Here is a 230686-nt window from a genome sequence, read left to right as displayed (position 1 = left end):
TCTGGTGCAGGGTGATCGCCTGGGTATCATTGGTAACATTGTACTTGGTATCATCGGTGGCGTGCTCGGTGGTGCCGTCCTTGGCTTGTTCGGTATTGGTGATAATGGCCTTTTCTGGACATTCATAACCTGTCTTGTTGGTGCAGTTATCATTCTGTTGATCGCGAAGGCTGTAATGGGTGGTATTGGTGGTCGCCCACGTCACCTCTAAACCTGGTGGCTTAACAAGCGCAAGGAATATGTTTCCAGCCTGCTTGAGCAGACATCTCAATTTGATTGCATAAAAACTGTGGCGGAGAGTCTCAGAAATGAGGCTCTCCGTTTTGCTGTAGCCAATAATTTTTTAGACCATATCTTCTTCTCAACCACGGCTTGATACTCAAGTACTTCCGATTGACCTCAATTTGCGGGTCCTTCCTGTTCTTAATTCCCACAATGCTTGACAACGAATCCTTCTTTCTCTATACTTCTACTATATTCATAGTTATTTAGTATATTAGTTATTTAGCACAAGATTCTCATGGTCGAGAGAGGCTAATGATGATTGAGTTTTACGTGGAGCAGCGCACGGGTGTATCCCCGTATATGCAACTGGTCCAGCAGGTCAAGCGCGCTTTGCGACTAGGCTTGCTTCAGCCAGGGGATCAGCTACCTACCGTGCGCGAAGTTGTCAGCAGGATCACAATCAACCCCAATACGGTCTTTAAAGCCTATCGGGAGCTTGAGCGTGATGGCTTGGTCGAGAGCCGTCCTGGATTGGGCACATTTGTGCGCGCCTCGGTCAGGGTTCCCGATATCGCGAACCTGGAGAAATTACGCGAAACACTTTCGCAATGGCTGGAACAGGCATATCAGGCAGGTCTGGATGACGATGGCATCGCTGACTTATTAGCCGACACCTTGCAAAAGCGAAAATCTCCTACAGCGTAAGCGAAACGCGCTGGATGCGCGTTTAAGAAAATCTCAAGAGGAGAAACGTATATGACATTGGCATTGGAAGCAAGTCAACTTGGCAAGAGGTATGGTAAGCGCTGGGCTCTTCGGAACTGTGATTTGGGCGTCCCCGAGGGGAGTGTAACTGGGCTTGTGGGCCTCAATGGAGCAGGCAAGACGACCCTGATGCACCTGGCGATGGGCCTGCTGAAACCCGACGAGGGCAGCATTCGCGTATTGGGAGAGATAACAGGGCCAAACGCGACGGCACTGATCTCGCGCCTGGGTTTTATCGCGCAAGAGCGACCGCTTTACAAGTCATTCTCTGTACAGGACATGTTAACGCTTGGGCGCAAATTGAATACACAGTGGGACCAGGATTTGGCTGTAAAGACTCTGGAGCGGCTACGCATCTCACTCAAAATGCGCGTCGGTAAGTTATCAGGTGGACAGCAAGCTTTACTGTCCCTGATGATGGCATTGGCGAAACGTCCACAGATGCTCCTGCTAGATGAACCGTTCGCCAGCATTGATCCCGCCGCGCGCCGTGATCTCACGCGCCTCTTAATGGAAACCGCCGCCAGTGAAGGTACCAGTATCCTGATCTCCTCTCACTATATCATGGACCTGGAGAACACCTGCGATCATCTGATCTTACTAGCACAAGGGCAGGTGAAGCTTGAAGACGACATGGATCACTTCATGTCTGAGCATAAGCTGCTGATTGGCCCACGCGACGACTTCGAGCAGATCGCAGCCCGGCATACTGTCCTACAGGCGGGGCATACTGGACGGCAAAGCAATATTGTTGTGCGCCTATCTGCGCCATTTGCCGACTCGCGCTGGACCATTCAAGATCTCTCGCTAGAGGATATTGTATTGGCCTACCTCGATCCGCAGAATGTTCAGCCAGAGCAGAGTAATAGTGAGCGCGAGGAGGTGAGACAATGATCTGGCTAACCTGGCGGCAGCATCGGACCGCTATCCTGTGTGCGGTCTGCCATCGAGTAAATGTGTGCCACTAATATAGAAGGGAATTTTAAGCTATGCTCTGGCTAACCTGGCGACAATATCGCGTTGCCTTACTGATAGGTGCCTTGTTGTTAGTGCTCTATGGCCTCTTGTTTCTGGCTGAGTTGTTCGCAAGCGTTCACTCTCTGTTCGATTTGTCCTTTTTTATGCCCCAGGTCGTCGCGGTCTTCGTGGGCGCTCCATTCGTGGCGCAAGAACGCGAACAGAAGACACATTATGTCGTATGGGGGCAGGGAACCTCGCGTGGGCGCTGGTTTCTGTCACGACTGGCATGGGTTACACTTGGCACCATTGCCATCGCGGGGCTCTTCTGCTGGTCAGCTAACGCAATGACGGGATGGCTCGAGGTCACATATAACTATACTAGCTACTGGGGGAGGCCGGGTATCGTTCTTGGAGGTCTCACGTTGTTCGGACTGATGCTTGGTGTCATGGTGGGAAGCTTTACGCGAAAGAGCATTGTTGCTATGGCACTCACATTTGTCCTGCTCCTGATCTGTTATGTCGTATATTCTCAAGTTGAACATAGGCTCATTCCACCGCATATACAGTACACAGAATACCAGGGGGACAAAGCGCTCTGGGGGACGAATGACCAATTTGGGATCTACGCGGGCTTTGCCGACCGCCAGGGCGATGAGACCGGGGATATTGATAGTTATTGTCGTGCGCATGACCCTGCCTTTACAACCAATGTCAACCAATGTGTGAAAGATCTTGATCTGCAATGGAAGCGCGTTTACCTGACGCCGGACCAGTTCTGGCCTACGCAATTCGCGGGCACTGCTCTCCTGTTGATTGTCTCATTTGTCCTGGCTCTAGTGGCTTTCTTACGTATCCGCTCAGCCGTTGACTAGTCTTCAGTAAGCACATTACCCATTTCCCTTCCATCATTGCCGCTCTCGTTAGGAATAGTAAGTTAATCGCGAGGAGTGACAAGGGTGGAAGGGGTCCTTATTTGTGAGAAGTTTTAGGTGAAAGAGAGGGAAATATGACGACGGTTGAGGTGAGTACACGTTTGATGCCTGGTGTGTACGCTGATGCAAGCATGCCAGTGGTGCATGTGCAGATAGGGAGTGAAGTGTTAGCGGTAAGTGAATTAATCGAGCGCACGGTAAAAGAGCAAGTACGTGTGCTTGCTGAACGCAAGCTTCAGGCTCAGGCTGCTAAACGTATGCTTAATAGATATTACTTGAGTGAGGAAAATGTTCGCGAGCAGACTCAGCAGGGAGCAATACATATGCCATCTGATCGGGCGGAACGTGAAGAGCAGGTGAACATAGAGGTGGCGGTGAAGACAGCACAGGAGGCATTCATACGGCGCTCGTATCTGCTGATTGTGGATGGGCAGCGAATGAATAAACTGGACGAAAAGCTGACGTTTCAGCCTGGAAGCAAGGTAACCTTCTTACGTCTGACTCCTCTTGTTGGAGGCTAATGCTTACTGGAAGAAGTAGTTTGCCAGAATGTCAGATATATTTTATTGGAAGGATATTTAAGTAAGGGTAGAGTGAGACCTTGTGTGGTTTCAATTGTTTGCGACGGGCGGCGCAACTCTTGACTGAGAATCCTATGTCCATAAGCGAGTTGCAGGCCGCACACCATCAGATAGATGCTATAAATGCCACAATCATCTGGGAACAATTGTCGAGAGATGACCTGGAGCCAACCAACCCAATTCAGTACGAGAGAAGTGTGCAGGAACTAAGTCAGTTTCCAGGGGAAACGCTCAAAGTGCTGTTTCCCCTGACACCACATGCCCACAGACTCATAGCCGATGCGCTTGGCTGGCATGAGGCGCAACCACTCCTCAATTATATTGAATCTCATACAAATTGTTTGCAGTCAGTCGGGCAGATGCTGGATGAGAGTAGTATGTTCGGGGTGGTGGATATTGAGGAGGTGAGAGCATTACTGGCGAGAGTGCCAAAGGAATCAGCGCGTATGATGCTGAGCCTCTTTGTGGAGGCTGGCATCCACAAAGAGATTTGTTATCAAGTGAGCGCCATTGCGGGCTGGAATCGAGAGCGCGTGGCAAAGGGGATCAAACATCATAGCCAGGTCGCGATAGCATGTCTAGGTCTACTGCCACTGGAACGAGGCGATGAGGAAGTGCTAGAACGGTACCTGCGCCTGCGAGAAATCGAAGGTATGGCACACAAATTTGGCCCGCAACGGCGAGTCACCCATAAGCAAGCTGCCTATGAAGGTATGAGGAATCTTGCCAGGCTAGCGGATTATGCTGACACGACATTAATGGAATGGGAGATGGAGGCGCGCGTAGCTCGGGATCGCTCTCCCGAAGGGAGGCGTTGGCAGGTTAGTGCGTATAGTATTACATTGCGGTTAGATGGCATCGACATCTCACTTGATATTGAGCGTGATGGGCGCTTACTCAAATCAGTACCAAAAGAGGTTCGTGCTAGTGCGGTATATCAGGAGGCGAAGGAGGCTGTACAGCTTTTGCGTGACCAGTTGAAGCGCCTGCGCACTAACCTGCTAGAGATGTTGGTTGCGAGCGAGAAGATACTCACCGTTGGCGAATTACAGAACCTTGTGAGGCTTCCTCTTGCGCGAAAATTATTAGAGCGTCTTGTGATGGTGAGTGGTGAGAATATGTTTGGGCTTTTCGATGGTGAGCGCTTCGTGCTACAAGACCTTGATGGCTCCTTGCATCCTATTACGCAACCAGTAAGAGTGGCGCACTCCTACTCACTTTTTCAGGCTGGCGTTCTGACCGCGTGGCAACGTGAGATCATTTGCCGGAAGATTGTGCAGCCCGTCAAACAAGTATTTCGTGAGCTGTATATTCTGACCCCTGCTGAACGAGAGGCGGTTGCATTCTCCAGGCGCTTTGCTGGACACTGGGTGCGTGGGAATATCGCTGGAAGCCTTCTTGGTTCTCGTCAATGGCGGCTGCAAGAATATGATGTTTGTTTCAAGACTTTTGGCACCATCCAGGCGTGCGTTGAATTATCACAAGCCAGTTACTATGAAGGCTTTATTGTTGGTCAGCCTATGTTGGTGGGAAATATCTATTTTCGGTCCACAGTGCGCTCATATGAGCGTATGTGGGAAGAGTCAAAAAAATACATACCACTCGGAGAGGTGCCTCCACTTGTCTTCTCGGAAGCTATGCGCAATATTGATCTCGTCGTATCTGTAGCGCAGATAGAGGATCAGCAAATGCTCTTTTGCTCAAGCGAAGTCTACGAGCGGCGCCGTGAATTGCTACAAGCGTTATTGGATGACCTGAGTCTGGCAGGTGTCACGCTGGATGGACATTTCGCGTATGTACAAGGAAAGCTCGCTCGTTATCGTGTTCACCTCAATAGTGGCGCGATCCATATAGAGCCAGGGCACTATCTGTGCATTGTCCCACAGAACTGGGGTGGGAGCCATCCTCAACTCTTTCTTCCCTTTGCTGATAAAGAGGACACCCGGCTTAGCGAGATTGTGAGTAAGATACTCCTACTCCTGGAAGATGATCGTATTAAGGACGAATCAATCTTGCGACAGATTAGAAGCCATATTTAGAAGGAGAACGGGGTCCGGAATTGGCGTGTGGGGCGTGGTGTCTGCCTGTCCGGAGTACTTTGTTCAACCGCCCAGGTGAACGCTTGAGCGAAATCATGCATGCTGGGGAAGCGTTTCTCAGGACTCTTGGCAAGTGCCTTCATGACGACCTGTTCAATAAGGGGCGAGAGCGCGGAATTTCTTGTTCGCAGAGGTGGCGGCATATGGTGAAGATGTTGTTCAACCAGTTCATCAAATGTGCCGCTAAAAGGCCATGTTCCGCTCAGCCATTCATAGATTGTAACCGCGAGAGAATACTGATCGCTCGCACGTCGTGGTGTGCCTAACAACTGCTCCGGTGCCGCATAAATGACTGTGCCCTCGAAGTCATGCTGTTGAGGTGCAAGAGGATCGAGACTGTGTGAGACAACGGAGATTCCAAAATCGCTTAAGAGAACATTGCCTTGAGCGTTGATAAGCATGTTATGAGGCTTGATATCGCGATGAATAAGTTGCTGTTCATGAAGATAGGTAATAGCATCGGCAACTTGCCTGACGTATCGGACAACAGTCGAGGATTCAACCACTTGCCCCTTGGGATGGCGCTCACGTAGGTTTCCGTTGGGAAGGTAGTCCATCACAAGATAAGTGAAGTCATCCTGTGTACCGAACGCACGAACGCGCACAATATAGGGATGCTCCAGGCGTTTGAGGCGAGTAGCATGGATGAAGAAACGAGTAAGGTTATCCCCTGCCCGGTGCCCAGGCAGGATCTTTACCGCTACTGGAGAGTGGCTGCTTGCATATTCGGCTAGGTAGATCTCGGAGCCATTACCGTGTCCTAGTAGACTCAGTAGGCGATAGCCCTCAATCTCACGGCTCAGGCTATGCTTGTCGATCATTAGTTCCACTGTCAATCCCGCAAAATGAACCCTACACCACTTACATTTCTCTCTTTCGATTTTATGTTATGCTCAGTTTTATGTCAAATGAACAGGACGTTTATACAGGAGGTCTGTACGAATGACCCGAATGACTCCGAACTATGAAGATAGCTAGACGCCTCATAACGTATATGCAGGGGTTGTAAGACTTTGCATTAGCGCGTATGGACGAGGATAGAGCCAGTTGTGTTCTCGATATGCAGACTAGCAGTGAAAGAGCTTGTCGAAGGCGCATCAAAGTCGTTTTGTACCTGCCCTAACATAGAGGAGATAGAGACATCAACGGGCGCGTTACTGGGCAATGTGGCATCGATACTTCCAGCCGTTGTTTTGAATATATTTTCGCTTTGAGGAGCGATGCTACCATCAAATGTTACCATGCCTGCGACCGTTTCCAGATGTGATGAACGCTCAAGAGTTGTGCACTGAAGATCAATGGAGCCTCCCTCGGTTGAAATGTCCTGTTGTCCCGAAAGATCAGCAATATCAACTGTGCCTGCGACATTTCTGATGTAAGTATCGGTCGCAAGTGGCGTTGTTATGTCGAAATTTATGTACGTAGAATCGCCGTTAGATGTTTCATTGGCATCAAAATCATTTGTCTTCTCAATGTGGTTAATTCGTGAGGTAATGTGAATGATCGAGCCTTGTTGAGCGTAATTGACAATGATAGTGTCATTGTATGCGGTATGTTTGCTGCCCTGGATATGGACTTGCTGTGTCGTGCCTCGGTGAATATGGATTCTAGCAGCATCGCTATCGATGTTCAATACCGTTCGTCCAATAATCGCGAACGTTTTTTGAAATGTGTCAGGCGTTTTGTCATAGGAAAAGGTTTGCGTGAATGTCTCACCACTACAAGAACTAAACATGAGTAATGTGAGTGCTAGCAAAAGTAAGTGCCAGCCAAAGGGGGCGATTCGACGCAAGCATTTAATGAAAATATTGTGTATAGAGATTGGCATAATGCTCTCTTCCCTTTCCTTCCTCTCCATTCCTAATATGGTAATACAAAGCATGCTAGCCTCCTATATAGTCTTCTAACATCTAAATTATACATTTATAATAAAAATCATCTAAGTCTTATAATAATATATAAGAAGCATTTGAGCGTCGAACTGCCTCATATCGTAGGTTGCCGTAGCTGGTAGGTTTGGTATGAATGGAGCATTACTGTCTGCGAGAAGTAGCCAGGTTGGCGTTGTGTTTCTGCCAGTCTTGGATATCAGAGCTATTTCTAGGATAGAATAAGAGTTGTCGAGCCCGGCTCGTCGAGAGCAAATAATTGTGACCCCTATATTTTTTGGTGTCTATGCTCTAAACTATGTAAGGTCGGATGGACCATACTACGAAATTATAAGTGAGAACTTTTAGATAGAGCGGAGAGCTTATTATGTTACTTGCGGGTGATATTGGTGGTACAAAGACACACCTTGCTATTTATTCATCACCACGCGAACTGCGAACGCCCGTGGTTGATAAAACCTTTCCGAGTGCACGTTATTCGAGCCTTGAGGTTATGGTTAAAGAATTCCTCATGCAAGTAGATGCGAATATTGACCGAGCCTGCTTTGGGGTCGCGGGACCCATTGTCCAGGGAAAGGCCAAGATCACGAATCTGCCCTGGCTTATGGATGAAGTCGAGCTCCAAAGGAACCTGGGCATTGAGAAGGTTCGTCTTCTCAATGACTTAGCCGCGATGGCATATGGCGTACCTCTCTTGAGTGAGGAGGAGACATATATCCTTAACAAGGGCGTGGTTAATCCTCAAGGGCCCATCGCAGTGGTCGCGCCTGGCACAGGCTTAGGGGAGGCATACCTGGTCCATAACGGCTCGCACTATGTGGCCTATGGAAGTGAAGGTGGACATGCTGATTTCGCGCCGCTAGATGAGAAAGAAATTGGCTTGCTCCGTTTCATGCTTGAGCGTACTTCGCACGTGAGTTATGAACATGTGTGTTCGGGTATTGGTCTCCCAAATATTTATGCCTACCTAGAGTCAACTGGTATTTATGAGGTTCCCAAGTGGTTAAGTGAGCAACTGGCTCAGGAGACAATGCAAACCCCAACCATTATTAAAGGCGCGAAAGAGTCGTCTATGCCGATTTGTGTAGAGGCTGTGAGGATGTTTGCTTCAATTCTTGGGGCTGAAGCGGGCAATGTGGCGCTTAAAGTGCTCGCAACGGGAGGTGTCTACATCGGCGGAGGCTTGCCACCGCGTATCCTGCCTTACCTTTCCGATGGCTCATTTATGAAGACATTTGTGGCGAAAGGGCGTATGGGTAAGATGCTGGCTGATTATCCAGTGTCTGTCATCCAGTATCCAAATACAGCCTTGGTTGGTGCTGCCTCGTTTGGCTTTACTTTGTAACAGGCAATCTATGCCCTAAACTTACAGTGTATGAGCTACGCTGGGTTGCGCGAGCTGAAGCCTGAGTTAAATAGAGAGCCAATGCTGAGTGTGCCGATAAAGTGAGATGTTCCGCATAAAGGTCAGGTGTTAGTGAGAAATAAGATCTCAGCCTAAATTCAGGAACATCTCAGTGTAGTCTCAGTACGACGGATTAGAATAAAAAGCAAGGTATCCCTGGCGGGTGTTCTGTTATGTGTCGATACGCTAAAGGGGCTGATCGATGTCTTTGCTCTTGAAGGGATGCCTTTTATGGAATTGCCCTCTTCAGGGCAATTTTTTTTGTATTAAAATCCATTTTTCCCATTAAAGGTGATAAGGGCCTCTGGTTTGAGAGAGAGCCAAAAAAGACCGAGGCCGCTGCTTGGTGCGGAGCAGCGGCCTCGATACGAGAGAAGGGTGAATGTGTATGTTGGGTATATATGTAGGAATCTTTAAACGTATGTAAAATCAGGAATCCGTTCTTATCGGCAGGGGTGATTCACCATTTCCTTACTGTCGATACTATAGCGCAAGAAGATGAAAGCACACTGTGAAGAAGCTGAACTCAAACTGAGAGGGGAAAATTGCTGTCGTAATCCTATATCAAAGTGCCAGAGTGAGCCAGCATAGCCAGATTTACGGGGAAGTTCTAATCGGAGAACATTAGGTACTTTTTCTCACATTGGCAAGCTTTGTATATTTTATATGCCTAATTGGGTACGTAACATTATCACATATGTATTTCAGCGAATATGGCATACCCTTATACTGGAAACAGAATGTATCATTGTAGATTGATACAACCGAGGAGTCTCAACTGATCTGAGCGTTGGCTACGTTAGCGATGCACTCAGGACGACTTCAGTTACTTTTAAGTGTCAGTTCATGCGATATCGCTATGCTATAAAGTGTCGGAGTAGTGTAACCGATATAAAAGGCATAGATGAATAAAGGTGCTACGAATTAAGTGTATGTACTACCTATCGGCAAACAGAGCGCTGAAGCGCCTGCTACGCTAGTGGCATGGATTTTATGTAAGGCGTTAGATAGAGTGTGCTATGAATAGTTGCACCGGCACTTACTATCTTGAGGGATATGCGCCTCGCGCGATATCTTTTTATACCAAATTTAGGAGGTATGTCAGTGAAAGCTACCATGCAAGAAGGAAAAGAGATGAATAAGACCGGTCAGAGTGATGAATTGTTGACGGTACATGAGGTTGCTCGTCATTTGCGTGTAGATGATACAACCGTGCGGCGCTGGATCAAGAGTGGCGCGCTAGAGGCCGTCACGCTGCCACATCGGGGCAAGCGTCGTGGGTATCGTGTGCGTAAGATGACTTTAGATACGTTGCTGAACAATTCAACGATGCCAGCATAAACCTGAGGCTATTGCGTAGTCTCTGCTTCTGGATTTATCCAGAAACAATTAGAGATGTGAATGTTGTTTGTGTTTGACTGCAACACTCGCATCTCTTTTTTATGAAAGGGATCAAAGCGATTGCAATTCCAATTATTTATGCTATAAAAAGAGGTACCTAAGTTTGATGGAAAGATAGAAGGTACATAACATGGATGCACTCCTGGCTGAATTGCAACGTACTCTCTGGACGAATATTCCTATTACTCGCAAGCTTGGCCTTAAAGGCGAGAGCTATGATGGTACTCACCTGTGCCTTAAGGCACCTCTGACCACGAATATCAATCATGCTGGTACCGCCTTCGCAGGTAGTCTGAATGCGCTGCTAACTCTTACTGGTTGGGGTATGCTCTGGTTAATTTTACGCGAACTAGAGCTTGATGGCGAGATTGTAATTCAGGATAGCAGTTGTCGCTACGTTGCCCCGGTCACTCACGATTTTATGTCATCCTGCGTGCGTCCTCGGGAGGATGACATCGAACGTTTCGCGAGCACATTGCGCAAGTATGGTAAGGCTCGCCTGACCTTACAGGTCAGTATTATCGAGGATGGGCAGACCATTGTTTCCTTCACTGGCCGATATGTAGTGCATCAGTATGGCGAGTCTACCAATTCCCGTGTATCCGCACGCGAGACATACTTATAAACTACCCACGGTCGAGACCCTTGAATGCGCTATATATTTCCTCTTGGGAAGGGCAAAGTCTCAGAGTCCGCTGCGAATACAGGATTAGCCCGATGTTGCTGTAAGTGTTGTGTGATCTCGTCTGCTATGTCAACCTGTGTGTTTCGTTTGGAGGCGTGGTAGATCGCGAAAGAATCAAATAGCAGGAACAAGAAGGGGAGGTCAATGAGGAAGAGCAAGAATAGCACGAGCATTGGGTGATTGGAGAAGGCGCTATCCGATCCCAGATAGCGGTCCAGGGAGAAGGCTGCACTATTACTTATAACCAACCCTATGAGGATGCCATAGAGCATTTTGTGAGGATGCACTGGGATTTGATACGAGTGAGTCTTTAGACGAAAGAGGTATCGATAGCTCAGAGCAAGTGGCGTAATTACTAGAAGCAAAAAGCAGGTAAGCACAGGTAGATTAACGAGCGCCTTCATGTTTTCGAGTATGTACATGGATATTAACCCCTCCAACCACTAGTCACCAAATACTCACTTTAAGCTACAGTATAAATGCTATCACAATCTGAAAATGCGAATGGGTACAGAGCACAAGATGTATACAGGGCTATGCGCCTCTGAAGGCTGGCACAAAGAGAGCCAAATTCCGAAAATCTGGACTCTGGCTCTCTTTATTTCTTTTACTAATGTGTTTCGGATGTGCTTGTCCCGGCACGCTCAATAAGAGCGTGGATGTTAGCAAGGGAAAGTTCTGTGAGCGAGGTCAGGCGTAGACTGGCTTCAGAGAAGTCGAAATGGCTGGTAAGGGGATTGGGGACAGCAACACAGAAAATACCAGCCGCGAGAGCGGCTCGCATACCGTTGAGAGAGTCTTCCAATGCGATAGCTTCATGAGGCTCTACCCCAAGTTGTGCTAATGCGGACTGGTAGACATCGGGTCTGGGCTTGGCATGCCGTACCTCGTCACCGCAGGCAATAGCATCAAAGTAGCTTAAAAGGTCACGCTCTTTGAGATGTCCCGCTACCCAGGAGCGGGGGGAACTTGAGGCGACAGCGAGCAGAAGCCCGTTTCTCTTAGCCTCATGTATCAGATCCTCCACCCCAGGCAGGATTGGCTGATTGGCTATAAGTTCCAGGTGGCGTTTAATGCGCTGCTGGCGTATGGCCTCACGGTCGAAGGTCTTCCCACTCTTCTCCTCAAAGTGATCAAAGATATTAAAAGGGCTAGTGCCTGGTCCAGTACCTACCAGTGGTAGCCAGTCTTCGAGGGCGAAGGGGGCATTATGTTCTTGATAAATCTCCTGCCATGAGAGGAAATCGGGCATCTCAGTATCAATGACAAGTCCATCAAAATCAAAAATAATGGCTTTAAGCATAAATTTATGGTTATTCCTTTATGAAAGACGCTGGTTGCATGTGCTAAATCCTCTCAATATCATATGACAACGCGCCCCAGAGGGCCAAATTACCTGGTACCCTTACCTTCTTACGCAGGAAGCCAGCGGGTCATAAAGTGACGCTTATGCTCTGCAAAACCAGCTTTGCGGTATAAGTGTTGTCCAACCTCGTTATCATACTCGACTTCAAGATGTAGAGCGCGAATACCCATTTCCTGGCAGGCCTTTTCGAGAAAGGCGAGCGTCTGAGTCCCTACCTTCTTTCCCCTCGCATCATCACTAATATATAGCTCATCAACCAGCGCGTCTCGCCCATAGAACTCAATGCTATAGCCAAAGGTAAGAATGACATAACCAACTGGCTGCTGGTTGTATTGGATCAACCATATACGACCGTACGCAGGTGTCCGAAGTAAGTGGTCAACTACTTCTCGTTTCCTCTCGCTTAGTTGATAGCTATACATTGCGTAGAATTGTTGCATAAAGAAAATAATGGTCTCAAGATCGGTAGGAGTGGCTAGTTGGAATGTTACACTAGACATTCTATGGCTCCATCTAGTTCATTGCTTGCGGCATACTCATTGAAAATGATTTCATTCTGCTTTTTGACAGAGGCGACCATGCCCTTTGGAGTGGGGTGGTTTCGCGAAAGACTGTACTTATGTTTATGGTATCACATCAGATCAGTAGCAAAATTGGCTGTTCGCGCTCGCTATGGGCCAATCGTATGATAATATATGTAAGATCGGAAAGTGCGTTCAATCAGTTTGTATGGGTAAAGGTGGATGGAGATTGCGATTTCTGGGTTAAGCTACAATGGGCAGATCAGACGTTTGCGAGAACTGGCGGAAGCGGCCCTCACCTACTTTGATATTGGTAATGCGCGTCTAAGCCTGCTCAACTCCGGCGCGGATACTTTGTTTCAAGTTATGGCTCAACGACGTATCGCCTCAGATGAGGATAGCTTGAATGTACATATTGAAAAGGGACGCTATACACTGCGGCTGTATGGGGATGAGGTAAGTACAGAATCTATCTTATCTGAAATGCGCTGGCTGCTCGCGTTGAGGCGCGATACCGAATTGGTAGTGCCGGAACCAGTTGCAACGCGAACTGGTTCCCTGTTAATACAGGTTGAGATTGAAGATATCCCCGAAACTCCTCGCTGTGGCCTTTTTCGCTGGGTCGAAGGGCGTTTCTCAGAATCTCTATTGAACGTGAGTCGCATGGAGCGTGCTGGAATGTTTATGGCGCGCTTACACCAGCACGCGGAAAACTACATGCTTCCATCTGATTTCACGCGCCCTCGCTGGGATTGGCAAGAGCTTATAAAGCCCGAGCTTACCGAGATTGCAGGAGATCTAGGACTTTCAGCGCGTGAGGCTGCGACCTTCACCACTCTCTTTGAGCAAATGGAGGAAATGTTTGCTCAATTGACAACCAATAAGGCGCACTATGGATTGATCCACAGCGATTTTCAACCCTCGAATTACCTTTTCTACAAAGACGAGGTGCGTGCCATCGACTTTGAAAAATGTCAGTTTGGGTATTATCTCTATGATATGGCTGTGGCATTATATTCACTGTGTGGACGTGCCAGTGAGGAGATATTACGCGAAGCCTTTTTTAGCGGTTATACTCAAATTCGTGTTCTCCCTGAACAGCATGAGAAGCGTCTAAGCCTCTTCACTGCTATCTATATACTAGAACCTCTCTTAAGAAATATGTGGTCGCACAGCGTACAGGCCCGAACTGTCCTTATACATGAACTCAAACTTGTAGCGGAACAGGTACGTGCTTATCTAGCCTTGTAGTCCTTCTTATCTAGCACAAGAATAGGTTAGTTGCTGTCTACATCCTCTGTCAGCAATATGTTCCCTTGTTTATCATAGCAAGCAAACGTCATGCTGCTTGTATCCACAGTCCATTTCTCTATACCGCTATCCGCCAGTCCTTTGGACATTTCCAGATAGCTTGTTTTTCCCTGGTTATGAAGGTCAAGGTGTTCTTGAGCTTTCTCTCTATCGCTGATATCGCTAATCTGAAGCATGTCGTGGACGGAAGGGGAGACAACCTTATATCCCTCCTTGCTGAAAAATTCCGAATGCCCATCAGCGAGATATGAGTCATATTTTTCAACACCTAACAATTGAAGTGCTCGCACGTATTGAGAGAAATCCTCTATGGTGCCGAGACGATCATGTATTTCGTTAAGTTGCTCGAGTGTAAACATAGGGAAATTTTACCACGATTATGAGGTTGAATGCTACAGATCGGGCTTCATCTTATTATATCTTCTAAAGTATTGACAAATCGCTTTTGGTAATGTTAATTACTGTATAGTAGTACAAAATATTTTATAGTAATATGATGTTACTTGAGAGTGAGGGAAGTCATGAAACCACTATTAACCTCTGATGAATTGGCGGAAATCTTAAAGGTTGATGTTGTCACGATTCGCCGATTAGTAAACCGGCAGGAGATCACGGCCTATCGTATTGGTAATGAATTTCGTTTCACGGAATCTGACCTGGAAGGTTATCTTCAGAGGCAGAGGCTCCCTGCCAGAGAGGAGGGAAATAACCTCCCCGGGCGCTTCTCTGGCTTCTTGCGAAAGATATTAGGTGGAGCAGGTCAGGGGGATCGTTTCAATTTCACAAAGCGTGCCCTCAAAGTCATCAGCCTTGCTTACGAGGAGTCCCTTGAATTAGAGCTCAATTATGTTGGTACTGAGCATCTCCTATTGGGCATGTTGAAAGAAGGAGAGGGAATTGCCGCGCTAGCCTTGCGTGAGCAGAGAGTTAGCTATGAACAGGTGTATGAGCTTGTGAAGGGCATTAATAGCGAGTCTCAAAGTGACTTGAACAAAGTTGGTTTGACCACCAGGGCAAAAAAGGTCATCAAATTGAGTGTCGATGAAGCGAAGCGTCTGGGGCATGCTTTTATTGGTACCGAACATCTCCTGCTGAGTATCTTGCGTGAAGGTGAAGGACTGGCATGTGGAATCCTTAAAGAGCTAATGAGTGAGGAGAAATATACGCAATTGTCAGAGGAGGTTATACAGAAGGCTAAATTACGTAGAGAGACTCAAGGCAAATATGCTGGAGTAGAAGAGGCACGTCAACTTCTCCTCAACGACGAGGGGAAAGGTCTGCCCTGCGTTAATTGTGGCGAGTTTTGTCCAGATCACTTTAAATACTGCTCTAACTGTGGCTCTCGCTTGCGCGAAGAGTGATGATCGCTTGCTTCCATTTTCGCTTATCGATTATACTCCAGAGAAGAAAATCAGAACTGGAGAGGTGTTTTAATGTCACAGATTCTATCTTTATTCGCGATTACTGGGCAGATTGCGATTGTGACTGGTGGAAGTGGGGTACTGGGTAGCGAAATGGCACGTACTCTGGCTCAAGCTGGCGCACGGGTTGTTGTCATTGGTCGACGCCTGGAGGCATGTGAAGAGGTTGTGAGCAGTATTCAATCCAGTGGCGGAGAGGCGATAGCGATCTCTTGCGACGTGACCAACAAAGCTGACCTTGAGCGTGCGCGCGATCAAATATTGCAGCGCTATGGCACTATCGATATCCTTGTCAATGGGGCTGGTGGTAATCAGGCAGCAGCCACCGTCTCTCAGGAACGAAGCTTTTTTGAACTGGATGAGCAGGCCGTGAATACCGTTTTTGGTCTTAATTTTCAGGGAACACTGCTCCCCTGCCAGGTTTTCGGTGGAGTAATGGCGAAACAGGGCCATGGAAGCATTGTGAATATCTCATCAATGGCTTCTTTGCGCCCTCTCACACGTGTTGTCTCCTATGGCGCGGCGAAGGCCGCCATCAACAACTTCACGCAATGGTTGGCCTCGCATATGGCACAGGAGTACAACACGCATATACGGGTCAATGCCATCGCGCCCGGCTTTTTCCTGACTGAGCAGAACCGTTTTCTGCTCACGGACGTCAATGGTGGGCAGACCGCGCGAGGTAAAGCTATTCTGGCTCATACTCCCGCCGGGCGCTACGGAACACCGGAGGATCTGGCGGGCACGCTTCTTTGGTTAGTAAGTCCCTCAGCGTCCTTTGTGACAGGGATCGTTGTGCCTGTCGATGGTGGCTTCGCGGCATTTAGTGGAGTGTAGCCCACGCAGCCACCACTCACATTTTATTCCGGTTTATGATCTTGATAGGTCTCCGCCTGAGAACTGAGAGATTCCTTGAGTGTGGGAAGATATGTCTTTAACCAGGCCGCGTATTGTGGTAGCACCACTTCAGGCTCGGCGATTTCTGGATGCCATTTCTTCTCCCACTCTACCGAAACCCAGCCATCATAGCCAAGTTGCGCAAGCTGCAAGAGCTGATTGTCAACTGGAATTTCTCCCTCACCAAGCAGGTTGAATTCCCACTTACCATCAGCCAGGTGTGTAGCATCCTTTACATGATAATGCATGATGCGCGAACCGAGAACGCGCGAGACCTCCTCATCTGGCTCACCTGCGCGGTAAGTATGCATGCCATCCCAAAGGGCACCTACTGCTGGTTTGTTGACCTTATCAAGAAGGCGCGCTACCCGGTAAGCCGAGGAAAAGGCATCATGTGTCTCTAAGGCAACAACCACCCCCGCCTGCTGCGCCTCTTCAGCGACAGCGTTAAGCTCGCCCGCCATCCAAATATGTACTTCTTCCTCTGAAGGCTCAGTCTCAGAACCTGATTGGTTTACACCACCGAATACGCGAATAACAGGAACCTGTAGCTCGCTTGCGAGCTGTATCCAGGAGCGCATAGATTCCACCTGCTCTTGTTGCCCCTGCTTGGTTGCCTGATTGAGAGTGCATGACGTATCAAACGCGCAGACTTCTAGCCCATTCTCGCGAATGAGATTGACCGCGTTCACGATCTTCTCACGATCTCGATGATATTCCATTACATCACCATCAAGCAGGCGCAGTTCAATGCCGTCATAACCGAACTGCTGGGCTGCTGCAATAATTTGCGCAAGGTTCCATGAAGGGCAGGCGAGTGTAGTGAAAGCTACTTTCATATTGTAGTACCTCTTTCTGTGGCTATCGCGGCGTATAGTCGCGTTTACATGAAGGTGATAAAGTGTTTATTAGCTCCCTTCTATTTATTGGGTGAGGAAAGTGAAGCTACCTGGAACCATATCTAATGTAAAGCAGCGAATACAGAGGCTAGAATCTCTCTGTACTATATACACATTAGAAAGGTTAATGAAAGGATGAACGGCAAGAATAAGCAGGTATTGCTAGCAAGTAGACCAGAAGGTTGGGTGCAAGAGAGTAATTTTAAGATTGTTGAGAGTGACATACCTCAAGTAAGCGATGGTGAAGTACTGGTCAAAAATCTGTATCTCTCACTTGATCCGTATATGCGTGGTCGTATGAATGAAGGAAAATCGTATGCTGAAGCGATGCGGATCAGTGATGTCATGGTTGGTGGGACAATCGGGGTTGTTGTTGAATCAAAGAGTCCCGACTTCAAAGTAGGCGATATTGTCTTGGGTTATTTTGGGTGGCAGCTATATGGCCTCTCACATGGTCGTGGCTTGCTCAAGATACCAACGTCTGATGTTTCTTTGTCCGCTTACCTGGGAGTACTGGGTATGCCAGGTACTACAGCCTGGGTAGGCTTGAATATGATAGGCGAGCCTAAAGCAGGAGAGACGGTTGTTGTATCCGCTGCCTCTGGAGCCGTTGGCAGCGTTGTTGGCCAACTAGCGAAGGAGAAGGGATGTCGCGCTGTAGGCATTGCTGGAGGCAAGGTTAAATGTGATTATGTGGTCGATGAGCTTGGCTTTGACGCCTGTGTAGATTATAAGGCTGGTAATCTTAAAGAGAACCTCCTTAAAGCGGCTCCAAATGGTATCGATATCGACTTCGAGAATGTAGGCGGCGAGATACTTGACACGGTTCTCCCGCAACTCAATCCCCATGCCCGTATTCCCCTCTGTGGATTTGTCTCGCAATATAATGTGGACCAACCATACGCTCTGCGCCACTTTGACGCTTTCCTGATCAGCCGTGTCAAGCTGCAAGGCTTTATTGTGGGCGAACATATGGATCTCTGGCCGCAAGCAAATAAGGAATTGGCACAGCTATACAAGTCCGGTCGCTTGAAATATCGTGAGAGTATCGCGGAAGGGCTGGAAAACGCGCCAAAGGCTTTCATTGGAATGCTGAAAGGTGAGAACTTTGGCAAGCAACTGGTCAAGCTCGCTGATTTGTAGCAGTAAGGTATAGCAGAAAGGCCTCTGTATATAGAGGCCTTTCTGCTATACCTTACTGCTATTCTAAAGGTAGAGGGAATGCGCGTGAGCGAGCGGTATTGTTATGAAACAGTACCGTGGTCCTACCAGGAATCCACATATTGACAGGGATAGGAGGCTGTGGGATAATGACCCTCGCTCCACAAGAGCTGCGGATCGAGCTCACCACCGTGAGCCTCAGGAGGAGCGATCTCTTCGCAAGAGTTCCGAAAAGAACTTTTCGAGAAACCGAAAAACTCCTGAGAAAAAGGCTTGACAAAGCGCAAAGCCTATGCGATAATGACACCTGTCACCGGCGAGGACGAACGAATCTCCCGGATGACACGCCAGACCCACAGCGGTCGGCGGGGGCGACGCTTCCGAGCGTCGAGGACTCACAAGACGTACCTGAACAACTCAAGAGTGGAATGCAGATGGACATTGGCCCTTCTTCCAGCGCTCTCGCAAGGGAGCCATGAGAGGAAGGCACACAATCCTGTCAATTCTGCGAACAAGCAAACAAAGAAGCCAAGCACTTCTTTCAGCCTGGACGCAAACTCATTTACACCTTCGCTCATCTCCGCGTGAGGTGAGTCGAGATACATTCACAACTTGAATGGCGAGTTTGATCCTGGCTCAGGATAAACGCTGGCGGCGTGCCTAACACATGCAAGTCGAACGCCCTTGGCAACAAGGGAGTGGCGGACGGGTGAGGAACACGTGGGTACCTACCCCCAGGTGAGGAATACCGGCGAGAAATCGCCGACAATACCGCATATCCTTCGCAAGAAGGAAAGTCCTTCGGGACGCCTGAGGATGGGCCTGCGCCTGATTAGCTGGTTGGTGAGGTAAAAGCTCACCAAGGCGACGATCAGTAGCTGGTCTGAGAGGATGGTCAGCCACACTGGGATTGAGAACGGCCCAGACTCCTACGGGGGGCAGCAGTGAGGAATTTTCGTCAATGGGGGCAACCCTGAACGAGCAACGCCGCGTGCAGGAAGACGCTTTTCGGAGTGTAAACTGCTTTTCTGAGGGACGAGAACGGACGGTACCTCAGGAAGAAGCCCCGGCTAACTACGTGCCAGCAGCCGCGGTAATACGTAGGGGGCGAGCGTTGTCCGGAGTTACTGGGCGTAAAGGGCACGCAGGCGGTCCTGTAAGTCTGTTCTGACAGCTCCTGGCTCAACCGGGAGAGGCGAACGGAAACTGTGGGACTTGAGGACTTCAGAGGGACACGGAATTCCGGGTGGAGTGGTGAAATGCGTAGAGATCCGGAGGAACACCAAAGGCGAAGGCAGTGTCCTGGGAAGTACCTGACGCTCAGGTGCGAAAGCCAGGGGAGCGAACGGGATTAGATACCCCGGTAGTCCTGGCCGTAAACGATGACCACTAGATGTGGGGGGTATCGACCCCCTCCGTGTCGAAGTAAACACAATAAGTGGTCCGCCTGGGGAGTACGGTCGCAAGATTAAAACTCAAAGGAATTGACGGGGACCCGCACAAGCAGCGGAGCGTGTGGTTTAATTCGATGCAACGCGAAGAACCTTACCAGGTCTTGACATGTGGACGAAGCAGTGGTAATGCACTGTGCTCTTCGGAGCGTTCACACAGGTGCTGCATGGCTGTCGTCAGCTCGTGTCGTGAGATGTTGGGTTAAGTCCCGCAACGAGCGCAACCCCTACTGCCTGTTATATGTTTCAGGTGGGACTGCCCGAAAGGGAGGAAGGCGGGGATGACGTCAAGTCAGCACGGCCCTTACGACCTGGGCGACACACACGCTACAATGGCCGGAGACAAAGGGAAGCGAACCCGCGAGGGGGAGCCAAGCTCAGAAAGCCGGTCTCAGTTCAGATTGCAGGCTGAAACTCGCCTGCATGAAGGAGGAGTTGCTAGTAACCGTAGGTCAGCACACTACGGTGAATACGTTCCCGGGTCTTGTACACACCGCCCGTCACACCACGAAAGTCGGCAACACCTGAAGCCGCCAGGCTAACCCTTTGGGAGGCAGGCGTCGAGGGTGGGGTCGGTGATTGGGGTGAAGTCGTAACAAGGTAGCTGTACCGGAAGGTGCGGCTGGATCACCTCCTTTCTAGGGAGAGTTGTTTCTCGCCACAGCGCGAGGAACCATCCCAGGTCGAACAGGAACCTGTGGTGCTGATGTTGAAAGCTGCTTCCACTCTTGAGCGGTTGAGCGCTTCGTCGTCCCTCTTCGTGAGGGATATGCGAGTCTCACCCGAGCACCTTGAACAACCGAACATGTTTCCTTCAATTTTGCTGAGCGAGCACGCTGTGCCTGCTGCTTTCTTCGAGCTCTTTCGGGAGCGAGAAGCGAGCGACCTGCGCGAGCGCTGATCGCTGACAGTGAACATGAAGACCGAATCCCAACAACAAAGGGTAGATACACACTAACAACAATTCTTCACATTCGGCGAAGAAAACGGCAAGGCAGAACAAGCGACAGAGAGTACGAGGTGGATGCCTTGGCGCTGAAGTCCGATGAAGGACGCGGAGACCGGCGAAACGTTCAGGGGGAGCTGCATCCAAGCTATGATCCCTGAGATTCCCAATGGGGCAACCCCTCCAGAGTTATGTCTGGAGACCCACCGTTGAACACATAGACGGTGTGGAGGATCGTGGGCGAACTGAAACATCTCAGTAGCCTGCGCAAGAGAAATCAACCGAGATTCCCGTAGTAGTGGCGAGCGAACCGGGACCTAGCCCAAACCATCACGTCCTCGGACGTGGCGGGGTTGTAGGACTTCCATCAACACCATACTGACCTTACTTGAAGGCATTGGAACGTGCCACCAGAGGGGGTGAGAGTCCCGTAGAGGTCGGGGGCAGTACGGTGGGAAGGATCCTGAGTACCACGAGACACGTGCAATCTTGTGGGAAGCTGGGGGGACCACCCTCCAAGGCTAAAGAGCTTCAGCGACCGATAGCGAACAAGTACCGTGAGGGAAAGGTGAAAAGGACCCCGAGAGGGGGATGAAAGAGACCCTGAAACCACGTACTCACCAGCAGTCAGAGGCCACTCTTCCATGAGGAAGTAAGGGCTGATGGCGTGCCTTTTGTAGAATGATCCGGCGAGTGCATCGCACGTTGCGGGTTAACCAGCGCTAAAGCTGGGGAGCCAGAGGGCAACCGAGTCTGAATAAGGCGTGCGTGTAGCGGCGATGCGACCCGAAACCGTGTGAGCTATCCATGAGCAGAGTGAAGCGGATGTAACAGTCCGTCGAGGCTCGAACCCACCAGTGTTGCAAAACTGGGGGATGACTTGTGGATAGGGGTGAAATGCTAATCGAACACGGAGATAGCTGGTTCTCCCCGAAATGTATTGAGGTACAGCCACCCGAGAGAACTATCCTGGAGGTAGAGCACTGAGTAGGCTAGGGGCCCTGTGCGGGTTACCAACCCTAACCAAACTCCGAATGCCAGGACAGGATGCGGGTGAGTGAGACGGCGGGGGCTAAGCTTCGTCGTCAAAAGGGAAACAGCCCAGACCATCGGCTAAGGGCTCAAAATCGATGCTCAGTGTCAAAGGGGGTCAATGCGCCCAAACAGCCAGGATGTTGGCTTAGAAGCAGCCATCATTTAAAGAGTGCGTAATAGCTCACTGGTCGAGTGCAATGGCACCGACAACGTACCGAGGCTCAAGCATCGTCCCGAAGCCATGGATCTCTAGCTCAGCTAGAGATGGTAGGGGAGCGTTCCTGTGGCAGAGAAGCCAGATCGCAAGGACTGGTGGAGCGGCAGGAAGTGAGAATGCCGGAATGAGTAGCGCAATATCTGCGAGAACCAGATACACCGAATGCCTGAGGGTTCCTGGGCAACGTCAATCGTCCCAGGGTGAGTCGGGACCTAAGCCGAGGGCGTTAAGCCGTAGGCGATGGAAAGCAGGTCAGAGATTCCTGCACCGCACAGCTTCGTGATGGAGCAATGGGGGGACGCGGTAGGGAAGGTGAGCCGGTCGAATGGACAGGACCGGTGCCCAGCCAGAAGCGCGTGACCGAGGCAAATCCCGGTTGCGAAAGCGTGACTGCTGGGCCGAGCGCCCGCGAGGGTGCGGAAGTCATCGGAGCCCAGGCCGCCAAGAAAAGCCTCTCGCCAGAAGACTGTGCGCCCGTACCGCAAACCGACACAGGTAGGCAGGGGGAACTCTCCCCAGGTGATCGAGCGACCCTCTGTTAAGGAACTCGGCAAATTGACCCCGTACCTTCGGAAGAAGGGGGGCCTGAGTAGCTGTCTCTTGGTAAGACAAGAGGTGGTGAGAAGGCTGCAAAAACGAGGCCCAAGCGACTGTTTACCAAAAACACAGGTCTCTGCGAACGCGAGAGCGGAAGTATAGGGGCTGACTCCTGCCCAGTGCCGGAAGGTTACGAGGAGTGGTGAGCGTAGCCACGAATCTAAGCCCCGGTGAACGGCGGCCGTAACTATAACGGTCCTAAGGTAGCGAAATTCCTTGTCGGGTAAGTTCCGACCCGCACGAAAGGAGAAACGACTTGGGCACTGTCTCGACAGAGGACTCGGCGAAATTGAAGTACCCGTGAAGATACGGGTTACCCACGACAGGACAAAAAGACCCCGTGGAGCTTTACTACAGTTTGGCCTGGAAACGAAGTATGGTGTGCGTAGGATAGGTGGGAGCCGAGGATTTCGCCCTTGTGGGGGCGGAGGAGGCAGCAGTGAAATACCACTCTCACCATGGTTTGTGTCTCACACGCATCCGTGAGCCGGAGCGTGAACAGGGCCAGATGGGTAGTTTGACTGGGGCGGTCGCCTCCCAAAGAGTAACGGAGGCGCCCAAAGGTTCCCTCAGGGTGGATGGACATCACCCTCTCAAGAGTGTAAAGGCACAAGGGAGCTTGACTGCGAGGCAGACGCGCCGAGCAGGGACGAAAGTCGGGCTTAGTGATCCCACATTCCCGAGTGGAAGGAGTGTGGCTCAACGGATAAAAGCTACCCCGGGGATAACAGGCTTATCTTGCCCAAGAGTTCACATCGACGGCAAGGTTTGGCACCTCGATGTCGGCTCGTCGCATCCTGGGGCTGGAGTAGGTCCCAAGGGTTGGGCTGTTCGCCCATGAAAGCGGCACGCGAGCTGGGTTCAGAACGTCGCGAGACAGTTCGGTCTCTATCCGTCGTGGGCGTAGGAGAAGTGAGGGGAGTCATCTTCAGTACGAGAGGACCGAGATGGCTTGACCGCTGGTGTGCCAGTTGGGGGCCTCCCCCAGAGCTGGGTAGCTACGTCAAGAAAGGAGAAGCGCTGAAAGCATCTAAGCGCGAAGCCGACCCCAAGACGACTTGTCCCACCTATTCTTCGGAGTAGGTCAAGATCCCAGGAAGAAGACCTGGTAGATAGGCTGCGCGTGGACGACTGGTAACAGGCGAAGCGGAGCAGTACTAATGATCGTACGGCTTGTTGCCACCAACGTGTGTATGTGTGTGTGATCCCTGTGTGGGAGTGGTTCTCATGGACTGCTGTGAAGGGAGAGGCGCACGTGTGGGAGGCAGGCAGGAGCGTGGCTCAGCAAAATTGAGGGAAACATGATTGAGTTGGTTCGAGGAGACAAGAGGGTTCCGAGGTCGCAGCGCGACATCGCGAACTCTTTTTTGTATTTTGGAAGATTTAAAAGATGTGTATGGCGTAGAGATAAAAGAATGCCACGGATGAGCCGGTAGGGGGCCGTGGCATTCCAAAGTGTCGGGAGAAGGGAATGTATAGATATTCTCCTTTAAGGACAAGATATTTTTGCACTATTATGAAGGCGCCTTAGTCGTCATCCTCATCTGATGAGAAGGTGCTGTGGCAGCCAGGGCAATAGTACTGAAGGTCACCGTCTTCATCGGTGGCAGGCATGTCTTCATCCAGATCAACGAGCAATATTCCATCTTCGTCATCATTCGGGCAGGTTCGATACTTGATCTGCTCTAGATTCATTTTGAGTCTCCTGTATTTTCAAACAATTAACAACATACTCCGCGACGAGATCCGTGCCCTCTCGCTGCTGCCGGCAGTGTTGCGGAAAGAGGACAATTCTGATCCGAGCTAACGAACAGGATGTATGCAATAGTTCGAACTTGCTTCTTTGAATGACTTTATATACTCTTTTTTATTTCCTCAACTCTTATGGGCTTTTTGGGCCTGAAGTACCATACCCTTTTACTCTTATATAAAGAGACGTCTGAAATTTTTGTATTCGAAGTATTGTTTATATCAGTGGAGGATATGTAGGAATTTTGGTGGGATGTAGGCAAAACTCCGCTCGGATTGTTTTGCTAATGCTGTTGGCAGTGGAATGCGTGTCACATCGATGCTTAAACTTCTCCTGAAACGTTTCAGAAGAACCCTCTTTAGTTACCTGATGCAATTTTACAAGAGTATCAATTACAATATGCTTGGTTTGTATACCTTGAAGTATTATTATATGTTTGAAAGAAGGCGTGTAAAGACACGAAGTATCATGATAAAGGAGAGTCTTTATGGGTAGCGATATGCGCAATCAGCCGGAGTCATTCTGGCGAGAGAAACTGACCCCTGAGCAATATCATGTGTTGCGTCAGAAGGGCACTGAGCGCCCCTTTAGCGGTTCCCTATACCACAATCATGAGAAGGGATTGTACGAATGTGCCGCCTGTGGAAATTCGCTGTTCTCTTCAGACGCCAAGTTTGATTCAGGTTGTGGTTGGCCGAGCTTTGATGATCCCATGAGCAAAGATACTGTTGAGTTTCATGAGGATAATTCGTTTGGTATGCATCGTATAGAAGTGCTGTGCAAGAACTGCGGTTCGCACCTGGGTCATGTTTTTGATGATGGCCCACGCGACACAACTGGTTTACGCTACTGTATCAACTCAGTTTCACTTAACTTCAACCCTGAAAAGAAGGTTGAGGAACAGAAATAACCTCTCCAGAAAAAGCGCATGGGCACTCTGCCCATGCGCTTTTTCTATTTCTTATTTACGTGTTACTCCCATATTACATTGAAGCCAGGTAAAAATGTCTGGTAGATTATAAAATGTTATGAAGTCTTGCTCCATGTTATTGTTGCTCAGCTTCTTAAAGAATTTCTTCTACACTTCGGATTGTTATCTATATTCGTCAACTAGCATGTTCAATGCGACATTACGTTACAACGGCACTCGGAGGATTTGGGCTCCTCGTACATATAGGCACAGAGTTTCAGCCTGCGCAGCGCCCCAATATGTAGGTATAGAGCTTCAGCCTGCACAGCGACCTGCTATGGTACAATAGTGCCTAATAATGGTTTCATACCTGGTAAGGGAGTGGAGGGTGTGTCAGTCAAGAGAGAAAGGGTCTTATAACAGATGTTGACCACGCAAGAATTACCTCGTTGGGATATGACTGTAATCTATCCTGACATGGAAGCGCCTGAGTTTGAGCAAGGATTCGCCGCGAATATTCGTGCGGTAGATTCACTGAGTGCGCTTTTTGATCAACACCATGTCGCAGAACACACTGCTCTGACGGTTGATGATGCGCTGGTAACCGCGTTTGAGGAGGTTATCGCACGCTATAACGAGGTGTTGGAGCATATCGAAACGCTCTACACTTATATTTCTTGCTTCGTAGATACCAACTCGGAAGACACACTTGCTCAGGCCAAATTGAGCGAGCTGATGAATGTGTATGTTTTGCTCACTCAACTTGGAACTCGCTTTACAGCCTGGGTAGGCTCTATGGATGTGGATGCTCTTCTTGCGCGTTCAGGACTGGCACGCCATCATGAACATATGCTGCGCCGGGCGCAATTTCGAGCCCGTCATTTGATGTCTTCCGCTGAAGAGATGTTGGCCTCGGAACTTAATATCAGCAGTGGTATGGCCTGGGGACGACTGCATGGTAATATGACCTCACAGTTGAAGGTCTCATTGGATGTGGATGGTGTTACAAAAGAGTATCCCATCAGTGCTGTGCGCAATATGGGATATTCACCTGATCGCAATATGCGTAAGTGTGCCTACGAGGCCGAGCTTGCGGCGTGGGAACGCGTGGCTGTTCCGTTGGCTGCCTCGCTGAATAGCATCAAAAATGAGACGAATGTTCTGGCGCGTAAGCGTGGTTGGTCGTCAGCGTTGGAGGCAACGTTATTTCTGAACAGCATTGATCAGCAGACATTAGAGGCAATGCTGGAGGCGGCGCGTGAGTCTTTTCCAGATATGCGGCGTTACCTCAAGGCAAAAGCGCGGGCGCTCGGTTTGCAAAAATTAGCCTGGTATGACCTCCAGGCCCCAATAGGCCAGAGTGAGAAGAGTTGGTCCTTTGAGGAGGCTCAACTCTTTATCATCGAGCAATTTGGTAGCTATTCTCCTCGGCTGGCGGGATTGGCTGAACAAGCATTTAACGAGCGCTGGATTGATGCTGAGCCTCGCCCAGGCAAGATTGATGGCGCGTACTGCGCAGGGCTTCGCCCTGGCGAGTCGCGTGTGTTGGCGAACTATTCGCCATCATATGATAGTGTGAGCACGCTGGCACATGAGCTTGGGCATGCCTACCATAACTTGAATATGCGTGATCGCACAACCTTACAGAGTGGCTCTCCAATGACACTGGCAGAGACCGCGAGCATCTTTTGTGAGACGATTATCCGTAATGCCGCTTTGAAGAATGCTAGCAAGCAAGAGCAGTTGGCTATTCTGGCTTCTTCGTTGCAGAACTCTTGCATGATCGTGGTTGATATCACCAGTCGCTTCCTCTTTGAGCAGGGGGTCTTCGAGAAGCGCCAGCAGCGTGAACTCTCAGTCGATGAGCTAAAGGAATTAATGCTTGATACGCAACGTCTGACTTATGGTGATGGTCTGGATGAGGCTGCGTTGCATCCCTACATGTGGGCGGTGAAGGGTCATTACTATAACAGTGACTACCCTTACTACAATTACCCCTATATGTTTGGTTTGCTCTTTGGCCTGGGCCTTTATACGCGTTATCAACAAGATCCAGAAGGCTTTAAGCAAGGATATGATGACTTGCTTTCCTTAACAGGTATGGTCGATGCTGCAACTCTGGCTGCTCGCTTTGGCATTGATATCCGTACCAAGGAGTTCTGGTGTTCCAGCCTGGACAACCTGCGCAAGGATATTGACCGCTTTGAGGAGTTGGTGAAGACGTTCTAGTTTTATTGTTTCCATGACGAAAGAGAGAGTTTCGTGTCAACGACTGCACGCTTGCCACATTGGGATATGTCCGTTGTTTTTCCAGGATTGGATTCCCCGGAGTTTGAGCAGGGGTTGAGCCAGATTCTAGGTGACATCAAAGAGCTTAGTGTGCTTTTTGATAAGGACCAGATAGGTGCGACGCCAACACCGCCCACGCTTGATAACGAATTCGTCCAAAACTTTGAGTGGCTGGTAGATCGTTATAACGCGGTCTTGAATCAGGTGCGAACCATGTCTGTGTACATTGGTTGCTTTGTGAATACTAACTCGCAAGATAATCTGGCGCAGGCGCGCTATAGCGAGTTCCAACGTGGCCTGATTCAATTATCGCAATTGGGTATTCGCTTCACGGCCTGGGTTGGTTCGCTGGATGTTGAAGCTCTGATAACCGCTTCCAGTGTGGCGCGAGAGCATGCTTATCCTCTACGGACTGCCCGCGAGCAGGCTCAGCACTTGATGTCGCCTACTGAGGAAAATCTGGCTTCCGAGTTGAACGCGAGTGGTGGCTCAGCGTGGAGTCGCTTGCATGGCAATATCTGTTCGCAGCTAAGTGTTGCTCTGGAAGTGGATGGTGAGACGCGCGATTATCCTATGAGCGCTATTCGTAATATGGCTTATAGCGAGGATCGTGATCTGCGCCGTCGCGCGTATGAGGCTGAGTTGGACGCCTGGAAGCGTAATGCGGTGCCTTTAGCTGCTGCCCTGAACAGCATCAAGAATGAAGTCAATGTGATCTCGCGTCGTCGCAACTGGGAGACGCCATTGGCAGCCTCGCTCTTCGATAACAGTATTGATCGCGAGACGCTGAACGCCATGTTCGCGGCTGCACACGCTTCCTTCCCTGATTTTCGCCGCTATCTGCGTACCAAGGCGCAGCTACTGGGTGTAGAGAAGCTAGCCTGGTATGACCTCTCCGCACCAGTTGCCAAAGAGAGTAAAGTATGGGAGTTCGATGAGGCTGCTAGCTTTATCGTCGAGCAATTTGGAAGTTATTCTCAACGTCTCTCAGATTATGCCGCGCGAGCCTTCCGCGAGAACTGGATCGATGCGGAGCCGCGATCGGGCAAGCGTGATGGCGCGTACTGCGCTGGTTTGCGTGCCGATGAATCGCGTATTCTTGCTAACTTTAAGCCCGCTTTTGGTGGAATGAGCACGCTCGCGCATGAGTTGGGTCATGGCTACCACAACATGAACATGGCGGGAAGAACGCCGCTACAGCGTATGCATCCGATGACGTTAGCGGAGACAGCAAGCATCTTCTGTGAGACGATTGTGCGTCATGCGGCTCTGAGTCAAGTGGAAGCCTCGGAGCAGATCGCGCTTCTCGAAGCCTCCCTTCAGAGTTCGTGCCAGGTCGTTGTGGATATTACCAGCCGCTTCCTCTTTGAGCAGGGGGTCTTCGAGAAGCGCCAGCAGCGTGAGCTCTCAGTTGATGAGCTAAATGAGCTGATGCTTGATTCACAGCGCCAGACCTATGGTGATGGCTTAGATGAAGCGACTCTGCATCCCTATATGTGGGCAGTCAAGGGGCATTACTATAGCACGGGTCGTTCGTACTATAATTATCCATATATGTTTGGCTTGCTCTTTGGCCTAGGACTCTACGCGCGTTATCAGCGACAGCCAGAAGAGTTCAAGCAGAGCTATGATGATCTGCTCTCTTCAACAGGCATGGCGAGCGCTGCGGAACTCGCCCAACGCTTTGGTATCAATATTCGCAGCGAGGATTTCTGGCGCTCTAGCCTGGATATCATACGCCAGGATATTGATCTCTTCGAGCACCTCGCTCGCTCATAGGGTTATGTGCTAAACATAGCGATAGATCGTAGACACTCAGGGCTGGAGATGGAATCGCTCACACTTTTCTATCTCCAACCCTATTCTATTTCTTATAGTTTATGATTGGGGTTAAGTGTTTTTCTTTTGAGCTTGCTCGTTGAGTGCTATTGCCGGTAAGCTGGTGATTTGAAGGTGCTAAGTATTGATCTGGTTAATGATTTCTTCAACAATCTCTGTTGGGCTCATTTCATCCGTGGCAATTTGCGTGGCGAAGGCTGGGGATGCGAAGGCCTCTATACAGCGGTCAAAGCGTTCTTCAATCCATTTCAGCGTTTCTTGTGTGTGCTCCTGTGAGCGTTTTGTTAAACGCTGGTGCAATATCTCTTTACGGGCGGTGAGACAGAAGTGATAGACACATGGATCAATTTCACGCAGACCTGAAATGATCTCCTCAAAATAGGGGCGATGCCAGAGAGTCATGGGAATGACTAGTGTACGTCCATAAACACGCTTGAGGATACGCGCGGTCTCTATGACAAGGGGTCTCCATGCGGTCAAATCTTGAAAATCGGTAAAGGTTTCGATTGGTTTGACGATGTATGCCAGACCTGTACCCACAATCTCAGGATCATAGAGCATGCTATGATAGAGTCGTTCAACGAGCAAGTTGGCGGTGGTGGTTTTACCTGACGCGAAAGAGCCATTAACCAGGATAATCATGAGTATAACCCCTTTTCTTTGATCCTTGTATGTTAATTATCGCTAATGTATCTAGCAAATGCTATTCCGTAGCCTGTTTTTCCTTAGAGCCTCGATGAGAAGTGTGATCAATTGAAGAAACGAAATGAGTCTAGGTGTGGTTAAGTGAGTGATTTGAAAAGGGTGTTTGTGTAACTTTGTCTACCTGAGAGGTGAGTATTGATGTCTCGTATGACGCCCAGAGTTGAGCAAGAGTTATTGCATATTCAGGATGTGCATGATGGTGCTCTAACAATAATGGTTGGCTCTCCAGAATGGTTTGTGTGGTTACAGGAACATCGCGTCTTCAGTTTTCGATCTCAGGACGGCAACTTTACCGCGCGCAAGGAACAGCGCGCGGCGGGCTGGTATTGGTATGCCTATCGGCGGCGGCATGGAGTTTTGCGGAGTGCCTACCTTGGTAAGACAGATGAATTGACATTTTTACGCCTTGCCGAGATTGCTATTCAGCTCCAGAGGACGTCAGCGACGGCACAACCTATTGTTAGCGCGCCTGATCAACATCTGCTCTTGGCGACGAAAATTATTCCTCCATTCCTTCCTTCCTCGATGATTGCTCGATCCCGTTTAATTGTCTCTCTGCATGCATCTACTGATCGTAAATTGATTCTGATTACAGGTCCGGCGGGCTCAGGAAAGACAACGTTGCTAAATGCATGGGTGCGTGAGCTGACATGCTCAGTGGCCTGGGTGACGCTAGATGAAAATGACAACGAGTTGGCGCGTTTCTGGAGTTATGTGCTTGCGGCGCTACAAAAGTGTTCTCCGGGCTTTGCCGATCACCTGCGCAACCAACTTCCTATTCTTCAGGTCGAGACAATAGAAGGGTTCTTGGTGCTCTTAATAAACGCTCTGGCGACTTTGCCTGGCAAGGTGGTGCTTGTGCTTGACGATTATCATGTACTGACCAGTCAACCAGTGTATGATAGCGTGACCTTTCTGTTGGCCCACGCGCCACAACAGTTATGTCTAGTTGTTTCCAGTCGCACCATTCCGTCATTGCCCTTGCCTGGATTGCGAGCGCGTGGAGCATTGGTTGAGCTGGACTTCAATGACCTGCGTTTTGCACCACAAGAAGCAGAGGCGTTACTTAAAACACTGGGATGTGGTTCGCTACATCCTGAAAATCTCTCGGAATTATTAGTACATACCGAAGGATGGGTGACGGGTCTTACCCTGGTTGCACTCGCCTTACGCGAGGCGCAAAATAACGAAACTGTCGCTTTGGGTTGGCGAAGCAACCATACAAGTTTTGAGTATCTTGCTAGTGAAGTTCTGGCCCGACAGCCTGAAGAAGTGCGCGATTTTCTCTTGCGTAGTTCTGTACTTGAGAGCTTACACGCAACTCTATGTGACACTGTCATAGAGCGTGAGAAGAGCCAAGAGCTCTTACAACAATTGGAGCGTGAGAACCTTTTTCTCATTCCGCTTGATGATCAACATAGCTGGTATCGCTATCACCAGCTTTTCTCGGTCTTCTTACGCGATCGTCTGGAGCAAACCTATCCAGGTCAATCCTCAATGTTGCATAGACGTGCTTCCAATTGGTACGAGGCGAATGGTATGCCGAGCGAGGCTATCGCGGCTGCTTTGCGAGCGTGTGATTATATCCTGGCAGTTCGTTTAATTGAGGCACAGGCTAAAGAGATGTTAATGAGGCATGAGGTAATTACTCTAGGAGCATGGGTAAGTGCTTTGCCTGCGGCGGTTGTCGATAGCCGACCCCACCTCTGTATCTATATTGCCTGGTCGCTCTTACACACGACGCATACCCTCTCTATTGAGCGCTATCTCAATGCTGCTGAGCGTGAATTGAGCAACGGTGTAATAGAAGAGGGCGAACAGAGGGCATTGTATGGTGAGATTGTCGCCATTAGAGCGCGTATGGCAATCTACCAGGATCAAATTGAACAGAGCGTAGTTCTTGCTCATCAGGCATTACAATGGCTTGATGAGGAGAATAGCTTGACACGTGGTGAAGTGCTTCTGGGCCTGGGTACGGCAAAAGAGGTGCTAGGAGAGACAAAGGTAGCAGAGCAGGCCTACCGCGCTGCTATTGATCTGAGCAAGGCTTGTAGCAACCTGCGTGCGACTATGCTAGCGACCCGTTCACTGGCAATACTCTTTAGCCATCAGGGGCGTTTACATCAGGCTCACAGGCTCTATCAAGATGGCCTTGAGTACGCACTACAGATAAAGCAGGAGGATTTGCCTCCTGTGGGCTTTATGTATCTGGGCCTGGGTGAGTTGTGTTATGAGCGAAATGATTTGGAGGCTGCTGAGCGCTATTTGCGTGAGGGAATAAGATTGGGTCAGCGTGGAGGTGATGTCAAGATCTGGCTTCTGGGGTATGTGGGCCTGATGTTTGTAGCGCAGGCGCACGCAGACCGTAATCAAGTCTGGACTCTCTTCGAGGAAGCGGAGCGCCTGGCACAACAGGTAACTTTTACACGTGGCCTTGCCTGGCTAGAACTTATCCGCCCACGCCTGAGCGCCTTGCTGGGCGATGAGGAGCCACTGCTAACCTGGTCTCAGGAATGCGGCCTGGATCCTGCCAGGGAGCCAGATGCGCTCTATGAGGAAGAATACCATCAATTGGCCAGGGCTTTCATTGTACGTGAGGAGCCTGAAGTCGCTCTACCTATCTTGCGCTGCCTTTTAGAGAGAGCCGAGCGAACAGAGCGATCAGGTTTTAAGATTGCCATCTGTTTGAGTCTAGCTTGTGCTTATGAAGCCCAGGGTGCTAAGAAGCAGGCCTTAGAGGCTATGGCAGAGGCCATAGCCCTGGCTGAACCACAGGCCTATATGCGCTCGTTTCTTGATGGAGGTATTCGTATCTTGCGCTTGCTCAAACAGTTGTGCAGGACTTATCAATCAGGGAAGCAGCAAGAGCGCTCTCGCTTACTTAAATACCTGAAAAGGCTTCTCTCTATCTCTGAGTGTGAGCAGCCTACATTATATAACTCTGCCCTCATTGTCGAAGAGTTGAGTGCGCGTGAAGTAGAGGTGCTATGCCTGCTTGCCGCTGGTAACTCCAATGCTGAGATCGCTAGTGCTCTTGTCATTGGAGTAAACACAGTGAAGACGCATCTAAAGAACATTTATGGGAAGCTAGAAGCTCACAATCGTACCCAGGCTATTGCTCAGGCCCGAGCCCAAGATTTATTGTAGTTATATCCTCCGACTACTGCAATCCTCCTTTCAGGTGATGTGTTTTAATGCTTCAGACCCTACACTTCGAACATAGTTCAAACAAGCACGTCAGAAATGAGGTTTATGCAATGTCCCTATCTTCAGAGGCTTTAAGCGAGCGCTATGCCAGTTCTCTACAGACAATAAGCGAGATTGCCAACGCTTACTACTTTCAGGGTCGGATTGATGAGGCATTACGTCTGTTCCAGGGAGGCGAGCAATGGCTTGCTGCCCCGGAGGCGGCATCGCGCGATAAGTTATACTTCCTGCTCAAATATGGGCAATTCCTGATACACTACTACTTCCTTACTAATAAGATGGAAGAGATTATGTCCTCAGTAGTGCGGCAGGCTCTGCAAGCGGCTGAAGCTAGTCAGGACAAAGCCGCGCTTGCGATAGCTCTCTATCTGCTAGGGCAAGTCCACTACTATCGCAATTTGTATGTGGGCGTAAGTGATTATGGAGAGGCTCGTGAATATTTAGAGCGTGCTTCAGCACTTAGCGAGCAGATTGGTGATCTGTTCAAACTTTCTGAATCACTCTTTTATACGGGCTTGACTTACGATAGAGAGAGTCACAGTGAGCAGGCCCAGAGTTATTATCAGCGCGCTCTGGAATTAGCAGAACAGCACGGAAATAAATGGGCGGCATCCGAGGCATTACGCCACCTGACAGATCATACAGAGGGGGAGCAGCGCTTACACTATGCTCTTCGCTCATTGGAATTGCGTGAAGAAATGGGCTTTAAACGTGGTCTTCCGCCAGCCCAATTGTTGGTGAGTGATGTCTATCTGGATCTTGGTGACCTGAAGCGTGCTCTGGAGTACTGCCAGCAAGCAGAACAATTAGCTACTGAAATGGGATTGCAGATCCATGCTATCTGGGGATTGCTCACCTATGGCGATATCGCCAGCAAGCGCGAGCAAGTCGACCAGGCTCGTGATTATTATCAGCAAGCTCTCACTATGGCAAATGAGTTTAATAACGCCTTCGGTATCGCTCTGGCGAACGAAAAGCTAAAGAAGTTGGCATCAGAAGTGTAGTAATGCGGAGAGTCCCTGGTTGGGAGAAGTGAGAGTGTGAGGTAAGTCACAGACTGAGAGATTGTGTAACCGCTACAATTGTGGCAGATGTAATATGCTCATTTATTTCATGGAAGGAGTTACTGCGTGTTAAGGACGGCACATGCCTCTCTCAGTCGTTTCTTACTGGCTCCCCTTCTAGCCACTTTTATGCTTCTTGTATTGACACCATTCAATGGAGTAGAGGCCCATTCAACACCTCAACAGGAGTTCTCATTTTCCTTTGGCAAACATTATCTTGCCCTGGGCGATTCGCTGGCATTTGGTTTTCAGCCAGACGGTGATTTCATAGATGGGTACGCGGACTATTTTGCGCGTGCTCATGCTGTGACGCGTCAGGGTATCATGAGTTATGCCAATGAGGGGTGTCCTGGTGAGACAACCAGCACGCTGATCAATGGAGAATGTCCACATCCTGAAATGCGCAAGTATCCCTATCAGGGGTCACAACTTGCAGCGGCTCTGGATTACATCAACAACTGGGGCCCAGTCTCCGTGGTGACGCTGAGCATTGGGGCTAATGATTTGCTTCCCAAGATCAATCCTGCTACATGTATGATTGATGAGGCAGGCTTTACAGCAAGCCTGAAGACGTTAGATACCAACTTGACAACGGTTATCTTGCCGCAACTCTCACGCGCCCTCAAGAAGTCACATGGCAAGCTTCTGGTAACTAACGCCTACAATCCCTTCCAGAATATTTGCCCTCAGTCGAATGCCTATATTAAGGTGTTCAATGAGCATCTCTCGCATGATGTTAGAGGGTATGGTAAGCTGGTTGATGTATACTCAGCCTTTGGTGGGGTCAGGACGCCCAATTCACACCTTTGTAATTTGACCTGGATGTGTGCCAGTTCTCCTGACATTCATCCCAATGACAAGGGCTACAAACTGATTGCTGATCTGTTAGCTAAAGAATATTGATTTGTATAAATGCTTTGTAAACTGTTGCCTCTAATAAAATAATACTTCATGCCAATGGTGTTCAATAGGAACAGGTGTGAGAGATGTGCGTGATCGCGTACATCTCTCATTTTTTGACCTGAAAATGAACGAGAGTGTGGCTCTAACGTATATGTTATATTGTGTGAAATCTATATATGGGAAGTGTCCAGAACAATATAATTTCTCTGGACACTTCCCTGAATTCTTTTCAGAGTAGATTCAGTTATGCTTCAGTGTCTTCTCATTTGCGCGGCTTATAATGGACTGCATAATGAAAGAGGATGAAAGTCATTCTTCATAAAGAGATACTTATGGGCTCGCACAAACGTGTAAGATTGGATTTACTACGCACGTTTAAGCTGAAGAAGTTGTGGGCAGTCTGCTCACGATGTAACGTAGGCTTAGAGCAACTCTGGCTAGTTCCGCCTTGAGCGAAGGGGCTGACTGGTCTTGATCTTTACAAGGAGCTTGTTATGTTCTTGGCTTTAGTGCTCCTATTCTTTGTCATTATGCTTGTGGTACTCTTCGCGCGCGCACTTTCGGAGCAAACGACACAGCGCATCCCAGATGGTTATCCCAACGCGCCCCAAATGCCACAGCAGATGCCTCCGCAGTCAACGTATACAGACCCATATAGTGATACAGGCTACTACCAATCTGGAGAATATGCTCAACAAGGTAGTGGGACGCCTCCACCCAAAGAGGCTAATGCGTTTGAGCGAGGATATGAGCAGGGCTACGCTGGTTACACCTCACGTTCTGATCCGGGTACCATGCCACGCGCGGATGAAGCAGCGGCGGCATATGAGGCGGAACGCGTGCGCTCGACGCGACCTGGCAACTATGATACCGATTACTATCAGCAAGGGGCGAGCAACAGAGAGCATGCTAACCCAGGTTCGGTACAGTATAATCAGCCTCAAAGTCAATATGAGGTACCAATGCAGCAGAGCCAGCCGCCCTATCAGCAACCTTATAGCCCATATTCTCAGCAGCAACAGAGTTATGGTCCAGGGTATCCTCCACCTCAACAGCCGCAGTACGGCCCGCAGGGTCAACCCTATCAGCCGCCCTATGGTCCTCAAGGTCCATACCCGCAGCAACCATTTCCCCAGCAGAGGAGTGGCATGAATCCATGGATCGCGGGTGGTCTAGGCGCGATTATGGGTTATGGATTGGGAAATCTCTTCTCGTCTCATGATTATGGGGCAGTACCGATGGATCATGGTGACGCTGGAGGTTTTGGGGGAGGTGACTTTGGAGGGGGAGATTTCGGAGGTGAGGGGGACTTTGGTGACTCCGGCGGAGGAGATTTCTAAAGCGTATGCTACAAAGTGTGATAGAGTGGTTGAAGCTCTTCTATAACCAGTATGGTTACCTGATCGTCTTCTTAAGCACGCTCTCTGAGAACACTGCTTTGTTGGGGCTGGTGATGCCGGGTAACTCGCTGGCACTGCTCGGAGCTTTCTACGCGCGTCTTGGTACGTTAAACCTTGGCCTGGTCATTTTCTGGGCGACCCTGGGAACAATCGTTGGCTATCATATTGATTACCTGTTGGGACGTTACGCGCTTGAACGTCCGTTGCAGCGCTTGAGCGCGAGCGCTTTAGGGCGGCGCTTGAGAATTGGTGGGCGTTTACGTCTCGCACGAATCTTGCTTTATAAGCATGGTGGTAAGGCTATTCTCTTTTCGCACGTAGTAGGTCATCTCCGCTCGTTTGTCGCCATCAGCGCAGGCCTGACGAGGATGCCCTATGCGCGCTTTCTTGTCTTTGAAGTGATAGCGGCTCTGACCTGGAATACCGTTTATAGTCTGGTGGGCTATTTTATTGCCGTCGAAGTGGAAGCGCTGGAAACAATCTTTCAGCGTATGGGTATTGTGATCGTCGCGGTGCTTATTATCCTCTTTGGCATCTGGCAACTTAGAAAGCGTCGTCAACAAGAGCGGCGTCATCAGCGACGTATGGCACGGCTGGCTCGCCTGCGGGCATGAGTTTGCAGCTTCCGAATATATCCCCATTCTCCTATAGCTATCTGATAGCTTCGCTTTTTCAGCGTATAATGAAGTTGCCAACATGAATTACATGGTGGTTGAAGCAAAAGGAGAGCAAAAACTATGGAGTTTGGTGTAATTGTGCCTCAAGGTTGGAAGATGGATTTAGTGGATATTCCCGATCCTGTTGAGGCGTATGAAGCGATGACGCGTGTGGCGCAAGAGGCTGAGGCGCTCGACTTTTCATCTATCTGGCTCTATGATCACTTTCACACGGTTCCCACGCCAACACAAGAGGTAACCTTCGAGTGTTGGACGAGCACAGCGGCGCTAGCACGTGATACCAAGCGGGTGCGTGTGGGACAAATTGTCACCTGCAATAGCTATCGTAATCCTGCCCTGCTAGCCAAGATGGCGAGCACGGTGGATGTGATGAGTCACGGTCGTTTGGTGCTCGGCATTGGCGCGGGTTGGTACGAGCATGAGTATAATGCGTATGGCTATCCCTATCCTTCAGCTCCAGATCGCTTGCGCCACCTGCGCGAGGCTCTCCAGGTAATCCATGCCATGTGGAGCCAGGAAGAGGCCTATTTCGAGGGCAAGTACTACCAGGTGCGCGGAGCGATTAACCAGCCTAAAGGTGTGCAGAAGCCACACATTCCTATTCTTATAGGTGGTAGTGGCGAAAAGGTCACCCTCAAGCTGGTTGCCCAATATGGTGATGCCTGCAACCTGGGTGGAACCATCGAGAATATCAAGCATAAGTTAGAGGTGCTCAAAGGGCATTGTGAGTCTCTGGGTCGCGATTACAATAGTATTAAGCGCACCGCAATTGTAGATGACTGTGCCATCGCGGCTACCGACGCCGAGGCTGTAGCGAAGCTACCGGAGCGCTTGCAGCAGAATGTTGATGAGGTGCGCCAGCGTGCTTTGATTGGCACACCAGACGCGATTCGGGCACGCATTGCCGAGTATGAGGAGGCGGGAATTCAAGAGCTGATCATTCGCTTTGAGGATGCTACAAAGCTTGAGTCTCTGCGCCTCTTTGCCGAGACATGTATGCGTTAACTTGATTTATCTCCAAAAAAGTATCATAGCAAAAGGGAATAATGCACATCTTGTGTGTGTTAATATGAGATGTGCATTATTCCCTTTTGCTTACTTCTAATAATAGATATAGGAGCAATGTAAAGATAGGGTGCATCATGTACACCTTTAATTTCAACAAAAGGAGAAATTCAGTATGGAAGATAAAGATTTTATTGAACGAAACATAAATGTAATTAAGGAGTTCCGTGCGAATGGGGGACAGGTTCCAGGCTGGGCACCCCTGATCCTAATCACAACGAAGGGCGCGAAATCGGGTCAGGAGCGTATCTTCCCATTGATGTCCGTTCCTTATGGGGAGAGTTATCTTGCCGTGGCTTCCAAGGGTGGCGCGCCCAAACATCCACTGTGGTATTACAACCTGAAGGCCAATCCTGATATAACGATTGAGGTTGGTAAAGAGAAGTTTGCGGCTACGGCCAGAGAGTTGTCAGGCGAGGAGCGCGCGAAGGCTTTTGAGGCGGCAAAGAAGATTTTTACTCCTTACGGCGATTACGAAGAGAAGACGAGTCGCGAGATTCCTGTCTTCATTCTTGAGCGAAAATAACGTTTTTGATTGGCTTTAGCCACTTCAAATATGAAAGGAAGAGCAATCGGCGCACGTCGATTGCTCTTCCTTTGTTTCTCTATTAATGGATACCTGGGAAGAAGAGCCCATGGAAGCCGAAGGGAATATGATGTGGGACTTCGGCGCGACCAATCTCATGGAAGGTGTGGGCGTCTAAAACGAGCAGAAATGAGTTGCCTTTCTTGCCGTTTAAAACGACAGAGAGTACGACACCATCATCTTCAGCCCGAGCCTCTGGCGCCTCAACGAAGATTGGTTCGCCCGGATAGCAGCCTTCCTCAGACCAGGTAAGCGCTTTTTTCTGACGAGCATCTATACGGACAAGCTGATTGGAGACGACCTCGGGATGCTCCCAATCAGTGCAAACTCCGTAAGCTATGCTATAGTCACGAGCATTGTAGCTTTGGTAATTGATCGTTGGAAGCTCAATCCTGGCATTTGTTATGTGCTCATAGCTAGCCACTTCAGTCTTACTACTCAGGGGTAAATGATAGCGTCTGAATTCACTGGGTTGCTGTGTTGGAATCTCTTGTGAGATACCGCGCAACTGATCTAGATAGAGACCCTTTACAATCGTGGCATCTGAATATGCCACAAGATCCACAAAGATGTCACCATCTTGCTCAAATGAGTTGATGTGATGGAAACAAAAGAAAGCGTCAGTGCTAAAAATACGCACTATACTCCCATCTTGCTTATCCATGACAACAAAGCGTGCTCCCTCCTCTGGCAACCATTGGAGGTTTTCGACATATGCCTTGCCTGACTGCAAGCTCAACGGATTTAGCCGATACGGATATTCGGCAATGATGATGTAATGCTCGCTAATACTAAAGCTATGGATGTAAGGTGGCATTGTGACTGGATAGGAGCCAATCGGGGTACGATGTGGCGCGCTATCATTCTCAATGGCGAAGACCTTAAACTCGCATTGAGGGCCAAACTCTGTCATAAAGCTCAGAATGCGCGCTGTGCCATCGTGATGAGGATGCGCGCAGCCATGATGTCCGGTAAGACGGTCGTCATACTCAACAACGCCTAAAGTATCCAGGGTATGAGGATCAAAGCGTACAGGAATGGGGGATTCAGTCATCGCTACAAATTGCCCTACCATCTGATCAACGCTCACATTGGTATTGATTAAGACGCTCTGTGTCTTCTTAAACACGGCCTTACAAGGATCGGTACCAAAGGATGATCCAACAATGCGCCCCTCTTCCATTGATTGGACATAGCTATCGCTGCGTAGAAATTTGTTCGCGTATGAGATCTGACCCTGTTGAAAGGTAAAGCGATGTAGCATACCGAAGCCGTCGAACCAGTGGCGAAAGTTTTGTTGGCCCATCTCGAACTTAGCGGGACCATTGCGGAGTAGTGAGCCCTCCAACCAATGTGGAATGGTGCCGCTTACTGGCAGGCGATCCAGAACCACCTCTTGTTCCAGAGAAGAGTATCCAGGGGCAAAAAATGAAGAGGCTTGTGATAGCGTCTGAGACATAATTGGAAATCTCCTTAGCCTGAATGAAACTATATATTACTTTGTTTCAGTTGCTGCTAGCTTACGGCGCATTCGAGCAATGTAGACAAAGGTCCAAAAGAATGTAGCAGCCAGTGTGATGGTAAGGATAGTGCTACCGAGTGAGAATGCTATGGTTGTAGGAAGCGTCAGGGCCAACACAATGCGAACCAGAAATTCACCTATGAGTGCTACTCCCCAAACAGAGGTCACAAGACGATGACTAGCGCGCATTGTAGGATTTTGCCAATTCTCATTAAAGCGCTGAAGGCGTACGGGATCATTGCCCGTAAGCATTTGCCGACCAACATAGAACATCAGTGGGCGCGGGAAAACAATCAGCGAGAGGAGGCAGATCAATCCGAGCGCACCAGAGAAGAATGATTCGCGGATGATTAACAACTGAATAGGCCCGCCCAGCACAAGGGCCAGAATACTGGTTGAGGTCCCCAGTAGAAAAAAGACAGCAATCAAGTCCAGGCGACGATGCCGTAGAATCTCCACTACACTATCCACAATTGGCACCAGCGAGGCGAGGCTCAGCGCGATAAACTCGCTGGTATGCATATACGTGGTCAATATATAGATGAGCAAGAGCGGAAAGCCTACATTAATGAGCAGGCTCAAAATCAGGCTTCTGAGAGCCCCTTTAAGGGTTGGGCTCGTGGGGGCTGTGGATTGTTTAGAAAACGCGCTGTCATTCATTTTTAGAACCTTCTTCTCTGTAAAATCCAGCTATAGGTTAAGATTTTTGTAACTTGTCAAGGATCTCTAACGTCTCATCGCACCATGCGAGCAAAGCTCTGGAAATATGGCGACCATAGCTCAGAGTAATCAACCAGTAGGAGAAATGTGAGCTCTCGCTATCATTAGCTCGAAGCTCATCCTCGATGCTCTGATAATGAGCCAGTAATTGCTCCTGCATAGCGCGGTGACGTCGTACATGTTCCAAGCTGATAGCTGTAGGATTGAGATAGCCAAAGAAGAGCTTGAGTAGCAATTCATTTCGTTCGCGTTGATATTCGAAGGGCTCACTTAACCAGGCTTTGAGAGCCTCCCAACCCGCTTCTGTTAGTGTATAGATATGCTTATCAGGGCGACCTTCCTGCTTCTCAACAGAACTATGCGTCAGGCCTTCCTGCTCCAATTGCTTAAGCATGGGATAAATCTGCGGATAATTCTCGCTCCAGAAGTTGCCCACACTATATTCAACGGTCTTCTTTATGTCATAGCCAGAAGCTGGTGCGAGGCTTAGAATGCCTAACAATGCAAAGCGGCTCTTATTTTCTTTTCCCATTTCTTTCACCTATATATATGGAATATATATTATACTCATATATATAGCAGCGAAAAGCGTGATTGTCAAGAGCTTAGATATGCTCTTAACAACCCTCAGCTCCCAAGCGAACTTTCGCGTCTTCGGCACACCGATTTCAGTGTCAGCGAGAATTGGAAAGTTAAGAGGGTATCTAATAAAAAGGATTGACAAATCGCAACATCTAGGTTACGCTAGCTATACTAAGAGTAATACATGTTTAATATCAACCTGAATGCGCTCAGGTTTTCCAAGAAGGAAAAGGTCAAGAACGAGGAAAGTAGGGCACATAGCGATTTCAGAGAGCTGGCGGCAGCTGTGAGCCAGCATCAGAGTGTTGTCTGAAGCTCCCTCGCAAGCCGCAGGAGTGAAACGTTCATGCGAACGCTGGTAGTTCCTGCCGGGATGCTCCCGTTACTGAGCATGGGTAATATCCATACCCTTTAAGGCCATTATCGCAAGATAATGGTGAAGCATGGTGGTACCGCGAAGGTGGGCCTGTCCGCACTTTTCGCCCTGCATAGGCGGAGGTGCTTTTTTATGCCCTCCGCGCCTATTCTCTGTTCCGTTCTACAGTTTGCTTAGTCAGTAGGAGGACCTTATGTCACAGGCGCGGTTCCCAGAAGGCGTCTCGGGTAAAGCCATACCCCAGTCAGTAGAGCCTGGAACAAATTTTGAGTCTGAAGAAATTAAATCAGGTACTATTCCCTCAGTATTCACGCATGTGCGCCAGCCAGGCTATGACTTCGCGCGCTTTGAGGCAAAGTGGCGTGAGCGCTGGGAGATGAGCAAACTTTATCAGGTCGATCTGCGCAACGCACGCAAGCCATTCTATAACCTGATGATGTTTCCCTACCCCTCCGCCGAGGGATTGCACGTAGGCAATATGTATTCCTATATCGGCGCGGATATTCAGGGGCGCTATAAGGCGATGCAGGGCTACGATGTTTTTGAGCCGATAGGTTTCGATGCCTTTGGCATCCATAGCGAGAATTTTGCGATTAAGCAAGGTGTACACCCAAAAGCTTTGACTCGGCGCAACATCGAGCACTTCCGTGAGCAGCAATTGAAGCGTATCGGTAACCGTTTCGACTGGTCAAGCGAAATCCACACCACTGAACCGAGCTACTATCACTGGACGCAATGGATCTTTACGCAACTCTTCAAAGCAGGGCTGGCCGAGCGCAAGGCCGCAAGCGTAAACTGGTGCCCCAGGGATAAAACAGTTTTGGCAGATGAGCAGGTAATCAATGGGCACTGTGAGCGCTGCGACACTATCGTAGAGAAACGCTGGTTGGAGCAGTGGTTCTTCAAAATCACCAAGTACGCGCAGAAGCTGCTGGATGATCTGGATACTCTGGATTGGTCCGAGCGAGTAAAGAGCCTGCAACGTCACTGGATTGGTCGCTCCGAAGGATTGGAATTTGAGATGGAGGTCGTGAATATACCGGGCACGCGCATTCAGGCATATACGACACGGCCTGATACCATCTATGGTGTTACCTTTGTCGCGCTTGCCGCACGTCACCCATTAGTGGATGTGATTACGAGCGAAAAGCAGCGCACAGAAGTGCATGTCTACCAGGAACAGGTGAGCAAACTGCCAGTCGATGCAGAACGAGGAGCGACGGGAGTCTTCACTGGTGCCTATGCGAGGCATCCTCTGACAGGCGAGTCGCTGCCCATCTGGATCACAGACTATGTATTGGAAGGGTATGGAACGGGTGCGATTATGGGAGTTCCCGCGCATGACCAGACCGATATGGTCTTCGCGCGCGCTCAAGGTCTGCCTGTACGCTTTGTTATTCGCTCAGGTGATGGAACCCCCGCTTCCAACACGGCACAGGCAGAAGCCAACGAAGAGGACGGCATTCTCTATGACTCAGGCGAGTTCACGGGCTTGACCAGCGCGCAAGCCCGCGAGGCTATAATTAGCTGGTCCTCTGTACAGGGTTTGGGGAGACATCGCGTCTCATATCGCTTGCGCGACTGGTTGATTAGTCGCCAGCGTTATTGGGGACCACCTATTCCGATAATTTATTGCCCTGAGCATGGGGCTGTGCCGGTGCCAGATGAGCAGCTACCAGTCTTGTTGCCCGATGTAGAAGACTGGATGCCGACAGGAAGTGGTGCCTCGCCGCTAGCGAATATCGAGTCGTTCGTGAATACAACCTGCCCCATCTGTGGGAAGCCCGCGCGTCGAGAAACGGATGTTAATGATAACTTTCTGGATTCGGCCTGGTATTACCTGCGCTACCTCTCAAAGCATGACGATATCCAAGCATGGGATCCCGAACTGGCGCGCAAATGGCTACCCGTAGATATGTATATAGGCGGCGCGGAACACAGCGTGTTACACCTGATGTATACACGCTTTATTACCCTGGCCCTCCATGACCTGGGCTTGCTGGACTTCGAAGAGCCATTCAAGCAGTTTCGTGCTAACGGCCTGATCACGCGAGATGGAGCGAAGATCTCTAAATCGCGAGGTAATATCATCGTTCCTGATGATTATATAGACCACTTTGGCGCGGACGCCTTTCGTGTCTACCTGCTGTTTATGGGTCCATATGAGGCTGGTGGTGATTTTAGCGACCGGGGCATTGGTGGTGTTGTCCGTTTTCTGGACCGGGTCTGGCGATTGGTCACACAACAGCGTCAGAGCACAAAGGCAAATCCAGCTTCTTCGGAAGCCACACGCGCGATGCATCTGGCTATTAAGCGCGTGGGAGAGGACACTGCGAATCTCAAGTATAATACCGCTATTGCCGCCACCATGGAGTACTTGAATGGTCTGGTGGAGCGTGGCGACGCCTCACGGGCAGAACTGGAGACGTTGCTGCTGTTACTGGCACCCTATGCGCCCTATATCACGGAAGAGTTATGGGAGCAATTGGGGCACACGGAATCAGTGCATATCACTCCCTGGCCTGTGTATGATGCCGAGGTGATTCAGACGAACCGCGTGACCATTGTTATACAGGTAAATGGTCGAGTGCGTGCCAGCATTGAGGTCGCCACGTCGAATAGCGCTGAGGAGATTCAGTGTCAGGCTCAGGCGAACGAACGCGTTCAACACTTTATCGCGGGTCAGCCTGTTCAGCGCGTCATTTATGTGCCTAACCGTCTGATAAATATTGTCACAGGCTAGCGAAGCCAAACCATGACTACATACGATGCGTTAAGGGAATTAGTATTCCTTTGACGCATCAAGATTCGCGCGCCAAAGCTGCTCTAACGTTTGCAAATCGTCCATAAATTCTGCCTGAGTTTGCTCTGACTTTTGCTCAAGCACCTCAAGAATCTCAAGCGCGAATGCCTCTGAACCTAGCTCGCGGCACTCTTTTTTCAGTCTGGGATGGATAGCCGAGCCCGTAGTGAGCGCGAACTGAAAGTGATTTTGTACACTCTCAAGATTCGCGGCATGGCCTAGCAGATATTGCCCACTCTGCCTGTTGATGATCCGATAGATTCCCCGCTGAGTTTTCGCTCTTTGAAGGCGTTGATAATTTCCTTGCGTTTACCTTTTGCCATGTCTGCTTTGCTTCATTGTGAGTTGCCAGGCCAGAAAGAGGTACTTCTGACATGGATAGAACGGTAATTAGTTATAGGTTTAAGATAACGTAACTATCGTTAGTTGTCAAGAAGGCGATAGCGGCACTTCCAAAAACACTTCACTTTTTCATCAGTTGCACGTATTCCATTGACGCTGCCATTCCGGCATGGTATGCCATAATTAGCCTGTTTTGCTGAGAGAGGCATATCACTATTGATTAGGTGCTTTCATGGGGAAGGGCGAGGAGCCATAAATTAGGGAGCCCCATATGGCGTGGATCGGCTTAAAGTGTGGCCTTACCCTGCATGTTATCTTGCGGGTAAGCTTACCCTAATCTGCTTGATGGCCTCACAATGATAGGTGTATAACGCATGAAAGGAGAGCAAATTAGCGGTCAACGAAGATCTCAACCAATATTGTATCTCATCGTGTGTGCCTGAGCAAAAGGCACATTTTGACAGCAATGTACGAGGAGAAGCTGATGAAAAGCAAAGGACGCTTTCGTCTGTTTACAATCCCTATCACCACGCTGCTACTGTGTGGACTCGCGGTTGGCAGCCTATTCTTCAGTGCAAAACTTACGTATGCTGCCTCATATTGCCAGGTGAGTTATACCATCACCAATCAGTGGCAGGGGGATTTGGCGCAAACATTACAATTCAGAATACCAGTTCCACAGCATGGACTAGCTGGAGACTGGCGTTTACCTTTCCTGCCAGTGGTCAGGCTGTCACGCAAGGCTGGAATGGCTCGTTTAGCCAATCAGGTCAAAATGTCACAGTGGTGAACATGGATTATAACGGGAATGTAGCGGCAAACGCGACGGTCAACCCCGGTTTCAATGGTTCCTGGACAACCAGTAACCCCATACCCACAAGCTTTAGCGTGAATGGTAATGCCTGCAACGGATCAACATCACCAACACCAACGCCAACCACGCCTTCCTCCACTCCTACTGCTACCTCGACGCCTAGCACACCAACACCAACCCCCACGCAGCCCCCGGCAGGCTCCCATGTGGACAATGTGTTCGCAGGCGCCGATGGCTACATTAACCCTGACTACAAGGCGGAGGTTACTGATGCTGCGAGTGCCAAAGGTGGAACCCTTGGGGCGCAAATGGCGAAGGTTGCCAACTATCCAACTGCTGTCTGGCTGGATCGTATCGCGGCCGTTACGGGCGGACCAGGTGTGACACGTACGCTCGCAGGACATCTGGACGCTGCGGTACAGCAAGACGCTGCGAATGGAAGCACTCCAGTGGTTATCACCATCGTTGTCTACGACCTTCCAAACCGAGACTGTGCGGCCCTGGCATCAAACGGTGAATTGCTCGTCGCACAGGACGGCTTAAATAAGTACAAGACCCAGTATATCGATCCACTTGTCGCAGTCCTGAGCCAGGCGAAGTACAAAAATCTGCGGATTGCTGCCATTATTGAGCCAGATTCACTTCCTAACCTGGTGACGAATCTCTCAATGTCGCTGTGCTCCGAGGCCAATTCCAGCGGTGCCTATGTTCAGGGAGTGCAGTACGCGTTAAGCAAGTTGCACGCGTTGAGTAATGTCTACAATTACGTTGACATCGCTCACTCTGGCTGGCTCGGATGGAGCAGCAACTTTGGACCCGCAGCCGATCTGATCGCGAACACTATCAAGGGCGCTACCGGGGGCGTCAACAGCGTGGATGGTTTTATCAGCAATACCGCGAACTATACGCCAACCACCGAGCCCTTCATGACTGCGAATCAGACGGTTGGTGGTCAACCTGTACGTTCGGCCAATTTCTATCAATATAACGACTATATTGACGAGGCAAGCTATGCGTCAGCGATGCGGAGCGCGTTCATCAGTCGTGGCTTTCCCACGACCATTGGTATGTTGATTGATACCTCGCGCAATGGCTGGGGAGGGTCCGGTCCTCAGGGGTCACGCCCAACCAGCGCGAGCACATCGACGGACCTGAACACATTTGTGAAGGAGTCGAAGATTGATCGGCGCGTACATCGAGGCAACTGGTGTAACCAGTATGGAGGCATTGGTGTGCGCCCAACAGCCAGCCCCGCCTCTGGCTTCGATGCCTATGTATGGGTCAAGCCTCCAGGCGAGTCCGATGGCGCGAGTCAGGCTGAGTCAAATGATGAGGGTAAAGGCTTTGATCGCATGTGCGATCCTACCTTCCATGGTAGTCAGCAGGCCAATGGTGGCAATCTAACAGAGGCCATTCCTAATGCACCTTTGGCTGGTCATTGGTTTGAAGCCGAGTTTGAAATCCTGGTTCAGAACGCTTATCCAGCATTCTAGCATACCTGGATAGCACGAAAAGTCATTTTATGCGCCTATAAAACAAACGAGCTCCAGTAGTGATGATCTCTGCAATAATCATCACTACTGGAGCTCAACTTGCACGTTGGCTACCTACTCTCTTCTAAGAGACGTTCGACTATATCAAGCACATGTATCACATCGAAGGGTTTACCCAGATGTTCATTGCACCCAATGGCGCGGGTTCGTTTTTGATCCGCTGGTGAGACGTGTGCAGTGACAGCCACGATAGGCGTTTCTTTAAAGTCGTCCAGTTTGCGTAACTGGCTTACGGCCTCCCAACCAGTCATACCCGGTAGGGACATGTCCATCAGAATGAGATCTGGTTTCACACGTAATGCCTGCGCAAGGGCTTCGACTCCACTCTCTGCCAGATATAAGTCGTATAGCTCTTCTTCTTCAAGAATCTGGGTCAGGAGTTGGCGCATATCTTCGCTATCATCGACAATCAAAATACGCTTTCTCATGGCCGCGGTGCTACCCATAGTATGTCTGTGTCTCAATCTAGGTCCTTGAAAGTTGACCAATGTCGCGCTTCAGCATCGAATATTGCATACCCTACCATCATCCCAGCCTTGCATTTCTGAGTCTGCTACCCTCTGCTCTCACTCTCTGAATCGTCTCTGAGAGTGCTTTCAGTTACCTTTCCCTCTAGAAGGGGATGTGGTGTGTTAGGGACATTTGCATTGATGGCTATATTCCTATGCTCGCCGCTTTCATTGTTTTTTCCTACTTTGACGAAGAGCATGAGCATTTCAGGATGGGCCTTCTCGATGATCGCCATCATATCTTGCCCATTTTTGGTATTCAGAAGTTCAAGATCCCTATTATGAACGATCTTTTCTATCAATTTATGGATATCACGTTCATCATGTACCAGCATTATGGGGCGCAACGCATCGTGTATAGCGGACCCCTGTTGATTCTTATTGATTTCGTCTGTGGGAAGTTCTCTGGGCGCGTCTGAGCGGTTAGTAAGTTGGTGCAGTACGCGCAAAAGAGCATCACGTGCGACAGGCTTCACTAGATATTCGTCGGCGCCGAGCACGTAGCCTGCCGAACGATCTTCAAGCACTGTTAGTAGGATGACGGGGATGGTAGAAGTCGCTGGATTTGATTTCAACTGATGTAGGATCTGCCAGCCGTTGATCTGCGGCATCATGATATCCAATGTGATCGCGTTTGGCTTGAGCTCTTGAATTACAGCAACAGCCTGCGCCGGGTCTTGTACTCCAACTACGCGGTATGGTGTCTGTTCAAGAGATGCTGTGATTAGTTCCAGTACATCGGGATTGTCGTCAACAGCAACGACCAGATAGGGGTCTTCCACCCCATCAGATGCTGGATCGAGCGTAGTCAGTTCACCTGAGCTAGGGACTCCTATTATATCCGGTTTGTAGAAGATTTCCGTCGTGGGGGCTGGATACTATTCAAGCGCATGTTCTGTGCAAAACGCTGGTCGCGTAGATGGACAGGCAAGATAATGCTGAAGGTTGAACCTGTGCCCGGTACACTTTGAAACTCCAGCTTGCCACCTATCAAGGTGGTCAACTCGTGTACTATCGAGAGGCCCAGACCCGTGCCACCATAGTTGCGGCTATTACTGTTATCGGCCTGATAGAAGGCCTCAAAGATATGCTCCTGTTTCTCTAATGGGATGCCGATACCTGTGTCCCTGATAGTGATGATAATCTGCTCAATCTCATCAAGCTCTTCTGTTGCTTGTGAATAGTGTTTAGCACTAACCTCGACCGCGCCCTTTTCCGTAAACTTTAGCGCGTTTGAGATCAAGTTAAGTAAGATTTGCCTCAGCTTGCGTGGATCGGTTTCAATGCCACCCAGCCCTTCTTCAAACTGGCTAGTCAGGTTGAGCCTCTTCTCTATTGCCATTGACCTTGTCTCTTCGACGACACTTGAGATCAGGTTCTGCAAGATGATCTCATCGGCGTTGATATCCATACGCCCTGCTTCGATCTTCGCCAGATCGAGTACGTCGTTGATGAGACTTAGCAGATGTTGTGAGTTCTTCAGGATGCGATCTATATTGCTGGTCTGGCGCTCATTCAATGGATTCTTATTTGCGGAGCGAAGGACCATCTGAGCAAAACCGATGATTGAGGTTAATGGTGTGCGTAGCTCATGGGACATGGTTGAGAGGAACTGACTACGCACCCGGTTCGCTTCCACCAGCGCGGCGTTCAGGACGGTCATTTCCTCATGTTTTTGCACAAGTGCTTTATTGCTCTGCTCTTGCTGATGCGCGTATTCCGCCAGTTCAAGGGCTTGATTCTGTATACGCTCATAAGAGGCAGCGTTATGCACTGCCGCCGCCAGATTGCTACTGATGACATTGAGTACGTTGCGTGCTTGCTCGCTCATAGGATAGATTGAGCCAAGGACAAAGACACCTAGTAGCTCTTTGCCCTGGAGTAATGGGAGGTGATAGAGGCTTGAAGGGAGTACCGTCCCCATTATCGTCTGCACCTGGAATGTTTGGTCTTCCTGGTCGTGATTGCTAATCATGAGAGGTTTGCGCCCTTTGGCCGCGCGTCCGATCAAACCTTCGCCTAGGGCGATGCTTGTTAGCAATTCAGCGTTGTTACTGCCTACCGCTGAGAAGAGGTTTAATGTCTGCGTTTGGGCATCGAAGCGATAGAAAGCCGACACTTGCACGTCCAGCAGATTTAGAAGATGTTGTTGCGTGTTCTGTATCAGGGTTTGTAAATCCAGGCTCTCAGTCATCAGCGAATTTAACTGCAACACATTTTCAAGAATATCGCGATCTTTCAACGCTCGCTGCTGTGTTCTGAGGCGTGCTACCATCGTGTTGAAGGTTCTCCCAAGTTCGTTAAACTCGGTATCCGCGCCCTCTGAGACTCGTACTGTGAGGTCCCCTTCACCAAAGGCAGCCGAAGCGGCTTTAAGACTATCCATTTGCTCGCGCTGTACACGTGTGAAGAGGCTGAAGGTAAATGCTAACCAGGTTACGACCAGCACTGTCAATATCAACGCGAACACAATAATGCTCAAATTGAGGGTATTTGTATTGCTCTGCGCAGTTAATAGATCTCTGTCGGCGCTTAACTGTAGGCGGTTGATGTTATTGCGAACCGCATCAAATAGACGTTTTCCCTGGTTGTTAATCGTTTCGGCTCGAGCAGCATCTAGACGATCAGCATGCATATTCGCGATCTGCGGTTCTCTGTAGGTAGTTGCCCACTCGTTGACGCTATTCTCTAGTTGCGAGAGTGCTGTAGAGGTTACGCTATATCCATTCGTGGCTAGATCTACTTTGAGCTTCTGAATGTAATTTGTATATTGCTGCTCACCAGTGTTCAGGGGGTCCAGGAAGGTTGCGTCTCCTGTCGCGATATAACCACGCAAGCCTGTCTCCTGATCAACAAGTGCTTGCAGAATACCATTGGTATCATCATGTACATTGACTTTGTGTTCGCCAAGTTGTTGTTGATTAGTGGAAACAAATAAGCCTGCGGAGACACTGAACAGTAAACAGAATACCAGGCAGCTAATGCAGATGATTAAGCGACCCCTTAATTGTCTCAGCAAACTCTGCTTTAGTTGCTGTATTGATTTTGATGTTGATCTAAGTTTAGGTCGCGCCACGATGCAAACTCCATCTACAAATACACGCTTTCCACAGAAGAAATCCTGCATGAATGCATATTGATGATAGCATATCTATTGTTCTACTGTCGAGATATGCTAACTTAGAAGTTTAAATACTAAGCAATTTCTAAGCTTCTAGCTTTTCTGGAGATATGCACTAAATTTTCTTTCACTCAAGCATGAAGGCTTTTCTACGATAGTTGCTACCTCTAAGCACACAATACGCCCATACTACTGTCACTGCTTAAGTGTATGATGTGGACTCAGACCTTACCCCGTTTAGGACTTCTAGGGGGAACAGTTGTTGGGGTTGGGACATGACCAGATAACAAGAGAGCGGAGGTGCGCTCATAAAGCACATCTCCGCTCTCTTGCTAGCTACAGACCTAGGGATGAGTCAGTACAAACTTCTCAATCTCCTGGAGTTCACTCTCACTCAGGCGGTATTCTGCGGCCATGACCATGTCTTCGATCTGTTTTGGTTGGCGTGAGCCGACAATCGCGGCGGTAACCCCTGGATTACGCAACGTCCAGGCGACGGCGACGACGCCTGCTGTGACGTTGTGCATTTGTCCAATCTCTTGTAGGGTATGCGCCAGTTCCAGGTTGCGCTTCAGGCGTGTGCCCTGGTACTCGGCATCATGCTTGCGCCAGTCATCCTCGGGCATCTGCTGAATGCGCTCCTCGGTCATCTGGCCTGTTAATAGACCTGATGCCATAGGTGAGTAGACTATGACACCGATATCGTGCTTCTCACAATAGGGCAGGATATCCTTCTCTGCCTCGGGATGGATTAATGAGTAGGGGGGCTGAAGTGTCTCGACGGGCGCGATACGCTCGGCGCGCTCCATCTGGTCAATGCTGAAATTTGAGACGCCAATATGGCGCACTTTGCCTTCTTTCTTCAGTTCCGCTAGTGTACTCCAACCCTCTTCAATATCCGGGTCGGGGTTGGGCCAGTGGATCTGGTAGAGGTCAATGTAATCGATGCCCAGGCGCTTGAGACTGGATTCTACCTCGCGCTTGAGGGAGTCTTTCTTCAGGCTGTTTCCTACCTTGCGGTTATCGTCCCAGACCAGAGAGCATTTTGTGAAGATCAGCGGGCGTTCGCGCCCCTTGATAGCTTTTCCAACAACTTCTTCCGAGCGTCCAAGGCCGTAGACAGCCGCCGTATCAATCCAGTTGATGCCTAGATCTAGACCACGTTTGATGGTTGCTATAGATTCTTGATCGTCCTGCGATCCCCAGCCTCCGGCCCACTCGCCTCCGCCAATTGCCCATGCGCCAATTCCAATGGGTGTAATTTGTAAGTCGCTTTTACCAAAACGACGAGTATGCATATCTTTTCCCCTTTGCTTGTATCCTCCTAATGCGAAAACCTGAGCGCGTCAGCGCTAGCAGCGAATAGCGGCGCCGTGCCCTCGTATGAGGGTCGGTTTTCGTATAAGATCATCACGAGAAGATGTGCTATATCCTTAGCGTAACTGTATGTAGCCTTGTACTCAGCTTGCTCAGCGAATTGCTTGGAAAGATAACCACCAAGATTCACCTATCCACCGACCCGTTCAGACAAATGCAAAGCAGAACCAAAGTGAGCAAGCCATTAATGTGACTATAGTCAGTATACGTAGCATCCCCGCGTGATAGATACACAGCTATCGCATGTCGCGCCCGTAGACATAATATTTAATAGAGGAAATAGTGTATCTTAATCGGGTATTTTATTAGTAGTACAAGTAGTGGAAAATACCAATCGTTTATAGCCATGTGCCTGAGAGGTGAACAACTCTATACAGAGGTGCTAAGTTTCGATTCTCACAGCTTGATCCATTGGCGCATCGTTTTAGTTCATTGGCTCTGAGCCAGGGAGGTAAACAACTTGAAGATATATCTTGCTATGGAGAGAGAGCTACTTGTCGCTGAACAACATGGTGATCAATGGCAGGCGCATTCCCACCTGGAAGGATTGCAAACCACCTGTCTCGCAGTAGACCTTTTTCATCCTGAACGGGTGTATTGTGGAACGTTTGGGCGTGGTCTCTGGCGTAGTGAAGATGCTGGTCATTCATGGCAGCCGATAGGGGACATTGGGGAGGCTATGAAGCCATATAAGGGTGACGGCATCTATCAGCCGTATATTACGGCGCTCGCGGTTAGCTCAACTGAACAAAGCAATGGATATGGTGTCGTCTATGCTGGAACCGAGCCGAGTACTCTATTTCGTTCAGAGGATGGAGGGAGTACCTGGCAGGAACTCGAAAAACTTCGTGCGCTTCCATCTTCCTCCTCCTGGAGCTTTCCTCCACGTCCTCATACCAGCCATGTGCGTTGGATAACACCCGACCCTAATATGCCCGGTCGACTCTTTGTTGCCATTGAGGCTGGAGCGCTCGTTCGCAGCCTCGATGGTGGTCAAACCTGGGAGGATCGTGTGTCCGATGCTCCCTTCGATACACATACCCTTATTATGCATCCTCAGGCTCCTGAGCGCTTGTATTCATCGGCTGGCGATGGCTTCTCTATTCATGGTAGAGGCTATAGCGAGAGCTTTGATGGTGGTCAAACCTGGCAGCGACCCGACGAGGGGCTTGAGCACCATTACCTGTGGGGTCTGGCTGTTGATCCTGTAAATCCCGATATCATCGTTGCTTCTGCTTCCCCCAGCCCCTATGCCGCTCATCATCATCGTGAAGATGCTCAATCCGCCATCTATCTCAAACAGGCTGGTAAGCCCTGGCAGCGCGTTACTGCTGGTCTACCTGATTTTCAAGGGACAGTGATACCAGTTCTTGGGAGCCATGCCGAGGAGCCTGGCGTCTTTTACGCGCTCTGCAATCATGGTGTATATCGTTCATCTGACGCGGGATTGCATTGGAGACTTCTGCCTCTTCCCTGGAAAACAGCCTTCCTTGGGCAGCACCATCAGGCACTCGCGTTAAGCACAATCTAAGCATTGAGAGGCGTGGCTATAGAGCGCTATGCGTTGCTTGAAGCAACATAGGTACGTGACTCTATATCCACGCCTCTATCTTTCTTAATGCGGTCCAGCTACCTCGACGCCGCAGGGGCCACCCCCTTCGTTTATGTCGATCTCTACCTCTTCTCCCTGCGTAGTCAGGATGGGGCGATACCATGTTGACATGCGTTCGGATGAGCGACCGATATAGTGGCAGATAAAGGAGCGTCGAAAGCGATCCTTTGTCGTATTCGGTTGAGATCCATGCACTAAACTGCCATTGAAGAAAAGCACACTCCCAGGCGCGATATCAATTGGAATTGCCGCGAGCCCTTCTGGCACTGGCACAAAGTCGCGCGTGAAAGAAACCGAACTATCAGCCTCTTCAGGGCAGAAGATATCCATCTTATGCGTTCCTGGTACGACTTCTAGACCCCCGTTCTCGCGATTAGTCGGGTCAAGTGGTACCCAGGCCGCTATGCAGGTTCCAGGCTCTACGCGCAGATAGAAGTTATCCTGATGTAAGGCCTGACCGCGCGCGCCAGCGGGTTTGAAGTAGAGCATGCTTTGCGCCGCGAGTGGCTCTTCGTCAAAGAGGTCCCATAATATACCAGCTAGTCGCTGATCCAGTAAATAGCGGCGTGCTAGCTCATCGAAACGGTGAGGGTGCATGATACGTGGATATTGCTTAAGAATATCACCTTTGGCTTCATCGGACGAGACAGGCTCAAAGTAGCCCGGTACAGGACCGTGCGCGTGAATCTGCATAAAGCGTTCACGTAGCTTTTCTATCTCTTCTTGCTTGAAAACATCATCTACGACCAGAAACCCCTGTTTATGGAAGGCCACCAGTTGCTCAGGAGCAAGATGCATTGTCCCTGTCGTCATAGTTCGCATCCTTTCGCTGACTGAAACTCACGACAATGTGTGTATGCTTCAATGCTAACCCGAAAATTGGCGTAGGAGAATGGACAGAACAGTTATAAACCTATATAATCCTGCTATGGTTAACTTTGAGACGCCCGCGCCACCACCCGACATTTTTGTAAGCGGCTACCTGCAGGAGCACTATGGCTATGCGGTCCAGCGCTCACGCGGCTCTGGCAACTGGCTTATTACCTATACCATCGCTGGACAAGGATTGTATCGTCTCCACAAAGAACGAATCCTTGCCGAACCTGGGGATCTTGTAATCCTCAAGACCGGTGCATCCCACGACTATTCGGTTCCGCGCGATGGTACATGGGAATTCCTCTGGGCTCACTTTCTCCCGCTTGCTGACTGGACTAACTGGTTACATCTCCCTGAACTGTGCCCTGGCCTCTGTAAGATTTCGCTACACGCCACAGCGACTAGAGATCGGGTGCAGCAAGCCTTTCTCCAACTGAACGCGGACCTCAACTCATTCTTCGTCTCTCACAACCCACCAACTTCCCCCTCTGACTCACTCGCCATATTACAGCGGAAGCTTGCTCTGAATCGCCTGGAAGAGATTCTACTACTTGCGATAATGGAAAATCGGTTTGAGGAGCGCCGAAGCTATGATCCACGTATTCAGCAAGTGCTTGAGAGAATTACCGACGACCTACGCGAATGGCATACAGTCGAAGCGCTGGCGCAGATGGTTGCTCTCTCTCCCTCGCGCCTGGCTCACCTCTTCAAACAAGAGGTTGGAAGCCCCCTCATCCAGACAATCTTAGAACTACGCCTCAAGCAAGCCGCACGTTTGCTGGCTTTCACAAATCACAACATTGAGCAAATAGCCACCGAAGTAGGCTTTCGTTCTCCTTTTTATTTCAGCCGCCAATTTAGCAACCACTATGGCCTCAGCCCCACTGCTTACCGCTATTTCCATACTACTCACCCTTAATTCTACCTGGCTTGTCTTATCTATTGCTAAGCTATGTTGGGCTTCACATTCTTGTTGGTGTATGAGGTGTGTCAGGTGGCACAATTGCTCCGCATTAAACGTGTCTACCCTGAGTTGAGGAAAATACCAGAAGGAGAGAACGTCACGATGGATCTTCCCATTACTCTACGCATCAATGGTAAGGCTCATCAGCTAACTATTGATACCCGTACGACGCTACTGGATGTTTTGCGTGAGCACCTTGGTATGACAGGTGCGAAGAAAGGGTGTGATCATGGGCAGTGTGGAGCCTGTACCGTCCTGCTAGATGGCAGACGCGTTAATAGTTGCCTCGCTCTGGCGGTAGCTCAGCAGGGACGTGAGATTGTGATGATTGAGGGGCTTGTCAGCAATGGACAGATGCATCCTTTACAGCAGTCCTTCATTGAACATGATGCCTTCCAGTGTGGTTATTGCACACCGGGTCAAATCTGTTCGGCGGCTGGGATGTTTAATGAGGTTGAAGCTGGCTGGCCCAGCGTGGTGAGCGCGGACCTCAATGCCCCACGAATAACGCTTGACGAGAATGAGATTCGAGAGCGCATGAGTGGCAATTTATGTCGCTGTGCTGCCTATGCGAATATTGTGCCTGCTATTGCGGAGGTGCGACGATGAAGCCATTCCGGTATGAACGTGCGAGCGATGCCCCTCTGCCATTGCGTTGCTCACAAAAGAGCCAGAGGCGACCTTCCTGGCGGGAGGAACAAATCTCGTCGATCTTATGAAGCTAGGGGTAGCACAGCCAGAGGCCCTTATAGATATCTCGCATCTACCATATGACCGGGTTGAAGCGCTTCCTGATGGTGGCGTTCGCATTGGATTTGCTGTGCGTAACAGCGAGCTAGCGGGTAATCGTGTCATTCGTGAGCGCTACCCGATGCTAGCACAAGCATTGCTGGCGGGTGCCTCTGGTCAATTACGAAATATGGCGACAACTGGTGGTAACCTTTTGCAGCGCACCCGCTGCGTCTACTTTCAAGATACCTCCAAGCCGTGTAACAAACGAGTGCCGGGTAGTGGCTGCCCAGCGCGTGAGGGGTATCACCGTAACCTGGCGATCCTGGGTGCCTCCGAATCCTGTATTGCTACCCACCCCTCAGATATGGCAGTAGCATTGGTCGCTCTAGACGCTGTTGTACGGGTGCAGGGACCAGACGGGGAGCGAGCTATTCCGCTTACTAGCTTTTATCGCCTGCCTGGTGATGATCCCACCCGTGATACAGTGATAAAGCATGGGGAATTGATTACTAGTGTTGATCTGCCACCACTGAGATTCGCGAAGTACTCTTTGTATCGCAAGGCCCGCGACCGTGCTTCATATGCTTTCGCGCTTGTCTCGGTTGCCGCAGCGCTTGATATGGCTGATGGTGTCATAAGTGATGCGCGCCTGGGTCTGGGTGGAGTGGCACATATGCCCTGGCGCGCGACGAAAGCCGAGAATGCTCTCCGAGGCAAACCCATGACGGAAGAGGTATTGAGGAGCGCCGCTGAGGCCGAACTGGCTGATGCGCGTCCCCTGCGCGATAACGCCTTTAAGGTGTCACTGGCCCGGAACATGATTGTGCGTGCCCTGCTCGATCTGGCACAGGGGGAGGCTCACTAATGGTAGTACAAACAACTCGTAAAACATTAATTGGCGCACCGGTAAGCCGGATAGATGGCCCCAAGAAGGTCACAGGTAGCGCGCCTTATGCCTATGAGCATGAGGTCAAGGGAGTAGTTTACGGTTTCCCTGTTCAGAGTACCATTGCGAAGGGTCGCGTCACATCCATTGATACCAGTAAGGCGAGCGCCCTGCGAGGGGTACTTGGTATCATCACACATGAGAATGCGCCGCATTTGGTAAAGCCTCCCCAGCCTGAACTCGCGGTCTTACAGTCCGACAAAGTGGCATATCGAGGGCAATTTGTGGCGATGGTTATCGCGGAAACGCAAGAGCTAGCGCGCGAGGCAGCTGAGGCTATTGTTATTCAGTATGAAGAGAGTGAGCATGATGTCGTTCTGAGCGCGGATAGCGAGAACCTGTACAAGCCAGATCGAGTCAATCCCGATTTTGCGACAGATACCGCGACAGGTGATGTTGAGGCCGCCCTGGCCTCGGCTACCTTTCGAGTTGATCAGACCTACACTACGCCAGCATACCATAACAACCCACTTGAGCCGCATGCAACTATCGCTATCTGGGAAGATGGAGGCATCACTCTATATGATTCATGTCAGGGGGCGCACTCCGTTCAGGATGCAATTGCACAGACGTTTGGGCTCGATCTAGAACGCGTTCATGTCATCTCACCGTATGTAGGTGGAGGCTTTGGTTCCAAAGGTCAGATTCACCCTAATGTTATTCTTACGGTCATGGGTGCTCAGGTTGTCAAGCGCCCTGTGAAGTACGCGCTCACCCGTCAGCAAATGTTTGCTCTAGCAGGATATCGCACACCAACCCTTCAGCGTATTCGTCTGGGGGCGGATAAAGATGGGCACCTGACTGCTATTGCCCACAATGCGATCTCGCAGACCTCAACGCTTCATGAGTTTGCTGAGCAGACTGCCGTTGCTACCCGTTCGATGTATGCGGCCCCTAATCGTTTGACATCGCACCGCCTGGCAAAGCTCGATGTTCCCACACCATCCTGGATGAGAGCGCCTGGTGAATGCCCTGGAATGTTTGCGTTAGAATCCGCGATGGATGAACTGGCCTATGCTTGTGGACTCGACCCAATAGAGCTTCGAGTGCGTAATGAGCCTAAGAAAGACCCGGAGACTGGCAACCCCTTCAGTAGCCGTGGACTCGTCACCTGCCTGCGCGAAGGCGCGAAGCGCTTTGGCTGGCAGCCACGCGAACAAACACCGAGAAAGCGCATGAAAGATCGCTGGCTCGTTGGCACTGGCGTCGCAGCCGCGACGTATCCATCCAATCTCATTCCTGCCAACGCACTCATTCGCGCGGAACAGAATGGATACTATACCGTGCTTATCGACGCTACGGATATTGGGACGGGAGCCTGGACAATCCTGACGCAGATAGCTGCTGACGCATTGGACGCTCCACTGGAGCGAGTTCACCTTGAGATCGGCGATTCTCGTCTTCCGCGCGCCTATGTCGCGGGTGGCTCAACCGGAACCGCTTCATGGGGCACGGCTATTGTGGAGGCTGCTCGCAAGCTTCGTGCTCGCCTCAGTGAGGAGCATAATGTAATACCTGTTGAGGGGCTTGAGGCTACCAGCACTACAAAGGAGAATCCCCAGGCAAAACGCTTTGCTATGCATGCCTATGGCGCTCATTTCGCTGAGGTGCATGTTAATCAAGACACATGTGAGTTGCGCGTACCGCGCTTGCTAGGAGTCTTCGCTGCAGGGCGTATCATGAATGCTAAAACGGCACGCTCACAGTTCATGGGTGGTATGACCATGGGCCTCTCAATGGCGCTCCATGAGGAGAGCATATTAGATCCTCGCTTCGGAGATTACGTCAATCATGATTTCGCTGAGTATCATATCGCGACCAATGCCGATGTGAGGGAGATAGATATAAGCTGGATTGATGAGGAAGATCCGCATGTGAATCCGCTAGGAGCCAAGGGTATTGGCGAAATTGGCATTGTTGGTACCGCCGCCGCCATCGCCAATGCTGTCTACCATGCGACTGGTATTAGGGTCCGTGATCTCCCCATCACGCTTGATAAGCTACTCGCATGATGTGTTAAGAGTAAAGAGAAGGGTAGTGAGCAAGAAGAAATGCTCACTACCCTTTATGTATTACCCGATCAACAATGTGCGAGGATTATGTTTGACCAGGTATTCTCATCATTTGACACTTTATAGGCCAGTGGGGACACTAGGATAGGCAAGCTGCCAGGGAGAGTTGTCGGCCTCCATCGCGTTATAATCGCCGGGTACCTTATCGTTGACGTTGGTATAAAGAGGGTAACCCTGATAGAAGACCATTGTACGGCCCAGGTAGTCGGTACCAAGGCTTAACTTACCAGGAAGTTTGGTGTTAGCTTTAGGCGCTCCATGCCCATTATAGAGAAATGGCTTCCAGGTAAGTGCGCATGCTCCATCACAGGAGAAGCCGCTTGTACCATGCCACTCATGGATATAGAGCGTCATGCCTTGTATGGTAGTCAGAGTGGGATTCATGACTCCCACCGCCTGATGCGAAGGAACCAGCCCGACTGAGACGACCACATTGCTGTTGCCAGATTTATGACTTTGTGAAGCATTTACAGCTTTTAGGCTCGTCGCGGAAACTTCTTTGGCCGAAGCTGTAGTACCAAACGCCGCCAGGATGCCAGCCAGCAAGAGCGCGAACAAAGTGTTGAGCGCGATAGTTTTTAAACGCATTGATTATATTCTCCTCTTTTATTTAGGGGGTTTTAATTTATAAAAGTATCTATTCTATCATTATACTGGCCATGAAGCATAACCTATTTTTTCTTGTTATCACCTCCAATTTATTTACTGTTCTATTTACTTTGTCGTAAGGCTTAGCTGTTTCGTCACGCTATTTTGGAAGCAAATTTTGAAATTCATGAAATGTTTTATTAAGAGATACAATTGCTTATTGTCTTAGGTGAACACATATGCATTATCGCTGTGTTCGTAACTTGAATTTGGAATATCCTATAAGCCAGTTGGGACATCGGGAGTAGCAAGATCCCAGACGGAGTTATCAGCCAGAGGTGCTTTGAAATCGCCAGGGGCTTTGTCATTAACATTGGTGAAGAGGTAATATCCCTGATATAGAACGACTGTGCCCTCTTGTTCATCGGTCCCCAGGCTTAATTTGCCTGGAAGCCTGGTTGTCGAAGTGGGCTGTCCTTGACCATGATATGCGTATGGAGTCCAGGTTTTACGGCATTCCGCGTCACAGGTAAAACCACTTGCGCCCCGCCACTTACGAATATAGAGTGTCATGCCCTGTCTGGTGGTCAAAGTTGTCATCATCACTCCGACCGCTTGATGGGAAGGGACCTTCCCAACCGAGACAACAACAGAAGAATCGCTCTCTGGCTGCGTTGGCGTAGCGGCAGGAGTGTTTCCACTGGTCGCAGTTGGCGTATTAACCTCTAGAGTTGTTGTGGGAGTGCTCTCATTAGTGGTCGTAGGAGTGCTCACACTCCCTGCTGTACCTGAAGAATCACATGCGGCTAGAAGCCCGGTTAGCAGAAGCGCGAGTAAGAGATGAAAAGCGACGTTCTTAAAGCGCATAATAATGGGATCTCCTCGATTATTTAGTTGATAAGATTATTTTTCTATTTGTTGCGTTGTTTTAGATGTTTCTATAGACATCTCTGCGATGGCTTTCGGCCTCAATTTGCGTATCTACAATATACCGTCGGGAAAATTCTCACTTTTGTCACACTTTTAAAGCAAGCTAGAAATATTTAGCTTCAACTTATATGAGAACATGATGGAACCATAGATAGGGCACCTACTCAAGCGGTGCCCTATCTATAAGAAAATGCGTTTAGTAATCGGGGAGGCAGCTGTCTCTCTTAGGGTCTGGGTGGAGGCGAGGGAAGTTTGAAGACTCCTCGCGCAAAAGCAGCGAGGAGTCTTCAGTTAAATGTTCACATATGTGATGTGGTAGTCGCATGTGTGACCACCACTACAACTTGTATGCTCACAATAGTATATACGTTGCGATGCGCGATGGGGGCTTCACTAGTGCTGTCCGCAGTGTTTACAGCTACCGCGCCTGCGGTAGTAGTAGGCAGCCGTTGCTATCGCTAAAGCGACCCCCCAGATCGGCCAGAGGAGCTCAGGACCCATAGTTGTCCAGTTGGACATAAAATCACCATACGCGCTGGTCACAACGAGGCGTACATATTCCAGCCCAGCCGAGGTGACGATAAGAGAGACGAGTGAGGCGGGTATGATTGCCAGCATGGGAGGTACTTGCTTGCCAGCCAGACCTATCATCCAGCGGGGAAAGATCTCACCCCAGCGCTGAACTAATCCAAGCGTGAGGATGGCCCCGCCAACTGCTACAGATGCTAAACCTGCTCCTGCTAGCCAGAGCCCGCTAGCTTGCCCTTCTCGCAGAAATTCTTCGCTTATACCAAGTGGAATGCCCAGAGCCCAGGCCCAGCGCGTGGCGGCGTAGAGTACCGGCGCCGCAACCGCAACCGCGACGCTCCATTTGCTCCATACCATAGCTCCTTGCGCTGGCTTTGCATCCGCTTTTGTATTGAGGCGGCCACAGTGAACGCAGGCTTTGCGAGTGCGGCGCTGATAGGAGAGGGCTGTAAAGGCCCACAACAGACCGCCAAGCATGAGAATAAGCTGGTTGATGACAGGCCACGGTATGGCTTTAGAGAAGCTGACAGGGGGCCAGTGAAAAGGAGCGCCGATAATGAAAATTGGCGCGTAGGCCACTGCCATGAGGACGCGCCGGTCGGGAATTACTATCAGGAGCGTCGCTGCGCATAGCCAGGCAAAGATGAAGAATAGTTTTCGCGTAAGGCCTCGTCCGTGCGCTCCGGCTATAATCAGTGCGATCAGTGTCGCAACCAGCCCCAGAGTAACTATGATAGGAGCTCCACTCTCCACCTGTGCTGATCCTAGCAGTGATTCTATGGCGCCTGTATCATTCGCCTTTCCGAAAGGGAAACCTGGGCCTCCTAGCATCCAGTAGAGGCCCATTGCGCCGTAGATCAGTGACCAGAGTGCCGCCGCATAGCCAATCCAGCGAGGCCATTGTGCTATCCAGGAGCGTGAAGTGGTTGCGTGTTTATCATCTGCTCGTATCACTGTCATTCTTCCTTTTGTTCAAAGCCTGCCGCTTTCGATGCGATGAGGCTGTACATATATGAGGTTCAATATTTTGTTGCTTTGTTGTATTAGGAAGAGGATACAGCAGAAAGGGTATTCTGTAATGCGTCGGGAGCCCTGTTTAGAGTAAGACTCCAGGCGTAGTGCTAGGAGAAGACAAACAGATCGAGATATCCTAGCTAGCGGCTTGTTTAGCCTGATCTCCAAAAGCCGCGAGCTTGGCTAGCTTGCTGGCGGAGTCGGATTCCGGCAAGGGGTATAGACGACCATGCGCAAGTCGGGTGCGTCGATGACCTGGAAGCTTGTCGATTGGAGGTCAAGGCGTCCCACAAGAGGATGCTGTAACTCTTTGTTGCCAGTGTGGATTGAGCGGATGTCATGGCGAGGCCACCATGCGCGGAACTCTGGACTGGTTGCTTGCAGATCAGTAACCAGGGCTTTGAACCAGTCTTCGCCAACATAGCGCTCAGTGCTTGAGCGGAAGAGCGCTAGCACTCCCTGAGCTTCCTTTTCCCAGTTGACCAGCAATTTACGCTGGTGTGGATTGGTGAATGCAAAGCGCAGAATATTGAGGTTGTGGGTAGACATGGAGTCAAAGTCAGCATAAACGCGACTCATCGCCTGATTCCAGGCCAGAATGTCCCATCGTGGGTTGGTCACATACGCGGGATAAATACCCATAGTGTCGAGAATGGTTTGGAGTGAAGGTGGGAGGATACCGGTCAGGGGATGTGCATCGGCAGGCAATTCCTCGCGTGCCAGCGCATAGAGGTGCGTACGTTCGGCGGCATTCAGATGGAGCACCTGGACCAAGCTCTCAAGTACCTGGGTTGAAACAGTGATTTCGCGCCCCTGCTCCAGACGGGTGTACCATGTGACTCCAATACCAGAGAGTACGGCTAGCTCCTCTCGGCGCAGTCCTGGTGTGCGCCGACGTGCCCCAACTGGCAGCCCAACTTCCTCAGGTGTCAATTGCTCGCGCCGAGTGCGCAGGAAATGGGCCAGTTCTTTGCGCCGTTCCTGATCATTCATTTATACCTCTCTCCTTCATAACCAGGCACTTTTTGTACCAGGATAAGCTGAGTTCTGTTTGGATGGTTGAAAATCTGGCACTATTCTATCACAGGTTCGATTATCCATCCGCGTACAGGCGTGGAAAGTTTATAAAGGAGCTTCCTTGACAGTAGACAAGGAAAGCACAACACAAGAAGGAGTTATAACATGCGTGCCATTACTATCCCAAGCTTTGGCGGAGCCGATGTGCTGAGCATACAGGAGATGCCAATCCCTCAACCTGCGGCAGGAGAGGTCACTATCGATGTTGCCTACGCTGGCGTCAACTACGCTGAGGTGCTCTTTAGGCGTGGAGTTGTTGCTGATCTGCCCCTACCTTTTGTGCCGGGTATTGAGGTCTCGGGTTATATTCGCGCGCTTGGTGAAGGTGTGACAGATCTGAAGATAGGCCAGCCAGTCGCAGCACTCACTATTACTCAGGGGGAGGTTATGCCGAAGTAGTCAAGGTCTCTTCTGAGCTTGTCTTCCCCCTGGATGACCTTGGCGGAAGTATTGATCTTGCCACTGCTGCTGCCTCACCCTCGAATATCACAACTGCATATCTGATATTAACACGTGTTGCGCATCTGGAAGCTGGCGAGTCCGTCCTTGTGCACGCTGCGGTGGGTGGCGTTGGTAGTGCCCTGGGGCAGATGGCTCGCAGCCTGGGTGCGGGTAAGGTCATCGGCGTGGTTGGTAGTCAAAACAAGGTGGAGTATGCGCGTGCCCTCGGGTACGATGAGGTCTTACTTCGCGACTCGTATCAGCAGCGTGTGCAGGAACTTGGTGGGATAGATATCGTTATCGATCAGGTTGGTGGCGCGGCGCGCACGGATGGACTGAACTTATTACACCCTCTGGGACGCCTTGTGGTCATGGGTAATGCCAGCGAGGGGGAAGATGTGAGTCTCTCAGCTAACACACTCTGGTTCGCGAGCAAAGCTGTACTCGGCTTCAACCTGCAAGCCTTGACACTGAGCGCGCCTAAACAGGTTTCCCATGCTGCGCGGCAAGCATTACAGCGCGTAGCGCGGGGTGAGGTTCGTGTTGATGTCACGGACATTCTTCCCTTCGAGCGAGTCGCTGAATCTCACACACGCATTGAGCAACGAGCCACAATAGGGAAGCTGGTCTTGAAGTTTTAACACATGCAGTAGAATAGAATGCAAAAGAAGGGGAGAGATCGCTCAGCGATCTCTCCCCTTCCACATGATTGGCGAACGAAAAAGAGCTATGCTTTGGAGCAGGGCTGGTCGTTCGAGATGTAGATGTTAGCCCAGCTATCGGGGGCAGGCATGAAGGGGGCGTTGAGGTCGTAGCCTTTGACGCACGACTTGAGTACCTTGCCAGTCTCCATCTGGTAGAGGGGGATCCAGGCCGCGTCGTTTACGACCTGTTGCTCTGCCTGTTGATAGAGCTTGTAGCGCTCGGTGGGATTCATCTCCCCGTCCGCCTGACGCATCAGGTCGAGAGCCTTCTTCTGCTCATCGATGCTAGATGATTTGTTGTTCCCGTAGTTGTAGTTGTCGAAGGATGACTCGGGCGCGAAGAGCGTGGTGAGCCAGTTTTGAGGATCGGGATAATCGGCCTTCCAATAAGATGCCCACATCTGCAAGCCGTTGGGGTTGTTTGTGCTTGCCTCGCGCAGGTCCGCTAGCTTGCCGGAGTCCATCGTATCGATCTTGACCTGGATGCCCAGGACGTTTTCCCACATCTGTTGCGCCGCGACAGCCTGATTAGAGTCGTCCTGCGAGAGAGCATAGATCGAGAGCGTAATGGGTGGCAAGGTTGAGCGTGTCAATCCCTCTTCCTTCAGACCCTCCTCAAAGAGTTCTTTGGCCTTGGCCTGATCGCCCTGTGTGCTGGTCACGCCAGTGGGACCTGTGAGCTTGTCGTTATAGCCTGGGATGCCGGGTGGGACCACATTGTTGGTCGGAATGACGCTACCACGCAAGACCTTCTGCGCGATCTGATCCTTGTTCAAGGCGAGGTCGAAGGCTTGTCGGATCTTGATGTTGTCAAAAGGCCTCGTCAGGAAGTTCATGGCGAAGTATTGTACGCCCGCGATAGGCACTAGCTTAAACTGATTGTTGGGTAGGCCCTTCGCCGACTCAATCTTTGAGGTTGGGACCTTGGCGTAGCTCACCTGGCCAGTCTGGAAGACCTTGTAGAGAGTCTCTGAGTCCTTGTAGAAGGCCATGATGATCTTCTTCAACTGTGGCTTGGGGCCATTGTAGTTGGGATTGGGAATGAAGACTTCCTGACTATTATCATGCTCGCTCATGATATAGGGACCTGCACCCGCACCCTCGCCCAAGTGCTCGGTGAACTTGTCACCATACTTGTCGACAAGCTTCTTGTTAACAGTGTAGGAACTCACATATGTCAACGTTTGCAGGAAGTAGGCAGCCTTCTGCTTGGTGATGATCTTGACTGTATTATCATCAGGCGTGAGCAAGCTATCGTCGATCAGCGTCTTCACTTTGCCCGTCTGGAGCTTGTCGGCATCTTTAATCAGGCCCAGATAGACCAGTGCATACGGCGATTTGAGGGCTGGCTGTAGAGCACGGTCGATGCTATAGACGATATCCTTTGATGTCAGGGGGGAGCCATCACTGAACTTCAGGTTCGGTTTAAGCTTGAATGTCCAGGTTAAACCGTCATCCGAAACACTATGAGACTGTGCAAGCTGATCTATAAGCTGCTGCTTTTCATTGAGCTGAACAAGTCCAGTATAAATCAGGGTAGGGCCAATGGGGCCGCCAGCGAAGGCAGGGTCCATATCGCTGAGATCGACTGTTCCCGCCAGGGGATAAATAAAGACCTGTTTATCATCGGGGGCCTTGCCAGAGGAGCCCGTTTGGCTTCCACTGCCGCATGCCACCAGAAGCATGGTCAGGGCCGCGAGCGCGACCGCCATCAGACGCGTGGAAACGCGCTTACCTGTCTGCGACACTACATTTCTCCTTCAATACTTAGGTTGGTCACTCTATATAAATACTGATGACTATCAATTTATTCCCGCGAAGAGGATTTAGATTCGACTAAGTTGATAAATTAACTCATCTTTTATCGGGTTGATAGCAGGCAGTATCGCACGTGAATATATAAGCTGTCAAGCGGTGATTATGGGTAAGGTGAGATGGAGTAGGCTCAAGCTCTGCATTCCTATCTGAAGGAATAGGAGCGTGATGGCAAGTTTGATAGAAAATGCCCGGCGCGTACTGATGCTGATTTAAAATTTGATCTGAGAACGATGGTGCTCAACATGAATGGATGAATTATAAAGATAATATCGACGCTGATCTACATTATCTAAAATGATCGCGAAAACATTTTTCACGATCATTTGCTCTATCTTATGGAAGCATGGTTGATACTACTTTGAAATTCAAGTTTTTGCCTGTTCTCTGTTAGAAATGGAGAATCAGACCAGAACCTTATGTTGCAGGTTCCACATTTGCCAGTAGAGGCCCTCGCTTTGCATAAGATCTCGTTCGCGACCCCGCTCGGCGATTTTGCCATCGCGAAGGACAAGGATCTGGTTCGCCATATCAAGGTCGACGAGGCGATGCGTGATGAGGATGGTTGTACGACCTTCCATCGCGGTACGCAGTGTGTGTAGGATCTCACGCTCGGTCAGGCTGTCCAGGTTGGCGGTCGGCTCATCTAGGATGAGCAACGGGGCATCCTTCAGCAGAGCGCGAGCGATGGCGATACGCTGGCGCTCGCCGCCGCTGAGGAGGAGCCCCTGTTCGCCGATCTGGGTCTCGTAGCCCTGGGGTAGCGACATGATGAAGTCGTGAATCTGGGTCTGACGGGCGGCTTCAATGATAGCCTCGCGATCAGCGTCGTGATTGGCGATACGCAGGTTCTCGTATATGCTGGTATTGAAGAGATGCGTATCTTGAGCGACAACGCTTATCAGGCGGTGAATATCTTCCTGGCTATAGCTATTTAGCTCCTGGTTATCAAGTAGGATGCTTCCCTGATGATACTCCCAGAAGCGTAGAAGCAAGCGTGATATAGTGGATTTACCTGCGCCGCTTGGACCGACAATGGCTACACATGACCCCTCGGGTACCGTAAAGCTCAGGTCTCGTAATATGGGGGGCTGTTCAGCGTTGTAGCTGAAGGTCACACCACGGAACTCCACATCATAATGTTGAGGTAACGGCGCAGACTGCCTGGGGTTCTGAACCTCGCTCTTCGTGTCAACTATCTCGAAGAGGCGGCGCGCGGACTGCGTGGTGCTGCCCAACTGTTGAAAGGCAGCAGGTAGCGGTTGCGCGGCTTCAAAGCTTGAGAGAACCGTGAGAACGAGCATAGCCAGTAATACACCAGGTAGATGACCGGACGTGACTAGCGGGATCGCCAGAACCAATGTTAGCCAGGTGGCAAGGTTAGTGAAGAAGTTACCTAAAGCGCTCTGAATGCCCGTAATGTTTGCCATCTGGCGTTGCAAGCGTTGTAGTGTCGTATTCAATTCTCCAAGGCGAGCGCTTCGTCGCTGCTCCTGCCCAAAAGCCACGATATCGGCCATGCCCTGGATGTCGTTTACAATCTCGGTCTTGAGTTGAGCGTTGAGTACGACTAATCGCGCGCCTATGGCACGGCTCAGGAGGTGTGTGAGCAGGGGTATGCCAATGGTAGCCAGCAGAAAGGTACCGATGAAGACCAGCCCTATCACAGGGCTGAACGCACCCAGGAAGAGCCAGACACTTACCGCTACCAGCAGCGCGACCACAGGAGGTGCGATGACGCGGATATAGACGTTTTGCAGAGCGTCAACATCCGACATGATGCGGCTTAGCAGGTCGCCGCTACTCAATCCGAGTTGGTTATGCGCGAAGCTAAGGATGCGCGCAGGCGCGAGAGGCTCTATCGAGTTGTAGAGCCAGACGCGAATGCGGGCGAGCAGGCGGAAAGCCACCTCATGCGAGGTGATACGTTCGAGATAGCGGAAGACACCGCGTCCGATGCCGAAGGCACGCACGCCAACAATCGCGATACTCAAGGCCGACACAGAGGGATGTAATGCCGCAGTTGAGATCAAGTAGGCCGAGGTCGCCATCAGCGCGACGCCGCAACCAATAGTTAGAAAACCGAGCAGGACCGCCAGGGCCATCATGCCGCGTAGTGGCTTCGCGAGTTTCAGCAGGCGGATAAATGTTTCGTTCATGCCTGCACCTCCTTTTCGCCGCGCTTGTAGGCCGCGAGTAACTGACAGTAGAGGCCGTTATGCGCCAGGAGTTGACTATGCGTCCCATCCTCCACGACCTGACCTTTATCAAAGACGAGGATTCGATCAGCTTGGCGAACTGTATTCAGGCGGTGGGCAATGATGAAGAGAATATGATCGCGGGTCAAAGTGTCTAATTCCTCCACGATCTGGTCCTCATGCTGGCTATCCAGGTTGGCGGTCGCCTCGTCCAGCAGGAGAATGGGAGCTTGCTTCAGAAAAGCCCGCGCCAGGCTAATGCGTTGAATTTGTCCGCCGCTCAGAAGCGCCCCTCGTTCGCCAATAGGGGTGCCATAGCCCTGGGGGAGCGTCTCTATGAAGTCATGGATGCCAGCGTGACGCGCCGCCGCGATGACCTCCTCCATGTTTGCACCAGGGCGCCCGAAGCGGATATTCTCGGCGATGCTATCGTCAAAGAGATAAGGGCGTTGCGGTATCCAGGCCATCTGCTGCCGCCACTGCTGCGTCGAGAGATCAGTGAGAGGCGTCTTGTTTACGAGAATCTGACCGCTTTGTGGTTCGATGAAGCGCAACAGTAGCGACGCAAGCGTGCTCTTACCCGCCCCACTCGGCCCCACCAGGGCGATTTTTTGTCCGCGACGTACTTCAAAGGAGACATGCGAGAGGGCCTGTCGGGCCTCCCCATCCTCTAGCTGGTAGGCGAAGCTCACATCATTGAAGCGTAGGGTACGTGGTTCCTCAAGCGGCTCTGATGTTGGTTCTGTTGTTTTGGGTACAGGCTTGTCTAGGATGGCGAAGAGACGCTCTGCCGCCGCTGTGCTGTTCATTGAGGAGTGGAAGCGTGTACCAATAGTGCGTAGTGGTTGGTAGTACTCGGGAGCCAGTAACAAGACTAGGAAGGCGTATTCAAAGGGAATCGTGCCATAGAGTAGACGCAGGCCGATCTCGACAGCCACCAGGGCGACACTGATTGTAGCGCCCATCTCCATTATAAAGGAGGAGAGAAAGGCTAGCCGCAGGACTTTCATTGTCAGAACGCGATAGCGCTCACTAATGCGCCCGACAATCTCACTCTGAGCGCGGCTTCGGTTAAAGAGCTTCAGTGTAGCCAATCCTTGCAGGACATCTAGGAAGTGCGCGCTCATCTGGTTCATTGTTCGCCACTGCTTCTTCGTTAGCGTATCGGCGGACTTCCCAATCAGGATCATAAAGATGGGCAGGACGGGCAGCGTTACCAGGAGTACGATGCCAGAGAGGACATCGCAGGCAAACACCACTATCAGGATCATAACAGGGACGACCACAGTAATAATCATCTGTGGTAGTAACTGGCTGTAGAAGGCGTCCAGGGCCTCCACTCCATCGGAGAGGGTATTGGCAATCTCGCCACTGCGCTCGCCAGAGGTATAGGCTGGCCCAAGCGCGAAAAGGTGTCTCATCGCCTGCTCGCGTATAGCCGCCCGAGCCTTGCTGGCGGTGTATCCGGCAATGAACTCGCTAAACCAGGGTAAAAGGGCGCGTGCGAGCATCACAACTCCTATAGCCAGCAAAAGTTTTAGTACCTGCTCCAAAGTCTGCCCCTTGAGGAAGACCTGCTGAATAGTTTGTGTTATGCCGTATGATTGGGCGACGATGAGGAGCCCGGTGAGTAGGGCTACCAGGATCATGCTTGCCAGGTAGAGCGCCGCGCGGGGCGTATAGCGGAATAATCGGCGATATACTTTCATAAGCTGTCACATTGCCGCCTGCGGCGGCTTCCTAAGGGAAATTTGTGGGTATTTCCCCATTCCCCGGCAGGAGGTTTGTTGTCCCCTGCACCTCCCACTTCTATGCTTGTAGAGGGGAAATTAATCACCCTCCACACATACTTCTATCTACTATGATACACCTCGCTCGCACGACGATGTGAGTGTAAGGATCAAGAGAGGCGCATCATAGAGATTATTAGTGGCTGCTGAGAGCGTGGAGGCTGACGCGTTTACGGAAGACCCAGTAGTTCCATGCCTGGTAGGCCAGGACGAAGGGTACAAAGGTGAGCGCGACCCAACTCATGACGGTTAGCGAGTAGGGACTGGAAGACGAGTTATAGATGGTCAGATTCCAGGCCGGATTGATGCTCGATAGTAACACATTCGGGAAAATCGCCATAGCGATTGCGACAGTTGTGAGCACGATTGCCAGCGAGGTCATGATAAAGGCCATTCCACTGCGCTTGAGCAGGACCAGTACTGGAATGATTATCAGAGCTAGCGCGCCAATGATTGGGATCAGGACACGCAGATCACCAGAAAAGTTCTGCACAACCGGCGAAGCCATGTAGAGTCGCGTGATAAAGGCCAGAATCAGCAGCAGAGTGGGTAACCAGAGCAGAAGTGCCGCCTTCGAGGCACGCTCCATAAGATGATCCTCAGTCTTAAGGCTCAGGAAGATCGCGCCATGCAGAGCGAACATCAGTGTAAAGGCCAGCCCCGCGATCAGCGCATAGGGATTGAAGAGTTGCCAGGGAGTTCCGACGTAGTGCATACTGGCATCCACAGGAACACCCAGGAGAATGTTGGCGACCGCCACACCCCATAAGAAACCTGGAAGCGCGCTTCCTACAAAGGCCAGCCAGTCCCAGGTCATGCGCCAGCGTGATCCGTCATGCTTACCGCGAAACTCCAGCGCGGCTCCTCGCAGGATCAAGGCTAACAGGAGCAGCACAAAGATCAGATAGAAGCCACTAAAGAGCGTCGCGTACCAGCTAGGGAAAGCGGCGAAAATGGCTCCGGCGGCGGTAATCAGCCAGACCTCGTTGGCATCCCAGAAAGGACCAATCGTGCCGAGGATGGCACTCCGCTCGGCATTGTTCCTGCCCAGGAAAGGCAGGAGCATACCTACACCGAAGTCAAATCCTTCCAGCAGGAAGAAGCCCGCGAAGAGTACCATTACCAGGACGAACCAGAATACTTGTAAGCTCATATGTCAGACTCCTTGCTCAGGCGAATAAGCGATATTAGTACGCACCTACCAGGACGTTTTCCTCTTCGGGAGTATCCTGAGTAGATTCTTCCGCGGGAAGCTCCTGTTTTGCTGTACGCAAGAGTAGCCAGCCATCGACGACTGCCAGGATCGCATAGAGAGCGATAAACATGATCAGCGAGAAGAGAACCATCTGAGCGCTTACATTAGGGGAGACACCAGCGTCCGTCTTGAGTAGACCGAAGACCAGCCAGGGCTGACGCCCCACCTCTGCCAGAATCCAGCCCATGGTGTTTGCCAGGTACGGTAGCGCGATAGCTAGCACCACCAGGCTTGCCAGCTTTGGATATTGCAGCAGGCGCTTCTTGGTGAGCAGGAAGAGACCGAGACCCGCGATGGCAATCATCACCAAACCCGCACCAACCATTGCTCGGTAGCTCCAATAGCTGATGAAGACTGGCGGAACATAGTTACCAGGACCGTATTGCTTCTCATATTGTGCCTGAAGTTGATTGATACCCTGTACGCGCCCCTCAAGCGAGTTGTAACTCAGCAAACTGAGAATACCTGGGATATCGATAGAGAAAAGATCACGATGCTGATTCTGGTCGGCGACCTTGAAGAGCGAGAGGGGAGCAGGATCTTCGGAGTTCCAGAGTGCTTCAGCGGCAGCCATCTTCATCGGCGTATGTGTGACGCTGTATTGCCCCTGGATATGTCCAAATGTCGCAACGGCGATCCCACCAAGCAAGGCCAATGTTAGGCCGATGCGGGCCGAGCGCGTAAAGAACTCGCTCTCGCCATCCTTTCTGAGCAGGCGGTACACGCTGATACCAGCCACGAAGAAGGCACCTGTCACTAATCCGCCCGCAATCACATGTGGATATTCAACCCACAAGCGTCCATTAAAGATCAAGGCGAAGAAGTTCGTCATCTCGGCGCGCCCATTGCGCAGAACAAAGCCTGTTGGCTCCTGCATAAAGGAGTTGGCGATAATGATCCAGAAGGCCGAGAGGTGCGAGGCGATGGCAACAAGCCAGATAGCCGCTAGGTGAACCTTCTTCGGCAGGCGGTCCCAGCCAAAGACCCAGATGCCCAGAAAGGTCGATTCCATAAAGAAGGCTAGCAAGGCCTCAATGGCTAGCGGCGCACCAAAAACATCACCTACAAAGCGTGAATACTCCGACCAGTTCATACCGAACTGGAATTCCTGCACAATACCAGTTACTACACCCATGCCGAAGTTGATAAGGAACATCTTGCCCCAGAACTTCGTCATCTTGCGGTAAACCTCTTTGCCTGTGCGCACATAGAGCGTCTCCATGATTACTAGAATGATAGAGAGACCCAGCGTGAGCGGAACGAAGAGAAAGTGATAAATTATTGTGCTCGCGAATTGTAATCTTGCTAGAAGTAGCGCATCCATAGTTATTTGCTCCTTACACTTTATCGCACTCAAAGCATAGCATTGGAGGCGCGGAGCCAGCCTCCTGTAAACGCTGGATATTGCCCAACGCAATCACCCTATTTCTGTGCTTACATTTCTCCCAAGCGCCTCAGGTATCCTCTGAGCTACATGTCAGCAGGAGAGCCACAACAGACCACATTCATATCTAATTTGATGCCAGCATAAGCCTGGAGATAGGGAAAAGTAAGAATAATCAGCAGTTGAGCAAGTGCTATGTATCAGGTTGTTGCAGCTAACACCCTAAGGTGTATGGTATACACTTACTCTAGCCAACCCCAAACGTAAGGGAGGTCAGGAGGATAAACTAGAAGCCTGAAGGAGATTGAGGGGAGAAATTACAGATATGTTAATGCTGAGCTGAGTGAGGAGAGATTGTGATGAGTTGCTGATAGAGCGCCTTGTTTGTTGTCAGGTCGGCGAGAGTGTAGTTATCGAGTACGCGCATAAATGCCTCCAGTGCCTCTTGTAGAGCTCCTCGCAACTGGCAGACGGGCGTAATCACACAGCGATTGTGTTCGCAATCAAAGCATTCGACAATATGGAAATCCTCTTCAGTTTGACGCACAACCTCACCAATGATGATCGTCGCGGGATCGCGAGCCAGACGAATACCGCCTTTACGACCCCGAAGTGTTTTAAGGTAACCCAACTTTCCCAGCTTATGTACAATCTTCACCAGATGGTTATTGGAAATAGAGTAGATCTGTGAGATCTGCTCGATATTTGCCAGGTGCTTATCAGGGCAGGTAGCTAGGTAGAGTAAGACGCGTAACGCGTAATCAGTCTGATAGGTCAGGCGCATAGGTGAGGTGCCTCCCGCATGATAGATGGTACGTGGACACGTCTCAGAACTTAAGCATTTTGTGAAAGTCATCGCTGGTCGGGAAGAGTCTACACCTTTGTTGGGATAGTGGCTCCATTACCACTTTCTTCAATGAGCCGCCGCCAACGATGAGGGAAACGTAAGTTTCTATTATCTATGTATATTACTGCCTCTGACCTATTTATGCTAGCTCTTGTCAGACGATTATAAAAAGATGTATATAATATATATCTTTTTAAGAAAACGGGGGTATCCATATGATTGACACAGAGATAGTGACATTGAGCACGGAAGATATAGCGCTAGCGAAGTCGTTGGTACCAGTATTGAAGGAGAGGGGAAAAGAGATTACAAGTCGCTTTTATGCGACCTTGTTCAGAGATCATCCGGAACTATTGAATATTTTTAACCATAGTAACCAGCGTGATGGATTGCAGCAGCAGGCGCTCGCGACCTCTGTATATGAGGCAGTCGCAAACCTGGATAACCTGGAGGCCATCTTGCCAGTTGTCATGCACATTGCTTATAAGCATCGAAGCCTGGGAGTCATGCCCGAGCATTATCCCATCGTTGGTGACTACCTGACCAAAGCTATTCAGGAAGTATTGGGTAATATTGTTACTCCACAGATTGTATCTGTCTGGACGCGGGCGTATGCCATTATAGCCAAGACGTTTATACAGATCGAGCGTGATCTCTATCAGGAGGGTGAAGAGCAGGAGGCGGGCTGGTCAGGTTTCCGGCGTTTCGTCGTCAAGCACAAAGTGTCGGAAGGCGAAGGGCTGCAAGCACTCTACCTGGAGCCAGAGGACGGTGGACCATTACCATACTATAAACCTGGTCAATATATCAGCGTACGGGTCAAAATTGGTAAGTATGATCATTTGCGACAATATAGTCTAATAGATATGCCTGGGAAGAGCTATTATCGGATTGGAGTGAAGCTTGAAGGAAGCGAGGATGGAATCATTGGCACTGTCTCAAGCTACCTCCATCAGAAGATCAAAGAGGGCGATATACTTGAGGCTAGCATTCCGGGTGGTGTTTTCACACTGGACCAAAGCTCGCAGCGACCCGTAGCCTTGCTAGGAGCGGGGATTGGGATTACTCCACTCCTATCCATGCTGTATACACTACGCACAGAGGCACCTGAGCGTGAGGTCATTATGGCGCAAGCCGTGCGCGATGGTCGTTATCACTCCTTTGCCGCTGAAATTAAGCGACTCTGTGGGGAGAGCGGGCAAGTTATGTCAACTATCTTCTATGAGAAACCCAATGATGAAGACAGGCGTGTAGGGGGTTTTGACCGTGAGGGAAGAATTGATGAGGGTTGGCTGCGTGAGCATATTCCCGCGAATGCCGAGGTCTATATTTGTGGGCCGCGTGGTTTTATGCAGGGTATCATTACGGCCTTACTCTCTAATGGATTAAAGGCGGAGCAGCTTCACTATGAAGTGTTTGGGCCTGCGCTTTCGTTTAGCGTGCCGTTGGATCAAAGAGCGTCTATGCCAGTTTAGAAAAGCAAACCTACTATAAGTAGCTGCTCTACGGCATTGATGAACGAAGGACAGTGGCCCATTCGCTCATCGATACCGTAGAGCAGTGAGTGTTAATACATCGTCGTGCCCCCCTTCCATTCAGGATGGTTGCTCTTTTTATGGATGCTTACCCTGTGCTCCATAGGGTCATTAGGTTTTACCTTGCTCATGTAAGTAATATTTAATAATTACACTATAATGCCATTGTGTTAAGAGATTACGATAATAACCTCAGAGGAATGTAAGAAAATTGTAAAAATTAGCCCGATGGGGTATCTCTAATATATTCTTAACCCTCTTCTTTTCCTGATATTAACAAACACAGGACCCCACAATGTACTCAATAAGCCTCTGTAGGCAGGTGAGGTGTATTCTATAACTATCAGCGTACACGTATACGTGTGCGCTGATAGGGTATGGGTGATATGCGAAATTCAGGTAATTGAAACACTTTATATAGAATATCACTTGGTTAGTGGCTAATATGAGTAGACTTTACCATAAAAGTAGATGCAAAAGGTGAATTTAGACTTTAAAATATTCTTCTCTATTGAAGATGATTAATTTGTACTTGCTTTATATAAAGCAGTCTGATATAGTAAACGGGTAAAAATAACCTAAACAGCGTATAGATAGCCATAGACTATATTTTTCTTGGAATGCTCCTATACGCGACTATATATATCTGAGTTCTATGGAGGAGAATGAAATATGGACAAGTACCAAGTCGTGCGTAAAGCGAAGAGCGAACAGATACGCCTGGTACGATTTCTGTATTGCGATAATGGGGGTATCATCCGAGGGAAGGCTACACACGTCGACAAACTAGAGAGCCGCATTGTTGAGGGTATTGGTCAAACGCTAGCTATGCAAGCCTTTACAGGGGTTGAGCAGCTAGCCACGGTCGAAGGTATGGGTCCTGTCGGAGAATTCCGCCTTATTCCCGACCTGGACACTTTTGCGATCCTGCCCTACGTCCCGCATGCAGCCTCGATGATGTGCGATATGGTACGCACGGATAGCGTTCCCTGGGAGGCCTGTCCACGCACCTTCTTGAAGCGTATGACTCATAAGCTTGCCGAGAAGGGAATGCGTGCGGAGGCAGCGATTGAGCACGAATTCTACCTGGCGCGCAAGGACGACCAGACCGGACAATTCGCGCCAGCTGACAGCAGCCTCTGTTATAGCAGTATCGGCCTGGATGAACAGGCTCATGTCATTGATGCCATTCTGGAGGCCCTAGAGTCACAGAGCGTCGGCATTGAACTATTTCATACTGAGCTTGGACCAGCCCAGCAAGAGTTGTCAGTCCAACATGCTGATGTGGTGCGTGCCGCTGATAATGTATGCCTCATACGCGAGACAGTAAGAGGCGTGGCACGTGAGTATGGGCTATATGCGACTTTCGCTCCCAAGCCCTTCCTGGACCAGGCTGGGAGTGGCGCGCATGTCCACTTGAGTCTATGGGGGGGCGAGACAAGCGAGTACCCTGGGAAGAACCTCTTCTATAGCGCGGACGAGCGCGGCGGCTTTAGCCAGCTTGGCAAATATTTCGTGGGTGGTGTGCTGAAGCATGTACGTGGTCTGGTTGCTCTGACCTGTGGCAGCCCTAATTCCTATCGCCGTCTGCTTCCTCACTACTGGAGTTCGGCGTATGGCGCATATGGCTATGACAATCGCGAGGGTGCGATTCGCATTCCTTCGCTCTTCAGTGGTCGTGAGGCTAAATCCGCCAACATTGAATTGAAATGCGCGGACCATAGCGGCAATCCCTACTTGGCCCTGGGCGCGCTACTGGCCGCTGGTCTTGATGGGATTGAAAAGCGGATTGATCCCGGCGAAGCTCAGGAAATCGACCCTGGCAACTATAGTGATGAGGAGCGTGAGCGGCGTGGTATCCAGCGCCTTCCAACGACATTGACAGAGGCCCTGGATGAACTGGAGCGTGATACCGTGCTCACAAAGGCACTGGGTGAGCAGCTAACGAAATCGTATCTGGCTGTCAAACGCAACGAGGCAGAGTTCTTCAAAGAGAAGACGCCCGAAGAGGAGACGGCCCAGCATTTCTACAAATATTAGTAGGATATGGCATGGCAAATGTTGATGCATCTGCCATGCCATATCCATGATCTGGATAGTGGCTTTGAGAGGCACATAGTCTCTCCTGGTCTGGATGGTGAGTCAGTCTTGTAGTGTTGCATAGTATTGTGAAAGGGAGGGAAACCCTCTATGGCTACATCAGTTGAGGAGCAGGATAGTAACCTGTTGCCTTCCGAACGTATCGCTGGTGGTATTTTACCTCGTGTACTGAACTCCTTCGATATGGTAGCTATTTTCGTCGCGATTGTACTCTTTGCCAGTAACGGGGCTGTGATCGCGGGCGGGGCGGGGCCATCGGGTTATATCTACTGGATTCTAGGTTTTATCACTTTCCTTATTCCCGGTGCCATTGTCACAGGACAACTCGGCCTGATGTTTCCTGGTGAAGGTTCAATCTATATCTGGACTCATAAGGCGTTTGGCCCTTTTATGGGCTTCTTCGCTGGCTTCTGCGCTTGGTGGCCTGGCATCCTAGTAATGATCGCGACCAGTGACGCGGTCGTGGCGTTGTTGCAGCAGATCAATGCAGCCTGGCTTACAGAGCCGTGGCAGCAGGGTGTCGTTATCCTATTGGTGTTGGCCTTCTCGCTGCTGCTCTCAGTATTGCGTTTCCGTGTGACACAGAACATGGTCAATGTCATCTTCGTGGCCTATGGTGGAGCGATCCTGCTGGTGGGTATCGCTGGCTTGATCTCCGTACTGAGTGGAAATGCCGCCCCGGTCGACTATTCCACCGCTAACTGGGTACCTGCTCCCTCATCGTACACTTTTTATGGTACCGTGATCCTGGCCCTGCTGGGCATTGAGGTTCCATTGAACATGGGTGTCGAGGTAACCAGTACCCGCTCTATTACTCGCTATCTGCTGTGGGGCTCAGCGGTGGTTATGGTTGCTTATCTGTTGTTAACCTTTGGTGTTATGACAGCGGTCACGCCAATTAGTGCTCAGGGGTCTCCCGCAGCTATCGCCCAGGCTGTTACATCGGGCTTTGGTGGGGCTGGCGCAGTCCTGGGTCTGATTGTCAACATCATCTTCATTGGTTTCTTCCTCTTCAATACAAGTGTGTATAACTACTCTTTCGGTCGCCTACTCTTTGTTTCCGGCCTTGACCGGCGTATGCCCGCTGTCATCAGCAAAGTAAACGCCAATAAGGTACCATGGGTCGCGGTGCTGGTACAGACTGTCATCGCCGCTGTCTTTACCGTTATTGCCTTTATCCTTGCTCCCTATGCTTTTAGTACTGGTCTCAAGCCGACAGACCTCTCGACGATCATCTATGACATTCTTCAAGCCGCCGTTACTGTGATCTGGTGTGTCTCTATGGTCATCCTGTTTGTGGATGTCATTGTGATCCGCCGCAAGTATCAGGATGCTTTCTCTAAGGTTAAGCTCGCGCCAACCTGGGTCTTCTACCTCTGTTCGGTGCTGGGCCTGATCGCTAGCGCGGTCGGCGTCTATGTAACCTTTACAGGCCCCTGGACGACTCTTGTAAGCAACACGGAGTGGTTACTTTGGATTGGTGGTATTGGCTTACTCTCACTGGTCATTGGTGTACTGCTCTTCTTCCTTGGGCAGTCCCTGGCTAAAAAGGCTAACGACACCGAAATTGTCGCTGAAGTAACTAGCTCTGCCGATTAAGGGTATTTTGAAGGCTAATCCTTTCAAGAGGGTATCTCTTTCGGGGGACGGCGGTAATCACTATGAGGGTGATTGTCGTCACGCGCAGATTTTTCGAAGAAGGTGTAAGCCGTCAGTACAAAGAGGTGGGGAGGTTGGGCTCTAGCCTGCTTTCCTTCCTCTCATGAGTAATAAGGGCATTGTAAGAAGCAGTGCCATTGTGGATGGCATATGGAGATAAATAGCAGGCCAAGCAGGAGGCGACCACGCCTGGCGATTCTACATTCGGAACAATACATTCCCCAAGTCATGCCTAAGATTTTGGGGACGCGCGACCTGACATCAACTTATATCATTGCGGTTTTCTTTATAGTAAACGCGGCGACAGCGGCCCAGGCGGGAGCGGGAGCTTTTACCTACCTCTTCATTGGTGCGATAGCATTCTTCCTACCAAGCGCACTAGCAACAGCCCAGTTAGGGCGTATGTTCCCACATGAAGGCTCTCTCTATAATTGGACTCACAAGGCATTTGGTGGATATTGGAGCTTCTTCATCGGCGTGGGAGCCTGGTTCCCAGGCGTTCTGGTCATGATCGCGGGCTCAGATGCTGTAATTACCTTGTTACAGAGCTTTAATAATACCTGGTTGGTAGAACCATGGCAACAAGGCCTGGTGATCGTGTTTTTGCTGATTTTGAGTTGTGTGATATCGATCCAGCGCACACGTGTTGTCCAGAACTTAGTAAACATGGGTGCGCTCTTGATTATGTTGGCGGTCGTCATTCTGGCGGTTGCGACACTGGTATGGTACCAAACAGGGCATGCTTCAATGACCAATTGGTCCGATCTTACAGCCTGGCAGGTCCACTGGTCAGGCGAGCATGCGAATATCAATCTTTTCGGCCTGATTACGCTTGCTTACCTGGGAACCGAGGTTCCTTTAAATATGGGTGGTGAGATGAAGGGGAAGCTACCTGCTTCTCGCCATATCTTCTGGGGAACACTATTAACTCTGATTGGCTACTCTGTGGCAACATTTGCTCTTTTGAGTATCCGTGGTGGTGGTAGTGCCATTACTCCAGTAGACCTTATTACTCTGGTAGATATGACTCTCGGAAAGTTCTGGGGCAATATCTTCTCTGTCTTTGTAATCTTGTTCTTTGTGATTGTGCCTGTTGTGTATAATAGCTCTTTCGCTCGCCTTGTACTCGCTGCTGGTGTAGATAAGCGGTTGCCTCGCCTGGTTGCTCTGTTAAATAAGGGGCGAGCACCAGCCAACGCTATTATTATCCAGACTATCCTGGCGAGCATGCTGAGTATAGTTATCTTTTGCATCGCACCTTACGTCGTGGTTATTGATCTCACTTCCGCTAACCTCACGATTGCGGTATATAACGTTGCTCAGGCGAGCGCGACTCTGGTATGGGCCATTTCAACAGCCTTTCTGTTTATCAATCTGATTGTGTTCTATGTAAAGGATCGTGACTGGCTATTCAGGCAGTTGGTAGTTCCACGCTTTCTACTGTTCTTAAGCGTCATTGTGGGGCCACCTGCCTGCCTGCTGGCTATTGTTGATACCTTGTTCTATTCATGGACGGCTGTTATACCTAACGTTACATGGGGTATGATTGTAGGCGGTGTTACGGCAGGCTGTCTTCTGGTTTCGGGTATTACTAGCCTGATCGCGAATAGCGAGGCTGTGTGGGAGGGGGTGCTTACTACCGAGGATACAAATGGGTAGTATGTGGGTGTATTGTTGGCTGAAAAGTCACATATGACTGATGCCATAGAGTCAGGGAAGGATGAGTGGCGAGAAGCAATTGCCACTCATCCTTCCCCAAAATCTAAAACGCATACCATCTGCCAATAGTACACGACGGCGCTGGCAAAAGCACGGCGCCATCTCTTACCTGTATTGGTCGTGCTTATGCCTCGTCCGTCTCGACCTGTTCAACATAGGACTTGACGTGTTCAGAGAGTTGCCCGGAATGCTCGGTGACACAGGTAAGGTGAGTGCCGGGTAATATGGTCACAGGTGCCCCCTCTGGTTCAAAAGCCTGCCATCTTGGACGCTTATCTAGATCTTCTTCAACCCAGATAAAGCGTGTGGGCGTTGGGTCAAAATTCGGTTGATAGTCTCCTGCCAGCCAGGCGTAGTAGCCTGCGAATTCCTTGTGCAGTGTCTCTAATGGGGGAAACACCGTCTTAAAACGCGAATCAAGTTCAATCAGTGCTTCATAGCCACTGAAGCGTGGATGATCGGCGGGTTCTACGTAGCGCAAAAGGTGGCGTCGAGCGTGACGCATACGCAGGAATATATCGCGTTGGAACGATGGGCGGATATGCAAGGCAGAGCAGATGGCGCGCGAAGCCTTGAGTAACTTCCGCGCTTTTATTGGGAAGGTGGAGGGGGTAATCATAACCATAAGCCGCACCTCATCCCCATGCGTCTGAAGTTGGCGTACAACCTCGCAGGCAATGAGTGCCCCATTGCAATAGCCTCCTAGCAGATAGGGACCATCCGGTTGCTTCTGTTTGATGGCTTTGACATGTTCAGCGGCTAGCGCTTCCAGAGTCAAGGGTTGATTAGGTCCGTCGAAGTGGTAAGGCTCAAGCGCATAAAAAGGACGCTTACGTCCCAATGCTCGCGAGAGCGCATACGCGTAAATAGGAGCCTGCGACCACCAGTCGCCATGCAGGAAGAAGAAAGGGCGCAGACCCTTGCCCACCTGTAGTGTAAATATGGGAGCCTGCGGGTTTTCAACCGCAACCTCTGTTTGCTGTGTAATGTTCGGCATCGGCGCCAATCCGTTTCTAATCAAATATGACCTGGATATTTACAGAGTGCTGACTATTGAGTGTGGTGAGTGAGCCCCACAGAGTTGACTTGTTTCCCTGAGGGGTGAGGCGCACCGACTTTGTGCCACCTGGGTATAGATGGAAATAGTTCTCTTCTGGTAGGTAGCCGCTAGCATTGATTGCGACTGCTTGCGCAAACTGCTCCGTATGTATTTGCAGCAGATAGCTACCATCAACCTGTAGTGCTGCTTGTGCCTGTAATCCGATGGACTGCTCTTGTACATTTGGTAGCCCATGAGGAAAGTAGAAGCTTTCACCAAGGACCTGACCAGTCTCCCTCTCGCTCAGTATGGCGACCACGATATCATGTACCGGTGGGCCAAAGCGATAGGCGTAAGTGAGGTCAAGAAAGCGCCCTAGGAGTGCGTCAACATGTAATTCTTTTCCTACACGCGGCGGGATCGATACCTCGATACTTAAAGTCTCCTCTACCTGCGTTCCTGGCAAACGATACAGAGCCAGTTCTAGCCTGGCATTGATTGGCTCTGCCTGCTCGTTTACCAGATGAAGGTAGAGTCCGCTTACCCCTTCATCACTAAAGAAGCAAGTTTTCGGGCGCAGGACGCGTTGCAAATAATAGTAGGCGGCCTTGGGATGACCAAGCGCGTCGACGACTCCCCAGCCTGCGCCGGGCCAGAGGTCGCGATAGAACCAGATCAGACCTCCTTGTGAAGGCGAGGACTGCCGCCTCCATTCAGCGAAGACATAAGCCATGACCTCACCGCTGACGACGCGGCTAAGCGCTAGATAGCGCTGGATATCGGTATAGCGAAGCCGCATGGGATCGACACGGAAGAGCTGTTGTAGATAGTAGTCACGGATATCATCGAAGTCCCAGCCAGTAGCGTGATCGCGAGGAACACGGGCCTTCCACTTTGGATGGTTGGTAGGAGATTCGCCGGGCCTGAGAACGAGATCAATAGTCTGATCCTCTGGTATATTGGCAAAAGTAAGGCATTCAGACGCGAAGCGTGTGCCGCTCTGTCGAGCATCCTCCAGGGGTCGCATATAGGCTCCCACCCCCTGATAGTGCGAGTTGCCTACATTGGCCTGGAAGGGCAATGCTCCACCGCTTGGACTGGAGGGCCAGTAGGCTGTATCTACATAGGAGCGGCAGAGTGCGGGCAATTGTTGCTCGAAGAAATCGCTTTGCCACATCTCCTCAGAGAAGCCAAGCATTGCTATCTGCTGCTCGATCTCGCTATTGCCGCAGATGATCGCTAAGCATGCATGGCCCTGGAGGCGTTGTAAGATCTGCTCGCATTCGGTTTGAACATTGGCAAGGAAGGTTGGGTCCGTGAAAGGATAGTCCATATTGGCAAACATAAAGTCCTGCCAGACGAGGATGCCTAGTTCATCACATAACTTGTAGAACGCCTCATCCTCGTAGACCATTGTGCCGCCAACTCGCAGCATGTTCATGCTTGCTTTGCGTGCCATGCTTAGGGTTTGCTCATAGTCCTGCCTGCTTGCTGTGAGGGTGACGATGTTGAGAGGTGTCCAGCATGCTCCTCGACAGAAGATAGGCTCTCCATTGACGTGAATAGCGAACTCGCCATGCTCACTTAGCAGCTTGATAGACCGGAAGGCTAGCCGACCGCAGTCCACACGCACGGTTTCTTCTTCGTAGCCAAGCTCGATGCTAGCAGGATACAGAGATTGCTTGCCATGGGTATGAGGCCACCACAGCTCAACCTCGTCAAGTTGGGCCTCGCCATGGAGCGTAAAACTATCTGCCCCTATGTGCTGGATAGATAAGGGGAAGATTTCAGCGCCAACGTGTAGGGCTGCTCTATTGGGTCGCGTACCGACCAAACTACGGGCCTGAAGCTCGGCGGTGACCAGACCCGCATTTCCCTTAAGGGAAGCGCGTACGTCACAGCGCTCGACGGTTAGCGTCACGCGCTCCTCAAGTGTCACACCGCGCCAGGGACCAACGGTCTGGACGGGCGGTGACCAGCCCGGCATGCGCCCCAGGAGCGTTGTGCGGAACCAGCGCAGGTGCTGGTGATCGGTAAGTTGAGTGCGCCAGCGTGGGCGTGGGTGCTTCTTCGCTAATAGGGCCTTGAGCGAGTTAAAGCGGATATAAAGCGTATTCTCTTCACCGCGCGGCCTGAGAAGTGAAGTAACATCGACTTCATAGGCTAGGAACATATTCTCGCTGTGGAGAATTGACTCACCATTAAGCCAGATGTCAGAAATGCTCGCGAGCCCATCGAATTTGAGCACAAACCGACTCCCCACCTCACCTATAGGCGAGGTGAAAGTACAGCGGTACCACCAGTCCTGCTCATCAGCGTTGAGAGGAACGGAAATGTCCCAGCGCTGGTGTATCTGAAGTGCTTGCGCCACTGTGCCCGGCACTGGTGCGGTTAGCCAGCGTTCTGCTTCATAGGCGGCAGCTTGTTCTGGTGTCTCGCAGGATCCTGGCGAGACTGCGAGCATTTCCCAGTGAGTGGGCAATGCGATCTGACGATAGGTATTCACCTGGTATGCATTCATCAAGCTTGCCCTCTTACTTTACATGCAGAACTGGCTGGAGTTCCTGCATACCCAGCTCCCAGTGTTCCGCTATTTCCGCGAAGTAGGCGGCATGATCGAGGGGCTTTTTATTGCGCACCACGCGTGCCGCTCGCAGCAGAAAAGTCTGAGTTCGGCTAGAGATAGCATCAAAGTGTTTGGCTGCTTTTTTCATATACAGCCCACGATAATTTCCAACCCAGTCCAGGAAGTGGCTGGTATAGTTAAAGCATGCTCCGTATTGGCGGAGCGTGGCGAAGGCATACTGATGGTAGGCTGGCAGATTGGGCAGGGCCGCGAGCTGTTCCTCGAAGTGCTGACTATAGGCGTGGAAAGGATTGTGAGTGGGTAGCCGCTTGATATAGTCCGCTAGTAGGCGCTGGCCTTGCAGAGCCAGCGACGCCTCCGAGAACTTCTCAACGCGGTCCAGTTTGGCGAACTCAACGTATGGTGGCAAGGCTGTGGCATGCTCCTGCTGGAAGATACCTGCGAAGTCATCCCCCTGAAGTGTATAGTAGCCACTATTATGGAAGTAACCAAGTTGGCGTGCCTCGGGATCGATAGACTGGATACCAATGGTTGTCTTCTCATGCGCTTGGTGGTAATTGGTATCGCTCACATCTGGCAAATAGAAGGCATCAACCTCAACCAGCGTCATACGGTTGCGGCTGGCTTGCTCACAGACCTGTTCGAGCAGAGAATGCCAGATATTCAGCTCTTGCACATCGATTCCATATAACAGGAAGAGGTCATGAAGCGGGAACTTAAAGAAGGTCCACTGATCTCCCTCAAAGTCGATGGCAACTGTAAAGGCCAGAGCTGCCAGGGGATTGAGGCCCAATGTATGCAGAATCTCGATCCAGAGATCCATATAGCAATTGGATTGGGGCCAGTGATTGGTGCTATCGTGCAGCCAGTGGGGCATGTAGCCCTCTACATTGATGTTTTGTACAACGTGCTTCATGCGCCCCACAACCTCTCTCGGACAACACCGGGCCATTCTGTTACATCCAATCCATGTTTGCGGAAGAGTGCCAGCGTAATGCGCTCCAGGCCAAAGCCTACACAGGCGGTATGTGCTATCTCTCCATTGGCTGTATGAATGCCGAATTCTTCAGCGAAGTGGCTCTGGTGGTAGTTGCAGGAGACAGCCGCTGAGAGCTTCTCATTCGAATTGATGGGTACCAGAAGCTCAAACTTGAGTTCCTGTTCCTGCTGGCTGGCGGCAAGCAGACGACCTCCTGGCCCGAAGAAAGGATCATTCGCGGGTGCTACTACTGGCTCTAATCCCAGGTCACTCAGGAAGGCTGTACCTCTCTCAACCCACTCATTGCGCCACTGCTCAACGATCTGGGGGGGGCGATGCGCACAAACTCATACTGGCGGAAGGATTGCATACGCGCCGGATCAGAGGATGGCTCATGACGGAAGCAATAGCTGCAGACATCGACGAGGCGACCACCTTCTGGTAGTGTTCCGGCGATCGCGGGATAAATAGGGTAGCAAGCAGCAGGTATCAGCACGGCCTCTGTTGAGGAAAGGCGCTGACTCCAATCCTGGTGGCTATCCATTGCTTCCAGTAGTTGCTGATGCTCGCGGTGCTTGCCTGTAAAGGAGTGGACAGAACCAAGCAATTGTGGAAAGGAGCGCATATAACCAGTCTGTTCAGTTGTGGCGCGGCTCATAACTGGAGGGAAGCGCATGACCTCAGCCTTCATCGCGCGTGACGTGCTCATTAGCAAATCTTCGATGCGGCTAATAACATCCTCAAAGACGCCACTTTTGCCATATAGCCCCTCTACACCTGAAGGAATAAGCAGGCCCCGCTCAATAAGCTGTCCAAGGAAGGTCTCCTCATGTTCTGGCGATAGATGTGTCATTGCGTAATCTGCTTTCTATGCTTCTTCTTTATGGACCAGGAGTAGAGCCGCATTTGTCGTCATCAAGCGATCATTACTAATCATTAGGGCAGCCGAATAGGCGTCGCGTAGGTGACGTGCCACGCTGAAAGGTGACTCTTCACTATAGCCAGCCATGCCACAGATGTATAGTGCCTGCTGTACAACTTGCACAACGAGTTGCGAGGCCAGAACCTTTACATTATTCAGGCGAATAACAAATCCCAGGTTAGAGGCACTCTCGGCCAGATATTGAGGATTAGATAGAAATGCCGTGTACTCCAGCACCACGGCTTCATTTGTAGAGCGCATCAACTGGAGATCAGAGGAGGCCTGAACCAGATGATTATCGCCAGGAAGCGAGGTTGTACGCAACTGGCGTGCCTTGCCCTGCATAAATTTACGCGCGCGTGCCATGGCATCGGTCGCAATTCCCTGCCAGCAGGCAGACCAGAGTAGATGTGAGAAGGGAACCATCGTTTGAGGCGCGATCTCGGCGAAAGGGGTATCAAGGATCTGCTCCGGCGAGAGGGTCGCAGAAACATTAAATCCGGGGCTACAGGTGCCACGCATGCCGAAAGTATTCCAATTGCTTGTCTGCTCCATCAGCGTATCCTGACGACGCAGCAGGACGAACACCTGATCTCCCGCAGCAGCCTCAGGTGAGCGCCGGGCTGTGACCAGATAGCCATCGGCATAGGCCCCATAGGATACTGTTGTCGCCTTCTTCGTAAGGCGACATATTGCGCCATCGTGTTCGACGGCGGCAATACTATTGCGAATATCGCCGCCGACTCCAACTTCTGAGGTAATGGAAGCCAGGAGAAGCTGTCGCTCCGCGATTTCATGCAGATAGTTCTGGAAGAACGGGGAAGACTGTCCATGATGAACGAGGCATGCGACCTGAATTTGGTGCATTGCCCAGATCATAGCTGTTGCGGCACAGTATTGCCCAAGAACTTGAGCAATGGCGACAAGGTCAGTAAAGCTATATCCCTCGCCGCCGTAAGCAGGAGGAATGTAGAGAGAGAGGAGGCGCTCCTGGCGGAGGGCATCAATGGCTTCCTGTGGGAAACGAGCCTCTCGGTCGACGCTGGTAGCTGCCGGTAGGGCGATAGTTTTGCCAATATGGCGAACTTTTTGCAGCAAGTCTGCTAGATCGGGCGAAGCCTCAGAGGCTGGATGAATAGCATTCATGAGAGACTAGCTACTCCTTCATTTTACGGGTGTCAATTAAGAAATTCTTGAAATTTGTAGTAATACCCATCCACATAAAGAGATAACGCATACCATCAGGATTATGGAGCGAGTGCTTATCTAATATATTATCTTTGTAGATATGTCAATGCTGACGAAGGGTCCCAAAGAACTACCCTACACTCATCCAATATGCTACAGTATAGCGTATAGTGGCTGGAAAGAGGTTATTTTCGTATTGAAAAAGCTATGTGCCTCCCGAAAGTCCTATCTTGTCTGCAAAGGCAAACTTCCGCGTTTCTGTTGTGCGGTCGCGTCTCTCGTGCTGCCGAACAGATTGACAGTGGGAAATGCAGCCTATTATAATTCATGAAGTTCTAGGACTAATGGTTGATATAAATTGTTATGAATCCATCACCGTATCGCGTTGGGATCGATATTGTACTGGTTAAACAGATCCAGGAATCGATAGAACGTTTTGGCAAGCGTTTTCTAAACCGTGTCTTTACCATGGAGGAGCAGACATACTGCCGAAGTCATTCAAGTGCCCTGACGGTCGCGCAGAGCTTTGCATCGCGTTTCGCCGCCAAAGAAGCTACGATCAAAGTCTTGCGCCCAGAGAAATTCTGGGGTGACTGGCGTGAGATCGAGGTACGGCGCAAGCAGGACGGATCATGTGATATTATCCTGCATAAAGAAGCGAAAGCGCTCGCTGAGAGTCGTAGTATAGCGGCTCTATCACTTAGTATGAGTCATGAAGCTGAATACGCGACAGCCATTGTGATCGCGGATTTTGAGTAATGCCTTAGATAGAAACTTGAACTCTAGCGCGCCCCTCGCGTAAAGATGAGTTTTCGTGTAAAATCTAAGCTCTAGTATCTCTCATTAATCTTTGTCTATTGAGAAGGATAGCTGTTTACCATGAATGAGCGTATTCGTACCATTTTGCGCGATAATGCGCGCCTGCCCATTGATGTCGCCACCCTGAAGGATGAGGATAACCTCTATGACGCTGGCATGTCCTCTCACGCCAGCGTTAATGTTATGCTAGCGCTTGAAGATGAGTTCGAGGTAGAGTTTCCCGCACGTTTCCTCAACCGCACTGCCTTCGCCAGCATCGCCAACATCCAGCACGCCCTGAGCGAACTGGTCAGCGACCCAGAACTGGCGCGAGGTTAACCATCCTCTCGACGTTAGAAACCATGAATAAAGAGCCTTTCCACTTAAGATTTCAGGTGGGAAGGCTCTTTATTTCCTTCGCGTTTGTGGTGTTCATAAGAAGAGCGAGCATAATTGTCAGGTATATACCCAACAATTATGCTCACTTCACTTGTGTGTATCAGTTTGTATTGAAGGCTGAGACCACCAACAGCAGCAAATAGGGATACTCCTGTTAAAAGTACTAAGTAATGTGACATTATGGGCCGAGATCCGATATGATAGGTAAATAGGTTATGATGGTGAGTGTCATGCGATGGTTATTCGACCAGTACGATATTCTGTTGTTCCTGACCAAATTTCCTACAAATATATACAGATAGCAATATGTAAATCATAATGGGATATGGATGAGATGTGGTGGAGTTGATCTTTAACCAATGTTCTTTGGAGAATTGCCTGAAATCAGCATCGCTTTCTGCTAAAAGCACTTTCTCCTTATTCGAAAACCTGAGTGCTAGCTGTAGCAGCGGCGTTGGTTTTTGCATAAGACCTTTATGGATTTGTGGAGTCATGTGTCATGCGTATACTGTTTATCGCGCCCTATCCATTATCACGTATTCGTATTCGCTCATATGGATTTGCCAGTCAACTGGCGAGGCAGCATGACATCACAGTCCTGGTATTGTGTTCTAATCAGCGTGAAGCCCTTGATGTGCAAATTCTTCAAAATGAGGGCTTGAACGTTATTGCTGTTGAGGATAAGCGGATGTGGAAGGTGTGGCGTGCTTTGCGTGCGATCTTTTCTTCTCAGCCTTTGCAGGTTGCTTTTGATGCTTCCCTTCGCTTTCGTGCGGCAATCGAGGAACAACTCGCGGGTGTGCAATTTGATATTGTCCATGTCGAGTTTATCCGCGCTCTGGGTGCGTTGCCTCCAGAAATATCGCCTCCGGTTATATGGGACGCGGTGGATTGCATCAGCCTTCTCTATGAGTATGGAGCAAAGCATGGTGCGACTCCTATGCTGCGCTTTATTGGGAAGCGGGAGGCCGCGCGCACGCGAGCATATGAGCGCTTGCAGCTTCAGCGTTTTCAGCACGTTCTAGTGACTTCGCCTCGCGATCAGCAGGCCCTAGAAGCCATCGGGCGGGATGGTCAGATTAAAGAACAGGGGCAGCCAATCGCGAAGATTACGGCTTTGCCACACGGCATTGACCAGGAGTATTACCAATATTATCGCGGAGAGAGACAGCCCGAGACGCTGATTTTTTCGGGTAAGATGAGCTTCCATGCCAACGTTGCTGGAGCCTTACATCTGGTTCAAAAGATTATGCCATTGATCTGGCGCGAACGACCTCAAGTCAGGCTAGTTATCGCGGGTAGTAAGCCACCTACGAGTATCAGAGCGCTGGCTAAGGACTCGCGTATTGAAGTGACTGGCTATGTCGCGGACCTGAGACCTGCTATACAAGGAGCGCGAGTTGCCATCTGTCCGCTGCCTTATGCGGTGGGCATTCAGAACAAGGTGCTGGAAGCAATGGCTCTGGGAACACCAGTAGTTGCTAGCTCACACGCTGCGGCGGGCTTACAAGCTGTCGCAGGGCAGGATCTCCTGGTCGCTGACGATCCTGAACAGGTAGCGCAGGCTACCTTGAGGTTGCTGAATGATGAAGATGCGTGGCAGACGCTTTCACGTCAAGGTCATTCTTATATTCAAAAATATCATAACTGGAATACAATCACTACTGATCTGATAGCACTATATACCCAGGCTTTAAATAGGGTCTATGAACAGGATACAAATGAAGACTCGATAGCTGGCCTGACTGTCTAGTAGAAATCGACATTTAAATAACGTTTATTCAAGCAACTTGTTTCGTTTGAAGGAGGCTATGGCATGGTTGACCAACGTTATTATGGCAATCTAGCTTATGATCAACCAGAATCCCTAATGCCCAGTATTTCACTTCATGATCTTCAACTACAAGAGGTGCGCGTTTCGCGCACATATCAAATATTGAAACGCACACTTGATATTATTGGTGCACTGTGCGGGCTGGCTATCCTGGCTGTTCTACTTGTCTTCGTCGTATGGATGAACCGCAGGGAGCCGGGACCCCTTTTCTATAAACAGAAGCGCGTTGGGCGGCATGGAAAGCCATTTTATCTTTATAAGTTGCGTACTATGATAGTCGATGCGGATGCGTATCTTGAGCGTCATCCCGAACTGCTGCTTGAATGGCAGCGCAATGGTAAGTTGCAGGATGATCCTCGGATTACGCGGGCTGGGAAGTTTCTTCGTCGCACTAGCCTCGACGAGTTGCCACAAATGTTAAACGTGCTCCGTGGGGAGATGAGTCTTGTTGGTCCAAGGGCAATCCAATTCTCTGAGATTGAAGCCTTTAGTGAATTATTCACCTTGCGTCAGATGGTCAAGCCCGGATTGACCGGTCTCTGGCAGGTCAGTGGACGATCCATGACCAGTTATGAGCAGCGTAATATTTTAGATTGTACCTATGTCCTGGAATGTTCTTTGAGCATGGATTTCCAGATACTCATCAAGACCCTTCCAGTCGTTCTGAACGGGGCCGGAGCTTTTTAAGAAGAGAGTGCAAACATGCAAATGTATATACGGCATTTCCTATGGGTGCTCAGGCGCTATTTGCTTCTGATCATCGTTGGTGTTGTGGTCTGCACAGTGCTAACGGGCATGGTTAGTGTAGTGAAGACGCCAAAGTATGAGGCCGTCGCGATGGTTCAGGTCTCAATGGCGAATGGAGATAACACAAACGATGTCTTCAGTAACCAGGCCCAGGCGGTCAACTTTGCCCTCAAGATGACGACTACCGATGTCTTGAAGGCGGCTACTCAAAAGGTCCCAACAGTCTCGGTTGAAGATCTAAGAGAGTCAATTACCGCCGCGCCTGTTGATGGGACTCAGCTTATTGGGGTGCATGCCACCACCAGTAATGCACAACTCTCTGCCGATGAAGCCAATGCCGTCGCCAATGCCTTCATAGAGTATGAGAAGACGAAGGAAACTCAGCGCCTTCAGGCTATTCTGGATAAGTTACGGTCTCAGATTGTCACCGCTCAGCATGAGGGCGATCAAACGGGTATGACCTCGCTGCAGGATACCTATAGCAATGTGCAGACACAGCTTACCCTATTGGATGGAGGGTTGTTTCTTCAGGATCAGGCATTGCCGCCAACCGCTCCCAATGGGACTAGCTTGGTCGTGAATGCCGCGCTTGGTTTTGCCTTAAGTTTGATTGTCATGTGCGTTCTTGCGATCTTGCTTGACTGGGTCGATGTTTCAGTCAAGACTCCCGAAGATGTCACACAGCTAGCACGTCTTGAAGCTTTGGGGAGTGTGCCTCTGCGTAAGGGGTCTTCATTGCTGACCCCTTCCACTATTGCCAGTGATGAGGAGCTAGATGAAGCCTTTACTGTCGTGAGTGCTAGCTTCCAGGCGTTATACAACGGTCAGCGCTCGTTGATCGTAACAGGTATGCGTAGTCGTGATGGTGTTACGGTTATCGCTTCTCAGCTTGCAACTTCTCTGGCTCAGTCTGGACTACGCGTTTTACTGATCGATGCTAATTTGCGCCGTCCTAAGTTGCATCAGATATTTCAGGCTAACAATTCGCGTGGACTCTCTACAGTATTGCCAGATGTCTATGCACTGAAGAAGCAGCGCTCGCAGTTGCCAGCCTGGCTTGGACAATGGAAGACACCAACCCCTAATCTCTGGCTTTTGCCTGCGGGGGTTGCTTCGGTTCCGCCCTTGACCGTTCTCCGTTCGATGGAGCTGCGCAAGCTTGTCGAGTGGCTGGTCCAGGATACCAATGATCAAGGTGGTGCTTCCGCTGTGGATCTGGTGATATTTGATGCTCCTGGGTTAGATGAGCAGGCTGATGTGAGCACACTTGCAGCCCTCTGTGATAGTAGTCTGCTTGTCGTAGAGGCTGGGAAGGTACGTAAAGAGGGCTTGAAGACTGCTCAAGCTTTGCTACAACGCCTCTCCGCTCCGCTTATGGGTGTAGTGATCAATCGCCAGAAGGAGACCCATTACCCTTATTTCTATACTGGTCAGGAACAACAGGTTGAAGCTCCTGTCGAGGTGACGCCGGCCTCCAAGTATGCTTTGCTGCGCCCGGCAGAGGAGGTAGTAACACCTCAGGCGGTATCCATTTCAGCTCCAATGCATTCCTCACCTCGTACAGTGTCTCAGGCATCTTCAACTCCCTCTTCGCAAAACATGCCGCCTGCTTCAGTATCACCTGCTCCGCGCCCTGTGGCATCAGTACCGTCAACCCCCTCCTCGCATGGCATACCGCCGGTGCCTGCGACTCCTGATCTGCCCACAGCTCAATTGCCTGTATCGGAGATTAATACTCCATCTCCCGCAGTTGTTAGAACCTCTACGCCTATTCCTGAAATGCGGAAAAGTGGAAGCTCTCCATCTTATGAGCCCGTAGAGGAGCGTGCATCCCAGGTTGAACGACCCGCGCAGCGTGCGGCTGCTTCGCGCCCTGGTGGCTGGAAGACACCTAGCTTTAAAAAGGTGATGGAAGAAAACAATCCGCGCCCAGGATCAGAGCCGCCCCATCAACAGAGTAGAAACTAGTTGCTATGGATATATTGACAGGAAAGCAGACGACCAGGAGGGGAAACACCTCCTGGTCGCCAGGGCGAATGTTTGCCGAGAATTTTACTTTCTCGCCGTTGCAGGCGCTCTTATTGCTACTCTTCATTGTATTTCTGCTACTAGTAATTGCTGGTAGCGCGGGTATTGTTTCGCCAATCCTATCGATCGGCGCGCTTGGTGCGGCAGGTGTGCTAGCTCTCTCTTTGCGCTATCCAGTCTTTGCACTGATCCTGGTGTGCCTGGGTGCAGGTTTACCCTCGCTGCTTGTGCCGGTGCCTGGTCATACTATGCGTCCAGTTGAAGGAGCTCTGTTTCTGTGTGTCGGCCTGATTCTGTTTCGCCGTCCCAAGTTTCGCCTACATGCTTCGCATATCATTATAGGGATCTTTTTCCTGATCGCTATTCTCTCCTTTATTCATGTTCCACAGATCGGCGACCTGGAATCGTATGGTGCCAATAAGCGGCTTTTCAGTGCTCTTCTGATGATACTGGCCTTCTTTGTTGGCTCTTTTCTTACTGGCTACATCAAGGATGTGTCTTCGTTTATAACGTTTGCCCTCTTATCGACCGTACCCACCCTTTTAATTGGCATGGGACAGGCATTGAAGCTTCCCATGCCAGAGCTATTGGTACCCAGTCAGGCCATTGAAGTGACGCAAGAGGGTCGTTTGAGCGGACCTTCTGATTCTCCAACCACTTTCGCGTATGCAATGGTGGTGGTGTTCGCTGTGGCTGTGGCTTGCTGGCTACTGGGTACGCGTAGGCGCGATCGCCTTGTGGGCTTTGTCATTGGTTTGGCCTCTGCTGCCGAGATATTGTTGAGCGGTACGCGTATGGCAAGTGCGTTGGTGTTGGTTATCCTGATTGTGGCGCTTCTGGTGACGAGGCGTTTCAAGACTCTGATGGCTACTGGAGTGATGGCGTTAATTGGTATTGCTCTGCTCTTTGATACCCTCCTGCCAAAGTTCTTACATGGTGAGAGTTCGGACACAAATCGCTACTTTCTGTGGGGTAAAGCCCTGCATCTGATCTATGAGAATCTCTGGATCGGTATTGGTATGTCCCAGTTCCCCAACTATTATCAGACATACATTGTCAGTACATCTGATAGGCTAGATCCGGCGGGAATTAGTGTACATAATCAATACCTGGAATGGGCTATGGAGAGCGGTATTCTCTGGCTTGTGGCTGGCGTTCTCCTTATGTTGTGCCTGATTGTAGTCTGCTGGCGGGCATATCGCTTTGCCAGTGAGAAGCGAGTGATCTATCTTGCTACCATCTTGATGGTCCTGGGGTATATGGGCATATGTCTGACAGATGTGCCATTTGACAAGGTAGAATCGACAGCCTGGCTCTTTCTTATAGCAGGGATCGCTGTGGCAAGCGTGAATCCAGCCAGCAAAAAGGTGAAGCGTGCGCTCATGGCGGTTTCACCGAGTATGTCGTTTAGGTATAGCCATCGTCTGGCTAAGAACCAGGCTGATTCAGAGGATGAGCAAGAGGAAATAAAATCTTCCCTTATTGCCAGGATGGCGGATACAGGTAAGATAACCTTACGTGTACCGACGCCCTATATGCGTGCCTTCAACAGTGAGAACATACAGTCCACGAAGGGTTATCTGCCTCCACCTCCGAGACTCCAGAGTTTTGATGCCTCGCGCGAGTTAACAATACCACTTCCGGCAATTGATCTTGGTGCCGATGTTGCTCCCAATGCGCGCAAGACAAGCTTTTCGATCATTATTCAGTTGATCTCATGGGCGGTTGCTATTCCGATTATCTTTCCTACAACCGCGATGTTGACGCGAATTCTGGGGCCTGTACGTTATGGTGAATATAACTTCACTCTCACTATCCTGGCGATTTGCGCTCTGCTCTCGTTAACAGGTATGGACCCTTTGATCAGCCGCTACCTTAGCCGGCAGAAGCGTGAGCAGTGGAGCGAAACGCTGAGCGATGCGCTAAGTACTCGCCTGGTAACCGGAGTTGTTGTGGCAGGACTCGCCGCGCTGGTCACCTGCTTTATTCCTATGGATGGAGAACAGCGCAGTTTGCTGTTGCTCGGCTATGGGACTCTGCTTTTTAGCTACTCCTTTAACTGTGTGCGGTGTGTTTACGAGACAGCCTTTGGAACTGAGCAGCGAGTTGGTGCGACCTCACTACTGACGACGATTAACCGTATGACCACGGCAGGCCTGATTGCTCTGGCGGCTTATATGCACTTTTCCTTCCAGTGGACATATGTGCTGATCGCGTATTCAGATATTCCATACTTCATCATCCTGCTGGTCCTCGCGACGCGACGCTACCACATACGGCTGCGTTTCCGACCGGACCGCATGTTGAAAATTATCAAGGAGAGCCTCGTTTTCACTGGGCACGATGCCCTGGCCCTGCTTGCAGGTCAGATCGACGTTTTGATCTTACAGCCGTTGGGAGGAGCGCTGAGCGTTGGTATTTACTCCCTGGCTCTGCGAATCACCAACCCGCTTATGAATATTGTATATGCCTATGTCAGCGGTTTATTTCCGTACTTGAGCCGGAAATTTGAGGAGGGCTTTAAAGCCTTCGCGGACCTGTATTATGAGTCGACACGCATCCTGGCGCTTGGTATCATCCCGCTCGCGGTCTTTGTTGTCATTACTGCTCCGCAAATCGTTGGATTGATCGCGGGTCCTGAGTACACTGACGCAATTGCCTCGACTCAGTACCTGATGATTGGCATTACTCTGGGCTTCTTTACGCAACTGGCAGTGCGTACCTGTATGGCAGCCAACAAAGAGAATATTATCCCACTTGTTACCGCTATCACTCTGGTTATCAATATTGGAGCCAATATTATTCTGATAACTATGTGGAGCGCGACTGGCGCTGCTATTGCCGCTGTCATAAGCGAAGGTGTTTCTGTTTGCTTGTTCTCCCTGCTGCTTGTCCGTAATGTACAAATCTGGCGTATCCTGCGCATCTTCTTGCAAATTATCCTGGGAACGGTGCCAGGCGCAGCCTTTCTCATCTGGCAGGAGCAACTGTCACTGTTCTATCTCGCTCCTGTATTTTTTGTACTTGTTCTGGTAGGCTGCTTGATAACCAGAGCAGTCTCCCTGAAAGATGTGCAATTAATACGGCAGGTATTCTTGACACGGGCGGGCAAAAACGCTTAAAGTTGAGGTGGAGACGTGGCAGATGAATATTATTAGGAATATGGAATAACGCAGATATAATGACTGACTTAACAATAATAACCGTGAGATCCCTTGACCAGGGACCTCCTAACGATAAAGGGAGTTCAATATGCGTGTCGCTATTGACTTGATGATTGCTGAAAAAGAGCCCGGTGGAATGCTTTATGCTACGCGCGCTTTGCTGGAGGGTTTAGCACGCATTGATCGAGCCAATGAGTATATTATTATCACGACCCGTCCAAAGGAATACAAGGAACTTGCCAGTGCGCCGTCCGTGACTATCTATCCGGTGAAGTTACGTACCTGGCGTGGGATTCTTATTCAGCATCAGTTGACTCTCCCGGATATCCTCAAGAAGATCAAGCCAGACGTGCTACATGTGCCAACCTTTGCTGCCCCCATCGGCTGGCATGGTCCATTGGTGATGACTGTCCACGATTTAGAGTTTCTGAAAGAGCCTCATCAATCGTCCCTGTATACACGCCTCTACTGGCAATACCTGTTGCGTGAAAGCGTGCGCCGCGCTCAGGGCATCATTTCGATTTCAGAGGGTACAAGCGAGGAGCTACGCACCCTCTGGTCTATTGACGATGAACGCATCCACTTGATTCATAATGCCCTTCGCCCTTCGTTGAGTCTGGATACGGTAAATAATGCCACACGGGCTAAAATGCATCAACAGTATGGGAAACAGTATATACTACATGTAGGGCGTATTATTCCACGTAAGAATGTGGAGACGCTGATCGGAGCCTTTGAATTGCTTGCAGAGCGCCTCCCTGATTTGCATCTAGTGCTGGTAGGTGGAGAGGGACATGATAGTGCGGGAGTTGTTCACCAGGCTCGGAATTCCGCGTATCATGAGCGCATTCATCTTGCGGGCTGGATTCCAGATGAAGATATGAGCGCGCTCTATGCCTCAGCGGAGGCTGTGGTGGTCCCATCTAAGCATGAGGGGTTTGGTTTACCTGCTTTAGAGGCGATGGTATGCAGGACACCTGTTATTGCTAATTACGAGGCTGCTAGTAACGAGATCGCTGGCGATGCCGTGGTACGCGTAGATTGCGAGGATGCCTCGAAGCTTGCCGAAGCGATTGTTGAGGTCGTCTCCGATCAGAATCTCCGTGCGAAACTTATTCAGCGTGGCGCCATTCAGGTTGAACCGTTTACTTGCGAGAGCACCGCACAGGCGACTCGTGCCGTTTATGAGCAGGTCGTAAGTATGTCCCAGGCAACTGAAAAAGGTGCGAGACTTCGGGTCAAAGAAATGTCTCCGCGTGCTCGTTGATCAGGTTGGTAGGCTGTGAAGGCAGAGGTAGATTGTGGTCGTGCTCTTGGGCGTGGCTATAATTCATATCAAATGCGCCTCTTGGCGCGAAGTGAGTGCACATGTTTAGAAGAAGACCTAAGCAGGCTATGATCTTCCTCCTTTTCTTGGCTCTAATTGCGTCGATTTTTGGGCTTGTTAGTAGGGCTGCGGAGCATAGTGAGACTATATCTTCTCTTCCTCAGGCTACTCCAACGATGAAACATAAGCCCTCGTCTCTTACAGCTTATTATGTTGAGGGCAAGACGATCTTCGATAATTATGGGAACATATATGTTCCATACGGTGTACATAGCACTGCCCTGTTTCAACCCAATTGGCGTCATAGTTACGATTACAAGAACTTTACTCAAGCACAAATTAAGGCCGCACGTACATTTTGGCATGCCAATGTCATTGGGTTTCAGATTTCGCGAGAGAATTTATTTCCTGATCGGCAGAACCCAGATACGCCAGATGAGGCATATTTAGCCGCTCTAGATAGAGCCGTGGAATGGACGACGCAGGAACATATGAATGTGATCTTTAATTTGCAAACCGAGTCGTCCACCAATGAAATAATGGCTACCCAGGCCGATATCCCCTTCTGGCAGTTGGTTGCTAACCGCTATAAGGACAATCAAAGGGTTTTCTTCGATGTCTTCAATGAGCCGCGCGACTTTTACGATTGGAACCTCTGGCAGAATGGTGGTGTACATAATGGTGTGTCCTATATAGGAATGCAGCAACTTGTAGATACGATTCGCCAAACTGGAGCACAGAACCTGATTCTCGTACAGGGTCAGGGAGCAGGCGAGAGCTTCGATTACTATAATTTTCGCCATCACCTGTTGAATGGGGAGAACATCGTTTATGCGATCCATCCCTATCTGAGCAATACTCAACACGCGACCCGGACCAACTGGGAAGACTGGTGGGGGCTGGCTGTACGCAAGCTAGATGTGCCTTTTATCGTCGGTGAATGGAATGAAACGCCTGGTAGCGGTTGCATCGCTAACGCTCGTACAGTGGCTCCCCAATTCCTTGCATATGTCCAGGAGTTGCATCTAGGGCTGATTGCCTGGGCATTAACTCCCGGCTCCCTTATTCGTAGTAATGGCGATCCGAATACTCCCTGGGATTGGACACAACTGACGAGTTTTGATACTCCCACCTATGCTTGCATCGATGATATAGTGTATCCCTACTTTGATCCGCAAGCTCAAGGTGGAGGACAACTTATCCTTCAGTTCTTACGCATTCACTCACCTTGAGGTACTTCCTGAAGTTGCAATGACCGTAAGGTCCCCTGCTGAAAATCATCAGCAGGGGACCTTAATTTGTCAGAAGCCTAGTTCCAGCCAAACACAAACGATGGTCGCGTGGGGAAGAGTGCCTTGAGCACTATCCGAGCTTCATTGCTGACCCATACATCGGGAAAGATCTGGCGTAAAGCTTCAATGCTGCGATGACCGAAGAGTACTGGCAAGAAGGTCAAGGGTGGAAATGCTGCGCTTTCATCAGAGTTGTGGAGCGGGACCCGCCAGTTTTCTACTCCTGTCAGGTGTCCGCGCTCAAAAATCATTCGTAGCCCTCCACGATAAAAGTTTAGTTTGAGATCTCCCGTATATCCTGCGACAGGGGAGGCCGCCAAACGTGCTTCAAGCGCGGGAGCGATATGCATCAGAAAGGCTGGAAGGTCCTTGACCCGTAAATACCAGGCATAGGGAGGCTCTTTGGGATAATCCAGTGCTTCGCCCAATATTTCATGAACTGGGTGGATGGTTCCCAGGGCAAAGCAGATCTCCTGGAGTGGAGGGTAATCGGATCGTGCCGGTTTAAGCGAGAGAGCGTAGGTACGGAGCGCACGTAGGATTGAGGGCATGACCTTGAGCTTGTTTACCCCTTCCCTCAACTCTAGCAGCCATACATACCATAGGTCAGTTGGGTTACCTCGACGCTTGGCATCGAACGCTATCATACCTACAGTCTCTCCCTTGTCATCTACGATCATCTGGAAATTGATGGTGTGCCCCAGTTCGGGATGACGTTTCCAAGTCTCAATCTCATAAAGCCACTGCTCATATGTTGGGCTCTCAGCAACGATGCCGCTTTCCTGGCGCTGTTTATAGAGCTCTATGAGTTCAGGAATATCTGATGCTGTAGCTTCGCGCAAGGCAATCGGCTCTGGTTCTCCCAGTTTCGCTTCAGGGATGAGCGCGAGAGGAGTCGCGCGCCTGTCTTCTAATTCAAGTGCGTATTCATAGCCAAATTGGCGATAGAAGTAAGAGATGCCGGTAATGGCCTGGACCATGTCACCGTCAGCCACACTTCTGGCGTGGAGCATCTCAAAGAGCGTGCGAATAAGTCCGCGATTGCGATACGCTGGATCGGTTGCGACCAGTTCGGGGCGTCCAACCCCGAAGGATATGCCCTCGTATGTCCAGGTATGCCTCCACCAGCAAGCGCAGGCTATCACCGGAGTTCCCTCTTTGCTGGTATCCTCAACAATCCCAAAGTCATCTGGTCCCATCAGGGGATTGTCGCCACTCATGAGCGCGCGTACGCTGTTCATATAGTTTAGATTTGGCGGCTCGTCAGCTCTTTCACGATGGACCAGACCATGAAAGGTCGCGATTCGCTCAATATCGGCGGCAGTTGACCAGCGCAATACCAGTCCCGCGCCTAAGTCATGACGAAATGAGCGATTGATAGCAGTTGACATGCAATTCTCCTTGTATAAGTGAACAAAAAGATGTGGAATAGGGCATACGAATGCCCGGGTTGTAGGAGGCTCTGAGGTACATCAAATGCGCCAATGCAAAGGATATAGTTTATCCTTTGGTGAGTTCGTGGGAAGTTTCACTCAGGTAAGGAAGTAGAGTTTACTCGCAAGTGGGCACAATGATCCCCTGGGCCAGTGAGGTATTGGGGTTATGATGCTGTGAAGGGATGGAGAACATGGTCAGAGAGAGGCTTTGGGCAGTAAAAAGAATTTGCTGCATAATTCTCTCCTCTTTCTGATCGTATTTAACAAATATTAGAGGTTTGCACATACAGAGTGCAAGCTTATTGTACCAGAAGAGGGCCGGTACTTGTCAAGTTCAGATATCGCCCCTCTTCTGTAGTTCAATGGATGTTATTCAAGCTTATTGATACAAGTGCGGAGCGCGTTTGCCAGGACATGAATGTGTCTGGTTCGGCTGGTCAGGTGATTACCCTCGACCTCATAAACCTCGATATCTGGCCGATTGGCTAGCTGTTGATCCCAGAAAATCCTCCTGCTAACAGGGAGTTCCTTTGCCCAGAAGACAGCAATCTTTCCCTGGCGTGGTCGTACCATGTAGTTAGCAGACAGCCAGTTGAAGATACTACTGTAGTTGGTGTGTAGCTTCTCAATAGACGGGAATAACCATTGGAAATTGGGATGTGGAAGATCAATCTCCTCTGGATCACGTTCGCCCTGCATCTCACGTTCCATCTTGAGAAGTGTCTGGTGCTCTTTATAAAGCCTAAAGTACTCGTAGAAGTGCAGGATTCGGAAGAAGAGCCTGTCCTGTAGCCGGATATTCAATGGAATTCCCTTACTGAGAGTGTGCATGCCTTTGCGTAGCCAGGATGAGAAGGTGGGAGCACTTCCAGGGTCCATCATGATCAGGTTCTCGACCTCCTGACCTGCATCCTGAAGCTGCCGCGCCATCTCATAGGCAATCAGCGCTCCGTTACACCAACCCCCAAGTAAGTAGGGACCCTGTGGCTGAATATTGCGCATGGCGACGATATGGGCTGCTGCCACCTCTTCTAGCGTTGGTATGACATCGAGGCCTGTGTAGCTATATGGCTCCAACAGATAGAATGGTCGGTCTGGCCCCAGTGCTTGGGAAAGCTTCAATGTATAGAATGCCTTGCCGTTCCAGTCGCCATGCAAAAAGAAAAAGGGCCGTTTTGAGCCGCTTGCCTGAACTGCGATGACAGGTGTACGTGTATCTTCTGGCTGATCCAACAAAATGTTCTCAGTGAGTCGTTCAATCGTCGCCCCCTTGAAAAGCATCGAGAGATGCAGATCTTTACCGCTTACGCTTTTTACCTGAGTCATCATACGCGCGGCTAGCAAGGAGTGACCTCCAAGAGTGAAGAAGTCGTCACGGATGCCTATTGGTCGCGTATCAAGTACCTCTTCCCAGATGTTGACAAGTTGGCGTTGCAAAAGTGTTTCGGGGGCGACATAGTTATTCTGCTCCGCTTCTCGCTCACTATTGGGAGTGGGTAGAGCGCGGCGATCAACTTTGCCATTGGGGGTCTGCGGCAGCTTCTCAAGGGTCACAAAGAGCGACGGCACCATATAGGCAGGGAGCGATGCGCTCAGGTGCTTGCGTAGCGCTTCGGACGCGACCTGCTGATCCTTCGCCGGAGCGACATAGGCGATGAGGCGCTCCTCGCGAACGATGGCGACGGCCTCACGTACCGCTTCATGGGCGTTGAGGATGGCTTCAACCTCCCCAAGTTCCAGGCGCATGCCCCGCAGTTTAACCTGCTGATCGACGCGACCGAGGTATTCCAGGTTGCCATCGGGGAGATAGCGTGCCCAGTCGCCCGTCTTGAAGAAGCGTCGCGCCGAGTCAGGATGCAGCGGATCGGTGAGGAAGACGGTCCTGGTGAGCTCATCGCGCTCGAAGTAGCCGCGAGCGACGCCATCACCCCCGATGTAGAGCTCGCCAGGTACACCAACCGGGACAGGACGCCGTTGAGCGTCGAGCAAGTAGGCGTGCATGTTGGCGATGGGCCGTCCGATGAGCACCTGTTGTGCGTGAGGTGGAAGCTCATAGCAGGTGGCATCGGCGGCGACCTCTGAGGAGCCATAGAGGTTGAGCAAGCGGCTCTGCGGCATTGCCGTCTGGAAGCGCTGTGCGAGATCAAGAGGGAGGGTTTCGCCGCTACAGATCCAGTGGCGCAGCAAGGGGACGCGAGCTTGCAGGTCAGGCTCGCTCTCAAGCAGCACACGCAGCAAGGAGGGAACCAGGACCAGGCGTGTGACGTGTTCACGAGCCAGCAGGTCAAGGAAACGCTGAGGATCTTTGAGCGTGTCGTCAGGGACAAGCACGATGCGGACGCCCTGCAAGAGAGGGCCGAAGGTCTCCCAGACGGCATCCACAAAGTTGAGGGTGGTCTTCTGGGCACAGACCTCGTCAGGAGCGAAGGGGAAGCGGTTCCACATCCACTGGAAGCGGTTGAGCGCTCCGCGATGAGTCCCGAGCACACCCTTGGGGCGTCCGGTAGAGCCCGAGGTATAGAGCAGGTAGGCTATGGAGTCCCCAGTCGTACGCGCCAGCGGGTTCTCCTGAGGTTGTTGCGTCAGAATCTCAGCCTCACGATCCAGACAGAAGGCGTGAGCATCCGCCAGAGGCAGCGCGTCGAGGTGTTTCTCCTGGGTGAGGACAAGGTGGATGTGGGCATCCTCAAGCATGAAGCGCAGGCGCTCGCGAGGGTAGGCGGGATCGAGGGGCACGTAGGTTCCGCCAGCCTTGAGGATGCCCAGCAAGGTGATGACCTGGGCACGAGAGCGCTCCAGCGCCACGCCAATGTGTGCTTCCTGCTCCAGACCCTGGCTCAGCAGGAAGTGCGCGAGTTGGTTGGCACGCCCATTGAGTTCGTTGAAGGTCATCGAGCCATCGGTGTCTATGAGGGCGATGGCATCAGGGGTGCGTTCGACCTGCTGCTCGAAGAGTTGTTGGATGGTTGCCTCACGGGGGTAGGGGGCATCAGTAGCGTTCCAATCGACTAGGAGGTGCTGAAGCTCCTGATCAGTGAGCATAGGAAGCGACTCGATGGGTTGCTCGGGGTTGGCGACCATGCTTTCAAGCAGGCGCTCCCAATGCGCCGCCATACGCTCGATGGTGCTGGCATCGAAGAGATCGGTGCTATATTCGAGCAGAGCCTCAATGTTCTCTGGATGCTCTGCTAGTTCAAGGGTGAGATCAAACATCGCCGAACCTGTTGGTATGCTCTCCTGTGTGAGGTCCCAGGAGGTAGTGAGAGTTGACGCTGGAGGATCAAGCGTTATCATGACCTGGAAGAGTGGACTCTGACCCGAGGAGCGGTCGGGATGCAGCTCTTGCACCAGGCGATCAAAGGGCATGTACTGATGGGCGTGCGTGCTCAGCACGTTCTCACGGACCCGCGCGAGCAGTTCGCGCACGGTGGGATTGCCTGAGAGGTTGCCGCGCAGAACCAACGTGTTGATGCTATAGCCCACCATGGTGTCGGTCTGCGGCACGCTTCGTCCAGCAGCGGTCGTGCCCAGCAAGAGATCTTGCTGTCCACTATAGCGTTCAAGTAAGAGGAGGAAGGCAGTGGTGAGAGTCATGTAGAGCGAGACATGCTCCCGCTGGCTCAGGTCCTTCAGGTGTGCACTCAGCGAGGCAGGCAGGCGGAAATGGTGGAGCGCGCCGCGATGAGAAGGCACGGCAGGTCGTGGGCGATCCGTGGGCAATTCGAGCAGAGTTGGAGCTCCCTCCAGCGCTCCCTTCCAGTAGCTGAGTTGCTCTTCGAGAACCGCTTCGGTAAGCCATTGATGCTGCCATGCGGCGAAGTCGCCCATCTGTGCCTGAACGGTAGATAATATTGGTGTTTCGCCCTTTACGAAGCCCTCATAAAGCGTCGTAAACTCACGTAACAATAGGTTTGTAGACCAGCCATCGGAGATGATATGGTGCATGGTGAGCAGCAAGAGGTGCTCTTGTGTGCCCAGGTGCAGCAGGGTAGCTCGAAAGAGCGGCCCCTGTTGCAAGTCGAAGGGGCGTTGCACCTCGCGAGTCATGAGGTGGTGAGCCTCGGCTTCGCGCTTTTCAACTGGTAAGTCTGCAAGGTGTGCTTCCTGAATGGAAAGCGAGCGAGCAGGTGAGATAACCTGAATAGGCTCACCATCGGGCGCGGAGAAGGCCGTGCGTAGAGCTTCATGCCGTTCGACAAGCGTATCCAGGCTCTTCTGAAGTGCTGGTATATCTAATGATTCGCGCAGACGAAGCGTGAAGTGCAGGTTATAGGATGTATTGCTCTCATCTAGTTGGTGTAGGAACCAGAGGCCACGTTGCGCGAATGTGGTTGGTAAGTGGATGGCCTGGTTAGGCTGTAGTAGTCTCTCCGTAGGTTGTAGTTCTGGTAACGTATCACTATTCGCCTGATCTTTTACCGCATATTCTGCGAGGCTAGCAATTGTTGGACGCTCAAAAAAGACGCGTAGAGGCGCTTCTACCTGTAGTGTGTTGCGTATGCGGGCTGCGACCTGCATGGCGAGCAGGGAGTGCCCTCCGAGGGCGAAGAAATCGTCATAAATGCCAACGCGCTCAACCCCCAGCACCTGTGACCAGATGTCTACGAGCTTCTGCTCAGTAGTGGAGCGAGGCGCGACATAGCTCTCCTGGTGTGCCTGTGCTGTAGCATCTGGAACAGGGAGAGCGCGGCGGTCGATTTTGCCGTTGGGGGTCTGCGGCAGCTTCTCAAGGGTCACAAAGAGCGACGGCACCATATAGGCAGGGAGCGATGCGCTCAGGTGCTTGCGTAGCGCTTCGGACGCGACCTGCTGATCCTTCGCCGGAGCGACATAGGCGATGAGGCGCTCCTCGCGAACGATGGCGACGGCCTCACGTACCGCTTCATGGGCGTTGAGGATGGCTTCAACCTCCCCAAGTTCCAGGCGCATGCCCCGCAGTTTAACCTGCTGATCGACGCGACCGAGGTATTCCAGGTTGCCATCGGGGAGATAGCGTGCCCAGTCGCCCGTCTTGAAGAAGCGTCGCGCCGAGTCAGGATGCAGCGGATCGGTGAGGAAGACGGTCCTGGTGAGCTCATCGCGCTCGAAGTAGCCGCGAGCGACGCCATCACCCCCGATGTAGAGCTCTCCGGGCACACCAACCGGGACAGGACGCCGTTGAGCGTCGAGCAAGTAGGCGTGCATGTTGGCGATGGGCCGTCCGATGAGCACCTGTTGTGCGTGAGGTGGAAGCTCATAGCAGGTGGCATCGGCGGCGACCTCTGAGGAGCCATAGAGGTTGAGCAAGCGGCTCTGCGGCATTGCCGTCTGGAAGCGCTGTGCGAGATCAAGAGGGAGGGTTTCGCCGCTACAGATCCAGTGGCGCAGCAAGGGGACGCGAGCTTGCAGGTCAGGCTCGCTCTCAAGCAGCACACGCAGCAAGGAGGGAACCAGGACCAGTCTCGTGACGCACTCTCTCGCCAGCAGGTCAAGGAAGCGTTGAGGATCTTTGAGCGTGTCGTCAGGGACAAGCACGATGCGGACGCCCTGCAAGAGAGGGCCGAAGGTCTCCCAGACGGCATCCACAAAGTTGAGGGTGGTCTTCTGGGCACAGACCTCGTCAGGAGCGAAGGGGAAGCGGTTCCACATCCACTGGAAGCGGTTGAGCGCTCCGCGATGAGTCCCGAGCACACCCTTGGGGCGTCCGGTGGAGCCCGAGGTATAGAGCAGGTAGGCTATGGAGTCCCCAGTCGTACGCGCCAGCGGGTTCTCCTGAGGTTGTTGCGTCAGAATCTCAGCCTCACGATCCAGACAGAAGGCGTGAGCATCCGCCAGAGGCAGCGCGTCGAGGTGTTTCTCCTGGGTGAGGACAAGGTGGATGTGGGCATCCTCAAGCATGAAGCGCAGGCGCTCGCGAGGGTAGGCGGGATCGAGGGGCACGTAGGTTCCGCCAGCCTTGAGGATGCCCAGCAAGGTGATGACCTGGGCACGAGAGCGCTCCAGCGCCACGCCAATGTGTGCTTCCTGCTCCAGACCCTGGCTCAGCAGGAAGTGCGCGAGTTGGTTGGCACGCCCATTGAGTTCGTTGAAGGTCATCGAGCCATCGGTGTCTATGAGGGCGATGGCATCAGGGGTGCGTTCGACCTGCTGCTCAAAGAGTTGTTGGATGGTTGCCTCACGGGGGTAGGGGGCATCAGTAGCGTTCCAATCGACTAGGAGGTGCTGAAGCTCCTGATCAGTGAGCATAGGAAGCGACTCGATGGGTTGCTCGGGGTTAGCGACCATGCTTTCAAGCAGGCGCTCCCAATGCGCCGCCATACGCTCGATGGTGCTGGCATCGAAGAGATCGGTGCTATATTCGAGCAGAGCCTCAATGTTCTCTGGATGCTCGGCCAGTTCGAGGGTGAGATCAAACATCGCCGAACCTGTTGGCATATTTGTCTGTGTGAGGTCCCATCTGCAGGTGTTCTCCTCCATTGGAGGATCGAGGGTCAAGAAGACCTGGAAGAGTGGACTCTGACCCGAGGAGCGGTCGGGATGCAGCTCTTGCACCAGGCGATCAAAGGGCATGTACTGATAGGCGTGCGTGCTCAGCACGTTCTCACGGACCCGCGCGAGCAGTTCGCGCACGGTGGGATTGCCTGAGAGGTTGCCGCGCAGAACCAACGTGTTGATGCTATAGCCCACCATGGTGTCGGTCTGCGGCACGCTTCGTCCAGCAGCGGTCGTGCCCAGCAAGAGATCTTGCTGTCCACTATAGCGTTCAAGTAAGAGGAGGAAGGCAGTGGTGAGAGTCATGTAGAGCGAGACATGCTCCCGCTGGCTCAGGTCCTTCAAGTGTGCACTCAGCGAGGCAGGCAGGCGGAAATGGTGGAGCGCGCCGCGATGAGAAGGCACGGCGGGTCGTGGGCGATCCGTGGGCAATTCGAGCAGAGTTGGAGCTCCCTCCAGCGCTCCCTTCCAGTAGCTGAGTTGCTCTTCGAGAACCGCTTCGGTAAGCCATTGATGCTGCCATGCGGCGAAGTCGCCCATCTGTGCCTGAACGTCAGACAATCTTAGTGTTTCGCCCTTCACAAAGCCTTCGTAGAGAGTTGCTGCCTCGCGCAGCAGCAAGCCAAGAGACCAGCCATCGGAGATGATATGGTGCATGGTGAGCAGCAAGATATGCTCTTGTGTGCCCAGGTGCAGCAGGGTAGCTCGAAAGAGCGGCCCCTGTTGCAGATCGAAGGGACGTTGCACCTCGCGAGTCATGAGGCGGTGAGCCTCGGCTTCGCGCTTTTCAACTGGTAAGTCTGCGAGGAATTCTTCCTGAATGGAAAGCGAGCGAGCAGGTGAGATAACCTGAATAGGCTCACCATCGGGCGCGGAGAAGGCCGTGCGTAGAGCTTCATGCCGCTCGACAAGCGTATCCAGGCTCTTCTGAAGTGCTGGTATATCTAATGATTCGTGGAGGCGCATTGTTGCCTGGAGATTATAGGCTGTGGTATTGTTGTCCAACTGATCTATAAGCCAGAGGCCACGCTGGGCATAGGATGCGGGAAGATGGATGCTTCCATCGCCTAGTTGCTGTCGCGGGGTGAGATGGAATGCTGGCATTTGCTCTTCCTTGCTGACGTTCTGGATCTCGGCAAGGCAGGCCGTGAGCTGAGCGATGGTTGGATGCTCAAAGAACTGACGTAATGGTAGGTCTATCTCTAGAGCAGTACGAACACGGGCTGCGACCTGCATGGCAAGCAGAGAGTGTCCACCAAGAGCGAAGAAATCATCATAAATGCCAACGCGCTCAATGCCTAGTACCTGTGACCAGATGTTGGCGAAGCTCTGCTCGGTGGCGTCGCGCGGCGCAACATAATTGTTCTGGCTAGCCTGTGTTGTGACATCAGGGATGGGTAGGGCGCGGCGGTCGACTTTGCCGTTGGGGGTCTGTGGAAGCTTATCGAGCGTCACAAACATTGAGGGCACCATATAAGCTGGCAGTGCGGCCCGAGCTAATTCACGAAGCTGATTCACCTCGGGGCTTTTACTTGCCTTTGGTAAGAGATAGGCGACGAGGCGCTGATCCCCCGGCGTATCCTCACGTACGATGGTTACTGCCTGTTGTACAGATGGATGACGTGCCAGAACATTCTCGATCTCACCGAGCTCAATGCGGTACCCTCGTAGCTTGACTTGATGATCAACACGCCCAATTAGTTCCAACGTGCCATCGTTTTGCCAGCGGGCGAGGTCTCCTGTGCGGTAGAGCCTGATCTCTTTCCCCTGGATGTTTACCAGTGGGAAGCGTTCAGCGGTCAATTCGGGGCGGCGCAGATAGCCGCGCGCGAGCCCATCCCCTCCTATATAAAGCTCGCCGGAAACTCCTACAGGGACCGGATTCTTGAAAGCATCGAGCACGAAGAGACTTGTATTGGCGATAGGATGCCCCACTGTGATGCGCTCCTCCTCTGAGCTAATCTGGCTTAGAGTTGACCAGATTGTTGTCTCAGTAGGACCGTACATATTGTAGAGTGCCTTCACGCGGGTCCGAAGCTGATGCGCAAGATCAAGAGAAAGGGCCTCGCCGCCACAGAGCGCTTTAAGATCTGGATTACCAGTCCAGCCAGTTGCCAGGAGGAGGCGCCAGGTAATGGGAGTAGCCTGCATGACACTAATTTGTTCACTGAGGAGCAGTGATGCCAGCGCGCTACCATTGGTCGCGACATCGCGAGAGGCGAGGATGAGACGCGCACCCACTAGCAATGGCAGATAAAGTTCAAGGCCCGCGATATCGAACGAAAGGGTAGTGACGGCCAGAAGATTATCTTGTGAATTCAGACCGGGCTGCTGACGCATGGAGAGCAGGAAGTTGAGTAGGGCGCGTTGCGGAATTTGTACGCCCTTGGGCTTACCAGTGGAGCCGGAGGTATAGATCACATAAGCAAGTTGTTCACCATCGATAGCCAGATGTAAATTTTCGTTGCTGTAAGTGGCGATCTGTTCGTGATCATTGTCGATAAGCACAGTATGCCTGGTGGGTGCTGGAAGCGAGGAGGCTAGAGCTTGCTCTGTGAGAAGCACAGGAACCTGTGCATCTTCGAGCATAAAGGCGATGCGTTCAGATGGATATGTAGGATCGAGAGGCAGGTAAGCTCCCCCTGCTTTAAGAATGGCGAGCAAGGCTACGACCATATCTAGCGAGCGTTCAAGGCAGAGTCCAACCAGCTCATCCCGTTCGATACCCAGCGTTCGCAGGTGACGTGCGAGTTGATTGGCGCGCTCGTTCAGTTCGCGATATGTAAGGCTTATTGTTTCAAAGGTCACCGCTATTGCTTCAGGAGTGCGTTCCACCTGTTGTTCGAAGAGTGTATGGACGCCAGCATTGCGAGGATAGTCCATCTCCGTATGATTCCAGTCCACAAGAATCTGTTGGAGTTCCTTGTCTGTGAGCATGGGAAGGGACTCAACAGCCTGCTCAGGATTGGCGACCATGCTCTCGAGTAGGCGTAGCCAGTGTTGTGCCATACGCACAATGGTCGCTTCATCGAAGAGGTCGGTGCTGTATTCAAGGTGCCCAATGAAGGCGTCTGGCTGTTCGTCAAGCTCAAGGGAGAGGTCAAATTTGCTGCCACCTGTGCTTGTTGCCATGCGTGTGAGGGACCACGGCCCGACGGATGGTGTGGAAGGTGGATCAAGCTGAAGCGCGACCTGAAAGAGCGCATTCTGACCTGCTGTTCGTTCGATCCGTAGCTCACGCGCCAACCTCTCAAATGGAAGTGCCTGATGGGCATGAGCATCTAGCATCGTGTCACGGACATTCTTCAATAGCTCTCGTAGTGTAGGGTTTCCGACGAAGTTTGTTCGTAGTGCCAGCGTGTTGAGGAAGAGACCCATCACCTCGCGCACTTCGGGAAGCTGGCGGTCAGCTATGGAGCTACCAAGCACGATATCTTCCTGCCCTGTATAATGGTGCAAAAGAAGTTGGAAGGCCGTGATCAACGTTATGTAAGATGTCACCCCTTCCTGGCGACTGAAGGTCCTGACTGCCTCACTTAACTCTTTGCTCATGGTAAAGATATGCGTCGCGCCGCGCACGGTTGGATGCGCAGGGCGAGGGCGGTCAGTAGGTAGTTCCAGCGTTCCAGGTGCATCGGCAAGCTGGCGCTTCCAGTAAGCCAGGTCTTTTTGAATCCTGGCTTCGCTCAGGGTTTCACGCTGCCAGAGCGCGAAGTCCGCGTATTGAACCGGCAATGTGGTGAGTTCTGGCTGCTGGTTGGAATCGAAGGCAGTGTAGAGTCTCTGGAACTCGTCGAAGAAAATGCCAATCGACCAACCATCCGAAATGATATGGTGCATAACGAGTGCCAGCATATGCAGGTTCGATGTAAGTTGGTAGACTGTTACCTGCCAAAGTGGGCCGCGTGCCAGATCAAAGGGGTATGTTGCCCTCTCGCTGATCTGGTGCAGCGCCAGAGTTTCGCGCTCAACCTCCGGCCCGTCAGAAAGATCGATTATTTCTAAGGGGAGATCCGCCTCTGCCGCGATGATCTGGTATAATTCATCATTAGCAAGTGTAAAGCGAGTGCGCAGGCTCTCCTGGCGCTGCTGCAAGGCTTGTAAGCTCGCGCGAAGGGCCTCAATGTTTAGCTTGCCTGTGAAGCGCATCATAGCTGGAATATTGTAGCCAGTATTGCCCGGCGTCAACTGGTCCATGAACCAGAGACGCTGCTGCGCGAAGGAAGCTGGGACGACCTGTTCGGAAGCCGTCTTGTTAACTTGTTGGCGTGGGTGCAGTGGTGGAAGGGCCTCTTCCTCTCGTTCCAGCCCATGCTCAATATAGGCCGCGAGCTGTGCGATGGTGGGCGCTTCGAAGAGAGCGCGTAAAGGAAGCCTGATCCCTAATGTGGCATAGAGCTGTGAAATAACCTGGGTTGCTGAGAGCGAGTGTCCGCCAAGGGCGAAGAAGTCATCATTAACGCCGATATGTTTGATGTTGAGCACCTGTGACCAGACATCTGCCAGGGTATGTTCAGTAGGTGTTTGTGGTGCGACAAATTCGGTCGATAGATTGGCGCGTGTGCTCGTATCGGGCGAGGGCAAAGCGCGGCGGTCGATCTTGCCATTTGGGCTGAGAGGTAGTTGCTCCATTTCGACAAAGGTCGAGGGCACCATATATGAAGGGACATGGCGAAGCAAATACGCTTGTAGGTCGCTAATGCTACCAGACTGCTCATTACGCCAGACAATATAGGCGACCAGGCGTTTATCCCCTGGTACATCTTCGCGCACGATCACCGCGACCTCGCGTGTGGCTGTATAGTGTCCAATCGTGGCTTCGACCTCACCTAATTCAATGCGGAAACCGCGCAGTTTGACCTGGCTATCAATTCGCCCCAGGTACTCTATCTCTCCTCCTGGTGCGTAACGCGCGAGGTCACCTGTACGATACAGGCGCGCCTGCGGGTCCTCACTGAATGGATCAGGAATGAAACGCTCGGCGGTCAACTCTTCGCGATTGAGATAGCCCCGCGCGACGCCGATACCACCTATATATAATTCCCCCTGTTCACCTACGGGTACGGGTTGACCATCGCTATTTAGAATATAGATGCGGATATTAGCAATTGGATAGCCAATAGGCACGATATGGCGTTTGCTTTGGCGCTGACACTCCCAGTAGGTCACATCGATGGCGGCCTCTGTTGGGCCGTAGAGGTTATGCAACGCGGCCTGATGGCGCGCAAAAAAACTTTCCTGAAGTTCGAAGGGTAATGCTTCACCGCTGCAAATCACCTGTCTCAGGCTATCGCACTGCTCTAGATCCGGTTCGGCGACAAAGACCTGTAACATTGAGGGGACAAAGTGGAGGGTTGTGATGCTCTCTTGCTGGATCAGCTTGATGAGGTAAGCGCTGTCCTTATGCCCTTCAGGGCGCGCCACAACAAGCCTTGCCCCCGTCATGAGCGGCCAGAAGAACTCCCAGACCGAGACATCAAAGCTAAATGGTGTTTTTTGTAAAACGCAATCTTGTGCGGTAAGTTGATATGCGTCTTGCATCCATTGCAGGCGGTTGCAAATGCCCTGGTGAGTATTGATAACACCTTTGGGTTGGCCTGTAGAGCCGGAGGTATAGATCACATAGGCCGCGTTTTGCGGTTCGATGAGATCTATAAGATCTTCTCGCTCATGTCGGGCAATAGATTCCCACTCCGTATCCAGGCAGAGAAGGTGACATCCCTCGGCTTCTAAACGAGGTGCTAAGTGCGCTTGTGTTAGCACCTGTAGACCATGTTGGCTCTGGGTAATGTCCGCCAGCATAAAAGCGATGCGCTCGTCAGGATAGGTTGGATCAAGAGGAACATAGGCCCCACCTGCTTTGAGAATACCGAGGAGGGCTACAACCATTTCAATCGAGCGTTCCATATAGACACCTACAAGTGTCTCAGTTCCGACGCCCAATGTACGTAGATGGTGCGCGAGCTGGTTTGCGCGCTCGTTGAGCTCGCGGTACGTTAGCGTCTTTTGCTCAAAGGTTAGCGCAGGTGCATCAGGGGTGCGTGCGACCTGTTCCTCAATCAACTGATGTAGGCTTTGAGTATGTGGGAATTTCTTTGCCGTGTCATTCCATTGGATGACAACCTGCTGATATTCTTCTTTAGAGAGTGTAGATGTAGAGGGATATTCGTCTGATTTATAGCTATTTGCAAGGCGTTTCTCTTGAGCTGATTTTCTCACAGTTGACATTATATTGCAATCCTTAACTACGTCAATGTAATGCTATACATATACTTGTGAAGCTGAATCAGTGCGGTCAGGCGTGAGGCCACGAAGGTATCTTTGAGGTCCATCCCACCAACTCTACGCCGCCGGGTAATATTATTAGTATGTGTCTACTGAAGTATAGCCTGTACAATTCCGGTTGTAACGTTTAATGGCCCGATAGTCACCTTATGCTCTCATTTTCTTAACCTCCATTGTGTTATAAGCTCGCTGTTGATATTTGAAATGTGTTCATTCTGTGTTACTATATGAGTAGATGCTCAGGTACGAAAATATATTTTGAGGAAGAGAGTAGAGAGATGCTGAAAGAAAATCAGCCGATGCCTATAGATACAGAAGCGGTCGAGGCTGCGCGAGGGCATGCATTAGCGGAGCCGCACCTCCTCATGATTGTTGAGACTTTTCAAGCTCTGGCGGACCCCACGCGGGCGCGTATCCTCTATGCGCTAATTAGCCATACTCTCTGTGTACGAGATCTGGCGCTTGTAGTTGGTGTCTCAGAGTCGGCGGTCTCGCATCACCTCCGCTTTCTGCGAGATCGCCGCTTGGTAAAGTCCAGGCGTGCTGGCACCACCATCTATTATTCCGTGGATGATCAGCATGTCGCAGCACTCTTTAGAGAGGCTGACCATCATGTCGATCATGTGCGACGTGGCCTGCCCGATCATCCTTACACTATTTCTCCTCACCAGGACTAATCCTGTGGGTAGGTCTTATCCTGTTTTCCGCGAGAAGATAGACAAGTTATAGGAGTCGCAATCATGTCGGACCAGGAAACATCGGAACAGCAACAAGCCCATAACCATGCTGATATACAGCCGCATCAGCATGTTGACACTCATCATGCTGAGCAAGGTCACCACCATCATACTTCCCATGAGCATGCTCATCGCCATGGCATACTGGGTCGGATGATGGATGCCATTCCCTTTCTACATGGGCATAGCCACGGTGAGGTTAATGTAGATACCGCTCTGGAAACGAACGCACGTGGTTTGTGGGCGCTCAAGATCTCACTGCTTGGCCTGGGGTTGACAGCCCTCTTCCAGGTTATTATTGTGCTCATCAGTGGAAGCGTGGGGCTGCTTGCCGACACAATCCATAACTTTTCGGATGCCTTTACCGCTATACCCCTTGGAATTGCGTTTGTTCTGGGTCGCAAGCTTGCGACGCGCCGTTATACATATGGTTTTGGGCGTGTGGAAGATCTGGCAGGTGTCGTCATCGTTGTGATGATCTTCCTGAGTGCCGTGCTCGCAGGCTACGAGAGCATTATACACTTACTATATCCAGAGCCGTTGCGTAATGTCTGGTGGGTCATGTTGGCATCCGTGATTGGTTTTTTGGGTAATGAAGGTGTCGCGATTCTGCGTATTCGCGTAGGGAAAGAGATTGGTTCCGTTGCCCTGGTTGCCGATGGACATCATGCGCGTGTGGATGGGTTAACCTCTCTCGCGGTATTACTTGGAGCACTTGGGAGCTTGCTCGGCTTTCCTCTGGCAGATCCGATTATCGGACTTCTCATCACTGTAGCCATTCTCTTCATTGTTAAGGATTCCATAGTTGCGATGTGGCACCGCCTGATGGATGCTGTAGACCCTGAGATTATTGACCGTCTCGAAAGTGCGGCAAAAAAAACACAAGGAGTACTTTCAGTACAGAATGTTCGCGCGCGTTGGTTGGGCCACTCACTCGCCGCTGAAGCGCAAATCGTTGTCAGTGAAGACCTCTCACTACGTGAAAGCAACCTACTTGTTGAGAAGGTTCGCCATAGCCTCTTTCATGCACAGCCTCGCTTAACAAGTGTTTCGGTTCAGGCACGGCCCGATGGCCTCAGCGGTCGTGAGGCCGCGAACCTGACTGCCCACCACGAACGTTGTACTTCTTATAGTAGTATGCAGAATTCTTGATCTACTCCAAATGTAAACATAGCACTTTAGCCTATGTGGCCCTCCAAATTCCGAGTTTTCAGTTCAATCGCTCTAAATATTGCTCTAATCAAAGACAAGCCGGAGGATGGTTATGATACACCACCCTCCGGCTTGTGTGTTCCTTTCAAGTAGCCTGGTTTAGAACTGAACGCGTGTTATGCGTAGTTCTCACTCTTATCATCTTCAAAGATAAGTGTATAGTTCTCATCCTGGCTGGATTTTGTGCGCGCATCCATATAGCATACGCTAAACGCGCGGCGAGCTATGTCGGTTGAATTGGTATCCGAGCGATGGAGTAACCAGTTATGCAACAAGACTACCTCACCTGCCTGTAATTCAAGATACATGCTTTCTTCGGATGAGGAGGCTTCAACCGCTTGTTCCTCAGTCAGAAAGCCCGATACATGTTTGGAATTAAGTAAGCCCCGCTTATGGCTGCCTGGAATGACCTCGACGCAACCATTTGCTACAGTCGCGGGATCAAGCGCCGTCCAGATTGTGATAAGAGGGTCGCGATCCAGATAGGACCAGCGGTCCTGATGCCAGGGTAAGAGCGTTCCCTGATGAGCAGGCTTATTCATGAACATGGCCCGAAAGGCTGCTACAGGTGTCCCTTGTCCATATATACAAGCGCAAATCTCTCTGAAGAGTGGGCGCTGCATATATACCATAAATTCAGGATCATGCTCTAAATCTTGAATTTTTCGATAGGCCAGGGTGGCTCCTTTGAAACCCTTCGATTGAGCGCCAGCGTTATTGTATTGCCCATCGGGGCTGTCAAGCTGCATTAAGAAGCGACCATAATCGATATCCGCCTTGCCAAGCATGATGTCATTAATGCGCTGCTGTAAGGTTGCCAGAGCGTCATCGCTGAGCACCTTTCCCAATTTAAGATAGCCATCGCGTTCGTAGTGTTGCCATTGTTCGGGAGATAGCAAGGTTGACATAGCAAGTTCCCTCCTTTGTTTTATCTAGCCACACATACGCCTGAGCAAATCTCGCCATCGATCAGGCGGCGTTAGCGAATGCTCTAGAACTAACCATTCAAAAAGGTAGGTTATTTTGAGTATACTGGTGTTTAAAGGGTGAATAAATGGAAATTCTGCCAAAGCTTTGTGGGATCTGATAACGATGAAGAATACAGAATTGCAAATTCTAACTGGCAGCGTCACAGAACAATGTACACATAGAGTCGACAAGCATCTGGATGGCTATTACACAATTCAGTTCATGGCAAGAGGTGGTGTTGAGCTCTTCTATGATGAGCAGCACTTCAAAATGGAAGGAGCCTGGTTCTGGCCCGCCTATCCAGGACCACATATTCGCTTTCATGTCGCGCCCGGTTATGCCAGTTGGGAGCATCGCCATATCGCTTTCCGAGGCCCTCTCGTTCAGCAGTGGATTACAGAAGGGCTCTTTCCTACGTCTCCTCAACCTGCTTTGCCGAACAAAGACCATCGCTCTGCCTTTGATCAGATACTCGCGCAGATCAGGCGAACGGATCATTGGGGAATGCGTCGGGCTATCCATATGTTAGAGGGTTTGCTGATTGAACTGGCTGAAGCTCGTGCGCAATCCATCCTCCAACGCCCCTGGATACAAGAAGTGCTCGAACTCTTCGTGCATGGAGAAACTAACTTCATTCCCAATTACGCCCAACTAGCGCGGCGCTATAATATGAGTGTGAGCAATTTCCGCCGTCAATTTCGACAGGCAACAGGTATTGCAATTCACTCATATGTGCTTCAATGCCGTATTGCCAGGGCCAAAACCTTGTTGACTGAGACCGACCTGCCTATGAAATCTATTGCGCAAAAATTAAACTATAGCGATATCTACTACTTTTCACGTCAGTTTCGCGAGTTAACAGGCATCACTCCAACCATGTATCGTCAGAACCAGTATTTATAAGTGAGTGGAGGCTCAATTTTTCATGAGTTTAAGTAGCGGAAACAATGTTTCAAGTTCCAGTTGTGAGAGCAATGGGCAGAAGCCTCTGTCTAAAGGGAAACGTGAAGCCTCCCGTTGGGCGGCGATTCTTGGTACTCTTACGCTGGGCATTATCTACTATTTTCTCCCAGCAAGGCTCCGATTTGGCCCTGAGTGGCTATTATTGGCGATAGAGATTATAGTGCTTCTGCCTTCAGTGGTGTCGCTAGTCTTGAAGCGGCGTTTACCGCACCTTCCGGCGCGTGTTCTGTCACTATTAATATTAGGTATAGTTACAGTGGCTCTGATTATAGGTGTGTTCTCGCTGATCATTACATTGGCAACATATACGGGTAAGCAAGCACGAACTCTGCTCTATTCAGCTATCCTGCTCTGGCTCTTCAACATCTTAGTCTTTGCGCTCTGGTATTGGGAGATTGACGGAGGTGGTCCAGTAAAGAGGCACCAGGCTGGTCATCAGGCTGCGGATTTGCAATTCCCGCAACAGGTTGGAGGGAATGATAGTGGTTGGGTTCCACACTTTATGGATTACCTCTTTGTATCCTTTACTGCCGCCACTGCGCTTAGCCCAACCGATACCATGCCCCTGACTCGTCGAACCAAAGCTCTGATGATGATTGAAGCTTTGACTGCTATGTCGCTCATTGTTCTCCTTGCCTCACGCGCTATCAACATTTTGTAAATGCCTTGTTTTATGGAGCGTATAATATCCTAACGCTTGATCTCCAGTAGGGCATATAATGATCTTGAAGAGTCGCAATGGCTCTGTACTTTTGCACTCTGGAAAATGTTGAAAAGATGAAAGGATGTGTAACATATGGCCGCTTATTTTCTAGTCGATGTTCAGGTGGAGGATCAGGAGACATATGCGGAGTATCGCAAACTGGTTGGACCAACACTTGAGTTCTATGGTGGTAAATTTTTAGCACGTGGCGGTGCAACAGAGACGATTGAGGGAGATTGGCGGCCTCAGCGCTTTGTGATCATTGAATTTGACGATGCCGAACAATTCAAGCGCTGGTATAATTCGCCCGAATATATGCATGCCAGGGAGATTCGTTTTAAAGCCTCCACAGGTAGAGCGATTTTGGTTCAAGGAGTCTAGCCTGATAGGCGACGTTGGGTGTTTATGATCGTTCACAAAACGAACGTGTGATAGAGAGCCTTTCTCATGATGGACTCCTGAAAATTGGGTCATTAGACCCATACATAGCTTCGATTGCACACATATACTCATGTTATCGAGCTTATATATGAAGGAAGGATCATGTTTCATGGAAGAGATTCCTCACCCAACGCATATCTACCGGAACATCCTTGTGCTCATACTCGTTGTTGCCTCAGTCTTAAATCTCACAATGGCAGGTTGGACTAGTTTCACTTCATCACATATGGATGTGAGCATGTTCTGGATCATTGCTCTTGGCACCTGCGTGCTCCTGCTGAGCGGAGGACTAGCGCTGTATGTGACACGCGACGTTCCATCTATTCGCCGTATAGGATTGTGGGCAGGGATGCTGTTTGGGACTATCTTAGGTGCGTTGATGGCGATCGCAGCTTCTGGCCCTAATGATGCTGCAATGGGAGTTGCTTTTCTTACGCTTCTACCCTGGTTCTTCCTGCTTTCACCGCATAATGGCCTCTTGATGGCTCTTTTTGTGCTCTCGCCGCATATAGTTATGATTCTTGTTCTTGGTGGAAGTGCCTTTTGGGCCACTCGGCTTTCGGGTAAAGTGCGATCAGGCATTGGGAGCGTGCTCTTATTGACATGTATAGTGACCTGTTTCACGATCCTTGTGGGATTTGTAATGACCTTCGTGCTGGGCAAACTGGATATGTTAAGTATGTATGATGCCTGGGGTATGCTTTTCGCGTTACCCTTCCCAGCATTGCTGGTCTATACTCTGACGGTGGGTACACTTGGAGCGCTGCTGGGTCGTATAGGCACCCAAAGAATGGTACCCTCAATCCTGTAGTAGTAAACTTCAGTGCTTGAGTGGCTCCGATTCTTGAGTGAGTATGGCTGGTTCTTGTGCTGGTCTGGTTGGGACTCCCTCTATTAGAGGCAAGCTGATAATAGCGGTAGTACCTCGACCAGCAGCGCTACTCAAATTTAGGGAACCACCATGTTCAATGGCTATAGCTCTGGCGATGGAGAGTCCAAGCCCGGTCCCGCCAGCGGCGCGAGATCGCGCCTTATCTACGCGATAGAAGCGTGCGCCGAGATAGGGAAGGTGGTTCGCTGCGATACCAATGCCTGTATCGCGAATTCCTAATAGAGCTTGTTGTTTCTGCACTGAGGTCTGGATTATCACCTTCCCTCCAGTCAGATTGTACTTGATAGCGTTATCTAGCAATATCAGAAGTGCCTGCTCGATTAGGAGTGGATCGCCAAGAATATAGATTGGATGGGGGGTCTCTAATTCAAGGGTAATTTTCTTTTGCTGGGCAAGGGCTGTGACTCGACGTGCCCCTGCTCTCGCTATTTCCTCAAGGGACACTATTTCATGTTCGCGGTGTTGCGTGCCTGCATCAAGTCGCGCCAGAGTCAGCATATTACTGGCAAGGGTTGTCATATGACTGGCTTCAGTAACAATATCCTCCAGTAGCTCTCTATCATCGGCATTAGTGTATGAGCTTGAGCGTAGTAATACTTCAGCATCAGCACGTAGAAGCGTGAGAGGCGTCCGTAATTCATGTGAAGCGTCAGCTATAAAACGTTGTTGATTGTTCCAGGCAACGTGAGCGGGTACCAGTGCTCGCTGTGCCAGAAATAGCCCACCTACAAACGCACCGAGCAGAGCAACGCCACCAATGGAGAGCAGAAGTGTGAGCAGAATCGAAAGCGCTGATTCCTCTGTCTGGACAGATTTTCCTACCAGAATTACCCCTGGAGAGTTTGATCCATTGGTATTGGGAATCACTAAGGCGTAGCGGTAGAGCGTGCCCAGCGTGCTCTTTGAATCAATGATATCGCTTGCTGAACCATCATGCATGGCCTGCTTAACGAGTCCTATATCAAGGAATGCGGAGGGTAACAGATTCACACCATCCTCTGGTTGAAGCCTTGCGTTCTGATCAAAGCAAGCGAGCAGGAATGGCTCATCGCGGCCTACGCTACCCTCGGGGTGCGGGAAGCCAAAGGTCGGTAAAGGAGAGTTACAGGCAAAGTCGGGCGAATTTGTAAGCCAGTCGCGAGCATGCCTGTGCGCGAACGAAGAGAGATCTTGTTGAATGGGTGAGAGCAAAAGTTGTTGAACGCCAAAATAGAGAGCGATTCCAAAGAGCGCAAGTGCTATACCCAGAACACCGCTGTACCAGAGGGTCAGGCGCAGGCGTAGCCCTTGGAAAATGGCTGTTCCTGGTTCATTGGCGCGGCGACGCCTTTGCGACTGAATCCGCTGAAGTAGCGCTAACTTATTACTCATTGCACTCCTTCCCTCTCAATACGCATAGGGGCGGCTTCAATCTTGTATCCAATGCCACGCACGGTCTTGATGAGTGGTCGCGAGAAACCTTGATCAATCTTATCACGCAGATAGTGGATATAGATATCAACCACATTCGAGAGTGCTTCCAGATCATAGCGCCAGACGGAGTCGGTAATCTGAGTACGTGTGAGAGCCTGACCAGGGTGACGCATAAGATATTCAAGTAGTGCGAACTCTTTGGCCGTCAGCTCAATAACGCACTCTTCGCGTCTGGCTTCATGGCGCACAAGGTCGAGTGTTAGATCACCAACTTGAAGCATTGTTGTGACCTCGAAGTTTCTGTCACGTCTGCGCAGGAGTGCATTGATGCGCGCGAGTAGCTCCTCCATCGCGAAGGGCTTGGGAAGGTAGTCATCCGCGCCAACATTGAGACCCATAACACGATCTTCAATGGCCCCGCGAGCTGTAAGCATCAAGACTGGAGTAATAACGCCATCGGCGCGCATCTGGCGGCATATCTCGAAACCATCATATCCAGGTAACATTACATCCAGGATGACCAAGTCATAAGTGCCGCTCTCAGCTAGCTCGAGCCCATCTGGACCATCATAAGCAAGATTGACAGTGTGGGATTCTTCCTGTAGCACACGACGTAGCAGATGTGCCAGGCGCTTTTCATCTTCGACTACCAGAATGTGCATAAGAGCTGACCTTTCTTATCGAAGAGAGGGATTAGGATAATTGCCTCTCCGGCTTATCATAGCAAATTTTGACATAGTAGGCGTGCCCCTATGGATCATGCTTCCAAATAAGAGGACCTATCATATATGTTATTTAAGGAGTAGAAGGTACATTGTCGCTATCCGCTGCCGCTTTGATCAGACGGAATGCGAGCAAACCACCAACGAGCAGGATGCTGGTGGCATATAGGAATAGAGCCCATGTAGTGTCGCTATCACTACCTATGACAATTCCATGAAGAGTGGCCAGGACAAAAAGAAGAAGCGTCAGCAGGTGGAAACGCCGCCACCACTGATAGCCAATACGTGGGCGTAGCCATGTACTAATGCCAATGGCGATGCCCAGGTAGAAGGCGAGGATGCCCAATCCCATCCAAATTGTATGATAGCTGCTAGCAAAAGGGACAAAGATCTCAAACCAGCTAAAGTGAGTGTATGCATCAATCCAAATGGCGAGCAGATGAACGAGCGTGAAGATGAGGCTAAGCAGGCTCAGAAAGTTATGCATTTCGCTATTGATCAGGCGCGGCCACCATGGACCTTGCCAGCGGAGGCTGAGAACGAGCCCTATGATAACTGCCAGGGTGAGTAGCAGATAGGCTGTTAGTCCTCCCGAACGCGCAATATTCCAGGTGATAACATTCCATGTATCCATTGTTTGTTTCTTCTCTTCATATGTGCGTGAGAGAGCTTCTCTTACAGACTCCCTTTGGGTTGTTCTTCTCTCATACTCTCCACGGGCCATGGACCGGCGCTTGTCCAGTTCCCATCACTGTGAATGAATAGACCTGCTAATTTGTGACGAGTTAGCAATTTCGCGCCCTCTTCTGGCCCTAGCAGAAAGGCGGCTTTGGCAATCACTTCCGCCTGCTCGCAAGTGCCAGCGGCAACAGTGACCGACCAGAGCGTGTTCTGTGTAGGCTTACCTGAACGTGGATCAAGCAGATGATGGCGCTCAATGTTCCCCTGTCGCCAATGTCGGCGTGCGATACCAGATGTTGCCAGCGCACCATAGCGGAAAGGTATGACCCAGGAGGCGGTTGGACCATCGATAGCTAGAGGCCAGCTTCTATATCCAGGTGGAATGCCTATTGCCGCCAAATCGCCGCCAGCATTTATAAGTGCCATTCGTATACCATATTGGCTTAGTAGCTTCAGCGCTGCGTCCACAGCCATGCCCTTCGCGATTCCTCCAACATCGATACCACAGCCAGGTGGCAGGGATACACTTTTCGTACGGCTGATAAGCTGAACAGTGCGCCAGTCTCCGCCAGGACGAGAAGTGTCATCTCCTGGTGGCGCGTTGGTGGCTAACTTATTGAATGGGCGATCATAGCCCAGCTGGACCAATTGTGTGAGAAGTGTGGGATCAAAAAGCCCTTCGGTCATCTCGGCTGCGTGTAGTGAGGCCCGGATGACGCGAAAGAGTAGATCGCTCACTTTTACCGATTGGCCTGCCCGTTGATTAAGCTGTGAAAGCTCACTTTCGGGTTTGAAGCGACTTAGCGTTTTTTCCCAATGGGCGAAGAGATTGTGTACAGTTTCAGCGCCAGCATGAAGTGATTGCTCTGGTAGTAGCAGAGTAATTGTCGTACCCATAGCGCGAAACTGTGCCCGACCCATGTCAGGTGGTATAGTAAGTGACTCAGGATGCGTGGGATCTTGAGATAGGTGGTTGTTCCGGGTCGGAGTTCCCAAAACCGTAGCCTCCTTGCTCCCACGGCGAAGTGGTCGCATATGGTGATTGAGGTTGTGCTGTTGACTCATCTGATGACGAAGAGTTGCCCAACGTGGATTGTTGCTCATCACTGGCAACCTTATGTGTCATCACCAGACCACTCAATGTGCCGAAACCAACAAGTGCAGTGATAGCCATGCAACGTTTTAGCCAGCGAGAAACTGCCAGAGCTTTAGCCTTGGGCATACGGCGTGCTCCCAAGGAGGGAGCTTGCCGTGTTGCCTGATAGGCGTTCGCCGTCGAAGATGCGAATTCAGAAGGCGCTGAAAATGGTTTATGCAAATTTGGGTGTTTCATACTGACTGTCCTTATAATGGAGTTAATTTATTTTCGCGTTAGCACAATCATAGAGCCCACTGCTTGAACTGACATTGGCGTTCCCTGTACTCCATGTGCTAGTAGGTACTTCTGTACAATGGGTGGTGATCCAGCTTGTCAGATTGGATTGACCTCTTGGACTTCCATTTCCGCCAAAGATATTGCCTCTATCAAACCTATCTCGATTAGCTTGTCCAGAGGTGTTGTCCTGATCGAAGACTGGTATTTGTCTACCCATCCCAAAAGAGTTGAGCAGGAAGAAACGCACTGTCCCTTGAGAGACCATTGCAGCGAGTTGGTTGGTCGTCAGAATTGGGTCACCGCCACTGAAGCCACCCAGGGCCATGACTGGCTTGTTTGTTGTTAAAATGATGTTATCGGCTGTATTAGAGCTAGGCGTGGCGACGAGATAGGTCGCCTGGCCTTGATTTGCCTCAAGGTAGCGAAGCATGCCTTGATCCACATCAGCGTTCCTCCCAAAGCCATTACCACCGCCCAGGTTTCTCATGAGCTCAAGCCCCATGTTGCTATTTTGTGCGCGATCAGTGTCATTAGCTTGGGGAAGCGCGTTACTTGAGAAGTTGCCAGCGCGTCCAAAGCCACCATTGCCAGCGGGACCTGCGACTGGGAGCTGTGAAGCGCTATTACCAAGAACTGGAATCGCAGCCCAGACTGTTGGCGCTATGAGCAGAGCCAGAATACCTATGCTGAAGGCGGGGATCAGGTAACTCCTTGCGGGGAGTATCGCTCGAAGGTGAGGTGCGATACGATTGGCGACAAGGATGCCGACTGCTACGATGGTCATAACAAGGATCATCGGTGTCAAGAACTGACTCCAGGTTGGGTAATCAGCGAGAAGGTAGATTTGCTCTGCGGCGGTAGCGATCAGGGCTAATGGGAGTAGCCAGCCGCGCCAACCTGGCCCACGGAAGTCCCGCCACATGACAACCAGGCCAATCCCGAATAGAGCGCTCAGGGCAGGGGCCATCGTTGTTAGATAGTATTGGTGGAAGAAGCCAGCGACACTGAAGAAGATTCCCATCGTCAGCAACCACATACCCCATAGGATGAGCGATTGCTGCTCTCTATCATTCTGGAAGCGAAATTTGCGTTGCCATGCCAGGGTGAGCATCCCGAGGAGTGCTAGAGGAAGTATCCAGGCAATCTGTCCGCCAAGCTCACTCTGAAAGAGCCGCAGGGGGCCTGCTTCACCTGTTCCAAACATATTGCCACCACCAAAGCCTGGGCCTTGAGCGCTAATTGTACTTGTTGGTGGGAGCCCAGGTATGTTATCTAGCGTACTGCTCGAAGAGCCAGTGCCATTATTCGTCAATGGTATGGCGTTATTATTTATGCTGGCGCGGCTTCCACCACCAAAGCGTCCGAGTAGGCGGGTAATACCATTATAGCCGAAGGCTAGCTCAATTTCCGAGTTGGTCTGACTAGAACCAACATATGGACGTGCTGAAGCTGGGATCGCATCGACGATGACAAGCCAGGAGAGCGAAATGCTTGCCAGCAAGACACACGCCAGTAGTAGATGTATAACGCGCTTGCCAATGCGGTGAGGGGAGGCGAGGAGGTAGAGCAGGCCGAAAGCAGGCACGACAAGATATGCCTCAAGCATCTTAATATTGAAACCGATGCCGATAGTGACTGCACAGAGAAGCAGCCAGCGCAGGCGTCCGGTTTCGGCCGCGCGTAGCACCGCCCAGGCTCCTAGCAACATAACTAATGTGAGGGTGCTGTCAATGGTATTATTGCGGTTTGTGACGACACTAATCGGGCTGATCGCCAGAGCCAGAGCCGCCAGCAGTCCCGCGATTGTTCCAAAGTGACGGCGTACCAGCCAGAAAAGGAGAGCTACTGAGAGCACTCCTGCCAGAGCTTGTGGGAGAAGGATGCTAAAAGCTGTGAAGCCAAAGATTTTTGTGCTGATAGTTTGCAGCCAGAAGCCGAGCGGTGGTTTGTCGATGGTGACGAAGCCGCCAGGATCAAAGGAGACGAAAAAGAAGTTATGCAGATTATCACCCATGCTTTTCACACCAGCGGCATAATAGAGGTTCGGGTAACCCGTTTGCCCTAGTTGGTAGAAGTTCATGAAGATAGAGATGAGCATAATACTACCTAGAGCGCAATACCTCCAGAGTGATGAACGTGGGCGTATCTTCTGTTCTGAGACATCCTCAATGGGTTCTTGAACGATTGTATCTGTTGTGTCAGCCATAGGAAGTGTTTCCCTCTTTATTGTAGTGTTTTTAGAAAGATGATTTATGCCCTCGATGGTTGCATGATGGGTACGGTTTAGGTCTGATGCTGCCTGTTCATCCTTCATAAAAGCGCTGCATTATGTGTCCAATGTAATCCTCATTCATTGGCTTTTGATTGGAAACAGATGAGAGTTTTCCAATAAATGAGGCCATCTAATTTGTCAGGAAGCACAAGTGAGCAGCTTTCCTTTTATAGAAGAATTGATGCCTTGACTTGATATTCATTCCAGGATAATCAAAGTCTGGTCATGTATATGTAACAGGATAACAAGTGATGATGAGAAGAACATTGGAGACGAATGAGGAGTTTCTCATGCATCTATGTATTGAGTGGGGGAAAGAGCGTATGTTACACTCTTGAATATTTAAATAGTGGATGTATACGAGATAGTGAGAGGAGAGGCATATGGACGATGCCGATTTGAGGTCACTGCTAGATGAGCTTTACAAGAAGGGCATGGAAAATGATAAGCGTGAACACAACCGTGCTCATAAGATGTTAAATCTGGAACCTGAAACGGCGCACTTTTTGAACATCTTATTGCGCAGTAGCAGGCGCAAACATCTATTAGAAATTGGAACCTCTAACGGCTATAGTACAATCTGGTTGGCTCAGGCTGTTGCTCACAGTGATGGACAAGTCACCAGTATTGATCGGGACGCAAATAAGCAGGCGCTAGCGGATGAAAATTTGCGGCGGGCAGGACTGCGCAAAATTGTTGAACTTAAATGTGGCGACGCCACTGAGATCGTGAAAAGTCTGCCCGGTCCATTCGATTGCGTCTTCTTTGACGCTGACCGCTATAGCGCCCCTGCGCAACTGGCGTACCTCTTACCGAAGCTTACTGAGGACGTTATACTACTGGCTGATAACATTTTGTCACATCCTGAAGAGGTTGCAGGCTATCTGCAAGCATTGGAAATGTTGCCGGATTTCGAACGTATAGTATTATCGCTGGGCAAGGGTTTGAGCCTGGCCTATCGTGCAAATAATAGAGGCCTGTTATAGCAAGAGTTGCTAACCTGTATGGATTCTCATTAAATGCATGAGAGGGGTTGTACACGTTGTATTAAGTACAACCCCATTCAAAAAGGGCCGCTAGTTGAAATTGCTCAAGCCTCTATTTTAAGCCTGTGGTTTCTGTCCATAAGCCAGGAAAAAAACAAAACTTGTCTGTAGTCTCTCCCATTCCTGTGGAAGGGCCTCCCAGGTACGTTCATACTCCTTTTCGGAAGCGATACCTAGTTTTGCGCAGGCGACTCGTAGATTGTTAAAAACCAGGTGAAGATCCTTGCTCATCATTTCGCCAACGCGCCCTGCCCATTTACCCATTGGTATAGGGAGCGTTGTGTGTGTGATATTGGTGATCCCGGCATGAGTTAAGAGTATCGAAAGATTTTTAATTGGAGTGGAATCAAAGCCAGTTCTCGCTCCTGCTTGACGCCACCAATCTATTAAGCGTAATGAGTTGGGACCTCCATTAACAAACACATCGGCTACTTCAATCATCTCAACGAAGCCACCTGGGCGAGTGACGCGTGCCAGTTCATTGACAACAGGCTGCCAACTCTGGGCGGGGATGGCGGCGGCCAGTAGACGTTCATGCACAAAGTCAAATGCTTCATCTTGAAAGGGTAAGCCTTTTAGCACGTTACCTTGAAGCAACAAGCTGTTCCTGGGCATATTTGACATTGAAAGCGGTAATTCAATGTCAATACCCACGACCTTTGCATCCGTGAACTCTTGTGCCATTTCCTGAGGCCAGATGCCACTTCCACTACCTACATCGAGAATATCATGAATCTCTATTTTTGCCAGTGGCGCTATATAGTTGCCTCTGAGGAAGTGACGTAAAGCATAATGTTGGAAATTTAAGCGATCCTGTTCATTGATATCTTTGGGAAAGAAATAGGGGATATCTGTACGATAACGGCGCTGGTTGACGATCTCTTCTAAGGGCTTGGCGCGTCCGAATTGTTCTGGTTGTTCATCTGGTGTGCGTCGTTTTTTTGAGCCAAAGAGCCTATTTATCATACAATCTCTCCTGATATGATTGTAATTTTTATTGATGGTATATGTCTGCCGCATGTTTGGGCTGAAGTGAGTTTAACCATATTTTAATAATATCAACAAGCATCTAAACGTTCAATGGGCCATGCAAGCCATCGCATTAAGATTTCGTTAAGATATGCTTTTAAGACTGATAAATGGCATACAAGCATTCCGAAGCGGCTCCTTGTGCGGTTGGTTCGCACTTTCTACGGTATTTCACACTTAGCGCGGAGGGAAGAGGTGATTAAAGGGCCAGAGGGCTGAGAATACCGTCAGAGGTGAGATGCGACTTGCATGCTGGCGAATGGGAAGTGGTTGCGTGATGATGCTGGTTTGTGTGTCAGGTTGATGGTGCCAGAGCATCGCTCCAATACCAATGAATACCATGATGATTTCAAAGCTGATCAAGGGCCATTCGCTGGAGAGATGAGTCTGGAAGTTCCGCTTAAAGAGTAGCTCAATGAAGAGGAGGCTTAGACAGAGCATGCCGTAAGCGCTGAGGTAGAGCCGTTTGCGTTCTGACGTGCTGCGATAAAAGAGATGAGTGTGAGCAAGAAAAACGCAGATAGCCAGCATTGCGATTGCTACTGGCGGAGAGTCATCGCGCCACCACAAGATGATGATTAGTAGCCAGGAAAGGATACCTTGCACAACGAGGACTGGTCGTAGTGGCTTGAAGTTGCTTGCGGCTCGAAGTAGATTTGCTATGCGACCTTGCTGCTTAGAAGAAACCTCAATAGGTTTGAAGCAAAAGATGAACATGAGGAGCCAGAGAAGAGCAAAGAGGAGCCAGATCAGGACGATTTGTATTAGATATGGCATACCTTTGAGGTGACAGATGAGGGCTGCGTTTGTTTCTAATTGAGAGATCGAACAGAGCCAGGTATCCCAGATAGCCAACCCTGTGATGACGATGAGAGAGCTAAAGAAGGCGGAGAGCAACCACCAACGCGGATACCAGCCCATGTATGAGCGGATAGCTTCGGTGTCTGTATTTGTTTCATTGGTCTGCGCGGAAGATTCGTGTTTGAGTTCGGGTTGGCGCATCGGTGTTCTCCATTGCGAGGGCTTCGCCCTGGCTAAAAGTGGCGATAAGGAGCCATGGGTGAGCATCTGAGATGTAAACTGGATAAGCGTTTTCTGGAAAATGGGGGGAACCCTTTTGCAGATCAGCTTCACGACCACAAATAAAGGTCATGTATTGCTCAGCGCTATATGAGCCGGACTGATAGAGCTGGTTGCTGGCTTGGGACAGAGCTGCATGCCATACCTCGGGCTTCCCCAGCGCCGCATGTATCTCTACAAGATCGCCTGTACAGTAGGGACGCGCTATCTCATGAGTGAAAGCTGTTAGGTAATCGAGAAGATCCTCCGGAGCCAATGTCATGATGTTCTGGTCTTGCTCTACAAGCCCGGTTAGAAAGCGCCTCTGGATAGAGGATATAGCATGGTGCCAATCTTCAGTAGGCGAAGAGGTGCGGGCCTGATGAGCCTGCTCAGAAACATCTTCGAGCGTATTTTGACGTTTTTCTTGAAGCGGATCACCATTTGCGACGAGAAAATCATGGATGCTAGCAGGGCTCTTGAAGAGGTTAGTCTGAATAATAGAGATCTCTTTTGTAAGATGATTGTGAACCTTGCTGAGTTTTTCTGTGAGGGTGTCCAGATGGATATGTAGTATGCGTATCTGCTTCTGAAGCTCATCGAGTAGCTTCTGGCGTAATAGATCCTCGCACAATTCACAGTGATATGCATAATAGCGACGATAAAAACTCAAAATATCTTCACGTGCTTCACGTGCTGCTATACCTCGTTGGTAGGCAAAGAGACTATGTCCGCTCAAAATGGTAAAAATGATTGTTCCTATACCCATATATGTGATGGCTGCGGGATAAATGCTAGGAAGCGTGATGAGAACGGCGAAGATAAAGGGAAGAGCAATCAAAAGTAGAGCCAATGGTGAGGGGACACGACTTTGGCGGATCTTACGACGCTCTTCAAGATGTTGAAGGATGGTCATCTCGCGCTTTGAAAGCTGGTCCGATTGGGAGGGCTCAGGTGTACTGGCATAGAGCATTTCAGTGGAGATTTGAGCACGCGAGGCAAAATCTTGTAGCGCCGTTTCATAATCATGTACGTGCTCGTAATGCCAGCATTCAATATAAGCCTGAACCTGTTGCAGCCAGGCATCGAGTTCCTTAATATAAACACCTGCTAGCAAGAAACCGCTATCTTCGAGCAGGTATAACTGTTCAACAGTCGCCTGAATCTCATCACGTATGCGGCTGGTGGTTGCTTCCCAGGCATGCGTGGCAATCTCGTTCCATGCTTTATACTGCATGCTGGCTCTGCTGGCTTGGCTAGAGATAAGCTCTAACCATGAGTTCGTATCATTGATTGAATGCCTGGAGATGCCATATAGGTACTCAGGCCAGAAACAGGCGAATAGGGCACGTGTCCGCTCGTAGAGGCACCGATAGAGGCGTGTGTATTCAACTGAATAAATTTGCATGTGTGCTTCTGGACGTGATATACGTCCAAGTATTGCCAGGCTGGGAAAACGACGCCCACCAATATCTGGTCGTTGCGTATGCCAGAGGCGCTGTGGACCGTTTGCTAGTGGGCGTTCCTGTGTGTCATATATCCATTCCGCGAGCGAGGAGACGAGGTTATGGGCTCCCGCCTGTATCTCTTTACTGCGTGAGGCAGGTATTGATGGCTCGTTGATATTTTTAAGCCAGCGCGTGAGCAGGTCGATACCCAGGCGCATACTACAATAGTGCAGAATGGTGTCGTGTGGGCAGAGAATCAGGCTTGTGCCCAGGCTACCAACACACAGGTGGGCATCGGAGACGGCTCCTCCACACATGATCTTTTCAAAAAACGGTTCGGTGGTAATACCAGTTGCTAGCAACGCATAGAGTGCTTCGGCGGTGATATAGTGGGTCTCATTCTCAGATAAAAAAGTCAGAGTGGGATGTGTTAGCTCACCTTGATAGAGGTAACAGAAACTCGCATTACCAACCAGGGGCTTGAGCGGAGTTGGGAACTCATGGAGAGAATGGGGTGAGAGGTGAGCTGGAAGTGCCCCCGTTTCTAGATCTGTATGTAGGACATAGCAGACAAGGTTATTTGCCTTCATGAAGGCTAAGCGAGTTTGGATGATATGGAGTACTTCTGGAAGTGGACTATGGGCCGGATCGCCAATGATATAAACTTGCGCTCTGGGGTTCGGGACCGGATAGCCGGCTCTTGTGATCGCAGTAATACATTTGCTTGCCTGCACTTCTTTGATAGCTTCCTCTAATAGATCTGGAAGTGCCAGAGTGGTATCTTGAACGAGAGAATGAGTAAGGGGAAGGCGTTGAGCCTGGTGTGTATCTGAAGCGTAATGAAGTAGGGCAATCCCCTGACAAAGTATGCTATCGAGTGGTGCCAGGCGCAAAATAGCCTGAAACTGCTCATAGATAGCGCGGCCTATGTCGTCAATAAAGAGGAGCAAGCCAGGACGAAAACGTAGGTCGATACGTGGTCGCATGTCTTTCCTTCTCTCATGAAGCAGATGCCAAATCTTGACAGGCTGATCGTATTACAGGCATAGGTATATGTTGGATAACAAGTTCTGGCAGGAGAGTATTAGAGCCAACGGCGTTTCTGTTGCATGAGGAGTGGAACATAGGCATTTATCTCTTCTAAAACTGTGCGCTAAGACAACTTTTCTCTCTTCACTATAGCGCTTCTCCACAAAAGCGAGTTAGCCCTCATGTAAGCTGAGGAATGACTGTGGGCTGTTTAGCGAGTCATAAAAACCACCAAGCAGCCCACATTTGATGGGCATTTGTGCGTGACCATGTTGTTTTATCGGATAAATGATGTATTATGAGATGGCTGGATTGTGACCACTACATATTTTTTGAATTGTGTGTGCCAGGCCCTTTGACAAACTGACCAGGTGTCGCGCCGGTATGCTGCCCTTGTGCAATGACGCGTGTTCCATTTACCCAGACATGATGGACACCAGTTGACAATTGGTGCGCGTCGGCAAAGGTCGCGCGGTCGCTAATGATTTGGGGATCAAAGAGCACAATATCAGCGTAATAGCCGGGACGAAGAAGCCCACGTTCACGTAATCTCAGGCGAGTTGCCACTGCTCCAGTCATCTTACGAACGGCTTCCTCTAGTGAGAAGAGGCGTTCTTCACGGACGTATTTACCCAGTACGCGCGGATAGGTGCCATATGCGCGAGGGTGTGTCGGCCCAAGTTCCGTTTTCGCCCAGGCAGGGTCTACGCCACCTGCATCGGTTGAAATAGTGACCCAGGGTTGGCGTAGACCCTGCTTCACATTGTTCTCATCCATGCTAAAGTAAATAGTGAAGATGCGCTGTTGTTCCGAGACCAGCAGGTCAAATGTGGCATCAATCCAGTGCTGGCCTCGCATGGCTGCGATCTCCGAGAGCCGCCTCCCCACATAGATTTGATTCTCAGGACGTTCGAAGCCAATCGGCATAACCCCTTCAGCACCGATGCCATGAGCCATTGCCTCCCAATCGCCAGAGGGATTGAGCACTTCAGCGCGTACCTTATCACGAATGGCTGAATCGTTTAGGCGTTCATAGAGCGAACCACCTTCTGCCAACCATGGCGGCAAAATGGAGGTCAGGCCTGTGCCCGACCCTACATAGGGATACATGTCAGCAGTTACATCCAGGCCGCTATCCCGCGCTTGCTGAATACGTTTGATAGCTTCCTCCATCCTGAACCAGTTTTGTGAGCCGCTAGCTTTGAGATGATAGATCTCAACAGGCAGATTCGCAGCTTTGCCAATGGCAATCGCCTCTTCAATCGCGTCTAGAAGCTGGGCACCTTCGGAGCGAAGATGTGAGATGTAGATTCCACCATAGCGGGAGGCTATCTTTGCCACCTCGATCAATTCATCAGTAGTGGTGTAGGTATCAGGTGGATAAATCAGGGCATAGGAGACGCCAAATGCGCCATCCTCCATCGCTTCTGCCATGACGCGGCGCATTGTTGAAAGCTCGTCTGGCGTTGGTGTGCCCATGCGCAGGCCCATCGCATATTCGCGCAATGTTCCTCCACCCAGGAATGAGCCAACATTAGGGCTAACTCCCCGCCTGACCAATGCCTCCAACCAATGACGAAAGCGCGTCCAATCTTTCGCCTTTTCCACCCATTCCCCGGCCAGAGCATGCTCCCGCTGTGACAGGTCCGCCAGGCTATCGGCGATATGCCCGCCCACAGGCGCGGGTGTCCAACCTTCGCCCATTATCTCTGTCGTCACGCCTTGCGTGATTTTCGAGAGATCGTGTGCATCATGGAAGAGCGGTATGTGTGAATGGCTGAGAATATCGATAAAGCCGGGTGAGGCAACGAGCCCCTCAGCCTCAACAACCTCACGCGCGGCTCCAGTTGAGATCTGCCCGGGAGGCATAATGGAGCGAATGTGGCTACCCTCAATGGCGATATCTCCGTAATACCAGGGATTGCCGCTCCCATCTACTATCTGAGCTCCTCGAATAAGCGTCTCAATGCTACCTATCGTCACGTGTTAACCTCTTACTTTCTAGTTCTGAGAAAGTGTCTAAACTAGATTGAGAAGGGCCGAAAAGGAGTTAACCGCTTGAGAAAGAGCTGAATGGAAGCGATTTGGATGAATGCCTCACTGCTCTGGGGCAAGCCTTCATAATCGCGAGCCAACCGTCGGAAACGAATGAACCACCCAAAAGTGCGCTCGATCTTCCAGCGATGACGTTGGACCTGAAAGCCGCCTTTTGGCTTGGGCAAACGAACGGGTTCACCATTGATGAGCACCCAGGGATCTTCCTGGTCCGCTTTCGGCACGATTTCGGTTTCCCATCCCAAGGTGGCTTTGATCCAGTCAATGAGCGGGCCAGTGTAGGCACTATCAGCGAAGAGATGACATAGGCGAGGAAATCGATCTGTCAGTTCCTGCAAGAGCAAGGGTGCTCCCAGCCGATCCATCAGGCGAGCTGTATGGACCTTGACTGCTAAAAGAAGCCCCTGGGTATCAACCAGGATGTGCCGTTTGCGTCCGTAGGTTTTTTTTCCCAGCATCAAAGCCACGGTCGATGCCTCGCACAGGGCTGGTTTTGATGGATTGGCTATCAATGATAGCTGCGCTTGGTTCGGGATCACGCCCCATGTGGGTGCGCACATCTCGACGCAAGCTGCTCATCGCCCGCTCCCAGGTGCCATCCAGGCTCCAGCGACGGAAATAATGGTACACCGTCTTCCCATTGGGCAGATCATGGGGCATTTGTCGCCACGAACAGCCGGTTCGCAGGACATAGAGAATGCCATTGATGATCTCTCGACGCTCAACCCGTTCTCGCGGACTCCACTGCGTTTGAGGAGGCAGCAATGGTTCTAAGCGGTCCCACTGCTCATCTGTCAGGTCGGAGGGATAGGCTTTGCGCTTCTGGTGATCGCTCATCTGATCAGTTCCTTTCTTTGGCTCTCGCGGTCTCCTTTCTTTCAGTCTAGCACGACCTTGTTTAGTTCAGACACTTTCTGAAGGATGGAGGGTTATGCCTTGTAGCATAGCATATGAGACTCTCTCATATCCGCCTGATGCAAAGCGAATAGTGTGAAACTATGGAGGTATAATTGCGATTTGAAGTGATAGGAGGACATTGAAGCGCGAAATGTGCTACGATGGAGGCGTATAGTGTCAATTGCGTTCGGTGCGAGCACCAGCGCTAGAAGTGAGAGTAAGCCATGCCGCGAGCAAGTGTACAGATTCGTGTTCCATTCCCCGATGTCGATAGTTCAGGGCGTATCCATTTCACGGCCATGTTGCGCTATATGGAAGTTGTCGAGCACGAACTGATGCGCTCTATCGGTTTCCCCTATGTTAAACCTCTGCCAGGGGTGGTCTTTCCGCGCGTACATGTCAGTTGTGACTTTCGTGGCGCAATTCGCTATGACGATCTGTTACGTGTGGAGGCGCGTGTAGCCCGCGTTGGCGGCAGTTCGTGGAGCCTTACCTTTACAGCCCGCGCATGGCAAGATGACAATGAGGGAGCGCCCCTCGCAGAAGGCGAGATGACGATTGTTGCGATGGACCCTGAGACTGAGCGTGCTCGCCCCCTACCTTCTGATTTGCGTGATGCCCTGGCATCCGAGTAGTAGAAAATTACACAGCGTTTAGAAGCTTCTTTCATTATATTTTCTATTTTCTCAAGGATGTGATACGTGATAGAAAAATTGGAGCTCGTGAAACCTGGCCCTGAGCATGGGTCTGCGTATCTGGCGATGGTAGATGAGCACCTGACATATGGTGAGGAGTACAATTATAACAACATTGAATTGGCTCGCACTAACTTTGCTGCCTTCGTACGTGAACTTGAGGAGGAGGCACAAGGCATAGGCCTACCTCCAGGCTTTCCCGCGCAACAGACATATCTATTGCTCAAGGATGGAGAGGTGGTGATCGGCGAGATTCGCTTTCGACCTCACTTGGAACCACCTTATGAGCGCTTCAATGGGCATTCAGGCTACAATGTTCGCCCCTCTTATCGCGGCAAAGGTTATGGCACACGTCAGCTTGCTTTGCTTTTGGCGGAGACACGTAAATGGGACCTCCCCGGCATTTCATTCACTATCGAGGACGAGAATCCTGCCTCTGTGCGTATCATTGAGAAGAATGGTGGCAGGTTACTCTATGTCAAGAATAACCCTATTTTGGCATGTCTTGAGGAGGGGCAGGGCGAACTGGTTGTAAGAGATGTTGTTATGGAAGGTGTGCGCTGCTCGTTATATTGGATTGATTTGTAGTAGATACAGCACCTAACAGTCCCTCTTGTGAGACATGAGAGGCTTTATTTTTATCAGCGGACTGATACTAGTAAAGTCAAACCGGACGTTATGATGCCCTTGACTTTTTCTTGCTTAAGGTGCTATATTCGTTATACGCACAGCGAATGAAATACCCATAGTTAGAAAGCTGGTTATGAAAAAGCAAGGGACAACCAACCTGCGCGTGGAGGCTGCGGAGGCTAGTAAGAAGGCCATTTTAGACGCAGCCGAAGCCCTGTTTGCCGAGAAAGGCTATGATGCCACAAGTTTGCAGGAGATATGCGATTCGGCGGGGGTAACGCGTGGATTGCCGGGTTATTTCTTTGGCTCAAAGGATGGTCTCTATCGTGCGGTGTTGGAGCGGTCAATGGCTCGAGCTCAAGATTTGGTGACATATCTGAGGGAACAGATACAATCGAAAGAGGTTCGAGGTAAGGAACTACTGAAGATTATCATTGAGCTACTTTATGACGAATTTACCTCCCATCCAACTTTTATTCATATTACCGAATGGGAAGCCCTGCATAAGGGCCGCTACCTGGGTAATCTACCAGCCCAGCTTCAGGTATTACGCGATGGGCTGCAGGTCTTGCAAGAGGATACCTCTTTACGCATTGATGCTGAGCAGTTTCTTATCGATTTCTTCTCTCTCTGCTGGTTTCCTGTCGTACATACGTATACCTTCCTTAAGCCATTGGGTATCAATATCCAGGATCCAGAGTTCAAAATTCGCCATAAGCACCACGTTGTTCAGCTCTTACTAAGAAGCAGCCAAATCTAGATCCAGTCGCATTATCACGTTTTCGTTATAGATTGTCAGAGAAATAATTCGCTGTGTGTTCAGCGAAGAAATTAACATTGCGCTAAACGCATCTCATGGCACTTGATAAAGGCGGTAAGTGCCATGTCAATTTAATTCGCTATATGTTTAGCGAATTATAGGAGGGCTACTTATGAAGTACTTCTGGTCAAGACACGTATGGTTACGTAGAAGTGCTTATGGGCTTGTAGTATTGCTTACCATCATGTGTGTAGCACTACTGTATATAGCTTATGTTTACATGCCTCCGGAGAATCGGGAGCATAAATCGGCCTATCTGACCTTGCTTGAAGAGAAGCATCTTGATGGCTATATTGATGCAGGTAACTTCAGATTGCACTATTTGCGCCAGGGGGAGGGAGAGCCTGTAATACTGTTGCCGGGCGGGGGAGCCTGGATGTACGACATGCGTGGGATAGTTGATGCGCTTGCTCCTCATTATGCGGTTTATGCTATCGATTCGCCAGGGGATGGTTATACCACACCGTTAACGAAGAATCCAGACTATAACAGCATCTATACCCTGGATTCGATCAACCAATCCTTATTAGCATTCATGAATGCGCAGCACATTTCGCGTGCAACGATTATCGGCAATTCCTGGGGAGGGGCTATGGCCTCTATTTCGCAGAGACACATCCTGAGCGAGTGCATAAGTATGTTTCGCTAGATGGTACCGGGCTGAATCTCCCTGATAACTGGATGTGGGAAGCAACGAAATGGCCTGTGTTGGGTGAAGCCGAAATGAAGTTAACAGCGACACCAGATTTCATCAGGCAGACGCTGGAAGAACTTTACGCACCCAGGAAGGTTACAGACGACATGGTGCAAGAATATTCAATTCCTTATGCCTTTCCCTGCAACCTTACTTCTCAGTGGGTGTTGGAGCGCAACCTTCACTGGAGCGACACTGAGGACCTCTTGCCACGCTTGAAAGCTCCAACTTTAATTATCTGGGGTAAACAGGACACCGTACTCGACCCAGCACTCTATATTCCGCGCTGGCGTAAACTGGCCCCAAAAGCGACTATCGTGGAAGTCGAGCATGCAAGCCACGTTGTCCATGCTTCCCAGCCTGAGCGCGTCAACCAGCTCCTACTAGAATTTCTTGCTCAATAGAAAGTATATGCATTATGAACAAACGCACGAAGCGTGTCGCAGGAATTCTCATCGCGGCGGCGCTGATTACTGATGGTTTTACTCACTTGTACTGGGCAACAGGCAATGTCTGGCCCGCTCATAATGACAGATCGCTCTCTCTGGCAGTCCTGAATATGGTAGTTTCATTTGGGCCACTTGTAACGCTTCCGCTGGCTATGCTACTCTTCGCTGGGGCGGCGATTGCGCTGGCAAGAATTGACTGTCTTGGGAGAGTAGGAGAGCTCATTCCTGAATGGGTATTGCAAATGGGTACCCTGGCTATGGCTGTCGGGTTGTTGCTCCGCGGGTTGGCGGGCATCGTCTGGATTTTGGGTATTGGTGCCGATACTAGCACTACTTTCTACTGGCTCAATCTGCTTGCCTATACTCCCGCGTGCCTTGCGCTTGCAGTTGCGGCTGCTCTATTGGCATTTCCTGCTCGCTGGCAAAAGGCTCTAGCATGAAGTTGTAGCCGTTGTCATAACCGATCGTGTGAAGCGTGCCTAATTCTGGCAATATAAATAGGTTCCTGTCACAATCGCGGCAGGAACCTATTTGACCTGTTTCATGCGAGCCTTCTGGTGCTTATGCTTGTGCGAGGTATTGTAGGTGTGTTGGACCTGGAAAAGTTTGCGATCTGGGAGACGGATGGCGGTAAGCATGCCTCCACGACACGCCCTGGTATCGACACATATCAGATTGGGTTTAATGAGAGGATCAATGAGGCCCCAATGCCCGCATACAATGGGTTTTCCCCAATCATATTCACTCTCAAGGAAGCCTTCCACACCCCACATCTTTTCTTTATCAGATGTACTTGCATAGGGGTGACCTGGAAGCGCGCCCGCATGGGCATAGTAGGCATACTTGTCTTCGTAATCGATGCGCGTCTCTTCCAGCCAGTCTCCTACTGCAAAAGGGATCTTTCCCTGATAGTGTCGCCAGAGGCGGCGTGCACTCTTGGATTTGGGAGCATGCGTAAATCTGGCCCCATCCCAGCATTCTAGCCACTTGTCTTCGTGATTTCCTCGCAGAAATATGCACGCAGGATGTTGCTGTTTCAGGTCGCGTAGGGCATAGATTGTGCCGACAGAGTCCTCGCCGCGATTTAGACAATCTCCCAGGAATACTAGTGTGTCCTCTTCACGCAGCGGCAATATCTCGAATAAACGCCGAAGTAGTGTAACCTCGCCGTGAATATCCCCAATCGCATAGGTCATCCCCTGCCTGGATGGCGGAGCATTCTCAACCATAACGGGAGGTGGTAAGATGACCTGTTCGATCTCCATTGGTGGTGCTATCTGCTTATTTTCAGATTGAGGCGTGAGCTGTTTTGCTTCCGGCAATGGCGTTGTGATCGATTCAGGAGCCGTGAACGCGAATAGGTTGTGGAAAAGCTTCTTCAGCTTGTAGTAAATCTGCTTCATGCCAGAATAGCATACCAGATCACCACGCTTATAGGCAATTAACTCGCTTGCTTGCTAATCAAAGGTACCTCGCTCATCCATTTAAGTGAGTTGAGATATCGGGGAAGGCCCTTTTGCGAACTGGATGCTTATGCTATAATACGAGATGACTGAATTTATTGAAAAGTGTTGAGGGAGACGAGTACGCGCGGCTTGCCCGGATACAGAGAAAGCACGGTTGGTGAAAGTGCTCATTGGACACGCACGGAAGATCACTCCTGAACTGAACGCTGAACGTCATGTGGATAAAGTTGCGCTTCCCTGACAAGTAAGTGGACCGGTCTTGCCCTCCGTTAGCGGGGCAGAGATGTGATGGCATCTCACTGAGAGGATACATCATGCCCTAATCTGGGTAGGATGTGTCAAAGAGGGTGGTACCGCGAAGCTTATAAGAACTTATGCGAACTCCAACGGCGCAAGTGCGCTCAGGGGTTGAATTGAGAAGTAGCCTCGCCCCTATTGGGGGCAGGCTGTTTTTTTATGCACTTTTTCCCAATTATCTAACACGTATATATTAATTTAGCAATGATGGCGATGGGAGCTTAATTCAGGCATGTTTAAAGAGATTGATACAAAGCAATCATTTCCTGCGCTAGAGCAAGATGTTGAGCGTTGGTGGCAGGAACATGACGTAGTACAAAAGGTGCTTGCGCATGGCGACCGGAGTAAGCCGTTTGTCTTCTTTGAGGGTCCACCAACCGCCAATGGTCGCCCTGGTGTACATCACATCGAATCGCGTACCAGTAAGGACGTCGTGATTCGCTATCGACGTATGCGTGGTCAATATATCCTTGGCGCGCGTGGTGGCTGGGATACGCATGGTCTGCCAGTGGAATTGGAGGTAGAGAAGGCACTAGGATTCTCCGGCAAACCAGACATCGAGAAATACGGTATCGCCGAATTTAACAAAGCCTGTAAGGAGAGCGTCTGGAACTATGTCCAGGAATGGGAACGGCTAACAGACCGTATCGCGTACTGGATTGATCTTAAAGATCCCTATATCACGTATACCAATGAATATATCGAGTCATTGTGGTGGATTCTCAAGAACTTCTGGGATCGTGGTCTGCTCTTCCGCGACTACAAGGTAACTATGCACTGTCCGCGCTGTGGTACCTCGCTCTCTGACCATGAGGTGTCGCAAGGCTTTGAGGACAATGTGGACGACCCTTCTGTGTGGGTTCGCTTCCGCTTGCGAGCGAGCAAGCATGAACTTGATGAGCAATTGGTTGGTGCGTCCCTGCTCGTCTGGACTACCACACCCTGGACGCTTCCCGCTAATGTGGCTGTCGCAGTTAAGCCGGATGCTGATTACGTATTGGTGGAGTATAACGGAGAACGTCTGGTGCTGGTTGGAGCCCTGGCGGAAAGAGTGTTGGGTGACGGGAACTATACGGTTGTAGCGACCTTCAAGGGGAGCCAGTTGCGCGATATGCGCTATGAAAACCTTTTCACCGGCGTTGTGGGCGCGGGCCAGTCAGTTGATTTGGACAACACCTATCGCGTTATCGCTGATGACTATGTGTCGCTGGAAGATGGCTCAGGTTTAGTGCATATCGCGCCAGCTTACGGCGACCTGGAGATTGGGCGTGCGCATGGCCTGCCAACTCTCTTCTCGGTTGATCTGGCGGGTAAGACTTTCTCTGCCTTTGATGAACTTGGCTTTGGTGGACTCTTCTTTAAAGAGGCGGATCCGCTAATCACACGTAATCTTAAACAGCGTGGATTGCTCTTCAAGGGTGAGCGCGTGCGCCACAGCTATCCTTTCTGCTGGCGCTGTCATACGCCTCTGCTTTACTATGCTAAGCCCTCATGGTATGTGCGTACAACACAGTTCCGCGAACAATTACTGAACAACAATGAGCAAATCAACTGGGTACCGGAGCATATCAAGCATGGGCGCTTTGGTAACTGGCTGGAGAACAATGTCGATTGGGCTTTGAGCCGTGAGCGATACTGGGGAACACCACTCCCAATCTGGATCTGTGATAAGTGCGAGGAGTCGGATGTCGTGGGCTCCGTTGCGGAACTTTCGCAGAAGGCCGGACGAGATCTGAAAGAGCTTGACCTCCACCGTCCTTATGTTGATGACGTGACCTGGATCTGCTCTTGTGGTGGAACCTATCATCGCGTACCCGATGTCGCCGACTGCTGGTTCGACTCCGGTTCGATGCCTGTAGCTCAGTGGCACTATCCCTTTGAGAATCAGGACATCTTCGAACAGGCGGGTCAGGCCGATTACATCTCTGAGGCAATCGATCAGACGCGTGGTTGGTTCTATACTCTCCACGCCATCTCGACTTTGCTCTTTGACCGTCCAGCATACAAGAACGTCATCTGCCTCGGCCATATTCTGGATGCGAAAGGCGAGAAGATGTCGAAATCGCGCGGTAACGTTGTCAATCCCTGGGAGCTACTGGAAGCGTATGGAGCTGACTCGGCCCGTTGGTTTATGTGTGCTTCTGCCCCACCATATAACGCGCGCAATTTCTCGTTCGATTATGTGAGTGAGATGCAGCGCCAGTTCTTGCTGACGCTCTGGAATACCTATGCCTTCTTTGTTACTTATGCTAACATTGATGGCTGGCAAGCTCCCACTACGGATGATCCCTTCGCGGATGTCGAGCTGCAATTGATCGACCGCTGGATTCTTGCTCGCTTAAATGGCCTGATCGGCGATGTCACGGAGGCGCTTGAAGGCTATGATATTCATGGTCCGACGCGCGAGCTGGTTCGCTTCATCGAAGATCTCTCCAACTGGTACGTCCGACGTAACCGCCGTCGCTTCTGGAAAGCTGAGAGTGACCAGGATAAGCATGCTGCTTATCTCACACTCTATACCTGTCTGGTGACTGTGGCAAAGCTCATGGCTCCATTCACACCCTATATCAGCGAGTCATTGTACCAGAATCTGGTGCTCAGCCATGATGCCAGTGCCCCTGAAAGCGTGCACATGACTACCTGGCCTGTTGTCGATGTTTCGCGCCTGGATAGCCAACTTGTTGCTGATATGGCCTTGCTCCTGGAAACAGTTAACCTTGGTCGCTCGGCTCGCCAGACCTCGGCTTTGCGTATCCGTCAGCCTTTGAGCGAGCTACTTATTCGCCTGACGCGTAACAACGCCAGCGCGGACGGTCTGCGCCGCTTCGAGAGTGAACTGCGTGAAGAACTAAACATCAAGAGCATCCGTTTTCTGGGCGTCGAGGATGGTCTGGTTGAATACTACTTCAAGCCTAATCTTCCTGTGCTTGGTAAAAAGCATGGACGCATGATCCCGGCGATCCGTACCGCCCTTAGCGCGCTTACAGGTGAGGCCGCAACACAGGCTGCGCACGCGCTTGAGAGTGGACGAACGCTCGCGCTTGAGATCAACGGGCAGCCACTCCAACTAGAAGCGAATGACATTCTGGTATCGGCGACCTCACCCAAGGGTTATGCCGTGGCAGAAGGTGATGGCCTGATTGTGGCTCTCAACACGACCATTACTCCTGAATTAGCTCAAGAGGGTATGGCGCGCGATCTGGTACGCTTGATTCAGGACGCGCGCAAGTCCGCAGGTTTTACGATCACAGATCGTATCACTGTACTCCTGAAGCCAGAGGACCGGTTTAACCTGCAAGCCGTTCTTGACGCACACGGCACTATCATTAGTGCCGAGACACTGGCGAACTCGCTCAATCTCGGCGAGGGTCGGGATGGTTTCTATACCACGCAGGCTGAGCTTGAAGGTGGTAACGTCATCATTGCTCTCCAGCGACAATAAGGTCTTATGCGAAACCCAACCCTCATTCGAGGGCACGGCGCTGCTGGTTGTGGCTAGCGCGCACTCCCTGCACGAACCCGAGCATGTCCATAGAGAAGCGAAAGGGGCCAGTCATGATGACTGGCCCCTTTCGCTTCTCTATGGACATGCTCGGTACTCTGACTATTCACCATCAGATTTTACGTTTTCCGAACAATTTCTTGAGCTTTATATTGAATATATTTGGTAGAGTTACATCAGAACACATCGACATTGACTAATTTGTATTGATAGAAAACTATTTTGTGTTTGCCTGGAGAAGATCTATGTCTGACAGTGTAGAGACACAACCACAGCCCCTTATCAGTGATGAACTCTCTGACGCGCCAGTTCCTCCAAAGGCGCGTAAACCGCGACGCCGTACTCGTAGAACCTGGCTCATCGTTCTGAGCATCATCGTACTCATTGTTCTTCTAGGTGGTGGCTTCCTCTACTGGCGAGCCTCACGCAACTCCTTACCAAGTTTTACTCAGGCACAGGTAACAACTGGAACCCTGAGTACGCAGGTTTCGGCAACAGGTCCTATTGCCGCCAATGCCGAATATGATCTGAATTTTCCCGCCTCAGGACAGCTTGCGAGCATTTCTGTGAAGATTGGTGATAAGGTGACGAGCGGAGAAACCCTCGCAACCTTGAACGTAACCAACACTCAGAACCATACAAGTACATTGACACTTACTGCGCCAGGGGATGCTACAGTCGCGGCTGTACGCGGTGTTGTTGGCGAGAACCTTAGCTCTGGTGGGAATGCGACAAGCAGCGCGTTTATTGTGCTAACAGATACCAGCAAACTGCGGGTTACCGCCTCCGTCAACGAGACGGATATCAATAATGTCAAGCAGGGACAGCAGGCCACCTTTACAGTTGCGGCCTATACTTCACAGATTTTTAAAGCGACTGTTGGTAGCATTGAAACCGTAGGTCAGAGCTCTTCTGGCGTTGTGAGCTATGCCGTCAACCTGGATGTGGATATGACCTCGCTCAATAGCGCGCACCTCTATCCTGGCATGACAGCGACCCTCAACATTATCACGCAACAGAAGGCGGGAGTTTTGATGGTCCCAAATTCCGCGCTGACCTATTCGACAACCGCGATCAGTAACGGTTTAGTTGATCGCTCTACCCTGCGCGGACTGATTGGGAATCGCCAATCGGGTGAGGCGGGCTCACAGAATAGCAGTACGGGCGAGAAGCGTGGAATGGTACTAGAATTGCAGAACGGTAAACTAACCCCAGTGCTCATTACCACAGGCATCACAAATGGACAGTATACTGAGGTGCTCTCGGGCTTGCAGGATGGTGATGTAGTTGTAACGGGTCAGATTGGTGGTAACTCTTCTACTACAGCCTCTTCACAAGGAGGCAATGGTCTCTTCAATCGTGGCGGTTTGGGAGGAGGAAACGGCGGCTTTGGTGGGGGAAATGGTGGTTTTGGCGGAGGGAATAGAGGAGGGACCGGTCGTGGAGGTAACCAATGATGACGGATGAAAAGCCCGGCGATCAGGTGCCACTGCTAGAACTTCGGCACTTAAGCAAACAATATGTGATGGGCAACACAATTGTTCCGGCACTCCATGATGTCAGCCTTACAATAGCTCACGGTGAGTTTGTCGCCATTATGGGTCCCTCTGGTTCAGGTAAAACAACCTTTATGAATATCCTGGGGTGTCTGGATCGTCCCAGCGCAGGCAATTACCTGCTCGATGGTGTCTCTGTTAGCGAGATGACGACAAATGAACTGGCGAATGTGCGCAACCAGAAGCTAGGTTTTGTCTTCCAGAGCTTCAACCTCCTACGCTGGATGAGTGCTCGGGCCAATGTTGAGTTGCCACTGGTCTATGCTGGCATATCGCGAGAGGAGCGAGAGGAGCGCGCGGAATGGGCTCTCTCTCTCGTTGGGCTGGCGTCTCGCGCTCAACATCGACCAATGGAACTTTCAGGTGGGCAACAGCAGCGTGTCGCTATCGCGCGCGCGCTCGTTACCTCGCCAACGCTTATCCTGGCTGACGAACCAACTGGCAATCTGGATAGTCACACTAGCTTGGAGATCATGTTGATCCTGCAAAAGCTTAATGAGCGTGGTATGACAGTGGTATTGGTTACGCATGAGCCGGACATCGCGAGCTATTGTCGGCGTAGTGTTGTTTTTCGCGATGGTCAGATAGTCGCGGATACGCTCAATGCGCAGCCGTTGCTTGCTCAGGAACAACTAGCGCGTCTCAGTGAGCGGAAGGAGGTAGAGGCATGAGTGTCTCACAGGAACGGAGCAATAAGGTTGGACAGTCTCCACCGCTGATGCCGCCGTTAAAGGTGCCAAAACGTGGGCGAGACGGGTACGCGCTGCTTCAGAGCTGGACAAGCGCTTTGGAAGCCCTGCGCGCCAACAAGTTGCGTTCACTGCTCACTGCTCTGGGAATTATCATTGGTGTGGCGGCGGTCATTATGATGATCGCGATTAGCGAGAGTAGCGCTTCCGTCATTAATGGACGCCTCTCTTCGCTTAATCCCAATCTGCTCACCATTCGGTCTGGTAGTGCGACAACTTCGGGTGTCAGGCAGGGCGCGGGAACGCAACAGACACTTACTGAGGCCGATGCCAATGCCATTGCGACCCAGGTTGCCAATATTAGTGCTGTCAGCCCCGTCCTGACAAGTAATGGGCAGGTGGTTTTCCAGGGACAGAATTGGTCAACAAGCGTGCAGGGAGTGTATGCCAGCTATCAGCAAATAGGTAGCTGGACAGTGCAGGAGGGAAGCTTTTTTAGCGATAGCGAAGAGCAAGCTGGCGCGAGTGTTGCCGTCATCGGGCAAACGGTTGCCGATAACCTTTTTACACCACAGGGAATTGATCCTGTGGGACAACAAATACGCATTGGTAATGTCACCTTCACCGTCGTAGGTGTCCTGGCTTCCAAGGGCTCAAGTGGTCTGGGAAACTCGGATGACATCGTTTATGTTCCCTTCAAGACTGTAGAGACACGCCTGACAGGCAGTCAGCGCGCACTCGCTATCTCGGTCCTGGTGAGCGGAAATAACAACATGACGGCGGCCCAGAACGCGGTTCAGGAAATGCTGCAAGAGCGGCACGGTACCACCGATTTTACCATTCAGAACCAGTCCCAGATCCTGGAGACGGCACAAACAGCCACGCAGGCCTTGACCATCCTCTTGATTGGTGTTGCCGCAATCTCGCTTCTAGTGGGTGGCATTGGTATTATGAACATCATGCTCGTATCAGTAACCGAGCGTACGCGTGAGATTGGTATTCGTGTTGCTCTGGGAGCCTATCCACGCGATGTTATGTTACAGTTTCTCATCGAAGCCTTAACGTTGAGCGCTCTGGGAGGACTGGTGGGCATCATCATTGGTATTGTTGGTGGCTATATCGTCTCTCTCTTTCTGGCGGAACCATTTGTGCTCAATATTGGCGCCGTCCTGATCGCGTTTATCTTCTCGGCTGCTGTAGGCATCGTCTTTGGTTTTTATCCTGCTCGACGTGCCGCGCGCCTCGATCCTATCGTGGCTTTGCGTACCGAATAGCCTCAATTACGTTAGAAAAGGATTTTGACAGGCGAATACAACTCCGCCTGAGTGCTTGACTGTGGTATAATCGCGACCAAAAGGCGTTTCAATCGCCTGGGAGGTGAGAATATGTCGCAGTCAAGCGCTCTGGGACGTGTTGGCAAAATTGTTCGTATTGTGAAGATGCTTTCGGGTCCTATATGGTTACTCTTCTTGCTGGCCTTTGCTGCGCGTACCTGGCTATTACATGGTTCGCATGGCCCTGCCTCACTTGGTGCGTACCTTGGCTCGCTACTTCTTGTCGTGGTCATTGGAATAATAACATGGCTTGGTGCGCTGGGATTGGCAAAAATGGCAAGGCTCTCCAGGCGTGGTGAAGAGCGTTTCATGGTCATGTCCACCCTTGGTGCCCTACTACCTGCTCCGCCCCTGGCTGTGCGCGAGAGCATTGGCTGGCGCGGCCCCAATTCCTTACTCGCGCTTTCTCTACCACCAGCAGGTGGATATTCCTATATTGCCAGCCTTATTGTGCTGTTCATATCCTGCTTCGCGCTCCTGGTCGCTATTGGCGCGTGTATAAGCAATTTCTGGCTTAAGCAATTCATCATCACACATTTGCGCAGGTTGACTATATTTCCGCTTGTGTACTGCTTCATTACCTTCATAGTCGTTTTGGTAATAAACTCTCTATCTATTGTCCCTGACACACAACGTTATGTCGAAGTTCTTATGGGCATGGCGCTACCCTTCTTCCTCGCGGCCCTCTTTACTACTCCGTATATGCTCACTCAATGGTACGAGGAGCGTCAGGTGGCGCAAAGTGTGACTATAAGGATCGTGTTTCATATCGCGATGCTGATTCTGATTAGCCTCTACTTTTGTTCTCTGCTGATCTTCTATGTGCAAATGAGCTAAGCTGATCGGTCAAGCATATAACTCTTCTCTACCTGAAAGCGTATAATTTTTACGGTTATATAATCTACATTGAGATAACGTTGGAAGATGTGAAACATGATAAATGTGTGCGATAGATAAAAGAATTCATGGAAGAAGGATGTATGCAATCTGAGCAGCAGTTTGATGATAGAAGAAATAGCAATACCGATCCGCGTGAGCAGCATGAAGATCCCCGAGGCCAGTGAATCGTGACCCACGTGAGCAGAGCGTAGATGCGTATGGTTATCGTGAAACGAAGGCGGATTATATTCAACCCCCCAGCGTCAGCGTCAGCGTGGGCCGAAGTTTTTGGGCCCTTTGATAATTCTTATTCTTCTCTTGATGGGGGCGGGATGGCTTTTCAGCGGGAGCCGCTATTCACTAAATATTAGTAGTAGCGTATTGCCTACGCATACATTCATGGTTACAGGTAAGGACGTCCTGCATGTCAAAAGCCCACGTGGTGATATCCGCATTCATGAGGGGCAGGTAAATACCGTTGTCGTGACGGCAACCAAGCGGACTCCTATTGTCGGTAATTTTGGCGATAATTTGAAAGTTGATTATAAGCAAACTGGGAATGACATTACCGTTGAGGTTGAGGGAAACAGCGGTGGGCTATTCTTCAACTCCGCTTACATCGATCTCGATATTACTGTTCCCACTGAGAGCGATCTCGATGTATATGATTCTTCTGGTGATATTACTGTGTCCGATATTAGTGGGCTGGTTAAGGCCGAGACCGGGAGTGGCGACATTGATGTCTCTCGCACACAGGGAACGACAACACTTAAGACCGGTTCGGGAGATATAGAAACCAGAGATACGAATGGATCGGCGAATATTCAAACCGGATCAGGAGATATCACGCTTCGAGATGCGCGTTTAGAGGGAGAGAGTGTTCTTCATAGTGGCAGCGGTGATATTAAGTTTGATGGCTCGCTTGCATCAAATGGTGACTATACCATAGAAACTGGAAGCGGCGATATTAATCTTGCCTTGCCCGTTGATTCTTCTTTACAACTCAACATTGATTCCAGCAGTGGTGACGTTGATAACGACTTTCACACTCGATCCATTGGCGATGACCCGCGTGCACCAGTGTTTATTCACACAGGTAGCGGTGATATTAGCATCCATGAACAGTAATTGCCCATCATGCTGTTAGGGGCTTGGTGAAGAGTGAATGGCAGCGAAGGCAATAGAGAGAGAAGGAGTGCTACCCCCTGCTATGGGTAGCACTCCTGATGGTATAAATCCACTCCACAAAGCCTTAAACAAGGCTCTAGTTTACCTTCTGAATGAAGAGTGAGGCATTCACAAAGTCGGGAATATTGTCATTCGGTATCTGAAGGTAGATTGATTGGTGCAGGCGATTCCGTAGCGTGACATAGCTATTGGCGTTGAGATTGACGAGTACATAACCAGTGTTCTGCTGATTGTAGTCATTGGAGATGTACGTGGAACCGTCAATCTCGTCCTTGCCATTTAAGAAAAGGCTGAACACATCAGGACCAATGCTTGATACCGAATACAGGATCACATACAGACCAGCATTTGTCACGGTAATTCGCTCGGGGCTGGCTGTCGTGCTGTGAACAATTCCTGACGTAAGCTTTCCGTTTGTCGTGAAAGCGATGTCTCCTTTGGCTGGCACAATCTGGCGACCAGTCGTAAAGACATAGCCAGATTCACCACCACTCGCGAGAGGCACTACAGGCGTATCAGACGCGTCTGCCTCCTTTATCAGATTGGTTGCGGCTGCATAGCCTTGAAGGCTGGGAGGAGTGGGACCCGAGAAGCCATAAGGCCCATGTGAGGCTGGGAAACCACCGGGATAGCCATAGCCCGGATACCCCCCAGGGTAGCCGCCAGGATAGCCATAACCCGGATATCCCCCACCAGGACTTCCAGGATAGCCCCAACCAGGACCACCAGGGTATCCTCCACCGGGATATCCAGGATAGCCCCAACCAGGACCGCCAGGATACCCCCACTGGAACCACCAGGGAATTGTGGTCCATTAGAGCCACTAGGGGTAACAGGTGTTCCTCCTGGCCCCTGATTACTTGGATCAGGATTGCTTGGAGTCGGATAACCAGAATTGCCTGGATTTCCCGGGTTACCAGGATTACCTTGACCGGGATAGCCAGAGTTGCCTGGGCTACCTGGATTGCCGCCAGGATTTCCAGGATAGCTGGAGTTACCAGGGTTTTGAGGACCGCCAGGGTAGCCAGGATTGCCATTGGGTCCCTGAGGATTGGGGTAGTTGGGATAGCCCGGGTTTCCGCCAGGGGTTCCGGGATAGCCTGGGTTACCAGGGTTAGGGTAGCCCGGATTACCAGGACCTTGAGGACCAGGATTCCCGGGATAGCCAGAGTTGCCTGGGTTCCCAGGATAGCCGCCAGGGGTTCCGGGATAGCCTGGGTTCCCAGGACTTTGAGGCCCTCCTGGATAACCAGGATTGCCATTAGGCCCCTGAGGATTGGGGTAGTTGGGATAGCCTGGATCACCACCAGGAGGACTCTGAGGATTGGGGCTGCCCGGGTAGCCAGGATTGCCACCGGGACCTTGTGGACCAGGATAGCCTGGGTTCCCAGGGCCTTGAGGCCCACCAGGGTAGCCGGGGCTTTCACCGCCAGGACCCTGAGGCCCGGGGTAACCTGGTGTGCCAGGGCCTTGGTGTCCTGGGCGCTGTGGGGGCTGCCGATTGGGAGGCATTGGTCTGTTTGGCGGTCCAAATTGCGCGTTTGGCTTCGCGTTCGGCGCAATCAAATCGCAAGCTTTGTCATTGGCAGATGTGTTGTCGGATTGCAGCTTATTCAGTTCTTCTTCCACCATTCCACCTTCTTCCCAGGTAGGATCTGACGCTGTGAGTTCATCGTCAAATCATCTACCACTGAGGTCTTATACGAACTAGAGACCAGCCTGCTGCTCCCCCGATCGAAATTTTTAGAAGCCTTGAGCTTGAGCCAACGTCAGGCCCCATTGCTCAATCGTTCTGCATACCGCTCTAAAAGGTCGCAGCGTTGCTATCGTAACTAGCATTCGCGGTCAATATTTCGTATAAGGTGTAAACAACACTATCTTTTCAATCTATAGAAGCAAAAAAGCTTCTACGTATAGTATGCCACTATTCACTACACTATTGCAATAGTGACTGATAGGATATTTATGGCTACCCAGAAATAGGTTGAGTAGTTACTTCATTATGCCGCTTACCTGATGCTTAAGGAGAATTAGTGGGCGAGAGGAATGCCAGATTCTTTCGTCTCCGTGGCCGCCAGTTGGTAGTTCTGGAGTGCTTTTAGTGCCTCTTGCTCCTGCGAATCCTCTTGTTTTGCCTCATAGCGTGCGCTGCGAACAGCATCTGTGTATGTCAATATATCGTGTTCTGGATAGGCAAGTTCAGTGAGCGAGAGGCGTACCATCTCTAAGCCTCCCTCTAGCTCAGGATGAATAACATGCTGCGCACCGAGTGATTGTAGATGCCCAACACCATCTTTTGTCGTGGCTCGAACGACAATTGGTGTGTTTTGGCTCTGCTTGCGCACCTCTTTAACAACCATCTGCGCGTGGACCTCGTCGGGTAGAGTGACAATGACCATCCGAGCGTCCTTCACCTGAGCATGTGAGAGAATCTCCGAGTTGACCGCGTCGCCATAGAGGATGGAGACGCCCTTTTCGCGTAGTTTGAGTAGCCGATCAATATTGAGGTCAACAACGAGCAGAGGAATATCAAGTGTACGCAAGACGCGTACGATCTGTTCCCCCACGCGCCCACAGCCTACAAGTACGACATGATCGCGCAAAGTGCTGGCTCCTGTTGAAAGACCCAGCGAGTTTGTGCGGCGCTCCAGGAGCCGCCAGAGAGCAGATATGGCCTGAACGCGTTTTTCGGCCCATGGAAGAGCTCGGAAGAGGAAGGGATTGATGGTAATAGAAAGGATCGCGCCCGCAAGCAGCAGGGTATATTGCTCATGCTGAAGCAAACCCAGAGAAACTCCCGCTTCACCAAGAATAAAGGAGAATTCACCGATCTGTCCGCGACCAGCCGCGAGAGTCAGCGTCGTCTTGCCTGACCAGCCGAAAAGGAGCCCTGTCAGGAAGGTCACTACATATTTGCCGATGATGATACATACTGTCCAGACCAGGACAATTGGTGCGAGCGTCCAGAGTTCCAGAGGATTGACGAGCATACCAACGGAAACGAAGAAGAGGACGGTAAAAATATCGCGAAATGGCGTAATCTCCACTTCGACCTGGGAGCTTAGTGAAGATTCGCTGATGACAACACCTGCCAGGAAGGCTCCCAATGCCAGTGAGACGCCAAAGAACTCCGAGGAGATAATAGCCGTGCCCACGGTCACCACGAAGAGCGCGACGATGAAGAGTTCGCGCGAGCCTGATTGGACCAGGCGTAGCAAGACGAAAGGCAGAACGCGTGTTCCCGCGACCAGCATAATCGCGGCAAAGCCAATTGTCTTGAGCAGAGCTATGCCCACTGTCTGCCAGACTGGTTCGCTGCTTTTCGCGGCGAAGATAGGTAGTAGAACGAGGAGTAAAACGGTAATGATATCTTCCAGCACCAGCCAACCCATGGCTGCATGCCCCTGAGAGGTATTGAGGAGGCCACGATCCATCAGGTTGCGGAGTGTGACGACGGTGCTGGAGATGGCTATAGCCAGGCCCATGAGGATACCCTGAACGATGTTCCAGTTCCACCATGAGCCTATAAGCAAGCTCAAGCCAATAATAAGCACTATTTGTAATATCGCGCCTGGGATGGCGATGGCGCGGACTTCCCACAGTTCACGTAATGAGAAATTGAGGCCAACGCCAAACATAAGGAAGATCACGCCTAGCTCAGCCAGTTGTTCGATGAGATTTGAGTCTCCAATAAAGCCAGGAGTAAATGGACCGATTACGACACCTGCGAGCAGGTAACCGATCATGCTCGGAAGTTGAGCTTTGCGCGCGAGCCAGCCACCGACGAATGCCAGGGAGAGCGCGACAACGATATTGATAATGAGAGGGAGATGCTGCAAATCGTGCTCCTTTCGCGTAGTGTAGAAGAGATTACCTGATTGTACAATTTTAGCCTGAGACGAAACTAAGAGGGTCTGTATTTTTTCGTAATGGATAGACAAATGCTAGAGAGATTGGGTAGAATACATCTGTTTGCAAAAAGATTTTCTGGTGTCAGAGTATGTTTATGGCACCAGTCTATGAGTTTGCCTACAGATTGCCATTTGTAAGGAAGGAGATGCCATGTTATCGATGCCCCCTCTGCTCGAATGCGTAGATGCTCTACCATTGAAGAGAATTTATCTCATCGCTGGTCCCGCCGCGTCGGGGAAAACTACCTTTGCTACGACCCTGGCGCGGCATATGCGTGCTACGCTACTCTCGATGGACCATTATTATCTTGATGAGGATGTGGTGGTGAAGGAGTATGACGAGAAATATGGAGTAATGCCGCAGTGGGAGAGTCCAGATGCATATGATGTGTACAGAATGCGAGAAGATATTGACGCCCTACTAACCACTGGCTCCGCCACCATTCCAAGTTATAGTTTTGTCCATAGTCGTCGCGAGGGCTATCAGGATATGTGTCTTGATGAGGACCAGCCCCTTATTATCGAGGGCCTATATGCTATCCGCTTTTCCGGTATCTTGAGCGAGGAGAATGACTCAATGCTCAAGCTGTATATCCATGCTGAGACGGAGGAGCGCCGGGCCCGTTCACACATCCGAGATGTTGTTAAGCGTGGCAAGCCGCTTGCAGACTTTGAGAAGCGCTATCATTTTGTGGATTTGGGAGAGAAGCGCTGGGTGCTCAGACAGATGCATGACGCGGATTTCGTGATCGAATCGACGAATGAGAAGCGCTATGGCTTCTTTCAGAGGGATAGTGAGGTGTCGCACGCGGAGGTATGATGCCTGACAGGGCGCCATACCTCCGCGCGTGGCTTACTTGCTGTATCTGATCGCTTTGCCACTGCCCGCTGTAGAGAGACAGTTTCCCTGGTTATAGGCCAGATTTCCGCGCAGGTAGACTTGCTGGATCTGACCCTTGATTTTCGTGCCAGCAAAGGGGGTCCAGCCGCATTTCGAGAGCATCTGGTCGTCCGCAAGCACATACTCATGATTGGGATCAATCAGCACAATATCGGCATCTTTCCCTATTTCGAGCGTGCCTTTGTCCTTAAGGCCGAAGATTTGAATTGGATTGGTAACACAGCGCTTGACCACCTCTTCAAGCTTGACCCGGCCCGAACTGGCTGCGTTGAGCAAGAGTGGTAGCATGGTCTGTACGCCGGGCATACCAGAAGGGGCTTGAGAATAGGGCTGATCCTTCTCTTCGCGCGTATGGGGGGCGTGATCGGTGCCAATCGTATCGATATCGTCGAAGTAGCGCCAGAGGGCCTCCCGATCATCTCGGCTGCGCAGAGGTGGGTTGACCTTGCCAAAATTTCTCAGTCGATGCTGATCCTCCTCGGTCATGAAGAGATGGAGAGGTGTAACCTCGCAGGTCACGCGCACTCCCTTGCTGCGTGCTTCCTGAATCAACTCTAATTCGCGCCAGGTTGTCGTGTGAGCCACATGCAGGCGTCGTCCGGTTTTTTCAGCGATAGCAATAGCGCGACTGAGCGCGATCTGAGCGCTCAGGGGTGGGCGAGCCTGATTGTGATCCTGTAAGCCCATGCCACCAAAGTATTTAAGGGATTGCTCATCTTCTGCGTGAACGGCGATGGGTTTATCGAGTGGGAAGGTCGTAAAATGGCGGTAGATAGGCGAGAATTCCGTGACCAGTAGCGTTCCAGTCGAGGAGCCCATATAGAGTTTCATGGCTGCAACCTCGCCAGCAACTGATGCTGCCTCCTCGATATTGGTATCAGTTGCGCCGAAGTAGAAGCCGTAGTCGACAACAGCTTTGGTTGCCACGTGAGCGGCCTTCTGTACAAGATGGGCGCGACTATCAGTTGGAGGCTGTGTATTGGGCATATCGAGGACTGTTGTCACGCCTCCGGCGAGCGCGGCGAGTGTACCTGTGAAGAAGTCTTCCTTCTGGGGTGCGCCGGGATCGCGGAAATGGACATGCGAATCGATAAATCCTGGTAGGACGAGGCGCTCGCTGGCTTCGACGACTTCCTCATCTTGCTCCGGCGCGATCTCCGGCGCGATCTCGGTGATTGTCTCCCCACGCACCCGAATGTCCAGGCGCGCAGTTGCTCGGTGTGTGACCACTATGCCTTGACGAATCAACATCGTATCTAACAGCTCCTTTATGTTTACAATTACAGAGGGATGGCTTGTTTCCTGAAGCCCGAATTGCTAATATACTTGAAAGGTAACCATTCAGATTAGATAACCCTCAACACTTTATGACCCCGATGTGCTATCGAGGGTCGTGAGTTGTACTCAAAACCTGTATAGGGATAAGGGATGTTACCTTAAAATTATATCTTGAAATACTGCGCTGTTGCTTGCTGAGTTTGAGAAGAGAGAAGTGCCTCCAATGTATAAAGCTATTATCCGTCCGACCATGTACCGCGCGTGGGGTGGGGACCCTGAAACTATGCATCACTGGATGATGGATCGCCTTGCGTTTATATCACGCTTTCAGGCGCTACTAAAGATCATAGAGGTGGCGAATGCCTATAAAGCGCCGGGGCTGGAGCGCGAGGTGTTTGGGGTGCGCTTTCCCAATCCGGTAGGGCTCGCGGGAGGATTTGACAAAAACGGGGTCGCGCTTCCGGCTCTGGCAGCGCTGGGGTTTGGCTTTATTGAAGCAGGCACAGTCACTCGTCATAAGCAACCAGGCAATGAAAAACCGCGCATCTTTCGCATTACAGAGGACGATGCTCTCATTAATCGCATGGGCTTCCCAAATGAGGGGGCTGATGCCATTAGCGAGAGATTAGCAAAGGAGCCCACGCCCTCTATCCCTATTGGCTGGAGCATCGGCAAATCCAAGATCACCCCCCAGGATGAGGCCATCGACGACTACCTCTATTCACTACGCAAGCTCTATCCATATGCAAATTTTTTCACCATTAACGTTAGTTCGCCCAATACGCCCGGCCTTCGCCAGTTGCAGGATAAAGAGCCATTAGATCGCCTTTTACAGGCTGTGGTGCAGGAGTCAGAGTCCATTGCGACCAAGAGTGGTGTAAACGCGAAGCCTGTTCTGGTGAAGATCGCGCCAGACCTGAGCGAGGAACAGATCAATGATGTCATAGAGGTTTGCCTGAGTAGACGTGTGCGAGGGATTATCGCCACGAACACCACCCTTACCCGCAACGGCCTGAGTCGCGACATCGGCGAGGCAGGAGGTTTGAGTGGGCGACCGTTACGAGCTCGCGCGCTAGAGGTTGTGAGCTATCTCTGCAAGAGGCTGGATGGAGCCATCCCGGTTATCGGTGTTGGTGGTATCGCGAGCCCTGATGATGCGCGACGCATGTTCGATGCCGGAGCGAGCCTGATCCAGATCTATACCAGCTTTATCTACGAAGGCCCTGGCATCATGAAGCGTATCAATAAACAGATCCTCTAGTTCCACACTCTACAATCCTCCAAAAAGAGAGAAGGCACCGCCCACGTCGTGTGGACGGCACCCCTCTCGGGTGCGCGCGGACCTGGGCAGGGACTCCGAATGGAGTACCCTTCAGTCCGCGCCAGTGTTGGAGTCTCTGCCTTAGAGGACTCCGGTAAGGGTCAGCCTCCTCCCAGGAGGTTCTTGGCTCCGACGATCAGGAAGTCGAATCCATAGACCAGCATGAGCATCATGGTGAGCAGGTTCAGGTTGGCCTTACCCTGCTCCTTGAGACGGCCCGTGATCTTCGGCGTGAAGATCATGGCGAGCATCACGATCAGGAGAGCGGCGGCGATCGCCGCACCCAGGGCCGCCAGTGGCACGACGCCGTGCGTCTCGCTGACTGCGCCGATGACGAACGTCATGGCTCCCGGCCCCCAGATCACCAGGAAGGCGAGCGTGAAGATGATCGCGTGCAGCGTCAGCTTCTTCTCACCCCTGTTGGGCAACCGTTGCTCGTGCCGCCTCAGGTCGAGGCGCGCCTCGAACCGAGGTGTGCCAAGAGTCACCTTCGAGGGGTCGCCCTCCCCGCTCTTGGAGAGGTCGATCGGCACCGTCTGCGCGTATCCGAACGGGACGACGAGGCGCCTGAGAGCACCAAGGACGACGCCCCCACCGTTGATAATTGGCGGGTAGGGCACGTTCTGGACCTGAGCCTGGTTCGCCAGGAGGTTCTGGATGTTCTCCAGGTACTCCACGATGAGCGCCAGGTGGGCCATGAAGTTCACCCAGTTCTCCTTGAGAGCCACCCAGAGCTTCTCTACGAGGATCTCAAGGCCCATGATGATGAACAACAGACCCCCCGCCGTCCGCAGGGCTCCGATCGGGATGCCCAGCAGTTTCAGGGCGTACGGGCCGATCGTGGCGCTGAAGAGCGCCATCATGGCGACGTACACCATGACCCGGATGATGATCCTACGCACCTGCTGTTTGCTGAGCTCCCGGGTGTTGGCCCAGAAGACGAGCATGATGCTCGTCACGTCCAGGATACCCACGAGCTGAAAGAAATTGGGGGTGAACACCCCCACCGCCTGTGCGGGAATGAATTTCATCCCCGCGATGATGGCGACCGCAAGGACTGCGGTTGCCGTCACGCCTACTACGATTTTACGGCTAAGGGACACCGTACTTCCCCTTCATCGGGACGGATTAGTTTAGTGCGCGCATCGGTGCGCGTATGCCGTTGCCTGGCGCGGGGGCCGCCCTAAATTGGCGGCATCCCCGCACCACATAATGGCTAACGGTTAAGCGGAGGCCCTCACGCCGGGAGGACCCCCATCTGACGGAGCGTCAGCACCGCCGCCCTCACCACCATGGCGGTGAAGTTGTTGGCGAACAGATAGAGCCCGATCGCCAACAGCAGGGCGCCGTTCACCTTGTTGATGATGAACAGCGTGGACGGCTTCAGCTTCGACATGAGCGTGGCCCCGAAGCGCAGGGCGATCCAGAGGATCACCAGAGCGCCGATGACGCCAGCGGCGAGACCCAGTTCCTGAGCCATACTCGTGTAGCTGCCGAGCGCCGTGATCAGCGCGGCGTTCACGCCGGCTCCCCGATGAATGGGAAGGCCATCGGTACGGCGGCCCACGTCAGCAGTTCGGCCACCTGCTGTGCGGACGGCTCCTGCACCTGCTGCTTCTGCACGGGCTGGTTCTTGCGGAGCTTCCCCCGCCCGGGGGCAGGCTGCACCTGCTCCACGATCTCGCTACCCCCGCGGAATTTCAGCTTCCACCGGGGAGTGGGCTCAGGCTCGGGCTGCTCCTGGACGGGAGCTGCCCTCAGCAGACCCACCAACGAGTTGAACTTGCCAGACGCGAAGGCGCGGACGCGCTCGCGCCGGGAGAGCTCGGGCTCGGGCTCGGGCTTGTACTTGGCTCGGAACATCAGATAGCCCTCGACCGAGAAGGCGACGCCTCCGACTGCACCGAGTGCTTCGATTGGCAGACCAGCCATCTGAAGGAAGTACGGGCCAATGCCGACACCGATACCGATCGCGATGAAGCTTGCGACCACCATCCTGCGGGCGACCTTGCTTTTGACGAGCTTGGGCATGGATGCGGTCTTCTCGATGAACATCGGGACGACTGCGAAGATTCCCAGCATCATGACAAGCATGCTGAAGATGTGGGAAGCCGTTCCGTAGAGCGTCAAAGGATTCACGGTTACTCCCTGGGAGTCTAGGTCTTACCTTATGTGGGCGCGCGAACATTCGCGCAGGTGCTACTTTGCCTTGCCTCCTTTATTCACTTCTTTGGATTTGGGTCTATTGCCTTGGGCTGGATGCAATGATCCCGCTTGTGGTAGACCCGTTATGGAGGTGGTACGTGGTTTGGTCGTGACACCTCGCGCAGAAACCTTTGTATGGCCGCGACGGTGGATGGGCTCGGCTTTAGATTGAGCGTGATACGCTCAAGATCCTTGTCTTCGAGCTCAACTCTGCGCTCATTCAGCTCCAAAATGGAGACAGCGGCGGCAAGAGGTGGCGAAGACTTCGGGGGCGAACCAGACCTGGGTACCCCGAATACACTGGCTAACATTATAACCAGTGTAACACCTTCGGCTGGACCGAAAATGATTTGGTGGAACTGTAACAAGCATACAGTATGAGTATTCCAAATAGCAATGTCATTTCACGACAATTTTGTCCCTATATAGGGACATATTCAAAAGACGAGCGTATGCAGAGGATAAAAAAGGAAGGGTGCGTGGTACCGTCGATGTCGACGGTACCACGCACCCCTAGCTTCCACCCATCTGGAGAGGTTGATCCGTTAGGCGAGTTCCGGGTGCAGAACTCCCAGGATGATCCTGGTGACTCCGGCGACGGTGCCGTTGATCCCCAGAAGGAGCAGGACGAAGCTGGCGATCTTGTCGAACGTGAGCCGCCCGTTGTAACTGAGCGACCCCATGATTCGGGGCGTGTTCAGCAGCAGCGTGAGCAGGATCACGAGCAGGGCGAGCACCGCAAGCCCCAGGTCGAGGTACTGGGCCATGTTGTTGTGCTGCACCTTGCCCTCCGCCGTGATGACGGAGGCCAGGAAGGCCGCTCCCGCGAGCTTCGGGAAAGCGACCGGGATCGATGCCTGCCGCATCAGCGCGGCCTCCTTCTTCTCCTGGTGGCGCTTCAGCAGCTTGGCCCTGGCCTCCTCCTCCAGGCATGCCAGGCGCTTCCGGTGGCGCTTTGTGTGCCACCAGCGTCGCCGAATCGTCAGCTCAGGCTCGGGCTCGGGCTCCTCCTTCGACAGCATCTTCGTGAGAGCGTCGATCAGGAAGATGACGCCTCCCGCTGCCTGAAACGCCCCGAGGGGCAGACCGAAGGCGGAGGGGATGTACCTACCGATCAGCACGTCTCCTATCGTGATGATCATGCAGACACGAAAGACTTTCCAGGCGAACTTCTTCGCCATTTCACGCCGAACACCCTTGATGGGTTCCCCGGCGATCAAAGGCACAGTAATCATCCCGAACGCCAGCATGAGATCCCTGAGGAAACCCCAGAGTTCCACTGGATTGATGATGGACACGATTGGCTCCTTAGCCGTAGAGCAGATGGGTGGTTGGGTCTTTCCTTGAGGCGCGTAATCGCGCCCGTTGTGCTACGTTGCGATCCTTCTGGTCGTCGTTGAGTCAGGCGTGCTTGAGACAAGAGCTTGCCTATGGACAAACCTGTCCAGAAGGATGAGGATATTTTTCATGCACCTCGCGCAGAAATCGCATTTGAGATGCGACCGCAACGGTGGATGGGCTCCGCTTTGGATCGAGCGCGACGCGCTCAATAACCTTGCCTCCAGGCTTCCTTCGCGCGCATTCCGTTCCTAAATAATTAGCTCGGCGGCAGCAGGTGGGAATACGCAAGGAGGCTTCGGGGCGAGCCAGGTGACCCTGAGACCCCGAAATTCCGGCTAACGATTGCTAAGAGCTTATGCGAAAACCAACGCCGGAGGCGCACTCAGGTTTCCGTATAAGGCGTTAACCGAAGCTTAACACAACTAACGAGATTACGTCAGTCGTGCAAAAATAGATGTAGCAAGCATACAGTATATATGTGGTGAAGATCAATATGCATCTGTCCCCACAGGGGGACAGATGCATGCCAGTTTTGCCGCAAGTGACGCTTGCGCCTTTAGACGAGGCCGCTAGGGGAGGAATTAGTTGAGCTTGCTGAGAACGTGTTCGGCAAAGTGCTGGAGTCGTGGGAGGTCATCGAGATCCATCCATTGCAGCATGATCTCTTCGGCACCTGCTTGAGCGTAAGCCTGGATCTGATATAAGGCCTGCTCAGGCCCACCAGTGATGATCTTACCGGAGGCATTGAGGGTCGCAATAGCCTCTTCAAGTGGGCGCCCAGCAAGTTCCAGGTCTGAGAAGCGAGGCTGAAGCAACCGTTCCGCCTCCTTGAGGTCGCGTCCATAGGTGAGGTTCGTCATAAATGTGCGCTTGACATCGGTTGGTTTACGCCCCTCTTGTGCGATTAGAGTATCTAGCAAGGTTGTGCGCTCCTTAAACTCGGGGGCTGAGATGGAGACGGCATTCCAGACGTCGGCATAGCGCGCGGCGAGTGGTAGAGTACGCTTCTTTCCATTTCCCCCAATAAGGATGCGTGGGCCACCAGGTCGCTGGGGGCGCGGTAGTAGGGTCGCGCCGCGAAGTTGGTAGAATCGCCCCTCGAAGGTTACAGGTTCGGTGCTACGGAAGAAGCGCGAGACGACTTCCAATCCTTCCTCAAAGCGTGCCATGCGAGTCGCGATATCCCCAAGTGGGTAACCATAGATATGGTGCTCACGTTCCTGCCAACCTGCGCCGAGCCCGAGCAGGAAGCGTCCGCCGCTCAGATCGTCGATAGCTGCAGCCTGTCGCGCCAATAAGAGTGGGTCGCGGAAGGAGAGAGGCGCGACGAGGGGTCCGAAGTGGATTCGCTTTGTATTGCTTGCCAGATATGCCTGTGAGACGACCATTTCGAGCGAATCTATGTCAGGAGGTTCGGGATTGGTGAAGTGGTCCGAGCGGAAGAGTCCCGCAAAGCCAAGAGCCTCGATCTCGCGTGCCAGAGTTTGCCAGCGCTGCCAGTTGAGACCGTTCTGTCCCTCAATCATGATAGAGAGTGCAAGCATGAATGTCATATTCTCCTTATATAAATATTGTCTTTTCTTGTTATTAAGAACCTATTTATACTGTATGGCTATTCCCCACTCTTATCATGCAAGAGCTTTCATACCTATGAAGATGCTTGAAGATATCGTGGTATACTCTGATGAGAAAGGGGATCTGTGACATGAATGAGCCGATAAGGGCCACACAGTCTGTATTGTCGCGCGAAGACAGTAGTAGACTTACTGAGCCGCTTCTCTACTTGTCCAGTGCAGAAGCAGGTTGGGAAGGAGTATTTGCCCAGGCTTTTCATGAGCCAGCAGAACTGGAGGGTTGGGTCACCTCGCGGCAGTCAAGTATCTCATTGATCATGTTTGATGGTGGTGCGATGCACATAGAGCGACGTCGTGCAAGTGGAAATTGGCGTGGAGCCTACCTTCGACATGGAGATTTAATGCTCCAATCAGGGGAGCCGACGACCTATGAGTTGCGCTGGAAAGGTCTCTCATCAACTTCTACGCGAACCCTTCACCTACAGTTAGATCAAGATTTACTGACACGTACCGCTGTCGAGGTTGCTGACGCTAACTTCACGCGCCTGACCCTGATGGACAACTCTGGTTTTCAAGATCCCCTCTTGACGCAGATAGGCTTTGCGCTCTGGCACGAACTAGAGCAGCACGCCCCGGCTGGTAAACTGTATGCGCAAACTGCGTCGCAGATGCTTGCTGTTCACCTTCTACGTCACTATACTTCAGTGGGTGAGGCTATTAGAGTTCCCTCTCAAGGTCTGACCTCCGCGCAATTAGGGCGCGTGACAGACTTTGTGCGGACTCACCTCGGCCAGAACCTCTCACTGGAGGCGCTGGCGCAACAAGGTGGTTTTAGTCCCTATCATTTTGCGCGCCTGTTTCGGCAAACCACTGGGGAAAGCCCACACCAATTTGTGTTACGTCAGAGGATTGAACATGCTCAGCAACTTATCCAGACCTCGGATATGCCTCTGGCACAGATCGCATTGGAGAGTGGATTCGCGAACCAGAGCCACCTCACTCAAACCTTCAAGCGCTATATCGGTCAGACCCCACACGCCTTTCGACAGCGCTTCACCATTAACGCAGGTTTTTGATAAAAAACGCACATTTCTGCAAGATTGCTGCTAGCCTTTCGCTTTATCATAGGAGCACGACGTTGGTAACAGACCTATATCCAACTTGGTGCAATCATGTAAATGCGAAAGGAATAAAGTTATGGCGCTAAATCTCTATATGGTTGGTTTGATTTCCCAGGACATGAGCAGGTCATTGGATTTCTACCGGCGGCTTGGCGTTGCCATTCCTGATGACAGTGAGGACAAGACTCACGTCGAGGTCAAGATGGGGAATGGGTTGACCTTCTTTCTGGATTCGATGCCTGCACGCTGGGACCCAGGATACGTTAAGCCTCACGGTACTGAATATACGGAAATGTCAAACAACTATTCTTCGGTTCTTGAATTCTATTTAGAGGATCGAACTGTTCTAGATGCGAAATATGCCGAACTCACCAGCCTGGGATATCAAGGCCATCGAAAGCCTTATGTCACTTCTTTTGGAATGTACTTCGCGCTGATCAAGGATCCTGACGGTAATATGATTCTTCTCTCAGCAGATTAGAAAGATGTTTAAAGCATATCCTAAGTTTGAGCCTCAACTTGGGGTATGCTTTAAACGTCTTGAGTACCGCTATGCTAAATGGTGAGTCAAGAGTGGCTGCGAGCTGTAGCGCTGGCGGTCGCAGGTTCGAGGGCCTGGGCGAAACGCTCATCCTGAAGGCGATAAGATGGAGCGAAGTTTGGATCGGTATAGAGGTCCTGTAGCGTCTTGGTTGGGATCTCCTTCAGGTCGCTTTTGGCAATGACTTGTTCACCATTGCCTTCTTGCCAGGCCGACTCCCAGATGGAGGCCAGGCATTGAACCCCATTAGCCAGGAGTTGTTGTGTGGTATCACCAAGTTTCTGCCACATCTCCGCGAGCCTATCGGCTGAATGAGCGCTAGACACGTAAGCTTCGATGATGGTTTCGGGCGGAAGCTCGCTCCAACTCCGGCGCATGAGATTCATGCAAGCGATAGCTGCTTGCTTGCCACCTGTAAATGGTGGATTGAGTATGACGCTGGATAACTTCTGATTGACGCCAGTGATGAGTTCTTCAGTGAAGCGATCCAGCAATTTTGTTTCGTAGGCGCTATGCACGCCTTTCTCTGCTGAATTGTCAGGATGCCCATCATGGAGGAATGAGGCATGGAGTGGCTGGCTTCCGTCGCCAACATAGTGAGCCAGGACACCAGCGGTACAGACGAAGCGCGCGACATCCTCTTCCTTCAAGGCTGCGACCATCAGATTGTATAATTGCCAGACGCGGAAGAGCAGCGAGCCGCGCTTTTCCCCCATGTCCAGGCTATCATAGAATGCATTCCAGGTCGCGATATCCAGATTTTGTGAATCCTGGCAGAGATCGAGCAGTGTTTTACCACTGAATTCTCCCATCCCTTCCTGGTCCACGTCGGCGAAGTGGTTCGCCGAATCCTGGGGGCGGCTTGTACGCCAAACGAGGTCTGCGACATCAGCCAGGGGTGTGAATTGCCCATGCCCATGGACATGAGAATTTCCAGTGATGAGAGCGTGGTCCCCAAAGGCGATTGAGTCCCGGTTCTTGCTCATTAAAGCCTTGAGATTTGGGGATTGGACAAGGTCACACGCGCTCCCACCAATCTTATAGTGTCCTACCTCGCCCCAGTACTGGCGATGACCAGTATGCCAGTTGGGGACCAGATCGACATCCAGTTCACGTAAGACTGTGCTCAGGCTGGTTGCCAGCGCGAAGCGAAACTGTGATCGGCTATGATCCTGCTGAAAGACATGACCACCCCATTGTAAACCCAGTGGGCGCAAAATTGGTATAGTATCTGGCTTCGGCTGTTCGAGAGATGAATCGAGACACCAGATAGTACCCGAATCGCCGGGTATGGTCTGAAGAGGGGATTGCCCTGAGCGAGAGCCGATGAGCAGATCGCTAATGTAGTCTGTGCCACCTACCGAATGATAGCGATAGAAGAGCGCCTGAATCTCTCCTTGCATGAAGCCGGAGGCAGCGCCAAATGCGCGGACGGGCCAGCCGATGATATCCAGCGTAATTGTTTCGGGAGTCAGATCGATGGGACGCCCTAGCTCTCCCAGACCAAAGATCTGAGCGGTCCAACTTTTGACATCATCAATTCGGATGAGGCCGGCATCAATGTTGATATGCGACGAGGTTGCTGACCAGTCAGGATAGACCGCCTTGAAGGGGAGTTTCCCAATTTGATGGTGGCTTGCCTTACCAATAGATGCGCGCTGACCGTCTACAACGGTATACACAGGTGTGCCGGAATCACCACAGACATGCTGATTGGTCAGGGCATAGATCTGATTGCCATCAGTAAGCAGACAGCCAATGGAGCCGATATGCTCACGCCCCTGGATATCGGTTAAAATCGGATAACCGCCTCCAAGCAGATCGCGAGAGAATGCGATGTCACGGAGAGGTGGAGATGCTTGCTGTATTTCCTCCGCCAAGATCACACAGGTGGGAACTACCCGCCCATCAGGCAGGTAGAGATAGCGTGGCACAACCTGATCGGGATCGGCCTCAACAAGTTCTTGCTGAGTCTGCCATCTATTAACAAAGACCAGCACGCAGGGCCAGGACCAGGGCTGGACGATGGTATTTTCCAGCGTTCGTGGAGGTGAATCGCTGCGATGACGCCAATTTTTATGTGGCAACTGATCGCTGGCATCGGCGTCTTCCTGCCGGATACGATACAATCCAATAGCGGTAGCGATCACATTATCCAGATGTGCGAGGTGAACATGGTAGGCTTCACGCGCGTCCAACAGGTCACGAATAGCAAGCGACTTAAAGCTCCTCTTTGGTTGCATAGAATGCCTCTCATAATATCTTCTCGCTGCTGACCAGCAAAAACGAGTTCAAAGTGTTCTATTAGCGATACTTGTAATCATGCATATTGCTTTGTTTAACATGCACTTTCATCTGGAAGAACGGAGAAATATATATACTTTGGGGTATAGGTATGTGGAGAGGCGAGCACACTATCTATGTGTGCTCACCGGAGCAGGACTATTTAGGGTTGGGTCCAGATGGCTTCAAGCATAGTGCCGTTGTTATCAAGAAAGGTCAGACTACGCAGCCCACCGAAGTCGACGATGTCGCTAAAACGTGAGCCGTGTTGGCGAAGGCGCTCACGTAATGCGAGACCTGCCTCCTCGTCAGGCAAGGTGAAGGCGATATGTTGGATAAGACCCGCCATGATCGTATCTGGTTGCTGCCATGTGAGCGATTCTGGCAATGGTGGCATCTCTGCATTGGTTGACTCCCAGACATGCAATCCCCAGGCCCGTGTCGTGCCAGGAGTGATGAAACAATGGCGCGTCTTACCGCCGCGAGCTTCGTGTATCTCGCCGATCTGCATACCAAGCACATCGCGGTAGAAAGCAATGGTCGCATCGAGGTCGCGCGCAATAGTCGCGACATGGTGAAATCCCTGCCAGGATATATTGTCTAATGTCATATGATAACCTCCTGAAATGCTAGCGAAATGCTCTTCAGTTGAGCATCTGAGGTGAAGTATAGGAGGTGAGTGCATGAGGCTACATCCTCTGGTTGGATGATTGTACTGGATGATGATAAATAGGTATGGAGTGGGTTAGTTAGATGAGTCCATGAAGGCGTGCCGCCTCGCTTGCGGAAACGCGATTATTTACATCTAGTTTACGATAGATGCTCTGGACCTGAGTGCGAACCGTATTAACAGAGACAACTAGCTCACGTGCGATCTCAGGATTTGTGCGACCGGCGACAAGCAGGCGTAGAACGCGTGATTCCTGCCCACTCAGCGGCAGTGGTGGCGATCCAGAAATTTTTGGTGTGCCTTGTGAAGATGAAAAATAGCTCAGAAGCCTCTGTATAGTGATTTTCAGCACCTTCTCTGACTCATGTGCGACTATAGAGCGCAAGACACCAGCCACCGCTTCACCCTCATCAAGGAAGAGGCGCTTAAAGCCCTCGGAACGCACGAAGGGCAGGATGTTGCGGAGCCACTGTCGCGCTTCGTGCGCTTGCTTTAGCGCGTTATGGGCCAGGGCTATAAGTATCTGGATTTCCAGTGCTCGTTGAACCCGACCCGCCTCTTGTGCTGGATTGAGGAGGTCCATGAGTTTGATAAGAGCCTCCTGGGGGGCACCGCTCATGATAAGGAGACGCGCACACAAGATGGATGCTTGTTCCTGGCGAGCAGGTATAGAAGTGGGCGTGAGGTTGTTTAGATTGTCCAGGGAGAGATGTGCCGCAGCTAGATCCCCTACGGCCAGAGCGAGTCTGGCTTGCCAGAAGAGTATCTCGCGGTAGATCGAAGGCGAACCATTGGACCGCATATGAGCGAGGTGCGTAGTGAGTCGTTGCCGCGCTTGCTCTTCCTCTCCGCGTGCAAGTTGAATGCGCGCCAGTAAGATCTCTGCATGCGCGATATGTCCCTCATGTGAGAGTTGTCTTCCAAGTGTGAGAACCTCCTCAGCCTCTTGCCAGGCTGTGTTAAGGTCATTCCACTCATAGGAGAGGGAAGCCAGTCCCAAAAGAGCGTACCCTGCATCATCAAGATCCTGGCGCGCTCTGGCCTGGGTGAGAACCTGATTATAATACTCCCGAGCCTGATGCAATTCTCCCTGATCGAAGCAAATGCCACCGAGCATGTTTGCGGTCGCGCGCAGAAAATAATGATTTCCATTATCCTTGCAGAGCGCGCGAGCGTCATGAAGCGCCTGGCGCGCGTCATTGAGCTGACCAAAGTGGAGTTCTTTGCGCGCCAGGATGCTCAGGCTGAGGCTCTGCCAATCGCGCTCTTTGTATGGCAAAAGCGAGAGTGCCTGACGGGCGTAAAGCTCCATGCCCATGAAATCTTCCTGCCGCCAGGCGACAAGCGAGCGGAAAGAGAAGACCATCCCAAGTCTCTGGTCATCCTTTTGTTCCTCAAAGGCATACTCCGCCATGTTGAGCAAGTCCTCGATACGTGACATTGTTGCTGGCGTAAGGCGATTGGATGTCACAAAGAGCTCAGAAGATGCATAGTTTAGGCAGAGCATAGGATGGCGCGCTAGCAGAGTCTCTGGCATCTCTTTTAGCCAGCGGTGTAGCGTGTGGTATTCATGAATTTCATTAAAGCTCTCGGACTCAAGTAAGAGGTCAATGAGGTATGCCGCGCGTTCCCAGTCACATGCATTCAGGGCGGACTCAATCGATTCTGTGAGCATCCCATGCTGCTCATACCACCGGCTAGCCCTGGAATGAAGGTCGCGTAGAGTGGTTGCTTCCAGGCGGCGGTGAGCTTCATACCGCATAGCCTCGGCGAAGAGGGTGTAATATCGGAACCATGACTCGTCCAGCCGCTCCAGAAAGAAACCACCTTGATGGAGTGTGCTCAAGAGGCGAGCACTATCACAATCTCCCGTAATGGCGTCGCAGAGTGAACCTGTAAGGCGGGTGAGCACGCTTGTGGCAAGCAAGTATGCTTGAAGTTGCTCAGATTGTGTATTGAGTACCTCAGAGATAAAGTATTCCAGAACGGGTCGTTGACTACCTGTGAAGGCCGCGAGCGCTTGCTCCGCATCTTGAGGTAGGGAACAGTGTTGAAGCGTGAAGGCAAGCAGGCGCAAACCAGCGGGCCAGCCCTTCAGGCGTGCTTCAAGCTTTAGCAGAGATTCTAGAGAGAGAGGGAATGAGGTTGTACGTGCAAAAAATGCAGCGATCTCCTCAGGTGAGAAGCGCAGATCGGTGGTATTCAATTCATCCAGGTCAGCGGTAGCGCGTAGGCGAGCCAGTGGAAATGGTGGTTCACCGCGGGCAATGATGATGAGGTGCAGCGACGGAGGTATATGCTCAAGCATAAAGGCAAGCGATTTATGTATGGCTGGCTCATTGATAACGTGAAAATCCTCCAATATGAGTAAGCCTGGACGTATGCAGGAATTAAGGAAGGTAGTCTGTACCTCCTCCAAATGGGTCTGTTCAAAAGGGACGGTCTTGGAGAGTAGTGCGATCACCGCCTTTCCCTGGTCTTCCAAAAAAGGCTTACAGGCGGCAGTCAGGTAGTGCCAGAAGCGAATGGGGTCATTATCGCCGTGATCTAGTGAAAGCCAGGCGACTTCTACAGAGGCCGTTTCGGGCTGACTGGCTCGAAGACCTGCTAGCCATTGTCCCATGAGAGTTGTCTTCCCAAAGCCTGCGGGTGCCGAAAGTAGAGTAAGTTTGCGTTCGAGAGCGCCATTGAGGCGCGCCAGCAAGTGTTTACGCGGGATAAGTGACGAATGTGGCTGAGGTGGTTGAAGCTTCGTTGAGAGCAATAGCCCTGGTGATGAGAGCGGTACATCCAGGGAAGATTGTGTTGGTGACTGAGAAGCTGTTGGAGAATTGTTTGTCAGTGCTCGCGCAACTTCCTCCAGATGTTGTATGTTCAGGTTGTGAGAGTGCCCTAGATATTTCTTCAGCATACGCTTTCCCTGGCGCTGGTAAGCGTACCAATAGCCCTCCTCGCCTCGGGGCCTGTGCTCCTTTAGCACGTTTATGCGCCCATTTTGACCGTGAAAAGCGAACGAAGTATGTATATGAAGCCATGCGAACCATGCCTCCTCGTTATCCTTTAGAAGAGGTTTCTGCTTGGCATCTCGCTCAATGAGGCGATAGTTTGTCTCCTCTGGCGACCAGGCTAGAATATACCTGACAAGTTTCGGCATATTATGTCCCCCAATTCCTTGCTACCCAACAAAGTAGCATGGATGATTATACCTCACTTGAGATAGCAGGAACAAGTGCTACCCAACAAGTTTGATGAGGAGAGAGAAGGCTGAGTGTGCCCTGGCAAGATCAGATGTGGTTACCATTTTCACAGGGCAGAAAAAGAATCCCTCCCCATCCAGTGAATACTGAGGGAGATGCGAGTTTGTCGAGCAGGTTGCGATTATGCTTGAAGCGGACCATGATTGGTACGGAAGAGCGAAGCAGGAAACCCAGTGGTAAGCATTGGAAGCTGTCACGTTTGTGGTAATCGGGAAGAAGTTCATATTTGTAGTTGTAAATCATAGTAGGGGTCTCGCGATGGAACGAGGTTCTATATTATTTCAGACTGGTCTGGTTGCGAGGCTCTGCGAGAGGTCATCATGCTAAATATCGATATTGATGTAGCCCGCCGCTTCATTCTTGGTAAGCAGGGCTTGTGGCCTGGACGACGCTGGCGAGGCTTGGAGGGAACCGAGCAGGCAATGAATGCAATTGAATATTTGCAGCTAGACCCATTGCAAATCATTGCTCGCAGCCAGGATATCACTCTTCACAGCCGAGTGCTCGATTATACTCCTGGCTTGTGGGAGGATGTAACGTATCAGCAGAGGAAATTCTTCGATTGGGGCGGCTGGCTGGCTGTCCGACCCATGAATGAGTTGCCGTATTGGCGCGTGATCATGCGCCGCGAACGTGAGATCAGCGCGCGGCTCCGCACCACAGCCAGCGATCACGCGGATGCCATCGTCGAAATGCGAGCCGCTTTACATGAGCGTGGCATCGTGAGCAATCGTGATTTTGCTATGGCGACGCGCACACGCACGCAAAACTATCGTGGTCGAAAGGATAGCGCGCTTGCCTTGTATTACCTGTGGCGTACGGGTGAAGTGATGACGCACCATCGTGACCGCTTCGAGCGCGCCTATGCACTGGCCGAAAAGGTCGCGCCCGCGCATCTTCTTTGTGAGGGCGACGAAGTCGAGACTGATCGTTTTTTACTCAAAAAGGATATCAGCTTTAGCGGCCTGTGGCGGCTCAATCGAACGAACGATTCGTTCCAGCGTGGTGATCCAGCTCAAATAGCGAAGCTGCTTGAGCAGATGGTGGCTGATGGGGAACTCATCGAGGTCAAGGTTGATGGCTGGAAGATGGCACACTACGCGCTTGGGAATGACGCTGACGCGCTGAGTGATCTAAGCGCGGGACGTGTGCCCGGGTCCTGGACGCCATTGGAGACAACAACGACTGAAGAGGTTGTCTTCCTTGCACCCCTGGATCATGTTAGCGCGCGCGGACGAGCCAAAATTGTATTTGGCTTCGACTATATTTGGGAGGTCTATAAGCCTGTACATCTGAGGAAATTTGGCTACTATACATTGCCTATTTTGTGGGGTGACAAGCTCGTCGCGCGTTTCGATAGCAAACTCGACCGGGCGACCAATACCTTTGTCATCCTGGGTTTGTGGTTAGAAAATGAAAATCTGGGTAACAATGAAGCATTTGCCGAGGCATTAGCCCGTGGATTCACCCGCTTTATGCGATTTCTTGGTGTGGATAAATTGAATGCCACAGCAATTCGTGAACCGTTGCTACATCGCCGAATCTGCTCTTTATAAGTACATATTGGGACCTCTATCTCGAATATAAACATGTACGTGTGCATGTATGACAAGTTGTGGCTGTTCTGATTTCTGGAAGTACAATAACCAGAGAGGCAAACTGTTTTTACCTCTCTGGCTGAACCTCAAAAGATGTGGTAAATCTCGCCTCTTCAAACACATTAGAGTATAATTTGAGGAAATAGAGCAGCCCGAGGCGATTGGCATGACTTGGGGTTTCTTCATTATTTGAGCCGGTTATGGAGTTGTATGTAGATGAACACTGAGAAATACCAGACCATTTTAGTAACAGGGGGTGCGGGCTTTGTGGGTTCTCACCTGATTAGCAATTTGCTACACCGCTATCCCCAGGTACAGATTATTTCTCTCGACAATTATTTTACGGGTATGATATCAAGTCATTCAAGGACCGACCGTGTTTTGTATCTGGAGGGAGATACACAAAATATTGTTAACATCTGGCAAGAGAAAAACTTGCCCAGACCGGATGCAGTTTTTCATCTTGGGGAATATTCAAGAATTGTGCAATCTTTTGAGGATTTTGACCAGGTATGGGACTTCAATTTAAGAGGCACAAAGGAAGTAGTCAAGTTTTGCCATACCCATGATGCAAAGTTGATCTATGCCGGTTCAAGTTCAAAATTTGGCAATGCAGGACAAGATGAAAATTTATCCCCATACGCATGGGTCAAAGCAAAGAACGTTGAATTCATCAAGAATTTCTCTCAGTGGTTTGGGCTTGAGTATGTGGTGACATACTTCTATAACGTTTATGGTCCTAGGCAGATTAAAGACGGAAAATATGCCACTGTTATTGGAGTGTTTGAGTCCTTGTATGAGCAGGGAAAACCACTAACCGTTAGATCACCAGGGACTCAAACCAGAGACTTTACCCACATAGATGACATTGTAGAAGGCCTTATCCTGTGCTTTGAGAAGGGGCAAGGAGATGGATACCAACTCGGCGCAGGTCAGGAATATTCCATTTTGCAAGTCGCTCAGATGTTTGGAGGGGAATACATTTTCATTCCAGCTCTCAAGGGTGAAAGAGAACGAGGAAAAGCCGATAGGACAAAGGCAAGTTCCTTGGGATGGATACCCAAACATTCTCTTCCAGTCTATATTGAGGAGTTTAAACGACTCTCTCCAAGAGGAAGTGCCTTATATTCATAATAGTATGGGGTAAATTGACCTCAGTTAAGGAAGAGCCAGTTTGATGGCGGTAGCCATCAAGAAGAATGCAAAGGCCAGGACCGCCGCCCAGACACCAGCAATGTGAAAACGCTCTGCATGAGCAACTTGCGTCTTCCAATCTGTTGGAGGTGCGCTGAGCTGCCAATCAAGCGTTGCGCTGTTGATCGGGACAGTACCGATGACCCGGATCACGACCCAGATAGACAAGGCTGCCACGGCTACACACCGGAACATAAGGCCAGGTGTCGCCATGTTGAGAAATATTAGGACTGTCCCTAAGATAACTGCTGGCGCAAAAAAGGTTGGAACCAGCACACGCAGCTTAAGCACCAGCGCTTTGCGGAATTGGAGCTGTGCATGGTCGGGAAGCTGCTCAGCGGGTTTACGTACACCGTAGTGGATCACGAACTCAATGCCAGCCAGCATGCCAGCAAAGAACACATTCACGAGGTCGAGGAGTGTCATGATCATCGTGTTTCAATTCCTTTCGTTTTTCAGCTTGAAGGGACCTATGCGCTCTGAGACCACAGACCAGTCGTCGTTTGCTCAAGCGTCAAGACGTTCGATTTGAGAGAGAAAACTATCTGAGCTGGAAGTGATATTTCTCTTCCTGTATTACATGCATTCTGGCAAGGTGTTAAAAAGTTTACTTCTGAGTGTTTTCGCTGCCCTTTATCATAAGTCGTGGAGGGAAACTGAAGCGATCCCCTATAGTTTTCCCAACTTCAGCAGCGTTTAGAATGAGCTGTTGGAGTTGGGCCAGGAAATGGTCCAGTTCCCCCTCGACAAACCCTCTTTTCAAGCTTTGCTCGAAGTGCTCCACTGAGATAGCGAGCGTCTGTGAAATGTCTCTGCCCTCTTCCGTGAGATAGACTTTGACGACCCGGCGATCTTCTCGGTCATGTTGACGTTCCACTAGCCCAATTTGCTCCAGTCTTGTGATAATACCTGTCGCCGCTGGTGCATCGACACCGCGTTTCTGACTCATAGTTCCGATGGTCATGCCATTCTGGGCAAGCAGGAGTGATAAGGCCCCCCACTGTGGCGGTGTCACAACATAGGGCTTTTCCCGTTCTACACAATGAGCTCGTAGTACTTCCGCATAGGCGTACGAGACACAGCGTTCTGTATAGAAGAGCCAGTATGTGAGCCGACCTTGATTCTCCTCAAGTGGTAAATCCATAGGTTTCCTTCGTACCTTAATACTTTATTATTAAAAATATTCGCATGTTAAATATTTAACATGCGAATAGAATAAACGATATATCGTTTACTGTCAAGGTCCGGGAAGGGCCTCAGGGGTTGTGCTCATTTCATGGTGACGTTTTGGCTCAGGAAGTGATATAAAAGAGAAGGATCGGTAGTGAGAAGGAGCAGTGGATGTTAGCGTTACGCGAGCAAGGCAAATGATGAATGAGGTACGACATGGATTCGATAGTCGAGATAGTCTTTCGGCATGCGGAACGGGAGCCGGAGCGCCCCGCTATTTTTTTTGAAGGTCAAACCGTATCCTATAGGCAACTTGTCTTGGAGGTGAAGCAATTCGCACTAGCGTTGCTAGGGAATGGGCTGCGGCCTGAAGATCGGGTAGCGCTCTTTCTAGAGAATTGCCCCGCCTTTGTCGTTGCATACCTGGGAACTCACCTTGCAGGTGGCATTGTCGTGCTGGTTAATAACCAGTATCGGCAGGTCGAGTTAAGCCATATCATGACCGATGCTGGGGTGCGCTTTTGCGTCACCGGAACATCAGGGCGGGCCGAGTTGTCGCGACTGGAACTTCCAGATCTCGAAATGCTTATCATTGTCGATGATGACGCTCATGAGGTGACACACGAAGCATGTGCTTCATATTCTTTGAGCGATTTCCTAAATTTAGGAGACGAGCAGGGAGCCTCATATGAGTTAACCATGCCATCCCCAGATGATCCTGCGGTTATTGGATATACCTCTGGCACGACGGGGCGATCCAAAGGAGCACTCCTCCTTCAGCGCAACTTACTCGCCAATATCACGTCGCTCACTGAGGCTTGGCGCTGGACGAGCGAAGACCATCTTCTGCTTGTATTGCCCCTCTTTCATACCCATGGCTTAATGGTCGGAATGCACGGCACACTCTACATGGGTGCGCGAGTGACCTTGCGGCGCAAGTTCGATGCCGCCAGTGTGCTAACGAATCTGCGCGATGACCCAGGCATCAGCCTCTTCTTTGGTGTTCCAACCATGTACTCGCGCCTACTGGCTGAGGCCGAACGTCAGGGTGGACCCATGCCTCACCCACGCCTCTTCGTTTCCGGTTCCGCACCTCTGAGCGCACACCTTTTCAACGACTTCGCGCATGTTTTTGGGCAATTCATTCTTGAGCGCTATGGTATGACAGAAACTATTATGAATATGACCAATCCGTATGAGGGAGAGAGGCGCGCGGGAACGGTTGGATTGCCATTTCCGGGGCAGGAGGCGCGTGTTGTGGATACGCAAACGCGCCAGGTGCTCTCTGCGGGCGAGATTGGCGAGATCGAGGTGCGTGGTCCTCACATTTTCGCTGGCTACTGGAATCGTCCCGACGCGACTGCCGAGGCTTTTAGCGAGGATGGCTGGTTTAAGACAGGCGACCTTGGTAGTAGTGCTTCTGACGGTTATTTCACCATTACTGGACGTGCTCGCGAGTTGATCATCAGCGGTGGTTACAATATCTATCCACGTGAGGTAGAGGATGTCTTAGCAACTTACCCAGGCGTTGGTGAAGTTGCTGTAATAGGACTTCCCGACCCAGATATGGGCGAGCAGGTCGTTGCTGTTATTGTTCCTGTGCCAGATCAGTCTCCTACCGCATCTGACATCATCGCTTATTGTCGCGAACGGCTCGCCAGCTACAAGAAACCCCGTCAAGTGGTCTTTATTGAAGGATTACCTCGTAATGCATTAGGCAAAGTGCAGAAGCATGTACTCACGGCTCGTCTAAGGTAGCCTGCGTAGGCAGTTATTGTTGTGAAAAGCACACCAATGACTGCCTGGAACTTTCGCGTAATCTCGGCAAGTTGGGCATCAAGGCTGAATATGTTACAACGCGATGGCGCAGGCCGGAGAGTGAGAAAGCCCATTGACTTCAGATCTCGTAGCCGATGGTGGGCAGTGTACGTGAGATGTCTATAAAATCAGTAAATATGGATAGATTGGATCGTTTCTGTAATAGTTGCGTTTATACCAGTAAAAAGGAAAGCGACTCCGTGAGCTATTCAAACTATCCACAACCATACCCAGGGTCTTCCTATCCGTCTGCACAGCCTGCTTTTCCTCGTCGCAAACGAACTCCAAGGAGGAAGATAACGCTGGGCACTGGCCTGGCGATCATAGTTTTACTAGGCTTTGTTATATATATGGTTTTTAATTCCCTTACGGCAATGATACGTCTTTGGGGACCAAATACGGCTGCCTTTGGATCGAGCTATATCACTTATGCTGGGCATACCTCAGACATCTTTGCTGCTGCCTGGTCGCCTGACAACAAATATGTCGCATCGGCGGGCGCTGATAAGACCGTCCAGGTATGGGATGCTTCTAATGGGCATTTGATCTATACATATAAAGGGCATACAGCCTTTGTACGTGCGCTGGCGTGGTCTCCTAATGGGAAGTATCTGGCCTCTGGTGGGCAAGATAAAACAGTCCAGGTCTGGTCCGTTGAGCAGGGGAAGATAGGGCAACGTCTGCTTACTTATACTGGCAATCCCTGGATTGTCTCAAGTTTGGCGTGGTCTCCAGATAGCCAGTATATCGCTTCTGGCGACGAAGCCAGCACCACAATTGAGATTCAGGTCTGGCGTGCGCTATCAGGCGAGCTCATAAGTACCTACAAGGGGCATAGTGGGAGCATCAATGGTCTATCCTGGTCTTCGAAGGGAAACCTTATTGCTTCTGCTGACGAAGATGGGACAGTCCAGATTTGGAATGCTTTAACCGGGAAAAATACCGTGCGCTTCCAATATGGGCAGGAGAAGGGGAAGACAATGATCGCCAATGCTATCTCCTGGTCACCTGATAATACGCTCGTTGCCTCTGCTGGCGGCGATGGCAATATTCGGATCTGGGACGTTGCCGCGCAAAAAGAAGTACGAAATATCACTATTCATCACTCTTATCAGGATGATTACGACAAGATAAATGCATGGGATAATAACAAATCCAAAGGAAGAGTAAGAATATCACCTGATACTAATGCTGTCTCCTGGTCGCATGATGGCAAACGCATTGTCTCTGGAGACAACCAGGGTGCGGTCTTAATCTGGGATGTGAACAGTGGTAAACTGCTCATGTATTCTGATGGGAGAGAGGCTCCGAGAGACCGCAACATAAACAGCATAACCTGCCTGGCCTGGTCGCAGGATGATCGTAGCATTCTTATCACGAATGTCTCTAAAGTAGTCATTTGGAAACTACCATAGAGTAGCGTGCCTGTTGGGGGAGCAGGCAGAGGATATGATGGAGACGTTGCGAGACACTACCCCTTTGGAGCGAATTGTTTTATGTAGAGGTAGATCTCGCAAACGTAAATGATAGTTATGACTGAGGAGTGATCTTTAAGACTCGCCCGGTGGGCACAACTGCTTGGGTACGCTGACCTGCGGTCTGAATGCGTTGCACGATCATGTAGTAGCCAGGTTGAATCGTCGTAGGTAGCTTTAGGAAGGTTTCCGCGTTCTTACCGTTCCAATTGTCAGTCTTAATAGGCTGGATGGTTGCCTGGATACGTCCTTTAATTGTATTACCATCGAAACTAATGGCCTTCTTGAGCTCATCCATGCTGGTGAAGGGGCCAACAATTCCTGCGTCAATCTGGATGGCGGTAGGCTTGTTTGCTAGCGTGTCTTGCCCTGGTTGCGCTGACCAGGATAGTGGGACCTCTCCGCCTACTGGGTAGGTAAAGGCTGTATCTCCTGGGCTGGTGAGGTGATCTTTAGGTAAGCTCGCTATGTTTGAGTAGGTATAGGTCGCATGTGAGGGAGCCTCAGTGAGATTGCAGGCAGTTAGCATGAGTGTGAGCACAAATAAAAACAGTGCAAGCGCAAAGAAGCGGTAATCGGACTTCTTGCTCCCAAGTCCAGCTTGTCGTTGGCGAGGCGTCACGACCGTATTCTCTTTAGGTGCTGTCTCCAAGTGGGCGCTGGCGCATGTTTGAGACAATATGTTAAAACCAGGCACTGTGGTTATATATCCTTTCAAATACCTCTGGTATGGTTCTGATGATGTCGTTTCAGATTATACAAACTAATCCGGAGGTATGCAAAGGCGCATTGAAGACGGTGCAGAGCGGCTTATGGGTTTGTGTGAAAGTAGGCATAAGATAGGGAGGTCATTGCTTGACCTCCCTGTGACGACTCTACATCCTTAGCGTAGATGCATTTCCTGGAGCACCTCTTTGAGAAGGTCTGGGCGATTGGTGATGATACCATCTGCGCCAAGTTGGAGGAGTTCCTTCATAGTAGCCTTGTCGTCAATTGTCCAGTAATGGACCTGGATATGGAGTCGATGTGCTCCCTCGATCAAGGCCCTATCTTTGAGATTGAAGCCGCTATTCTCGGTTGGGATTTGAAAAACGTTGGCGGTAGGGCGGTAAAAGCCGGGAACCCAGAACTTATGTGTCAGCACAAACTTGGTGACCTCAGTGGTCCCTGCTCCTAGCGCGACCTGTCCATGAGCAAGCTGATCAAAGTGGTCGATGAGTTCTTGATGGAAAGAGGTCACAACGACGCGCTTCTCAACATGATACTTCTGAATTAGCCCCCAGAGTTTAGCCTCAATCTGTGAAGGACCATTGATTGGATAGGCATCCTTCATCTCCAGATTATAAAGGTACTTTTGCCCATAGGCTTGCAGCAATTCTTCAAGGGTAGGAATGGTCACACCCTTGCCTCGATAGCTATATTGTCCCGCAAGATCCTTAAAGCGATAGCCCGCGTCAAGCTTCTTCAGGTCGCTCAGTGTATAGGAATCTACGCGTCCCTTGCCGTTTGTGGTGCGATCAACAGTATTGTCATGGATGAGGACGAGATAGCCATCCTTTGTCATGTGGATATCGGTCTCCAACATATCAACGCCAATAGAATCTGCTTTGGCGAAGGCTGCCATTGTATCGCTAGGCGCGAGGAGTTCTCCACCTTGATGCGCGATGAGTAGCGGTGTCTTTACATCCGTAAATATAGGGGTCTGGGTGGGCACAAAAAAATAGTAGAAAACTTCGTGAATGAGAAAGACGATGGCGATGATTGCCAACAGGACGAGAATGACCTTGCGCCACCTGGGCATCTTTGCGCGTTTCGCGACTGATGGCTTCTCCGTGTCAGGTGCTTGTGGCATAACAACCTATATCCTTTATGGAAAAATAACGTGGGTCTGTGGTTTCTGCTAAGAGTATAGCTGCTTTTGGCTATCTGAGGGAAGAGGTGCGATGTATTGCGACCTATATTTAATAAGTTGTGAGATTGTGGCGCTAATTTACGTAGTGTATGTAGATAAAAACTAGTGATAAAGAATGTAGCGTTGCTCGATTGATACGCCTGGGTTTATAATAGGTGTACAAATCCCTTCTGTGTTCGCGCAATGATGTGCAAAGTGTTGTCATAGATGTGATGCTTCTCCGCTTGCCCGAAGGAAGAGTGGGTTGTGAGTGAAGATGGTTGAAATAATCGAACCTGCTTATCAAGAGGCTATTAGATAATATCTTCTCGCATCATCATATTTGTGTTGTGGTCTTCTCCATTGCGGTTAGAACACCCGCTATTGAACTAGTAGAGCAAGGAGTAGTTGACATGAAGCGTGGCAAACTATTTGCCGGGAAATTCTTGTTTCTCCCGGCGCTTTTCTGCCTGCTCGCCGCCTTTATTTCGGCGTGTGGTGGAGCCTCGGGAAGCGACACTGGTAGTAAGCTTTCTGACGACAAGCAGATCTACGTTGTGCCAGTAAGTGGGTCTTCGGACGTCGCGACCCTTGATCCGGCTCTTTCGACGGACCTTGATTCAATCAGCGCCCTCGATACGATGTTTGTGGGTCTTGTGCAGTTGAACGACAAGCTAGAGGTCTATGGTGAACTTGCAAAATCCTGGGAGACATCATCCGATGGTCTGACATGGACCTTCAAGCTACGAGACGGCCTCAAATTTAGTGACGGTAACCCGATAACCGCCAATGATGTTGTTTTCAGCATTGACCGTGCGCTGAAGCCGGAATTGAAGTCGACAGTTGCCCCTTCCTATCTGGCTTTGATTAAAGGGTCGGCGGATCGTAACACAGGTAAGCTCAAAAGCTTGATTGATTATAGTCTCTTCGCGCCAGACGCCACGACGGTCAAGATCGTTACCAGCCAGCGTGCCCAATATTTCCTTGATGCCCTGACGTATTCGACCTCCTACGTGGTTGAGAAGAGTATGGTGGAAAAGTATGGCGACGTTGATTACTTCAAGCATCTCAATGAGGGTGGTGTTTCTGGTCCTTTCAAATTAGAGGAGCGCACCCCTGGTCAGCAGATTTCCTTTGTCCCGAACTCTAATTACTGGGGTGCCAAGCCGCAGTTGAAAAAACTGGTCTATGCCTTCTATAAGGACCCTCAGACAACCTATAAGGCATATCAGACGAACCAGGTTGATCAGGCTGGGGTACCAACAGAGAATCTGGATGCGGCGCGAGGACTGCCCAATAATCAATATCGTCAGGCCCCTGCTCTTATCATTGACTATGTCGCGATGAACTACCTGATTAAGCCTTTTGACAATATTAAGATCCGTCAGGCATTTGCCCTGGCGATCAACAAGGATGTCATAGCGCAAAATATTTGGAAGGGTGCGCGTACTCCATCAAATCATATCATCCCAAGCGGTATGCCAGGCTATAACCCTGATCTCATTGGCCCTGGAGGGGTGAAGGATACCAAAGGGGATGCATCAAAGGCCAAGCAGCTTCTGCAACAGGGTATGCAGGAAGAGGGCTATACCACCTCGAATTTCCCGACGGTGACTCTCACCGTTGCCTCACGTGGTAATCAGACCGCCAAAAACGAATTTCAGTTCATGCAACAGCAGTGGAAAGACAACCTGGGCGTCTCGGTTAATATCCATGATGAGGATTGGAATCAGTTGCTTGACGATACGGCAGCCACTGTTAAAAACACCAAATCTTTGCAGATGTGGGTTGTGGACTGGATCGCTGACTATCCTGATCCTCAGGACTGGACAAGCCTACTCTTTGGTGCTGGCTCTCCCAACAACCAGTCCAATTATGGCCTGGGGAATACAAAGAATGTCGCGGTACAGAAGCAGATGCAGGACTTGATGGTCAAGGCCGACGAGAATCAGAATACTGCTGATCGCTTGAAGCAGTATAATCAGATCGAGCAGCAACTTGTTAACGATGTGGCCTGGATACCGATTAACCAGCGCACATCTAGCTATGTCCTCAAGCCCTGTATCCAGGGCGTGGTAGACAACGCTCAACAGTTGACGCCGCCGCAGGACTGGTCCAACATCTACAAGACCAGCGCGTCTGGTTGTGCCACGACTAGCAAGTACGACTAGAGCTAGCTGCATAAACAAGGGGAGCACGGTCATGACCGTGCTCCCCTTGTTTATGTTCGGTATGTGCTTGCTTTCTGGATCGATCACACTTCTCAACTTGCCTTATTTCTCTTGCTGAAAAAGCTGTGAGGCAATGGCGAAATCATAAGAGTGTGTGGAAATTTGTTGGTAAGTCCCCTCCTCATGTAGCTCGTGCGCAATGTCGCGTACAAGTCCCATTGTTGCAAGCATGGCTGCCCCACCAATACTTACACGATTCACACCTAGCGCGAAGAGCTCACGCGTTGACGGTGCTCCAGGACTAGCCATAATGTTGAGTGGTGCTGGGATCTCACGCACCAGGATTTGAATGTATTCTGGATCAATCACACCAGGAACAAAGATGCTATCCGCGCCAGCCTGAAGATAAGCCTTTGCACGTTGAATGGTCTCTTCCATGCGTGTTGCTTCTTCCCCAACCTGATATAAGTAGGTGTCAATGCGAGCGTTGATGACAAGCGCAAGGCTTGCGTCATCAGCGGCCTTGCGCGCTGCCGCGATACGTTCTACCTGCTCATCTAGTGTATAGAGTAGTTGGGATACTCCCCTATTATCCTCAAGGTTTATGCCTACCGCGCCAGTCGCGATGACCGCTCGAATAGTCTCCGCGACATCCTTGGGTGTTGGTCCGTAACCCGCTTCAATGTCCGCTGTTACAGGAACTCGCACAACTTCTACGATGCGAGCTATTACGCGCATCATTTCATCGCGGCTGATTGCCTGCCCATCGGAATAGCCCTGTGAGAAGGCAATACCCGCGCTTGTTGTACCAATTGCTTGAAAGCCTGCTTCTTCAAAGAGGCGAGCGCTGGCGGCGTCCCATGCGTTAGGAAGTAGAAGTGAGTGACCTTGTTGTTGTAGCCGTTGAAGAAAATCAGCCTTTTCGTGCTGTGTCATTTTATATATTTCCCTCTCAATAGTCTCATTGTCTTGATAGTCTGTATCTTACACGAGATTATTAGTATGAGCTGGCGTTTTTCGGACACAGCCGTCAATGCGTACTTTCTAACGGGATAGTGTTATTTCGATAGATGTCATTTGCCACGGTGTCCGTTTTCTGATTGATCACTCTTTTTGGCAAAGTAGGGTTAGCTGAGCAATTGTGAAATCTCGCGCATTTGTGGCTCACTTAGAGGTCCAAGGAGGAGTGTGCCTGCATTATCCTCTACCTGAACGGCTGATTTGAAGCCTGGAATGGGGATGCTTCGGGAACTACGTGCCAGAATCCAGGCTAGTGAGCCCTGGGCTAGTGTACGCCCATCGGTGGTGAGGATAGCACGCACTTGCTCTATCTTTTGCAGCCATTCCTGCATCTTTCCTTCCTTGAAGTAATCCCACCAGGGAGCGTGGAGCCTGACATCGTTGGTGGCAAGCTGTTCTGGCGACTGATATTTGCCAGTGAGCAGTCCCATCGCAAGTGGAGTGCGGCAAATACTCGCCAGATTTTGCTCTTCACAAAGACTCAGGATCTCATCGTTGCCGCCAAAAATATTGAGGTGATGCTGAATGGCAGTGCAATGCTGCCCCTGAGCAAAGGTTTGGGCGTGCTCGATGTTGTCGTCGCTTAGACCATAGAAGCGAATCTTACCTACGCTCACCAGATCTTCTAGTGTTGCTACTATCTCATCCGCACTCTCCTCGGATTCCAGGCCGTGAAGCTGATACAGGTCGATATAATCGGTCTGTAGTCTGATCAGGCTGGCATCAACTGCCCGCTTGATGTACACAGGAGTGACGTCGCGCCCGCCTGCCGTTTTTGTCTCCTCATCGAAGCGATTTGCGAACTTGGTTGCGATCACAACTTCGTGTCTGTGTCCAGTGAGTGCCTGCCCCAGGACACGTTCACTTCGACCACATCCGTATACGTCTGCGGTGTCGAAGAAGTTCACACCCATCTCTAGCGCCTTGTAGACCGCCCTTGTCGATTCCGCATCATCAACCTCTCCCCATCCATCGTGCAATCCATTGTAGGTCCATTCGCCACCGATGCCCCAGGTGCCCAGTCCAAGTGCGCTCACAATCAAACCGCTTCGTCCTAGCGTTCTCGTCATAGTTGTCTGCATGGTAGTCTCCTCCATTATGTCGTCCAGATTCGCCATTCTTTGGGCGTAGCGTAATCTTACTCTTGGTGCGTGTCTGTACACATCCATCTAAAGGAGAAAAAGCAGGTGCTATGAAAATCTTTAATAGCGCTTACCAAACTTACCCAACGCCTTCACTGCCACCTATTTTATAGTCGCCCTGGCATATGGTGGCATCATGTCGTTGTAGTGAGCTAAAGTTGAGCAATGATGGATCTATTTGCCAGGATTCTGACTAGTCTCAAAGGCAAGTAGGTTGCTAGAATAGATGGAAACTTTGTAACCAGAAGGGAATATGAATGGGTCAGGATAGGTTTGAATTTGCTGATGACAGGATGACAATACCAAACGAGTGAACCAGCAAATGAGCCGGGCTGTGAGGTAAGCCAGACGTTATTGACTGAGGAAACGCTCGATGATTCGCTCTAATTCGTCCAGGTCAAAAGGTTTGGCAAGCATTGCGTCTGCCTTTTCGTCGCGCATTGCCGCTATAGTATTTACCGCACTTAGCATAATGACCGGGGGCATTGTTTTCCTCTGTTCTGCTGCTTCGGCGCGCAAGGCTTTTAGGAGGCCAAGACCATTAAGGATAGGCATCATAAAATCCGTAATAACTAGCGCGGGCCAGCGCTTACGCGCCAGGGCCAGTGCTTCCAGGCCATTATAGGCAACCAAAGGTGTGTATCCTAGTTCCTGGATAAAATCAGCGAGAGTTTCAGCAATGCCTACCTCATCATCAACAATTAGGACAGAGAGGGATTCGGTTGTGCGAAGTGAGGTGTTTCGCTCGGTCATCCTCTCCCCCTCTCTGAGGGGTTGTCATACTGGTGAGGTGCATGCTGAGCCCCATGCTCCGCTCCATCGTTTCCCAACAAGCCATCCAATGTGCTTTCTTCCTTAGTCAAAACTCGGATACCATCAGGTGGTGCGATAACGAATTCACGCAGACTATGTTCATGCGTTGAAAAGCGCATCTTCAGCACGGAGAGAACGCGGTGCAACTTGTTGTGTGACATCATTTGTTGGACTAGCAAGACGTTCTCTGCCAAGACGGAGAGGGTATCAGCCGAGAAGTCCATGCTCGTCGTAACTATCTTTGAACTTTCTTTTATTGCCAATAAGGTTACGCCGCGCGCTCGGAAGACTGCAAGTAAGGCTGCCAGGTAGTTTGCAATTCTCTCCGAACCGCTGCTCTCCACGACGGCGCGTTCTAATTCTGCGATGCTGTCGATAACGACTCGGCGTGCGCCAGTGCGTTCTAGCGAGTTGAGCATTTCCGTCGCTACCTGATCGGAGTCGACTTCGACTGGCTCCCAGCGTTGTAATGTCAATTTGCCGGATGCCAGCGCGGAGCGCATCTGCGCACCCAGCGAGAATGAATCGGCCTTCTGCAAGAGTTGCTCTTGTGTTTCACGGAAGCCCAGGAAGAGAGCTGGCTCCCCGTGCTCAATACCAGAGAGTGCGAATTTGAGCGAGAGTAAAGTCTTGCCTACACCAAGACTTCCAGTGAGTAGGGTACTGGTCTGGCGTGTAATGCCTCCTCCAAGGAGAACATCCAACTCAGGCAAGCTGAATGTGGCACGCTTATGTTTGAGTGGTGTGGTTTGTCTTCCTAGTTGATTGGTTGGTACATAGCGGCTCCACGTCTCCAGGCGTGGATAGACGTGTACTCCGTGTGCGCTCAACGCAAGGCTGTGCCGTCCAGGTAGGGGCGCTCGTCCCCGTACTTTGAGCACCTCAAGACTGCGATAGGCTCGGACCCCTGAGAGGGTGAAGTAGAGGCCAATGAGAGTATCACCAGTGGTCATTTCTGGGAAGAGATTAGGATCACGCGGATCTGCTTCGGTGGTAATAATGGTAGTTGTTCCCAGGAGGCTCAGGCGTGTTCCCAGGTCATAGAGGAGTTGACGGCTAGCGTTGAAATCTGGTTCTAGCGAGCGGATACCCTGAAAGCCATCTAGCACTACCAGGTTTGCCTGCGTTTGACGTACTGCGTTCACGATATCTTTGGCGATTGGTGGTTTGCCCTGGGCTATGAACTGCTGTAGACTAAAGACCTGTACACCATTTCCGACGAGCTCGGGTTTGAAGAAGCTATAGGACTGAAGGTGACTGAGCAGCTTTGTTGTCGGCTCTGAGAGCGAGGTGAGAAGGAGCGCCTGTTCTCCTCTTTGGGCAGCGGCGAAGGCAATCTGACTGGCAAGAGTTGTCTTGCCGCTGCCGGGTGCGCCAAGGATAATGACCAGGGCTCCTCTGGGAAGACCTCCCCCCAGTACTAGATCAAGCTGAGGCACTCCGGTAAGCTCAACCTTTCCTTGCCGTGGTAGCAGAGATGCCTGATCGTCATGAGATGATGGTGTATTCACAGTATCCTCTTCTAAAACTGTCAATTGCTAATTTATAGTATGGCATAGAATACTGTGATTTTCTAGGGGATGAACAAAGTTTGTTGCCACCTGCCTCTGTTTGTAACTCCGTTTATAGCGGAGGGCAGGCGGATTGAGCGGTGAGCTCTGTGCAGACTGAAGTTCTCAGCCTACATATGGAGTACCAAGCCATTTGTTTAATGAAATTTATTCTTCCAATACGCTCTTGCGACGGTTAAATATGTGTGAGATTGGCGAAACGGAAAGCGATAGAGGCAGATAATCGACTTGTTGCCGCTATTGCTTTCCGTTGCTTTTAAGCCATTTACTGGTGAAATTTCAGTTTATCTACGATTTTATCGACCACTTTGCGCTCTGCTCTGATCGCAAGGCCCACCAGATGAAGCTTCTCACGTTCGAACTGGCGTACGGCTTCGCGATTGGCGGCATCATGGCTGGTTGAGAACATCTCTTCCGTGTATAGGGCAGGCTGTACACCACGCGCGAGCGCGCGATCAAGCACTCGCGCCAGGGCGGCCCTATCCGCGCCATAGATCAAGATGGGCTGCCCAATGAGACGCAGGTAATCATTACCTGTTGCGTCTGCATAGGGCTCACCAATGCATTCGGGATAAGATGCTGCGATTCCACTTGCTACGAAGGCCGCCACGTTTATTTTTTGCCATGAGGCCAGATCCTCTCGAATGACAAGAGCTACCTTAGTATCAAAGAGCATAAATAATCCTCGCTTTATAGCATAGTTTGATAAGGGTCTCGTATGGGCTCTATAACATAAGGGGGGCGATGGGGTTATGGACTTTCGGATGGTTTGAGGGTGAGAGTGGTTCTCCCACCACTGGCTATAGTTGTGAGCATGTGTCGCAGGAGCTTTGTTTCTTCAGTTGTGAACGAACTAAGAAATTCCTGGTTTATCAGCTCTAACTCATGATCCAGCGGTTCCTGGAGGTCGCGTCCGCGAGCCGTCAAGGCGATCACATTTACCCGGCGGTCAGTTATATGGGGTCGACGTTCAATCAATCCCGCATGTTCGAGGCGATCTAAGAGGCCAGTCATTGTAGCGCTATCAAGTAGCAGTCGTTCACTCAGGTCTGCGCCGCTCTGATAATCGCGTTCCCAGAGAACTTTGAGCACTGCGTACTGCCCCGATGTGACTCCAAAGGGCGCGAGACGTTGTCTGGTTACCTGTAGAACTCGTTGGTAGGCTTTGCCGAGATAAAAGTTCAGGCAATCTTCAATATGTTCCAATTGAAACAACTCCAAGGAATGTTCATTTAGGGAGACGATGCCATATTCATCCATCGATGTATGTGAGTAAGTATAACATATACAAGATACTAAAACAATAGTATCTTGTATACAAGTAATTTGTATCTAAGGAAAACCACCATTGCCATAACATATCAAGAGGGGAGTGTGAGATATTTGGAATATGCCGCTTGACTCTCAGGTTAGATGAGAGTGTATGCTTCGGCTTGAAGAAAGGGTAGCAACATAAAAGAATCATTTATGCTCAAGATTGGCGAGTTTGCCCGGGTGGGGCAAGTCTCCATCGTTACATTGCGTCACTATGACCAATGCGGCCTGCTCAAGCCGCATGCGCTGGATCCTGAAAGCGGCTATCGTTACTACATCCTCGAACAGCTCCCGCGCTTACATCGAATTCTAGCTTTTAAAGATATGGGATTCCCCCTGGAACAGATCTTGCGATTGCTGGAGGAAAATCTCTCTCCTGATCAACTACAGGCTATGTTTTTGCTTAAGCAGGAGCAAACGCGGCAACTCATTGAAGCGGAACAGGCGCGACTGGCGCGTATTGCCGCCCGGCTTTGCCAGATTAAACAGGAGGGAAGCATGCCAGTATATGAAATTCTCTTGAAAGAAGTGGAGCCTGTCGTTGTAGCATCGGATCGTGGGCTTATGTCGATGGAAGAGGCGATGGGACTGGTATATGAACGTATCAGAACGTATCTTGATGGGAAGCAGATTTCATATGCACAGCCAGAAATGCTTTTGTTACACTCTCGACACAAGTTGCAAGAGGATCGCCTTGTGATTGATGTGGAAACGGCTGTCCCGCTGTCTAAAGGGCTTCCTGACAACACTCCCTTCAGCGAGCGCACATTGCCAGGCGGCTTAATGGCCTGTGTTATGCACAAAGGATATTATCTTGCCCTCGGCAATGCTTATGCGACGCTGTATCGCTGGTTGGAAGGCAATAACTATCAACTTATAGGTCCACCACGGATGTTGCTCCACCAAAGAGGAAAGGATATATCCACAGATCAGTATGTCACGGAAGTACAATTTCCCATTCGCCTGCGGCCTGTATCCACACATCTTAGCGAAGAGTGAGTCATCCAGAAAATAGAGCACAAAGGTTGGAGAAGCGATGTGTTTGCTGAAAGTTCACTAGCGTCTAGTTGGCCCTCTTTCCATTCTCATCGCTTCAGCCGTTTTCTGGGTACGTCTTCGTTTTCTTGGAGTGAGTTCAAGGATAAAGAGTATGCCACCTATAAGGATGAGGCCAACAGCTATCAGGGCCATCTTAATAGCATCCGTAATGCTCAATTGCGTAAAGTAGCTCCATTGTTGTGTGAGGAAACCATTAGGGCTCACTACTGCGGGCGTAATGAGTTTAGTTAGGAGCAGTAACACTATGACTCCAGCGACCACTACTACGAGGCTGAGCAGGGCCATAAACAGGCGATTAAAGATATTCATGTGAGCGCTCTTTCCTGGTGTGTAACGCTTCTTCCTTCGAAAACTTGAGCGCGTTTGTTGCAACGAACAGTAACGCTGCCTTCGCGCTTAGATATTCGCGCAAGGAGTGCGCGCTAGCCGCGAGAGCGGCGCCGTGCCCTCGTATGAGGGTTGGTTTTCGTCTAAGATCTCCGCTATCTTTCATGAAACGCTATCGATCTTTGAAAGTGTAGTATATCCCTCTGTTCAAGCTCGTGTAGGATGTTGAGTAGCTCATGTAAGCTGGATGGTATGGTCGGACGTGGAGGCACAGGTTGTAGAACCAGATTCCCCCTTTACGCTAGATTGCTGGATATGCTACATTACAGCAAAAAGGGGGATGTGCATGAGCAATGAAGCCGATGCGATCATCGTCGGGGCGGGCCTTGCCGGATTGGTAGCCACGGCGGAACTGGTTGACGCAGGCAAGAAGGTTATCGTGCTAGATCAGGAGCCAGAAGCCTCGTTTGGCGGTCAGGCATTCTGGTCCTTTGGAGGACTCTTCTTCGTCAACTCGCCTGAGCAGCGCCGCCTGGGCATTCACGATTCCTACGAACTGGCTTTACAGGATTGGTTTGGGAGCGCTGGCTTTGATCGTGAAGAGGATCATTGGCCGCGAAAGTGGGCCGAAGCATACGTTGCCTTCGCGGCAGGTGAAAAATATTCCTGGTTGCGTGAACAAGGGCTGCGTCTCTTTCCTATAGTGCAGTGGGCCGAGCGTGGTGGCTATCTGGCGAATGGTCATGGCAACTCGGTTCCTCGCTTCCATGTCACCTGGGGAACTGGACCCGGTGTGCTGGAACCTTTTATCCGGCGTGTTCGTGAGGGCGAGAAGCGTGGGCTTGTCTCACTCCGTTTCCGTCATCGTGTGACCTCTCTTCGTATGATCGGCGATACCGTTGAAGGGGTACGGGGAGAGATCCTTGAGCCAAGTTCCGTCGAGCGTGGTATACCAAGCTCACGTACAGTTGTGGGGGATTTTGACCTCAAGGCTCAGACGGTAATTGTGACTTCGGGTGGCATTGGTGGTAATCACGAACTTGTGCGGCGCAACTGGCCTGAGCGGATGGGACCACCCCCAAAACGCCTGATCTCAGGCGTGCCTGATCACGTCGATGGGCATATGCTCGAAGTCGTAGCAAATAATGGCGGGCATATCATCAATCCAGATCGCATGTGGCACTATCCTGAAGGCATTCATAATTATGCACCTATCTGGACGAAGCACGCCATCCGCATCCTGAGCGGGCCCTCACCGCTATGGCTAGACGCACGTGGTCGCCGCTTACCTATTCCCCTCTATCCTGGTTTTGACACGCTTGGTGCGCTTCAGCATATTACCACACAGGGCTACGATTACTCATGGTTCCTGCTCAATCAGCGTATCATCGAACGTGAGTTTGCCCTCTCTGGTTCGGAGCAGAATCCGGACCTCACAGGACGCAGCATTCTTAAAACGCTTAGTCGCGTTCTCCCCGGCGCACCAGCCCCTATTGAGGCTTTCAAACAGAAGGGTGCCGATTTCCTTGTCAAGCGTACGCTGCCAGAACTGGTACAGGCTATGAACGAATTGATCGGTGAGGATCTCATTGATGCAAGCGAGCTTGAGCAAGAGATTGTGGCTCGCGATCTTCAGATTGCGAATCCCTATGGGAAGGATGCCCAGGTTACGGCTATCCGTGGCGCACGTTCATTTATTGGGGATAAACTGATCCGCGTTGCGAAACCACATCGCATACTCGATCCTGCCGCCGGACCTCTTATTGCCGTTCGGCTCTCGGTCCTTACCCGCAAAACGCTGGGAGGACTTGAGACAGATCTTTCGGGACGTGTCTTACATATTGATGGTCAGCCTATACCCGGCCTCTACGCTGCTGGCGAAGTTGCTGGCTTTGGCGGAGGTGGTGTGCATGGCTATCGTGCGCTTGAAGGAACCTTCCTGGGCGGGTGTATTTTCTCCGGTCGTGCGGCTGGTCGTTCAAGTGCTCAGGTAATTGTTTAAGCACACTGGTAATGGTTCCTTGCACTTATTGCGGATATCCGCCTATACTAAATTTAGGATGTGTTTTTAGCCAGTAGAACGATAGCGTTTGTCAAAGTAACGGCTTTCGCTTTCACATATGAAATTATGATGCTTGCTCAGGGGATTGGTGGTGAAAAGCATGGACGCTATCACAATTCCCCTGATTGGCATGAGCTGTCGATGATTGGCAAATGCTAAGCCATCAGATGTGTAAGGTTTGTAGAATGCGTCCATATCAGGAGCTGTGGTTATGACCATCGCGAGCGATAGATTGACTAATGTTTATACAAAGGGCCTCCAGCGGGGGAAGTACGTAGCTCTGGCAATTCTTATCTGCATGACGCTTGCGAGTATTTTGGGTTTCTTTTTCCATGTGGCTGAGGATAGGTATCCAGATCTGGTATCGAATATTATGTATCCCTTGGCGTCGGGTTTAGGCTCTACCTGGGGTTTTCTCACTGCTTATCGTGCTTATCGTGGTCCCCTGCGCCTGGGGAAAGCCTATGTGCTCGCGTGGTTGCTGATTGGTATGGGACTCATGTCAAACTGCCTGGGCGGGCTGTACTATACCTACGCGGAGTGGACTGGGCAGAGCTTACTCTCACCTTCCTGGTCGGATATTGGCTTTACCTGTGTATATCCTCTCACTTTCCTGGGACTGCTGATTATGCCAAGTACCTCGCATTTTCGGTTGCGCCTGGCTCTTGATGCGGTCATCGCGACGCTTAGTATTCTGGGGGTGAGCTGGTTTTTCTTCATAAGCAAGGTCTTTTTCATCCAAATCAAGTCCGGGGTGAGCACCTCTGAGTTGGTGACTGCTGTCTCCTATCCCTTCTGGGATATGCTCTTGATATTTGCCATTATCCTTTTAGTTTATCGGCGTACAACTTCACTCTTCCTGCCCTCGCTGGTACTGTTGGGTGTGGGCGTAATATCTAATATTTGGGCTGATACTGGTTATGCCTATACCCTGGCGATTGGAACGTATGACGCCGTAAAATTTTTCATTGACCCCTTCTGGTATCTTGGCTTTATGCTCATTGGGCTGTCGGGTATCTATCAGTATGCCGCGATTTGCCGCCATGCCTGTGATAATAAGGACTCCTCTTCTGCTCAAGCGCGAATTGAGCCACTGCTCAGGTTCCTGAGGACGCAAGAGGCTAATCAAGAACTATGGCAACTGGTACAAAATCTCCTGGTCTATTTGCCACTTGGCATTCTGCTGGTTCTGACCTTTTATAGCGGCGTTCAGGAGTATGCATTCAACGAGAATAGCTCACTGGTTCTGATCGGGTTAACGAGTGTTGTGGGATTACTGGTCACCTTGCGCTCGCTTATAGCCATGAGTGAGAACAGAAAGCTTGTGCAAGCGCTCTCTCAGGCTAAGATTGAGCAGGAAGCTGTCGCTTCCGAGCAAGCGCGACTCTTTGCGGAACTTCGCCAGACGCATGAGCGACTGCAAGAACTAGACAAGCTCAAGGATCAGTTTATGATTACAGCTTCCCATGAGCTTCGTACGCCCCTGACCTCTATTCAGGGATACCTGGAACTGCTCATGACCTATGGAGAAACAACTCCAAAGCAGCAGCAGCGCGATTTTATCCTCAAAGCCCTGCGTGGCAGTGAGGAGTTGGCATTCCTGCTCAATAACGTGATGGATGCTTCCCGGCTAGAGATTGATGCGGGTATTCGCCCCATCCACCTGGAGCCAGTGGAGGTTCTTGAAGCAGTTAAGAATGTCATTACACTCATTGAGCCACAGATCTTGCATGAGCAACGTAAGTTGGAGATATGTGTACCAACCTCGTTAATAGTTCAGGCTGAGCCCACACGGCTACGCCAGGTGCTCCTCAATCTGGCTACCAACGCGGTCAAGTATTCACCACCTGGCTCCCCGATTATTTTTTCCGCACGCGTTGAGAACAACCTTTTTGCTACTGTGAGCGTCACTGACCTGGGTAGCGGCATTCCTCTAGAGGAGCAAGGGCGTCTATTTCAGCGCTTTGTACGCCTTGAGCGGGATGTGAATAGTGTGATTCGTGGTTCTGGTCTTGGTCTCTATATTAGTCGTCGCCTGGTCGAGGCTATGGGAGGAATGGTCTGGGTTGAAAGTAGCGGCGTCCAGGGAGAGGGCTCAAGCTTTAAAGTCCAGCTTCATTTAGTGAGATAGTTTCCTGATTTGCATTTGTGGCTTGCATAGCATATAATTGGCCCAGGCAAGAATATACTTGACAAAAGCAAGTATATGCTATGAAGGAAGGAAGCTGTGGATGGAACTTCTCACGCTTGATGATAGAATACGAGCCGTACGACACTTCAACCGCCTTTTTACACGTCGGATAGGGGTGCTTCGTGAGGGATTGCTGAACAGCTCTTACTCATTGACAGAGGCGCGTATTATCTTTGAGTTGGGGCAACGTCGAGACCTGACAGCGGCCGATCTAGGGCGTGAGCTTGGGCTGGATGCGGGCTATATGAGTCGTATTCTCGCGCGCCTGGAGCAGCAAGAACTAATCGAACGTGTGCGCTCGGAGGCGGATGGGCGCCAGCGTATCTTGTATCTCACCTCGCAGGGAGAGGCCGCTTTTACCTTACTTGACCAACGCTCGCGGGAAGAGGTTTCCGAATTACTCAACAGTCTGGGCGAGGATGAGCAACTACGCCTCCTCAAAGCGATGGAGACCGTAGAGAGTATTCTCGATAGGGGGCTCAAGTATGCCGAACCTTTTATCTTGCGCGCGCCAGAGCCGGGCGATATGGGTTGGGTCACTTATCGGCATGGTGTACTGTATAAGCAGGAGTATGGCTGGGATGAGAGCTTTGAGGCTCTGGTTGCTGAAATTGTTGCTGGCTTCATCAATAACTATCAGCCTGAGTACGAACGTTGTTGGATTGCCGAGATGAATGGCGAGATCGTTGGTTCTGTCTTCGTTGTCAAGTCTAGCGAGACTGTCGCCAAGCTACGCCTATTGCTAGTCGAGCCCAGGACACGCGGTCTGGGCTTGGGTTCTCGCCTGGTAGAAGAATGCATTCGCTTTGCCCGCCGTCGTGGCTATCAAAAGCTGATGCTCTGGACCAATGATGTGTTGGTCGACGCGCGGCATATTTATGCCAGGGCAGGCTTTAAGCTTGTCGAGCAGGAGCCACATCATAGTTTTGGCTATGATTTGATTGGCGAGACCTGGGAACTTATCCTATAAGATTCTTGACATCTTCTCTAATTGTAACTATAATGGTTTCAAATAGAGAAAGGAGTGCCGGTACCATTTCAACCAATAGTCAGTTCGCGGTTGCGTTGCACATTTTAACGTTGCTTGCTCAGAGTCAGAACGAACTTCTGACCTCGGAATATATGGCGGGAAGTGTCAATACGAACCCAGTCTTTATCCGGCGTATACTGGGCCTTTTGCATCGCGCGGGCCTCGTCACGTCACAGCCTGGGGTTGGTGGTGGTTGGCGTCTTTTGCGTGCGCCAGAGACTATCACACTTCTTGATGTCTATCGCGCTGTCGATGAGGGTCATTTGCTCGCTTTGTCGCGTAGCACGCCCAATACAGACTGTACTGTTGGAAGAAATATTCAACGCACACTTTTGCTCCATTTTGGAGAGGCCGAGCAGGCTTTTGAAGAAGCTCTGGCGCGTAAGAATGTCGCCCAGATATTGAAGACAGCGCTCGGAGACAGTTCTCTGCCCGCGCTATAAGATGGGCAGGTTCTTTTTTTACCCAAATTTGTAACTGATTTGGTTGCAATTGGGCTAAGTCTTATTATAAAGGAGAGGCGAAAAATGAAAATAGCCATATTTGGTGTTAGCGGTATAGTTGGACAGCGCGTAGCGCGTGAGGCATTGGATCGAGGTCATGAGGTCAAAGGTATCGTTCGTGATACCACACGTGTAAGCATCTCGCATCCTAATTTTAGTGTTGAAGAAGGTAACATCCAGGATGCCGCCAGTGTTGCTCGTCAGGTTGCGGGTTATGACGTTATTGTGAACGCAACTGCCCCCCGCTATGCGGCGGGTGAGGGTCCACAAACGTTCCTTACCGCCGCCAATGCCGTTATTGAGGGTGTTAAGCAAGTTGGGAGTGGTAGGCTAATCGTGGTTGGTGGTGCAGGTAGCCTTGAGGTAGCTCCAGGTGTGCAACTCGTCGATACCCCTGATTTCCCCGAAGCCTGGAAGGCTGGTGCCAGCGTTCTACGCGATGCGCTGCCAATTTACAAAGCCTCAGATATCGATTGGACCTTCTTCTGCCCCGCCGCGCTTATCCAGCCCGGCGAACGCACTGGTAAGTATCGCCTGGGAACGGATCAGCTTGTCACGAACGAGCAGGGCGAGAGTAGCATTTCGGCAGAGGATTTTGCCGTTGCTCTGCTGGACGAGGTTGAGAAGTCTCAGTTTATTCGTCGCCGCTTTACGGCTGCTTACTAGAGCAAGCGTAGCAGGTCGCTGGGAATGAGCCAGCCAACGCAATAAGATCTACCTCTAAACATTAATTGAGCAGGGGCGCAATCAATAGGAGAGAGGTGTGCCATTGGGATGCGCCTCTCTCCTATTGCAATACCCCTTTATCGCGCCTCTGCATTTCCTTCTGATAAGCGCCTGCATGATAACCATAGGAATTATTTCTCTATCTTGTAATATAAGGGGAGTGAAGTGCTATAGTGAGGACACTAACCAGAGCAAAGAAGAGATATAGAGGTATTTATTGATGGAAGAGCAAGCAGGCATTGCGCATGTTCCTAACCCGAAGACGGTAGAGGAAGAAACCGCCGATCAGGAAATAGTTGAGATTGTCGAGACTGCTGAAGCTGAGCCAGAACACAGTAAACGTGGTCAGCTCGTCAAGTCGGCGACTCTTGTCATGCTGGGGAACCTGGGGAGCAGCGTTCTAGGACAACTGCGCCAAAGCGCTCTGGCGGGCCTGGGAACAGCTATCACCGGACCTTTCGCCACTGCCCTGACTCCCATGCAGACCTTTCTTGATCTGCTCGCCAATGGTACTGTTAGTGGGGCGCTCATTCCTACCTTTACGGACTACTCCGAAGAGGAGCATCAGCAGGAGCTACGGCGCATCGTATATAGCCTGGTCAACCTGCTAATCCTGGTCTCTGCGGTTATCGCAACTATATTTGTCTTTATCGCGCCCTGGTTCGTGGGAAGTGTCCTTACAGGGAATTTAGCGCCGAATCTGAAGCCTTTAGCGATTACCTTCTCGCAGATCATCATCTGCGCCCTAGCTGTTATGGGCCCCTTCGCGATCTTACAGGCTGTACTATACTCGCGCAAAGAGTTTGGGGTTGCGGCCTTCGCCGCTGGAGCACTGCACCTTGGTATCATTGCCGGAGCCGCGGTGACTGGCTGGTGGGGTGCGAACCAGTTTGGGCACTATGGTCTGGCCTTTGGTGTCATCCTGGGTGCTTTGGCGCAAATAGCATTACTGGTTCCTGGCCTCAAGCGTCAGAAGTTGCCCTATATGTTTGTGCTCGACCTAAAGCACCCGGCGATTCGGCGTATCTTCAAGCTCTATGCTCCCCTGGCCCTGAGTTACATTGTGAGTATGTTATTTGTCTTCCTTGACTTAGGTCTACAAACACGCACTCCGGGAAATCCTTCTGCGAATCTGACAGCCACCAAGTTCGCCACCACTTTGATCCAGTTCCCCGGTGGTCTGGTAGCAGCAGCCCTCTCCTTTGCGATTTTGCCTACACTCTCGCGCTATGCTACTGAGAATGAGGATGGGCACTTCAAAGAGACGCTCATGATGGGTCTGCGCCTGGGACTGCTGTTGATGATACCCGCTGCCGCTGGCCTGATAACTTTACGGTATCCCATTGTTTCTCTCCTCTTTGAGCACGGGGGCTTTAAATCTGGCGACGCCAACCTGACGGCTATCGCCCTGCAATATTATGCTTATCAGCTTCCCTTCCTGGTTGTTGACCAGTTGATTATGTTCGCCTTTTACGCGCGCAAGAATACAATTGTGCCAGTGGTCGTAGGCTTTGTGTGTTACGGCTGCTATGCCCTGGTAGCTCTCCCCTTTTATCGCACCATTGGTATGCCCGCGCTTGTCTTTGCCAATACAGTACAGAACTCGCTGCACGGTATCATCCTTGTTATCCTTTTCTATCGCTTCTTTGGCTCACTGAAGATCCGCTCTTCTCTGCCTGCGTTCGCCAAGATTATCGCTGCGACTATCGCGATGGTGGCGGTTGCCTGGGGCCTGCAAGCCTGGATGGGACAATACGATCTTTTCTCGCTGCGTACCTTCCAGGGACAAGTACTGACCACGCTTATCGCAGGCGGCGCGGCGGTTGTGGTCTACTTTGGTGGTATCCTGCTACTTAAAGTAGAGGAAATCGCGCTACTCAAGCAGGCGGTCATGGCTAAGCTTGGCAAGCGTTAAGGTGAGGAGGGCATGGACGCGCTATGGAGAGACAGGAGGTTGAGCTCTACCTACAGGAACTAGGTGATGAGCTTGAGCGGCGAGGCTTTGAGAAGCCTGTACGCGTGATGATCGTAGGTGGCGTCTATATGCTGGTTATGGTGGGCAACCGCGAGTCTACCCAGGATATCGATGTGGTGCTCATGGATATGCCCGATACGACGAGCCTGGATACCGCGACGAAAGAATCGCGTCTCTTTAAGACGGCGGTGCGAGCAGTCGCACGCCGTCTGAAGATTAAGCAGCATTGGCTCAATGATGACGCGGCTCTCTTTGTGCGCGGTTTTGCTCCTGATCCTCAGGCTCGTCATTGGAAGACCTTTAACCGCCTGGAAGTGTACCTCCCATCAAAAGCCTGTATCCTGGCTCTCAAGCTCATTTCCTTTCGTGAGAAGGATAGGGGCGATGTCGAAGCACTCTGCACTCATCTTGGCGTACAGACACGCGAGGAGGTGCAGGCTCTGGTAGATACCTTCATTGCCAAACATTGGCAGGAGGAATATCTCCTCGAAAATACCCTGGACGAACTCTTCTATTAGCTTCCTGTATCTTTCGGTTTCATGGTATAATGCGCATAAGGATAGAGAAGGTTGACATAATGAGGGGTGCAGTGCCATGCTAACAGACATACAGCTTCAAACTATGGCCCTTACATACCGGGAGATTTGCGAGCATACGGACGCGACCCCGTGGGTTCCACTTGGCAATTTCATGAATGATTTCTTTGATAATTTTGCCAAGCGGCGTGAGGAGTTGGTGCAGGACTGCATAGAGATCCCCGCGAATGTCACGCCAGAACTTCAGCGATGGGCCGTCTTCTGTGCGGCTTCGGTTGAGTACCTCTGCGTTCGTTATGATCTGCCCTGTCCCGCCTGGGTACATGATGCGGCCTTCACGCCATTATCGGTGGCTTGGTTCTTCTCTCCCGCCGCCGAGCGTAATCCCCGTGTGCGTGAGCGCTATGAGCGCGAGACGCCAGAAGCTTTTAAGCGTCGCAATATCTACTGCGGCAATAAAGTCTATGTGAGCAAACGCGAGGCGGCAGCCGCGCTTCGCTTAAAGCTGACGGCCTGAGCGTACGCTGCCCACTGGTATTGCCGAGGGGATCTTATAGCCAACAATAGGCTCGAGTTGTTTGCGTAAGAGGATAGGTGGTGTGGCTCGCAGAGCCAGATCGCGCAACCCACACAAAAATGAATTCTCCCATTGACCGATCTGCCCCAGGAGACGCGATTGACGTAGGATTCTATTGGCACGTGCCAGGCGGCGGCGTTCGTATGCCTGGAATGCGTCTTCAGGCTGTGGATATTGGGCTATACATTCGGCGAGCACCACGGCGTCCTCAATAGCCTGGCACGCTCCCTGTCCAAGATTGGGCGTCATGGCGTGCGCGGCATCCCCAAGCAGCGTGATGCGTCCTACACTCCAGTGCGGTAGCGGCTTGAGTTCATAAATGTCTTTGTGAAGGATAGATTGAGCCTCAGTGGCTTCTATGATTTCCGGGATTTGTTGATGCCATTGATGAAAGAGCGTAAGAAGCCCTTGCTTGCGTGTTACCGCGTCCGCATCGTGTCCAGGTGATTCATTGCGGGTCGCGAACCAGTAGGTATGATCCTGAGAGAGGACCACTGAGCCAAAACGTATGCCGCGTCCCCATGTCTCGATAGCAGCGTGTGGATGCCTAAAGCGCGCGATTCCGCGCCAGGCTGTATATCCAGCAAAACGCGGTTCACTCCCTGCGAAGAGGCTGGTCCGAAGCATAGAGTGAATGCCATCAGCGCCTATTAAAGCCTCACCATAGGCGCTTTCCCCATTCTCAAGCTGTAAATGCACTCCACGCTGATTTTGCTGATATGTGACGCAGCGCGTGCCAAATTGGACAGCATCTCTTCCCAATGCGTTTAGAAGAAGATGGTGTAAATCTGCCCGGTGGATAGCGACCGGTGAGACGCAGGGCGCTTGTGTTAGCGAGAGCGTTGAGGTTTCGGTCAGAACAGCACCATGCGGCGTTTGGAAAGCAGCGCGTGTATATGGCATTGCGAACTCCCGCAATGCTTCTGTTAATCCCAATTGTTCTAGCGCGCGTAGAGCATTTGTCCAGAGTGTCAGGCCAGTCCCTGCCTCTTGTGCGCCCTCGGCTCGCTCAAAGACCTGCGCCTCAATACCAGCGCGGCGCAAGGCCAGGGCTGTACATAGGCCCCCAATGCCAGCGCCGATAATAAGCACTTTCATAGCCTGGTGTTCCCTCTAACAATCAACGTTTCCTCGTCTTCTTATCATACTGCATACACTCATCTAAGTCAGCTCTCTATAGAAGAGAAGTATGGGTTGAAGTCACGTTGACTTCAACCCACATCTATGTCCTCAAATCACTTCTTATAGGCGAGTAGGAGCAGGGCGCCTACCAGGAGCAAGCCGCCCAGAATCCCAAAGGGTCCAAGCTGTTCATGGAAGAGTAGCCATGCCAGTAGAGCGGCGGTGAGAGGCTCGAAGAGCGTTATAATGCTTGCCGCCGTTGCTGAGACCGAGCGCATCCCCGCCTGGAAGAGACCATATGCCAGGGCTGTTGGGATGCTTCCCAGGTAGAAGAGAAGTAGCCAGTCGCCCGTAGGGTAGGTCGCGACCAGACCTCCTGGCAAGGCGAAGGCGAGCAGAATGAGCGCGCCAGTTCCGAAGGCCACAAAGTTGATCTGAACAGAGTGATAAGAGGTAGTGAAAAGCCGCCCAAAGAGAATAAAGGCCGCGTACCCGGTAGCGGAAAGTAGCGCGAGCCCAATTCCTACCAGTGAGAAGTTTCCCTGTTGTGGATCGGTGCGTGAAACGACAAGTAGGATCGTACCGAAGAAAGCGCAGAGCAGAGCTAGAAGCGTCGAACGCGTAGGCCTCTCGTGCATCAAGAAGGTAGAGCAGAGCACAACAATGATTGGAGCCACGCACAGCGCGATCAGCGTCGAGATTGTCACGCCGGAATAGGCGATAGCCGCGCTATAGCTGGCCTGATAGAGCGCTTGCATCGCCCCCATGAGGACCATTACTCCCAGGTCGCGGAGCTTAATCGAGAGGAAGCGGCGGCCCAACAGGCGTAGACAAGCTATCAGGAAGAGTGGTGCGGCTATCGCCAGACGGAAGAATGCCAGCGAGAGCGCGTTAGTAGCTGTATGTGCATAGATTGCCTGATTGGCGACGCCGACAGTGCCCCATGCGACGGAGGCGGCGACGATAAACCAGAAATCACGTTGAAATGAACCTTGCGAACGCATAACACATCCTTTAAAGACTTAAGACTTATTGTGAGGGGATAAAATGTGTATGGAGTGAGGGCAGGATGTGAACACGAACGAATAACACGACCCAACCATATAGGAATGGCGCGTATGGAAGAAGGTATAGTCGTTCAGCCTGCCCTAGTGGGTGGCGATGACTGGTGGGGGTAAAATAGAGTATGAACTGTAGAAAATGCGATCTACCATAATCAATGTATCCTTTATCCCTATAAAAAGGATCGGCAAATACCTTTCAGCGCCTATTTTATCAGAGTTCAGGCTTTTCTGGCAAGGGGTTAGGCTCTCGCATTCTACTCATCCTTGCGAGCATAGATATTGTCATGAGCGAAATATATTTGCTCACCTCGCTCATTGCTCTGCAATATCACGTAGGTAACTAGCCAACTCACCTCCTCCTCATCCTGCTTGATGACGTTGACTCTGGCTTCCTCATCGCCAACAACTATGATATCCTTGATCTTAAGTTGTTGTATACTCTTCCAGGAATAACTATAGGTCGCGAAGAGTTGTGGCTGTTGCTCACTCTTTCTTCTGGTCATAGCTGTCCCCCGTATGGCATTATCGTATATACGTAAGCATAACATGACCCCACAAAACGGTAAAGACGAATGAGAGACATGCTAATAACCTTTCGCCATCCGTTAAAGATGGGAGTATCGGAAAAACGCTGTCGCGACAATATTGACAGCGGCAATCAGAAGGAATTGATGCGTGAGAAAATGGTGGGGAAAAGGCAAGACTCAAGTGCTATGCCTACATATGCAGGGCTCAAGCCTTCTGACGGTCGTGGTAGATGTCTTGCTAAATCGCATGAGCAATAGCTGAAAGTGAAGGAACGCTATGAGTCAGGAGTACATTCCAAGGCCAGCCTTTAGGCGTCGCCTCTTCGCTAACTATTATGAGCGTACGGCGCAGGGAGCGACAGAGAAGACGTATATAGAGCCGCTTCGCAAAGAAATAGTTGCTCAAGCGAAGGGTGTAGTGCTGGAGGTCGGCGCGGGTAATGGACTGAACTTTGCCTTCTATGATCCACAGCTTGTCGAGTGTGTCGAGGCGACAGAGCCGGATGATACCATGCTAGGTTATGCGCGTGAGCGGGCAGAGGCTGCGTCAGTGCCAGTTGTCCTGAGCCGAACGCGTGTTGAACACTTACCCTTTGCCGATGCGTCCTTTGATTGCGTCGTGAGCACCCTGGTCTTCTGTTCGGTTGCCCATCCACTAAGTGGCATGCAAGAAATTCGTCGTGTGCTCAAGCCAGGAGGTCGCCTGTTTATGGTCGAGCATGTGCGCTCTCATAAGCGCAGTGTGGCATTTATTCAAGATATGCTAACACCCCTTTCAAGGCTCTTTCTGGGCAACTGTCATTGGAACCGGTATACAGAGCAAACCGTTCAAGAGGCTGGCTTTCGTGAAGTGAAAGTTGAGCGGAGGCTCGTTGCAGGCGAACTCTTACCGATAGTGCTTATGATTGCTGAGAGCTAAGGGTAGCAAGCAATTTTTGAATCTCTCCCATTGTCAGGCTTGTTGAAACCATATCTGTGTTCTGATCCTGGGCTTATAAACCTTGCGCGTTGGGTAAGTTTGGGAAAAATTAGCAGGTAGGGGCTACAATTAATTATATGTAATTACATGCAAAACTGTACTTAAAGATTTTGAAGAGCATGCTGCGATTCCTGCTTTCGGTGGATGTGGGAGAGTCAGTTGTGATTCTATAATCTGCTCAGAACGAAGGTCTACTAGTCTGCGAAAGTGAGCATGAATATGAGTCACTACTCAAGCACAAGCCTTTTTATTGTCCATAATCAGATGATTCAAGAATTTATAGAGCGCGGAAGGTATGGGGCAAAGGTTGGGTGTGGAAGGTATGGGGCAAAAATTTGGGAGACAGACAAGGATGTACCACTTGTACGCTCTAAACGCGATACTTTCCTTATAAAGCTTATGCGCTTTGTCCTCCCTCCCTGGTGGCCTGGCGCGCAAGAGTTTGAGCTGTGTGCTCCAGTGTCATCTCTGAGTCAGGAGCATTGCATCTCAGGCAATTGATGGGAGAAGGCGATATGCTCCCTTCTCTTCTGACCGAAACATCCTATATTGACATGCATGATTCTAGTGTATATGCTGGTGGCCCCATATGTAGGCGCAAAGCTATAGCTCTGCGCCTACATATGGGGCCAGGGTTGTCAGCGTTAGTGTTTTGATATAAGAGGAGCTATGGCACGAACAACACCCCGCGTTGAACAGAATAAGCTCGTCTTGCCAGTAGACAAGAGTATGCCCGTTACAGTGGGGTCACGGCAGTGGTATGCCTGGCTGGCTGATGAGGAAACAGGGAGCTTCTTTTTCGAGGATGAGGCGGGCTCGTTTACAGCGCGCAAGGAGCGCCGGAAGCGTGGAGGCTGGTACTGGATCGCATATCGTAGCCGTGGTGGTAAGCTCCATAAAACCTATATTGGGCGGAGCGAAGACATGACCTCAGAGCGTTTGAATCAAGTCACCCGTCATCTCGCCTCGTATCAGAGAGAAGAAGCGGACGGAGTTAGAGCCCAGCCACTGCTAAATGTCAAGTTTACCCCACCTGCCCTCTCGCCATATCAGGGTGACCTGCTTGAACGGGTTATCCTGCTCGAACGCCTGAACGCGAGCCTGCGTGCCAAACTAACGCTGGTCACAGCCCCGGCTGGCTTTGGTAAAACAACTCTGCTGGATATGTGGTATGAGGCATACAGGCAACGATATAGCAAGCGGAGGGATATTGCCTGGATCTCACTTGACGAACGTGACAATGATCCAATTCGCTTCTGGAGCGCAATCTGGCGTGCACTGCAACGAGAGCACTCCGGGAGTATGCGCGATCTTCCATCTCCAATCGCTTCTCTGCCGCAAATGACGCTAGAAACGATGGTCGCTGCCCTGATGAATGCACGGCAACGTGGAGTCCTCATTCTGGACGACTATCATCTCATCTCTAATATCCAAATTCACCAGGGGATGCAATTGCTTCTAGATAACCTTCCACCAGATATGCATCTGATCATTGCCAGTCGGAGCGAGCCGCCATTGACCCTGGGAAAATTCAGGATGTATGGAGAACTTGTCGAACTGCGTACAGAGGATCTCAAGTTGAATCTGGACGAGCTTGAACAATTCTTTCGTGAGATTGGTGGAGTCCCACTCACAACAGATGAATGCGCCTTGCTGCACGAACGTACCGAGGGCTGGATAGCTGGCTTACGCCTGGCTACTCTGGCTTTACGAGGGCGACGCGAACCTACCGAGGTTCTGGCGGGTTTTAGGGGGGGGCAACGAGACCTCTTCGCCTATTTCGCGGAAGAGGTCTTCGCGTGCCAATCAGCCGAGATTCAGCGCTTTTTGCTTTATACCTCTGTACTCCCGTTACTTACGCCCGAACTATGCTCAGTCATTCTATCTGATGATGATATCGATATTCAGAAGAGTCATGAAGAGAAGGCATGGGAGCAGCTTGCTTCCATCGAGCGCGCAGGCCTGTTTGTTGTACCTCTCGACGATCAAGGTCAGTGCTATCGTTATCACGCGCTTTTTGGCGAATTCTTACAAGCCAAGCTTGTCCGAGAGAGTCAGCCGGGGTTGATAGAGCGTCTGCGGATTCGAGCTGCCGCCTGGTATGAGCAACAAGGAATGGTTGAGGAAGCCATTGAGTATTATCTGTCCGCGCGCGAGCTTCAGCGTGCGGTTCTGCTGATCGAGCGAATAGGCGAAGATGTGTTATGGAAGCGGAGTGAGTACAAGCGCTTGCTGACCTGGCTGCAACAGCTACCAGGAATGGACGATGGTCAACATCCCAATCTCGAAGCACACTATGCCTGGGCCTTGCTTATGAGCGGACAGCGAGATCTGAAGGATGTCGAAGCGCTTGTTACGACCATTGAGGAGCGTGGTGAAGAAGAATACCGAGGTGATATTGCCGCGCTCCGAGCCAGAATTGCGGCCTTCAATAATGACGTACCAACGGTTATTGAATACTCGCATCAGGCGCTGCAAACTCTCCCCGCGAGTCGCGCGCTCCTGCGCGCCGATATCGCCTTTGGCCTGAGTGGCACCATGCGGGATCTTGACGACTCGTACCGCATGTTTGCTGAGTCCTTACATATCAGTCAAGCTCTGGGTAGTCTGCGCCCAGCTATGTTCTCGGGTCGCTATCTGGCAGCGACCTGTATTGACCAGGGACGGCTGGCCGAAGCCGACGCCATTCTTCAGCAGGCTCTCTCAACGGCTGAACTCCGTGCGGGTTCGCGAGCACCCGTGAGTGCCATAGTACATATCGGTCTCGCCGAACTGTTGTATGAGAAAAACGACCTTGTGGCTTCTTTGCGCCATGCCCTGGTGGGGGTGGAACTAGGCGAGCGGAGTGGGGAGATTAAGGCCGTGCTTGGAGGCTGTTATATTCAGGCGCGCATCTTCGCTGTAAGGGGAGAGTTTGAACGCGCGTGGAGGGAACTCTGGAAAGGTGAGCGGATTTCAGCGATAGGCAAAGTACTCTGGTCGCAATTGATTTTCGCTGAGATCGCGGTAGACTTATCGCTCCTCCAGCAGGATCTGGATGGCGCGAAGCGCGCGCTTGGCAAGATTGGCATCAATGCCAGTAGTATGATACAAAGGCTGACATCAAGCCAGCACCAGGAATGTCTGACTCTCGCGAAGGTCTGGCTTGCGGAGGGAAAGTATCGCGCCGTAGTTGCCCTGCTTTCGCCGTTGATCAAGGTGGCTTTAGAGGAGAAACGTAAGAAGCTGGTTGTGCAAGCTCGCGCTATACAAGCTCTCGCCTTCGCTGAACTAGGTGAACGCGAGCGAGCTCTCAATCTGTTAGGTGAGGCGCTTACCGGGACAGAGGAGTATACGCGCCTCTTTCTCGACTTAGGAGAGCCTATGCGTGCGCTCCTTGCTCAACATGGTCACAAGAGAGAAGCGCGCCACTATGTAAGTCGATTGCTGGCAGCCTTTGAGCCAAATGAAGACGAAAAGAAAGATGTGAGTGGGCTAAGTGAGCGCGAATATGAGGTCCTGCACCTGGTCGCGCTCGGTATGTCTAATCAGGAGATTGCCGAGTCTCTCGTCATTGCATTGAGCACCGTCAAAGCGCATGTACGTCACATCTGTCAGAAGTTAGATGTGCAGAAGCGCATCCAGGCTGTAGGAAAGGCGCGGGAGCTCGGACTATTGTAGCCGCACAAGTAGATCGAAACATCCTTTGATTGCTTTACGAGCACTTGTATATACTGTAATAAGGGATGATTCAAGCACTTTACTGCATTGGCTTGAACACATCCTCTTATCACTCTATCCTGCGCCGCGCGATAGAGTGAAGCAACAATGGAGGTTCTATTATCATATGTCTATTACAACAGTGCAGCGTCTGTGTGGCATCGTGGTACTTGCCGGGTGTGCTATCCTACTCGCTGGAATCATTCCCGCTTTCTTTAACAGTGATCCTAACAGTATTCTGACTTTGATCCTGCCCCTGCTCAGCATGTTTGGTGCTATGCTGACGGCGCTGGGTTTACCCGGTATCTATGCCAGCATTAGAGAGCGGATCGGAATTATAGGCCTGATTGGGTACATTCTGAGCTTCTTCTGGCTCCTGATCACCTTGTCTTTTGAGCCTATTGTGGCCTTGGTCATGCCCTTCCTCTCTTTCCTTGTCTCCAAGTCGCCTAATCTGGCGAATGTCGAGATGCCCTCTGGCCTGTTCACCATGTCTTTGATTGGAAATATCTTGTTTCTGGTTGGCGGCACCTTGTTAGGCATCGCGGTTCTGCGTTCTAGCCTGACGGCAAAGCTTGCGGGTGCTGTCATGGCTGTAGGCGCGCTTATTACCTTTATTGGTAATTTCCTCCCCCAATTTGTCGCGAACATCGGAACCATGATCTTCCTGGCGGGACTGATATGGTTGACTGTACGTGTCATGATACTTCCTTCCGTCAAGTTGGATGAGGAGGTCGAGCCCTCAGCAGCAAGTGCGCGAGCCTGAAACAGGCGGAAAAGCCCACTTCATTTTTTAGCTCCTCTTTAAACAGGAACAAAGAAAACAGGAACAAAGATGCCCTCTTACGACAGTATCATAAGAGGGTAATGACCATTACAATAAGCAGGCATAGGAAGGCTCTTGCGTCTTGTAATTGTTTAGGAGGAGTATGAACATGGCAGAGGTTTTTTCTAAGTTGGGATTAATTCAGGATATACAACGTGAGTACCAGCAGTTTATGGAACTCATTAGCTCGTTGAGCGAGGAGCAACTCTCGACCCCAGGTGTGAATAGTCCCTGGTCCGTCAAGGACAACCTCGCGCATCTGACTACCTGGCAGGAGTATATGCTGAGTCGCTTGAAGTCCATCGACTCTGATAGAGAACCGCCAGTTCCTGAAGAATATCATGGCACAGAGGATGAGATCAATGAGCGTATCTATCAGCGGAACAAGGCCCGTCCTGTCGCGGATGTCCTGGCGGACTTTGAGCGTTCGTATCAGGAGGTAATAACCACGCTTGAGGCTACTCCCGAAGCCACGCTGGCTTCTCCTTTCCCCTGGAGTACTAGTGGGAATCCGGCCTGGGAATTTGTCGTGGGTAACACTTCAGAACACTATCAGGAGCATGGAGAGTATATCCGAAGCTCACTTGTTTAGAGCCATATCGAGTAAATAATAGAAGGGAGTGTGGGAAATACCACACTCCCTTCTTATTGCAATGCGAATGAGCATATACGGACTATAAGCTCTCAAATCTACCAGAGATAGGGTACCAGGCGATAGCGAACCTTGCGCGTGTATTCTGTATATCCAGGTAAATCGTTTTTTAGCATCGCCTCTTCATCGAGTATCCTGAATATAAGCACAGGCGCGGTAATAGCGATAATCGCGAGACCCCACCAGGAGCCAAGCGCGAGTGGAACACCCAATACCATAATCAGGACTCCCACGTACATAGGATGGCGCACGCGCGCGTAGAGGCCCGTGGAGATGACTTGCTGGTTTTCAGAGATTTCGATTGATGACCCCCCAAAGGTATTTTCTCGGAGGACAAGCAGGTTGACGAAAAGCCCAAGAGCAACCAAGAGATCGCCGATGAGCGAGACATATCCGGGAACCGGAGACCACCCGAAACGATGGTCCAGAGCAGAGAAAACCATCACACCGATTAATGATAGAAAGCCGAGGGAGATGATTAATTTCTGTATTCCCCTGGTTTCCGCCGTTGGGCCACCCTTCTTACGGCGCTCAAGTAACGCCGGGTCCTTCAGGCTCAGGTAAATGCCGATTCCATTTGTCGATGCTCCAAAGACAACAATAAAGACCCACGCTTGCCAGTAGTTGAGCGTCCATGCGGGGAGAAACAACATCAGCCCTAGCACGATGGCACCCGCAAGGAACATTCCTATTGTTTGAATGCCGAGCTTCATAGTATTACGATCCTTTTCTATCTCCTATTAGAAAACCTGAGCGCGCATGTTACAACGAACATCAACGCTGCCTTAGAGGCAGCTAGCGCGCACTCCTTACTGAGTACTTGAGCGCGCCAGCACTAGTCGCGGCAGCGACGTTGGTACTCAGAACACGTGGAACGCGCTTAGATGTTCGCGCAAGGAGTGCGCACTAGCCCCGAGAGCGGCGTTGGTTTTCGCATAAGACCTATGTGACACAAATTTTCAGATGAACTGGACTACCATAAGAACAATAGAGGCCAAACAGATCAATGAACGTACCCAGTTGGCTGTCTGGAGCTTCCAGCGCTCCTCCGCAAGCGCGGTTATGGCTCCGTTATCGAGGGCAAGAATCCTTTTGTATACCGGTAAGTTGAGAAGCTTCCCGGCAACTGAAGAGAGAATAAAGGCGAAAAGGCCTGCGATAAACCACCAATGGTTAAAGCCATAGAAGATGAAGTAGGGAATCATCGCAATCATGGTGATGGTCGATGAAACGATAGCATACGCTGAGCTAATGCCACGTTTATAGAGCAGGTGCATAAAGCGCCCAAATGTGGGCTCGTCCATGTCATTCATGATTGACTGGAGTACATCTGCTATCCAGATCAAGTACCCGGTAGTAAGAACAGAAGGGACGAGAATCAAGATTTCAGCCAACGTTTGAGTCATAAAACCAACCATCCTTTACGCATAGGCTTTCCCGACATTCAGTGGTATTGAGCTGCCTTCGCTGCCTTATTGACCATCTCGTGCGGCGGCGACCCAGAAGTTTATCGTTTCGGTGTCAATTCGCGTGAGTGAGCGTGCTGGTGCGCCGAGGGTGCGCTCTATCGCGCCCATATAGGCTTCATAAATGGCAATGATCTCATCTACGATAGGCTGGTCATCACTGTGCGGCTGACCTAATGCCAGCATCAGTCTGGCGTGGATTGTACCCATCCCTTGCAATAGAGATAGGATCACTTTGCCGGTGTTGTCTGGATCGATGGAGTTGAAGGTGCCCTCCTGAACGCCCTGGCGAACAATCTCAGCAACCAGCGGCGTGCGCTGCTGGAAAATCGCCTCTTCCACCCTCAGGCGGACAATGGCATTGGTGTCGGAGTACCAGACACGTCCCAGGCTAATCACATCATCAATGCGGTCACGCCGCAACTGGTCGAAGGCATCAAAGAATCTCTGAAACTTTTCGATAGCGTTCAGGTGGGGATCTTGGATGATAGGCAGGATGGGCTTCTCTGTCTCTATCCTGATCCGTTCGATGAACGCATCTAGTAATGCCCCACGCGAGGCGAAGTAATGATGGAACGCCCCGCTGGAAATGTTTATCTCTTTCAAGACGTCTTGAATCGACATCTGTTCATATCCCTTGGTAAACAGGAGTCGTTGAAAGGCATCTAGAATCTCCTTACGTTTCGCTGCGACTGCTTCCGGTTTGACGGTTCGCGCCATTATTCCACCTCAAAAATTAATAATTAGACGATCTGGTTATTAATTATAATCGGCGATAGGCTTTTGTCAAGAGGGTGGACATTTGTTGAAGCGTTGTTGTTAGGCGTGAAGTGGGTCGGGGATGCGGAATTGGCGCGCCGCCTTGACACTTTGGCATACGATAGAAGCGGGAGCGCTTCTAGAGATATTGCCGCTAGCGTCGTGAGGGCGTGAGTGGCTTGTAATCGCGGGAGAACATATGAAGATTCAGACTGTAGGTATCCTGAGCCCAGGTGATATGGGGCACGCTATAGGTGCGGTATTGCATCAGCATGGGATGCGTGTCATTACCAATCTACATGGACGTAGTCAACGCACCCAGGAACTGGCGCTAAAAGCTGGCATCAGCGATGTTGGCGGTGATGAGGTTCTTGTGCGCGAGGCCGATTGCCTGCTCTCAATTATGCCACCATCCCATGCCTATGCCTTTGGCGAGCGTATTGCAGCAACCCTACGCAACGTGAAAAAGGATTTGCTCTTTGTAGATTGTAACGCCGTAGCCCCCCGCACGGCTCTGGCGCTTGATGCGCTCTTGACGGAGGCTGGCGCGTCCTTTGTGGATGGGGGAATCATCGGTGGACCACCACGCCTTGGTGGTGAAGGACCACATATCTATGTTTCGGGCAAACGGGCGAGGGATATCGCGCAATTAAGTGAGTACGGACTTGATGTACGTGTTTTAGGGGCTGAGAGCGGTCAGGCATCGGGTCTCAAAATGTGCTACGCCTCGGTTACAAAGGGATTGACGGCTCTGGCGACAACGGCTCTTACGGCAAGTCAGGCTCTGGGTTTACAGGAGGAATTGATAGCAGAGTTTCGTGATCTACCAGTGTTCCGTAGCCTCGAACGCTCAGTTCCTGGTATGCCGCCCAAGGCGTATCGTTGGGTAGGTGAGATGCAAGAAATCGCGCGTACCTTTGCCGATTTAGGCCTTCCTCCACAAATACATGAGGGCGCAGCTGCGCTCTATCATTTTGTCGAAGGCACTGAACTGGGTCAGGAGACACCCGAGCAGCGCCAGCGAGGTCAAACATTGCAAGATGTGACGGCTATCCTGGCAAGTGCGCTAGAGAAACAGAAAGCTTCAGACAAGGATCGCTAAGGCGTCGTGAGCGGTAATGAGCTCAGAATGAGTTTACGGAGTGAGTCAGCCGTACTATGGACATAGCGGGATTCCTGGTAGAGTTGGCTGAGCATGATCGCACCCTCCATTGTCGAGAGCAGAAGTATGACCCAGTTCTCGATATCCACGTCGGAGCGTATCTCCTCGCGCTCAATACCACGTACCAGAATGCGTCGAAGTGTATCCTGTAGCTCGTTCATAGCCTCCTGCGCACGAGTCCGGAGAGCTGGATTGGTATCATCAGCCTCAACGGATAGGTTCAGGATTGGACAGCCTCCTGGCACTGGCGGATCATCGATAATGCCCTGGAAGTAGTCCAACATTGCTAACAGGCGGTCAATGGCGTGTCTTTTCTCCTTGAAGGTTTGCCGCCAGCGTTCCTGAATTAGAGCAAGTGTATAGTCAAAGGTCTCAAGTGCGAGTTGTTCCTTGTTAGTGAAATGGTTGTAGATGCCACCCTTTTCGAGCCCGGTTGCTCGCATGAGGTCAGCAAGTGAGGAGCCAACAAAACCCTGTTGATTGAAGATTGGGGCCGCGCGTGCCAGGATCATTTTCCTGGTATCATTACCTTTACTCATTGCATCGCTCCCATAGTTACATGCCAGGCAGAGTATCCGAGCGCAGGAGGCAGTTGAAGAAGGTGCTAACTGTCTCCTGTTCGGTAGTTCGCCCCAGGCGCGCAAGAAAGATATTCGCCGGATGCATGTTGATGTTGGGCTCAGAGGTCAGGTACTCCATGAAGCCATACGACGCGCACAGGCGTTCGAGCATTGACCTGTAGTTTAATGGCGACAATTCCGTGCCACCCATGTCCCAGTGCCAGTGTAGACCCATGCCCAGTACAATCATATCATCCAAAGGCACCATTTCAAAGACCAGATCAAGTAGATGGCGCGCGATCCCCATGCGTCGCCAGTTAGAACTTACCTCGAATGCGATCTCATGAGTTTTTTTCAATTCATGCCACCAACCCTCGACAGGCGCCAGCGAGACCTGCCCAATAATCTCGCCCTCAGGGGTATAGGCTAGAGTCAGCACCGCATCATTATCTCTGGCGAGTTTCAAGAGCAGACCATGTTCACGTTCAGGCTGGCGTGCGAAGGCGCGTAGCCCTTGTTCCGCTCGCAGTTGTTCAATCAGGAGCGGCGAGCAGTGTGTTTGCAGGTAGATTGGTCCTGCTGCAGTTGTGAGTGATCTTCTCGCGCCAGCAAGATGCTCATCGATAGCCAGGAATGTGTCATCTAGCAATGTCATAGCGGACCCTTTCTGCATAACAAATATCAATTTGAGACCGATTGGTCTGATTCGTAAGCGAAATTTTGAGACCAATCGGTCTCAAAATTATTATATCTTGCTCACACTACAAAAGGCAAGGGTAAATGAGAAGAGTGTGCGAAGCACTTAAGTATATATCCATATACTTCGCGCACTCTCAAGGAGGGTCTCGTATGATGTGTTTGTTGTTAGTTGAGAGGATGAGATCAACCTTTCAGGCCCGTAGTGGCGACACCCTCGATGAGGAGGCGTTGGAAGGCCAGGAAGAAACCAAAGATGGGTAATAGCGAGAGCACCGACATGGCGAACATCTGCCCATAGGCAGAGTTTCCGGTACTATCGAGGAAGGTGCGTAGCGCGATCGGCATGGTGTAGAGCGCGGAATCGTTGAGATAGATAAGCTGGCTGGTGAAGTCGCTCCAGGTCCAGATAAAGGTAAAAATAGCCGTGGTCGCCAGGGCGGGCAAGGCCAATGGAAGCACGATGCGCCAATAGAAACCATAGACGCTACAGCCATCTATCTTTGCCGCGTCATCCAACTCTTTAGGCAAGCCACGAATGAATTGCACCATTAGGAAGATAAAGAAGGCGTCAGTTGCCAGAAATTTTGGCACGATCAAGGGTAGAAAGGTATTGACCCAATCCAGATTTTTGAAGAGGATATATTGTGGCACCATCAACGCATTGTGAGGTAGCATAATCGAGCCCTGCATAAGCGCGAACCAGAGAACTTTATATTTGAAACGCAGACGCGCGAAGGAGTATGCAGCCATTGAGCATGAGATGAGATTCCCGACGACCGCGCCCAGGCAGACGATGAACGAGTTGAAGAAGTACGTATCAAATGTATAATCCAGGGCGTTCCAGCCATCGACATAATTGCGTAGCGTCCAGCCGGATGCGAAGATATTGGCATTGCCACCAAAGATGGAGTCAAGCGGTTTGAAGGAAGCCACAAAGAGCCAAATCAGAGGATAAATCATACAGAACGCGCCAACCGCGATTCCCAGGTGTAAGAGGAAACGGGAGAGGCGCTTGTTATGCCTCTGTGTTCCAGAAAGATGGGTAATCATCAACTAACTCCTCTCATCCTGATAGAAGACCCAGAAGCGCGAAGTCTGGAAAGCCAGCGCGGTAATGCTTGCAATGGCGATCAATAAGGTCCATGCCATCGCTGAAGCGTAGCCCATGTGCAGGCTCCCAAAGCCCTGCTGATAGACGTAGAGCGTGTAAAGCAGCGTCGAATCGAGTGGGCTTCCCTGCCCATTACTGATAATAAAGGCGGGTGTGAAGGCCTGGAACGCCTCTACCATCTGCATGACAAGATTGAAGAAGATCAGCGGTGTTAGCAAAGGGAGCGTAATGCGGAAGAATATGCGTAGCCTTCCTGCGCCATCGGTTTGTGCCGCCTCGTAGTACTCAGTGGGAATCTGCTTAAGACCCGCCAGGAAGATAATCATGGGCGAGCCGAATTGCCAAATGGAGAGCAGAACAAGCGTGGACAGAGCGTAATCTGGATTCGCGATCCAACTCTGGTTCGCTGGAATGCCAAACAGCCTGAGAAACTGATTGACCACACCATCTGAATCAAAAATCTGCCGCCACAAGATCGCGATGGCAACGCTCCCACCCAGCAGGGAGGGAACATAGTAAATGGCTCGGTATAAGCCTATGCTGGTCAGCCCGCGCTTTAAGATAAGTGCTAGCAGGAGCGCGAAGGCGATCTTGAAAGGCACCGATAAGAAGACATAGCCAATCGTAACGCGGACCGCGTGTTGCCAGCGCTCATCCTGGAACATGTTGATGTAGTTGTCCAGCCCAAGCCATCGTGGCGCGGACAAAAGATCATAGTGTGTAAATGAGAGATAAAGCGAACCAAGGATTGGCCCTATCGTAAAGACGATGAAACCGAGGAACCAGGGAATAAGGAAGACATAGCCTGCTACCTGCTCCTTTTGCAGGTGATTGGGCGTGTGTTTGCGCGTTGAGATAGGCTTGAGCGTCTCTTGTGGTGCCTCTTTTATAGCAATGCGAGCCATAAGTATAACTCCAGTGTTGTTACTCTGTCATGATGCTTGCTAAGTAGCCTCTGATATGGCCTATCAGGCCATATCAGCACTCATAATCAATGGCGTGGCCCATAGAGGAATGTAGAGCGGCGGGAGCATCCGCTCTACATTCTGAGTGCTAAAGACGCGGAGGCGCATCACTTAGCCTGAGCAATGGCCTTCTGGGCATCAGAGAGGAAGCTTTTGGCTCCCGCTGAGATAGATGTCTTACCAAAGCTTACTGCCTGTGAATCCCTGGTTAGTGCGGTCTGAACATCGCCCGCGCCGGGAGGATCAAGGACCTGCTTGCCCTTGACTCGACTACCCTGGGCCATACGGTCGAAGAAGGTCATGACAATCTTTTGACTGGTCGTGAGTTGCGAAGTGAGCGACTCGCGAGCCTTAGTTCCTCCGGGTACACCACGGTCGAGCCCAAGGGCTTGAACCCCCTTGGGGTCATTGGTGATGAAGTCGATGAATTTGGCTGAGTCATCGGTGTACTTTGTCTTAGAAGATATGCTAATAAGCATTGAAGGCTTGAGATAAGAGCCTGGTTGTGAGCCTTTAGGAATGGGATAAAGCTCAAGCGCGTGCTTCGTGAGGGTCTGATAGCTATCAAAGAGGTTCGAGTGGGTGACGTTAAAGATTGCTTTACCATGAATGAGAGTGGAGTTAGCGGCCCCGCTGGTTCCGCTTAACGATGCCTGAACGTCAGGTGGGACACACGCCCCCGCCTTGCGCATCTTGTCCCAGAAGCTAAACCACTCGGCAACGTCGTCAGCCGTGAAGTTAACCTGCCCATCGTTGGTGTAGAGTTCCTTCCCATGCTGGCGCAACCAGACCTCGAAGGTCGCAATCTCACCACTGGCATCATTGCTGGCGCTTACTCCTTTCTTGAGCTGTTTTGAAAGCTTGGTCATATAGTCAGAGAAACCATTCCAGTCCAAGTCATCAGTGGGGGGAGTGCCACCAGCGTCCTTGAGCATCTCGGTATCATAGATCCAACTATGATAGTTGCCGCCCATTGGGATGCCATAGACCTTTCCACTAGCTTTGCTACTCTCTAGTAGGGTCTGGTCAAAGTCGGAGAGATTGATAGCTTTGCTATCGATAGAGGATGTCAGATCTAATAAAAGACCTTGCTTGACATACTGAGCCACGTAGCGCATGTCCATTTGGAACAGGTCGGGCATGGTTCCGCCTGCTACCTGTGTATTGAGCTTGTCCCAGTAAGCGTCAAAGCCAGTGAAGTGTGAATTGATGGTAATATTGGAGTGCTGTCCCTGAAAGAGGCTGATAGCCTTTTTGGTAAGCTTGTCGCGTGAGGCGGAGCCCCAGAAATAGAGCTGTAGTTTGGTGGTTCCACTCTTGGCGGTAGGGCTCCCACAACTGGTGAGCCCTAGAACTGTCAGCCCTGCCAGGCTGCTTACACCCAATTGAACCGCTTGCCGTCGGCTATAGATCCTGCTCATAAGATCATGTTCTCCTCTTCGTCTTGTGTCTTACGCTTTCGCCAACCCACTGTAGGGATGCGACATCACTTATGCCAGCTACGTTGCCAGTGTTCAGATTCTGAATAACGTTCGGAATCTAAGCGTTGTGTGATTTTAAGACTGTTCTGCTCAAGCAGAAGAAAGACATGCCGTGCGTTTATCTCGTCTATGGGATAGTGTGCTTGCTTACTTGTATGGCCGCACTCGTTGCGACCAGTAAGAAAGAGCGCCTTGGATCGGTAAACAGGAAATAAGATTGGCGTTGTTGGATATAGTGGTCAGGATATGACCTGTCGTGAAGGGTCGGGCACCGGGTAGGTGCAGCGACATAACCTCCTTTCTCTTTAGCGTATGATGGGCTTTAACTCATTGGTAATCGTTTTCTTTTGTCGTATTACTTCACTGCCTCTGGAGAGAGGAGGGGAAGCCGTGCCGGGAGTAAGATATTGTTTACCTGTTACTGAAACCTCTTGAAGATGCTATGCGTCAAGTCGTACATTGCTCATGGTAATTTGCGTGTACTCTCGCGGATGACAAGATTTGGTATGAGTATACGTTGGTGAAGCTCTAGTTCTGGATCATTAAGTAGCTCAATCAAGTATTTGACTGCCATCTCATCCTGCTTGGAGAATTTAAAGTCAACCGTTGTAAGTGGCGGTTCGGTATAGGCTGCCAGTTCTGCGTTGTCGAAGCTAATGACAGAAACGTCATCGGGAATGCGCAAACCATGTTCGCGTAAGGCTCGCATGGCTCCAAATGCCATTGTATCGGTTCCGGCTAGCAAGGCGGTGAACGTATCGTCGCTCGCCAGAACGTGTTTTGTTGCCTCGTATGCCGCGCTAATAGTGTAGTCAGCCCCATAAGCAGGCCCGGGCGTCAGGCCATGTAGGCGCAGAGTCTCTTTCCACACCTTTTGACGCCAGTATCCATTGATAATTTCTTCTTCGGGAGGGATGGCGGCGATATGCCGGTGCCCCAGATTGATAAGATATTCCACTGCTATGCGTGTCGCGTATACCTGATCAAAGCCAATCCAGGCCAGTTTTGAACTTGGAACATAGTCGCGTCGAACCAGGGGGATTCCATGACTTTGAGCTAAAAGATCATCATCTGAAATGTGCATGCGAGGCGCGTACATCACGACTCCATCTACCAACCGTGATGCTGCCTGCTCAAATGCCTCTTCCAAATTGTCCTCATCGGTTTCCGAGACAAGGAGACTGTAACCCATGCTCTTTGCGACATGTGCCATCTGCTTCGTGGTATTGGCGAGACGCCCACCATGCCTGACATCTACAAGAAACAACTCCAATGTATGTGAACGGTTGGTGCTGAGTATCTGAGCTACTCTGTTCGGCGAGTAGTCTAACTCTTCCATCGCGCTCAAGACGCGCTTGCGTGTCTTCTCTGAGACATTATCACTGTCATTCAAGACGCGTGATACCGTCTGGTACGAGACACCTGCCGAACGTGCGACATCATGAATTGTGATCTTTTTCTTCTTGAGTGTCATATTGGTACTCAACTGCGATAAAAATTGTGATCGGTCACATTATAATCAAGCTTATTTTGCTTTGTCAATCCCTGTTTTGTCATAAAAAGATCATAAACCTGCGTATAATTTGCTTTTGGAGCGCTTTGATGACTATACTATTGTGTGACCGGTCACAAAAAATTGACGCCGAGGACATGCTCCTCCACACGAAGGGAGAAGGAGAAGAAATGACTCAGAGCAAGCGTTACGCTATCGTAGGTACCGGGTCGCGCGCGGGTATGTATGTAGACGCGCTGACCACGACCTATCAGGATAAGGCCGAGCTGGTCGCGTTCTGCGACCTTAGCCAGGTACGCATGGATTGGTATAATCAGCGCATACATGAGCGGGGATATCGCGGTGGAGAGCCGCTACCCACCTTTAAGGCTGAGTATTTTGATACCATGATCGCTGAGGCCCGGCCTGATGTGGTGATTGTGACGACTATGGATAGCACACATCACACCTACATCGTTCGCGCGATGGAACTGGGCTGCGACGTGATTACAGAGAAGCCGATGACGACTGAGGTGCCCAAGATTCGCGCCATATTTGATACGATTGAGCGAACGGGCAAGTCTCTGCGAGTCACATTTAACTATCGCTATACACCAGCCTACACGCGTTTCCGTGAGTTGGTGCGCGATGGAGTCGTGGGTCGTCCGCTCTCGGTTGACTTTAGCTGGCTCCTCGATACCAGTCATGGGGCAGATTATTTTAGACGCTGGCACCGGGAGAAGCAGAACAGTGGTGGTTTGATGGTCCACAAAGCGACACACCACTTTGACCTTGTAAATTGGTGGATCGACTCATATCCACGTCAGGTATTTGCCCTCGGCGATCTGAAGTTCTACGGGCGAGCGAACGCGGAGGAGCGTGGAGAGTCCTACCCCTACACGCGTTATACCGGTATTCCCGAGGCTCAGGGCGACCCCTTTGCTCTGAAGCTAGATGAGAATGAGGCTCTACGAGGTCTCTACCTGGAAGCCGAGCAGGAGTCCGGTTACTTGCGTGACCGCAACGTCTTTGGCGAACCCATCACAATAGAGGATACAATGAGTGTTGTGGCTCGCTATCAAAATGGCGCGCAACTCTCCTATCATCTACTGGCGTACTCGCCCTGGGAGGGGTTGCGTGTCGCGATAACGGGCACGAGGGGACGAATTGAACTGGAGGTTGTGGAGAACATCAACCACCTGAATGGTGACGGGCGTGCCAAAGGCGTTGGTGCGAGCAAGGGATCTTTCAAGCAAGCGACTATCCGAGCCTATCCTATGTTTGGTGTGCCCTATGAAGTTGAGGTGCCGATTGGCGAAGGTGGGCACGGCGGGGGGGACCCAGTGCTTTTGGAGCAACTCTTCGCTCCTGAGCCGCCCTTTGATCCTTTCAAGCGCGCAGCCTCGCATATTGACGGAGCGGCCTCAATCCTTACAGGCATCTCGGCGAATGAGTCGATGCGTACTGGCACGCTGGTAACGGTTGATGACCTATTCCCTCTCTCCACGTGGAAACAGAAGGAGGCAAATACGCTATGAATGAGGATCGCTATTTTTCCCCCGAGCCCGCACAGCGCCAGGTCGCGCGTGCGCTCTACGATGAGGTGAAAGCGCTGCCTCTCATCTGCCCGCATGGGCATGTTGATCCGCGTCTACTGGCTGACCCCAATTACCAGTGGGGAACGCCCGTTGATCTACTCATCATCCCTGATCACTATGTCTTCCGTATGCTCTATTCACAGGGAATCAGGCTGGAAGAACTCACTATTCCCACCAGGAATGGCGTAACTGTAGACGCGCCCGATCATCGTCGTGTCTGGCAACTCGTCTGCGATAATTGGCATCTCTTCCGAGGGACGCCTACTTCCATCTGGTTACGTGACGAATTGCGCGATATCTTCGGCATCGACGAGAAGATCAACTCCGCGAACGCGCAGAGCATCTATGACGCTTTGAGCGGGAAACTGGCGAGCGATGAGTTCCACCCTCGCGCGCTCTTTGAGCGCTTCAATATCGAAGTGCTGGCGACAACTGATCCAGCGACGAGTACTCTGGAGTATCATCGGGCGCTGCGTGAGTCAGGCTGGCATGGGCGTATTATTCCCACATTCCGACCGGACGCAGTGGTCAACATTGATACTCCCGACTATGATCTTCAGATCCAACGTCTCTCTGAAGTCTCTGGCATTGAAGTAAAGGACTATCAGTCATATATCGCAGCCCTGGAGCAGCGTCGTGCTTACTTCAAGAGTCTTGGCGCGACCGCTACCGATCATGCGGCTCTGACCGCATATACGAAACGGCTGAGCTCAGGTGAAGCTGAGGCGATTTTCCAGCGCGCCCTGAAGGGGAATGTCAGCGCCGAGGACGCGCGGTGCTTCACCGGACATATGTTGATCGAGATGGCGCGCATGAGTATTGAGGATGGGCTCGTGATGCAGTTGCACGCTGGTAGCTATCGCAACCATAACACCTCCCTCTTTGAGCGCTTTGGTCCAGATATGGGAGCCGATATTCCCACAGCAGGCGAGTTCACCGCCAATCTCAAGCCACTGCTGGATGCTTATGGTAACGAGAAGGCTCTGACTCTGGTGCTCTTCAACCTCGACGAGACAACCTATAGCCGCGAACTGGCTCCTCTGGCTGGACACTATCCAGCGTTGCGCCTTGGTCCGCCCTGGTGGTTCTTCGATAGCCTCAATGGGATGCGGCGCTTTTTTGATAATGTCGTCGAAACGGCTGGCATTTATAACACGGCTGGCTTTAACGATGATACGCGTGCTTATCCTTCGATTCCAGCGCGCCATAATGTCTGGCGTCGTGCCAGCGCTGACTGGCTAGCAGATCATGTTGTGCGCGGTATCATCGATGAGGAAGACGCCCATGAAATGATTGTGGATCTGGCCTATCGCCTGGCGAAGCAGACGTACAAGCTAGGAGGACTCTAATGTCAGACCTATCAAGCTTGCCTATATTGCCGCAATCGGTCGTTGAGTATGAGGGGACGACCTATGCTTTGATGAACCTTGAAGGTGAGAGAATGCTGGTGGTCGCTGGTCAGACGGCGGGCTTTGTGGGTACCCCTCACGACCAGCCATCTGCCCTGCTCTGCTCTCTACTCGCTGAGAACGCAGATACCCTGCGCCAGCGTTTGCCCTGGTTGCAACCCGTCACGCTGGGTTTGAGAACGTCGGCTGGCATGGGTGACAGGCTGGGCTTCGCTACACCTGGTCATATTCAGGCGATTCAGGGGACCGGCGTGGCACCCATCTTCGCGCAGCAATCAGTACGCGAAAATACGCGTACTGGTCGTACGCCCCAACAAGTGCTTGATGATGCCATGTGGGGCGCGTTTGAGATGGGCTGGCGCGAAGCCTGGGGCGCGGATGCCGATCACCTGAAAACGCTCGCGGACATCGACCCATTTGTGGAGGCTGGTTATACGTTCTACACCATCGATCCAGGCGACTATGTGGACGACGACGCGGATACCGCTCCCCTTGAGCGCTTGCGTGAGAAGGTCAGTGCTTTACCCTGGGACGAGTTGGAAACAACCATGCAGGATACTCAGGTGCGCTACCTCACGACCGTAGACCTGGACGGACGCCCTCTGCCCTTCGATGCCCAGGCATTGTATAGCGCGGTTGCCAAGTATGGAGCCGCTATCGCGCATACTGCGAGAATGGCTCGTCGTCTGCGTGAGCTTATGGGAACGCGTCCCTTTGAGCTAGAGATGTCGGTTGATGAGACAGGCACCACTACCCGTCTGCAAGAGCACTTCTATATCGTCTCCGAACTCAAACGCCTGGGAGTGCCCCTGGTCAGCATGGCACCGCGTTTTGTTGGACGCTTTGAGAAGGGCGTCGACTACATCGGCTCACTCGACGAGCTTCAGCGCAACCTTGCCGGGCATGCTGCCATCATGCGTCACTTTGGCAATAGCTATAAATTGAGTCTGCACACTGGTTCTGATAAGTTTGATGTCTACCCGCCCGCTATGCGCTATACCCAGGGATTGGTCCATCTCAAGACGGCGGGTACAAGCTATCTTGAGGCGCTGCGCTTGTTGGCTACTGTAGAGACAGATCTCTTCCGCGAGATATTGACCTTCGCCCGCGAACGTTACGAGGAAGACCGTAAGACGTATCATGTCTCGGCGAGTCTGGATAAAGTACCAGCGTCTGATGAACTCACTGATGAGCAGTTGCCATCCCTCCTTGAGCAGTTTGATGCGCGGCAGGTTCTGCATGTCACCTTTGGGTCAGCGCTTGATAGGTTTGGGGCGGCTCTTGAGCGTGCTCTGGTTCGGCATCGCGAGGAATACTATGCCTTTATAAAGCGGCACTTCGTCCGGCACCTGGAGCCGCTTCGTCTTCAGTAGAGGGGAGCAAACCTTTTGCAACTTAGCATTGTTACTGATGAGATCTCTCAGGATCTTGAACATGCCTTACAAGTGTGTCGTGATCTGGGTGTGGACACTGTTGAACTGCGCACGTTTGACAACAAAAATATCGTCTTCCATGACGATGCGAGCCTGAAGCGTGTCCAGGATCTACTTGAGAATGGCGGATTCAAGGTTTGCTCTATCGCCTCTCCCTTTCTGAAGAGTCCATTCTGGCAGAATGAGAGTGAGCAGGAGCGGGAGTGGGAAATCTTGCAACACTCCTTTGAGCTGGCGAAGCGCTTTAACGCTCCTCTCGTACGTACCTTTTCTTTTATGCGTGTGCCTGATCCCACAGCTGTACGTGAGAAGGTTCTTGAGGTAATTGCCGAAGCGGTCCGGCGAACCGAGGAGGCAGGGCTCAAACTGGTGATAGAGAATGAGCACGCCTGCAATATCGCTACAGGCGAAGAGACTGGCTGGCTGCTTGAACGCATTCCATCGACCTCCTTTGGCGTGATCTGGGACCCTGGTAATGAGGCCGCTCTCGGCTCATCCCCTTTCCCCGAAGGATACGCGCATGTGCGTCAGCGTGCCTATCATGTCCATCTCAAGGATGTAGATGACCAATTCCGCTGGACAGGCATGGGAGCAGGAACTATCGATTATGTCAGCCAGTTTCGCGCCCTCGCAGCTGACGGCTATGAGGGATACATGTCGCTGGAGACACACTACTCACACCCGCAGGGCGGTCAGGAGCAGGCTACTCGCGAATCCTTTGCCTCTCTGCTGACACTCTTGCGCGAAGCAGGTGTTTCATAAAGGTGAGCAAGGCCGAGTTGAATATTGATATACAAAACATGTAGTGAGAAGGAGTATTGTCGCGATGGAGCAGACACGCCTGAGGCACGCGATTATTGGTGTTGGGGCTGGCATATTGAACGGTCATCGACCTGCGCTAAAATTGCCAGAAGTCGATCTGGTCGCGGTTTCCGATGTTAATGTCGAAGTTGGTCAGCAGCGCGCTCAAGAACTAGGCAGCGCCTTTTATGAAGACTATCGCCAGATGCTCGCGAAGGAGCGGCCTGATATTGTCGTGATCCTGACGCCGCCTTTTTTGCATGCATCAATGGCGATTGACAGTCTAAGCGCGGGAAGCCATGTGCTGATCGAAAAGCCTATGGCGGTGCAGGTCGAGGAGGCGGATGCTATGCTAGAGGCCGCACGTCAGAACGAGCGCCAGTTAGGCGTAGTCCTCCAACACCGCTTTCGCCCAGAGGTAAACGCCGCTCGTCAGGTCTTACAGCAGGGCGTGCTGGGTGAGATTCAGCGCGTCGAACTGGTCGCGATGTGGCCTCGTCCAGCGAGTTATTTCTCTATGGCAGCCTGGCGCGCGACCTGGCGAGGTGAGGGTGGTGGCATCCTTACCAATCAGGCCGCGCATAACCTGGATGTGCTCTGCTATTTGCTGGGTCAGCCCAGACGAGTTGTAGCCTGGACGCGCCAATTACTACACGACATCGAAACGGAAGATACGGCGCATGCCATGCTAGAATGGTCGAACGGCGCCCTGGGCATGCTCCATATTAGCACTGCCGAAGCTGATGTTGCGGAGCGTCTGAAGATAGTTGGTACGCGTGGCTCTCTCGAAATGGGACATGGCAAGCTGAGCGTGCAAACGCTCGATGTGGATATGCGGGAGTACAGAGTGAGTTGTCTCAACCCCTATGGTAGCCCCAACGTGCTTCCATATGATGTGAGTCTGGAAGAAGGTAAGGGCGATCATGTCGCCGTCTACCGTGATTTTCATAATGCCATACTCAATGGCACCTTACCTCGCGCGGAGGGTGCTCAAGGATTATTGGGTTTAGAGCTTGCTAATGCCATCAACTATTCCAGCCATAAGGAGCGCGAGGTTGTGCTTCCCCTGGACCGGCACGCTTATGCGGACCTCCTTGCGGACCTGCGCGAGGGGAAGAAGTAGGCCTGTTTCAATAGAGGAGAATTCAAGGATTTGAGATGTAAAGAGGTGATACATGCTCGGCTGATGTCTGCATCATGTCGCATGTATCACCTCTTTATCCTAGTGGACGAGGACTTTTTGCGTATAAATGAGACGATTTGCGGAGGGAGGACGTGCAATAATATAACGTTACTCGACTTTTCTCTAAAAGGACTGCTTATGTATCATACAAACGAACAGAACCTAGAACGCTCCTCAAAATATATATTGATTGTGGAGGATGATGCTGAGATTGGCCTCTTTCTCACGGAAGCTATCAAGCAGGAAACCCCTCATAGGGCAGTGCTGGCTTTTACCGCCTCTGAGGCTCTGGCGCTTCTCAAGCATGATCGCCCCGACCTTTTCATTTGTGATTACCGGTTGCCCGATGTAAATGGCTTTACTCTTTACCAGACCATACGAGCTATGGATATCTTCGATGATGTACCTGTCGTACTTATTAGCGCCATGCCCGAGCTTATGAATATACCAGTGGAGCATAATAAGCTTCTGCGTTTGCAGAAGCCAATCGAACTTGACGAGTTCCTCTACCTTGTCAATACCTTGCTCTAGGATGATGTCTCCCTGGTGTGTCTCGGCTTCGTGTTCATAGTAGACTACCTATTGCTGTATCTTTTTAAGAATGGAACCAAACAAACATCGGCACTCGGCTTTCAACAAGTAGATACAGAACAGGACGAGGAAGAAATGTTCGCTCTGGCTTACCTGGAGCTGCGCTAGCGAGAGGCATGGTTGCATTTAGGGGCATAAGCAAAACCTCCTGCTAGTACTATAGCGAGCATGTGGAGCCGGGCTTTATGAGGAGTTCGACTCCACATAATTTCTTATCTGCTCTGTATCATGGTTACATACGCGATTGCTTTCGCTTTTAGCTTGTTATTAAGAAGGATAGCGTTTACAACAATCGCCGCGATGATAAGTGGGAAATCACATACCCCTATACTGAAGATTCCGATTACGACAAGCATAGGCCAATATACGAAGAAACTGCATAGAAGCAAGACAATTCCTACTGTTGTCTCCCCTGCTGTCAGCCAACCAACGCCAAAGATGCCGAAGATAGAGAGGATAATTTCAACGACAAGCGGGGTGTTACTTCTCTGCGTATTGTTGACGACTGTAACATTCACCCCTGGTTGAGGCCCATATTGAGGTGGCATGTAGCCTTGTTGAGGAGGAACATAGCCTGATTGTGGGCCATAACCAGGCGTAGGAGGAATGTAGCTCTGTTGGGCCTGGTAATAGCCTTGTGGTGGTGGATTATACCCCGGCTGTGGTGATTCATATCCTGACTGTGGTTGATCATAGCTGGATTGACCAGAAGGATAGTAACTCTGTTGTTCTGGTCTATATTCTGGATTTTGAGCATAAGGGTATGAAGCAGGAGCCATAGCTCCACAGTTTAGACATACAGCAGCATTAATTGGTATCACCATACCACAATTAGCGCAATTCATCGCGAGTATGCATCCCTTTCCTTATGTCTAAGGTCTTATGCGAAAACCAACGCCGCTGCCGCGGCTAGTGTTGCTGCACTCAGGTTTTCGAATAAGGAGTAAGCCTATTCTTAAATGTTATAAAAAAAGCCATAATTGCGTATTAAAGATTGTAGCATGCAGATGTGTTTAGCACAATCATTCCACCTTTATGTCTAATCTTGCCTGATCAGTTTGTGCTCAGGTGCAAACTGAATGTACAGAGCAATATTTTTAGATGCTTTAAGGAGGGAGAGCATGCTTGGCGAATTGAATCAGGAACAAATAGATCATGTCTTGTACAGTAATGTCCTGGGGCGTATTGGCTGTCATGCTCACGGTCGTACGTATATAGTTCCCATCAGCTATGTTTATGATGGTGACTCTATCTACGCCCATTCGCTTCAGGGGATGAAGTTGAGAATGATGCATGAGAATCCAGATGTCTGCTTTGAAGTCGATCATATAGACGATCTGGCGAACTGGCGCAGCGTCGTGGCATGGGGCCGATTTGAGGAGCTTGAGGGAGAAGAAGCTGCCAGAGCGGTACAGTTATTGATGAAGCGCATGGTAACCATTGTTGCCAGTGGCGAAGCTGTACATGAACTTGTCGAAACCGACAAGTTTCTTCCTGAGCGGCTGCGTAATGTAGCCTCAGTCTATAGCATCCATCTATCCGAGAAGACAGGTCGCTTTGAGACGGACGGCGCGTAGCGGAATATATGCGCCTGGCGGGAGTTGGCGCGCACTATTCTCGCCAGACGTGTATTGAAGGAGCTTTAGACACGCGCCGCTTCCGCACGTGCTTGCAGGTCACGCGCCATTGTTTGAAAGCCTCGTTGCAGGTCGCGAGCAAATAATACCTGGAGCAAGGGGGCAACGATGCCTGTAAAGGACTCTTGCGTCCAGTACTCGGTTGTTTGCTCGTTGATGGCCTTGATAACCTGGAAACGCTCACCACGCAATATCCATGCAGGAGAACGAATCTTCCAGGCTAGCAGACGTTGTGGCTCAAGCGCGGTAATTGTTTCGACACTTGTTGTCGCAAGATTACCTCGCATACGCACACGCATCGTCAGTGTCGCGCCAACGCGCAAATCGGCCTGCATCGATGGCACAAAGCTATTCCATTCTCCATAGTGTTCCAGGTCCGTCAGGACCTCCCATACGCGTTCAAGGGGGGCATTGATAGTTATGCTGGTCTGAACGCTGAACCAGCCCGAAGCCTCTGGTACTTGCATCAAAATCAGCCTCAAGATAATTTAGAGGGGACAACATAATCTGCTTGCGAGAGTCGTATCGTCATTGCCAGAAAGCGCAAGTGAGTGCGTGAAGGTCCTCGAAGAAGGAGAGCGAGTCAGGGTCTTCTGTATACCCATAGGCTTTGAGAAAGTGTAATCGATAGGAACTATGCTCCCATTTTTCTAGCAGGCTCAGGGAGAATAGCGCCGTCGCCAGATCGAAGCGTCGATCAATGTAACCTCCTCCAGACCAGTCAATGATGCCTGCTACTCGCTCATGAAGGATGAGCACGTTTGGCAGGCAATAGTCATAGTGACCAAATACCATGTCATTCTCAAGCAGCGGGCGGCGAGCTTGTAGATCATCCAGCAGGTGGTTTCCTATTGCTCCATCGAAGCGTGTTCTGGTACGCTCAATTGGTGTGTTGACCGGGCGTGCCTCGATCTTTCCTCTCAGCCAGTCCAACTTCTCTGACAGCCAGTTCGCAGGTCGCGAGAGATCTGGTGACCAGTTATGAATCAGGCGCAATGTTTGCGCGAACTGGGTAACCAGATCCAGCCTCTCTTGGCTCTCTGCCCTACGCAGGCGCTTATAGAGCGGCTCACCTTCAAGATAACTAAAGAGGAAGGCATGTTCACCATCTCCCGCTTCCTCCATCAAGGGCTGAGCCACAAGTGGAGCCTGATCTTGTAGTGCTGAGAGAACATATGCTTCTCTGGATAAGGCTTCAATCATGGCAGGCGTCTGTGCGACTTTGAGGATGAAGCGCCCACGCTGAGAGGTTAGGATGAATACTTTGAAAGCCATTCCCTGAGGTGGGGTCTCGACTGAGAGCAGCGGGCCAACATAGGACGCGACCGCTGGAGGTAAAGGAAGCGACATGTGCATCTATTCTCCTGTATAATGTCGCTTGTAGTATACCACTTTTCGCGTTTTAAAATTTCTAGTATGGCGAAAGGCGGATTGTGCGCGGTGCCTTCCCCTATCTCAAATTAGGGTTTCATACTCAGCCTGGATAATCATTTCTGCCAGGGCATCGAAGACACGCTGGTTATCGTTAGGAAGTATAGTGCGCGCGAAGGCAAGGCCCAGGCTGGCAGCTAGTTGACTGGCCTCAATGTCTAGATCATAGAGCACTTCCAGGTGATCGGAGACGAAACCAGCGGGACAGACTAGAGCTCCCGCCTTTCCTTTGTGGGGAAGCTCCCGCAATACCTCCAGGATATCGGGGCCAATCCAGGGATCGGCAGTACGGCCCGCGCTCTGCCAGGCAATGGACCAGTGAGTCAAGCCTGCTGCCCTGGCGACAGCTTCCGCCGTTTCCCGAAGTTGGCGGGGATATGGGTCATTATTGGCGAGAATACGCGCGGGCAGACTATGCGCCGTGAAGATAATCTCTAGCTGCTCCTCGGTTATCCCTGATTCCTTGAGCAGGCGTTCTCGCGTGTGCAATATCTGTTCTGCCAGATAAGTAATGTAACCTAGCAAGAGATGCCAGGACTCGATGGCTGTAAAATGCAGACTCGCGGGCAGCGTCTTCTGAACGCGTTGCATATACTGAGCTACACTCATGCTGGAATAATGGGGAGCGAGCACAAGCCCAATAGCCTGATTAGCACCACTGTGCGCAAGCTCCGAGGCACTCGCCTCAAGAAAAGGATCGGCATGCTTCATACCGAGGAAGGTTTGATAGTGGCCGGGCATTCGTGCGTCGAGTGCTGCCTGTATGCCCTCGACCTGGGTACGCGTATGCTTCAGCAGAGGCGAAAGCCCACCGATAGCCTGGTAGCGCCCACGTAGTTCCGCCAGCAACTCTTCCGTTGGGGGATGTCCATGTCGAATGTGAGTATAGTAGCTCTCGATGTCTTCGCTCTTCGCTGGCGTTCCATAAGCCATAATCAAGACTCCGACAGGAGCCGGAGTGTGGTTGCTCTGTGGTGTCATTTTCTCTTGTCTAACTCCTCTGTTTCCGGCTCGTTGGACATTTCTCGGCACAAAGGCGCTTCGCCGGGTCGATTGTATTACCTTCTATAAGCAAGTATACTCATGCCCTCGCGCAGTGTCTTTCACGTTTGGCTCTCCTATGCTGCTAGAAGGGCTTTACTTTTGCCTCGTTTTATATGAGAAAAACACCATTTACTCCTTATCTGGAAACCTGAGCGTGCCGTGCCCCCGCATGGGGACTAGCGCTAGTCACACTCAGCGGCGTTGGCTTTCGCATAAGATCTTAACACAAGAATATACGGCGCTTAATATGATTATCACATATAAAGCAATGATTGACTGAAATTCTCAATGAGGCATATAATAGGGCGAAATTGATGGTGTACCAACGTTGAATGAATGGCTAGCGTTATAGAGGATTGTAACAGTGTTAAAAAGTATGTGTTGAAGTAGTATAAGAATGAGTTTGCACTAAACGACTGCCGCTTACAAGGTCGGTAGGGATTACCAGGTCAAGTGGGCAGAATTTGATGAGTTCATGGAAAAGCGGCGGACAACTGACGACGACTAGCGCTATTTTAATTCCAGATTGTATGGATATTTGTATGTTGGTCGTAATCATATTGGCAATGTAGGAGGGTTTGCACATGTATATCTTAGTGCTTGATGACGATCTCTTGTCGCTGCAACTGATTCAGGTGGTATTACGGAATAATGGCTATGAAGTTGCTACAATTGATAATCCAGACGGAGCACTGGCGTTGATCGAAAAGCGGTTGCCTGACCTGCTGCTGGTCGATGTCCGTATGCCACCAAATATCACTGGCTTTGAATTTGTCCAGCAACTCAACGAGGCTGGATATGCTATACCAGTCGTCTTTGTGACTGCCTGCACGGAGATACCAGATCGGTTGCATGGATTCGCGTTAAATGCTGAAGATTACATCTGTAAGCCCTATGACTTCCAGGAACTTTTGGCACGTGTCCAGGTTGTCGAGCGGCATCTTATGGGACGTTCATCGAACCGAACCATGAAGATCGGACCTTTTGAGTTGTTGCCTGATACCTTTCAGTTGGCAATCAAGGGGCACAAGAAGATTGTCTTAACACCAACCGAACTGCGTATAATGACTATCCTGATGAGCAATGCCGGATCGGTAGTGTCACGCGACAAATTTTTTGACCATATTTGGCAGGATGAAACAAGTAATGTGCTGGATGTCTATATCGCTCGTTTGCGGCGCAAGCTAGGCACGGCCAAAAAACATATTACCTCACAGCGGGGTGTTGGTTACATGCTTCAGGCGTGAGGCTGCTTGTGTCGTCGTTAAGATCTTTTGTACTGGTGATATGGCACTTTAGGAGTATGGAAATCAGTTCCCTCTAGACGAAGCACGTACATGCTGCTATGCTAGGCACATGAGCGCGTCAGTCTACTTTCAGGGTGGGACCCTGGTTCTGCGGCACATTGATGCCAGTGAGCCCATTCCAGCCCCCTTTCAATTCATTAAGGGTTTGTGGCGTTGTGAGGCATACCATTATCATGCCCTACGGCCCTGGTTTCAGGAGCGTGCTATCCGCGATGACGTTCCCCGTTGGAAGCGTCTCAAGCTACATCTGCATGAGACGCGTGAACCCCATGACTATCAAATCGCGGCCCTTGATGCCTGGAAGGAGGCACAGAGTCGTGGCAGTATCATTTTGCCTACAGGCGCTGGGAAAACTTTCCTGGCGATCCATGCCATTAGCCAGGTAAACGCCTCAACGGTCATTATTGTGCCAACTATCTCACTTGTACATCAGTGGTATGCGCGGCTAGTTAACGCCTTCAAGACCGAGATAGGCGTCTACTATAGCGGTGAAAAGCTGATAGCCCCAATTACCATTACGACCTATCACTCGGCTGGCGACCTCATGGCTGAGCATGGCAACACCTTTCGCCTTTTGATTTTCGACGAGGTCCATCATCTACCCGCGCGCACCTGGGGCGAGGCGGCACTGATGTCACCTGCTATCGCGCGGCTTGGATTGACTGCTACGTATCCTGAAGAGGAGGAGCAGATCAATGGACGCTGGCGCGTCGATGAGCTGCTTGGACCTACCGTCTATACACTACCGCTGCACAATCTAGTGGGGCAGCAGCTCGCGCAGTACCGCACCGAGCGCGTGCGCGTGAATTTGACTGAGGAGGAGCGAGCGGCGTATGATTCAGCCTACGAGATCTATACAGGCTTTGTGCGCGAGCGCCGTCTGCGCAGCAGTCACGGTCCAGGCTGGCTACGGGAGTTAATGCGCCTCTCCTCGTTTGATACTGCCGCTCGGCGTGCCTTACTTGCGCGCCAACGTCTGCTTGAGATTGTCTGGAGTTGCGAAGGCAAGTTCGCGAAACTCGATGAACTCCTGCGTGAGCACGCGGGCGAGCGTATCCTGATCTTTACCGAGAGCAACGCCGTCGCCTATATGATCTCTCAGCAATGGCTGGTCCCGGTAATCTCACATGAAACAGGAGTCGCTGAGCGCAAGCATATTCTCGACGCCTTTCAGAGCGGTGAATATCAGGTGGTAACTACATCGAAGGTCCTGAACGAGGGGGTGGATGTTCCGGCGGCAAAGATCGCGATAGTTCTGGGTGGTGGCTCCAATAAGCGCGAGTATATCCAGCGGCTTGGGCGCATCCTGCGCAAGCAGGAGCAACGCGAAGCTGTACTCTTCGAAGTTCTGGCTCGCAAGACTATTGAAGAGGGTAAGGCTCAGCGTCGCTATGTCCCCCAGGAGAAACGTTGATGCTCACTAGCGATTTGATCCGACCTCGGCTTCGCTTCTCTGGCTCAGTGCTCTCTGTCGAGATGGTTGATGTAGAGAATCCAGAGCTACAGCGCACTGCTCAGGAGTTGATAGATCTACTGACGGCACATGTCGGGCTTGCTCAAGATACATGGGACCAGAGCTTCGCACGCTATGAAGGCGCGCGAGTAGACTATGTGTTCCTACGCGGTCTCGCGAAGGTGCTACTCGACGCGGCGATCTTCACACCTCTAGCAACCCCGGTCGCGCCCGCGACTCTTCGTGAGCGGGCCTTCGCGTATGGCCCCGTCTTCAAGCAACCTGACGTCTTTCGCTCACAGAGTCGGCAGGATGTCTTCGAGAAGCTGGCGCAAGATCTCTCAGTGCCTTCTGAGCAACTTCACAC

At 51.0% G+C, this 230686-nt stretch carries 176 protein-coding genes, 2 rRNA genes and 6 pseudogenes (2 of these 184 cut by a window edge); 98 read left to right on the top strand and 86 right to left on the bottom strand.

From position 1 onward, the window contains the following. The 6 genes from K3T82_RS22395 to K3T82_RS22370 all read left to right on the top strand — a co-directional run. Nucleotides 1-211: the 3' portion of a GlsB/YeaQ/YmgE family stress response membrane protein gene (locus tag K3T82_RS22395; protein WP_220195774.1), read on the top strand. It extends 86 nt beyond the left edge of the window; the window shows 211 of its 297 coding nt (coding positions 87-297); its start codon lies beyond the left edge, outside the window; its stop codon occupies nucleotides 209-211. A gap of 329 nt (nucleotides 212-540) precedes the next feature. After that, nucleotides 541-930 carry a GntR family transcriptional regulator gene (locus K3T82_RS22390; RefSeq protein ID WP_220196503.1) on the top strand — a complete coding sequence of 130 codons (390 nt, stop codon included), beginning with the start codon at nucleotides 541-543 and terminating at the stop codon, nucleotides 928-930. A 51-nt stretch (nucleotides 931-981) separates the two neighbouring features. Next, the gene (locus K3T82_RS22385) at nucleotides 982-1884 is read left to right on the top strand and encodes an ABC transporter ATP-binding protein (protein ID WP_220195773.1); all 903 of its coding nucleotides are present in this window, start codon (nucleotides 982-984) and stop codon (nucleotides 1882-1884) included. 95 nt (nucleotides 1885-1979) lie between these two features. Further along, nucleotides 1980-2822, top strand: coding sequence for an ABC transporter permease (locus K3T82_RS22380; RefSeq protein ID WP_220195772.1), 843 nt, complete (start codon nucleotides 1980-1982; stop codon nucleotides 2820-2822). A 134-nt stretch (nucleotides 2823-2956) separates the two neighbouring features. Next, nucleotides 2957-3403, top strand: a complete 447-nt coding sequence (locus K3T82_RS22375) for a hypothetical protein (RefSeq protein WP_220195771.1) — start codon at nucleotides 2957-2959, stop codon at nucleotides 3401-3403. Nucleotides 3404-3537: 134 nt separating this feature from the next. Then, nucleotides 3538-5502: a DUF4132 domain-containing protein gene (locus tag K3T82_RS22370; protein WP_220195770.1), complete on the top strand. Its 1965-nt coding sequence runs from the start codon at nucleotides 3538-3540 to the stop codon at nucleotides 5500-5502. On the opposite strand, the gene K3T82_RS22365 is transcribed toward K3T82_RS22370, so the two are convergent. Both K3T82_RS22365 and K3T82_RS22360 read right to left on the bottom strand, forming a co-directional pair. Beyond that, a complete protein-coding gene (locus K3T82_RS22365) occupies nucleotides 5499-6383 on the bottom strand; it encodes a serine/threonine protein kinase (protein ID WP_220195769.1) in 885 nt (294 codons plus the stop codon). The two genes, K3T82_RS22370 and K3T82_RS22365, sit on opposite strands and share 4 nt — an antisense overlap. 197 nt (nucleotides 6384-6580) lie before the next feature. Continuing rightward, nucleotides 6581-7390, bottom strand: coding sequence for a DUF4097 family beta strand repeat-containing protein (locus K3T82_RS22360; protein WP_220195768.1), 810 nt, complete (start codon nucleotides 7388-7390; stop codon nucleotides 6581-6583). A gap of 428 nt (nucleotides 7391-7818) precedes the next feature. Here K3T82_RS22360 and glk point away from each other — a divergent pair, with 428 nt between their 5' ends. The 3 genes from glk (at nucleotide 7819) to K3T82_RS22345 (ending at nucleotide 10882) form a co-directional block, all read left to right on the top strand. Next, nucleotides 7819-8796 carry a glucokinase gene (glk, locus tag K3T82_RS22355; RefSeq protein WP_220195767.1) on the top strand — a complete coding sequence of 326 codons (978 nt, stop codon included), beginning with the start codon at nucleotides 7819-7821 and terminating at the stop codon, nucleotides 8794-8796. Nucleotides 8797-9990: 1194 nt separating this feature from the next. Beyond that, entirely contained in the window at nucleotides 9991-10197 is a 207-nt protein-coding gene (locus K3T82_RS22350) for a helix-turn-helix domain-containing protein (protein ID WP_220195766.1), read from the top strand. Nucleotides 10198-10387: 190 nt separating this feature from the next. Then, nucleotides 10388-10882: a thioesterase domain-containing protein gene (locus K3T82_RS22345; RefSeq protein ID WP_220195765.1), complete on the top strand. Its 495-nt coding sequence runs from the start codon at nucleotides 10388-10390 to the stop codon at nucleotides 10880-10882. Nucleotides 10883-10911: 29 nt separating this feature from the next. Here the strand turns inward: K3T82_RS22345 and K3T82_RS22340 are convergent, their stop codons facing one another. The 3 genes from K3T82_RS22340 to K3T82_RS22330 form a co-directional block, all read right to left on the bottom strand. Then, nucleotides 10912-11364, bottom strand: coding sequence for a hypothetical protein (locus K3T82_RS22340; RefSeq protein ID WP_220195764.1), 453 nt, complete (start codon nucleotides 11362-11364; stop codon nucleotides 10912-10914). A gap of 188 nt (nucleotides 11365-11552) precedes the next feature. Continuing rightward, a complete protein-coding gene (locus K3T82_RS22335) occupies nucleotides 11553-12245 on the bottom strand; it encodes an HAD family hydrolase (protein WP_220195763.1) in 693 nt (230 codons plus the stop codon). Between the two features lie 110 nt (nucleotides 12246-12355). Then, complete coding sequence (locus tag K3T82_RS22330; protein WP_220195762.1) at nucleotides 12356-12808, bottom strand: GNAT family N-acetyltransferase; 453 nt, start codon at nucleotides 12806-12808, stop codon at nucleotides 12356-12358. A 243-nt stretch (nucleotides 12809-13051) separates the two neighbouring features. Between K3T82_RS22330 and K3T82_RS22325 the strand changes: the two genes are divergently transcribed. Next, a complete protein-coding gene (locus K3T82_RS22325; protein ID WP_220195761.1) occupies nucleotides 13052-14080 on the top strand; it encodes a phosphotransferase enzyme family protein in 1029 nt (342 codons plus the stop codon). 26 nt (nucleotides 14081-14106) lie between these two features. Here K3T82_RS22325 and K3T82_RS22320 read toward each other — a convergent pair whose 3' ends face one another. Further along, entirely contained in the window at nucleotides 14107-14499 is a 393-nt protein-coding gene (locus K3T82_RS22320) for a DUF1398 domain-containing protein (protein ID WP_220195760.1), read from the bottom strand. Between the two features lie 162 nt (nucleotides 14500-14661). Between K3T82_RS22320 and K3T82_RS50885 the strand changes: the two are divergent. The 3 genes and pseudogenes from K3T82_RS50885 to K3T82_RS22310 form a co-directional block, all read left to right on the top strand. After that, a pseudogene (locus K3T82_RS50885) lies at nucleotides 14662-14811 on the top strand (helix-turn-helix domain-containing protein); the annotation flags it as partial. A 63-nt stretch (nucleotides 14812-14874) separates the two neighbouring features. Further along, nucleotides 14875-15285 (top strand): annotated as a pseudogene (locus K3T82_RS50880) (Clp protease N-terminal domain-containing protein); the annotation flags it as partial. A 288-nt stretch (nucleotides 15286-15573) separates the two neighbouring features. Continuing rightward, a complete protein-coding gene (locus K3T82_RS22310; protein ID WP_220195758.1) occupies nucleotides 15574-16398 on the top strand; it encodes an SDR family oxidoreductase in 825 nt (274 codons plus the stop codon). Nucleotides 16399-16421: 23 nt separating this feature from the next. Here the strand turns inward: K3T82_RS22310 and K3T82_RS22305 are convergent, their stop codons facing one another. Next, a complete protein-coding gene (locus K3T82_RS22305) occupies nucleotides 16422-17297 on the bottom strand; it encodes a sugar phosphate isomerase/epimerase family protein (RefSeq protein ID WP_220195757.1) in 876 nt (291 codons plus the stop codon). 195 nt (nucleotides 17298-17492) lie between these two features. On the opposite strand from K3T82_RS22305, the gene K3T82_RS22300 reads away from it, so the two are divergent. The 4 genes from K3T82_RS22300 (at nucleotide 17493) to K3T82_RS22285 (ending at nucleotide 23945) form a co-directional block, all read left to right on the top strand. Then, the gene (locus K3T82_RS22300) at nucleotides 17493-18500 is read left to right on the top strand and encodes an NADP-dependent oxidoreductase (RefSeq protein ID WP_220195756.1); all 1008 of its coding nucleotides are present in this window, start codon (nucleotides 17493-17495) and stop codon (nucleotides 18498-18500) included. Between the two features lie 631 nt (nucleotides 18501-19131). Continuing rightward, nucleotides 19132-20607 (top strand): 16S ribosomal RNA (locus K3T82_RS22295). 68 nt (nucleotides 20608-20675) lie between these two features. Continuing rightward, nucleotides 20676-20870, top strand: coding sequence for a hypothetical protein (locus K3T82_RS22290; RefSeq protein WP_220195755.1), 195 nt, complete (start codon nucleotides 20676-20678; stop codon nucleotides 20868-20870). Nucleotides 20871-20966: 96 nt separating this feature from the next. Then, nucleotides 20967-23945, top strand: a 23S ribosomal RNA gene (locus K3T82_RS22285). The 16S and 23S rRNA genes sit together here, the layout of an rRNA operon. A gap of 346 nt (nucleotides 23946-24291) precedes the next feature. Here K3T82_RS22285 and K3T82_RS22280 read toward each other — a convergent pair. Continuing rightward, nucleotides 24292-24459, bottom strand: coding sequence for a hypothetical protein (locus K3T82_RS22280; RefSeq protein ID WP_220195754.1), 168 nt, complete (start codon nucleotides 24457-24459; stop codon nucleotides 24292-24294). 542 nt (nucleotides 24460-25001) lie between these two features. Here K3T82_RS22280 and msrB point away from each other — a divergent pair. The 3 genes from msrB (at nucleotide 25002) to K3T82_RS22265 (ending at nucleotide 29492) form a co-directional block, all read left to right on the top strand. Next, on the top strand, nucleotides 25002-25424 hold the full coding sequence (gene msrB / locus K3T82_RS22275; protein WP_220195753.1) for a peptide-methionine (R)-S-oxide reductase MsrB: 423 nt from the start codon (nucleotides 25002-25004) through the stop codon (nucleotides 25422-25424). Nucleotides 25425-25847: 423 nt separating this feature from the next. Next, nucleotides 25848-27653: a M3 family oligoendopeptidase gene (locus K3T82_RS22270; protein WP_220195752.1), complete on the top strand. Its 1806-nt coding sequence runs from the start codon at nucleotides 25848-25850 to the stop codon at nucleotides 27651-27653. A gap of 33 nt (nucleotides 27654-27686) precedes the next feature. After that, on the top strand, nucleotides 27687-29492 hold the full coding sequence (locus K3T82_RS22265) for a M3 family oligoendopeptidase (RefSeq protein WP_220195751.1): 1806 nt from the start codon (nucleotides 27687-27689) through the stop codon (nucleotides 29490-29492). Between the two features lie 177 nt (nucleotides 29493-29669). Here K3T82_RS22265 and K3T82_RS22260 read toward each other — a convergent pair whose 3' ends face one another. Then, the gene (locus tag K3T82_RS22260; RefSeq protein ID WP_220195750.1) at nucleotides 29670-30194 is read right to left on the bottom strand and encodes an AAA family ATPase; all 525 of its coding nucleotides are present in this window, start codon (nucleotides 30192-30194) and stop codon (nucleotides 29670-29672) included. A gap of 201 nt (nucleotides 30195-30395) precedes the next feature. On the opposite strand from K3T82_RS22260, the gene K3T82_RS22255 reads away from it, so the two are divergent. From K3T82_RS22255 to K3T82_RS22225, 7 genes are all read left to right on the top strand, one after another. Continuing rightward, entirely contained in the window at nucleotides 30396-33404 is a 3009-nt protein-coding gene (locus tag K3T82_RS22255; protein WP_220195749.1) for a winged helix-turn-helix domain-containing protein, read from the top strand. A 110-nt stretch (nucleotides 33405-33514) separates the two neighbouring features. After that, nucleotides 33515-34468, top strand: a complete 954-nt coding sequence (locus K3T82_RS22250; protein WP_220195748.1) for a tetratricopeptide repeat protein — start codon at nucleotides 33515-33517, stop codon at nucleotides 34466-34468. Between the two features lie 126 nt (nucleotides 34469-34594). Continuing rightward, on the top strand, nucleotides 34595-35431 hold the full coding sequence (locus K3T82_RS22245; protein WP_220195747.1) for an SGNH/GDSL hydrolase family protein: 837 nt from the start codon (nucleotides 34595-34597) through the stop codon (nucleotides 35429-35431). A gap of 494 nt (nucleotides 35432-35925) precedes the next feature. Next, nucleotides 35926-36771, top strand: coding sequence for a hypothetical protein (locus K3T82_RS22240; RefSeq protein ID WP_220195746.1), 846 nt, complete (start codon nucleotides 35926-35928; stop codon nucleotides 36769-36771). A gap of 5 nt (nucleotides 36772-36776) precedes the next feature. Then, nucleotides 36777-37445, top strand: coding sequence for a DedA family protein (locus tag K3T82_RS22235; RefSeq protein WP_220195745.1), 669 nt, complete (start codon nucleotides 36777-36779; stop codon nucleotides 37443-37445). A 123-nt stretch (nucleotides 37446-37568) separates the two neighbouring features. Next, a complete protein-coding gene (locus K3T82_RS22230) occupies nucleotides 37569-38513 on the top strand; it encodes an LLM class F420-dependent oxidoreductase (RefSeq protein WP_220195744.1) in 945 nt (314 codons plus the stop codon). A 175-nt stretch (nucleotides 38514-38688) separates the two neighbouring features. Then, a complete protein-coding gene (locus K3T82_RS22225) occupies nucleotides 38689-39099 on the top strand; it encodes a nitroreductase family deazaflavin-dependent oxidoreductase (protein WP_220195743.1) in 411 nt (136 codons plus the stop codon). Nucleotides 39100-39181: 82 nt separating this feature from the next. Here the strand turns inward: K3T82_RS22225 and K3T82_RS22220 are convergent, their stop codons facing one another. The 3 genes from K3T82_RS22220 to K3T82_RS22210 are packed head-to-tail and all read right to left on the bottom strand — an operon-like array spanning nucleotide 39182 to nucleotide 41933. Then, nucleotides 39182-40618, bottom strand: coding sequence for a carotenoid oxygenase family protein (locus K3T82_RS22220; protein WP_220195742.1), 1437 nt, complete (start codon nucleotides 40616-40618; stop codon nucleotides 39182-39184). Nucleotides 40619-40654: 36 nt separating this feature from the next. After that, complete coding sequence (locus tag K3T82_RS22215; RefSeq protein WP_220195741.1) at nucleotides 40655-41341, bottom strand: VC0807 family protein; 687 nt, start codon at nucleotides 41339-41341, stop codon at nucleotides 40655-40657. 37 nt (nucleotides 41342-41378) lie between these two features. After that, the gene (locus K3T82_RS22210) at nucleotides 41379-41933 is read right to left on the bottom strand and encodes a PadR family transcriptional regulator (protein WP_220195740.1); all 555 of its coding nucleotides are present in this window, start codon (nucleotides 41931-41933) and stop codon (nucleotides 41379-41381) included. Between the two features lie 619 nt (nucleotides 41934-42552). Here K3T82_RS22210 and leuS point away from each other — a divergent pair. Together leuS and K3T82_RS22200 are read left to right on the top strand one after the other, a co-directional pair. Further along, entirely contained in the window at nucleotides 42553-45102 is a 2550-nt protein-coding gene (gene leuS / locus K3T82_RS22205) for a leucine--tRNA ligase (protein WP_220195739.1), read from the top strand. Between the two features lie 837 nt (nucleotides 45103-45939). Beyond that, nucleotides 45940-47811, top strand: coding sequence for a glycoside hydrolase family 6 protein (locus tag K3T82_RS22200; RefSeq protein WP_307811107.1), 1872 nt, complete (start codon nucleotides 45940-45942; stop codon nucleotides 47809-47811). A gap of 110 nt (nucleotides 47812-47921) precedes the next feature. On the opposite strand, the gene K3T82_RS22195 is transcribed toward K3T82_RS22200, so the two are convergent. From K3T82_RS22195 to K3T82_RS22180, 4 genes are all read right to left on the bottom strand, one after another. Beyond that, nucleotides 47922-48299 (bottom strand): response regulator, encoded by a 378-nt coding sequence (locus K3T82_RS22195; protein WP_220195737.1) that lies wholly within the window; start codon nucleotides 48297-48299, stop codon nucleotides 47922-47924. A 125-nt stretch (nucleotides 48300-48424) separates the two neighbouring features. Continuing rightward, nucleotides 48425-49162 (bottom strand): response regulator, encoded by a 738-nt coding sequence (locus K3T82_RS22190; RefSeq protein ID WP_220195736.1) that lies wholly within the window; start codon nucleotides 49160-49162, stop codon nucleotides 48425-48427. Nucleotides 49163-49215: 53 nt separating this feature from the next. Further along, nucleotides 49216-51399, bottom strand: a complete 2184-nt coding sequence (locus K3T82_RS22185) for an ATP-binding protein (RefSeq protein WP_220195735.1) — start codon at nucleotides 51397-51399, stop codon at nucleotides 49216-49218. A 446-nt stretch (nucleotides 51400-51845) separates the two neighbouring features. Further along, nucleotides 51846-52799 (bottom strand): aldo/keto reductase, encoded by a 954-nt coding sequence (locus K3T82_RS22180; RefSeq protein WP_220195734.1) that lies wholly within the window; start codon nucleotides 52797-52799, stop codon nucleotides 51846-51848. 557 nt (nucleotides 52800-53356) lie between these two features. Here K3T82_RS22180 and K3T82_RS22175 point away from each other — a divergent pair. Beyond that, nucleotides 53357-54409: a WD40/YVTN/BNR-like repeat-containing protein gene (locus K3T82_RS22175; RefSeq protein WP_420799334.1), complete on the top strand. Its 1053-nt coding sequence runs from the start codon at nucleotides 53357-53359 to the stop codon at nucleotides 54407-54409. A gap of 84 nt (nucleotides 54410-54493) precedes the next feature. Here the strand turns inward: K3T82_RS22175 and K3T82_RS22170 are convergent, their stop codons facing one another. After that, nucleotides 54494-55303 (bottom strand): phytanoyl-CoA dioxygenase family protein, encoded by an 810-nt coding sequence (locus tag K3T82_RS22170; protein WP_220195732.1) that lies wholly within the window; start codon nucleotides 55301-55303, stop codon nucleotides 54494-54496. A gap of 79 nt (nucleotides 55304-55382) precedes the next feature. On the opposite strand from K3T82_RS22170, the gene K3T82_RS22165 reads away from it, so the two are divergent. The 4 genes and pseudogenes from K3T82_RS22165 (at nucleotide 55383) to K3T82_RS22150 (ending at nucleotide 60020) form a co-directional block, all read left to right on the top strand. Continuing rightward, nucleotides 55383-56285 (top strand): helix-turn-helix domain-containing protein, encoded by a 903-nt coding sequence (locus tag K3T82_RS22165; RefSeq protein ID WP_220195731.1) that lies wholly within the window; start codon nucleotides 55383-55385, stop codon nucleotides 56283-56285. 75 nt (nucleotides 56286-56360) lie between these two features. Next, entirely contained in the window at nucleotides 56361-56939 is a 579-nt protein-coding gene (locus tag K3T82_RS22160) for a 2Fe-2S iron-sulfur cluster-binding protein (RefSeq protein ID WP_236031449.1), read from the top strand. Continuing rightward, nucleotides 56936-57927, top strand: a pseudogene (locus K3T82_RS22155) (FAD binding domain-containing protein). Before K3T82_RS22160 ends, K3T82_RS22155 begins: the two are co-directional and overlap by 4 nt. Beyond that, nucleotides 57927-60020 carry a xanthine dehydrogenase family protein molybdopterin-binding subunit gene (locus K3T82_RS22150; RefSeq protein WP_220195729.1) on the top strand — a complete coding sequence of 698 codons (2094 nt, stop codon included), beginning with the start codon at nucleotides 57927-57929 and terminating at the stop codon, nucleotides 60018-60020. Before K3T82_RS22155 ends, K3T82_RS22150 begins: the two are co-directional and overlap by 1 nt. Before the next feature lie 120 nt (nucleotides 60021-60140). Here K3T82_RS22150 and K3T82_RS22145 read toward each other — a convergent pair whose 3' ends face one another. From K3T82_RS22145 to K3T82_RS22130, 4 genes are all read right to left on the bottom strand, one after another. Then, nucleotides 60141-60668 carry a COG4315 family predicted lipoprotein gene (locus K3T82_RS22145; RefSeq protein WP_220195728.1) on the bottom strand — a complete coding sequence of 176 codons (528 nt, stop codon included), beginning with the start codon at nucleotides 60666-60668 and terminating at the stop codon, nucleotides 60141-60143. A gap of 279 nt (nucleotides 60669-60947) precedes the next feature. Then, nucleotides 60948-61535, bottom strand: a complete 588-nt coding sequence (locus tag K3T82_RS22140) for a COG4315 family predicted lipoprotein (RefSeq protein ID WP_220195727.1) — start codon at nucleotides 61533-61535, stop codon at nucleotides 60948-60950. A gap of 456 nt (nucleotides 61536-61991) precedes the next feature. Further along, complete coding sequence (locus tag K3T82_RS22135) at nucleotides 61992-63080, bottom strand: hypothetical protein (RefSeq protein ID WP_220195726.1); 1089 nt, start codon at nucleotides 63078-63080, stop codon at nucleotides 61992-61994. Nucleotides 63081-63323: 243 nt separating this feature from the next. Beyond that, a complete protein-coding gene (locus K3T82_RS22130; RefSeq protein WP_220195725.1) occupies nucleotides 63324-64133 on the bottom strand; it encodes a helix-turn-helix transcriptional regulator in 810 nt (269 codons plus the stop codon). A 189-nt stretch (nucleotides 64134-64322) separates the two neighbouring features. On the opposite strand from K3T82_RS22130, the pseudogene K3T82_RS49980 reads away from it, so the two are divergent. After that, nucleotides 64323-65299: pseudogene (locus K3T82_RS49980) on the top strand (quinone oxidoreductase family protein). 86 nt (nucleotides 65300-65385) lie between these two features. Here K3T82_RS49980 and K3T82_RS22115 read toward each other — a convergent pair. The 6 genes from K3T82_RS22115 to K3T82_RS22090 form a co-directional block, all read right to left on the bottom strand. Next, nucleotides 65386-67110, bottom strand: a complete 1725-nt coding sequence (locus tag K3T82_RS22115; protein WP_220195722.1) for a peptide ABC transporter substrate-binding protein — start codon at nucleotides 67108-67110, stop codon at nucleotides 65386-65388. Between the two features lie 471 nt (nucleotides 67111-67581). Then, nucleotides 67582-69336: a thiol reductant ABC exporter subunit CydC gene (gene cydC, locus K3T82_RS22110; RefSeq protein ID WP_220195721.1), complete on the bottom strand. Its 1755-nt coding sequence runs from the start codon at nucleotides 69334-69336 to the stop codon at nucleotides 67582-67584. Next, nucleotides 69333-71084 (bottom strand): thiol reductant ABC exporter subunit CydD, encoded by a 1752-nt coding sequence (gene cydD / locus K3T82_RS22105; protein ID WP_220195720.1) that lies wholly within the window; start codon nucleotides 71082-71084, stop codon nucleotides 69333-69335. Before cydD ends, cydC begins: the two co-directional genes overlap by 4 nt. 217 nt (nucleotides 71085-71301) lie before the next feature. After that, nucleotides 71302-72318: a cytochrome d ubiquinol oxidase subunit II gene (gene cydB, locus K3T82_RS22100; protein WP_220195719.1), complete on the bottom strand. Its 1017-nt coding sequence runs from the start codon at nucleotides 72316-72318 to the stop codon at nucleotides 71302-71304. A 34-nt stretch (nucleotides 72319-72352) separates the two neighbouring features. Beyond that, entirely contained in the window at nucleotides 72353-73744 is a 1392-nt protein-coding gene (locus tag K3T82_RS22095; protein ID WP_220195718.1) for a cytochrome ubiquinol oxidase subunit I, read from the bottom strand. A gap of 388 nt (nucleotides 73745-74132) precedes the next feature. After that, the gene (locus K3T82_RS22090) at nucleotides 74133-74588 is read right to left on the bottom strand and encodes an Rrf2 family transcriptional regulator (protein ID WP_220195717.1); all 456 of its coding nucleotides are present in this window, start codon (nucleotides 74586-74588) and stop codon (nucleotides 74133-74135) included. A gap of 278 nt (nucleotides 74589-74866) precedes the next feature. Between K3T82_RS22090 and hmpA the strand changes: the two genes are divergently transcribed. The 4 genes from hmpA to K3T82_RS22070 all read left to right on the top strand — a co-directional run bounded on the left by hmpA (nucleotide 74867) and on the right by K3T82_RS22070 (nucleotide 81604). After that, nucleotides 74867-76126 (top strand): NO-inducible flavohemoprotein, encoded by a 1260-nt coding sequence (gene hmpA / locus K3T82_RS22085; RefSeq protein ID WP_220195716.1) that lies wholly within the window; start codon nucleotides 74867-74869, stop codon nucleotides 76124-76126. A gap of 732 nt (nucleotides 76127-76858) precedes the next feature. After that, nucleotides 76859-78226 (top strand): glutamine synthetase family protein, encoded by a 1368-nt coding sequence (locus K3T82_RS22080; RefSeq protein ID WP_220195715.1) that lies wholly within the window; start codon nucleotides 76859-76861, stop codon nucleotides 78224-78226. Between the two features lie 150 nt (nucleotides 78227-78376). Next, the gene (locus tag K3T82_RS22075; RefSeq protein ID WP_220195714.1) at nucleotides 78377-79885 is read left to right on the top strand and encodes an APC family permease; all 1509 of its coding nucleotides are present in this window, start codon (nucleotides 78377-78379) and stop codon (nucleotides 79883-79885) included. Between the two features lie 210 nt (nucleotides 79886-80095). Further along, nucleotides 80096-81604, top strand: coding sequence for an APC family permease (locus K3T82_RS22070; protein ID WP_220195713.1), 1509 nt, complete (start codon nucleotides 80096-80098; stop codon nucleotides 81602-81604). Nucleotides 81605-81788: 184 nt separating this feature from the next. On the opposite strand, the gene K3T82_RS22065 is transcribed toward K3T82_RS22070, so the two are convergent. The 5 genes and pseudogenes from K3T82_RS22065 to K3T82_RS22045 form a co-directional block, all read right to left on the bottom strand. Beyond that, entirely contained in the window at nucleotides 81789-82661 is an 873-nt protein-coding gene (locus K3T82_RS22065; protein WP_220195712.1) for a thioesterase domain-containing protein, read from the bottom strand. 16 nt (nucleotides 82662-82677) lie between these two features. Continuing rightward, nucleotides 82678-85224 (bottom strand): glycoside hydrolase family 2 protein, encoded by a 2547-nt coding sequence (locus K3T82_RS22060; protein ID WP_220195711.1) that lies wholly within the window; start codon nucleotides 85222-85224, stop codon nucleotides 82678-82680. Nucleotides 85225-85237: 13 nt separating this feature from the next. Then, nucleotides 85238-86206, bottom strand: coding sequence for a DUF1839 family protein (locus tag K3T82_RS22055; protein ID WP_220195710.1), 969 nt, complete (start codon nucleotides 86204-86206; stop codon nucleotides 85238-85240). After that, nucleotides 86203-87122 (bottom strand): annotated as a pseudogene (locus K3T82_RS49975) (amino acid--[acyl-carrier-protein] ligase). The gene K3T82_RS22055 and the pseudogene K3T82_RS49975 overlap by 4 nt, the downstream one beginning before the upstream one ends. Nucleotides 87123-87137: 15 nt before the next feature. After that, nucleotides 87138-88337: an acyl-CoA dehydrogenase family protein gene (locus K3T82_RS22045; protein ID WP_220195708.1), complete on the bottom strand. Its 1200-nt coding sequence runs from the start codon at nucleotides 88335-88337 to the stop codon at nucleotides 87138-87140. A 405-nt stretch (nucleotides 88338-88742) separates the two neighbouring features. Between K3T82_RS22045 and acpS the strand changes: the two genes are divergently transcribed. From acpS to K3T82_RS22005, 8 genes are all read left to right on the top strand, one after another. Further along, on the top strand, nucleotides 88743-89138 hold the full coding sequence (gene acpS / locus K3T82_RS22040; protein WP_220195707.1) for a holo-ACP synthase: 396 nt from the start codon (nucleotides 88743-88745) through the stop codon (nucleotides 89136-89138). A gap of 120 nt (nucleotides 89139-89258) precedes the next feature. Beyond that, complete coding sequence (locus K3T82_RS22035) at nucleotides 89259-89516, top strand: acyl carrier protein (protein ID WP_220195706.1); 258 nt, start codon at nucleotides 89259-89261, stop codon at nucleotides 89514-89516. A gap of 559 nt (nucleotides 89517-90075) precedes the next feature. Beyond that, entirely contained in the window at nucleotides 90076-91329 is a 1254-nt protein-coding gene (locus tag K3T82_RS22030; protein ID WP_220195705.1) for a glycosyltransferase, read from the top strand. Nucleotides 91330-91392: 63 nt separating this feature from the next. Beyond that, nucleotides 91393-92097 carry a sugar transferase gene (locus K3T82_RS22025; protein ID WP_220195704.1) on the top strand — a complete coding sequence of 235 codons (705 nt, stop codon included), beginning with the start codon at nucleotides 91393-91395 and terminating at the stop codon, nucleotides 92095-92097. A 15-nt stretch (nucleotides 92098-92112) separates the two neighbouring features. Next, nucleotides 92113-94125: a tyrosine-protein kinase domain-containing protein gene (locus K3T82_RS22020; RefSeq protein ID WP_220195703.1), complete on the top strand. Its 2013-nt coding sequence runs from the start codon at nucleotides 92113-92115 to the stop codon at nucleotides 94123-94125. Between the two features lie 5 nt (nucleotides 94126-94130). Continuing rightward, nucleotides 94131-97307, top strand: a complete 3177-nt coding sequence (locus K3T82_RS22015) for an oligosaccharide flippase family protein (protein WP_220195702.1) — start codon at nucleotides 94131-94133, stop codon at nucleotides 97305-97307. A gap of 130 nt (nucleotides 97308-97437) precedes the next feature. Next, nucleotides 97438-98616, top strand: a complete 1179-nt coding sequence (locus tag K3T82_RS22010; RefSeq protein WP_220195701.1) for a glycosyltransferase family 4 protein — start codon at nucleotides 97438-97440, stop codon at nucleotides 98614-98616. 236 nt (nucleotides 98617-98852) lie between these two features. Next, complete coding sequence (locus K3T82_RS22005) at nucleotides 98853-99908, top strand: glycoside hydrolase family 5 protein (RefSeq protein ID WP_220195700.1); 1056 nt, start codon at nucleotides 98853-98855, stop codon at nucleotides 99906-99908. A 77-nt stretch (nucleotides 99909-99985) separates the two neighbouring features. On the opposite strand, the gene K3T82_RS22000 is transcribed toward K3T82_RS22005, so the two are convergent. Together K3T82_RS22000 and K3T82_RS21995 are read right to left on the bottom strand one after the other, a co-directional pair. Then, entirely contained in the window at nucleotides 99986-101359 is a 1374-nt protein-coding gene (locus K3T82_RS22000) for a GNAT family N-acetyltransferase (RefSeq protein WP_220195699.1), read from the bottom strand. A 414-nt stretch (nucleotides 101360-101773) separates the two neighbouring features. Then, nucleotides 101774-114103 (bottom strand): non-ribosomal peptide synthetase, encoded by a 12330-nt coding sequence (locus tag K3T82_RS21995; RefSeq protein ID WP_220195698.1) that lies wholly within the window; start codon nucleotides 114101-114103, stop codon nucleotides 101774-101776. Between the two features lie 356 nt (nucleotides 114104-114459). On the opposite strand from K3T82_RS21995, the gene K3T82_RS21990 reads away from it, so the two are divergent. Further along, nucleotides 114460-114837, top strand: coding sequence for an ArsR/SmtB family transcription factor (locus K3T82_RS21990; RefSeq protein ID WP_220195697.1), 378 nt, complete (start codon nucleotides 114460-114462; stop codon nucleotides 114835-114837). Between the two features lie 63 nt (nucleotides 114838-114900). Next, nucleotides 114901-116049 carry a cation diffusion facilitator family transporter gene (locus tag K3T82_RS21985; RefSeq protein WP_220195696.1) on the top strand — a complete coding sequence of 383 codons (1149 nt, stop codon included), beginning with the start codon at nucleotides 114901-114903 and terminating at the stop codon, nucleotides 116047-116049. A gap of 176 nt (nucleotides 116050-116225) precedes the next feature. Here the strand turns inward: K3T82_RS21985 and K3T82_RS21980 are convergent, their stop codons facing one another. Beyond that, nucleotides 116226-117017 (bottom strand): phytanoyl-CoA dioxygenase family protein, encoded by a 792-nt coding sequence (locus K3T82_RS21980; RefSeq protein WP_220195695.1) that lies wholly within the window; start codon nucleotides 117015-117017, stop codon nucleotides 116226-116228. A gap of 184 nt (nucleotides 117018-117201) precedes the next feature. Between K3T82_RS21980 and K3T82_RS21975 the strand changes: the two genes are divergently transcribed. The 4 genes from K3T82_RS21975 (at nucleotide 117202) to K3T82_RS21960 (ending at nucleotide 119996) form a co-directional block, all read left to right on the top strand. Further along, nucleotides 117202-117981, top strand: coding sequence for a helix-turn-helix transcriptional regulator (locus K3T82_RS21975; protein WP_220195694.1), 780 nt, complete (start codon nucleotides 117202-117204; stop codon nucleotides 117979-117981). Nucleotides 117982-118003: 22 nt separating this feature from the next. After that, a complete protein-coding gene (locus K3T82_RS21970) occupies nucleotides 118004-118702 on the top strand; it encodes a DUF1345 domain-containing protein (protein WP_220195693.1) in 699 nt (232 codons plus the stop codon). Between the two features lie 135 nt (nucleotides 118703-118837). Continuing rightward, nucleotides 118838-119125: a DUF1330 domain-containing protein gene (locus K3T82_RS21965; RefSeq protein ID WP_220195692.1), complete on the top strand. Its 288-nt coding sequence runs from the start codon at nucleotides 118838-118840 to the stop codon at nucleotides 119123-119125. A 169-nt stretch (nucleotides 119126-119294) separates the two neighbouring features. Continuing rightward, nucleotides 119295-119996 carry a hypothetical protein gene (locus K3T82_RS21960; RefSeq protein WP_220195691.1) on the top strand — a complete coding sequence of 234 codons (702 nt, stop codon included), beginning with the start codon at nucleotides 119295-119297 and terminating at the stop codon, nucleotides 119994-119996. Nucleotides 119997-120005: 9 nt separating this feature from the next. Here K3T82_RS21960 and K3T82_RS21955 read toward each other — a convergent pair whose 3' ends face one another. The 6 genes from K3T82_RS21955 to K3T82_RS21930 all read right to left on the bottom strand — a co-directional run bounded on the left by K3T82_RS21955 (nucleotide 120006) and on the right by K3T82_RS21930 (nucleotide 126474). After that, nucleotides 120006-121448: a sensor histidine kinase gene (locus K3T82_RS21955; RefSeq protein WP_220195690.1), complete on the bottom strand. Its 1443-nt coding sequence runs from the start codon at nucleotides 121446-121448 to the stop codon at nucleotides 120006-120008. Further along, on the bottom strand, nucleotides 121445-122152 hold the full coding sequence (locus K3T82_RS21950; protein WP_220195689.1) for a response regulator transcription factor: 708 nt from the start codon (nucleotides 122150-122152) through the stop codon (nucleotides 121445-121447). The genes K3T82_RS21955 and K3T82_RS21950 overlap by 4 nt, the downstream gene beginning before the upstream one ends. Before the next feature lie 133 nt (nucleotides 122153-122285). After that, nucleotides 122286-122846, bottom strand: a complete 561-nt coding sequence (locus K3T82_RS21945; RefSeq protein ID WP_220195688.1) for a ferric reductase-like transmembrane domain-containing protein — start codon at nucleotides 122844-122846, stop codon at nucleotides 122286-122288. Nucleotides 122847-122887: 41 nt separating this feature from the next. Beyond that, entirely contained in the window at nucleotides 122888-123889 is a 1002-nt protein-coding gene (locus tag K3T82_RS21940; RefSeq protein WP_220195687.1) for an FAD:protein FMN transferase, read from the bottom strand. Further along, nucleotides 123837-124226, bottom strand: a complete 390-nt coding sequence (locus K3T82_RS21935) for a hypothetical protein (RefSeq protein WP_220195686.1) — start codon at nucleotides 124224-124226, stop codon at nucleotides 123837-123839. The genes K3T82_RS21940 and K3T82_RS21935 overlap by 53 nt, the downstream gene beginning before the upstream one ends. 22 nt (nucleotides 124227-124248) lie before the next feature. Further along, nucleotides 124249-126474 (bottom strand): ArnT family glycosyltransferase, encoded by a 2226-nt coding sequence (locus tag K3T82_RS21930; protein ID WP_220195685.1) that lies wholly within the window; start codon nucleotides 126472-126474, stop codon nucleotides 124249-124251. Nucleotides 126475-126923: 449 nt separating this feature from the next. Between K3T82_RS21930 and K3T82_RS21925 the strand changes: the two genes are divergently transcribed. Beyond that, nucleotides 126924-127526, top strand: coding sequence for an O-methyltransferase (locus K3T82_RS21925; protein WP_220195684.1), 603 nt, complete (start codon nucleotides 126924-126926; stop codon nucleotides 127524-127526). Nucleotides 127527-127643: 117 nt separating this feature from the next. On the opposite strand, the gene K3T82_RS21920 is transcribed toward K3T82_RS21925, so the two are convergent. From K3T82_RS21920 to K3T82_RS21900, 5 genes are all read right to left on the bottom strand, one after another. Beyond that, nucleotides 127644-128552 (bottom strand): class I SAM-dependent methyltransferase, encoded by a 909-nt coding sequence (locus tag K3T82_RS21920; RefSeq protein WP_220195683.1) that lies wholly within the window; start codon nucleotides 128550-128552, stop codon nucleotides 127644-127646. A gap of 240 nt (nucleotides 128553-128792) precedes the next feature. Next, nucleotides 128793-129617: a hypothetical protein gene (locus K3T82_RS21915; protein ID WP_220195682.1), complete on the bottom strand. Its 825-nt coding sequence runs from the start codon at nucleotides 129615-129617 to the stop codon at nucleotides 128793-128795. Further along, nucleotides 129571-132108 (bottom strand): hypothetical protein, encoded by a 2538-nt coding sequence (locus K3T82_RS21910; protein ID WP_220195681.1) that lies wholly within the window; start codon nucleotides 132106-132108, stop codon nucleotides 129571-129573. The genes K3T82_RS21915 and K3T82_RS21910 overlap by 47 nt, the downstream gene beginning before the upstream one ends. A gap of 364 nt (nucleotides 132109-132472) precedes the next feature. Next, complete coding sequence (locus K3T82_RS21905) at nucleotides 132473-134134, bottom strand: N-acyl-D-amino-acid deacylase family protein (RefSeq protein WP_220195680.1); 1662 nt, start codon at nucleotides 134132-134134, stop codon at nucleotides 132473-132475. 41 nt (nucleotides 134135-134175) lie between these two features. After that, nucleotides 134176-135043 (bottom strand): IS5 family transposase gene (locus K3T82_RS21900; protein WP_220195679.1). Its coding sequence is split into 2 segments (ribosomal slippage): nucleotides 134176-134640 and nucleotides 134642-135043, totalling 867 coding nucleotides; the frame shifts between segments, so codons are not numbered across the junction. A gap of 284 nt (nucleotides 135044-135327) precedes the next feature. Here K3T82_RS21900 and K3T82_RS21895 point away from each other — a divergent pair. From K3T82_RS21895 to K3T82_RS21870, 5 genes and pseudogenes are all read left to right on the top strand, one after another. Further along, nucleotides 135328-135738 carry an acyl-CoA thioesterase gene (locus tag K3T82_RS21895; RefSeq protein ID WP_220195678.1) on the top strand — a complete coding sequence of 137 codons (411 nt, stop codon included), beginning with the start codon at nucleotides 135328-135330 and terminating at the stop codon, nucleotides 135736-135738. Nucleotides 135739-135804: 66 nt separating this feature from the next. Further along, nucleotides 135805-136386 carry a GNAT family N-acetyltransferase gene (locus tag K3T82_RS21890; RefSeq protein ID WP_220195677.1) on the top strand — a complete coding sequence of 194 codons (582 nt, stop codon included), beginning with the start codon at nucleotides 135805-135807 and terminating at the stop codon, nucleotides 136384-136386. A 175-nt stretch (nucleotides 136387-136561) separates the two neighbouring features. After that, nucleotides 136562-137188, top strand: coding sequence for a TetR/AcrR family transcriptional regulator (locus K3T82_RS21885; protein WP_220195676.1), 627 nt, complete (start codon nucleotides 136562-136564; stop codon nucleotides 137186-137188). A gap of 418 nt (nucleotides 137189-137606) precedes the next feature. Then, a pseudogene (locus K3T82_RS49970) lies at nucleotides 137607-138346 on the top strand (alpha/beta fold hydrolase); the annotation flags it as partial. Between the two features lie 14 nt (nucleotides 138347-138360). Further along, on the top strand, nucleotides 138361-138831 hold the full coding sequence (locus tag K3T82_RS21870) for a DUF3995 domain-containing protein (protein WP_220195673.1): 471 nt from the start codon (nucleotides 138361-138363) through the stop codon (nucleotides 138829-138831). A gap of 87 nt (nucleotides 138832-138918) precedes the next feature. Here the strand turns inward: K3T82_RS21870 and K3T82_RS21865 are convergent, their stop codons facing one another. After that, nucleotides 138919-139794: a metallophosphoesterase gene (locus K3T82_RS21865; protein ID WP_220195672.1), complete on the bottom strand. Its 876-nt coding sequence runs from the start codon at nucleotides 139792-139794 to the stop codon at nucleotides 138919-138921. A gap of 592 nt (nucleotides 139795-140386) precedes the next feature. On the opposite strand from K3T82_RS21865, the gene ileS reads away from it, so the two are divergent. From ileS to K3T82_RS21835, 6 genes are all read left to right on the top strand, one after another. After that, nucleotides 140387-143596 carry an isoleucine--tRNA ligase gene (gene ileS / locus K3T82_RS21860; protein WP_220195671.1) on the top strand — a complete coding sequence of 1070 codons (3210 nt, stop codon included), beginning with the start codon at nucleotides 140387-140389 and terminating at the stop codon, nucleotides 143594-143596. A gap of 305 nt (nucleotides 143597-143901) precedes the next feature. After that, nucleotides 143902-145113, top strand: coding sequence for an efflux RND transporter periplasmic adaptor subunit (locus K3T82_RS21855; RefSeq protein ID WP_220195670.1), 1212 nt, complete (start codon nucleotides 143902-143904; stop codon nucleotides 145111-145113). Continuing rightward, nucleotides 145110-145883 carry an ABC transporter ATP-binding protein gene (locus K3T82_RS21850; RefSeq protein ID WP_236031445.1) on the top strand — a complete coding sequence of 258 codons (774 nt, stop codon included), beginning with the start codon at nucleotides 145110-145112 and terminating at the stop codon, nucleotides 145881-145883. The genes K3T82_RS21855 and K3T82_RS21850 overlap by 4 nt, the downstream gene beginning before the upstream one ends. Next, the gene (locus tag K3T82_RS21845; RefSeq protein WP_220195669.1) at nucleotides 145880-147175 is read left to right on the top strand and encodes an ABC transporter permease; all 1296 of its coding nucleotides are present in this window, start codon (nucleotides 145880-145882) and stop codon (nucleotides 147173-147175) included. The genes K3T82_RS21850 and K3T82_RS21845 overlap by 4 nt, the downstream gene beginning before the upstream one ends. A 111-nt stretch (nucleotides 147176-147286) precedes the next feature. Continuing rightward, complete coding sequence (locus K3T82_RS21840; RefSeq protein ID WP_220195668.1) at nucleotides 147287-148072, top strand: hypothetical protein; 786 nt, start codon at nucleotides 147287-147289, stop codon at nucleotides 148070-148072. A 339-nt stretch (nucleotides 148073-148411) separates the two neighbouring features. After that, nucleotides 148412-149242, top strand: coding sequence for a DUF4097 family beta strand repeat-containing protein (locus tag K3T82_RS21835; protein WP_220195667.1), 831 nt, complete (start codon nucleotides 148412-148414; stop codon nucleotides 149240-149242). 136 nt (nucleotides 149243-149378) lie between these two features. Here K3T82_RS21835 and K3T82_RS21830 read toward each other — a convergent pair whose 3' ends face one another. The 3 genes from K3T82_RS21830 to K3T82_RS21820 form a co-directional block, all read right to left on the bottom strand. Next, nucleotides 149379-149807, bottom strand: a complete 429-nt coding sequence (locus tag K3T82_RS21830; protein WP_220195666.1) for a hypothetical protein — start codon at nucleotides 149805-149807, stop codon at nucleotides 149379-149381. A gap of 32 nt (nucleotides 149808-149839) precedes the next feature. Next, the gene (locus K3T82_RS21825) at nucleotides 149840-150934 is read right to left on the bottom strand and encodes a chromosomal replication initiator protein DnaA (protein ID WP_220195665.1); all 1095 of its coding nucleotides are present in this window, start codon (nucleotides 150932-150934) and stop codon (nucleotides 149840-149842) included. Nucleotides 150935-151332: 398 nt separating this feature from the next. After that, a complete protein-coding gene (locus tag K3T82_RS21820) occupies nucleotides 151333-153141 on the bottom strand; it encodes a cation:proton antiporter (protein WP_220195664.1) in 1809 nt (602 codons plus the stop codon). Between the two features lie 223 nt (nucleotides 153142-153364). On the opposite strand from K3T82_RS21820, the gene K3T82_RS21815 reads away from it, so the two are divergent. After that, nucleotides 153365-154033 (top strand): uridine kinase family protein, encoded by a 669-nt coding sequence (locus tag K3T82_RS21815; protein ID WP_220195663.1) that lies wholly within the window; start codon nucleotides 153365-153367, stop codon nucleotides 154031-154033. A 33-nt stretch (nucleotides 154034-154066) separates the two neighbouring features. Here K3T82_RS21815 and K3T82_RS21810 read toward each other — a convergent pair whose 3' ends face one another. Further along, on the bottom strand, nucleotides 154067-155365 hold the full coding sequence (locus tag K3T82_RS21810) for a dihydroorotase (RefSeq protein ID WP_220195662.1): 1299 nt from the start codon (nucleotides 155363-155365) through the stop codon (nucleotides 154067-154069). A gap of 250 nt (nucleotides 155366-155615) precedes the next feature. On the opposite strand from K3T82_RS21810, the gene K3T82_RS21805 reads away from it, so the two are divergent. Next, the gene (locus K3T82_RS21805; RefSeq protein WP_220195661.1) at nucleotides 155616-156653 is read left to right on the top strand and encodes a quinone-dependent dihydroorotate dehydrogenase; all 1038 of its coding nucleotides are present in this window, start codon (nucleotides 155616-155618) and stop codon (nucleotides 156651-156653) included. Nucleotides 156654-156814: 161 nt separating this feature from the next. On the opposite strand, the gene K3T82_RS21800 is transcribed toward K3T82_RS21805, so the two are convergent. The 5 genes from K3T82_RS21800 to K3T82_RS21780 form a co-directional block, all read right to left on the bottom strand. Next, nucleotides 156815-157816, bottom strand: a complete 1002-nt coding sequence (locus K3T82_RS21800; RefSeq protein WP_220195660.1) for a MarC family protein — start codon at nucleotides 157814-157816, stop codon at nucleotides 156815-156817. Between the two features lie 134 nt (nucleotides 157817-157950). Then, complete coding sequence (locus K3T82_RS21795) at nucleotides 157951-158235, bottom strand: hypothetical protein (protein ID WP_220195659.1); 285 nt, start codon at nucleotides 158233-158235, stop codon at nucleotides 157951-157953. Continuing rightward, on the bottom strand, nucleotides 158232-158852 hold the full coding sequence (locus K3T82_RS21790; protein ID WP_220195658.1) for a MarC family protein: 621 nt from the start codon (nucleotides 158850-158852) through the stop codon (nucleotides 158232-158234). Before K3T82_RS21790 ends, K3T82_RS21795 begins: the two co-directional genes overlap by 4 nt. Nucleotides 158853-159463: 611 nt before the next feature. Continuing rightward, nucleotides 159464-160216 (bottom strand): MarC family protein, encoded by a 753-nt coding sequence (locus K3T82_RS21785; RefSeq protein WP_220195657.1) that lies wholly within the window; start codon nucleotides 160214-160216, stop codon nucleotides 159464-159466. Between the two features lie 624 nt (nucleotides 160217-160840). After that, a complete protein-coding gene (locus K3T82_RS21780) occupies nucleotides 160841-161803 on the bottom strand; it encodes a TIGR03560 family F420-dependent LLM class oxidoreductase (RefSeq protein WP_220195656.1) in 963 nt (320 codons plus the stop codon). A gap of 161 nt (nucleotides 161804-161964) precedes the next feature. On the opposite strand from K3T82_RS21780, the gene K3T82_RS21775 reads away from it, so the two are divergent. Together K3T82_RS21775 and K3T82_RS21770 are read left to right on the top strand one after the other, a co-directional pair. Then, nucleotides 161965-162909 (top strand): AraC family transcriptional regulator, encoded by a 945-nt coding sequence (locus K3T82_RS21775; protein ID WP_220195655.1) that lies wholly within the window; start codon nucleotides 161965-161967, stop codon nucleotides 162907-162909. 121 nt (nucleotides 162910-163030) lie between these two features. After that, nucleotides 163031-163435: a VOC family protein gene (locus K3T82_RS21770; RefSeq protein ID WP_220195654.1), complete on the top strand. Its 405-nt coding sequence runs from the start codon at nucleotides 163031-163033 to the stop codon at nucleotides 163433-163435. An 86-nt stretch (nucleotides 163436-163521) separates the two neighbouring features. Here the strand turns inward: K3T82_RS21770 and K3T82_RS21765 are convergent, their stop codons facing one another. From K3T82_RS21765 to K3T82_RS21755, 3 genes are all read right to left on the bottom strand, one after another. Next, the gene (locus tag K3T82_RS21765; RefSeq protein WP_220195653.1) at nucleotides 163522-165738 is read right to left on the bottom strand and encodes a Nal1-like putative serine protease; all 2217 of its coding nucleotides are present in this window, start codon (nucleotides 165736-165738) and stop codon (nucleotides 163522-163524) included. Nucleotides 165739-165941: 203 nt separating this feature from the next. After that, complete coding sequence (locus K3T82_RS21760) at nucleotides 165942-166388, bottom strand: VOC family protein (RefSeq protein WP_220195652.1); 447 nt, start codon at nucleotides 166386-166388, stop codon at nucleotides 165942-165944. A 139-nt stretch (nucleotides 166389-166527) separates the two neighbouring features. Then, entirely contained in the window at nucleotides 166528-169602 is a 3075-nt protein-coding gene (locus tag K3T82_RS21755; protein ID WP_220195651.1) for a winged helix-turn-helix domain-containing protein, read from the bottom strand. A gap of 423 nt (nucleotides 169603-170025) precedes the next feature. Between K3T82_RS21755 and K3T82_RS21750 the strand changes: the two genes are divergently transcribed. Both K3T82_RS21750 and K3T82_RS21745 read left to right on the top strand, forming a co-directional pair. Continuing rightward, complete coding sequence (locus K3T82_RS21750; RefSeq protein ID WP_220195650.1) at nucleotides 170026-171261, top strand: winged helix-turn-helix domain-containing protein; 1236 nt, start codon at nucleotides 170026-170028, stop codon at nucleotides 171259-171261. Between the two features lie 258 nt (nucleotides 171262-171519). Further along, nucleotides 171520-172437 carry an NAD-dependent epimerase/dehydratase family protein gene (locus tag K3T82_RS21745; protein ID WP_220195649.1) on the top strand — a complete coding sequence of 306 codons (918 nt, stop codon included), beginning with the start codon at nucleotides 171520-171522 and terminating at the stop codon, nucleotides 172435-172437. 24 nt (nucleotides 172438-172461) lie between these two features. On the opposite strand, the gene K3T82_RS21740 is transcribed toward K3T82_RS21745, so the two are convergent. Beyond that, entirely contained in the window at nucleotides 172462-172929 is a 468-nt protein-coding gene (locus K3T82_RS21740; protein WP_220195648.1) for a hypothetical protein, read from the bottom strand. 175 nt (nucleotides 172930-173104) lie between these two features. Then, nucleotides 173105-173641 (bottom strand): MarR family winged helix-turn-helix transcriptional regulator, encoded by a 537-nt coding sequence (locus K3T82_RS21735; protein ID WP_220195647.1) that lies wholly within the window; start codon nucleotides 173639-173641, stop codon nucleotides 173105-173107. Between the two features lie 242 nt (nucleotides 173642-173883). Between K3T82_RS21735 and K3T82_RS21730 the strand changes: the two genes are divergently transcribed. Beyond that, nucleotides 173884-175425 (top strand): acyl-CoA synthetase, encoded by a 1542-nt coding sequence (locus tag K3T82_RS21730; RefSeq protein WP_220195646.1) that lies wholly within the window; start codon nucleotides 173884-173886, stop codon nucleotides 175423-175425. Between the two features lie 260 nt (nucleotides 175426-175685). Next, nucleotides 175686-176900, top strand: coding sequence for a WD40 repeat domain-containing protein (locus K3T82_RS21725; RefSeq protein WP_220195645.1), 1215 nt, complete (start codon nucleotides 175686-175688; stop codon nucleotides 176898-176900). 115 nt (nucleotides 176901-177015) lie between these two features. On the opposite strand, the gene K3T82_RS21720 is transcribed toward K3T82_RS21725, so the two are convergent. Together K3T82_RS21720 and K3T82_RS21715 are read right to left on the bottom strand one after the other, a co-directional pair. After that, complete coding sequence (locus K3T82_RS21720; RefSeq protein ID WP_220195644.1) at nucleotides 177016-177582, bottom strand: hypothetical protein; 567 nt, start codon at nucleotides 177580-177582, stop codon at nucleotides 177016-177018. Between the two features lie 261 nt (nucleotides 177583-177843). Further along, nucleotides 177844-178812, bottom strand: coding sequence for a glycerophosphodiester phosphodiesterase family protein (locus K3T82_RS21715; RefSeq protein WP_220195643.1), 969 nt, complete (start codon nucleotides 178810-178812; stop codon nucleotides 177844-177846). Between the two features lie 452 nt (nucleotides 178813-179264). Between K3T82_RS21715 and K3T82_RS21710 the strand changes: the two genes are divergently transcribed. Further along, entirely contained in the window at nucleotides 179265-181022 is a 1758-nt protein-coding gene (locus tag K3T82_RS21710; protein WP_220195642.1) for a peptide ABC transporter substrate-binding protein, read from the top strand. Between the two features lie 102 nt (nucleotides 181023-181124). Here K3T82_RS21710 and K3T82_RS21705 read toward each other — a convergent pair whose 3' ends face one another. The 6 genes from K3T82_RS21705 to K3T82_RS21680 form a co-directional block, all read right to left on the bottom strand. After that, nucleotides 181125-181958 carry an isocitrate lyase/PEP mutase family protein gene (locus K3T82_RS21705; RefSeq protein WP_220195641.1) on the bottom strand — a complete coding sequence of 278 codons (834 nt, stop codon included), beginning with the start codon at nucleotides 181956-181958 and terminating at the stop codon, nucleotides 181125-181127. Nucleotides 181959-182149: 191 nt separating this feature from the next. Next, nucleotides 182150-183124, bottom strand: a complete 975-nt coding sequence (locus tag K3T82_RS21700) for an aldo/keto reductase (protein ID WP_220195640.1) — start codon at nucleotides 183122-183124, stop codon at nucleotides 182150-182152. A gap of 411 nt (nucleotides 183125-183535) precedes the next feature. Beyond that, the gene (locus K3T82_RS21695; protein ID WP_220195639.1) at nucleotides 183536-183937 is read right to left on the bottom strand and encodes a response regulator; all 402 of its coding nucleotides are present in this window, start codon (nucleotides 183935-183937) and stop codon (nucleotides 183536-183538) included. Next, on the bottom strand, nucleotides 183934-185508 hold the full coding sequence (locus K3T82_RS21690) for an ATPase domain-containing protein (RefSeq protein ID WP_220195638.1): 1575 nt from the start codon (nucleotides 185506-185508) through the stop codon (nucleotides 183934-183936). The genes K3T82_RS21695 and K3T82_RS21690 overlap by 4 nt, the downstream gene beginning before the upstream one ends. A 325-nt stretch (nucleotides 185509-185833) precedes the next feature. Further along, complete coding sequence (locus K3T82_RS21685) at nucleotides 185834-186244, bottom strand: DUF2000 family protein (RefSeq protein WP_220195637.1); 411 nt, start codon at nucleotides 186242-186244, stop codon at nucleotides 185834-185836. Between the two features lie 74 nt (nucleotides 186245-186318). Next, nucleotides 186319-186774, bottom strand: coding sequence for a MarR family winged helix-turn-helix transcriptional regulator (locus K3T82_RS21680; protein ID WP_220195636.1), 456 nt, complete (start codon nucleotides 186772-186774; stop codon nucleotides 186319-186321). A 261-nt stretch (nucleotides 186775-187035) separates the two neighbouring features. Here K3T82_RS21680 and K3T82_RS21675 point away from each other — a divergent pair, with 261 nt between their 5' ends. Further along, nucleotides 187036-187881: a MerR family transcriptional regulator gene (locus tag K3T82_RS21675; protein WP_220195635.1), complete on the top strand. Its 846-nt coding sequence runs from the start codon at nucleotides 187036-187038 to the stop codon at nucleotides 187879-187881. A gap of 57 nt (nucleotides 187882-187938) precedes the next feature. Here K3T82_RS21675 and K3T82_RS21670 read toward each other — a convergent pair whose 3' ends face one another. After that, nucleotides 187939-188250, bottom strand: coding sequence for a hypothetical protein (locus K3T82_RS21670; protein ID WP_220195634.1), 312 nt, complete (start codon nucleotides 188248-188250; stop codon nucleotides 187939-187941). 364 nt (nucleotides 188251-188614) lie between these two features. Here K3T82_RS21670 and K3T82_RS21665 point away from each other — a divergent pair, with 364 nt between their 5' ends. The 8 genes from K3T82_RS21665 to K3T82_RS21630 all read left to right on the top strand — a co-directional run bounded on the left by K3T82_RS21665 (nucleotide 188615) and on the right by K3T82_RS21630 (nucleotide 197808). Next, nucleotides 188615-190270 carry an FAD-binding dehydrogenase gene (locus K3T82_RS21665; RefSeq protein ID WP_220195633.1) on the top strand — a complete coding sequence of 552 codons (1656 nt, stop codon included), beginning with the start codon at nucleotides 188615-188617 and terminating at the stop codon, nucleotides 190268-190270. Nucleotides 190271-190541: 271 nt separating this feature from the next. After that, nucleotides 190542-192461, top strand: a complete 1920-nt coding sequence (locus tag K3T82_RS21660; RefSeq protein WP_220195632.1) for a sensor histidine kinase — start codon at nucleotides 190542-190544, stop codon at nucleotides 192459-192461. 100 nt (nucleotides 192462-192561) lie between these two features. Then, the gene (locus K3T82_RS21655) at nucleotides 192562-193491 is read left to right on the top strand and encodes a bifunctional helix-turn-helix transcriptional regulator/GNAT family N-acetyltransferase (protein ID WP_220195631.1); all 930 of its coding nucleotides are present in this window, start codon (nucleotides 192562-192564) and stop codon (nucleotides 193489-193491) included. Between the two features lie 65 nt (nucleotides 193492-193556). After that, nucleotides 193557-193994, top strand: coding sequence for an Rrf2 family transcriptional regulator (locus K3T82_RS21650; protein WP_476630039.1), 438 nt, complete (start codon nucleotides 193557-193559; stop codon nucleotides 193992-193994). 84 nt (nucleotides 193995-194078) lie between these two features. Further along, entirely contained in the window at nucleotides 194079-194720 is a 642-nt protein-coding gene (locus tag K3T82_RS21645; RefSeq protein WP_220195629.1) for an NAD(P)-dependent oxidoreductase, read from the top strand. A 280-nt stretch (nucleotides 194721-195000) separates the two neighbouring features. Further along, nucleotides 195001-196695, top strand: coding sequence for a murein biosynthesis integral membrane protein MurJ (murJ, locus tag K3T82_RS21640; protein ID WP_220195628.1), 1695 nt, complete (start codon nucleotides 195001-195003; stop codon nucleotides 196693-196695). Between the two features lie 23 nt (nucleotides 196696-196718). Further along, complete coding sequence (locus tag K3T82_RS21635; protein ID WP_220195627.1) at nucleotides 196719-197273, top strand: hypothetical protein; 555 nt, start codon at nucleotides 196719-196721, stop codon at nucleotides 197271-197273. A gap of 76 nt (nucleotides 197274-197349) precedes the next feature. Then, nucleotides 197350-197808, top strand: coding sequence for a hypothetical protein (locus tag K3T82_RS21630; protein WP_220195626.1), 459 nt, complete (start codon nucleotides 197350-197352; stop codon nucleotides 197806-197808). On the opposite strand, the gene K3T82_RS21625 is transcribed toward K3T82_RS21630, so the two are convergent. The 3 genes from K3T82_RS21625 to K3T82_RS21615 all read right to left on the bottom strand — a co-directional run bounded on the left by K3T82_RS21625 (nucleotide 197791) and on the right by K3T82_RS21615 (nucleotide 200557). After that, nucleotides 197791-198966, bottom strand: coding sequence for an FAD-dependent monooxygenase (locus tag K3T82_RS21625; RefSeq protein WP_220195625.1), 1176 nt, complete (start codon nucleotides 198964-198966; stop codon nucleotides 197791-197793). The two genes, K3T82_RS21630 and K3T82_RS21625, sit on opposite strands and share 18 nt — an antisense overlap. Before the next feature lie 137 nt (nucleotides 198967-199103). After that, entirely contained in the window at nucleotides 199104-199994 is an 891-nt protein-coding gene (locus tag K3T82_RS21620) for a DMT family transporter (protein ID WP_220195624.1), read from the bottom strand. A gap of 314 nt (nucleotides 199995-200308) precedes the next feature. Continuing rightward, entirely contained in the window at nucleotides 200309-200557 is a 249-nt protein-coding gene (locus K3T82_RS21615; RefSeq protein ID WP_220195623.1) for a type 2 periplasmic-binding domain-containing protein, read from the bottom strand. A 301-nt stretch (nucleotides 200558-200858) separates the two neighbouring features. On the opposite strand from K3T82_RS21615, the gene K3T82_RS21610 reads away from it, so the two are divergent. The 4 genes from K3T82_RS21610 (at nucleotide 200859) to K3T82_RS21595 (ending at nucleotide 206677) form a co-directional block, all read left to right on the top strand. Beyond that, entirely contained in the window at nucleotides 200859-201500 is a 642-nt protein-coding gene (locus tag K3T82_RS21610) for a class I SAM-dependent methyltransferase (RefSeq protein ID WP_220195622.1), read from the top strand. 729 nt (nucleotides 201501-202229) lie between these two features. Further along, nucleotides 202230-205220, top strand: a complete 2991-nt coding sequence (locus tag K3T82_RS21605; protein ID WP_220195621.1) for a winged helix-turn-helix domain-containing protein — start codon at nucleotides 202230-202232, stop codon at nucleotides 205218-205220. A gap of 166 nt (nucleotides 205221-205386) precedes the next feature. After that, nucleotides 205387-206025 carry a hypothetical protein gene (locus K3T82_RS21600; RefSeq protein WP_220195620.1) on the top strand — a complete coding sequence of 213 codons (639 nt, stop codon included), beginning with the start codon at nucleotides 205387-205389 and terminating at the stop codon, nucleotides 206023-206025. 169 nt (nucleotides 206026-206194) lie between these two features. Beyond that, nucleotides 206195-206677, top strand: coding sequence for a DinB family protein (locus K3T82_RS21595; RefSeq protein WP_220195619.1), 483 nt, complete (start codon nucleotides 206195-206197; stop codon nucleotides 206675-206677). 98 nt (nucleotides 206678-206775) lie between these two features. On the opposite strand, the gene K3T82_RS21590 is transcribed toward K3T82_RS21595, so the two are convergent. From K3T82_RS21590 to K3T82_RS21580, 3 genes are all read right to left on the bottom strand, one after another. Next, nucleotides 206776-207450: a methyltransferase family protein gene (locus K3T82_RS21590; protein ID WP_220195618.1), complete on the bottom strand. Its 675-nt coding sequence runs from the start codon at nucleotides 207448-207450 to the stop codon at nucleotides 206776-206778. A gap of 246 nt (nucleotides 207451-207696) precedes the next feature. After that, nucleotides 207697-208143: a hypothetical protein gene (locus K3T82_RS21585; protein ID WP_220195617.1), complete on the bottom strand. Its 447-nt coding sequence runs from the start codon at nucleotides 208141-208143 to the stop codon at nucleotides 207697-207699. Nucleotides 208144-208209: 66 nt separating this feature from the next. Further along, entirely contained in the window at nucleotides 208210-208923 is a 714-nt protein-coding gene (locus K3T82_RS21580) for a TetR/AcrR family transcriptional regulator (RefSeq protein ID WP_220195616.1), read from the bottom strand. 238 nt (nucleotides 208924-209161) lie between these two features. Here K3T82_RS21580 and K3T82_RS21575 point away from each other — a divergent pair, with 238 nt between their 5' ends. Further along, entirely contained in the window at nucleotides 209162-210064 is a 903-nt protein-coding gene (locus tag K3T82_RS21575; RefSeq protein ID WP_220195615.1) for an NAD(P)-dependent oxidoreductase, read from the top strand. On the opposite strand, the gene K3T82_RS21570 is transcribed toward K3T82_RS21575, so the two are convergent. The 6 genes from K3T82_RS21570 to K3T82_RS21545 all read right to left on the bottom strand — a co-directional run bounded on the left by K3T82_RS21570 (nucleotide 210061) and on the right by K3T82_RS21545 (nucleotide 216414). Continuing rightward, nucleotides 210061-210663, bottom strand: a complete 603-nt coding sequence (locus K3T82_RS21570; protein WP_220195614.1) for a TetR/AcrR family transcriptional regulator — start codon at nucleotides 210661-210663, stop codon at nucleotides 210061-210063. The genes K3T82_RS21575 and K3T82_RS21570 overlap by 4 nt on opposite strands. Nucleotides 210664-210679: 16 nt before the next feature. Then, nucleotides 210680-211339, bottom strand: coding sequence for a GNAT family N-acetyltransferase (locus K3T82_RS21565; protein ID WP_220195613.1), 660 nt, complete (start codon nucleotides 211337-211339; stop codon nucleotides 210680-210682). A 227-nt stretch (nucleotides 211340-211566) separates the two neighbouring features. Beyond that, nucleotides 211567-212433: a carbohydrate ABC transporter permease gene (locus tag K3T82_RS21560; RefSeq protein ID WP_236031443.1), complete on the bottom strand. Its 867-nt coding sequence runs from the start codon at nucleotides 212431-212433 to the stop codon at nucleotides 211567-211569. 3 nt (nucleotides 212434-212436) lie between these two features. Next, a complete protein-coding gene (locus K3T82_RS21555) occupies nucleotides 212437-213399 on the bottom strand; it encodes a carbohydrate ABC transporter permease (protein ID WP_220195612.1) in 963 nt (320 codons plus the stop codon). 167 nt (nucleotides 213400-213566) lie between these two features. Beyond that, the gene (locus K3T82_RS21550; RefSeq protein WP_220195611.1) at nucleotides 213567-214880 is read right to left on the bottom strand and encodes an ABC transporter substrate-binding protein; all 1314 of its coding nucleotides are present in this window, start codon (nucleotides 214878-214880) and stop codon (nucleotides 213567-213569) included. A 523-nt stretch (nucleotides 214881-215403) separates the two neighbouring features. After that, a complete protein-coding gene (locus K3T82_RS21545; protein WP_220195610.1) occupies nucleotides 215404-216414 on the bottom strand; it encodes a LacI family DNA-binding transcriptional regulator in 1011 nt (336 codons plus the stop codon). A gap of 209 nt (nucleotides 216415-216623) precedes the next feature. Between K3T82_RS21545 and K3T82_RS21540 the strand changes: the two genes are divergently transcribed. The 6 genes from K3T82_RS21540 (at nucleotide 216624) to K3T82_RS21515 (ending at nucleotide 223387) form a co-directional block, all read left to right on the top strand. Further along, nucleotides 216624-217970 carry a Gfo/Idh/MocA family protein gene (locus K3T82_RS21540; RefSeq protein WP_220195609.1) on the top strand — a complete coding sequence of 449 codons (1347 nt, stop codon included), beginning with the start codon at nucleotides 216624-216626 and terminating at the stop codon, nucleotides 217968-217970. Continuing rightward, nucleotides 217967-219379 carry a glucuronate isomerase gene (gene uxaC / locus K3T82_RS21535; protein ID WP_220195608.1) on the top strand — a complete coding sequence of 471 codons (1413 nt, stop codon included), beginning with the start codon at nucleotides 217967-217969 and terminating at the stop codon, nucleotides 219377-219379. Before K3T82_RS21540 ends, uxaC begins: the two co-directional genes overlap by 4 nt. After that, nucleotides 219379-220812 (top strand): tagaturonate epimerase family protein, encoded by a 1434-nt coding sequence (locus K3T82_RS21530; RefSeq protein WP_220195607.1) that lies wholly within the window; start codon nucleotides 219379-219381, stop codon nucleotides 220810-220812. Before uxaC ends, K3T82_RS21530 begins: the two co-directional genes overlap by 1 nt. Before the next feature lie 15 nt (nucleotides 220813-220827). Beyond that, the gene (locus K3T82_RS21525; protein WP_220195606.1) at nucleotides 220828-221634 is read left to right on the top strand and encodes a sugar phosphate isomerase/epimerase family protein; all 807 of its coding nucleotides are present in this window, start codon (nucleotides 220828-220830) and stop codon (nucleotides 221632-221634) included. 64 nt (nucleotides 221635-221698) lie between these two features. Then, on the top strand, nucleotides 221699-222796 hold the full coding sequence (locus tag K3T82_RS21520) for a Gfo/Idh/MocA family protein (protein ID WP_220195605.1): 1098 nt from the start codon (nucleotides 221699-221701) through the stop codon (nucleotides 222794-222796). 198 nt (nucleotides 222797-222994) lie between these two features. After that, on the top strand, nucleotides 222995-223387 hold the full coding sequence (locus tag K3T82_RS21515) for a response regulator (RefSeq protein WP_220195604.1): 393 nt from the start codon (nucleotides 222995-222997) through the stop codon (nucleotides 223385-223387). Between the two features lie 272 nt (nucleotides 223388-223659). Here the strand turns inward: K3T82_RS21515 and K3T82_RS21510 are convergent, their stop codons facing one another. After that, on the bottom strand, nucleotides 223660-224226 hold the full coding sequence (locus K3T82_RS21510) for a hypothetical protein (RefSeq protein ID WP_220195603.1): 567 nt from the start codon (nucleotides 224224-224226) through the stop codon (nucleotides 223660-223662). 342 nt (nucleotides 224227-224568) lie between these two features. Here K3T82_RS21510 and K3T82_RS21505 point away from each other — a divergent pair, with 342 nt between their 5' ends. Next, nucleotides 224569-225024, top strand: a complete 456-nt coding sequence (locus tag K3T82_RS21505; RefSeq protein ID WP_220195602.1) for a pyridoxamine 5'-phosphate oxidase family protein — start codon at nucleotides 224569-224571, stop codon at nucleotides 225022-225024. A gap of 65 nt (nucleotides 225025-225089) precedes the next feature. Here K3T82_RS21505 and K3T82_RS21500 read toward each other — a convergent pair whose 3' ends face one another. From K3T82_RS21500 to hemH, 3 genes are all read right to left on the bottom strand, one after another. Next, nucleotides 225090-225551 (bottom strand): SRPBCC domain-containing protein, encoded by a 462-nt coding sequence (locus K3T82_RS21500; protein ID WP_220195601.1) that lies wholly within the window; start codon nucleotides 225549-225551, stop codon nucleotides 225090-225092. 61 nt (nucleotides 225552-225612) lie between these two features. Next, the gene (locus tag K3T82_RS21495) at nucleotides 225613-226434 is read right to left on the bottom strand and encodes a phosphotransferase (RefSeq protein WP_220195600.1); all 822 of its coding nucleotides are present in this window, start codon (nucleotides 226432-226434) and stop codon (nucleotides 225613-225615) included. 105 nt (nucleotides 226435-226539) lie between these two features. After that, nucleotides 226540-227496, bottom strand: coding sequence for a ferrochelatase (hemH, locus tag K3T82_RS21490; protein ID WP_220195599.1), 957 nt, complete (start codon nucleotides 227494-227496; stop codon nucleotides 226540-226542). 647 nt (nucleotides 227497-228143) lie between these two features. Here hemH and K3T82_RS21485 point away from each other — a divergent pair. The 3 genes from K3T82_RS21485 to K3T82_RS21475 all read left to right on the top strand — a co-directional run. After that, the gene (locus K3T82_RS21485) at nucleotides 228144-228806 is read left to right on the top strand and encodes a response regulator transcription factor (RefSeq protein ID WP_220195598.1); all 663 of its coding nucleotides are present in this window, start codon (nucleotides 228144-228146) and stop codon (nucleotides 228804-228806) included. A gap of 109 nt (nucleotides 228807-228915) precedes the next feature. Further along, entirely contained in the window at nucleotides 228916-230280 is a 1365-nt protein-coding gene (locus tag K3T82_RS21480) for a DEAD/DEAH box helicase (RefSeq protein WP_220195597.1), read from the top strand. Beyond that, nucleotides 230280-230686: the 5' portion of a DUF790 family protein gene (locus K3T82_RS21475; RefSeq protein ID WP_220195596.1), read on the top strand. It continues 928 nt past the right edge of the window; 407 of the gene's 1335 nt are visible here — the first part of the coding sequence; its start codon is at nucleotides 230280-230282; its stop codon lies beyond the right edge, outside the window. The genes K3T82_RS21480 and K3T82_RS21475 overlap by 1 nt, the downstream gene beginning before the upstream one ends.

It is taken from the genome of Ktedonospora formicarum, assembly GCF_016587355.1.
GTDB classification, from domain to species: Bacteria; Chloroflexota; Ktedonobacteria; order Ktedonobacterales; family Ktedonobacteraceae; genus Ktedonobacter; species Ktedonobacter formicarum.
The sequence above is the reverse complement of the archived record's forward strand: the minus strand, read 5'-3'. Positions and strand labels throughout refer to the sequence as shown.

Coding starts and splice junctions, on each gene's coding strand:
- K3T82_RS21590 (WP_220195618.1), bottom strand. CDS start 207,450: ATGAAGCTCGGCATTCAAACAATAGGAATGTTCCTTGCGGGTGCCATC.
- K3T82_RS22045 (WP_220195708.1), bottom strand. CDS start 88,337: ATGAATGCTATTCATCCAGCCTCTGAGGCTTCGCCCGATCTAGCAGAC.
- K3T82_RS22220 (WP_220195742.1), bottom strand. CDS start 40,618: ATGTCTCAGACGCTATCACAAGCCTCTTCATTTTTTGCCCCTGGATAC.
- K3T82_RS22130 (WP_220195725.1), bottom strand. CDS start 64,133: ATGAATGATCAGGAACGGCGCAAAGAACTGGCCCATTTCCTGCGCACT.
- K3T82_RS21520 (WP_220195605.1), top strand. CDS start 221,699: ATGGAGCAGACACGCCTGAGGCACGCGATTATTGGTGTTGGGGCTGGC.
- K3T82_RS22270 (WP_220195752.1), top strand. CDS start 25,848: ATGTTGACCACGCAAGAATTACCTCGTTGGGATATGACTGTAATCTAT.
- K3T82_RS22360 (WP_220195768.1), bottom strand. CDS start 7,390: ATGCCAATCTCTATACACAATATTTTCATTAAATGCTTGCGTCGAATC.
- K3T82_RS22090 (WP_220195717.1), bottom strand. CDS start 74,588: ATGCGCCTGACCTATCAGACTGATTACGCGTTACGCGTCTTACTCTAC.
- K3T82_RS21560 (WP_236031443.1), bottom strand. CDS start 212,433: ATGATTACCCATCTTTCTGGAACACAGAGGCATAACAAGCGCCTCTCC.
- K3T82_RS22305 (WP_220195757.1), bottom strand. CDS start 17,297: ATGAAAGTAGCTTTCACTACACTCGCCTGCCCTTCATGGAACCTTGCG.
- cydD (WP_220195720.1), bottom strand. CDS start 71,084: ATGAAAGTATATCGCCGATTATTCCGCTATACGCCCCGCGCGGCGCTC.
- K3T82_RS21935 (WP_220195686.1), bottom strand. CDS start 124,226: ATGAAACACCCAAATTTGCATAAACCATTTTCAGCGCCTTCTGAATTC.
- K3T82_RS22070 (WP_220195713.1), top strand. CDS start 80,096: ATGGAGATAAATAGCAGGCCAAGCAGGAGGCGACCACGCCTGGCGATT.
- K3T82_RS21990 (WP_220195697.1), top strand. CDS start 114,460: ATGCCTATAGATACAGAAGCGGTCGAGGCTGCGCGAGGGCATGCATTA.
- K3T82_RS21955 (WP_220195690.1), bottom strand. CDS start 121,448: ATGAGTAATAAGTTAGCGCTACTTCAGCGGATTCAGTCGCAAAGGCGT.
- K3T82_RS22250 (WP_220195748.1), top strand. CDS start 33,515: ATGTCCCTATCTTCAGAGGCTTTAAGCGAGCGCTATGCCAGTTCTCTA.
- K3T82_RS22180 (WP_220195734.1), bottom strand. CDS start 52,799: ATGCATACTCGTCGTTTTGGTAAAAGCGACTTACAAATTACACCCATT.
- msrB (WP_220195753.1), top strand. CDS start 25,002: ATGGGTAGCGATATGCGCAATCAGCCGGAGTCATTCTGGCGAGAGAAA.
- K3T82_RS22300 (WP_220195756.1), top strand. CDS start 17,493: ATGAACGGCAAGAATAAGCAGGTATTGCTAGCAAGTAGACCAGAAGGT.
- K3T82_RS22055 (WP_220195710.1), bottom strand. CDS start 86,206: ATGAAGCACGTTGTACAAAACATCAATGTAGAGGGCTACATGCCCCAC.
- K3T82_RS21910 (WP_220195681.1), bottom strand. CDS start 132,108: ATGCGACCACGTATCGACCTACGTTTTCGTCCTGGCTTGCTCCTCTTT.
- K3T82_RS21630 (WP_220195626.1), top strand. CDS start 197,350: ATGCTAACAGACATACAGCTTCAAACTATGGCCCTTACATACCGGGAG.
- K3T82_RS21855 (WP_220195670.1), top strand. CDS start 143,902: ATGTCTGACAGTGTAGAGACACAACCACAGCCCCTTATCAGTGATGAA.
- K3T82_RS22340 (WP_220195764.1), bottom strand. CDS start 11,364: ATGTACATACTCGAAAACATGAAGGCGCTCGTTAATCTACCTGTGCTT.
- K3T82_RS21750 (WP_220195650.1), top strand. CDS start 170,026: ATGCTAAATATCGATATTGATGTAGCCCGCCGCTTCATTCTTGGTAAG.
- K3T82_RS21845 (WP_220195669.1), top strand. CDS start 145,880: ATGAGTGTCTCACAGGAACGGAGCAATAAGGTTGGACAGTCTCCACCG.
- K3T82_RS22095 (WP_220195718.1), bottom strand. CDS start 73,744: ATGGATGCGCTACTTCTAGCAAGATTACAATTCGCGAGCACAATAATT.
- K3T82_RS21635 (WP_220195627.1), top strand. CDS start 196,719: ATGGAGAGACAGGAGGTTGAGCTCTACCTACAGGAACTAGGTGATGAG.
- K3T82_RS21685 (WP_220195637.1), bottom strand. CDS start 186,244: ATGCTCTTTGATACTAAGGTAGCTCTTGTCATTCGAGAGGATCTGGCC.
- K3T82_RS22170 (WP_220195732.1), bottom strand. CDS start 55,303: ATGACGACAGGGACAATGCATCTTGCTCCTGAGCAACTGGTGGCCTTC.
- hemH (WP_220195599.1), bottom strand. CDS start 227,496: ATGACACCACAGAGCAACCACACTCCGGCTCCTGTCGGAGTCTTGATT.
- K3T82_RS22370 (WP_220195770.1), top strand. CDS start 3,538: ATGTCCATAAGCGAGTTGCAGGCCGCACACCATCAGATAGATGCTATA.
- K3T82_RS21920 (WP_220195683.1), bottom strand. CDS start 128,552: ATGATAAATAGGCTCTTTGGCTCAAAAAAACGACGCACACCAGATGAA.
- K3T82_RS22365 (WP_220195769.1), bottom strand. CDS start 6,383: ATGATCGACAAGCATAGCCTGAGCCGTGAGATTGAGGGCTATCGCCTA.
- uxaC (WP_220195608.1), top strand. CDS start 217,967: ATGAATGAGGATCGCTATTTTTCCCCCGAGCCCGCACAGCGCCAGGTC.
- K3T82_RS21995 (WP_220195698.1), bottom strand. CDS start 114,103: ATGTCAACTGTGAGAAAATCAGCTCAAGAGAAACGCCTTGCAAATAGC.
- K3T82_RS21655 (WP_220195631.1), top strand. CDS start 192,562: ATGGAACTTCTCACGCTTGATGATAGAATACGAGCCGTACGACACTTC.
- K3T82_RS21530 (WP_220195607.1), top strand. CDS start 219,379: ATGTCAGACCTATCAAGCTTGCCTATATTGCCGCAATCGGTCGTTGAG.
- K3T82_RS21645 (WP_220195629.1), top strand. CDS start 194,079: ATGAAAATAGCCATATTTGGTGTTAGCGGTATAGTTGGACAGCGCGTA.
- K3T82_RS22240 (WP_220195746.1), top strand. CDS start 35,926: ATGTTCTTGGCTTTAGTGCTCCTATTCTTTGTCATTATGCTTGTGGTA.
- K3T82_RS22010 (WP_220195701.1), top strand. CDS start 97,438: ATGCGTGTCGCTATTGACTTGATGATTGCTGAAAAAGAGCCCGGTGGA.
- K3T82_RS21605 (WP_220195621.1), top strand. CDS start 202,230: ATGGCACGAACAACACCCCGCGTTGAACAGAATAAGCTCGTCTTGCCA.
- K3T82_RS22290 (WP_220195755.1), top strand. CDS start 20,676: ATGTTGAAAGCTGCTTCCACTCTTGAGCGGTTGAGCGCTTCGTCGTCC.
- murJ (WP_220195628.1), top strand. CDS start 195,001: ATGGAAGAGCAAGCAGGCATTGCGCATGTTCCTAACCCGAAGACGGTA.
- K3T82_RS22035 (WP_220195706.1), top strand. CDS start 89,259: ATGAATGAGCGTATTCGTACCATTTTGCGCGATAATGCGCGCCTGCCC.
- K3T82_RS21580 (WP_220195616.1), bottom strand. CDS start 208,923: ATGGCGCGAACCGTCAAACCGGAAGCAGTCGCAGCGAAACGTAAGGAG.
- K3T82_RS21500 (WP_220195601.1), bottom strand. CDS start 225,551: ATGCAAGTACCAGAGGCTTCGGGCTGGTTCAGCGTTCAGACCAGCATA.
- K3T82_RS21945 (WP_220195688.1), bottom strand. CDS start 122,846: ATGGATACATGGAATGTTATCACCTGGAATATTGCGCGTTCGGGAGGA.
- K3T82_RS22075 (WP_220195714.1), top strand. CDS start 78,377: ATGGCTACATCAGTTGAGGAGCAGGATAGTAACCTGTTGCCTTCCGAA.
- K3T82_RS21760 (WP_220195652.1), bottom strand. CDS start 166,388: ATGACATTAGACAATATATCCTGGCAGGGATTTCACCATGTCGCGACT.
- K3T82_RS21700 (WP_220195640.1), bottom strand. CDS start 183,124: ATGCAGACAACTATGACGAGAACGCTAGGACGAAGCGGTTTGATTGTG.
- K3T82_RS21985 (WP_220195696.1), top strand. CDS start 114,901: ATGTCGGACCAGGAAACATCGGAACAGCAACAAGCCCATAACCATGCT.
- K3T82_RS21675 (WP_220195635.1), top strand. CDS start 187,036: ATGCTCAAGATTGGCGAGTTTGCCCGGGTGGGGCAAGTCTCCATCGTT.
- K3T82_RS22175 (WP_420799334.1), top strand. CDS start 53,357: ATGGAGAGAGAGCTACTTGTCGCTGAACAACATGGTGATCAATGGCAG.
- K3T82_RS21615 (WP_220195623.1), bottom strand. CDS start 200,557: ATGACCAGAAGAAAGAGTGAGCAACAGCCACAACTCTTCGCGACCTAT.
- K3T82_RS21825 (WP_220195665.1), bottom strand. CDS start 150,934: ATGGTGGAAGAAGAACTGAATAAGCTGCAATCCGACAACACATCTGCC.
- K3T82_RS22325 (WP_220195761.1), top strand. CDS start 13,052: ATGGAGATTGCGATTTCTGGGTTAAGCTACAATGGGCAGATCAGACGT.
- K3T82_RS21965 (WP_220195692.1), top strand. CDS start 118,838: ATGGCCGCTTATTTTCTAGTCGATGTTCAGGTGGAGGATCAGGAGACA.
- K3T82_RS21960 (WP_220195691.1), top strand. CDS start 119,295: ATGGAAGAGATTCCTCACCCAACGCATATCTACCGGAACATCCTTGTG.
- acpS (WP_220195707.1), top strand. CDS start 88,743: ATGAATCCATCACCGTATCGCGTTGGGATCGATATTGTACTGGTTAAA.
- K3T82_RS21550 (WP_220195611.1), bottom strand. CDS start 214,880: ATGAGCAGGATCTATAGCCGACGGCAAGCGGTTCAATTGGGTGTAAGC.
- K3T82_RS21865 (WP_220195672.1), bottom strand. CDS start 139,794: ATGAAGCAGATTTACTACAAGCTGAAGAAGCTTTTCCACAACCTATTC.
- K3T82_RS22235 (WP_220195745.1), top strand. CDS start 36,777: ATGCTACAAAGTGTGATAGAGTGGTTGAAGCTCTTCTATAACCAGTAT.
- K3T82_RS21565 (WP_220195613.1), bottom strand. CDS start 211,339: ATGACATTGCTAGATGACACATTCCTGGCTATCGATGAGCATCTTGCT.
- K3T82_RS21975 (WP_220195694.1), top strand. CDS start 117,202: ATGAAGAATACAGAATTGCAAATTCTAACTGGCAGCGTCACAGAACAA.
- K3T82_RS22065 (WP_220195712.1), bottom strand. CDS start 82,661: ATGCCGAACATTACACAGCAAACAGAGGTTGCGGTTGAAAACCCGCAG.
- K3T82_RS21885 (WP_220195676.1), top strand. CDS start 136,562: ATGAAAAAGCAAGGGACAACCAACCTGCGCGTGGAGGCTGCGGAGGCT.
- K3T82_RS21730 (WP_220195646.1), top strand. CDS start 173,884: ATGGATTCGATAGTCGAGATAGTCTTTCGGCATGCGGAACGGGAGCCG.
- K3T82_RS22060 (WP_220195711.1), bottom strand. CDS start 85,224: ATGAATGCATACCAGGTGAATACCTATCGTCAGATCGCATTGCCCACT.
- K3T82_RS21670 (WP_220195634.1), bottom strand. CDS start 188,250: ATGAATATCTTTAATCGCCTGTTTATGGCCCTGCTCAGCCTCGTAGTA.
- K3T82_RS22025 (WP_220195704.1), top strand. CDS start 91,393: ATGGTTGACCAACGTTATTATGGCAATCTAGCTTATGATCAACCAGAA.
- K3T82_RS21495 (WP_220195600.1), bottom strand. CDS start 226,434: ATGTCGCTTCCTTTACCTCCAGCGGTCGCGTCCTATGTTGGCCCGCTG.
- K3T82_RS22255 (WP_220195749.1), top strand. CDS start 30,396: ATGTCTCGTATGACGCCCAGAGTTGAGCAAGAGTTATTGCATATTCAG.
- K3T82_RS22350 (WP_220195766.1), top strand. CDS start 9,991: ATGAATAAGACCGGTCAGAGTGATGAATTGTTGACGGTACATGAGGTT.
- K3T82_RS22145 (WP_220195728.1), bottom strand. CDS start 60,668: ATGCGTTTAAAAACTATCGCGCTCAACACTTTGTTCGCGCTCTTGCTG.
- K3T82_RS21840 (WP_220195668.1), top strand. CDS start 147,287: ATGTCGCAGTCAAGCGCTCTGGGACGTGTTGGCAAAATTGTTCGTATT.
- K3T82_RS21620 (WP_220195624.1), bottom strand. CDS start 199,994: ATGCGTTCGCAAGGTTCATTTCAACGTGATTTCTGGTTTATCGTCGCC.
- K3T82_RS21545 (WP_220195610.1), bottom strand. CDS start 216,414: ATGACACTCAAGAAGAAAAAGATCACAATTCATGATGTCGCACGTTCG.
- K3T82_RS21665 (WP_220195633.1), top strand. CDS start 188,615: ATGAGCAATGAAGCCGATGCGATCATCGTCGGGGCGGGCCTTGCCGGA.
- K3T82_RS21775 (WP_220195655.1), top strand. CDS start 161,965: ATGAATGAGCCGATAAGGGCCACACAGTCTGTATTGTCGCGCGAAGAC.
- K3T82_RS22020 (WP_220195703.1), top strand. CDS start 92,113: ATGCAAATGTATATACGGCATTTCCTATGGGTGCTCAGGCGCTATTTG.
- K3T82_RS21600 (WP_220195620.1), top strand. CDS start 205,387: ATGTCTATTACAACAGTGCAGCGTCTGTGTGGCATCGTGGTACTTGCC.
- K3T82_RS22005 (WP_220195700.1), top strand. CDS start 98,853: ATGAAACATAAGCCCTCGTCTCTTACAGCTTATTATGTTGAGGGCAAG.
- cydB (WP_220195719.1), bottom strand. CDS start 72,318: ATGAGCTTACAAGTATTCTGGTTCGTCCTGGTAATGGTACTCTTCGCG.
- K3T82_RS22345 (WP_220195765.1), top strand. CDS start 10,388: ATGGATGCACTCCTGGCTGAATTGCAACGTACTCTCTGGACGAATATT.
- K3T82_RS21480 (WP_220195597.1), top strand. CDS start 228,916: ATGAGCGCGTCAGTCTACTTTCAGGGTGGGACCCTGGTTCTGCGGCAC.
- K3T82_RS22260 (WP_220195750.1), bottom strand. CDS start 30,194: ATGATTATCCTGGTTAATGGCTCTTTCGCGTCAGGTAAAACCACCACC.
- K3T82_RS22335 (WP_220195763.1), bottom strand. CDS start 12,245: ATGCTTAAAGCCATTATTTTTGATTTTGATGGACTTGTCATTGATACT.
- K3T82_RS22000 (WP_220195699.1), bottom strand. CDS start 101,359: ATGTCAACTGCTATCAATCGCTCATTTCGTCATGACTTAGGCGCGGGA.
- K3T82_RS21745 (WP_220195649.1), top strand. CDS start 171,520: ATGAACACTGAGAAATACCAGACCATTTTAGTAACAGGGGGTGCGGGC.
- glk (WP_220195767.1), top strand. CDS start 7,819: ATGTTACTTGCGGGTGATATTGGTGGTACAAAGACACACCTTGCTATT.
- K3T82_RS22015 (WP_220195702.1), top strand. CDS start 94,131: ATGGATATATTGACAGGAAAGCAGACGACCAGGAGGGGAAACACCTCC.
- K3T82_RS21695 (WP_220195639.1), bottom strand. CDS start 183,937: ATGACCGAGCGAAACACCTCACTTCGCACAACCGAATCCCTCTCTGTC.
- K3T82_RS22380 (WP_220195772.1), top strand. CDS start 1,980: ATGCTCTGGCTAACCTGGCGACAATATCGCGTTGCCTTACTGATAGGT.
- K3T82_RS21555 (WP_220195612.1), bottom strand. CDS start 213,399: ATGGCTCGCATTGCTATAAAAGAGGCACCACAAGAGACGCTCAAGCCT.
- K3T82_RS21915 (WP_220195682.1), bottom strand. CDS start 129,617: ATGCGCCAACCCGAACTCAAACACGAATCTTCCGCGCAGACCAATGAA.
- K3T82_RS21570 (WP_220195614.1), bottom strand. CDS start 210,663: ATGAGTAAAGGTAATGATACCAGGAAAATGATCCTGGCACGCGCGGCC.
- K3T82_RS21755 (WP_220195651.1), bottom strand. CDS start 169,602: ATGCCGAAACTTGTCAGGTATATTCTAGCCTGGTCGCCAGAGGAGACA.
- K3T82_RS21595 (WP_220195619.1), top strand. CDS start 206,195: ATGGCAGAGGTTTTTTCTAAGTTGGGATTAATTCAGGATATACAACGT.
- K3T82_RS22310 (WP_220195758.1), top strand. CDS start 15,574: ATGTCACAGATTCTATCTTTATTCGCGATTACTGGGCAGATTGCGATT.
- K3T82_RS22150 (WP_220195729.1), top strand. CDS start 57,927: ATGGTAGTACAAACAACTCGTAAAACATTAATTGGCGCACCGGTAAGC.
- K3T82_RS21710 (WP_220195642.1), top strand. CDS start 179,265: ATGAAGCGTGGCAAACTATTTGCCGGGAAATTCTTGTTTCTCCCGGCG.
- K3T82_RS21705 (WP_220195641.1), bottom strand. CDS start 181,958: ATGACACAGCACGAAAAGGCTGATTTTCTTCAACGGCTACAACAACAA.
- hmpA (WP_220195716.1), top strand. CDS start 74,867: ATGATTGACACAGAGATAGTGACATTGAGCACGGAAGATATAGCGCTA.
- leuS (WP_220195739.1), top strand. CDS start 42,553: ATGTCACAGGCGCGGTTCCCAGAAGGCGTCTCGGGTAAAGCCATACCC.
- K3T82_RS21585 (WP_220195617.1), bottom strand. CDS start 208,143: ATGACTCAAACGTTGGCTGAAATCTTGATTCTCGTCCCTTCTGTTCTT.
- K3T82_RS21950 (WP_220195689.1), bottom strand. CDS start 122,152: ATGCACATTCTGGTAGTCGAAGATGAAAAGCGCCTGGCACATCTGCTA.
- K3T82_RS21515 (WP_220195604.1), top strand. CDS start 222,995: ATGTATCATACAAACGAACAGAACCTAGAACGCTCCTCAAAATATATA.
- K3T82_RS21540 (WP_220195609.1), top strand. CDS start 216,624: ATGACTCAGAGCAAGCGTTACGCTATCGTAGGTACCGGGTCGCGCGCG.
- K3T82_RS22215 (WP_220195741.1), bottom strand. CDS start 41,341: ATGAATGACAGCGCGTTTTCTAAACAATCCACAGCCCCCACGAGCCCA.
- K3T82_RS21850 (WP_236031445.1), top strand. CDS start 145,110: ATGATGACGGATGAAAAGCCCGGCGATCAGGTGCCACTGCTAGAACTT.
- cydC (WP_220195721.1), bottom strand. CDS start 69,336: ATGAACGAAACATTTATCCGCCTGCTGAAACTCGCGAAGCCACTACGC.
- K3T82_RS21610 (WP_220195622.1), top strand. CDS start 200,859: ATGAGTCAGGAGTACATTCCAAGGCCAGCCTTTAGGCGTCGCCTCTTC.
- ileS (WP_220195671.1), top strand. CDS start 140,387: ATGTTTAAAGAGATTGATACAAAGCAATCATTTCCTGCGCTAGAGCAA.
- K3T82_RS22225 (WP_220195743.1), top strand. CDS start 38,689: ATGGAAGATAAAGATTTTATTGAACGAAACATAAATGTAATTAAGGAG.
- K3T82_RS21780 (WP_220195656.1), bottom strand. CDS start 161,803: ATGCTTGCACTCTCTATCATGATTGAGGGACAGAACGGTCTCAACTGG.
- K3T82_RS21925 (WP_220195684.1), top strand. CDS start 126,924: ATGGACGATGCCGATTTGAGGTCACTGCTAGATGAGCTTTACAAGAAG.
- K3T82_RS21815 (WP_220195663.1), top strand. CDS start 153,365: ATGTTATCGATGCCCCCTCTGCTCGAATGCGTAGATGCTCTACCATTG.
- K3T82_RS22375 (WP_220195771.1), top strand. CDS start 2,957: ATGACGACGGTTGAGGTGAGTACACGTTTGATGCCTGGTGTGTACGCT.
- K3T82_RS22230 (WP_220195744.1), top strand. CDS start 37,569: ATGGAGTTTGGTGTAATTGTGCCTCAAGGTTGGAAGATGGATTTAGTG.
- K3T82_RS21970 (WP_220195693.1), top strand. CDS start 118,004: ATGAGTTTAAGTAGCGGAAACAATGTTTCAAGTTCCAGTTGTGAGAGC.
- K3T82_RS22280 (WP_220195754.1), bottom strand. CDS start 24,459: ATGAATCTAGAGCAGATCAAGTATCGAACCTGCCCGAATGATGACGAA.
- K3T82_RS21870 (WP_220195673.1), top strand. CDS start 138,361: ATGAACAAACGCACGAAGCGTGTCGCAGGAATTCTCATCGCGGCGGCG.
- K3T82_RS21575 (WP_220195615.1), top strand. CDS start 209,162: ATGAAGATTCAGACTGTAGGTATCCTGAGCCCAGGTGATATGGGGCAC.
- K3T82_RS22195 (WP_220195737.1), bottom strand. CDS start 48,299: ATGAGAAAGCGTATTTTGATTGTCGATGATAGCGAAGATATGCGCCAA.
- K3T82_RS22210 (WP_220195740.1), bottom strand. CDS start 41,933: ATGGGAAAAGAAAATAAGAGCCGCTTTGCATTGTTAGGCATTCTAAGC.
- K3T82_RS22330 (WP_220195762.1), bottom strand. CDS start 12,808: ATGTCTAGTGTAACATTCCAACTAGCCACTCCTACCGATCTTGAGACC.
- K3T82_RS21715 (WP_220195643.1), bottom strand. CDS start 178,812: ATGCCACAAGCACCTGACACGGAGAAGCCATCAGTCGCGAAACGCGCA.
- K3T82_RS21660 (WP_220195632.1), top strand. CDS start 190,542: ATGACCATCGCGAGCGATAGATTGACTAATGTTTATACAAAGGGCCTC.
- K3T82_RS22165 (WP_220195731.1), top strand. CDS start 55,383: ATGGACAGAACAGTTATAAACCTATATAATCCTGCTATGGTTAACTTT.
- K3T82_RS21625 (WP_220195625.1), bottom strand. CDS start 198,966: ATGAAAGTGCTTATTATCGGCGCTGGCATTGGGGGCCTATGTACAGCC.
- K3T82_RS21930 (WP_220195685.1), bottom strand. CDS start 126,474: ATGGCTGACACAACAGATACAATCGTTCAAGAACCCATTGAGGATGTC.
- K3T82_RS22080 (WP_220195715.1), top strand. CDS start 76,859: ATGGACAAGTACCAAGTCGTGCGTAAAGCGAAGAGCGAACAGATACGC.
- K3T82_RS22320 (WP_220195760.1), bottom strand. CDS start 14,499: ATGTTTACACTCGAGCAACTTAACGAAATACATGATCGTCTCGGCACC.
- K3T82_RS21980 (WP_220195695.1), bottom strand. CDS start 117,017: ATGTCAACCTTGCTATCTCCCGAACAATGGCAACACTACGAACGCGAT.
- K3T82_RS21505 (WP_220195602.1), top strand. CDS start 224,569: ATGCTTGGCGAATTGAATCAGGAACAAATAGATCATGTCTTGTACAGT.
- K3T82_RS22390 (WP_220196503.1), top strand. CDS start 541: ATGATTGAGTTTTACGTGGAGCAGCGCACGGGTGTATCCCCGTATATG.
- K3T82_RS21485 (WP_220195598.1), top strand. CDS start 228,144: ATGTATATCTTAGTGCTTGATGACGATCTCTTGTCGCTGCAACTGATT.
- K3T82_RS21735 (WP_220195647.1), bottom strand. CDS start 173,641: ATGGATTTACCACTTGAGGAGAATCAAGGTCGGCTCACATACTGGCTC.
- K3T82_RS21810 (WP_220195662.1), bottom strand. CDS start 155,365: ATGTTGATTCGTCAAGGCATAGTGGTCACACACCGAGCAACTGCGCGC.
- K3T82_RS21740 (WP_220195648.1), bottom strand. CDS start 172,929: ATGATCATGACACTCCTCGACCTCGTGAATGTGTTCTTTGCTGGCATG.
- K3T82_RS21765 (WP_220195653.1), bottom strand. CDS start 165,738: ATGCAACCAAAGAGGAGCTTTAAGTCGCTTGCTATTCGTGACCTGTTG.
- K3T82_RS21805 (WP_220195661.1), top strand. CDS start 155,616: ATGTATAAAGCTATTATCCGTCCGACCATGTACCGCGCGTGGGGTGGG.
- K3T82_RS22385 (WP_220195773.1), top strand. CDS start 982: ATGACATTGGCATTGGAAGCAAGTCAACTTGGCAAGAGGTATGGTAAG.
- K3T82_RS21770 (WP_220195654.1), top strand. CDS start 163,031: ATGGCGCTAAATCTCTATATGGTTGGTTTGATTTCCCAGGACATGAGC.
- K3T82_RS22030 (WP_220195705.1), top strand. CDS start 90,076: ATGCGTATACTGTTTATCGCGCCCTATCCATTATCACGTATTCGTATT.
- K3T82_RS21895 (WP_220195678.1), top strand. CDS start 135,328: ATGCCGCGAGCAAGTGTACAGATTCGTGTTCCATTCCCCGATGTCGAT.
- K3T82_RS21510 (WP_220195603.1), bottom strand. CDS start 224,226: ATGGCTCCTGCTTCATACCCTTATGCTCAAAATCCAGAATATAGACCA.
- K3T82_RS22140 (WP_220195727.1), bottom strand. CDS start 61,535: ATGCGCTTTAAGAACGTCGCTTTTCATCTCTTACTCGCGCTTCTGCTA.